This window comes from Rhizobium sp. BK196 (assembly GCF_014193255.1).
Classification (GTDB): domain Bacteria; phylum Pseudomonadota; class Alphaproteobacteria; order Rhizobiales; family Rhizobiaceae; genus Rhizobium.
In genome coordinates this window covers 57,672-282,311 of the sequence record NZ_JACHZB010000004.1, presented here as the reverse complement: position 1 = coordinate 282,311, position 224,640 = coordinate 57,672, and the positions used below count along the sequence as shown (strand labels likewise).

Here is a 224,640-nt window from a genome sequence, read left to right as displayed (position 1 = left end):
CGCAATGCTGGAATTCCAGAAGCGGGGTGCGGAAGTCTTCGACAATGGCAATCTCATCCGCACGCAGGCCCGCGAGGGTGGCGTTGCCAATGCCTTCGACATTCCGATCTTTACCGAAGCCTATCTCCGCCCCCTCTTTGCCCGCGCCATCGGCCCGTTCCGCTGGATGGCGCTCTCGGGCGAAGAAAGCGATATCGCCCGCATCGACGATCTGCTCTTGGAGATGTTCCCCGACAACAAGATCATCACCAACTGGATCCGGTTGGCGCGTGAACACATCCCGTTCGAGGGGCTGCCGGCCCGTATCGCCTGGCTGGGTCATGGTGAGCGCACGGCGCTGGCGCGGCGGGTCAACGAACTGGTCGCGAATGGCGAGATCAACGGCCCTGTCGCCTTCTCGCGCGACCATCTCGATGCCGGCGCAATGGCGCATCCGAACATCATGACCGAGCGTATGAAGGACGGCTCAGACGCCATTGCTGACTGGCCGCTCCTCGACGCAATGATGCTCTGCTCGTCGATGGCCGACCTTGTCGTCGTCCACTCCGGCGGCGGCGGCTATGCCGGTTATATGACGAGCTGCGGCGTCACCGTCGTTGCCGACGGCTCCGAGGCCGCCGACGAACGGCTCGACCATGCGCTGACCAACGATACGGCACTCGGCGTCATGCGCTATGCCGATGCCGGTTATGACGAGGCGCTCGACGAGGTGGCGAAGAAGGACGTGCCCTATATCCGGCTTGGCTGAAAGCCATTGTCATAGAAGCCGCTTTTCCGCAGGCTCGGCGTCGTAGCGGTCATGCAGGCCATCGAAATATGCAACCGGTGCCGCGGCAAGTTCTTCGGTGCTGGCATCGTCAAGGCAACTGACGGCGACGACAACTAAGGGGCCGATTGTTTCATTGTCGTTGCGGGCAAAGGAAGCGACGCCGCAATTTTCGCAGAAGAGATGCTGGATCGAGCCGGAAGCGAACTGATATTTGCGCAGCCGATCCTCGCCCGAGACCAGCCGGAAGTCATCGGGCTGCACGACAGCTAGCCAGCTGCGCTTCTTGCGGCAGATCGAACAATTGCACTTGAAGGTGCCCGCTGAAAGGTCAAGCCCGGCTTCATAGGCAACGGCGCCACAATGGCAGCTTCCATGATAGATTTTCTTCAACGTGGTTCTCCGACTTGTATTTAACCTTTCAGTTAATTAGTCGTTGCACGCCAGAAGTCAAGGGAGGAGACGGGCGAGACGGCGCGCGGTCAGCGCGGACAGAAACGCGAGCGCCATCATCGTCAGCGTGAAAATCACGATCGCAGACCATCCCTCCACAGCCCAGAACCATCCGCCGGCAGAGCCCATGACGCTCGAGCCGATGTAATAGGCGAGCATGTAGAGCGAGGAGGCGTGACCCTTGGTGCCGGCAGCAAGTTTGCCCACCAGGCCGCTTGCCACCGAATGCGTCATGAAGAAGCCGCTTGTCAGCACGATGATGCCGGTGATGATCAGCGACAGTGAGGCCGAAAGGGTCAGAGCACAGCCTGCTGCAATGATGACGATGCCCGCCAGCAGCACGGTAAAATGGCCGAGCCTGTCGCCAAGGATGCCGCCGACCGTGGACGCGCCGATACCGAAGAGGTAGACCGTGAAGATCAAGCCGAGTTCGGTCTGGTTCATATCATAGGGCGGTGCGACGAGGCGGAAGCCGGCATAGTTGTAGATCGTTACGAAGGAACCCATCGCGAAAAAGGCGATCATGAAGATGAAGGGCAATGCCGGGTTGCTGAGATGTCCGGACCACGCCTTCAGATGAAACTGCGGGTCGAAGCCCGCGCGGCGCACGAAATTGCGCGAGGGCGGCAGCAGCGCAATGAAGCCGATCGCGGCGGCAAGGCCGATGGCGCCGATCAGGAACAAGGCGGGTCGCCAGGATAGATATTCGGCCAAGATACCCGTCAGCACCCGGCCCGACATGCCGCCGAAAGCCGTGCCGCCGACATAAAGGCCCATGGTGGTGCTAAGGCCGCGCGGGTCGATCTCCTCCGCGAGATAGGCCATGGCAACGGCCGGAACACCGCCGAGCACGAAGCCCTGGACTGTCCGGATGACCAGGATCAGATGCCAGTTCGGCGCAAAGGCGGTGGCGATCGTCAGTAGGGCAGCACCAACCAGTGAGATCGACATGAGGCTGCGCCGGCCTAACCCTTCCGAGACTGCTGCGGCGCAGACGATCGCGATCGCCAGGAAGCCCGTAGAGAGCGACAGCGCCAGTGAGCTTTCGGCCGGGCTGACGGCGAATTCCTGCGAAAAAATCGGCAATAGCGGCTGCACGCAATAGAGCAACGAGAAGGTGGCAAAGCCTGAGAGGAAGAGCGCCAGGCTGGCGCGGCGATAGGCGCCGGTACCGCGTGTCAGATAGAGTTTCTGATGGTCTTCATCGGCCGTTTGCAGGCCGGCGACGTCTTGGATTGCGGAGTCGGACATATCAATTCCTTCCTGCCACCGATCTAGTCAGACCGCCTCCATTTGTCCAATATATGAAAGAGGCGATCTTGATATGTTTTGGAGATAGCGATGGAGCTGCGGCATCTAAGGTATTTTCTGGCGGTGGCTGAGGAGGGTAATTTCACGCGGGCAGCCGCACGCATCGGCATCGGCCAGCCGCCGCTCAGCCAGCAAATCCGCGATCTTGAAACGGAAATCGGTGCGGTGCTCTTCCATCGCGTGCCGCATGGGGCGGAACTGACCGCAGCCGGCGCCGCCTTCCTGTCGGAAGCGAAAGCGTCACTCGCGGCAGCCGAGAAAGCACGGCTGGCGGCGCAGAGCGCCAATCGCGGCGAGACCGGCCGGCTGTCGCTCGGTTTCACTGCTTCTTCCGCCTTCAACCCCATTGTCAGCACGACGATCCGCCGTTTTCAGGCTCGCTGGCCGGAAGTGCAGCTTTCACTGACGGAAATGAACACGCTCGGCCTGATGCAGAAGCTCGAACGCGGCGAAGTGGATGCGGCCTTTATGCGGCCGGGGCTCGACGATCCCGATGGCGTCAGGCTGAAGCGCTTGCCGGACGAACCGATGGTCGTCGCCCTGCCAGCAAGCCATCCGCTGGCGAAGCGGAAGACGCTGGCGCTTGCCTTGCTGGCGAGAGAGCCTTTCATCCTCTTCCCGCGGTTGGTCGGTCTCAGCCTTTATGACGATGTGGTGCGTGCCTGCCACGAGGCGGGCTTCGAACTGACGGTGGCGCAGGAGGCGCCGCAAATTTCCTCGGTCGTCAATCTCGTCGCGGCCGATCTCGGCGTCTCCATCGTGCCGGCCTCGATTTCGCAGATCAAACTTGCCGGCGTCGTCTACCGGCCGATCGACGGACCGCCCGCTGTGGCACGGCTGGCGCTGGCCGTGCTGCGCAGCCAGCGATCTCCCGTGACCGAAAATCTGATGAGCCTTCTGAATTAGAAATCTGGATCCCAATAGGGCGGATCACCGAAGGTCTTCTTCAAATGATCTGCGATGGCGCGCAGTTTGGCCGAGGGGTTTCGGCCTTCGGGATGGGCCATGTAGATGAATTCCGGTTCGGGCTTGGCGCCGACATCGATCTCTATCAGCCGACCGTCCCGAATTGTCGGACCGGCGATAAAGGTTGGCAACAGCGCAATGCCGAGGCCTTCGATCGCGGCATCATGCAGCATGTCACCATTGTTGATGCCGAGACCGAGCGTGGCGCGGATGACGACCGCGCCCTCCTCCGTCTGGAAGCGCCAATCGGCGGCACCGCGGTTGGTATAGAAGACACCGCGATGATCATTGAGATCGGACAGCGAGCCGGGCTTGCCGTGACGCTCGATATAATCGGGCGAGGCGACGAGCAGCCGACGGCTACGGGCGAGCTTCCAGGCGACCAGCCTCGTATCGGCGATAGCGCCGTGGCGGATGATGGCATCATAGCCATCCGAGGCCGGATCCACGCGCCTGTCATCCATATCGAGCGTCAGTGCGATCTGCGGATGCGCCTTCAAAAATGGATAGAGGGCCGGGCCGATATGCAGGCGGCCAAAGCTGACGGGGGCCGCGATGCGCAGTGGCCCAGAAAGCGTGCCTCGGCGCTCGGCCATATCGGCCGCGGCGTCTTCCATCTCGCGAACGATGCGCCCGGCGCGCTCCAGAAACGCTGCTCCATCTTCCGTCAGTGTCAGTTTGCGCGTGGTGCGGTGGACGAGCATGGCGCCCAGTGTCTTCTCCAGTTCCGCCAGTCTTTCGCTGACAACCGACTTGGACAAACGCAGCCGCCGGGCGGCCTCGCTGACCGATCCGGCCTCCACCACGGCGACAAAAGTCGCAATCCCTTCAATCTTCATCATCGTTCGGCTTTCCCGAATTCGAGCTCCGCATTTGGGAGACTAATCCGAACGAAGGAAAAGTGCCATCTTCCAGCCATCGAAACGGGACGGCAATGCCGATCCAACCCAAAGTCAGGAGATGGAACAATGAATCGTTTGATCGACAAAGTCGCAATCGTCACCGGCGCAAGCTCGGGTATCGGTCGCGTAACCGCCAAGCTTTTCGCCGCCGAAGGCGCCAAGGTCGTCGTTGGTGCGCGTCGCCAGGCCGAGCTTGAAAACCTGGTTGCAGAAATCAAGGCTGCCGGCGGCGATGCTGTGGCCATTGCCGGCGATGTCCGCTCGGAAGACTATCACAAGGCGCTGGTCACAGCCGCCGTCAAAAATTACGGCAAGCTCGATATCGCCTTCAACAATGCCGGAACGATCGGCGAAGCGGGTCCGAGCACCGAAGTTTCAGAAGCAGGCTTTGCCGAAACGCTGGCAATCAACCTGACGGCCTCCTTCCTCGCTGCCAAGCATCAGATCGCCGAAATGATCAAGCATGGCAGCGGCTCGGTGATCTTCACCTCGACCTTTGTCGGCTACAGCTTCTCCTTCCCGGGCGTGGCAGCCTATGCCGCCAGCAAGTCTGGCCTCATCGGGCTCACGCAGGCGCTCGCTGCCGAATACGGTCCGCAGAATATCCGCGTCAATGCCATCCTGCCTGGTGCTGTCGATACGGACATGTATCGCGAAATGAACGACACTTCGGACAAGCAGTCCTTCATTACAAACCTGCATGCGCTAAAGCGCGTCGCAGCGCCGGAAGAGCTTGCCCGCTCGGTGCTTTATCTCGCCTCCGACGACGCGAGTTTCGTCACGGGCACGGCTTCGCTGGTCGATGGCGGTGTATCGATCACTCGCACCTGAGCATGATGCATAACATGCGAAAGCCGCGGCTCCTCTCATCGCGGCTTTTCGTTCATGCGCCGGCAACGAGGCGGCGGATCGCGGTTTCGATGTTGGTCGCACCCTTCAACGATTTTTCGCGGCCGCCTTCAAAGTCGATCCAGCCGTCGTTGAAGCCCTCGAGCATGCGTATGCGCGGTTCCGGGTTCTTCATACCCTGGGCGCGGAACAGCTCCTCCCAGCTTTCCCGCGGCACGACTTCCGCCGTCACCGGCTTGCCGAGCGCCTTGGCGAAGGCGGCTGCGATCATGATCGGGCTGACACGTTCCTGCGCTTCCAGTTCCGCGACACGTAAGCCCTGCCAGTCCTCGCGAAGCATCTTCGCACCAAGCAGGCCAATATCATCGACAGCAATCATCGGTACAGCATGATCGAGCGGCTGAAGGAAGCTCGAAATGACGCCGCTTTCGCGGGCCGGCGCCACATCCCACGCGGCATTTTCCATGAACCACGCAGCGCGCAGGAAAGCGACCGGAATGGAGAGTGTCGAAAGCTCCTTCTCGACAATGCCGAGCTGGCTCAACAGGTTCGGCTGTGTCGCCTGCGCGCCGACCGTCGACAGGCAGATGAGCTTTCCGGGCCTTGCCGCCTCAAGCGCTGTCTTCAGCGTTGCCAGCATACCTTTCACCTCCGGGAAACCCGATGCGGGATCGAAAAGCGGAGGGATGACGAGAAAAACGGCTTCCGCGCCTCCGAACGCCAACGTCAGCGCTATAGTGTCGTTCATGTCGGCGACAGCCAGCTCGCAGCCGCGTTCTTTCCAGCCTGCAGCCTTTTCGGGATTTCTCACGACGGCGCGGACCTTTGCGCCATCCTTCAGCAGATGATCGGCAACAGCGGCGCCGACCTTGCCAGTCATTCCGGTTACAGCAAACATAGAGCAACTCCTTTATAGGTTGGCCCCACTATGCCGCCACGCGATATGTGATTTAAGTGCGCTTATGTCACATTATCAGTGACTTCTGCGCAGCAATTGCTGCGACTTGCCAAATCGACCTTCGTCGTGATGCAGGCAGGTTCTTGTTCCGGCGCGCGATAGGACATATCGGCTCAGCAACATCCCTTTGCGACCGCTGCTCGTCCTTTTCCTGCCCGACCCGACGTCTTTGGAGTTTCACATGCGATCGGCGTCGGCATGGCGATTGCGATCGTTGCGCCGAAGCAGACCAAAGCCTGCGCGCTGCGATTGCATGTTTTCCGCCAAAGGCTTAGGGTTTGTTCGGTCAAAGAAGCGACGGGAAAAGACCATGGCTCTCAGCGGCAAACGCATCCTCCTCATCATCTCGGGCGGCATCGCGGCCTACAAGAGCCTCGATCTCATCCGTCGCCTGCGCGAACGCGGCGCCTCCGTGCGGCCGATCATGACGAAGGGTGCGCAGGAATTCGTGACCTCGCTTGCCGTCGGCGCGCTTGCTGCAGACCATGTCTTTACCGATCTCTTTTCCCGACAGGACGAGCAGGATGTCGGCCATATCCGGCTGGCGCGCGATTGCGATCTGGTGCTGGTCGCGCCCGCAACAGCCGATCTCATGGCGAAGATGGCTAGCGGGCTTGCTGATGACCTCGCCACCACGGTGCTGCTCGCCAGCGATCGGCCGGTTCTCGTAGCACCCGCGATGAACCCGAAGATGTGGGCGCATCCGGCGACGAAACGCAATATCGAGACATTGCGGCGCGATGGCATCCGTTTCATCGGCCCTGCTGCCGGCGAGATGGCGGAAAGCCGAGAGACCGGCACGGGCCGCATGGCCGAGCCGCTGGAAATCGTGGCCGCTGCCGAGGCCCTGCTCGATGATGGTCCGAAGCCGCTTGCCGGCAAAAAAGCAATCGTCACTTCAGGCCCGACGCACGAGCCGATCGATCCGGTGCGCTACATCGCCAATCGCTCCTCCGGCCGGCAAGGCCATGCCATTGCCGCGGCGCTTGCGCGGCTCGGGGCGGATGTGACGCTGGTGTCCGGTCCGGTCACCATTCCCGATCCCGTCGGCGTCCGAATGGTGCATGTCGAGCGGGCCGAAGAGATGCGCGATGCCGTTCTCGCTGCCCTTCCCGCCGATGTCGCAGTGATGGTGGCTGCGGTTGCCGACTGGCGCGTCGCGTCAGCTGCCGACCAGAAGCTCAAGAAGCATCCGGGCGAATCCATTCCGACGCTGGCGCTGACGGAGAACCCGGACATTCTCAAGACCGTCGGTCATCACACGACGCGGCCGAAGCTGGTGATCGGGTTTGCTGCAGAGACACAGGATGTCGAAGCCAATGCCAGGCTGAAGCTGGAGCGCAAAGGCGCGGACCTGATCGTCGCCAATGACGTCTCGCCGTCGACCGGCATCATGGGGGGGACGCGCAACAGCGTAAAACTCATCCGCCGCGACGGTATCGAGCAATGGCCGGATCTATCCAAGGACGAGGTGGCGGAACGGCTGGCCGCGTTGATCGCGGAACAGCTTATGCAGAGATAGAAAGAGGTTCCAGCCGTTTGGCCGCAGGCTTTTCCGGCTGGAAAGCCGTAATCTGGAGACCATCGGCACCGACGATCACCGCACTCCCGTTAGGGATTTCCTGCCAGGCATCACCATCGTCATTCAGAGGCTCGGACACGAGGCAGTGGCCATTGGCAAGGGGCGCGGCATAGAGCGTCGGCGCCTTGCAGTCGCTGGCATAGCGCACCGCATAAAGAGACTTCCCGTCCGAGAAGGCCGCTGTGAAGCGCAACAGAACGGAGCCAAGGATATTTTCCGCCAGGCCTTCGACGAAGGCGATGGTCTGGGCCACAGCGGCGACCGGCGCATCCCGGAGACCGAATTGCAGAGCGAGCAGGAACAGGAGCTCGGAATCCGTTGTGCCGCTGCGGGCATTAAAGAGCTCGTCGTCGAGCATGGTTTCCATCGGCCGACGCAGGCGCTCGAAACCGGAAATCTGCCCATTATGCATGAACGACCAGGTTTCATACGTGAAGGGATGGCAGTTGTCGCGCCGTGTGCCGCCGCCGGTCGCGGCCCTCACATGGGCGAGGAACAGCGGCGAGCGGATCTGCCGCGCCAGGCTCTTCAGATTGCAGTCGGACCATGCCGGCAGAATATCGCGATAGCGGCCAGGTTCAGGCCGGTCACCATACCAGGCGATGCCGAAACCATCGCCATTCGTCGCCGTTTTGGCGCGGGTGGCGCAATGGGATTGCTCGATCAGGGAATGGGCGGGTGAGGATACCAGTTCCTCCAGATAGAGGGGGTCTCCACGATAGGCTGCCCAGCGACACATGCTCTTGCTCCGTCCCGCCGCTGCTACGGCAGGAATGCTGAAAAACGTCTTGGATTGTCCGACGCTATGGCTAATAAGGACTTAACAGGCACCTAATTTGCAAGGCAAGGATGACAAATTCCTGACGCTGTCGGAGATCACTTTCCGCAAAAACGATGTGAAATTGCGTGATTGCGGCGGTGGAAGATCAGGCAGTTGAACGACATAACCAGACGCCGGCTAAAAAACAGCCATGCATTTTCCTCTTGCATCGCGAAGGAATCAGCCTACTTTTAGATCATTATCAACGTAACGAAAGGAAGGTGATCCAATGTCTAATGAGTTTTCGGACCTCGTAACAGGCATGGAAGTGGTGATGAAAGCGAGGCAGCCCTCGCTCTAAACCCCACCTTCCTAGGGCCGCATCAGACGGTCCGGGCCGGTTACAGGCCAAACCTCATGGAAAGGGTCGCGAAAGCGGCCCTTTTTATTGTCTTCATTGCCCGTTGACGCTCAAGCGGAGTGGCTTTATTCATATAATCATCAGATGACTTTACGAATAAAGCGCATGCAACCTCTCAACAAGACCAACCTTGCCGACACCGCCACTGAAGCGATCCGCACCGAGATACTCGCCAAACGCTGGGCTGTCGGCGAGAAACTGCCGAACGAGAGTTCACTTTCGGCCATGCTTTCGGTCAGTCGCGGCACAGTGCGCGAGGCCGTGCGTGTCCTCGTGTCGCAGGGCCTTTTGGAAACGCGGCAGGGTTCCGGCACTTATGTGCTTTCGACCACCGATAACAGCCGAGCGCTTAGCATGGCTTGACGCGCCAGCCTGCGCGACCAGTTCGAGGCGCGCTGCGCACTTGATGTCGAAGGCGCACGGCTCGTCGCCATCCGCAAGACACCCGGCATCATCGCCGGGCTTCGCGCATTGCTTGCCGAACGCGGCAATTATGAAGGCGGCGATCCGGCAGGTTTCATCGAACGCGACCTTGCCTTCCACAAGGCCGTCATTGCCGCGTCCAACAACCGGGCGATGATCGAGATCTATGATTTCTTCTCCCTCTCGATCGCCGAGACGATTGCCGCAACACTCGACAAGGCGATTCCAGAGCCTGACATGCAGTCACACCAGTTGATTGTCGACGCCATCGAAACCGGCAGTCCCGACAAGGCCGATGCAGCCGTGCGCGATTTCATGGCACCCATCCTTTCCGCCCTCGATCGAATGCTTCTTTCATGACAATGCCCATACAGAATGCCACATCCTCGTTCGACGCAGTCGACGAGGCGATGATCGATGCCGAAATCGACAGCGTGCCTTCACCGCTGCCGCCGCAGAAGCAGAGCATGACGGCGCGCTTCCTGCTCGGTGCCAGCCTTGTGTTGATCGCCTTCAATCTGCGGCCGGTGTTTTCCAGCGCTTCCGCCCTGCTGCCGGAAATCCGCACCGAACTCGGCCTGTCGCCTCTGGGGACCAGTCTGCTGACGACCTTGCCCGTCGTTTGCCTCGGCGCCTTCTCGCCGCTGGCGCCGCGGCTTGCCCAGCGCATCGGCTCGGAGCGGACACTGCTCGGTGTACTCCTGCTGCTGACGCTCGGTACGGCGCTGCGCGGTCTTTCCTCCGTCCCCCTGCTCTTTTTCGGCACCGCGCTTGCCGGTGCTGCGATCGCCATCGGCAACGTGCTGCTGCCCGGGCTTGTGAAACGCGACTTCGCCGCGAATACGGCTCTGATGACCGGCCTCTATACGATGGCGCTCTGCGCGGGCGCCGCCGGTGCGGCCGGCCTGACGCTACCGATCGAACACGCGCTCGGCGGCTCGCTGCAAGGCGCGCTCTCTGTCTGGGCGCTGCCTGCGCTCTTTGTCGGGCTCATATGGCTGCCGCAGGTCTTTGCGAGCAGCCGACAGGCTCGGCGCAGCGGTTTTCGCGTTGAAGGTCTGTGGCGGGACAAGCTTGCCTGGCAGGTCACGCTTTTCATGGGGCTCCAATCGGCGCTTGCCTATTGCGTCTTCGGCTGGCTGGTGCCGATCCTGCGCGAACGCGGTCTTGACGGTGTTGTGGCCGGCGGCATCGTCTCGATTTCAGTCATGGTCCAAGCTGCCGCCTGTCTCGTCGTGCCGCACATCGCGGTACGAGGCAGGGATCAGCGCCTCATCAACGTGACGCTCTGCGCCTTCGCCGTCGTCGCACTTCTCGGCCTGCTCTTTGCGCCGCTTTCCACCGTCTGGGTCTGGGCCGTGCTGCAGGGCATCGGTCAGGGCGGGCTGATCGCCGCGGCGATGACAGCCATCGTGCTGCGTTCGCGCGATCCGCATGTCGCCGCTCACCTTTCCGGCATGGCGCAATGTGTGGGTTACCTGCTTGCGGCCATCGGCCCGTTCATTGTCGGTCTGATCCGCGGCTCGACTGGAAATTTCGCTTGGTGCGCGGTGCTTTTCATCGCACTCGGCCTTGGCGCCGCCTTCAATGGGTGGCGGGCCGGCCGGGCTCTGCATGTGAATGCGCGCACGATCGAGAAGGTCGAATAGGCCGGGCTCACCTTCTTATCACCATCTCTTGATCTCCATCGAAGGAATACGGCTGCTACCCTATCTCAGCTGCATTCTGACCCACCGGAGGAAAATCTTTGCGCTTCCGATCCGTGCTTCTGGTCGCCGCGCTGACTGTTGCGCTCGCGCCCGCCTTCTCGTTTGCGCAAGAGGCTGGCGGACGCGCTCCTGCAGCACAGGGCTCTCCACGCGAAGGTGTCCTCAAGCTGCTGCCTGGCGATTCCGTTACCGAGCACGAGTTCACGACGGCCGATGGGCGCAAGACAGCCTATACGGCCACGGCAGGCACACTTGATCTCTTCGGCCAGGATGGCGGACAGAACGCTGCAATCTTCTATACCGCTTATGTAGCCAAGGATGCCGGGCCGGACCGGCCGCTCACCTTTGCCTTCAACGGAGGCCCGGGCGCGGCTTCCGCCTTCCTGCATCTTGGACTTGTCGGCCCGCGTATACTTGATTTTGGGCCTGGCGGCCGTGACGGCGCAAATGCGAAGCTCGTCGACAACCCGCATAGCTGGCTCGATTTCACCGATCTTGTGCTGATCGACCCCATCGGTACCGGATGGAGCCGTACGGTAAAGGCGGACGACGCCTCGAACTACTATAATGTCGGCACCGACGCGCAGACGATGGCGAAGGTGATCGCCCTCTACGTCGCGCACAATAACCGCGGCAATTCTCCGAAATATCTGCTCGGCGAAAGCTATGGCGGCTTCCGCGCCGCCAAGGTTGCGTCGGCCCTGCAGCAGAGCCAGGGCATCATCATCGCCGGCACCGTCATGCTTTCGCCGCTGCTCGAAGGTCAGCTGATGTTCGACGCGGACCAGTTCGCGCTGGGTGCTGCGCTGGAATTCCCCTCACTGGCAGCCGCCGAAGCCGACCGGCGCAAGAGCTTCAGCGAATCCGGCCAGCGTGATGCCGAGAGTTTCGCGCTTGGAGACTACCTCACCACGCTCGCCGGCGCTGCACCGACAGGTGACGCGGCAACAATCTTCTACAAGAGGGTCTCCGATCTTACGGGCATTCCGCTTGAAGTTGTCACCCGCAATCGCGGCTTTCTCGGCGATGCCTACGCGAAGCACTCCGGCAAGCAGCCGGGCGAGGTCATGAGCCCATACGATGCTGCCTTTGCAACACCCGACCCCTATCCCGAATCCGATTACGACCGAGGCGACGATGCGATCCTCGACGGCTTTACCAGGGCCTATGGGGGAGCCTTTGCCGACTATGCCCGCAACGAACTCGGCTTCAAGACCGAGATGACCTACACGCTGCTCGAAAATGACATCAGCCGACGCTGGGAGTGGGGCAGCGGCCGCGGTTCACGTTTGCAGGCGAGCGCCACCGACGACATCAGGCAGATGCTCGCTTCCAACCCATCCTTCCACCTGCTGATCGCCCATGGCTACAGCGATCTCGTGACGCCTTACGGCGTCAGCCGCTATGTGGTGGATCACTTGCCGCCGTCCCTTGCGGAAAATCGTATATCGCTGAAACTCTATCGCGGAGGGCATATGTTCTACACGACCGCCGGCCAGCGCGCCGCATTCACGGCGGATGCAAAGGCCTTTTATGCCGCGCATCCCGCCAGCCCGCCGGCAGATTGAAGACTATCGAGGGTTGCCGGAGGGCCTTGCTGACCTAATTTCCCCGGCATGGCAAACAGCAATCAGTTATCAGAAGCTCGGCCATCCGGCAGCGCTTCCCGGCAGGAAGAAACCCTCTCCACACTCTCTTCTTATCTTCAAAACGGCGCACTCTTCCTCGATATCGACGGCACGCTCCTCGATCTTGCGCCGACGCCGGATGAGATATTCGTGCCGCCGGCACTTCCTGCGCAGCTCGACGTGCTGTCGCAGAGGCTGGGCAGGGCGCTGGCTCTGGTGACGGGGCGAGGTCTTACCTATGCCGACCGCCTCTTCGCTCCATACCAGTTTCCCACCGCCGGACTGCATGGAGCAGAGCGCCGCAGCCCTGACGGCAGCATCTTCAAGGTGGAGCCGACAGGCGAGTTCGAGAGATTGAAGATCGAGCTTCGTGCAGAAACGGCGGGCTGGACCGGCATCGTCATCGAGGATAAGGGCGCGGCTGTCGCTGCACATTTCCGCCTTGCGCCGGCGCGGCAGGCGGAACTGACGGAACTGATGCAGCGTTTCGTGAACCGTGCAGGACCGGATTGGACCCTGCAGCATGGCAAGATGGTTCTCGAAATCCGGCCAGCCAGAGCCAACAAGGGCGATGCGTTGGAGAGTTTTCTCGCAACTCCAGCCTTCCGCGGTCGTCATCCGATCGCCATCGGTGACGATGTCACCGACGAGGCGATGTTCAGCATGGCGAACCGGCTCGGCGGTTACTCCATCCGCGTCGGCCCGCCGTCTGCCGAGACCGCCGCTCGCGGCACTCTGCCTTCCGCGGAAGCGGTCCGCGAGATCGTCGCGCGTTTTGCCGGCTGATTGCATTTTTGCAGTTATTTCTAATGAAAGGAATTTTTCATGAGCCGACTTGTCGTCGTTTCCAACCGCGTCCCCGTCCAGGAAAAAAAGGGGGCCGCGTCCGCCGGCGGGCTTGCCGTGGCGCTGGAAGCCGCCCTCGAAAAGCGCGGCGGCATCTGGATGGGTTGGTCGGGAAGGATCAACGAAGAAGGCGAACCCGGCCCGCTTTCGATCGAGCAGCGGGGCAACATCACCTATGCACTAACCGACCTGACATCCAAGGATGTCGACGAATATTACTTCGGTTTCGCCAATCGCATGCTCTGGCCGATCTGTCATTACCGGCTGGATCTCGCAGAATATGGGCGCACGGAAATGGCCGGCTATTTCCGTGTCAACCGCTTCTTTGCCCATCGGCTGGCGCCTCTGATCAAGCCTGACGACATCATCTGGGTCCACGATTATCATCTGATCCCGCTCGCTGCCGAGCTGCGGCAGATGGGCATCAAGAACAAGATCGGCTTCTTCCTGCACATCCCCTGGCCACCGGCCGACGTACTCTTCGCCATGCCCGTCCATGAGGAAATCATGCGGGGGCTTGCCGCCTACGATCTCGTCGGCTTCCAGACCGATCATGACCTCGAAAACTTCGCGGGCTGCCTGCGCCGCGAGGAGATGGGTGACATGATCGACGAAGGGCGTTTCATCGCCGGCGAGCGCATGTTCCGCGGCGGCGCCTATCCGATCGCCATCGAGACGGCCGCGTTCGCTGAATTTGCCAGGAGGGCCGGCAGTCACAGCATGGTCTTGAAGGCACAGCAGAGCATCGAAGACCGCAGTCTCATCATCGGCGTCGACCGGCTGGATTATTCCAAGGGTATCACCCAGCGCATCGACGCATTCGAACATTTCGTCACCAACAACCCGGCGCATCAGCGCAAGGTGACCTATCTGCAGATTACGCCGAAATCCCGTTCGGAAGTGCCTGAATACGAAGCGATGCAGCGGATGGTCGCCGAACAGGCCGGCCGCGTGAACGGCGCACTCGGCACGGTCGATTGGGTGCCGATCCGCTATATCAACCGCTCCGTGAGCCGACCGGTGCTTGCCGGCCTTTATCGGCTCGCCAAAGTCGGCCTCGTTACGCCATTACGCGACGGCATGAACCTCGTCGCCAAGGAATATGTTGCCGCGCAGGATCCAGATGATCCGGGCGTGCTGGTCCTCTCTCGTTTTGCCGGTGCGGCACGCGAATTGAATGGCGCTCTGCTTGTCAATCCCTACGACATCGTCGGTACATCCAATGCGCTGGCGCGCGGCCTCAATATGCCGCTCGACGAGCGCCGCGACCGCTGGCGGCGAATGATGGATCATCTGCTGGAGCACGATGTCTCGCGCTGGTGCGATAACTTCCTGGGCGACCTCGCCGCCTGAACAGTTTGCCGGGGCGGCACCATAAGTCGCCCCTCTGCAAGAACAGTACTATGAGTTGGAATGTAGCGCTGCGCCACTTCAGGCCGGCAGCGGGTTTTCCTGCCAGTCCGCGGTCATGTTCGCCTGGACTGGCCGCTCGAGATAGGTGGAAAGCACCACATAGCTTTTCGTGGCCGTCACGCCGGGAACAGCATGAATTTGCGAGAGAAAGGCTTCAAGCGCGCGCGGGCTTTCGGTGCGCACTTTGAAAATGACACTGGCGTCGCCTGCAACCGAATGCATCTCCTCCACCTCGGGAAAGCGGCAAAGCTGCATCAGCCTTTCGCTTTTGCCCCAACCCGCAGCCTCGACATGCACGAAGGCCAGCAGCGGCTTGCCGAGCGCCGTGCCATCGAGCGCAGCGTGCGCCCCTTTCATGACGCCGGACCGGCGCAGCCGCTTGACGCGCTCATGCACGGCATGCGGCGACAGATTGACGGCTTTGCCAAGGGCAGTATAGCTCTGCAGGGCATCCTCTGTAAGCGCGCCTAATATCTTTCGGTCGAAAAGGTCCAGTTGTTCGGGCTCTCGCCTGCTACGTCGAATACCATTCGGTTCTTTTTTCATTCGGAAAATCTGCCTTATCGCCGAAAAATATTCGGCAATAATAGAGCCAAGCTTTCAGATATTCGAGGGAGGAACTCTCAAATGGAACTGGTGAAGCACAATCCGAGCCGCGGCATCTATGCGGCAACATCCGATTATATTCACGCGATTGAGGTCAGGCATCCTGTCCGCTTTCTGTTCGTGAGCGGCACAATGGGGCTCGACGCGGAATGCGTGCCGGGCAGAGATCTCTCGGTCCAACTAGACCTCATCTGGTCGAACCTGCGGGCGATTCTTGCGGATGCCGATATGGACGTCAGCAACATTGTGCGGTTGACCAGCTATCTGCGGGACCCCGACTATGCCGAAGCAAACCAGAATGCGCGGCTGGCCGCACTCGGCGATCATATCGTACCGACCACCGCCATCGTCGTTCGAACGCTTCAGAAAGACTGGCTGGTGGAAATCGAAATTATCGCTGCCGCGTGAAATGCCGCCCTGTCTGGACAAGGCGGCACCATGGGATGTTCAAGCAGCCTGGCGCAGCAGGCGGAGGGCTTCTTCCAGATCGGGCAATTGCCGTCCATGCGCGCGGTCGTCGAGTTCCTTGTCGAACGGCTGGCAAGGTAATCAGGCGGCCTTGGCCGCGTGATATTCCTTGATTGCCACCATCTTGATCGCCGGATAGCGTTCCGCCTCGTAGCGCAGCGAGAAACCATCCTGCGCCAGGAAGACCGGGTCGCCGTCGAGATCACGGGCGATATCGCCGCGCTTGACGGTGAGGAACTTGTCGAGTTCAGCAGGCTGGTCAGACGAAATCCAGCGGCAGACGGAGAAGCGCGACATTTCGAAGGAGACGGGCAGGCCATATTCCGCCATCAGGCGCTCCTTCAGGACATCGAGCTGCAGCGCGCCCACGACGCCGACGATGGCCGGCGAGCCATCTTCCGGCTGGAAGAGCTGGACGACGCCTTCTTCGGCCATCTGCTGCAGGGCTTCCTTCAGCTTCTTGGCCTTCATGGCGTCTTCCAGGCGGACGCGGCGCAGGATTTCAGGCGAGAAGTTCGGCACACCCTGGAATACCAGGCTTTCACCTTCCGTCAGCGTGTCGCCGATGCGCAGCGTGCCGTGGTTCGGGATGCCGACGACATCGCCGGCGAAAGCCGTATCGGCGAGCTGGCGCTGCGAGGCGAAGAAGAACTGCGGCGCGGTGAGGCCAAGCTGCTTGCCGGTGCGTGCCAGGCGGGCCTTCATGCCGCGCTCCAGCTTGCCGGAGCAGATACGGGCAAAGGCGATACGGTCACGATGGTTCGGGTCCATGTTCGCCTGAATCTTGAAGACGAAAGCCGTCATCCTGTCTTCGGCGGCATGCACGGTTCTGACATCGGCGACCTGGTCACGCGGCGGCGGAGCGAAGTCGCCAAGCGCATTGATGAGATCGCGAACACCGAAGTTGCGCAGGGCGGAGCCGAAGAAAACCGGCGTCATATGACCTTCGAGGAAGGATTCCCGATCGAAGGGGCGGCAGGCTTCGATCGCCAGTTCCACCTCCTCGATGAAGGCATCGCGTTCATTTTCCGGCAGCCGGTCGGCAACGCTCTGCGGTCCGTTGACGGCAGTAACGTCGACTTCCGTATCGGAGCCGCGCACCGTGTTTTCCTTGAGATGATAGGAACCGCAGAAGGTCTTGGAGCGGCCGATCGGCCAGGTGACCGGGGCCGTGTCCAGCGCCAACTTCTCCTCGACCTCATCCAGGATCTCGAAGGGATCGCGGCTCTCACGGTCCATCTTATTGATGAAGGTGATGATCGGAATGTCGCGCATGCGGCAGACTTCGAACAGCTTCAGCGTACGCGGCTCGATACCCTTGGCTGCATCGATGACCATGACGGCGGCGTCGACTGCCGTCAGCGTGCGGTAGGTATCGTCAGCAAAGTCTTCGTGACCGGGCGTGTCGAGAATGTTGAAGACATTGCCTTCATATTCGAAGGTCATGACTGAGGTGACAACCGAGATGCCGCGCTCGCGCTCGATCTTCATCCAGTCCGAGCGGGTCTGCATGCGATCCTTCTTCGCCTTCACTTCACCGGCGAGCTGGATAGCGCCGCCGAAAAGCAGCAGCTTTTCCGTGAGCGTCGTCTTACCCGCATCCGGGTGAGCGATAATAGCGAATGTGCGGCGGCGGGAGACCGCCTCGGCGAGACTTTCGGCCATGATGTGAATCCTGTGGAATTGCGGCGTATCTAGCGATTAAAGCGCGCCATTGCAATTGACCTTGCGGCACGAGGCACGAAGTAATGCCGCATGACCATTCACACAGACACCCGCCCGACCCTCAATCTGATCCGCCTGCCGAACGGCCAGGGCCTGGAGCTGCCTTCCTATGAAACGCGTGGTGCAGCCGGCATGGACCTGCGCGCGGCCATCGACGAGGACAAGCCGCTGGTGCTGGCGCCCGGCAAACGCGCACTCATTCCGACGGGCTTCGTCTTTGAAATTCCTGAGGGTTTCGAGGGCCAGGTGCGCCCGCGTTCCGGTCTTGCAGCCAAGAATGGTGTCACCTGCCTCAATGCGCCCGGTACCGTCGACTGTGATTATCGTGGCGAAGTGAAGGTCATTCTCGTCAATCATGGCGAGGAGGATTTCACCATCACGCGTGGCATGCGCATCGCGCAGATGGTGATTGCACCATTCGTCCAGACCCGCATTGCCGATGTCTCGGAGACGACCGAAACTGCACGCGGCGCCGGCGGCTTCGGCTCGACCGGGGTATGAGCGTTACCGATTCCGACGAGCTTACCTTCCGGCAGGATTATTTCAGCGATCCGGCGGCCTGGGCCGCTCTCGTCTCTCTGCTCGATGATACGTTTGGCATCGATATCGATCCGCTGCGCGAACTTGGCGGTCCGGACCCGACCAGCATGCCGTTCGGCTGGTTTACGGATGAAGGTCTGCTCGCTGCCAATCTCTCCGCCTTCGCCATGCCTTTCGTCCTCAACGGCCGGCTCGTCGATGCCGCCGCCTTTCAGTCCGGCGCGGTCCGCCCGCCATGGCGCGGTCGCGGCCTCTACCGGGATGTGACGGTCAAGGCGCTTGCCTGGTGTGAGGCGCGGGATTTCGAGGCCATTATCCTCTGCACGGACAAGTCTGATCTTTATGAGCCCTACGGTTTCCGTTCGCTTCCGCTTCACAAGTATGTCGGCGCCGCACCAATGTCTGAAGGTGCCGCCGCATCACGGCCTCTTCAGCCGCGCGATGCAGATGATCTCGCCCTGCTTCAAGGTCTGCTGAGGAACCGCAAGCCAGTTTCGGAGACGCTCGCCGTCGCCAGCAATTCCGCGATGTTCCTCATCAACACACAGCTCGATCCGAACGTCCGCTTGAGCTATCTGGAAGAGAGCAAGGCCGTTATTGCATGGAAGATGCCGGTACCCGACCACGTCGTTCTTCTCGACGTGGTCGCGGCGGAGATCCCCTCACTCTCCGCAATCCTTTCCGGTCTAGGCATCCGGGCAACGACAGTCGAAGCGCTCTTCCGCCCTGACAGGCTCGGCTGGTCCGGCGAGGCGATGCCTTACGGAGGCGGAACATGCCTGATGCTGCGTGGACTTGAGGAGACAAGCCTCGATCATCCCGCCATGCTGTCGCCAATGGCGGATTTCTGAAGCTATTTTTTTCGTATCAGGGGCGGCAGGCGCCGCTTGACCGGCGAAGACTTGATCATCGACGTATTAGTCTCCGCCCGCTCGGCCACCTTGTCGAGAATGCTGTCGAGCTCTCCCATGGAGCGGACGACGAGGCGGGCGATGAAGCAATCGTCTCCCGTCACCTTGTCGCATTCGATGAATTCGGGCGTGTCCTGGATAATGCGCTCGACGATATGGAGCTGACCGGGCAGCGGGCGCACCCGCACGATCGCCTGAAGCGGGTAGCCAATCGCCGCCGGATCGAGATCGATGGTGAAGAGCGTCACGACGCCGCGATCCTCGAGCCGACGCAGACGCTCTGCCGCGCTCGGCGAAGAAAGTCCTACAGCTTGGGCGAGCTCCTTTAGGGAAATACGCGAATTTCCGGCCAGCGCCTCTATCATCGCGCGGTCAATATCGTCGACTGCCTGCATCTCGTTAGCCAACATGGCAAAAACTCCTAACAAGATTAGGTTTATCCAGCCTTTCCCTTTCTCAGCTTATAGAAAATGCTGCGATGCCGCAATACAATTTCCCGCTAACGAATGGAGATGGCGATGCAGGGTGAGATCAAAAGAGGCACAGCAGAGATGACGGCAGCGATGCTGATATCGGGAACAATCGGCTGGTTCGTCGTCATGTCGGGTCAACCGGTCAGCGGCGTGGTCTTCTGGCGCTGCTTCTTCGGCGCGCTGACCCTGCTGATGGTCTGCACTGCGCTCGGCCTGCTGAGGCCTGGTATCATCAGCCTGCGGTCGCTCGGCATCGCTGTCTTCGGCGGTATCGCCATCGTCTCCAACTGGCTGCTGTTGTTCGCCTCCTATTCGCACGCGTCGATCTCGATCGCGACGACTGTCTACAACACTCAGCCTTTCATGCTGCTTGCGCTCGGCGCACTCTTTCTCGGGGAGAAGATCACAGGCACCAAGCTCTTCTGGCTCGGGCTTTCCTTTGCCGGCATGGCTGCTATCGTCGAGGCGAAACCAAATAGCGATGCCGTCTCCGGCAGCTACGGTCTCGGCATCCTAATGGCGCTGGGTGCCGCCTTCTTCTATGCTCTTGCCGCGCTTGCCGCCAAATGGCTGCGCGGCACGCCGCCGCATCTGATCGCGCTGATCCAGGTTTCGACCGGTATCGTCATGCTGGCGCCGATGACCGATTTTTCGAACCTCCCCGCCGATATCAGTTCCTGGATGATCCTGATCGCGGTCGGGGTCGTCCACACCGGTCTCATGTACGTACTGCTCTATGGCGCGATCCAGAAACTGCCGACGCATCTGACCGGCGCCTTGTCTTTCATCTATCCGGTCGCTGCCATCCTGGTCGACCGCTTCGCTTTCGGCCATGCATTGCAGCCGATGCAGATTGCCGGGGCGGCAGTTATTCTGCTCGCCGCCGCCGGCATGAATCTGGGCTGGTCGCCGGCGAGACTTATTCGCCTGCCGGCAGCCTGACACTGAGGTTCGGCTCACGTGTTACTTCGCTTGGCGCGTCGTTTCGAACAGGAACCAGGTGCGGCGTTCGCTCTGGTCGATCCAGTTCTCGATCAGGCTCGCGGTCGCAACGTCGTTGTGCTCGTCGCAGACTTCATGCACTTCGCGCAGGATTGAGACGAGGTGAAGATTGTCTTCACGCAGCTCGGAGAGCATGTCCTCGGGGGTGACATAGTCAGCATCATTGTCCGGAATGCGCTGCTGGCGGGCGATCTGACCGATCGAACGCAGCGTCGTGCCGCCGATCTTTCGGGCACGTTCGGCAACCTCGTCCGTCATATCGAAGATCTGTTCCGCCTGCTCGTCGAGCATCAGGTGGTAATCACGGAAATGCGGGCCGGACATGTGCCAGTGGAAGTTCTTGGTCTTCACATAGAGCGTGAAGACATCGGCGAGCAGCGCGGTCAACGCGGCCGAAATATCGGTGATAGCGTTGGTCGGCAGGTCGGACGGGGTCTTGAGCGGCGAACGTCCGCGGGCTTCGGCTGAGGTAGGCGACATGTATTCTCTCCTTGGTGATGAAAACCGTCTGCGCCGGCAGCCTTGGGAAGCCGCGGCGGGCCGTGTCAGCGGCCGCTTGCGACAGGAAAAATAGCAAGGCGTGATCGGTTTCCAAGTAGATCATGGTTCAGCCGACCTATTCTTTATGGTTATGGACAGATCAGCGCCAGACGCTTGATGAGGCCTGCCTCACCCGCCTATAGAAGGGTCCGCAAGTCAGTGGATATGAAGATGAGCCTTACCGTCCTGATCGCCTATGCCGGAGCCCTATTCATCGCCGCCGCCATTCCCGGCCCAGGGATCACGGCGATCGTGGCGCGTGCCCTAGGCTCGAATTTCCGCGAGACCTTCTTCATGGGCCTCGGCCTGGTGCTCGGAGACATGACTTACCTCACCGCCGTCATCCTCGGCCTCGCCTTCGTGGCGCAGACTTTCACCGAGATATTCCTCATCATCAAGATCGCCGGAGCCCTATATCTCGGCTACATCGCTTGGAAGCTCTGGACTGCCGGCCTGCTGCCGCAGGATATCGCCGCGAAGAAATCGAGCAGTGCGGGCATGTCGTTCCTGTCCGGCCTGCTGGTGACGCTCGGAAACCCGAAGACGATGCTCTTCTATGTGGCGCTGGTGCCGACGTTGATCGATTTGAACAGCATCGGCATGCGCGAGTATCTCATCCTGCTCGCCGTCACCTTCGTGGTGCTGATGATCGTGCTCGTTCCCTATATGCTGCTTGCGTCGCGCGCCCGCACGATGCTGAAACAGCCACGCGCATTGCAGGTGCTGAATCGCGTCGCCGCCAGCATCCTGGCGGGCACGGCAGCCTTCATCGCCACGCGTGCTGCCTGAAATAAACATTCGGCAACGGACGGTTTTCAAAGGATTTTTTCTCTGGCTTGCGTGGGTGGCGGATGAAGCCACTCTGGTCTCACCGCCACTTTGACCCTATTCTCTCCTCAGATTTCAGAATGGATTTCAAAGGGAGAGCACCATGTCGCACAAACCGGGCCGCGGCCGCATCTATTCCTCGATAACGGATACGATCGGCGATACGCCGCTCGTTCGCCTCGACAAACTCGCCAAAGAAAAGGGCGTAGTGGCCAGCATTCTCGCCAAGCTGGAATTCTTCAATCCGATCGCCTCGGTGAAGGACCGTATCGGCGTTGCCATGATCGAGAGCCTGGAAACGCAGGGCAAGATTTCTCCCGGCAAGACGGTGCTGATCGAACCGACCTCGGGCAATACCGGCATCGCGCTTGCCTTTGCGGCCGCCGCCAAAGGTTATCGGCTGATCCTCACTATGCCGGAGACGATGTCCGTCGAACGCCGTAAGATGCTGGCGCTGCTCGGCGCCGAACTGGTGCTGACAGAAGGGCCGAAGGGCATGAAGGGGGCTATCGCCAAGGCCGAGGAACTCGCCGCTTCGCTCCCCGACGCCGTCATTCCGCAGCAATTCGAAAACCCGGCCAACCCCGAAATTCACCGCAAGACGACCGCCGAGGAAATCTGGAACGACACCGACGGCACGGTCGATATCTTCGTTGCCGGCATCGGCACCGGCGGCACGATCACCGGCGTCGGCCAGGTGTTGAAGAGCCGCAAACCGGATATCCGGATCGTGGCCGTCGAACCGGCGGATTCGCCCGTACTGTCAGGCGGTACGCCCGGCCCGCACAAGATCCAGGGCATCGGTGCAGGCTTCGCGCCGAAGATCCTCGATACCAGCATCTATGACGAGGTCGTCACCGTCAGCAATGACGACGCATTCCAGCAGGCACGGCTCGTCGCCAGGCTCGAAGGCGTGCCTGTCGGCATCTCCTCTGGTGCGGCGCTGACGGCGGCAATCGAGGTCGGCCGCCGTCCGGAAAATGCTGGCAAGAACATTGTCGTCATCATCCCGTCCTTTGCCGAGCGCTATCTTTCGACGGCGTTGTTTGAAGGCCTCGGAAGCTGAAGGAAATTAGTGGGTAGCGAGTAGTGACTGAGGCTGCTTTCGGTGCCTGCCGCAAATCGCTTTGGTTTGCCGATTATTGCGAGCCGCTACTCACTTATCACTGCTCACCAGTCACTCAACCTTATGCCGCTGCCGTTAGCCGCGCACCGGCAACGCGGTAGGAAATCGCCTCCGCGAGGTGAATACGTCCGACCATTTCATTGCCGTCGAGATCGGCAAGCGTGCGGGCGACCTTCAGGACGCGGTGGTAACCGCGCGCCGAAAACTTCATCTTGTCCGCGGCATCTCGCAACAACTGCAATCCCGCAGCATCCGGCTCGGCGAACTTCTCGATCATTGCCGTCGAGCATCCTGCATTGGTGGAAATGCCCACAGCGCCTGCAGCAGCATAACGTTCGCGCTGAATGTCGCGCGCACGCGCAACGCGCCGGGCAACATCGGCACTCGCTTCGGCGACCGTCGGCCGGATGAGGTCGGCGGCGGAAACGGCCGGCACGTCGATGCGGATATCGATGCGGTCCATCAGCGGGCCGGAAATGCGGGCTTGATAATCGGTCATGCAGCGCGGCCCTCGGGCACAGGTGTGGCCGGGCTCGCCCGCCATGCCACAGCGGCAGGGATTCATGGCGGCAATGAGCTGGATCCGCGCCGGATAGGAGACGCGGTGATTGGCGCGCGCGATGACGCATTCGCCGCTTTCCAGCGGCTGGCGCAAGGCGTCGAGCACCTGCGGTGCGAATTCCGGAAACTCGTCGAGGAAAAGCACGCCGTGATGGGCAAGCGAAGCCTCGCCTGGCCTGGCGCGCAGGCCGCCGCCGATGAGGGCGGCCATCGTCGCCGAATGGTGCGGCGTGCGGTAGGGCCTGCGGTCGGAAAGCTTGCCGCCGGAGAGCTGGCCGGCGATGGAATGGATCATCGAGACTTCAAGCAATTCGGCGGCCGAGAGCGGCGGCAGGATGGATGGCAGTCTCGAAGCCAGCATCGACTTGCCGGAGCCCGGCGGCCCAACCATCAATAGGTTATGGCCGCCGGCGGCGGCCACTTCCAGCGCCCGCTTGGCGCTTTCCTGTCCCTTGATCTCGGCGAGATCGGGCAGATTGGCGGCGTTCGGGCGAATGGACGGTTCCGGGCGCGAAAGGATCTGTGTGCCGCGGAAATGATTGGCGAGTGCTATCAGGCTCCGCGGCGCCAGAATGTCGACGTCTGACCCGGCCCAGGCGGCCTCGGATCCGCTTTCGGCCGGACAGATCAGGCCTTTCCCACTCGCGTTGGCACCGATTGCCGCCGGCAGAGCGCCGGCGATTGCTGCAATCGTACCATCGAGATTGAGTTCGCCGACGACGACATAGTCGGACAAGGCATCCGCCGGGATGGCGCCGAGAGCTGCCATCAAACCGAGCGCGATCGGAAGGTCGAAGTGACTGCCTTCTTTGGGAAGATCCGCAGGCGCAAGGTTGACGGTCACGCGCTTGGATGGCAGCGCCAGACCGGAAGCGTGCAGGGCGGCCTGCACCCGCTCTCGGCTTTCCGCAACCGCTTTATCCGGAAGCCCGACGATCTGGATCCCCATTTTCCCGGGAGCGACCATGACCTGGACCTCGACCGGAACACCTTCAATGCCCTGAAATGCAACCGTACTGACGCGCGCGACCATGCCCTGCCTCGTGACCCTGAACCCAACCTATGAAGCCGGTCACAATCTGGCATGGAAGCCGGAATAAAACAAGAACGATAAGCGAACGAATTCAGCTATCCGCTGCAATCAAATTGCGGCGGGTTGTAATCCTGGAACGGAAGGGATCAAAGGCGGAACGACAAGAACAATTTTTGTGGTCTGTTCTTGGCTTTGCTTTAGCCGCGCTTGCGCTCGATCGCATCCCACAACAGGCTTGCGATATCGGCGCCGCCGAACTTCTTCACTTCGCGGATGCCGGTCGGCGAGGTCACGTTGATCTCGGTCATATAATCGCCGATCACGTCGATGCCGACGAGCAGGAAGCCGCGTTCGCGCAGAGCCGGGCCGATGCGCTCGCAGATTTCCTTTTCGCGTGCCGTCAGTTCGGTCGGCTCGGCACGACCGCCGACATGCATGTTGGAGCGGCTATCGTGTTCCGCCGGGACGCGATTTATGGCGCCGGCAAATTCACCGTCGACGAGGATGATGCGCTTGTCGCCCCTACGCACGTCAGGCAGGTACTGCTGAGCGATGAAAGGCTCGCGGAAGAGCTGGCCGAACATTTCGAGCAGCGAGGACAGGTTGCGATCGTCCTTGGTGGAATGGAAAACGCCGGCGCCGCCATTGCCGTAGAGCGGCTTCAGGATGATGTCGCCCATCTCGTCGCGGAATCGGCGGATCTCGCCCGGATCCTTGGTGATCAGCGTCTTCGGCATCAGGTCGGAAAATTCAGTGACGAAGATCTTTTCCGGAGAGTTGCGCACCCAGGCGGGATCATTGACGACGAGCGTCTTCGGATGGATGCGCTCCAGCAGATGCGTCGAGGTGATGTAGGACATGTCGAAAGGCGGGTCCTGGCGCAGCAGGACGACATCCATGGTCGACAGGTCGATGCGCTCAAGCGCTCCGAGTTCATAATGATCGCCCTTGACGTCGCGCAGTACCATCGGCTCGACGGTGGCATAGAGCTTGTCATCGCGCAAACTCAGGCGGTCGGGCGTGTAATGGAAGAGCTTGTAGCCACGCGCCTGCGCCTCAAGGCTCATGGCGAAGGTGGAATCGCCCGCTATATTGATGCCGGAGACATGGTCCATCTGGACCGCTACGTTCTTGATCTTGGCCATTTCCGTCCCTTGCGCTGATGCCGCCCAGATGTAGGTCGGTCAGGCATCAAACGCAACGGCAATCAATGGCTTCTGGCGCCTCCGCCGGCGCAATTTTCAGGCCGCTATGCCGGTGCCGCCACCGTTGCGCAAGAGGTTGCGCAGGCGATAGGCAATGGCGAGCGGCTTTGGGAAAGGCTTGCGCAGGAAGGCGACCTTGCGAACGTAATTGTCCACCCGCCAGTTCGCCCAGGTGCCGCCGGCAAAGAAAGCGACATCGCCCGTCTGCAGTGTGCGCTCCACGCCGTCTTCAGTGGTGACGTGCACCTCGCCTTCAAGGATCATGACCGTCTCGTCCCAACCGAAACGCCAGCGGAATTCGCCTGATGTGCAATCCCAGATCGCCGTCAGCGATGCCTCGTCATGGCCACGGGAATGTTCTGCCGTGCGCGCCTGCGGATTGCCGCTGATGATCCAGTCCGGATTGATCGGCGTTGATTTCAGGACCATGCCGTCGCTTGCCTGCGCAACGAAAGACCTGCCTGATGACTTCAACGTGGCGTAAGGCACGGACCGCGCAGCCATGGCGACGGCGGTTGCAAGCATCATCTTCAAGGCCATGACTTACCCCCAGTTTGCTACCCCTAGCTGAGCCGTGGATAACAGAAGAGTCGTAAAAGCCCGTTCAAGCAGACGCTAAAATTTTACCGAAAGCTATTCGTCAGGTTTAGCCGCCTGCGGAATTTATCGAACGTTAGAAAGCATCCGGGAAATGACGGGGCAGTTTGCCAGGCAATATCGCAACGATATCATAGCGCTGTGAGAGCCGTGCGTAGTCCCGCTGGCGGGCGAGCCAGAAATCACTCGCAGCCCGGATGCGTTTTTGCGAGGCGTAGGACACAGCATCTATCGCGCCCATTTCGTCAGAGCGCGCCTTGACCTCGACGAAGACGGCCAGATCCCCCTTGCGGGCGATGATATCGATCTCGCCGAGCTTCGTTTTGTAGCGCATGGCGAGGACGCGATAGCCTTTCAGCATCAGGAAAATGGCGGCAATATATTCCGCCGCCGCGCCGCGGCGCAGCGCCTTTCTCCTGCGTAGCGTTGCTTCGCCGTCAGCCATTCGCCGCCTTCATGTCGAGAAGCTTCTGGTAGAGCACCTTGCGCGGCAGGCCCGTCAGGCGGGCGGCCTCGGTCGCGGCCTTGGCCGTCGGTAGGGATTTTGCGAGATCGGCGAGAACCGCGTCGATATCGGCTTCGGTGGCGGGCTGTTCGTTCGAGGGGCCGATCACCAGCACGATTTCGCCCTTCACATTGTCATGCTCTTCATAATGGGCCGCGAGTTCGGCAAGCGTGCCGCGGCGGAATTCCTCATAGGTTTTCGTCAGTTCGCGGCAGACGGACGCCTCGCGTTCAGCGCCGAGCACATCAGCGGCGGCCAGCAGGGTCGCGCCAATGCGATGGGGTGATTCAAAGAAGATCAATGTGGCCGGTGCGTTCGCGAATTCCGCGAGCCGGTCGCGGCGCGCCTTGTCCTTGGTCGGGAGGAAACCGGCAAAGAGAAAGGCGTCGTTCGGCAGGCCCGATCCGACGAGGGCGGCAAGCGGCGCGGAAGCGCCGGGAATTGGAATGATGCGGTAACCTACCTCGATCGCCTGCTGGGCCAGGCGATAGCCGGGATCGGATACCAACGGCGTTCCCGCATCGGAAACGAGTGCCACCGACTTGCCGGCTTCGAGTGCCTGCAGGAGCCGCGGTCCGGCCTCGTTAGCATTGTGCTCATGATAGGGGAAGGGGCGGTTCTGGATACCATACCGATCGAGCAGGACGCGGGTGACGCGTGTATCCTCGCAGGCCAGGACGTCGGCACCAGCAAGCGTTTCCAGCGCCCGCAGCGTAATGTCGCCGAGATTGCCGATCGGCGTTGCGACGAGATAGAGTGCCGGTTCGAGCGGGCGCGCCGGCACCGCAATATTATGGAGACGAAAACCGCGCCGGGCGCCAGTTTCCGCTGTCGTCTCTTCCGTCATGCCATTCGCCTTCGTTCCGCCAGCCTCTTCCCTTTATGGGCGAGCAGTGTGGCTTCGACAAGGGCCGCAATTTCTGTGAGCATTGCACTGCAAAACGGCATTTGCGGGCCTGCGGGCAACCATGCCTCTTGCAATCGCCGGCAAAGTTCTGCCATTTTGCCCGTCCACTCCCCTCTCCCAAAGGGGAAAGCAGTGACGCGGCGCTTCCGGGCGCCCGGACAATAAAGGTCGAAAGCGGTAGCATCCCATGCGTATTACTATTGAGCGGTCAAACCTTTTGAAGTCGCTGAACCACGTGCATCGCGTGGTCGAACGCCGCAACACGATCCCGATCCTGTCCAACGTGCTCCTAAAGGCCGACGGGCAAAACCTCGACATGAAGGCTACTGACCTCGATCTCGAAATCACCGAAGCCACGCCTGCCAATGTCGAGCAGGCCGGCGCCACTACCGTTCCAGCGCATCTTCTTTACGACATCGTGCGCAAGCTTGCCGATGGCGCGGAAGTGCTTCTTGCCACTTCCCAGGATGGCGGCTCGATGACCGTTCAATCCGGCCGCTCGAAGTTCTCGCTGCAGTGCCTGCCGGAATCCGACTTCCCCGATCTGACCGCCGGCACCTTCACGCATTCCTTCAAGCTGAAGGCAAGCGATCTGAAGATGTTGATCGATCGCACGCAGTTTGCGATTTCGACGGAAGAAACCCGCTATTATCTGAACGGCATCTTCTTCCATACGATCGAAAGCGAGGGCAGCCTGAAGCTGCGCGCCGTTGCGACCGACGGCCACCGTCTGGCCCGTGCCGATGTGGATGCGCCCTCTGGCTCCGAAGGCATGCCAGGCATCATCATTCCGCGCAAGACGGTCGGTGAATTGCAGAAGCTCGTCGATGCCCCGGATGCGATCGTCACCGTCGAAGTCTCCGATGCCAAAATCCGCCTTACCATCGGCTCCATCGTCATGACTTCGAAGCTGATCGACGGCACCTTCCCGGATTATCAGCGCGTCATCCCCACCAATAATGACAAGGAAATGCGAGTCGATTGCACGAGCTTTGCCCAGGCCGTCGACCGCGTCTCCACCATTTCGTCCGAGCGCGGCCGCGCCGTGAAGCTCGCGCTTTCCGACGGCCAGCTGCTGCTCACCGTCAACAATCCGGATTCCGGCAGTGCTACGGAAGAAGTCGCCGTCGGCTATGATACGGATCCGATGGAAATCGGCTTCAATGCCAAGTACCTGCTCGACATCACTGCGCAGCTTTCCGGCGACGAGGCGATCTTCCTTCTGGCCGATGCCGGTTCGCCGACACTCGTGCGTGACACCGCCGGCGACGATGCTCTCTACGTGCTAATGCCGATGCGCGTGTAAACGCGCGTCGCCTTCCTGTCTTAAACCTTCCTGATTGCGACATCGCCTCTTGTTTTTGCTTCACCCTCCTGCAATTAAGGGCGGGACGAACAGCAGGCATGGGAGGACGGCATGGCATTGCGACTCAAGGAACGGCTCGGCAGGAAATTCGACGAGGAGATCCGCTTCTTCAAGGGCATGATGCAGGGGCCGAAAACTGTCGGCTCCATTGTGCCGACCTCTTCAATCACCGCCCGTAAGATGGCGAGTGTCGCAAATCCGCATTCGGATCTGCCTGTACTCGAACTTGGCCCCGGCACCGGCGCCATCACCAAGGCGATTCTCGCTCATGGCGTGAAACCGGAAAAACTTGTCGCCATCGAATATTCGACGGATTTCTACCAACATCTCGTGCAGCTTTATCCTGATGTGACCTTCATCAACGGCGATGCCTTCGATCTCGACAAAACGCTCGGCTCTCTCAAGGATCAGAAATTCGATTCCGTTATCTCAGGCATACCGCTGCTGAATTTCCCGATGCAGGCGCGCATCGCGCTCCTGGAAAGCCTGCTCGATCGCATGCCGGCTGGCCGGCCGATGGTGCAGATCTCCTATGGCGCAGTTTCGCCGATCGTCGCCAATGCCGATCGCTACAGCATTCATCATTTTGATTTCATCGTGCGCAATATTCCTCCGGCTCAACTCTGGATTTATCGGCGCGGATAAATGTTCGGACTTTATATCACCCACCCTCAGGTCAAGATCGATCCTGCGGTTCCCGTTCCCCAATGGGGTCTCTCCGATATCGGCGCGGAGCGCGCCCGCAAGGCCGCCTCGAGCGATTGGGCGAAGCGGCTGACCCGCATTGTCTCCAGCGATGAGACCAAGGCGATCGAGACAGCGGAAATCCTTGCTGCGGCCTCAGGCGGGAAAATCGAGATCGTGCATGGCATGCACGAGAACGATCGCTCCGCCACCGGTTTCCTGCCGCCCGACAAATTCGAAGAGGCGGCCAACTGGTTCTTCGCTCACCCGCAAGAGAGCTTCAGGGGCTGGGAGCGGGCCGCCGACGCGCAGAACCGCATCGTCTCCGCCGTCGAGACCATCTTGTCTTCGCATGATGCGAATGCGCCGATCGCCTTTGTCGGCCATGGCGGCGTCGGAACGCTGCTCAAATGCCATCTGATGGGTTTGCCGATTGCGCGTGATCGCGACCAGCCAGGCGGTGGCGGTAATCTCTACGCTTTCGGCCTTGCGGATCGGCGCTTATCATGCGACTGGACACCCATCGAAGACTGGCGGGGATGATTTGAGATGGGCGCACGCGAGCGGTTGATCGTCGGGCTGGATGTTCCAACGATTGGCGAAGCGGAAAAAATTGTTTCCACGCTCGGCGACGACATTCTCTTCTACAAGATCGGCTATCAGCTTGTCTTTGCCGGCGGGCTGGAATTTGCCCGCGACCTTGCCGCCAGCGGCAAAAAGATTTTCCTCGACATGAAACTCCTCGACATCGACAACACGGTCGCATCCGGTGTCGAGAACATCGCCAAGATGGGCATGTCGATGCTGACGCTGCATGCCTATCCGAAAGCGATGAAGGCGGCCGTCGAGGCGGCGAAAGGCTCCAGCCTATGCCTGCTTGGCGTTACCGTGCTGACCTCGATGGACGCCGATGATCTCGTCGAGGCAGGTTATCAATATGATCCGAAGACGCTTGTCGCGCGTCGTGCCGAACAGGCGCGTGCTGCCGGCATGGGCGGCATCGTCTGCTCAGCCGAGGAATCCGCTGCTGTCAGCGAGATCGTCGGGCCTGATATGGCGATCGTGACACCCGGCATCCGCCCGACGGGTGCCGAGAAGGGCGACCAGAAGCGGGTGATGACGCCTAAGGATGCACTGAAGGCAGGGTCCACCCATCTCGTCGTCGCCCGCCCGATCGTCAAGGCACCGGAGCCGCGGGAAGCGGCGCGTGCAATCCTCAATGAAATGGTTGCCGCGCTTTGGCCGGCGAACCGCTGACACGTCCGCCGAACGAGGAGACAAAAATGCCCAAGGGATACTGGATCGCCCGCGTCGATGTGCGCGACCTCGAGCGCTACAAGGATTACGTCGCGACAGCAAAGCCTGCCTTCGAGAAATACGGCGCGAACTTCCTCGCCCGCGGCGGTGCAATGACCGAGCTTGAAGGCAAGGCGCGCGCCCGCAACGTCGTCATCGAGTTTCCCTCGATGCAGCATGCCGTCGACTGCTATAATTCGCCCGAATACCAGGCTGCTGCAAAAATCCGCCATGAGGTGGCCGACGCGGAAATGGTCGTAGTCGAGGGCGTCTGAGCCAGTTTCGAACGGGTAGAAACTGCGGCGCGATGGCCCTTTTCGTCGCGTCGGTATTCGGCTAAGACGAAAGCAATCACAGCATTTCAAAGCCTTTCGAGGAGCCTGCCATGACCCTTGCCAACCTGCCGCCACTCGTCACCGTGTTCGGAGGGTCCGGCTTCATCGGCAGACATATCGTGCGCGTGCTGGCCAAACGCGGCTATCGCATCCGCGTTGCCGTGCGCCGCCCCGACCTTGCCGGTTTCCTGCAGCCGCTCGGCAATGTCGGCCAGATCTCCTTCGTCCAGGCCAACTTGCGCTACCGCAACTCGATCGACCGAGCTGTCGAAGGCGCCGACCATGTCATCAACTGTGTCGGCATCCTTTTCGAGAGCGGCCGCAACACATTCGATGCCGTGCAGGAATTCGGTGGCCGCGCCGTGGCGGAAGCCGCCCGCAACGCCGGTGCAACGTTGACGCACATTTCCGCCATCGGCGCCAACGCCGGTTCGAACTCAAACTACGGCCGCACCAAAGGCCGTGCCGAAGCCGCTATCCTGTCGATCAAGCCGGATGCGGTAATCTTTCGCCCATCTGTCGTCTTCGGTCCGGAAGACAGCTTCTTCAACAAGTTCGCCGACATGGCGCGCATGTTCCCTGTCCTGCCACTCGTCGGCGGCGGCAAGACGAAGTTCCAACCCGTTTACGTCGAGGATGTCGCCGAGGCCGTTGCCCGTGCCGTCGACGGTAAGGTCGAAACCGGCAAGATTTATGAACTTGGCGGTCCTGAGGTCCTGACCTTCCGCGACTGTCTCGAAACCATACTCAAGGTCACAGTTCGCAAGAATCCGCTCGTTTCCCTGCCCTTCAGCATCGCATCGCTGATCGGCAGCATCGCCTCGCTGGTGCCATTCATCGCGCCGCCGATCACGCCGGACCAGGTCAAGCTTCTCAAGCATGACAACGTCGTTTCGAAAGAAGCCGAAGCCGAGGGCCGCACGCTGAGGGGCCTTGGCATCACGCCGACGATGGCGACTTCGGTGCTCGATTCCTACCTCGTGCAGTATCGCCCGCACGGCCAGTACACAGGCTCCGGCAAGGCTGCCTGATCAATCCGACCCGGCAATTCAAGCGCCGTTCGCGAGCTTTCGCGGGCGGCGTTTCCATTTTGGCGAGGCGCGAATCCGGCGCAAGCCTTGCGTGTTAAGATGCATCTCATGTTGTGTGACGTTGCATAAAAGACGCATAGGAAATTTAGTGGAATTAACACCAAATTTAGCAGGAACATTTATTGCTATTTGCTATTCCACTGACTAAACACCCCCGCGCGTCTCCAGACAGACTCAAGCGCCTCGCAGGCGTGCGGCATCACGTGAAAGGCTATTTCTGATGGGTAAGTCAATCGCGCTTCTTTTTGCGTGTGCGGCACTGGTAATCCTCGCAGGCTCCTTCATTGCGCCGGGCTCCGTCGCAGCGGTGAAGGGCGGTTGCTCGCCGGCTTACGGCGTCGATCCCTGCTCGACGGCCTCCATTACCCACTAATAAAAAGCCGGTCCTTTCGAACCGGCTTTAATTTTTATCCCGGCGCGCGCGACGCATATTCGCTCGCCCGCGTGATGACTCAGCTGATCATGCCTGCCATCGCCATGCCGAGCAGCACAACACCCAGAATGATGCGATAGATCGCAAAGACCGTGAAGCGGTTACTTCTGATATAGGCCAGCAGCCATTTGACGGCGACGAAGGCGACGACGGTCGAAACGACGAAGGCGATGCCGAGCGCGGTCCAGTCCTCGTTTGCCGCACCGCCATCCTTGACGGTTTTCAGCAGCGAAAAGGCGCTTGCGGCATACATGGTCGGAATGCCGACGAGGAAGGCAAATTCGGTTGCAGCCGCGCGGTTAGCCGCGCCGGCCAGCATGGCGACGAAAATCGTGGCGCCGGAGCGGGACGTCCCGGGGAAGACCCCGGCAACGACCTGGGCGATACCAACCAGGATGGCCACGAGCCAGGTGATGTGGGAGCTCGGCGGGCGGCGGGCGGCGGCCCATTCGGCGAAGATCATCCAGATACCGCCGATGATAAGCGCCCAGGCAACCGGGGTTGCGTTCTCAGGCAGTTCGAAGCCAAGCTTCTTGACCAACAGTCCGAGGACGGCGGTGATCAGAAAGGCGCCGATCAGTTTAAAAGCGTAGTCACGGTTTTGCGGATCGCGCCAGCCGAGCAGCAGATCGAGCAGGCGGCGCCAATAGATGATCGTGACGGCAAGGATCGCTCCTGCCTGAATGACGATGTTGAATGTCTCGCTGCGTGCACCAAGCCACTGTTCCGCAATGATCAGATGGCCAGTGCTGGAAATCGGCAGGAACTCTGTGATCCCTTCTATAATGCCCAGAATTATAGAGTTTATGTAGTCCATAAAGTGTCTCCGGTTTGGGGGTTCGGTCGGACTGGAATGGTGGCCAGGCTATATTGCACTGCACAATCATCGTCCGCCAGAGCGGGAGGCAAGAAAGACGAGCGGGGAGTTGCGATCGTTCAGGCAGCCATGTTTTGTCCCTTGTCAGGCGGTCTAGCCCGATTCGCTTGTATTGGAGGGGTCAAACTCCTATAGCTTCAACTAATGAGTCATGACTAGGGCGGTATAATCGGCGCGCCCCTGAGCCCATGCACCACAATCAAAAGTCCGAGTATCGATGCCCACGCTTTATCATCATCCCATGTCGTCCGCATCCCGCTTCGTCAGGCTCATTCTGGCGGAATATGGCTATCAGGTGGAACTGATCGAAGAACAGACCTGGGAGAAACGCCGCGACTTCTTGGCGCTCAACCCAGCCGGTACGCTGCCGGTTTATGTCGATGACAGCATGCGCGCGCTCTGTGGCGCAACCGTCATCTCGGAATATCTCGACGAGACGCATGGCGTGCTGAAACGCGACCGCCGGTTGCTCGCCGAGGACCCGTTCCAGCGCGCGGAAATCCGCCGTTTGACGGAATGGTTCATGCAAAAAATGGAAAACGACGTCACCAAGCCGCTGGCACGCGAGCGCGTCTACAAGCTGCAGATGACGGCCGACCAGGGCGGTGGCGCCCCGGATTCCAAGGTGTTGCGCACGGCACGCGCCAATATCCGCCAACATATGCGTTATCTCACCTGGCTAGCCGGCTCGCGCCAATGGCTTGCCGGCGAGCGAATGAGTTATGCCGATCTTGCCGCCGCAGCCTCGATCTCCATTCTCGATTATCTCGGCGAGATCGACTGGTCGGAATCGCCCCTCGCCAAGGACTGGTACCAGCGGCTGAAATCGCGCCCGTCTTTTCGCCCGCTTCTGACCGAGCGCGTACGCGGCTTGACGCCGGTTTCCCATTACGCCGACCTGGATTTCTAACGAGGGCGTTCGATGCCCGAACCGAAAGCCGAAGATATCAAGGAGCGCAAGCGCCGCGACAATTTGACCGCCTTCCTGAAAGCGGAAGCGGTCACTCTCGGCTTCGATCTCTGCCGCGTGACCCGCCCGGATTCGATCCCTGAGGCAAAAGAGCGGCTCAGCCAATTCCTCGATGCCGGCCGGCATGGGACGATGGAATGGATGGCGGAAACGCGCGAGCGCCGCAGCGATCCACGCACGCTTTGGAGCGATGTGCGCTCGGTCGCCGTCTTCGGGCTAAATTATGGGCCGGACGAGGATCCGCGCGGCATTCTCGGAGAGAAAGATAAGGCGGCAATCTCCGTCTACGCCCGCAACCGCGACTATCATGACGTCATCAAGGGCCGACTGAAGGAGATCGCCACGCGCTTCGCGGCCAAGGCTGGCGCGGATGTGAAGGTCTTCGTCGATACTGCCCCGGTCATGGAAAAGCCGCTGGCTGCGGCCGCCGGTCTCGGCTGGCAGGGCAAACACACCAATCTCGTCAGCCGCGAGCACGGTTCCTGGCTTTTCCTTGGATCGATGTTTACGACCGCCGATCTCAATACAGATACCTTGGAGACCGATCATTGCGGCTCCTGCCGCGCCTGCCTCGATGTCTGCCCAACCGCTGCCTTTCCGGCGCCCTACCAGATCGATGCGCGCCGCTGCATCTCGTATCTGACGATCGAGCATAAGGGGCCGATCGATCCCGAATTCAGGCCGCTGATCGGCAACCGCATTTACGGCTGCGACGATTGCCTCGCCGCATGCCCTTGGAACAAGTTCGCAAACGAAGCATCGGAAATGAAGCTGAAGGCGCGTGAGGATCTGAAGGGACCTTCGATCGTGTTCCTTCTGGCGCTCGACGATCCGACCTTTCGCACCTTCTTCAGCGGCTCGCCGGTCAAGCGCATCGGCCGTGACCGCTTTATTCGTAACGTGTTGATCGCCGCCGGCAATTCCGGCGAGCGCAGCTTGATCGAGCGATGTCGTGCGCTCGCCACTGATGCCTCGCCGGTCGTGCGCGGCACGGCGATTTGGGCACTGTCGCGGCTCATGGAGGCTGGCGAATTCAAAGCCTTTGCCGCACAAAAGGAAAATGAGTCGGATGAAGATGTCCTCAACGAATGGCGATTGGCAGGGGTGAGCTGATGCATGTTATGATCTTTGGCTGCGGTTATTCCGGCACGGCTATCGCCAAGGCGTTTGGCGATAGCGGCATTCGCGTCTCCGGTACGACCCGTTCGGAAGAGAAAGCCGAAGAGTTGCGCAAGATTGGCATCGAAGCCTTCATCTTCAACGGAGAGGCCTTGAGCGACGACCTGCGTGCGGCGATGGCCACCGTCACGCATCTCGTTCAGTCGATCGCTCCGCGCGATGCCGACCCGCTGCTTGCATTACTTGGGAAGGACAGCACGGTGCTTCTGCCTGACCTGCAGTGGATCGGCTATCTCTCCACGGTCGGCGTCTATGGTGACCACAAGGGTTCCTGGGTGACTGAAGAAACGCCATGTATACCAGTCTCGGGCCGCTCCAAGGAACGTCTCGACGCCGAGGATGCCTGGCTTGCGCTCGGCCGTTCCCGCGAAACGCCGGCCGCCATATTGCGGCTTTCCGGCATCTATGGACCGGGACGCAACGCCTTCGTCAATCTGGACCGTGGCACAGCGCGCCGCATCATCAAAAAGGACCAGGTGTTCAATCGCATCCGCGTGGAGGACATCGGCGCTTCCACCCGGTTTCTGGCAGAGCATGCGCTCGGCGGCATCTACAATGTCACCGACGACCAACCTGGTCCGCCGCAGGATGTGATAGTCGAGGCCGCCCGCCTGATGGGCATCACCCCGCCGCCGGAGCAGCCATTCGAGACCGCCGAGATGACGCCGATGGCCCGTTCCTTCTATGGAGAGAACAAGCGCGTTTCCAATGCCAAGTTGAAGGCTGCAGGCTTCCGGTTTGCCTTCCCGAACTATCCGATGTCGCTCGCCCAGCTATTGCAAAATGACGGTTGGCGCGGCTGACCAAACCCCTCTCATTCGGGTGATAGGGTTATAATCCATAAAGAGTAGAAATTTCCTACTTTCTGATTTTTACGAACTGAATTTCGCTCCGTATTATGGTTAACGGCCTCCAAATTTGCGCAAATGTGGCAGCGAATATGGCACCCTGAGAAAAAAAAATTTGTGATTTCCAACGGCCATCAAATGTTTAGCGTTTATACGAAAAAATCGTTCGGATTTTAGCTGATTTCATTAGGCTTTTTCCAAGAATTGCCAAAGCGGTGTCCTGCTACCGCAATGTTAGTGGAATCACAAATGTTACAGACTGTAACGTTCCGTGATCAGAAGCGGCACTTTTTCGCCACTTTTCCCCGGATTGAAGCCCCACCGCCTGCGAAGGCGCAAGTTCAACAGTTGAGGGACAATCCGTTTTGAAGAAAATCTGCCGTTCTCTAATCACTACCGCAGCGATTGCAGCCTGTTCCTTCGCCCTTCCGGCAGAAGGATTTGCTGGTAACGGATGTGGCGGTGCTTCGTGGTACGCACTTCGCTCCAAAACTGCTTCCGGGGAACGCATGAACCCGGCCATCTACACCGCCGCACATCGTTCTCTGGCATTCGGCACCAAGGTGAAGGTCACCAACCGCAACAACGGCCGCAGCGTCGTCGTTCGCATCAATGATCGTGGCCCGTTCATCCGCGGTCGCGTGCTCGATCTATCGCGCGCTGCCGCACAGAATATCGGCATGGTCTCCTCGGGCACCGCGAAGGTCTGCTACCAGGTCATCAGCTGAGGCCAAGCCCTCCGCACAATCCCTGCGCCGGATGCGGCGCTTGCTCTTGCCGCCAATCGCGAGTAACCACGCGATTGGGACTTGTGAACAATCCGCCCTGCCTATCAGGTTTGCTGCGGACTCTCTTGTGCGGATCGTTCACCAGCCAAGGCAACAGGAGAAGTTTGAATGCGTTTGGGCGGCCGCCTCGAAGGGGCGATTTCGGTTCTGGCTGATATCGATGCCCGCAAAAGGCCTGTCGCCGATGCACTGAAGGACTGGGGCCTCGCCCACCGTTTCGCCGGCTCCGGCGACCGGGCGGCGATCGGCAACATCGTCTACGACGCGCTGCGCATGCGATTGTCCCATGCCTATCTGATGGACGATGACAGTGCCGTTGCCATCGCGCACGCCGTCATGTTCCGCCAGTGGGGTTTTACGCCGGAAACACTGGCTGCGGAACTTGCAGATGACAAGTTCGCGCCGACGCCGCTTTCCGCAGAAGCGCTCGCAGCGTTTGCGAGCCGTTCTCTTTCCGATGCTTCCCCACATGTGCAGGGCGATATTCCGGAATGGGTACAGCCCTCCTTCGAACAGGCTTTCGGCGGCGAATGGCTTTCCGAGGCGCAGGCGCTTGCCGGGCGCCCGACGCTTGATCTGCGCGCCAATATCCTGAAGGCCACCCGTGAGAAGGCCGTGAAGGCGCTGGAACGGGCCGGCGCGAATGAGGCGAAGATCGCACGCTACGGCATCCGGATTCCCGCCGGCGAAGGCGCCTCACGTCTCCCTAACGTCACGGCCGAGCTTTCGTTCCAGAAGGGCTGGTTCGAGGTTCAGGACGAGGGATCGCAGATCGTCGCCGATCTCGTCCTGCCTGGGGATGGCGAGCAGGTGCTGGATTATTGCGCCGGTGGCGGTGGTAAGACGCTCGCCATGGCTGCTGCCATGCATAATAAGGGTCAGATCCACGCCTATGATGCCGACCGCAAGCGGCTTGCGCCGATCATCGAGCGGCTGAAGCGCGCCGGAACGCGCAATGTCCAAGTCCACGACGATGTCAGGGGCCTGTCCAGCCTGCGTGGCCGCTGCGACAAGGTGCTGGTCGATGCGCCCTGCACCGGCACGGGTACGTGGCGCCGCCGCCCGGATACGAAATGGCGGCTGACAGCCAAGAATCTCGACGAACGCACCGCCCAGCAGCAGGATGCGCTGACGCAGGCGAGCAGCTTCGTGCGCCCAGGCGGCGAACTGATCTACGTCACCTGCTCGGTGCTGCCGCAGGAGAACGAAGAGCAGGTCCGGCGCTTTGCTGCCGAGAACGGCGATTTCAAGATTGACAGCGCGCTGCCCGCCTGGGACAGCCTGTTCGGCAAGGACAGCGCACGCCCACGATCTTCCGACGGCAAGACGATCACGCTGACGCCAGCGTCGACGGATACGGATGGCTTCTTCTTCTGCCGCCTGAGAAGGGACGGCTGAGAAGCGCTCGCAGCGGAAATTGAAAACACTGGATCATCCGCATTCATCACGTGACGAGTAGACAGAAGGCGCGATCCGTTTGTGCAGGTGATCCGAAATCTGGGGTCAGATATTCTTCAAACGACCAGTTAAATCCAGGCAATCCATCCTTAAAACCATTCCAAACTAGAGTGTTTGACACCAGTTTGCTTTTGCGCGAAGAGACGATTGCCGGATTCAGACGGAAATCCGTCACAGGAGAGGATTATGAAGCTCAACCGCACATTCCGCGCAGCCGCGCTGGCGATCGCCCCCGCCGCCCTGCTCGCCCTTCCCGCACATGCGGCGCCCGATGCTGCTGCAGTCGTGAAACACTATGCCGAAGTCGCCCATGCCAAGTACGAGGACTCGCTGACGACTGCGAAGGCGCTCGACGCGGCCATCGATATATTCCTGAAGACGCCCAACGATACGACGTTGAAGGCTGCCCGGGATGCCTGGATCAAGGCGCGTGCCCCCTATCAGCAGACTGAAGTCTACCGCTTCGGCAACCCTGTTGTCGATGACTGGGAAGGCAAGGTCAACGCATGGCCGCTCGATGAAGGGCTTATTGATTACGTCGATCCTTCCTACGGCACGGAAAGCGACGAGAACTCGCTCTATGTCGCTAATGTCGTTGCCAACAAGACGATCAAGATCGACGGCAAGGATGTGGACGCCTCCAAGCTGACGCCGGAATTCCTCTCGGGCACGCTTGCTGAAGCCGGCGGTATCGAGGCCAATGTCGCGACCGGCTATCACGCCATCGAATTCCTGCTCTGGGGCCAGGATCTGCACGGCACCGGACCTGGCGCCGGCGAGCGTCCCGCCAGCGATTACGATCTGAAGAATTGCACACACGGCAATTGCGACCGCCGCGCCGAATATCTGAAATCGGCTTCCACCCTGCTCGTTTCCGATCTCCAGGAAATGACCGACAATTGGGCGGCGGATGGCGAAGCGACCAAGCATGTCGAAGCCGATCCGAAGGCTGGCCTCGTCGCCATCCTGACAGGCATGGGTTCGCTCTCCTACGGCGAGCTTGCCGGCGAACGCATGAAGCTCGGCCTGCTGCTGCACGATCCGGAAGAAGAGCATGATTGCTTCTCCGACAACACTTACAACTCGCATCTGAACGACGCGATCGGCATCGCGGCCGCCTATACGGGCGAATATACCCGCGTCGATGGCACCAAGATGACCGGCCCGTCGCTGCACGACCTCGTCGCAGCCAAGGACAAGGCTCTGGATGCCGAGATGACCGGCAAGCTCAACAAGACACTAGATGCCATGCACGCCATGGCCAAGCGCGGCGAGACGGTCGAGAAATACGACCAGATGATCGGTGAGGGTAACAAGGAAGGCAACGCCGTCGTCCAAGCCGCGATCGACGATCTTATCGACCAGACCAAATCGGTCCAGCGCGTTATTGCCGCACTTGACCTCGGCACCGTCGAGCTTGAAGGTTCCGACAGCCTGGATAATCCTAACGCTGTCTTCAAATAAGCAAAAGGCGGGCCGCTCCGAACCGGGAGCGGCCCGGACCCTTGAAATGTCGCATAACCCGGCCAGACGTTTTTCTGTCAGCGCAGCTTTCTGCGCTCTGCTCGCCGGGCTTCCCGTTGCCATCGCCGGTACCTTCGATCTTCCGACTGGACGTACCGATCTTTCTGACGCCGACCTCAAGCGCGTCGCCGATATCATCAAACCGACGCAGGATTTCAGCAAGGCCGAGCAATACGAAGCCATGCAGGCGGGTGCGGCGACCTCAATCGATCCGGTCACCGAAGACAGTTTCTCGCATATCTCGGCCAATATCCCCTTCGAGGAAGAGCAGAATTTCCGGCTCGGCAATGCGCTTTTTCGCAAGCTCTGGGTCTCCGCGCCCTCTTCGACACAGGCGTCCGACGGGCTCGGCCCACTCTTCAACGCCCGCTCCTGCATGAGCTGCCACCTCAACGACGGCCGTGGCAAACCTCCCGAGGGCGGACCGAGCGCCACTTCGATGTTCCTGCGCCTTGCCCGCGCCGCGAAAACGCCAGAGGAGGAAAAGGCATTCACCGACGGTGACGTCGTCACTTTCCCCGATCCGGTTTACGGCCATCAGCTTCAGGATCTCGCCGTTCCCGGACTTGCCGCCGAAGGCAAGGTCGCGATCACCTACAGCGAGGAGACGGTCACGCTTGCCGATGGCGAGACGGTGCGCCTGCGCAAGCCTGCCTATTCCGTCAAGGACCTCGCCTACGGGGCGCTCGACCCGGCGACGACGATCTCTGCGCGCGTCGCTCCGCCTATGATCGGCCTCGGTCTCATACAGGCAATTCCCGAGCCGGATATTCTCGCGCATGCCGATCCTGACGACATCGATCACGACGGCATCTCCGGCAAGGCGGCGATCATCCGCGACCATCGCACCGGCGAGATCGCCCTCGGCCGCTTTGGCTGGAAGGCGCAGAACGCCACTGTGCGCGATCAAAGCGCCGATGCCTTCGCCAACGATATCGGCATCTCGACGCCGGACAAACCCAATGCCAATGGCGACTGCACCGTTGCCGAGACAAAGTGCCTCGCCATGCCGGACGGGGTACAAAAACGCCTTGGCAACGAGGAGGCGCCCGGCCCTGTGCTCGATCTCGTCACCTTCTATTCGGAGAACCTCGCGGTGCCAGCACGCCGCAAGGCGAGCTTTGCCGGGACGTTGCGCGGCAAGCAGCTTTTCTACGATTCCGGCTGCATTTCCTGCCATGTTCCGAAGTTCGTCACCCGCCGCGATACCGCCGAGAAGGCGCAATCCTTCCAGCTCATCTGGCCTTATTCCGATTTTCTGCTGCATGACATGGGCGAGGGTCTTGCGGATGGACAGCAAGTGGGACTTGCGAACGGACGTGAATGGCGCACGCCACCGCTATGGGGTATAGGACTGACCCGGACTGTCAGCGGACACAGCTTCTTCCTGCATGACGGCCGCGCCAGAAATCTCACCGAAGCAATTCTCTGGCATGGCGGCGAAGCTGAAAAAGCCCGTAACGCATTCTCCTCGCTATCAAAAGACGATAGAGAGGCCCTGATTACATTCCTGGAGTCACTCTGATGCGCCCCTGGCACACCCTGTTTTGCCTCGCTTTGACCGGCCTTGCCGCATCGGCTGCCGCCCAAAGCGCCGCACCGCCCACTTCGGGCTTCAACGAGGATGCTGTGCCTTCAGTCATGGAGCGCGCTGTCGACGAGGTTATCCGCCCCGGCTATCGCAATATGCAGCAATCATCCGCGCGCCTGACGACAGCCATGAACGATCTCTGTGCCTCAGGTACGCAGCAGACGCTCGATCGCGCCAAGTCAGCATTCGACGATGCGATCCGCTACTGGTCGACGATCGAGATCGTGCAGACCGGCCCTGTTATCCAGGACAATCTCTTTGAGCACATCCTCTTCTATCCCGACCGCAAGGGCGTCGGCCTCAAGCAGGTTCAGGCGCTGCTCGCCAAGGCCGATCCGAAGGACGCGACCGTCGATGCCATTGCCGGCAAGAGCGTGGCGCTGCAGGGCCTGACCGCACTCGAATATGTCCTCTATGGCAACGGCTCCGATGACCTCCTCAAGCAGAAGGGTGGCTTCCGCTGCCTCTACGGCCAGGCGGTCGCCGGCAATATCCAGCGTGAAGCCGGCGAGGTGGTCGCCGCTTGGGAGAAGCCTGACGGCGTGCAGGCGAGCTGGAAGCACCCCGGCCCGCAGAGCGACGATTTCATGGACAACAAGGAGGCCGTCACCGCCCTCCTCGGCATCCTCGTCCATGCTGCGGAAAACGTTCGCGACCAGCGGCTGGAGCAGTTCTACAAGGGCAAGGATACGCCCGCCCGCCCGCGCATGGCGATCTACTGGCGTTCGAAGAATACATGGAAGTCGATGGCCGCCAATCTCGAGGGCATCCGCACACTCTGGCAGAAGGCCGGAATGGCGGAACTGCTGCCGCCGGAGAAGAAGGCGGTTGCCGATTCGATCGACGCCAAGCTGAAGACGATCATCGACAGCGTCTCAAAGCTGAACCCGGATATCGAAGTCGCGGTCAGCGATGCGGAGAAGGCCAAGCTCGATACACTGCTGACCGAAAGCCGCGACCTCATCACCACGATCAGCGACCAGTATGGAGCGGCAATCGGCCTTTCGGCCGGCTTTTCCTTCTCGGACGGAGACTGAGCCGATGTGGCGCAGTGCTGCCATTGACCGACGCGGCTTCATCAAGGCCGCCGGTATCGGTTTTCTGGCTGCGCTAAAACCTGAAGCGCTGCTGGCGCTCACCCGTGCCGATGCCGTCTATGCCTCCGGTATCCGCGCCGCCAACGGTTCCTTTGCCGTGGCGACGGTCACCGAACGCGGAGAGATTGTCGATCAGGTGACGCTGCCCGCCCGTGCCCATGGTATGGCCCATAGCATTGCCACCGGCCGCACCGTCGCCTTCGCCCGCCGGCCGGGCACCTTCGCGATGATCTTCGACCCCTGGAACAAGGGCGAACCCATCGTCGTCACCTCGCCGGAGGGCCGGCATTTCTACGGCCACGGCGCGTTTTCGCCGGATGGCCGGCTGCTCTATGCCAGCGAGAACGACTTCGACAATAACAGGGGCATGATCGGCCTTTACGATGCAACGAACCGCTTTGTCCGCATCGGCGAATATGAGACCTATGGCGTCGGCCCGCATGATATGACCGTCTCCGATGACGGCCGCATGCTTGTTGTTGCCAATGGCGGCATCGAGACACATCCGGATTTCGGTCGCACAAAGCTCAATCTTGGAAATATGCAGCCGTCACTGGCGCTCATCGAGGCGACAACCGGCGCGCTGATCGAAAAACATATCCTGCCGCCGCAATGGTCGTCCGTCTCGACACGCCATGTCGACGTCGACGCGGGTGGCCGTATCTGGTTCGCCTGCCAATATGAAGGCCATCGGAAGGACCTGCCGCCGCTTGTCGGTCATTTCGCCAAGGGCGAGGATCTTGCTTTCATCGACTTGCCCGAGGAGACGACGCGACGACTTGCCAATTATGTCGGGGCGATTGCAGTCAACCGAAAGGAAGGTCTGATCGGCATCACCTCGCCGATCGGCGGCGCGTCCGTCGCCATTGACGCGAAAACGGGCAAGGTGCTGCGCGAGGACAGGGTTCGCGACGCCGCGGGAATCGCGCCTGCTCCCGGCGGCTTTGCCGTTTCCTCCTATGATGGCGATTTCCTGTCGGCTCATAGCGATGTCGCCTGGGATCAGCATATCGTGCGCATCACTCAGCCGGCGCGGATGCGGTAGTCTTTCCATTCCTTTTTAACGGCTTCGGCGGCTGAGCGCGCCGCCTCGTAGAGCCAGTCCTTACCGCGCGAGCGCAGATCATTGCGAATTGCCGCAGCACCTGCCGGGTCATCTGAATGGCAGTTGGCGATCTCGAATCCCATCAGCTCAAGCATCGAGCCGTTCAACAGGGTTTTCACAACAGTCTTGATCCCGATCTTGCGGCTGTTCGGCGAAAGTCTTCGAACGAGAATGCGGCCCGACACGACAAAATGAGGATCGGGGCTGCGCATCTTTCCGGCGGCAATGACGCCGGTTCTGATGACGTGATCTCCTGATCTTGCCAGGGACCAGGCGGAGGGCACAAGGGCCTTGGCTTCACGCAGCACGGGTCCGCCGCGCCACTCGTTCACATAGGCAACGAAACGCGGCCGGCCGAGACTTCCCGCCCCCTTCGTCACCGGTAGGGTGTGGCGCTTGCCGCGCCCTTCGGCACAGCATTTAAGGCCTCGACAAAACGTCTGGAGGCTGGTCTTTTGGCAGGCTTACGCGTGTCCCATTTCTTCCAGAATTCCTTCCGCTCATCTTCCGAAAGCAGCAACTTGTCGCGGAGCCAAGGATGATCGCGCTCCAGTACGATGGGATTTGCATGCTCAAGGCCGCGCGCATATCCAGCGAGAATGAGCTCGGCGATCGCCCTGCCGGAAATCCCGGCATCCGGCTGCGCCAGAATGGCGCTAGCCACCAGCCGCACGAGATCCAGCCGGTAGGGCATGATCGCCGCGTCGTCGAAATCATTGGCGCCCCATACGAGCCGCCCCTCGATATCCCGCCATGTGCCGAAATTCTCCAAATGCGTATCGCCGATCGACAGCACTTGCGGCATGTCGGCAAGCTCCGGTCTGACCTCGTAGATGATCTCCGCCCAGCGCCAGTAGGTAGCGCGCAGAAAGGCGAAAGCTTCACCGCACATCTTCCGGTGTTTCTCGTCAATATCCTCCTGCACAAGCTCGCCCTGCAGCTCGTATGCCAGCCACGCCTCGTAATCGCTCAAAGATTGAGAAAAGGTCTTCATCGGCTCGCCCTCAGGTTTGATCGATCATAATCCTGCGGGGCTTTATTCAGAAGAGGTTTCGGCATGATCCCAAGATAGATGCGACGCAGCTCACCGTGCTGAGATGAACCGCGCCGACCTATCTGATCATACGGGAAGCGGAGCTTCGGCGTTTACGAGATCCGCCTTGCGAAGCTCCCGCCAGAGATCACCTGGGACCACCTCGTCGAGTGTGGCCTGTACTGCTGGAGTTGACCATGCCGGCGACAAGCGCCTGCAATTCATCGGCCTGCCCGGCCGGACCCGCAAGCGACACAGCTCGGGGCTGCGTGATCGAAAACTCGTATCGAAAAGACAAAACCGTCGTGAGCCTGTTTGAAACCTTGTCGAATCCGGCCGGCCATGCCACTTTCGCGATCGCAAGAGGAACCATGATGAACGATACCGACAGGGGCGATTTCCGCGAACGGATCCGCCAGAGCTTTTCCCGTCAGGCGGCCATGCACACCATCGGCGCGGAGTTGACGCGTGTCGAGCACGGCGTGGTGGAAATCGAGCTTCCCTTCGACGTCAAACTGACACAGCAGCACGGCATTTTGCACGCGGGTGTCATTTCCGCAGCGCTCGATTCGGCCTGCGGTTTTGCAGCCTACAGCGTTATCGATGCCGAAGCCTCGATCCTGACGATCGAGTTCAAGGTCAACCTCATGTCGCCGGGGCGTGGCGAACGCTTCCTCTTCAGGGGCGAGATCACCAAGCCCGGCTCCAACATCATCGTTGCCGACGGGCGAGGTTATGCGATCAGCGACGGGCCTGCCAAGCTCATCGCGTCCATGACCGGGACGATGATGGTCATTCGCGGAAGAGAGGGAATTACGGGATGAAATTCGAACTGAAGTCCGTCGCAGGCAAGTCCATCCTGTTCGTCATGGCCGCCGAGGCCGAATACGGGCCGTTCCTGCGCTCGCGTATCGAACCGCTGATGACAGGCGTCGGCCCTGTCGAGGCGGCGATCGCGATCTCCAAGTCGCTCTCCAGTCTCGATGCTTCCGACGATCTGCCCGATCTCGTGGTTTCGCTCGGCTCGGCCGGTTCGGCGCGCCTGCAGCAGACCGAAGTCTATCAGGTCACGTCCGTTTCCTATCGTGACATGGATGCCTCGCCGCTCGGCTTCGAAAAGGGCAAGACTCCCTTTCTCGACCTGCCGGCCGATCTCGACCTGCCGCTGCGCATTCCCGGCATTCCCGAGGCCACCCTTTCAACCGGCGGCAACGTCGTTTCCGGTGCCGCCTATGCCAATATCGCAGCCGACATGGTCGACATGGAGACCTATGCGGTGCTGCGCGCTTGCCAGGGCTACAAACTGCCGCTGATCGGCCTTCGCGGCATTTCGGATGGCGCAGTCGAGCTGCAGCATATTTCCGGCTGGACCGAATATCTGCATATCGTCGACCGCAAGCTTTCTTATGCCGTCGATAGTCTGTTTACTGCTCTGGAAGATGGCGTTTTCTGGTTCTAAAGCATGTCGCGCAAAAGTGTGCAGCGGTTTTGCAATAACGACATGCGAAGACAAAAGCTTGAACCGTGGCAGCGAATATGAAGGATCGCGACACGCTGCAAGCGCTGAAAACAGGGACAATCGGGACAATAAAACCCCGATACGGCCGAATTCCCGGATTGCAAGCAGAGGCGCTTTTCATTAAAGGCTCGCCATGACCCAGACAGCACATCCCGACAGCGTTCTCATCGTCGATTTCGGCAGCCAGGTGACCCAGCTCATCGCACGACGCGTGCGTGAAGCCGGTGTCTATTGCGAGATCGTTCCCTTCCAGTCCGCCGAAGAAGGCTTCAAGCGCCTTCAGCCGAAAGCGGTGATCCTGTCCGGCAGCCCGGCCTCGACGGTCGATGAAGGATCGCCCCGGGCGCCGCAGATCATCTTCGACAGCGGCCTTCCGGTGTTCGGCATCTGCTACGGACAGCAGACGATGTGCATGCAGCTCGGCGGTATGGTGGAAAGCGGCCATCACCGCGAATTCGGCCGTGCCTTCCTCGAAGTCGACGAGGAATGCGCCCTCTTCGAAGGTCTTTGGTCCAAGGGCTCGCGTCATCAGGTCTGGATGAGCCACGGCGACCGCGTGACGAAACTGCCCGAAGGTTTCGAGGTCGTCGCCACTTCGTCCAACGCGCCTTACGCCTTTATCGCCGACGAGAAACGCAAATATTACGGCGTGCAGTTCCATCCTGAGGTCGTGCATACACCTGATGGCGCCAAGCTGATCGCGAACTTCATCCACAACATCGCTGGCATCCAAGGCGACTGGACCATGTCCGCCTACCGCCAAAAGGCTGTCGAAGACATCCGCCGCCAAGTCGGCGACAAGCGCGTCATCTGCGCGCTTTCCGGTGGCGTGGATTCGTCGGTCGCAGCCCTTCTCATCCACGAAGCTGTCGGCGACCAGCTGACCTGCATCCTCGTCGACCACGGCCTGATGCGCAAGGACGAGGCCGCAGGCGTCGTTGCCATGTTCCGCGAGCACTACAATCTGCACCTGATCCATGTCGACGCTTCCGATCGCTTCATCGGCGAGCTCGAAGGCGTTTCCGACCCGGAAACGAAGCGCAAGATCATCGGCCGCCTGTTCATCGAGACCTTCGAGGACGAAGCCAAGAAGCTTGGCGGCGCGGATTTCCTCGGCCAGGGCACGCTTTATCCAGATGTGATCGAGTCCGTTTCCTTCACCGGCGGCCCTTCCGTCACCATCAAGTCGCACCACAATGTCGGAGGCCTGCCGGAGCGCATGAAGATGCAGCTCGTCGAGCCGTTGCGCGAACTCTTCAAGGACGAGGTTCGCGTGCTTGGCAAGGAACTCGGCCTGCCAGACAGCTTCATCGGCCGCCATCCCTTCCCGGGTCCGGGCCTCGCCATCCGCTGCCCAGGCGGCATCACGCGCGAGAAGCTTGATATCCTGCGCGAAGCCGATGCGATCTATCTCGATGAGATCCGAAAGGCCGGCCTCTATGACGCGATCTGGCAGGCTTTCGCCGTGCTGTTGCCCGTCCAGACCGTCGGCGTCATGGGCGACGGCCGCACCTACGAATTTGTCTGCGCGCTGCGCGCCGTCACCTCGGTCGACGGCATGACGGCGGATTTCTATCACTACGATATGGAATTCCTGGGCCGCGCCGCGACCCGCATCATCAACGAAGTCCGTGGTATCAACCGCGTGGTTTACGATGTGACCAGTAAGCCGCCGGGCACGATCGAGTGGGAATGAAGATCTGGGAAACCCGGCACGGATTCCCGTTTTTGCCTCGTCTTCCAGAGAATTTCTGATAATACGCCAAGCACCGATGACATTCTTCGTCTCGTGCGGCCGAAGGCAGCACGCACCAAGTCTGCCAAAAAAGTGTCTGCGGCGGTCAAGGACGCCGCCTGAGGCACTCATTCACTGTTCAATTCGACATCGGCAAACGGCCGCCGCTCGGCAGCCGTTTTTGTCTCCAATATAGTTTCACCTTCATTGTTCTTGTTTTGTTCTTGACGAAAAGAGCACCTCTGATAAGCTCCTCCTTGTAAAACAAGGAGGCGGACGATGTAGTCCGTAGTTCAGATGCCTCATTTTCCGCTCGACCCGAATGGCTCCGACCCCCGGAAGAAAGCCGGCTACAGCGGGGGACGTCACCACAGGTTGTTCTTCATGCTCCGCCCGACCGCTGAGGCAGCATCCGAAGCGATGGAGATCGCCCAGACTTATCGCAACGCCCATGCATTGACGGGGCCTTCGCGACCCCTTGAGCTGCTTCATATCACGCTGAATGGTGTGGGCGCCTATCGCAGGCTGCCGCAGGATATCGCGTTCGCTGCGGAACAGATGGCTGCGACAATACGCGTCCGACCGTTCGAATTGGTGCTTGATGAGGTCATGAGCTTCCGCCATCCGGGCGAACCCCAGGCCTTCGTCATCTGCACCAGGCAGGAAAACGAAGCGCTGCTGGATCTTCGCCACCAAATCCAGGAAGGTCTGTATGAGGCGGGACTGCCCTATAACCTCGGTGGCCATCTGACACCGCATATGACGCTGCTCTACGATCGCAAGACAGTTCTGCCTGAAGAGCTTAATCGGCCGGTGCGGTGGACCGTCCGGGAGTTCCTGCTGATCCACAGCATCTATGGAAAGAGCGAGCATAATGTCATTGGCCGTTGGCCTCTGCTCGGCTGAGCCAAGCTTGCACCGCGGGTGGGGATTCGCATACAACTCCCCACCCAATAGGCACAGGCGGAGCAGGACAGTGGACGTTTCAGAGATCATCATCCCCGGCGATACGCCCGGCATCGAATGGGGGTTGCCGGTCATCCGTTTCGAGGGAAACGATCCCGCCGCCCCGAAGGTCTATATCCAGGCCGCATTGCACGCGAACGAACTACCGGGAACGGCGCTGGCGCATTTTCTCTGCCTACAACTCAGGCAGGCCGAAGGCGAAGGACGGATCGCCGGCGATATCACGCTTGTGCCACAGGCAAATCCGATCGGTGCCGCACAATCGCATTTCGGCGAGCTGCAAGGCCGGTTCGATCTGGGATCGCGGACCAATTTCAACCGAGACTTTCCGCTGATCTCCGTTCGTGATCGGCCAGAGCTGATTGACGGGCTCGACAACTACCCGGCAGCTGATCGATTGAAACGGGAGCTCATCCATATGGCGCTCGGCGCCGATCTGGTGCTCGATCTGCATTGCGATGATGAATCGCTGCAATATGCCTATATCGACGAAGCCTTCTGGCCGGAGGCGGCGGACCTTGCCAATGCGCTCGGCATGGAAGCAGTGCTGCTTTCAGATGGCGAAAGCAGCGCCTTCGAAGAAGCGGTCGGTTTTGCCTGGAAGTATGAGGTGCCGGGCGAGCGCAAGGCGAAACTTCCGGGCAAGCTTTCAGTGACGGTGGAACTGCGCGGCCTGCGCGACGTCGATCCCGGTATGGCCGCAAAAGACGCCGAAGGCATGCTGCAATTCCTGATCGGGCGCGGTGTCGTCAGCGGCGGAGCGACCGTAGACAAGACCTTCTCCGGACCAGCCGTGCCGCTCGACAATGTTGAGATCGTGCGCGCGCCGCAGGGCGGTACGGTCCTCTTCCACCGCAATATCGGCGAGCGTGTCTCGGAAGGGGAGCTTCTGGCGACGATCGTCACCCGACCCGGTTTTGCCGAGGGCGATATCAAGATCCGGGCGCCGCAGGACGGGCTGTTGCTGACCCGCACGTCCGACCGGCTGGTGCGCCGACGCGGCGACCTGATGAAGATCGTCGCCGACAAGCCGAGCAAAGCAACGCGAAAGGCCGGCACCCTGGAAGACTGAACCGCATTCTTTTCCACGCGCGAATGTAAGGCTCCGCGCAACTGTCACACAGGCTTCAAGAAAATCCGCCAAGCCGTGGCAGACATGTTGCGAAGGAGCTTTCATGCCGCATTACGACATTGCGATCGTCGGCGCGGGAATTGTCGGGCTGGCGCATGCGCTGGCGGCGGCAAAGCGTGGCAAACGGGTCGTCGTTGTTGACCGTGACGCACAGGCAAATGGCGCTTCGGTGCGCAATTTTGGCTTTGTGACGGTGACCGGCCAGCAGGCCGGCGACTGCTGGAACAAGGCGCGCCAGGCCCGCGATATCTGGGCCGGGATTGTCGATGACGCCGGCATAGACGTCCTGCAGCGCGGGCTGCTCCTTGCCGCAAGGCTCGACGAATCCGAAGCCGTGATCGACGCCTTCCTGCGCACAGAGATGGGCGAGGGCTGCGAAAGGCTGACGCTCGATGAAGCACGGCGGCTTGTGCCGGCACTGCGACCGGAATCGGGGCGCTTCACACTCTATAGCCCACATGAGGTGCGGGTCGAATCCAGCACAGCCATTCCGCTGCTCGCCCGCTATCTCGAAGTCAAATATGGCATAGAGTTCCGCCGCTCGACAGCAGTGAGCGCCGTCGAGCCGCCGCGAATCGAAACGTCAACCGGCTTGATCGAGGCGGAGACGGTGGTTGTTTGTCCCGGCGACGATTTCAAGAGCCTGTTTGCGGATCGGATCGCTGCCTATAACGTCACACGCTGCAAGCTGCAGATGATGCGTGTTGTGCCGGCCCAGCGGGTTTCCCTCAGCGCTGCGGTTATGTCCGATCTCGGGCTCGGGCGTTATCTCGGTTATGCGGAATTGCCGGAGGCGACCGCCCTGAAGGCGCGGCTTGACCGCGAATTCAAGCCGGAGCGGGAAAACGGCATCCACCTGATCGTCACGCAGTCGGAGGACGGATCGCTGATCGTCGGCGACAGCCACCATTACTCCGAAACACCCGATCCGTTTGGACTGGAGCGGGTCGACCGACTGATACTCGACGAAATGGATGCCGTGCTCAACCTGCCGGGTCGCTTCATTACCGAGCGCTGGATCGGCACCTATGCCTCCGCTCCAGACCGCTGGCGGTTTACCGACAAGCCCTCCGACGCGCTGCGCATCGTCGTCGTCACCGCGGGCTGCGGTGCTTCGACCGCCTTCGGTATCGGCGAAGAAACCATCGAGGATCTCTACGGGAGCGCAGCATGACGCAATTCAAGGCAGTGGTCTTCGACTGGGCCGGCACAATGATTGACTTCGGCTCTTTCGCGCCGATGGGGGCCTTTGTGGAAACCTTCGGCAAACTCGGCGTCGAGGTAACCATCGCCGATGCCCGCAAGCCCATGGGGCTCCCGAAGCGTGCCCATATCGCCGCGATGCTGGCCGAGCCGCATATCGCCGCGCGCTGGAAGGCTGTACAAGGAGCGCTTCCGGACGAGGCTGCAATCGACAAGGTTTACGAGCTCTTCGTTCCGCTGAACGAAGCTGTCGTGACTGATTACTGCGCTCTGGTGCCGGGCGCGATCAAGACGATCCAATACCTGCGCGAGCGGCAGATGAAGATCGGCTCGACCACAGGCTATACACGCTCGATCATGGAGCGCGTGCTGCCGCTTGCCGCCGAACAGGGTTATGCGCCCGACAATCTAATCTGTGCTGACGATCTGCCGCTTGGCCGACCGACGCCGATCGGCATGTATAAGTGCTTCCTCGACCTGATGGTCTATCCGGCCTCTGCCGTTCTGAAGGTCGATGATACCGAACCCGGCATTGCCGAGGGTGCTGCCGCAGGCTGCGTGACTGTTGGCGTGACGCTCTCGGGCAACGAGGCGGGGCTGACACCTGCAGAGCTGGATGCACTTTCGCCAGAGGCGCGAGCTGCGTTGCACAAGCGGATCGGCGAGAAGCTGATTGCCGCCGGCGCCGACTATGTTGTTGAAACGGTGGCAGACCTGCCTGCCCTTATCGAAGAGCTTGAGGGATAAAGGACCAACGGCGTTTGCAGCGCTGATACAGCGTGGTATCTCCCTTATGAATCAGGGAGATCGAACCCGCATGGCCGTCACCATCTACGGTATCAAGAACTGCGACACAATGAAGAAGGCCCGCGGCTGGCTGGACGACCATGGCGTCGCCTATGATTTTCATGATTACAAAGCAGTCGGCATCGATCGTAGGCATCTGGAACGATGGATCGACGAGGCAGGCTGGGAGACGGTGCTGAATCGCGCCGGCACGACCTTCCGCAACCTGCCTGACGCCGCGCGCGAAAATCTCGACCGCGATAAAGCCATTGCCCTGATGCTCGACCAGCCGTCGATGATCAAGCGGCCAGTACTCGAAACTGGCGGCAAGCTGCTGATCGGCTTCAAGCCGGATATCTACGCGCAGGCGCTCAAGGGCTGAGCCATGTCCAAAACCACTCGCGCCACACAGGTCCTCACACAAGCCGGCGTCGCCTTCACGGTTCATACCTATGACTATGATCCGAATGCCGAGCGCGTCGGGCTGCAGGCAGCTGAAGCGCTCGGCGAGGAGCCTCATCGCGTGCTGAAGACGCTGATGGCAGAGGTGGACGGCAAGCCGGTCTGCGTGGTCGTGCCTTCCGACCGCGAAGTGAACATGAAGAAGCTCGCGAGCGCCTTCCATGGTAAGTCGGGCAATATGATGAAACCGGCCGATGCGGAGCGGTTAACGGGATACCATGTCGGCGGCATCAGCCCTTTCGGGCAGAAGAAGATCGTGCCGACGGCGATCGAGGAAACCGCTCTTGCCGAACCGCTCGTCTATATCAATGGCGGGCAACGCGGGCTGCAGGTGCGGCTCGATCCGAAAGAGGCATTGAAGGTACTGAAGGCGGCCGCCGCACCGCTGATCGCCTGATCAGAGAAAGCGGTCCAGCAGGCCGGCGATCGTCCTCGCCTCGCTTTCTGCAAGCTTGCCGCCGATATGAGTTTCGATCGCTTTGCCGTAGACGGTCCACATGCGCTCCCGAAGCTGACGGCCGGCATCAGTGATCACCACCCAGCGGCCGCGACCATCCTCTGCGAAGACCTCGCGAGCAACCAGACCCTCCTTTTCCAGCCGATCGATCAAACGGGAAAGATTGTACTGCGCCAGCAGTGTCCGCTCCTCCAGCTCATAGGGGCGCAGCCTGTCTGATTGTGAGCGCGCCAACTCCCAAAGCACGTCATACCAGGCAAGCGGCGGCATACCGGCTGTCTTCAAATCGGCTTCGATCAAGCCCAGCAGCCGCTCGCGGGCGCGCATGAGGCGCGTCCAGGCAGAAACCACGGCTTCGTTCGGCTTTGGCATATTCTCAGACATAAATGTAATTACATCTATCTTGAAACTCAGCGCAAGCGATATTAGATGCATCTGCATGCATGCAAAGCCAACGATCCCTTGCCAAACCCCGGGAGATTTTCATGAGCAAGCTTACCCTCATCAGCCATCATCTCTGCCCCTATGTGCAGCGCGCCGCGATCGCGCTCCTCGAAAAGGGCGTGCCATTTGAGCGCATCGACATCGATCTTGCCGACAAGCCGGATTGGTTCCTGAAGATCTCACCCCTCGGCAAGGTGCCACTGCTCCGGATACAAGAGGACGATGGCCGCGAAGAGGTGTTATTCGAAAGCAGCGTCATCTGCGAATATCTGGAGGAAACGCAGGCGGGTATCGCCCTGCATCCGACCGACGCGCTGGCCCGCGCCCACCACCGCGGATGGATGGAATTCGGCTCTTCCGTGCTTTCCGATCTCTGGGGCTATGAGACGGCGCAGGATGCCGCGCAATTGGAGGCCAAGCACAAGGCGCTTGTCGCCAAATTCGCGACTGTCGAGCGGGTGCTGGCGGACGGACCCTATTTCGCCGGGGTTAACTTCAGCCTCGTCGACACGGTCTTCGGGCCGATCTTTCGGTACTTCGATCTGTTCGATACGCTCGGCGACAGTCCCATCTTCGACGGGCTCGAACGGGTCAAGCGTTGGCGCAAGGCATTGTCGGAGCGAGGAAGCGTCCGGGGCGCCGTTGGCGAAGACTATCCGCAGCGCCTGATGGAGTTCCTCGATAAACATAACTCAATCCTGCTCAGGCTGCCCGCCGCCGCTTGAGGCCTACCCAAAAGCGGCCGGACATAAATCCGGCCGCCTTGAAATCGATGCGGCGCGCTTCATTTTCGCCGTAAAGGGGTCTAAGTCTTTCACCTCCCGTCGCAGACATCAGAAGGCAGGTTGATCCTATGACGTTCATGCCCCAGAGCCACAGCTCCGTTGATCCCGGCAAACTTGAGAAACTTGCGGAAGTCGCCATCAAGGTCGGCCTGCAGCTTGAACAAGGGCAGGATCTCGTCATCACCGCCCCGGTCGTGGCGCTGCCGCTGGTGCGGCTGATCACCAAACATGCCTATCTCGCCGGCGCTGGCCTGGTTTCGACCTTCTATTCCGATGAAGAGACGACGCTTGCCCGCTACCAGTATGGCAGCGACGAGAGCTTCGACCGGGCTTCCGGCTGGCTTTATGACGGCATGGCCAAGGCCTATGAGAAGGGCTCCGCCCGTTTGGCTATTGCCGGCGACAATCCGATGCTGCTGTCGGAACAGGATCCGGGCAAGGTCGGCCGCGCCAACCGCGCCAATTCCACGGCTTACAAGCCAGCACTTGAGAAGATCTCCAACTTCGACATCAACTGGAACATCGTCTCCTACCCTAACCCTTCCTGGGCGAAGGTCGTCTTCCCCGACGATCCGGAAGCAATTGCGGTCGCCAAACTCGCAAAGGCGATCTTTGCGGCGTCGCGCGTCGACGTGCCTGATCCGATCACAGCCTGGGCCGAGCACAATGCCAATCTGCGCAAGCGTTCTTCCTGGCTGAACGGCGAGCGTTTCGCTTCACTACATTTCACCGGGCCGGGCACGGACCTGACCGTCGGCCTCGCGGACGGCCATGAGTGGCACGGCGGCGCCTCCACGGCGAAGAACGGCGTTACCTGCAATCCGAATATTCCAACCGAGGAAGTCTTCACCACGCCGCATGCGCTGCGCGTGGAAGGCCACGTGTCCAGCACCAAGCCGCTCTCACATCAGGGCACGCTGATTGACAATATCCGGGTTCACTTCGAAGGCGGCCGCATCGTCGAGGCCAAGGCCTCACGCGGGGAGGAAGTGCTGAACAAGGTGCTCGACACGGATGAAGGCGCCCGCCGGCTGGGCGAAGTGGCATTGGTACCGCATTCCTCGCCGATTTCAGCGAGCGGCATCCTCTTCTACAATACGCTGTTCGACGAAAACGCTTCCTGCCATATCGCACTCGGCCAGTGCTATTCGAAATGCTTCCTCGACGGCGCATCGCTCAGCCAGGAGCAGATCAAGGCGCAGGGCGGCAATTCCAGCCTGATTCATATCGACTGGATGATCGGCTCCGACAAGGTCGATATTGACGGCATCAAGCCCGATGGCTCGCGGGTACCGGTGATGCGCCAGGGCGAGTGGGCATAGTACCGGCCTTCGGCATCAGGCTGCGCTGACTGAGCCAGACGCTGACCAGCACCATGGCAAAACCTGAAAGCTGGATCGGTGTCAGGCTCTGGCCGAGCGCCAGCCAACCGAGCATGGTCGCGACAACCGGGCTCAGGAAGCCGAGCGACGCCGCGGCCGAAGGCTCTATGCGCGAGAGGCCGCGGAACCATAGTAGATAGGTGAAGGCAGCACCGACGAGGCCAAGCCACGCAATGCCGAGGATATTGGCCGTCGTCGGCACAGGAAGCGTCGGTTCCAAGACAAAGACCACGGGCACGAGCAGAATCCCTCCTGCGGTCAATTGCCAAGAGGTAAAGGTGAGGCTCGAGACGGGCGGCTGCCAATGGCGGGTCAGCACCGTACCGAAGGCCATGGAGACCGCACCGGCGAGACCTGCAACGACGCCAACGGGATCGAGTGCCGCTTTCGGCGTCAGCACCAGAAGTGCGACACCTGCGATACCAATCAAGCCGGCCATAACGGCAATGAAACGGATCGGCTTGCCGAGCAAGAGGCGCGAGAGCGCAATGACGATCAGCGGCTGCACGGCGCCGACCGTCGCGGCCACGCCGCCGGGCAGGCGATAGGCCGAAACGAATAGCATGGCCCAAAAGAACGAGAAATTCAGCGCGCCGAGAATGAAGACGCGGCTCCACCAGATGCCCGTAGGCAGCTTCCGGACAATCAGCAGCAGAAGCAGCCCCGCCGGCAGCGCCCGCAGCATTGATTGCGCTGACCGAAAAGGGTCTGGCGACAGTGGAAGAAGCGGTCGGCGCGCATGTCGCCAACCAGCAGCGGTTGACGCGCAACCTGACGGCAGAAGACAAAGCCGAGCTCGACCGGTTGCTCAAAAAATTTCTGTCGGATTTCGAATAGTCAGACGGCGGCGAGTGCCTTTCGGACGCGCTCCAGATGCGTCTTCCGCTTGGCGTCCGTCGCGCGGTCCATGTCGTGCAGGCTCAGCATCCGGAACTTCACTCGCTTGGCGCAGAAATTGGCGATCCCGCGCTTCAGCAGACGGCGGACGGGATTGCCCATATAGACGTGCACCAGCCACCAGGGCGAACCAGTTGTCGTCAGCGCGTAGAGCAGCTTGATATTGGTCAGTTGCGGCACGATACGGCCGCCGGCAGCATCATGGGCAAAGGCGACATCAGGCGCAAAGACGCGATCGATGAAGCCCTTCAATATGGCCGGGAAGTTGAACCACCATTGCGGAAAAACCAGAATGAGGCCGTCAGCCGCTTTCAGCCTTGCGACGATACTGGAAACGGCCGATGTATCGTAGGGCACATCGAAATAGCCGCCACGCTCTGCCTTGGACAGTCGCGGGTCGAAATCCTCCGCATAGAGATCCAGGAGATCGACAGTATGACCGGAGGTTTCGAGTGTCTCGCCAGCGGTCCGCGCCACAGAAGCGGCATAACTTTCCGGCAGCGGATGGGCGAGCACCAGCAGAATGTGCATCGCTAAAACAGGCTTCCCTGTTTCGGTGGCTCGCCGGCCTTGACCGTGCGCTTTCTGGCGCCTGATGGCGCAGCGCTGCTTTCCGTCGTCATGGCGCCGACGCGGCCGTCGGCGAACTCAATGGCGATGCCCATGCCGGCGGAGAGTGCCGATGCCTGCGAGACCGGCTTGTTGTCTTCATCACGAATGACGGCATAACCGCGCTTCAGCACGTTCTTGTAGGAGAGAGACTGAAGAACGCGGTCCTGCGCTGCCAGAGCTGCGCGGGCGCGAGCGAGTTGATGACCAATAGCGCTGTCGGCATGGCGGGAGAAATTGGCAAGGCGGTCGCGAGCGCGACCCGTCTGCGTGGTCAATCTAGCCGGCACGGACGACAGAACGACACCGAAGCGTTCGACACGGGCTTTCAGATTGTCGATGCGGCGTTCGACGACACGCTCGGCGCGTGCCATGCGCTCGTTCAGAAGTTGACGGCGCTCGGTGATGCGGTTGGAGAGCACGTCGGGCCGCAGATGCGAGGCGACACGCTCGAAACCGCGGCGTTTGTTGATGGTGTTGAGCTCCAGCCCGCGCCCGAGACCGGCAGCGGCCTCATCGAAGCGGCGTCGGGGCAGCGCCAGCAGCTGATCGAGCGACGGCAGGGCTCGCATCAAGGCGCGGACGGACTGGCGGCGCTGATCCATCTGGCGGCTCATGCAGCCCTGCAGGCGGGCAGTGAGACCTGCGACCTGGGCCTCGAGCTCGGCCTTGACGGGCACCGCCATTTCGGCAGCTCCGGTTGGCGTCGGGGCGCGGACATCGGCTGCGTAATCGATCAGCGTCCAGTCGGTCTCGTGGCCGACGGCGGAAATCAACGGAATCCGGCTACCGGCTGCGGCGCGGACGACGATTTCGTCGTTGAAGCTCCAGAGATCTTCCAGGCTGCCGCCGCCGCGGGCGACGATCAGCACGTCAGGGCGCGGAATCTCGCCGCCAGGCTCCAGGGCATTAAAGCCGTTGATGGCATTTGCCACCTCCTCGCCGGAGCCCTCCCCCTGCACCTTGACCGGCCAGACGATGACATGGACGGGGAAACGATCGGAGATGCGATGCAGGATATCGCGGATGACGGCGCCCGTCGGCGAGGTCACGACGCCGATCACCTTGGGCATGAAAGGCAGGCGCTTCTTGCGTGACGGGTCGAAAAGGCCCTCGGCGCCGAGGCGGCGCTTGCGCTCCTCGATCAGCGCCATCAATGCGCCGGCGCCGGCTGGCTCCAGCGTCTCGATGACGATCTGATATTTGGAGGAGCCGGGGAAGGTTGTGACCTTGCCGGTCGCGATGACCTCCATCCCCTCTTCCGGCCGGAACTTCAGACGGGAAAAAGTGCCCTTCCAGATGACCGCATCGATACGCGCACGGTCGTCCTTCAGCGAGAAATAAGCATGGCCCGAGGAATGCGGGCCGCGATAACCTGAAATCTCGCCGCGCACACGTACCTGATCGAAGGCTGTTTCGACGGTCCGCTTGATGGAACCGGAGAGTTCCGACACCGAATACTCTGCAAGATTGGTAGGCGAATCGCCATCAAAGACATTGCTCATCTCCCCTTTCTATTTTGATCGCCTCCAAACGGAAAGATCGGGGTAGGTGAAGGGCGAATTTTTATCCAAAAATTGGTGGGGGACCCAAGAAATAGGGATATCGCTACTCCGAAAAAAAACTTAGTATCACTCATGTTCGTAGGGAGTGGCGAACACCGACCCGAAAATGAGCATGCTGATGACAGTGAAAATTCTCCGTCGATGACCGACGCGGGAGCGATCGCCTTTCTCATCCTCGCTATGCTCGACCTCATAGGAATCGGCTCGCGCTCTTTCTGGACAATCGGCTGATCAGACGGGATCGAATTGTCAGCGTCGTGCTGCTTCGTTCAACGCCGTGGTTGCACCTGGAAACTTCCGTTTACGTAAGTGAAAAAAGTAACGGAACTTTTCAGCCTGTAACAGAGTTGATTTAGATCGAAACACATACCCGGCGCAAGTCGGAGGAAATGCCGTCAGGTGAACGCATCCGTAACCATGGCTGCAATTGCAGCTTTCATTAAGGGTGACCAATAAACTTTTGTTAGCGGAGGGCCCCTAGGTTCCTCGCAAACGACCTGAAGAAGAGGTGACAACATGATCATCCTGACAGCAATAACGCTAGGCCTCACCGTCGGTCTCATGCGCTCGGCCAGCGTCATCGCGCTTGTCGCCATGTTGATCGGCGTCACCTTTGCGTTCGCCGCCATTGCTGCCGGTGGCGCGGTATCATTCCTGGCGCTTCTCTACACCATCATCGGCTACAATGCCGGCCTGCTGCTTTATCTCGGCGGCCTGTTCACCACCGATCGTCTGCGGGCCGTGCTCGTCCACTCCTGAAAGAGAGGACGTCAGTCCGACGTCCTCAGATAGCGAAAGAACTGGACGCCGCTATCAGCCGCTCTCGGCAGCGGGTCGAGATAGGCTGGAATATTGCCCTTGCCAAGCTGCGCATAAAACCCCTCTGGCTTCAATCTGGCGATTTCACGTGTCTGCAGATCATCCGGGCAGAAGGCAAGCACGGTGACGCCCGTTCCCTTCAGAAATGCTTCCGCCTCCTGCGGCTCGGCCAGACCGATATGCATCTCGGTCAGCATGCCACCCTGATTGCGATGATAGGGCGCCGACAAAACACGGTCGGCGGTATAACGCAGGATCGGCACACCCATTTCCGAGGGCGCCGAAACGAGACCGGCAGGCAAGCCGCCAAGCGGCGCGAGCGCCTGCCTGGAGGAACATGAGGAGCCCCCCGGCTCGTCAACAGTCTTTGTCTTATTGATCTGCATTTCGACGAGCGCGCCGCCGACGGCCCATACGGCCGGCACGCTTGCCAGAACCGTGATGATATAGACGAGAGCCGCCGCCGCATTCTCGCTATCGCCGTTCGACACGCGCCTGATGTCGATGATCAACAGGGCCAACGGCAGGATAGAAAGCAAGTTTGCGAAGACGGCGCCTCGCACCTGGACCAGAGCGACGGCCCAACTGACGCTCAAGAGTGCCAGAAGGATAAGATGGACCTGCATGCGATCGCCCTGAACGGAGCGGAAAATGCAGACGGCGATCGCGAGCAGGCCAGGCGCATAGAATGCGCCAAGGGAAAAGGGATCCGTCCGGCCGAGCGCGAGAATGGATTGCGCTTCCGAGACATTGCGCAGCCAGAGCTCGACCAGCATAGGATCGAGATCGGCAAGCGGATTGCGCAGGCATTCAGGCGCAATGACCATAGCCGAACCGAAAACGGCGGCGCCGACCGCCGCAAGCACTGCGAAACGCAAGCCGCGGCCGAGACGGCTGGCAAAGAGCGCGGAGGCAAGCAGCAGGCTGCCACCGATGGTCGCCAGGCTGTAGAAGCCGAGCGAGAGATTGTCGCACGTCACTACCGAATAGCGCTGTGGCGGCACGGTCGCAAAGAAGAGGATGCTGATCGCAACAGCGAGGCTAAGGCCGAAAGCCCTCGTGGCGGCGGCAAACGGCTCGCCTTCCCAGACCCAAAGAAATGCCACGACCAAGCAATAGATGGCAACAAAAGGCGTGGTTTCCGCGCCGATCGCGATCGCCAATGCGGCCGACGCGCCAGCGACGGCGTAGTTCCACGCGCGCTGCTTTTCATCGAGAAGCATCGCCACCATGGTTGCGACGAGCGCGAGCTGGACATTGTGATGATCGATGGCGCCGGGCGCAAAGCGATTGCCGGTATAGATCGCCATGCCGGCCAGACAGAAGGACAAGTGCATGCCGGCAAGGCCGCCAACGCGCTGGCCGGCAAGGCCCATGGCAATCAGGGCAGGAAAAACGAGCGACAGGGGCCAGACCACGAGTGCGGCAGCTTCCGCGGCATCATGACCGAAGAAGAGGCCGAAGAAGCGGATGAGCACAGCGATCGGCAGGTCGATCAGTCGTGACCAGTGCATGAGCGTGCCTTCGCCGACGCCGAGCCGATACTGCATCAAATCGAACCAGCCCTGCCCGTTCAGGAAGTCCCTGACCTCCACGAGGCGCATGCCGTCGTCATTGTCGGGGCCGACATAATCGACCGGACCCCCGGCATATTTCATTACGACGATAATGCCGATCAGAATAAGGGAGTAGATGAGGGCGGATGGCAGGAGACGCGTCAGCATCTGCCGAATACTGCCGATAAATCCAGTCCTGGCTGATGCGGATTGCGCCTTGGTGATCGGCTGCACTGCGTTCATCATGATAGCCAGGTCGTTGCGTGATGGGCAAACCTTAGCCTTGGCTTATCAAGAAAGTGTAAACCACGCGGCGTGACAGCTTTTGTTTCTCATAGCGGCTTGTTAACGCTGCATGGCGTAAATTCGACGCGGTTTCTTTGTTACGAGTGTAACCTATGGCGCGATCGTTCAGCGACAGTCCCGATATTGCCGTTCTGCTTCCCTGCTACAACGAAGCGGCGACCGTCGGCTCTGTCGTCAGGGGTTTCCGGGCGGCCCTGCCCGATGCGCATATCCATGTCTACGACAACAATTCCACCGACGGCACGGCGCTGCATGCCATGCTCGCCGGCGCACATGTTGTGCGTGAACGGCGCCAGGGCAAGGGCCATGTGGTGCGGCGTATGTTCGCCGATATCGATGCCGACATCTACATCATCGCCGATGGCGACGGGACCTATGCGCCCGAGGATGCTGAAGAACTAGTGCGGACGCTGTTGACGGAGCGGGCCGATATGGTGGTCGGTACGCGACGCGGCGTGCATGATGATGCCGGCCGGCAGGGACATGCTTTCGGCAACCGGCTCTTCAACATCCTCTATCGCGCAATTTTCGGGCCTGACTTCACCGATATCTTCTCCGGCTACCGGGCCTTCTCGCGCCGTTTCGTCAAAAGCTTCCCCGCGGTTTCCGGCGGTTTCGAGATTGAAACGGAAATGTCGGTGCATGCGTCGCGGCTGAAACTGCCTGTCAGTGAACTGGAACTGCATTACGGCAGGCGCCCAGAGGGCTCGCATTCGAAGCTCTCGACCTTCCGCGATGGCGGCAAGATCCTCTGGATGTTTGCCATGCTGATGAAGGAGACGCGGCCTTTCGCTTTCTTCGGCACGATCAGCGCCCTCTTCATGCTGGCAAGCCTCGGATTCATGGGGCCGGTACTGGCGGAATATTTTGCGACCGGCCTCGTCAGCCGCATGCCGACCTGGGTGCTTTCGACGGCGCTGGCGATGATTTCTATTATGTTGTTTACTGCCGGCGTGATCCTCGATTCCGTTGCGCGGGCTCGGGCAGAGCAGTTGCGCATCCATTATATGAGCCTCGCAGCGCCGGTTTCGGTAAAGGGTAAAACGTCGGCCATAACGCCTGATGACAAGAAAGCGGATGCCGCATGAAGAAGCTCGTTCGTTTTGCGATCGCCGGTGGGCTGGGCTTCATCGTCGATGCGGGCGTGCTTGCTGCCCTTCTGCACCTGACTCCGCTCGGTCCCTTCATTGCCCGGCTGATTGCCATTGCACTCGCGATGGCGACGACGTGGGCCTTCAACCGGACTTTCACTTTCGACCGGTCAGGCCGATCGTTGGCAGTGGAAGGCTTCCGCTACGGCTCGGTCGGCGTGACGGCCGCCCTCGTCAACTACGGGCTCTATTCGGCGCTGCTTCTGTCATTACCAACGCTGCAGCCGCTTGTCGCAATGGTGCTCGCGACGGCAGCGTCGATGTTCTTCAGCTTCTTCGGCTATTCCCGCTTCGTGTTCCGGGACAAAGCCGAATAAGTATCAGACCGCTTCCCAGCCATCCTGCTCACTGGCGCGGTAGATGGCGTCGATGACCTTCTGGTTAAGCTTGGAATCTTCCAACGTGACGATTTCTTCCTTTTCGCCTGCCGCAGCGCGGGCAAAGGCTTCAGCCTGGCACTTATACTGGCGGCTATCCTGGAAGCGGATGATCCGGGCTTCATTGTGGCCGCGATCAGTCACCTCAATCTCCTCCGGGCCCCAACGATTGGCGTTGAAGGGCGACTTCACTTCGATATAGCCGTCGGTGCCGTGGAAAACCATGATCTGACGGCCGGCCATTTGGGTGGAGATGTAGAAGCTCAGTTCAAAATCGCCGAAATCGGCCTTCACGCTGGAGTATATATCCGTGCCAAATTCCCCATCACGCTCGGTGATTGCCTGGACCCAGGACGGTTCCTTGCCGGTGGAGAAGCGGGTGCTGATGACTGGATAGACGCCGATATCCGGCAGGCCGCCGCCGCCAAGCTCGGGAATGTTGCGCATGTTGCCGGGGTCGCGGTTGTAATAGGTGAAGGCGCCCTGGACATGGCGAAGCTCGCCGATCACACCCTCCTGCAGCAGCGAGCGAACCTTCCGCCAGACCGGCGAATAGGTGATCATGAAGGCTTCGCTGATGATGACCTTGTTGCGATCGCGCGCAGCAATGAGATTGTCGATCTCGGAAGCTTTCAGCGCAATCGGCTTTTCGCAGAGCACGTGCTTGCCGGCATCCGCGGCCTTGATCGACCATTCGACATGCTGGGAGGTCGGCAGCGGTATATAGACGGCGTCGATCACATCGGACGCCAGCATTTCCTCGTAGGAGCCGAAGGCATGCGGCACGGAAAAACGGTCCGCCATTTCCCGGGCACGTGCAAAATCACGGCTGGCAATCGCGGTAATGACGCAGTTTTCCGCGTCCTGGATGGCGGGAACGACATTGTCGCGGCCGATCTTGGCCGTCGAGAGTATACCGAAACGCAACATGAAAGGTCCTCCTGAAATCGATCGGGCGCACCTTATGCAGCCCTGTCATGCGGTGCAATGGCGCGCGGGGGAGATCACGGAAGTTTGGTTTCCTTCGGGAAGACTCCGCGCTAGGGTACTGACGAACGGCGTTCTGCCGCTTCCTCACATTCAATCACCTCAGCATTTTTGGAGAGCGCCATGGAAATGCGCCGGCTTGGGAAAACAGGGCTTTCGGTCTCGCCGATTGTCTTCGGCGGCAATGTATTCGGCTGGACAACCGACGAGAAAACGTCCTTTGATATTCTGGACGGCTTTTTCGGTGCCGGCCTCAATACGATTGATACCGCAGATGTCTATTCAGCCTGGGTGCCGGGCAACAAGGGCGGCGATTCCGAAGAGATCATCGGCAGGTGGCTGAAAAGGTCAAAGGTTTCCCGCGACAAGGTTGTCATCATCACCAAGGTCGGCTCGGATATGGGCCAAGGCAGGACGCTGAAGGCAAATTACATTCTCAGGGCAATCGAAGATTCTCTGCGCCGGCTGCAGACCGACTATCTCGACCTCTATCTGTCACATTGGCCGGACACCGATACGCCGCATGAAGAGTCACTTGGCGCTTATGCCAAGCTTCAGGAACAGGGCAAGATCCGCTCCTTCGGCTGCTCCAACTATGATGCGAGCCAGCTGCAAGCTTCCTTCGATGCCGCCGACAAAGCAGGCCTGCCGCGCTATCAGGCGCTGCAGCCCGAATATAACCTCTATGAGCGTTCGAGCTTCGAAGGCCCGCTTGCCGATCTCTGCATCAAAGAAGATATCGGCGTCATCACCTATTTCAGCCTTGCAGCCGGCTTCCTTTCGGGCAAGTACCGCAGCAAGGCGGATACAGAGGGCCGCGCCCGCGAAGGCCGCGTTTCCCAATATCTCGACGACAAGGGCATGCGCATTCTTGCGGCACTCGACAAAGTCTCGGTCGAAACGGGCGCAAAGCCTGCGGAAATCTCGCTTGCATGGCTGTTGCGCAAGAAGAGCGTGACGGCGCCGATTGCCAGTGCTACGAGCCTTTCCCAGCTTGACAGCCTGGTGAAAGCAACGACGCTCAAACTCTCCGACGAGGCGATGGCGCTGCTGGATAAGGCGGGCGCATGAAACGAGGTGGTGGCATGGCCGTGACGATCCGCGACGCGAAACCTGAAGACGAGGCGCGCTGGCGCCTGCTCTGGGCGGATTATCTCGCTTTTTACGAGGTCACCGTCGACGCCGACATCACCGATTCCACCTGGCGCCGGATCTTCGATCCGGCGTCGGCAATCTTCATGCGGGTGGCGGAACTCGACGGCGAAGTCGTGGGCTTCACGCTCTGCCTGACGCATGAGGGTACCTGGATTCGAGGTAAGGACTGCTATCTCGAAGACCTGTTCGTTTCCGGGAATGTGCGCGGCAGGGGTGTCGGCCGGGCACTGATGGACGACCTCGTTACCCTCTGCAAGAAGAATGGCTGGTCGCGACTCTATTGGCATACGAGCGAGCAGAACAAGACGGCCCAGGCGCTCTACGACACTTACGTCAAGAGTGACGGCCATATCCGCTACCGCATCAATTTCTGAACTGCGGAAAGCCCTCATACCATTCAGAATGATCGCCCTCCCAATTGGCCATCCCCGGCTTGGTCAGGATACCGCGCGGGCGTACATAGCTCTGGATCACACGCTTCGGCCGCTCGTGCCACTGGATGTTGAAAGCCCATAGCTTCGGGAAGAAACAGAGCGAGGCATAAGGCAGGTGGTCATGGATCCACCAGGCAAGCCTCAGCCAGTCGCTTTCATCAGTATAGTGATCGACCATCCACGGGATGGCAATGCAGGCGGCGGCGCCCATGCAGCCGTCAAAATCTCTGACATCCCAGATATGATGGGCAGCAGTGGCGGCGTTAGTCGAACAATTCAGCTTGTTCTCGTTGCCGAAGCGATTGACTGCGGGCGAGCGATAGCCGGAGCGAATGTGCAGGCGCCCGAAACTCGCTTCCAATGGCTCCAACAATTCCTCGCAAAGGCGGCTGCCCGTTTCGATTGCCAGATCGGGATCGTCGGGAATGTTCGGGATGCGATAGAAATCGGCGATCTCGGAGTGGAGGAAATCGCGGAAGAAGAAATTCGTCGACAGGCGCACTCGGCCGAGATCCTCGAGCCCCTTCATCGATCCTGGTTTCTTCATGCGCGGTCCTCCCGAGTGCTCCCGACATCATTGCCCGGGCAATGCAGTCGTTCCACCCGAAATGCGCGGGAACAATTAGCCCGGTGCCAACTTCTAAGAAATGTCGCCCAAGGGCGCAAATCTCTCAACAAAGGAACGGAACCATGGCCAAGGAAAAGACACTGGAAGATCTGTTTTACGATACGCTCAAGGATATCTATTTCGCCGAACGGCAGATATTGCGTGCTTTGCCGAAGATGGCACGCGCTGCCCAGTCGACGGAATTGAAGGCAGGTTTCGAAAAGCACCGTGAAGAAACCGAAGGCCATGTCGAGCGACTGCAGCAAGTTTTCGAGATCATCGGCAAGCGCGCCCAGGGCAAAACCTGCGAAGCGATCCAGGGCATCATCGCCGAGGGCGAGGAAATCATGGAGGAATTCAAAGGCACATCGGCCGTCGATGCCGGCCTGATTTCCGCGGCCCAGGCCGTCGAGCATTATGAAATCGCCCGCTACGGCACGTTGAAAACGTGGGCGCAGACGCTGGGCTTCAAGGACGCCGTCATGCTCCTCGATCAGACTTTGCAGGAAGAAGGCAAGACCGACCAGCTTCTGACGAAGCTTGCAACGACTGCCGCAAACCAGAAGGCACGCGCAGCCTGATACTCGCATCCGCAAGGAGAGCGGCCGGCGCCGGCCGCTCTCCTTCTTTCAGCCTTGTCTTCGCCGACGACCCCTCTATCATTTCCTTCAGAATACGAGGCGAGGTGTCGATATGGCTGACAGGCAGGCAATCGAGGCAACGGTTCATCTCTATGTCGAGGGCATGGCCTTCGCCAACGAGGCAGCCTTAAAGAAAGCTTTCCATCCCAAGAGCTCGATCATCGGGCACTATGAAAATGCGGTGGAATGGCTCTCGCGGGATGAATTCATTGCCGCCATCATCGAGGAAGGGGCAGCGCCACCGGGCACCCAGCCTTACATGGATATCGGCAGCATCGATATATCGGGCGATGCTGCGACCGTGAAAGTCACCGACGAATTCGCCGGCATGCGCTTCACTGATTATCTCTCGCTGCTGAAGATCGAAGGCCGCTGGACGATTGTCAGCAAGCTTTATCATCTCCATGTGTAGGGTCCTGTACCTTCCGTCTGCAACAGACCGCAAATCATCGCCCTATGCATTCTATGCATCCTATGCAGGCCCCGCATCGCCTCAAGTTCGGAAAAACAGGTCCATAAAATCAGAGCGCCCTTTGCGCGCTGATCAGACGCACAAAGGGCGCTTTATCTTTTGCTCAACGCAATTCTGGACGCGAAACCAGTTTTGCTTGAGATCGACTTAGCCGGCTCAGCCTCGCAAAACGCCGCCGGTGAACTTGGCAACGCTTGCGACGATCTTCTGGGTCAGCGCTTCGAAATCCTCGTCCGTCAGCGTGCGCTCGGCCGGCTGGATCTGGACTTCGATCGCAACGGATTTCTTGCCTTCGCCGACCGAGGCGCCTTCGAAAATATCGAAAACATTGACGCCCGTTATCAGCTTGCGATCGACACCGGTGGCAGCCTTGATGATCGCTCCAGCTTCCACGGTCTTATCGACGACGAAGGCGAAGTCGCGCTTGACGGCCTGGAAGGGCGAGAGGTCAAGCGCCGGCTTGGTACGGGTCGCCTTCTTCTTCGGCTCGGCCATGGCATCGAGATAGACTTCAAACCCGCAGAGCGCGCCGGAAACATCGAGCCTTTCGAGCATGGTCGGATGGAACTCGCCGAAATAACCGAGGATCACCTTCGGACCCATCTTGATCGTGCCTGAGCGGCCGGGGTGATACCATTCGGGACCGCCCTGCTCGATCTGAATATTCCCCGTCGGCAGGCCGCAGGCTTCGATGACGGCGAGCGCATCGGCCTTGGCATCGAAGACATCGACCGGCTTGCCGCCACCCTTTGAGGCATTCGACCACATGCGGCCGACACCGGCAAGCGAGGCCGTGCCGCGGCGGATGCCGCCGGCTACGCGGCGCTGGCCTTCCGGCGTGTCGTTTTCGTAGGTACCGGAGACTTCGAAGATCGCCACGTCGCCATAGCCTTTGTCTGCATTACGCTGGGCAGCCGTCAGCAGGCCAGGCAGCAGCGAGGGGCGCATATCCGACATTTCGGCCGCGATCGGGTTGGCGAGCTTGAGGGCTGCCGAGCCGCCGCCGAAGAGCTTTGCCTGATCTTCGGAAATGAAAGACCAGGTGACGGCTTCCAGCATGCCGCGCGAGGCGAGAGCGCGCTTGGCGATGCGCGTGCGGATCTGCAGCACCGTCAGGATTTTACCGTTGACGGCAGCATGGCTTTCGAGCGGCGCCGGCTTGATGTTGTCGACGCCGTGAATGCGCATGACCTCTTCCACCAGATCGGCCTTGCCATCGACATCGGGACGCCAGGATGGAACGGCGACGGAGACACGTTCTCCGGAGCCCGAAACCTTGAAACCGAGACGGCTCAGAATCCTATTGCTTTCTTCGGTCGAAACCTCCAGGCCGGTCAGGCGCTTGACCTCCGAATAGGGGAAGTCGACGATCTTTGGCTCGTAACCCTTGTAGCCGACGATTTCGGCCCTGGCGGGCGTGCCGCCGCAAAGTTCAAGCACCAGTTCCGTCGTGCGTTCCAGACCCGGAATCATATACTCCGGATCGACGCCGCGTTCGAAACGGTAGCGGGCATCGGTGATGATGCCGAGCGCGCGACCTGACTTGGCGATGTTCATCGGATCCCAGAGAGCGGATTCGATCAGGACATCGACGGTATTCTCATCGCAGCCGGAATGTTCGCCGCCCATGATGCCGCCGATCGATTCGATGCCGTCTTCATCGGCGATGACGACGTTGTTCGGGCCGAGCTTGTATTCGCGCTGATCGAGCGCCAGCACGGTTTCGCCTTCCCTGGCGCGGCGCACAGTCAGGTTACCCGTGACCTTGGCGGCGTCGAAGACGTGCATCGGCCGGCCTTGATCGAAGGTCATGTAGTTGGTGATATCGACAAGTGCATTGATCGGGCGCAGGCCGATCGCGAGCAGCCGCTGCTGCATCCAGCGCGGGCTCGGGCCATTCTTGACACCACGGACGAGCCGCAGGCTGAAGCCCGGGCAGAGCTTGGCATCGTCGAGATCGAGCGTCAGCGTTACCGGCGTTTTTCCTTCGACAGCGAAGGATGGCGCGGGACGCGTCTTCAGCGTGCCGAGGCCGGAGGCGGCAAGATCGCGGGCAATGCCGTAGATCGAGGTGCAGTCCGGGCGGTTCGGCGTCAGGTTGATCTCGATGACCGGATCGTCGAGATGGGCATAGGCGGCGTAGCTCGTGCCGATGGGCGCATCATCAGGAAGGTCGATAATGCCGTCGTGATTGTCGGAGATCTGCAGTTCCTTTTCCGAGCACATCATGCCGCGGCTTTCCACACCGCGGATATTGCCGACCGACAGCGTTACGTCGATGCCGGGAACATAGGTGCCGGGAGCGGCAAAGGCGCCGATGAGACCCGCACGCGCATTCGGCGCGCCGCAGACGACCTGTACCGGAGCGCCCTGACCGGTATCGACCATCAGTACCTTGAGGCGGTCGGCCTGCGGATGCTTTTCGGCGGAGAGAACCTTGGCGATAACGAAGGGCTTGAAGGCTGCCTTATCGTCGACATCTTCCACTTCCAGCCCGATCTCAGTCAGGCGGGCGCAGATTTCATCGAGCGTAGCATCCGTTTCCAGATGATCTTTCAGCCAGGAGAGCGTGAATTTCATAGGTCCAATCCTCCCTTAAACGCTCAGGCCGCCGAACAGCGTCGGCATGTCGAGCGGGCGGAAGCCGTAATGGTTTATCCAACGGACGTCGGCGTTGAAGAAGTCGCGCAGGTCTGGCATGCCGTATTTCAGCATGGCGATGCGGTCTAGGCCCATGCCCCAGGCAAAGCCCTGATATTCGTCCGGATCGAGTCCGCCGTAGCGCAGTACGTTCGGGTGGACCATGCCGCAGCCGAGGATTTCCATCCAGTCGGTGCCTTCGCCGAACTTGACGATCGGGCCGGACCGGTCGCACTGGATATCGACCTCGAAGGAGGGCTCGGTGAAGGGGAAGAAGGACGGGCGAAAGCGCATTGTCACGCCGTCGACCTCGAAGAAGGTCTTGCAGAATTCCTCCAGCACCCAGCGAAGGTTGGCAACATTGGCCTTCTTGTCGACGACCAGACCCTCGACCTGATGGAACATCGGCGAATGGGTAGCGTCGGAATCCTGGCGGTAGGTCTTGCCGGGGATGATGATGCGGATCGGCGGCTTCTGCGCTTCCATGGTGCGCACCTGCACCGGCGAGGTATGTGTACGCAGAACCTTGCGCTCGCCCTTCTCATCCGGATTGAAAAAGAAGGTGTCGTGCATCTCGCGGGCCGGGTGTCCCTCGGGAAAATTCAGAGCCGTGAAATTGTAATAGTCGCTCTCGATGTCTGGACCTTCGGCGATCGAGAAGCCCATGTCGGCGAAGATCGCAGTGATTTCGTCGACGATCTGGCTGATCGGATGGATACGGCCGCGCTCGGCGGGCGATGAACGTACCGGCAGGCTGACATCGACCGTTTCGGCTTTCAGACGGGCATTGATCGCCGCTTCCTTCAGCACCGTCTTACGATCGGTGAGAGCGTCGGTCACCTCGTTCTTCAGAGCATTGATGACAGCGCCGCGCGTCTGGCGCTCCTCCGGCGTCATCGCGCCGAGCGTCTTCAGAAGCTCGGAGACGGAGCCCTTCTTGCCGAGTGCCGAAACACGGACGGCTTCGAGCGTCTGTTCGTCATTGGCGGCGGCAATTTCGGCAAGCAGAGAGGATTTAAGCTGGTCGATATCTGACATTGTCTTCTTTCCGTCCAGATCAGGCGGCGTTCGAAAGGCGGGCCGAGCGGCCGGCGCCAGCAGTACAAAGAAAGAAAAACCCGCGCTAGCCCAAACCAGCGCGGGTTTCCCAAAATTCAAAAAAGCGTCAAGCTTGGGAAGCGCTGGTTAACGAACCGCGCCTTCAAACTCGTTAGCCGTGCCAGTTTCCTTGAGGTACTCAAGGGCCTTCTTGGCGGCAGCAACCAGCGCGCCGAATGCTTCCGGCTCATGGATTGCCATGTCGGACAGAACCTTACGGTCGACTTCGATGCCAGCCTTGTTCAGGCCGTCGATGAAGCGGCCATAGGTCAGGCCGAATTCGCGGACGGCAGCGTTGATACGCTGGATCCAGAGGGCGCGGAAGTTGCGCTTGTTAACCTTGCGGTCGCGATATGCGTACTGCTTGGCGCGATCGACGGCGGCCTTGGCGGTACGGATGGTGTTCTTGCGGCGGCCGTAGAAACCTTTGGCCTGCTTCAGAACCTTCTTATGCTTGGCGTGGGCGGTGACGCCTCTTTTTACACGTGCCATTTCATGATCTCCTTAATCTAACGCGTTACCGGAATAGTCTCAGAGACCGTTCGGCAGATAGTTCTTCACGACCTTACGGCCATCGGGTTCTGCCAGAACCATCGTGCCACGTGCATCGCGAATGAACTTGTTCGTGCGCTTGATCATGCCATGGCGCTTGCCAGCGGCAGCCGCCTTGACCTTGCCGGTCGCGGTGATCTTGAACCGCTTCTTGGCAGAGGACTTCGTCTTCATCTTGGGCATTTTGCTACTCCGTTCTGAGAGCTCCTCACATGCTTCATCAAAGAAGCCCTTCTGCGAAAGCCGGCTTTACCGTCTTCGCCAAAGGCGCGGGAGCGTTTGTTGTTGATCTGCGGGTCCAGTGACGAAACCTGCCCGCAAGCATTCGAAACTGCCACGGCATGCCCTGCCGGTCAGTTCGGACGCGCGCTTATAACCGCAGCGTCATGAAAGTGCAACGGGGCAGAAGAGGATTCTTGCACCCGCAAGAAACACAAAAGCCGCCCTGTCGGACGGCTTTGAGCGAAAGGATGCGGCACCGGTCACTTCGGCGCCAGCACCATCATCATCTGGCGGCCTTCGAGCTTGGGCTCGGCCTCGACCTTGGCAATCTCGAGCGTGTCGGCCTTAACTTGTTGGAGAAGCCTCATACCGAGTTCCTGGTGGGCCATTTCGCGGCCGCGGAACTTCAGCGTCACCTTCACTTTGTCACCTTCGTCAAAGAAGCGACCCATCGCCTTCATCTTCACCTCATAGTCATGGGTGTCGATGTTCGGGCGCATCTTGATTTCTTTGACTTCGACAATCTTCTGCTTCTTACGCGCCTCGGCAGCCTTCTTCTGGTTGGCATATTTCAGCTTGCCCAGATCGAGGATCTTGCACACAGGCGGTTCGGCATTGGGGGAAATTTCGACGAGGTCGAGGCCGGCTTCTTCCGCCATTCTCAAGGCCTGGTCGGTGGGCACGACGCCCATATTCTGTCCGTCAGCAGCAATCAGCTGAACTTTGGGAATGCGGATATCCCGATTCGAGCGCGGTCCATCCTTCACGGGCGCGTCGGTTTTGAAGGGTCTGCGAATGGTCGTATTCTCCTCGCGTTGTTCGGAACGTTGCAGCTTCGTGTCCCAGTTCGAAAAGGGGCACAAACGGGTCACACCATCGCTGCAACGGATTCAATAACATCCTTTAGCGGAAAAATCACCTGCTGTCAGCCCGTCAAGAATCTGTTTTATAGGCCAAAACAACAGGAGTTTCGCCCGATGTCCGACCAGATGTCCGTTCTTGAGCCCAAGTTCCTTGATGTCGGCGAAGGCGCGGCGGCGCGGCAGATCGCCATGCTGATACGCCCGGCGAAGGCCAACACCGATCTTCCCGCTCTCATTTGGCTATCCGGCTACCGATCGGACATGAGCGGCAGCAAGGCTGTCGAAATCGACCGGCTGGCGGAGGAACTGGGTGCCGCCTGCATCCGCCTCGACTATTCCGGCCACGGGCTTTCCGGCGGCGCCTTCACCGACGGCACGATCTCGCGCTGGCTGGAGGAGGCGCTCGCGGTGATCCGCAATACCGCCCCGGAACGAATGATCCTCATCGGGTCTTCGATGGGCGGCTGGATCGCGTTGCGGGTTGCACAGGAGCTTGCGAAGGGCGGCGGGCCAAAGCTTGACGGCATTGTGCTGATCGCGCCGGCGCCGGATTTCACCTCCGATCTGATCGAGCCGAACCTCAAGAAGAAGGAGCGCGCCTCGCTGGAGGAGCGCGGCTATTTCGAGGAACGCTCGCAGTATAGCCCGGAGCCCAACATCTATACGCGCGCGCTGATCGAGGATGGCCGCCGGAACCGGGTGCTGACCGGGATCATCGAAACGGGCTGCCCGATCCATATCCTGCAGGGTATGAAAGATGCCGATATCCCCTATCTGCATGCGATGAAGCTCGTGGAACATCTTCCGGCGGACGACGTGCTGCTGACCTTCATTCGCGATGGCGATCACCGGCTTTCGCGCCCGCAGGACATCGAACGGCTGCGCACCGCCGTCAAAGGGATGATCCGCTGAGCGGAAGCCGGTCCCCCATCAAAGCATACGCAACTGCCCAAATAGAAGGTCACGGTTGAACAAGATCTGTTCGATCATCCAAAGGTTATGTTGCATTTTAACCATGTCTGCGAGTTGTACGGCCCTCCCAAGAAGTAACGATTGACTCCTTTCGGCCCTCTCCGTTAACTCTTTGTTAATAAATAAAGGGCGATGCAGGGAAGTAGGGCGTGCGGATCAAGGGTTTCCTCGTGGCCATGATGGCCGTGTTTGCAATGGCGCCGGCCGCTATTCCGGCTCCGAGCAAGAATGCCTCCATGGTGACCGGCAATGCGACATCGCAGCCGGTTGGTCATTACGACTTCTGTCAAACGCACCGCAGCGAATGCGGTGCCGACCGCAATACCGGCCCGGTCGCGATGACGGGCGCCAGGTGGGCAACGGTCCGTTCGGTCAACACGACCGTCAACCGCACGATCACGCCAATGACCGACAAGGAAATCTACGGCAAGGACGAGGTCTGGGCCTATCCGACCACGGCCGGTGACTGCGAGGATTTCGCGCTTCTGAAGCGCCGTATCCTCATCCAGCGCGGCTTCTCGCCTGCCGATCTGCTGATGACCGTCGTGCGCAAGCCCGATGGCGAAGGTCATGCCGTGCTGACGCTGCGTACTGCCGAAGGCGATTTCGTGCTCGACAACCTCGCTTCCGACGTCAAGCCGTGGTTTTCGACGCCCTATACGTTCATCAAGCGCCAGTCGAGCTTCAATGCCGGCCGCTGGGTAACCATTGAGAATGGCCGCGACGTTCTGGTCGGCGCTCTCAAGTAAGACGTTTCGAGGGGACTGTGGGAGAGGCCGGCGAAAGCCGGCCTTTTTCATTCCAGGATGCTCTCGCGCTGCCATCCGTGTTTCGCTCGGCTACGCTCGAGCGCCGTTCACGCATTCCCGATAAAAATACCGGCTGCGAGGACGAGGCCACCGCCGACGACGACCTGGAAGGCGGCGCGCAGGAACGGCGTCTCCATATATTTGTTCTGGATGAAGGCGATCGCCCAGAGTTCGAAGAAAACGATGATGGCGGCGGTGACGGTCGCGGTCCAGAATTGCGGAATGAGATAGGGCAGCGCGTGGCCAAGGCCGCCGAGCGCCGTCATGATACCGCAGGCAAGGCCGCGCTTGATCGGCGAGCCGCGGCCGGAGATCTTGCCGTCGTCATGGGCGGCTTCCGTGAAGCCCATCGAAATGCCGGCACCAACAGAGGCCGACAGGCCGACGAGGAAGGTCTGCCAGGTATCCTGCGTGGCAAAGGCCGCGGCAAAGATTGGTGCCAGCGTGGAGACCGAGCCGTCCATGAGACCGGCGAGACCCGGTTGTACATAGGTCAACACGAACTGTCGGCGTGCTGTCTCATCCTCTTCCCTCTTCACGTCTTCCGGCGTGTGCTTGTCGCCGAGCATGCGGGCAATATCCTCGTGGCCTTGCTCTGCCAGTGCAAGATCGCCGAGAAGCTGGCGGGTAGAGGCGTCAGAGGTCTGCTTGATCGCTTCGACATAGAAGCGATAGGCCTGCTCCTCCATCGCTTCGGCCTCCTGCCTGATCGCATCGAGGGAGAGATTGGCGCGCAGCCAGTCGGGTTTGCGCTCATAAAAGCCTTCGACATGCTCGCGGCGTATGAGGGGAATACGCTCGCCAAAGCGCTGGCGGTGCATTTCGATCAGCGACCTGCGGTGCGTGTCCTCCACCTCGGCCATATCCTCGAACACCTTGGCGGAGGCCGGAAATTCCTGTCGCAGATGTTCGGCATAAGCGAGGTAGATGCGAGCGTCATCCTCTTCCGAGGCGATAGCAAGCGCCAGGATTTCCTGCTCGGAGAGAGAGCGGAAGGAACGTTTCGGTGATCTGAAAAACGGGGCGAGCATCGCTAGTCTCCAATAATTTAGAATTATTCTAAACTTAGAGGGACGCGACACGTGGGTCAAGATCGAAACCCCGCGAGATTGACAGATTGACGCGATCGGCCGATCGCGCTTTGCCGACGCGGCGCGCCAACCTATATGGAGGCCACAAGCAGCACCGGGGTTAAAGATGAATAGCGAGATACAGGGACGGGCCGCGCATATTGCCGCCATCCGTGAAAAGGCCGAAGCCGAGATGAAGGTGATCGGCGTGGACGAGGCCTTCATTTCGAAGCTGGTGGAGACTTTCTACGGGCGGGTACTCGCGCATCCCGAGCTCGGACCGGTCTTCGATGCGCGGCTTTCCGGCCGCTGGCCCGAACATATGCAAAAGATGAAGAGCTTTTGGTCCTCTGTTGCTTTCCGCAGCGGCGCCTATGGCGGCAAGCCGGTGCAGGCGCATCTCGGCGTGGCGAACATGACGCCCGATCTTTTCCCGAAATGGCTTTCGCTGTTTTCGCAAACGCTCGAAGACGTGGCCCCGACACCGGAAGCCAGGGACTGGTTCATGGCGACAGCGGAACGGATCGCAAAGAGCCTGACGCTGTCGCTCTTCTACAATCCGGCACTCGACGATCCCGCAAAGAAGACGGGCTGACCCTTTACTGCCTTGCCGAAAAGGTCGCACCCGCACTTGCGGCAACGACCAGAGCCGTCCCGGCCATTTGCAGAAACGTCATCGGCTGGGCCAGAATGACGAAGCCTGCGAGGGCTGCAATGGCCGGCTCGAGGCTCATGAGGATGCCGAAGGAGGCGGTCGGCATGCGACGCAGCGCGATCAGCTCCAGCGTGTAGGGCAGCAGCGGCACGAGAATGGCAAGGCCCACCATTTCGACCAGACCGAAAGCATCGAGCTTCGGCACGGCACCCGAGAAGCCGAAGGGTGTCGCCACCAGAGCGGCGACCATGAGCGACATGGAAAGTCCTTCCAGCCCCCTGAAGCTTGCGCCGATCTTCTTCGTGAGCACGATATAGATCGCCCAGCCGGTTCCAGCGCCGAATGCAAAGAGGACACCGAGGGGATCTCCAACCCAACCTTCGCCGTCATGGGCGAGAGCCAGAACGCCGAAAGCGGCGACAAGCGGCCAGATGAGGCGCCAGTTCAATCCGTAACCAATCGTCGCGACCGAAAGCGGCCCGAGAAAATCGATCGCTACGGCGAGACCGAGCGGAATGCGTTCGATCGACGAGAAAAAGCTCATCGTCATCAGCGCCGTCGTGGTGCCGAGGACCAGGGCACTCGTCCATTGAGCGCGGCTGTAGCTTGACATGCGCGGACGCACGGCGATCGCGAGGATAATGGCCGCAAAGGCAAGGCGCAGCCAGGTGGCGCCGATCGGCCCATAAGTGGCGATGGCTGAGGAGGACAAGGCCGCGCCGAACTGCACAGAGGACATGGACATGAGACACATCATCCCGCCGGCGGCCACACCGCCAAACGCTGCGGGCGTCTGCGCCGTCAGGGTGCTCGTTCCGACGTTCGTTCTTTCTTCCATATGCTTCTCCGATTGCGCTCTTCATATGAGGACAGCGCATGAGCGACAAATTCAAACTTCTGATCGGGGTAGCAAAAGGCTTGATGCGATGTCAGAGGCGGCCTGAGAGGATGATCTCTTCTGCGTCTTCGAAACTCATGTCGAAGACCTTCCTGCCGATCTCGAAGCTGAAGCCGTTGCGGGCGAAGGCGGAGAGCTCTTTTACCTTCCGTTTTTCGTCGAGTTCCTCGCGACGGAAAGGCCCGAAGGCACGCTTGCGGGCGAATATCGCCGCGGCATAGAGATCGTCAGCCTCTTCAAGCGCTGCCTCAACCCTGTCGCTGGAGATGCCCTTGACTGCAAGCTTCCGGGCGATGGCGCGCTTCGACTTGCCGCTGCGCACGGCAGAACGCGTACTGATCTTGGCATAGGCGCTATCGTCGATCGCCTTGTTGTCATAGGCGAAGTTGACAGCGAAATCGGCAACGGCCTTCAGCTGGGCGGCGCTGATATCCTCGAATTTCTCCTTCGCCTTGCGCGTAATGGCGTCAAAGAGCTGCTTCTCGGTCATCATGCGCCGTTCGAGGCGGTAGATGGTCGAGTTGCGCGCCCAGCTCAGCATACGCGGCGTCGGAACATCGGATGGAATGGTCTCCTCGGTCATGGGCAGCGATCAGGCTTCCAATCCCTTGAGCACATTGGCGACGTTGAGGCCAATTTCCGGCAGGCCGTAACCGCCCTCCATGCAGGTGACGACGGGCAAACCGGCAGCGGAGATCATCTCGCCCATACGGATGAAATCCTCCGATTTCAGCTTGAAGAAGGAGATCGGGTCGCGCTCGAACGTGTCCACGCCGAGGGCGACAACGATTGCTTCGGCGCCAAAGCCCTTGATACGTGAGAGCGCATCGGACAATGCCGATGACCAAACATCGAATGTGGTGCCGGGTGCCATCGGGTAATTACGGTTGGTGCCGTCGCCTTCCCCTTCGCCTGCTTCATCGGCATGGCCGAGGAAATAGGGAAAGGCGTGGATGGGATCGCCATGCAGCGAGGCGGTGAAGACATCACTGCGGCGATAAAAGAGATCCTGCGTGCCATTGCCGTGATGGAAATCGACGTCGAGCACGGCGACCTTCTTTGCTCCGTGATCGAGCAGACGCTGGGCCGCGACGCCGGAATTGTTGATGAAGCAATAGCCGCCGAAAAGGTCGATGCCGGCGTGATGGCCCGGCGGGCGGCAGAGCGCGAAGGCGAAACGGTTGCCGGCATTCAGCCAGTCCGCGCCCGATATCGCGCAGCGCATGGAGGCAACGGCTGCCTCGTAAGAGCCCTTGGTGATGGACGTGTCGGCCGCATTGGCATAATGGCCGATCGCGCCGACAATGTTTTCCGGTATGCGCTGGCTGGTGCGGCGGACGGGGAAGGAGTTGGCAATCGCCTCGCCCGTATATCCCGCGGCCACCCAGCGGTCCCAGACGATCGCCAGAAACTCCAGATAGGCCGGATCATGGACCTTGCGCGCCGTTTCGAGACCGTGAGCTTCCGGCGCAACAACATCCGAGAAGCCCGCCTTCTTCACCGCGGCGAGAATCCATTCCGCCCGGAACGGTGCCTCGAAGGGCGTCACGAGCTGGCCGTCGTGCAGCTCCGTCTTCGCATCGCGCAGCTTGTGGTCTTCGGAATAGATGACGCGCACGAGTTCCTCCGCAAATCAGTCTGTCAGACTCAAGCCTTACACAGGCCCGCCCCAAGAAAAAAGCCGTTGAACACGTCTTGATCGCCACGAAAGATGACGCCACGTTCAAGCCGATTTCAGAATGCGTTCCTTTTCCTCAAGAGATTAAGCCCCATGAAAATCCTGATGGTCGATGTCGATGGCGTGCTGGTTCACGGACGGCCAGCGGACGGTCTGCCGCTTTTTACTTACCTCGAGCGCGACCTCGGCCTGTCGCCGTCCTTGCTTCAGCGGGAGTTCTTCATGCCGCACTGGCCGGGGATCATTACGGGCCAAGAGCCGATAGAACCCCGTCTGACGGAAATTCTCGGCCGGATCGCTCCCCATCTTACCGCCGAGAAACTGCTCGATTACTGGTTTGAAAATGATTCCCGGCTGGACCGGCAGTTGCTTGCTGACCTCGCCCGCCTGAAGGACGAAGGCACGCCTCTTTATCTTGCCACGAATCAGGAGCACAGGCGGGCGGCTTACCTGCGCGACGTGCTCGAACTCGGCGGGCTTTTCGACGGCATCTTCTATTCCGCCGCCCTTGGTGCTCGAAAGCCCGAAAGTGCTTTTTTCCGCCTCGTGACCGATGGCGTCGGTGTGGCGCCTGAAGACATCGGCTTCATCGACGATGTCGAGGAGAATATTGCGGCTGCGGCGCAATTCGGCTGGAAGGCATTGCATTGGACGCCCGCATCGGCGCTCGCAGATGCCATCGCCGCCTTTACGCAGAACCCTCAGCCCACCCGCTTGTAGAAAAGCGTCGTGGCGCAAAACCCGCCTTCCGGCCAAAGCGCATAATCGGGGATGACGCCGACGCGCTCCCAGCCGAGACGCGGATAAATCGCTTCGGCATCGCTGCCGGTTGCCGTGTCGAGAACGAGGATCGTCTTGCCGCGACGGGCCGCTTCCTGCTCGGCCATCTCCATCAGGAGGCGCGCCAGGCCGTGACCGCGAGCGGAGCGATGAACAAGCAGCTTCTTCAGGTCGCCGCGATGCGGCTGGTTCGGCATCTGGGCAGCGCCGACCTGCACGGTGCCGACTATTTTGCCATCCATTTCGGCGCCGAAGAGGAGAGTAGCGCCATCAGCCACTGCTTCGGCGACGCCCCGCCAATAGGGTTCTGCATCAGCCGGCGTATAGGGCTGCATGAAGCCGACCGAAGCGCCGCCATTGACGCAGTCGGCAAGCACCTCGCAAAGATCGGGAATGGCTGCATAGGCTTCGGCGGCGGAGAGAAAGCGGATGGTCGACATGATGGTTCCTGGTCAATGAGCGCGTGAGTTAGCGGGTGCCGTGGTCCAGCACGACGCAATACCGTGCCGGCGCGTGACCCGGATTGTGAAAGACATGGCCGTCACCGACCGGCATGAAGAGGCAGTCGCCAGGCTTGAGGCGGTGAACGGTTTCGCCGACGGTCATTTCCAGCTCGCCGTCAAAGAGCCAGACATGCTGGGTCATGCCGCGGCTCGCTGCGTGCGGCGGGAAGGCGACCCGTGCACCGGCGGGAAACTCAACATCGACGATATCGATATCCGAGGCCGTACCCGACGGCGAAACGGCGCGGCGCATATAGCCGGTTTCGGGATCGCGCCAGACCTGCTGATCCTGACGGCGCGAGAGCGGCGATGCCGCCTGCGCTTCGTCGGCAAAGAATTCGGATAATGAGAGGCCAAGAGCAGCACAGACCCTCGCCAGAAGCGAGGCTGTTGGACTCGCCTCTGCACGCTCGATACGGGAGATCATGGCGCGGCTCACCCCTGAGGCATTGGCGAGATCATCCAAAGTGAGGCTTTTTTCCAGCCGCAACGTACGGATGCGAACGCCGATCGCCTGTTGGAGTTCCTGTTCCATCTTCCGATCCATGATTCCACTATAAGAGAAATACATGATCCAATGATGGAATCAACTCCTCATCAGTGGCCTTGCTTTCACCATAGCGCCGTCGATAAATGGCAGCGGCATTCAAAAGCGGAGAGCAAGATGGACGGTATTGCGCAAGGCACTGAGACGGCGGGAAGCTTCACGGCTGCCGCCTGGGAGCGGATCAAGCCAATCATGGCCGAGATCGAGCGATTGCCGTTGCTGGAACGGCTTTCCGACGGCACGCTGCCGCCGGAGGTGTTCCGCCATTACATCCTGCAGGATGCGATCTATCTGAAGCACTATGCCCGCTGCCTTGCGATCGTCGCCGCAAAGGCGCCCGACAATGCCCAGGTGCTGCGCTTTCTCGGGTCGGCTCAGAAAGCGATCACGGTCGAGCAGGGTCTGCATGCCGGTTTCCTAACCCAGTTCGGTATTTCGAGCGCGGATGTGACGGCGGCCGAGCCCTCGCCATCCTGCTTCGCTTATACGAATTTCCTGCTGGCAACGGCCTATCACAGCTCTTATGCCGTTGCGCTGTCGGCCATCCTTCCGTGCTTCTGGATCTACTGGCATGTCGGCGAAGGCATCAAGAGCAGGCCGGCGATCGAGGGCAACGTCTTTCAGGCCTGGATCAATACCTATGGGGATCCGCAGTTCGCGGCCGGCGCTCGTGAGGTCATCGCTTTGACTGATATTGCCGGGCGCGCTGCCTCCCTGGTGGAACGCCAGCAGATGATGGACGTCTTCGTGCGCGCCTCGCAATATGAATGGATGTTCTGGGATTCGGCCTGGCGGCTGGAGAAGTGGCCCGTCTGAGGCACGCTCCCCGGATAGCAAAATAGCGTAAACGGCGGGATAATTACCGCTTTGCGGGCGATCTGCGCGCTGCTATATGGCGCGCATGAGCACCAATTCGACCACCCCGCTATCCCATATCCGCAACTTCTCGATCGTGGCCCACATCGACCACGGCAAATCGACGCTTGCTGACCGCCTCATCCAGACGACCGGCGGCCTTGCCGAGCGCGAAATGTCCGAGCAGGTGCTCGATAATATGGATATCGAGCGCGAGCGCGGCATCACCATCAAGGCACAGACCGTGCGCCTGCACTACCAGGCGAACAACGGCGAGAAATATGTCCTCAACCTGATCGACACGCCCGGCCATGTCGACTTCGCCTATGAAGTTTCCCGGTCGCTGTCGGCATGCGAGGGTTCGCTGCTCGTCGTCGATGCCAGCCAAGGCGTGGAAGCCCAGACGCTCGCCAACGTCTACCAGGCGATCGACAACAATCATGAGATCGTCACCGTCCTCAACAAGATCGACCTTCCGGCTGCCGAGCCGGAGCGCATCAAGGAACAGATCGAGGAAGTGATCGGCATCGACGCTTCCGAGGCCGTGCTGATTTCGGCGAAAACCGGCCTCGGCATTCCCGACGTGCTCGAAGCGATCGTTCATAAGCTGCCGGCACCGAAGAGCCCCGGCGGCGAGAAGGCGCCGCTGAAGGCACTGCTCGTTGACAGCTGGTACGATACCTATCTCGGCGTCATGGTCCTTGTGCGCGTCATCGACGGCGTGCTGACCAAGGGCCAGACCGTGCGGATGATGGGCACGGATGCGAAATACCAGGTGGAGCGCGTCGGTGTGCTGACGCCCAAGATGGTCAATGTCGACAGCCTCGGCCCCGGCGAGATCGGCTTCATCACCGCTTCGATCAAGGAAGTGGCCGATACCCGCGTCGGCGATACCATTACCGAAGACAAGCGCCCAACCGCCGAAGCGCTGCCGGGCTTCAAGCCGGCGCAGCCCGTCGTGTTCTGCGGTCTCTTCCCGGTCGATGCGGCCGATTTCGAAGATCTGCGCGCCGCCATGGGCAAGCTTCGCCTCAACGACGCTTCCTTCTCCTTCGAAATGGAATCGTCTGCTGCACTCGGCTTCGGTTTCCGCTGCGGTTTCCTGGGCCTCCTGCATCTCGAAATCATCCAGGAGCGGCTGGAGCGCGAGTTCGATCTTGACCTTATCGCCACCGCACCGTCCGTTGTCTACAAGATGTACATGACAGATGGCACTGAGCGCGAGCTGCACAACCCGGCCGACATGCCCGATGTCGTCAAGATCTCGGAAATCCACGAGCCGTGGATCCGCGCAACGATCCTGACACCGGACGACTATCTCGGCGGTATCCTGAAGCTCTGCCAGGACCGGCGCGGCATCCAGATCGAGCTCACCTATGTCGGCACGCGCGCGATGCTGACCTATGACCTGCCGCTCAACGAAGTCGTCTTCGATTTCTACGACCGGCTGAAGTCGATCTCGAAAGGTTATGCCTCCTTCGACTATACACTCACCGACCATCGCGAGGGCAACCTCGTGAAGATGTCGATCCTCGTCAACGGCGAGCCTGTCGACGCGCTATCGATGATGGTGCATCGCACGGCCGCCGAAAAGCGCGGCCGCGACATGTGCGAAAAGCTCAAGGAGCTGATTCCGAAGCACATGTTCAAGATCCCGATCCAGGCTGCGATCGGCGGTAACGTGATCGCCCGCGAAACGATCTCGGCGCTGCGCAAGGACGTGACCGCGAAGTGCTATGGCGGCGACGCCACCCGCAAGCGCAAGCTGCTCGACAAGCAGAAGGCCGGCAAGAAGCGCATGCGCCAGTTCGGCAAGGTGGAAATTCCGCAGGAAGCGTTTATTGCCGCGCTAAAGATGGGCGACGAGTAAGGGGACTATCCGAGTTTCGGTGCCCCCCTTCAGGCCCAACACGAAATCGGAGGCTGGCCCTGTGCCAGCCTTTTGCTTTTAAAGCCCCGCCACCCAGCGATGCCACTCTTCCTCGCTCCCGCGGAACACGTTGAGGTCGATACGGCCTTCGACGCCATGCGACAGGCCGGAGCCGGAATATTGCCAGAAGAGCCACTTCCGGTTCGGATAGACCTTGGAGGGATGTTCCGCGACCGCACGCAGCCAGAAGTGATAGTTCTGGAAGGCGCCTTCGAGATTGTCGGCGTAGAAATCCGGGGCGGTGTAGATGATCGGGCGCTTGCCATAGTGCCGCTCGATCTTCTCCATGAAGACCTGCATCTTTTCCTGCACGCGAGCGCGGGAGAGCTTCACCTTGCAGCTCGATTCGCCGTTCCATTCCACATCGATGACCGGCGGCAGTGCATCCGGGTCACGCGGCACGTTGCGGATAAACCAGTCGGCCTGTTCGCCGGCCGTGCGGCACCAATAGAAGAAGTGATAGGCGCCGCGCTTGATGCCGGCCTCCTTGGCGCGCCGCCAATTGGTCTTGAACATCGGATCCAAATGGTCGCCGCCATCCGTCGCTTTGATGAAGGCGAAATTCGCGCCGCGGGTCCGCAAGGTTTCCCAATCAATGTCGCCCTGCCAGCGGGAAACGTCGACACCGTGGACCGGGAGCTTGCGCGGCGAAATCCTGCCGAAGTTGATCGGCTTGGCATCGCGGAAACCATAGCCATAGACGCGCGAGCGACCGCGGGTCGGCGGCTCGATGGCGGGTGCCGCCGCCATGGCGAATTCGACGGGGCGTTCGCTCGGAACCGGCATCCCCGGCTGTGAAACGGCTGAAGGCGTCATCGCCGAGAAGGCGCGCGGCGCAGGCGCAGGTGCTTCCCAGGCAAGGCTTGCCTGGGGTATCGCATCGTCCGTTTCGGCTGCCGGGCCTGTGGTCTGCGGCACAGACGCCGGCGGCGGGGTGACGGAAGCGGTGATTTCCTTCGACGGTTTCGGAGTGGCGCCGGCCGAAAGAGTTTCCGGACCGGAAGCCGACGAGCAGCCCGCCAGAGCAAGGCAAGCAAGAAGGATCGCTGGGACAGCCGTGGAACGCATGAGCACCGTTACGCAAAACAAAACTGAAGGTGCTTCATTCATCCGCGAAGAACACCAGTTTGGAATAGCTAACGGAAAATTATCAAAAAAGACTGAATCCGAACTTTCGGCGTGCCGATTCGGCGGCGGTCCATTGCAGCGCCTTTTAGAAGTCCTTAGATCCCACGGATAAAAGGAGTCTCCCATGACCGAGAAAGCCCGCGTGACGATCCTCTACTGCACCCAGTGCAACTGGCTGCTGCGTGCCGCCTGGATGGCACAGGAACTGCTGCAAACCTTTACGGACAGTCTTGGAGAAGTGGCGCTCATTCCCGGCACTGGCGGCAATTTCGAAATCCGCATCAATGGCGATCTGATCTGGGAGCGCAAGCGCGACGGCGGTTTTCCCGGACCAAAAGAACTCAAGCAACGAGTGCGCGACATCATCGAGCCCGACCGCGATCTCGGCCATACCGACCGGGCCTCGCTGGAAAGCTGATACTCAGCGATAAGGCGAGCGGCAGGTCTTGTAGATGCCCTCGTAAGTCACGAAACGATCGGTGCGCGGATTGTAAGAGCGGTATTCGTTCCTGCACCATTCCACATGACGGCTGCGATCGTCCGCCGAGGGCCGCACCCGCTGCACCGGCGGCGGATCATAGGTCAACCTTGGCGGCAGGGCGCCGGGCGGCTGGTAATATTTTGGACCGGCGGCATAGGGCGGGCGATAGTTCGGTTGGACATAGGCCGGGCGATGCCACTGTTGCGGGCCGAACCCGAAGCAGCCGCGGTAGTCACAGATCGTAGACTGCGTATTGACAGGCCCAATCGACGGCGAGCCCGCAACGGCCTCGGCCAGCGGCGCCGCGGCAAGCAGACCGGCAAGAAGAGCGAGGCGAAGGTCGAACATGGCGGTTCCTTTTCACTATCCCTCATATAGGGTGAAGAAACACACCATGCCATCCACGACCTGTGCGGTGAAATCACGGCTTCATGACGCTTTTTTTGCATACTGTCAGGAAAACTTCAAAAACCCCGTTGACAGCAAAGGGCCACGCCCGTACATGGCTCTCCGTCGCCCAGATGGCGGAATTGGTAGACGCGCAGGTTTCAGGTACCTGTGCCGCGAGGCGTGGAGGTTCGAGTCCTCTTCTGGGCACCATTCCTTCTCGAAAGAGCTTATTTTCCAATAATTTCAGTCGAGACGCCGCCCCGTCACGGGGCCGCTTCAACATTGCCACATTAATGCCAACATACTCCATTTCGATGGCCTCATGCGGATTCAGGTCTACATCATCGCCTTTCTTCTGAGCGCCATCATGTGGGGCGTGACCTTCGATGCCGCACGCAACGCCTATCGCGCCGCCCATACGGCCGGGTTAATGCCCAATCTGCATATCCAGCATAAGCTCGATCGCATTCTCTGAACGCCCCGTTCCCGCAGAGTGCTTTTCTTACCCCTTAAAAATCATAGGCATGCAGCGCCGATGCGCGCGGCGCTGCGAAAATAGCAAATAATTCCAGCAGACTACCGGCAAGCCACTCAGCCGGGCGAGCGGACGCCACGCGGCTGCCGGTTATTTTCGCGTCAGCTAAGGCAAGCCTCGCACAAGAACGAAGTCGGATACCGGCATCACGATGAAGTTACTGCCGTTGCGCTCCGCAGAGATCCTTGCCCGCATACCGGACATACTCGCCAGGTGCCTGCCGGCGGCAATGAATATTATCAGACCCTTTGGAGTTCGCCTGGGATGAAAGTCGTAATTCTGGCAGGTGGTCTGGGTTCGCGCCTCGCCGAAGAGACCAGCGTGCGGCCCAAGCCTCTGGTCGAGATCGGTGAAAAGCCGATCCTCTGGCACATCATGAACATCTATGCCCATCACGGCCTGAATGATTTCATCATCTGCGCCGGTTACAAGGGCTACATGCTCAAGGAATATTTCGTAAACCTGTTCCTGCATCACAGCGACATCACCGTCGACCTCGCCACCAACGCGATCGAATATCACAAGGGTTCGAAGCCCAGCTGGAAGGTGACCATTGTCGATACCGGCATGAACTCCATGACGGGCGGTCGTATCCGACGCATTCGCGACCACCTGAGCCCAGACGAGCCCTTTTGCCTGACCTATGGCGACGGTGTCGCCGATATCGACATCACCTCGGAAATCGCCTTCCACCGCAGCCACGGCCTGAAGGCAACGATGTGTGCGGTGACGCCCCCGGGCCGCTTCGGCGCGACGAACATCGAGAACGATGTGGTGACTGCCTTCATCGAGAAACCGAAGGGCGACGGCCAGCGCATCAACGGCGGCTTCTTCGTGCTGCATCCTTCCGTCATCGACCTTATCGAAGACGACGACACGATCTGGGAAGCCGGTCCGATGCAGTGGCTGACGGCCAATAAGCAGCTGGCCGCCTTCCGCCACGACGGCTTCTGGCAGCCGATGGATACGCTGCGCGAGCGCAACCAGCTCGAGGAGCTCTGGAGTTCCGGAAAGGCGCCGTGGAAGATATGGGCCTGACCGACTTCTGGAATGGCAGGCGCGTGTTCCTGACGGGACATACGGGGTTCAAAGGATCATGGCTTTCGCTGTGGCTGGAAAAGCTCGGCGCGGAGGTTGCGGCGGTTTCGCTGGAACCCGAAACCAGCCCCTCCCTTTATGCGCGGCTTTCGCCCTGGAATGGGCAGGGCCACCACATAGCCGACATCAGAGATGCAGCAGCGTTCAAGCAGCGCCTCATCGATTTCGAACCCGAAATCGTCATCCACATGGCAGCACAGGCGCTGGTGCGGCGCTCCTATGAAAATCCGACCGAGACCTTCGCGACCAATGTGATGGGAACTGCAAACGTTCTGGATGCAGTACGCGACACGCCCTCGGTCAGGACGGTTCTCGTCGTCACCTCCGACAAGGTTTATGCCAACAATGGCAGCGGCGTTCCCTTTATCGAAAGCGATACGCTCGGCGGCAAGGACCCCTACTCCAATTCCAAAGCCTGCACCGAGCTCGTGGTCCAGAGCTATCGCGACAGCTTCTTCAAGGGGCGCGATATCAGTGTTGCCACCGTGCGCGCCGGCAATGTCATCGGCGGCGGCGACTGGTCGAAGGATCGGCTGATCCCGGATTTCATCCGTGCTTTTGAAAGTAGCCAGCCGATCCAGCTCCGCTACCCGCAAGCGATCCGTCCCTGGCAGCATGTGCTGGAGCCACTCGGCGGTTATCTTGCCTTTGCCGAAGCCCTGACGGTTTCGGATGAGGCGGAGTTACCCGACGCGCTCAATTTCGGTCCGGATCCGCAGAGTTTCGCAACCGTTGCGGACCTCGCCGAAGCCCTCGGCCTCGCCCACGGCGTGAACGACGTCTGGAAACAGGCACCCGGAGCACACCTGCCGGAGGCGCCCGCGCTTACGCTGAGCTCGGCCCTGGCGCTTTCCACCATCGGCTGGCGCCCGCGCCTGAGCCTGCAACAGACAATCGACTGGACAGCCGCCTGGTACAAGGCCAACCGCGAAGGAGCCGACATGCGTGCCTTCTCGCTTGGCCAGATCGCGGCCTATGAGGAAGCAATATCATGACAGCGCATAATTGCCGGTTCTGCGGCGCTCCCTTGAAACATCGTTTCGTCGATCTCGGCTCGACACCGCTTGCCAACGCCTATCTGACGGAAGAACAGCTCAAGCAACCGGAGCCGTCCTATCCACTGCGCGCCTTCGTCTGCTCCGATTGCTGGCTTGTACAAGCCGATGCCTTCGTGCCGCCGGAAGACATCTTCAGCCACTACGCCTATTTCTCTTCCTACAGCGACAGCTGGGTGGAGCATGCCCGCCAGTTCACGGTCATGGCGCGCAAGCGCTTCGGCCTGAACGAGACATCGCAAGTCATCGAGGTGGCGAGCAATGATGGCTATTTGCTGAAACACTTCGTCGAGGCCGGCGTGCCGGTGCTCGGCATCGAGCCGGCCGAGAACGTCGCGGAGGTGGCCCGGCAGATCGGCGTTCCGACGGAAGCGCGCTTCTTCGGCAAGGAAACGGCTGCCGATCTCGTCTCCCGCGGCCTTGCCGCCGATATCGTCATCGGCAACAACGTGCTGGCACATGTGCCCGATATCAACGATTTCGTCGGCGGGCTCTCGGACGTCCTGAAGGAGGATGGCGTCGTCAGCGTCGAGTTCCCGCATCTGCTGCGGCTGATGGAAAACATCCAGTTCGACACCGTCTATCATGAGCATTTCTATTATCTGTCGCTGCTCGCAGTCGAGAAGGCCTTCGCGGCTCACGGCCTGAAGGTCTTCGACGTCGAAGAACTGCCTACCCATGGCGGCAGCCTGCGCGTGCTCGCCTGCCGCACGGCATCGACCGCTCATCCGACCGGCCCCGGCGTTGCCAAGGTGCGTGCCGACGAAGCAGCCGCAGGCTTCGATAAGGTCGAAACCTACGAGGCCTTCCAGAGCCGCGTAGCACCGATCAAGGATGGGCTGCTCGCCTTCCTCAACGAAGCCAAACGGGACGGCAAAAAGGTCGCAGCCTATGGCGCTGCCGCCAAGGGCAACACGCTTTTGAATTTCTGCGGCATCGGCACCAATCTCATCGACTATGTGGTCGACCGCAATCCGCACAAACAGGGCCATTTTCTGCCGGGCAGCAAGCTGCCTATCTACGCGCCGGAAAAGATGGACGAGACGAAGCCGGACTACGTCCTCATCCTGCCGTGGAACATCAAGAACGAAGTCGTGGCAGCCAATGGCAGGGTCGGCGCCTGGGGCGGGCGCTTTGCCGTCGCCGTACCGGAATTGACGGTAATCGGATGAAATTCATTCCGACCGCGGTTTCGGGTGCTTTTGTCGTCGAAGTCGAGCCGCGCTCCGACGAGCGCGGACTGTTCGCGCGGACTTTCGACGCCAAAAGCTTTGCCGATCGCGGTCTCGTCCCGGTCTACCCGCAATGCAACGTCTCGCAGAACCACAAGCGCGGCACCCTGCGCGGCATGCATTACCAGGCAGAGCCGCGTCCAGAGATCAAGCTGGTACGTGCCACGCGCGGCAGGGTCTTCGACGTGGCGCTCGATCTGAGACGGGATTCGCCGACCTATTGCAAATGGGCCTCCGTCGAGCTCGATGCTGCCAGCTACAACGCCTTCTACATACCTGCCGGCTGCGCCCACGGCTTCCTGACGCTCGAGGACGACTGCGAGCTCTTCTACCAGATGTCGGAAGTCTATGTGCCGGAGCTTGCCCGCGGCGTCCGCTGGGACGATCCCGCCTTTTCCATCGCCTGGCCGTTTATGCCTGGTGTCATCAACGAGCGCGATGCCGCGCTTGAAAGCTACAGCCAGGAGACAAGCCTTTGAGCGGTATGAAACTCAGCATCTGCATTCCGACCTACAATCGCGAAGCCTATCTCCGAAACGCGCTGGAGCATTGCGAGAGCTACAATTTCAGCTTCCCCTACGAGATCGTGATCTCCGACAACGCCTCGACCGACAACACGACGCAGGTTGTCGAGGAATTCATCGCCAAGGGGCTGCCGATCCATTATCACCGCCGCGCCGTCAACGGTGGCTCGGGGCCGAACCTTGCCTGCGCCTTCCATCACGCGGTCGGCGAATATTCGATCTACCTTGCCGATGACGATTTCCTGATGCCAGCCGGCGTTGAAGCGGCAATGGCCTATCTGGATGCCAATCCCGATGTCGTTGCCTGCCAGGCACCCTGGTATCTCTATGATGAAGTCCACGATCGGGACCTCTCACAATTCTACGATATCGCCGAAGACATCAAGTTTCCGCAGCAGAGCTTCATCGAGCTCTTCCAGTTCATCTTTAACGGCCACATCTTCCCTGAGATTGGCATCTACCGTTCCTCCGCCCTGCGCTCCGCCTGGGTGCCGCGCGATTTCTGCTTCTGGGCTTTTTCCTATCTCGCGCATTTCGTCGATCAGGGTGCCGTCACTTTCCTGAAACAGCCGTTCTATCGCTCGGTGGCGGTCTCCAAGATCGCGCCTGCGCGCCAACAGGCCGGCAACGACGACGTCATGACCTCCTGGGACAAATATCGCGGTGGCTTGGAATACTACCTCTACATCGCCGCCAAGCGCGGCAAACTGAACACCAGCCGCGAGGCGCGCGCCATCTACGATGAGATGTGCAAGATCTTCACGCTGAACCGCATGTCGGTCGCCATCCGTTTCTGGGTGGCGCGGAAGGACTTCATCAAGGCCTATGAGCTCTATACCCGCATGGCGCTCGGCGGCCTCGGCGAACATCCTGAGGTCGCTGAGCTTCGCCATAGCCTCCCGATGATGGTGGCGATCCAGACGCTCACCTATCAGGTCAACGCGACCGCCGGTATCGACCGCCTCATCCTCAGCGGCATGGCCGATCCCAAATCGATCGGGGAGATGCTGCGCAACATGGGCCTGCTGCCGGAGATCGAGATCGTCGCTGACCCGCAGACGCACGATCCGGCGCGTCTGGAGAAAACGGCGATCTTTGCCGCCGATATGCCGCGGCGCGAGAACTTCCTGAAGCTCGGCTACAAGCCTAACCTCATCTTCATCGAAACCGACCTGACGCAGCACGTGCTCGTCTGATGCGTGAAGCTGCGTCGGACGCTGCAAAGCCTCGCGCCAGTTTCACCCCCTAGTTTTTGCAGAGTTCAGTGTGCCCCGATCGCGTGAGTCTCAGCCCTGTCACAAAGAATTAAGGCATGACCAACAGGATATTCTATACCAAACCGTCCATCACCGAGCTTGAGACGGGCTACGCAGCCGATGCCGCGGCGAACGGCTGGGGCGCCCGCTGCTACGACTATATCATCCGTTTCGAGAAGGAATTCGCAGCCTATCTCGGCACCAGCCACGCGATTGCGACGTCGAGCTGCACCGGCGCCATGCATATGGGGCTTGCGGCGCTCGGCATCGGGGCCGGCGACGAAGTGATCCTCGCCGACACGAATTGGATCGCAACCGCCGCACCGATCAAGCATCTGGGCGCCGAGCCTGTCTTCGTCGACGTGCTGCCGGATACCTGGTGTATCGATCCCCTGGAGGTCGAACGCCACATCACGCCGCGCACCCGCGCCATTATCGCCACCCACATTTACGGCAATCTCTGCGACATGGATGCCCTGCTGGACATCAGCCGCCGTACGGGCATCCCCGTCATCGAGGATGCAGCCGAGGCGATCGGTTCCGCGTGGCACGGCCGGCGCGCCGGCTCCATGGGCATTTTCGGCACCTTCTCCTTCCACGGCACCAAGACGCTGACGACGGGCGAAGGCGGCATGTTCGTGACTGGTGATGCCGACCTCCATGAAAAGGTGCTGACGCTCAGCAACCACGGCCGTGCGCGTGGGCAGAGCAAACAGTTCTGGCCCGATGCGATCGGCTTCAAATACAAGATGTCCAACATCCAGGCGGCGATCGGCTGCGCCCAGCTGGAGCGCATCGAGGAGCTCGTCTCCCGCAAGCGGGATATCCTGGCCGCCTATATGGTGCGGCTCTCGACGCTCAACGGCATTAGCATGAACCCGGAATATACCGGCACGATCAACGGTGCCTGGATGCCGACAGCCGTCTTCCACCCTGCCACCGGTATCACCCGCGAAGTGCTGCAACAGGCCTTCGAAGCCGCCAATATCGATGCACGCGTCTTCTTCCACCCGCTTTCCAGCCTTTCGATGTTTGTGGAAAAGCCGGCCAACATCAACGCCTGGAGCATTCCGGAGCGTGCGATCAACCTGCCGAGTTACCACGACATGAGCGAGGCCGACATCGACCGCGTAGCGGAGACACTGATTTCGATCGTCCGCAGCCATCAGGACAAAAGCGCCGTTCACCTCCGCCAGTCGGCCTGAGCGCAGAATACAGAAGGTTCCAGAGAATTATGACCACCAAGGACGATCGCCTCGAATTCGAAGCCCACAAGCGCGAAATGTCACTCGCGCTCGGCAAGGACGAGGAAGCCTTCCAGCATGCGCTCAATACGCTGGTAGCGCTGGACAAGTATGATTACGCTTATCTCTGGTCCTGGATGGGCGTGCCGATCATCCAGATGCCGGCCGACATCATGGCCACCCAGGAAGTGATCTGGAACACCAAACCCGACGTCATCATCGAAACCGGCGTGGCGCGCGGTGGCTCGATGATCTTCATGGCGTCGTTGCTGAAGGTGATCGGCAAGGGCAAGGTGATCGGCGTCGATATCGACATCCGCGCCCACAACCGCGATTCCATCGAGAAGCACCCGCTTTCTTCGCTGATTACGCTGATCGAGGGACCGTCGACCACTGTCGAGACGCTTGCCAAGGTTAAGGCCGAAATCCCGGCCGGCGCTTCGGTCATGGTGGTTCTCGACAGCGACCACAGCCGCGATCACGTTCTCGACGAGCTGCGCTGCTACGGCCCGCTGGTGACCGAAGGCCAGTATATCGTCGTCGCCGATACGCTGCTCGGCCGTGGAGACATGTCGCAGACGCCGACGAAGCGTTCGAAGATCTGGTATCCGGGTGACGAGCCTTACGCGGCGCTCAATGCCTATCTCAAGGAAACCGACCGCTTCGAAACTGACGAAGCGCTGAACGGCAAGCTGGTGCTTTCCAGTTCGCCGGGCGGCTACATAAGGTGTGTCCGTGGCTGACAAGCGCAGGCTGAGGATTGGGGCGATTTGCTCTGCTGGCGGGGCGCCGTTTTTCACGGCCGCCGACCTGGCGGTGCGGACGTCCTTTCTCGATTACGCTGACCTGACATTGATCACCGATCGGCCGTGCGGCGCAGAAGCCGAAGCCGACAGCCGATCTGTCTATAGACAGCGACTGGAGGAAAAGGATCGCGTCCAATTCAGCACGAAAGCGTGCACGATTCTCAAGGAACGCGGCGTGGATCTGGTCCTCCTCTACTTCGCAAGGCTCATCAGCGCCGAACTTTTTTCAGTCATCCCTTCGCTGAACGTGCACCCGTCGCTTCTTCCGGCTTTTGCCGGAATAAACGCACTCAAACAGGCAGTGCAGTATCCAGTTCCGATTATCGGTTCGACACTGCATGCCGTCAGTGCCGGCGTCGACGACGGCTCCATTGTGGCGCAGGTTGCAACGCCCGCGCTCGGAACCTTCACTGCCGACGAACTTGGGCCATTGTCGTTTCTACACAAGGTCTATCTAACGCTTTGCGCGATCGATCTTGTTGCCAATGACTTGCTTGTCATCAAGCCGGCCTCCGAAACTGTGGTCCTGTCCGAAGGACTGCGCGTTACGGCGTCTGCCGCGCCTGCGATTCAAACACCGTCTCTCCTCTCGGCATTCTCCGATTTTCAAAAGACACGATCAGCTCTCGAAGGGTATCTGGTCCCATGACCGCCGTTGTCATTACCCAACCGATGCTGTTTCCATGGCCCGGCTTCTTCGAGCAGTTGATGCTTGCCGACAGTTATATCTATCTTGATGATACGCAGTTCTCGAAGGGCAGCTTCACGAACCGCATCCAGCTTCTGCGTGGTAACGATCGCTGCTGGATGACGATCCCGCTTGCTGGCAAGGGCAGCTTTCAGATGATCTCGGAGCTCACGGCGGCGGGCGACGACTGGAAGGCAAGCCACCGCGCGCTGCTGCGGCAATCGCTGCTGGGCGCGCCCTACATTGACGATGCGCTTTCGATCTTCGACAGCGTTTACAGTCATTCCACTCTGCTGGATCTGCTAATCGCCAGTATCGAGGAGCCTGCCCGCTATCTCGGCATCGGTGCCAATCGGAAGATCGAGAAAACAAGTGAGATGGGCATCGAAGGCACGTCGTGGCAGCGGGTGCTCGACATCGTTCTGAAGGCCGACGGCACCCGCTACCTGACCGGTCACGGGGCAGCGAACTATCTCGACCATGCGGCTTTCGAGCGGGCCGGTGTGCAGGTCGAGTATATGAACTACAGCCGCACACCCTGGCCCCAGCCGGTCGGCACGTTCACCCCTCATGTTTCTGTACTCGATCTCATCGCCCGAATGGGTCCGGAGGCGCGTAGCTGTCTCATCCCGGCCACCGTGGCGTGGCAAGACTTCCTGAAGGAGGAAACGGTAACATCATGACCAACGCAAAGATCACCGACGGCCTGCGTGCCGAATTCAACAGCAACGGGTATCTCGTCATGCGCGGCTTTTACGATCCCGCTGCAGACATCGCGCCGATCCAGGAAGGCATCCGCCAGATCCTTGAAGTGATCTGCAGGAAATACGGCATCGATGCCCCGACCGAAACGACCCATGAGGCGATGACGATCGCCTATCCGATGCTTATCGCCAAGAACCGCGCATGGGGCGGCGAAGTCTATGACGCCGTCAAGCAGATCCCGGCCTTCATGCGGCTCGTTACCAACGCAACCAATGACGAAGCCTTCAGGGGACTGCGTCCGGACAGTGTTCCGGGCATTGCAGCCGGCGGCTACGGTATCCGGATCGACAATCCGGGCGAGGAAAAGTTCCGTGCCCAGTGGCATCAGGAATTCCCATCGCAGCTGCGCAGTGTCGACGGCGTTGTCTTCTGGACACCTCTTCTGCCGGTCACGCAGGACATGGGGCCGGTGCAGATCGCCCACGGTTCGCATGCCGAAGGCCTCGTTCCAGTCTATGAAGACGATGCCGGCGCCGGCAAGACGGGCGCTTACGCGCTGCATCTCGATCGCGCCGAAGAGCGTCTGGCCCGCTACAAGCACGTCGCACCGCTGACGAACCCTGGCGACCTCGTGCTGATGGATTTCCTGACGCTGCATCAGTCGGGCCACAACGTCTCGACCACGCCGCGCTGGAGCATCCAGTTCCGCTATTTCAACTACCTTGAGCCAGTCGGCATCCGCATCGGCTGGAAGGGTTCCTTTGCCGCTGGCGTGAAGTTCGCCGATGTGCTTCCGGAGCTTTCCGTACAGCGCGAGGCAGCAGAATGACGCCCTGCCGCGTTTGCAGCAAGGAGATTGTGTCGCCGGCCTATGAAACGCCGGCGCCGGCCCTCACCTCCATCATGACCCTGATCGACATTTCGACGCGCGTTTACGTCTGCGACGGATGCGGCCACGCACAATGCGACGAGATTCCCGATATCGAAGCCTTTTACGATACCGGCTATCGCATTTCGCTCAACAGTAAGGACCATGACCAGATCTTTGCGGTCAAGGCCGACGGCACGATCGTCTATCGTACGGATCATCAGGCCGAGCTTTCCCGCAATCTGCTTGACCTTCCACATGGCGCCAAACTTCTGGATTATGGGGCAGCAAAAGCCGACACTTTGCGCAAGGTTTTCGCCGCGCGTCCGGATATCGAACCGCATGTCTTCGATGTCTCTGCCGACTACGCACCAGCCTGGGACGGCTGGATTGCGCCTGATGCGCAGGCGACCTACGAGGTCCCAGAGGCGTGGAGCGGCCGTTTCGATGCGGCGATGAGCCATTTCGTGATCGAGCACGTCGCCGATCCGATCGGTTTTATTCGTGGAATCCACAAGCTATTGAAGCCGGGCGGCGCGCTGCTGCTTTCGATGCCCGACGTTTCAGCCAATCCGGGCGACATGACCGTAGCGGATCACGTCAATCATTTCAGCGAATCTTCGCTGCGCCGGGCGCTTGCAGCGGGCGGCTTCGAGGTGGCGACCCTTGACGCCACATCCTTCCCCGGCGCCTTCTTCGTCGTCGCTATCCGCAGCGAAACTCCGGTTAAGCAAGAGCAGGATGCGACCCTCGTCCGACAGGCCGTCGAGCGCGGGCTGGAAATCTGCGAGTTCTGGCGGACTTCGGCCACCGCCCTTGAAAAGCGTGCCGACGACCTTCGCGGACGCAAGGCGGCAATCTATGGCGCCGGTTTTTATGGAAGCTGGATCTTCAGCCGCATCGGCAAAGACGTTGAGGTGACCGCCTTCCTCGACCAGAACCCGAACATGCAGAACGCCGTGCATTTCGGGCATCCTGTCATCGCACCGACGGCGATCGCCGACGATGCGGAAGCACTCTTCGTCGGACTCAATCCGCTGAAGGCGCGGGCCGCGATCGGCAATATGCCCTACCTGCACAAGCCAGGTCTCGAACTTATCTGGCTGGAAGCCTGAAATCAGACAGCCGGCGGCGTATTGCGCCTCCGGCTTCTACCGCACCGGCTGGTAATGGCCGCGCAGCGGCACGCGGCTGTCCATGGATACGAAACCATCACGTTCGCAAACATACATCAGTGTCGGCATGCCTCCGGAGCGGAAGATCTGGTCATACCTGCGGCGGATCTGCACGGTTTCGGTGTGGCAGTCGTACGACTCCTCCACCTTCTTGTCCGGCTGGGCCTTCACGCCCGGAAGATCCTTGTAGGGATAGAGCGGCTGTACGGCCTGCTTGCCGGAAGTCTGCCAGTCTATGGCAGACGCGGGAGCAGCCGAAGCACCGGCAACAAGCGACAGCAGGAGAAGCGCAGCGAACCGCATCACAACCTCTTTCACGGACATCCTTCTTTCGGTGCCCATTTTCAGGATGTAGGAAGATCGAAGCCTGCCATCAAGCAGAAGCGCGGCCGGGTTTGCGGAAATAGCTTCTGATGATCGGATGAGAAAAGAGGCCGGCAAGGATCGCAAAACCTGCGCCGACAGCAAAACCGGCAAGCAGACCGCCGATCAGGCCTGCGATCATGATGACTTTCTTGCTCGGCCCATCCGCCTTGACGGGAACTTCGGCGGGCGAGACGACGCGGATATTGCTTTGGCTCAGGTTCTGCTCTTCGCTGGTCTCACCGGAGCGTTTCAGCACGGCCTCGTAAAGCTCACGTGCGGCAGTCGCTTTGCGCTGCAGCTCGTTCAGCTGCACCTGCTTGTCCGAGGTCGTGGCTTGGAGGGCTTTCTGGACCGCCAGTTCCTTGGCGATATCGTCTTCGGCCTTCTTGGCCTGTTCGTATTCAGCTCTTGCCGAGGTCGCGACCCGCTGGAGTTCGCCCTTGATCTCCGCCCCGATGCTGTCAAGCGATGAGCGGGCTGCCTGAAGGCGCGGATGACGCGAACCCATCTGGCTCTGCAGGCTGCCGACGACTGCGGCTTGGGCGGCATATTGCTGCCGCAGGCTGACGAGCGGCGATGTGCCTGTGGCACCATCCGTCTGACTGCCGGCTACGACATCTTCGACACGAAGATTTGCGGCGGCATCGGCGCGGGCCTTGGCCTGAATGGTCTTTTCCTGGGCGGTGACGAGCAGCGTATTCAGGGAGGAAAGGCGCTGGTCGGAGATCAGGTTGCCCTCGGTCGCCGCCATGTCGTTGTCGGCCCGGAAAGTTTCGACCGCCTGCTCTGCTTCCTGCACCTTCTGTCGCAGATCGTCGAGGCGTCCGTCGAGTGCCGACGAGGTGGTCTCGTAAAGGCCGGATGATGCGCTGCTTTCCTCCTGCATGAAGGAGGTGACGACCTGGTTTGCAAGCTTTGCAGATTTTTCCGGATCACGCGTCGTCGCGGCGAGCGAGACCACGTAGGTGTTATTCTCGCGGGTGATCAGCAGAGCCTTCTGAAGGGTGCCGATGATGGCGGCGCCATCTGTCCTGCCGCCGGTGAATTCCGGATCCTGGTCGAGCTTCATAGCGTCGGCTACGCGGCGCAATACATTGCCCGAGGTCAGGAGCTGAACCTGACTATCGATCAGTGTCGAAATCATTTCCGGCGACGGGGCCGCATTCTGCGAGCCGCTGTCGGCAAGACCGATCTGACGCGGATCGAAATAGAGCGCGGCAACGGCGGTGAATTTCTGCGGAATACGGGGCGCGATCACGGCGCCGGCGGCGGCACCGGCGAGGCAAAGACCGGCAATGATTAGGCGCCGGCTCCAGACGGCAGAGACCGCAGACCTGATATCCAGCAATGGTCCGGCGGCGGCCGGAGCCTGCTCGACTACGGGTTCGGGCGCTGACGGGGGGGCGGAGGGGGCAGGAATATCGCGGCGAGGCGGTTCGGCTGGACGGCTTTCCGAGGCTGTCGGGCGAATCGGAAGGGGATCGGGCTCGGGCGGTGGAGACGAAACGAAATCGGTCGGCCGGATGATCGGGCTGCGCGCACGGCTCCCTTCAGGCGCAGGCTGAGACGACTCAAAACTGCGCCAGGCAGGCAGGCGGCTCACCCTGTTCCCGTCATACTGTTTCATAACACCGCATCCGCCCGGCGAGAAAGCATGGCCAAGCAGGAGCGACTTTAGAAATTCTTAGCTAACGGACCGTTAAGATGGAGGGATCGAAGCCGACGTGGCGACCCTGCCGCGACCCGCGAGGATGGCCCATGAAACGGAAGAGACTGCTGCACAGGCTGCTGGTTGCCGCCGTCATGACCATTTCGTCCACCACCCACGCCGCAGACGCGTCACTTTGCTATTACGGCGTCAATCTGTCCGGTGCCGAGTATGGCGAGCGCGGCGGCGTCTACGGCACGAACTACACCTATCCGACCGAAGAAACGATCAGCTATTTCGCCAGGAAGCGCATGACGATCATTCGCCTGCCTTTCCGCTGGGAGCGGCTGCAGCCGAGGCTTGGCGCACGGCTCGACGATGATGAACTGCAGCGTTTGAAGGATACGGTCGCGCTGGTTCGCAAGCACAAGATGAACGTGCTGCTCGATCCGCACAATTTCGGCTATTACGACAAAGGCCAGGTCGGCAAGTCGCCCGCAACGAATGCGGCCTTTGCCGATTTCTGGGCTCGGCTTTCCGTCGAATTCGCCAATCAGGACGGCGTGCTCTTCGGGCTGATGAACGAACCGCATGACATTCCCGCGACCGACTGGCTGAAAGCGGCCAATGCCGCGATCCGCGGCATTCGAGCGGTCGGCGCGCGTAATCTCATCCTCGTTCCCGGCACGGCCTGGAGCGGAGCGGCAACGTGGGAAACGGATGTGATCGGCGGCGCCAACGGAACCATTATGCTCGGTGTGCGTGATCCGCTCGATTTTTACGCCTACGAGTTCCATCAGTATCTCGATGCGGATTCCTCCGGCACCCATGAGACCTGCGAGGGCGCGAAGGCTGCGACCGATGCTATCGCCAATGTGACTGCCTGGCTGACGAAGAACGGCAAACGCGGCTTCCTCGGCGAATTCGGCGGATCTGCAAATGCGGATTGCCTCGATGGCCTGAAGACCATGCTCGCCACCATGTCCGACAATAGCGATGTGTGGATCGGCTTCTCTTACTGGGCCGCCGGCGAATGGTGGCCGGCCAGCGAACCCTTCAACGTACAGCCGCGTGACACGCCCGAGCGCCCGCAAATGCGCCTGCTTGAGCAGATGGTGGCCAGCCATGCGCCCGTCTGCACAGCGGTAAAGCCTGCGGGGAAGTGACGTGGCAGCAATTGGAGAGACAGGCGCGAGATTTGAAACGGTTGCTGGTGCCGCCAGCCCGGCTTCGCGTCTCGATTACCCGGTCCTGATCCTCGGGCTGCTGTCGGTTCTCTACAATGGAATTCTTGCCTTTATAAACCACAACGTCATGCCGCTTTCGATGACGCATGTGGCGGCCAGCGAAGGCCTGATCATGGCGAGCGCAATCATCTACATCCTGCGCAAAGGGATCTATGAGGAAGACCTTCCGGCCTTGCTGTTCATGCTCTTTACGCTGATCGTGACGGTCTATGTCAGCGCGCTCAATCGCATGGCCTTCATCGATCATTTCCGCAACGTGCTGATCATCTTCTGCTTCACGGGTCTTGGAGGCTGGTGCAACGAGCGGACGCTGAAGCTGATCTTCCGGGTGGCCTGCTTCATGGTGCTGCTCTTCCTGATCTTCGAGATCATCAGCGTGCCCTTCTATGTCAGTATCGTGCATCCCTCGGACTATTTCGCCAACACGCGCGGGCTGAAGCCGCTCAGCTTCAACACGACCGGTCTTTTCCAGAATGCGCTCGGCTTTCCCGGCCGCTTCTCCTTCGGCATCATCGACCATCGCTCGTCCTCGATCTTTCTTGAGCAGGTGTCGCTTGCCAATTTCTGCGGCGTGATCGCGATCTACCTCATTTCGATGTGGGACCGGCTGACGCGGATCGACCGGGCGCTGGCCATTGCGACAGCGCTGCTGATCCTGACGACCAACGACACCCGCACGATGCTGATCTTCTGCATCTGCTGCATCGCCGGTTATTTCGTCTTTCCGAAAATTCCCAAGGCCTTCAATCTGGCGCTGATGCCGCTCATCGTCTGCGCGGGCTTCCTCGTCTACATGAAGGATCCCAATGCGATCGGCGACAATTTCACCGGGCGCATCAATCTGACGATGAAGAAACTGATGGATCTCGATCCGTTGGCGATCCTCGGTCTATCTGTCGATAAAGTCGCCGAATTCGCCGACAGCGGCTATGTGTATCTCGTCTATGGCGCGACGATCTTCGGCGTCATCGCCTTCTGGCTCTTCGTCTGCCTGTTTCCGGCGGGCACGAGCCCGGCACAAAGGCGCTGCGCCCATTCACTTTCTCTTTTCATTTTTCTGAATATGATGATCGGGGGAACGGCAATCTTCTCGATGAAAATCGCCGGCCTCCTCTGGCTTGTTATCGGGTTCATGCGTTTCCGCGACACGCCACGCATCCGGCAGGGTCGTCCGGCAAATGTACTGAGTTGACGAAGCGGGGCGCCTGGGGCGATCCGCGGGAGCCCGTGGGAGCAGACATCAGATGCTTGTCCAGCTGCAATATCTGCGTGCCATCGCGGCGCTGATGGTCGTCTATTTTCACGCGATCCTGCAGCTTGCCAAGGTCAATCCCGCCATCGACGCGACTTCGTTCATCTATGGCGAAACGGGTGTCGATATCTTCTTCGTGCTCAGCGGCTTCGTGATGTGGCTGACCACCAGCGGGCGTGCCATGACGCCGGCCGATTTCGCACGCAAGCGCATCAAAAGAATCGTGCCGCTCTACTGGCTAGCGACGCTGTTTTCCGCGGCTGTGGCGCTTATTGCACCGTCGCTTCTCAAGTCGACAGCCTTCGATCTGCCGCATCTGATGGCATCGCTGCTTTTCGTCCCGTGGATCAACCCGGTCGACCCGACGATGATCGCGCCTGTCATCGTGCCCGGCTGGACACTGAACTATGAAATGTTCTTCTACTTCATCTTCGCGCTGCTGTTGCCGATCCGTGAGGATTATCGCCTGCCCGCCCTGTTCGGTGCCTTCGCAGCCATCCTGATCATCTGCCACCTGCTGCCGGAAACGACGGCCACCAAATTCTACGGCCAACCCATCATTTTCGAATTCCTGGCCGGCGTGGCGCTCGGCTGGCTCTATGGCCAGAAACTTCTGCTGCCGCAGCGATGGGCCTGGGTTCTGCTCGCCGTCGGCTTCGCCTTCCTCTTCATCAACGAGGATCTGGTGCGGCCCGACGGCCGGTATTATGCCTGGGGCATACCGGCGATCTTCATCGTCTACAGCGCTATTTCCATCGATTTTTCAAAACTGCCCTTCGTAGGATGGCTCAACTATCTCGGCGATGCCTCCTACGAGATCTATATTACTCACGCCTTCACACTGGCCTTCCTCAGGATCATCGCCAACCGTTTCCCCGTCGGCGCGCTTCAGCAGCCCGTCATCTTCGTGATCCTCTGCCTCGTCCTCTCTTCCATCGTGGGGGCAATCATTCACGAAATCATCACGCCGCGCAGAAAAGTGCGGATTGCCGGCCGGCCAGCCACCTGACCTGAAAATATCGGAAGGCGAGGACGGGATTTCGAACGGCGCAGGCAGAACGGAATTCCCTGCGGCCTGTCATAAGCTTGCGGCCATGAAAGCAAATGCCGCAGGCATGAAAGTTCGCCTTGCGATTTGTTGCAGAAATGAAAGTTTGCCGGCCTGTTCGCGGCCGCGGCTTTGATCTATGCACGGCCGGCGGCTGAGAAGAGGGAAGAGGATATGACGGACTACGTATTGACGGTCTCCTGCAAGTCGACGCGCGGCGTCGTGGCGGCGATTTCGACCTATCTCGCCGAAAAGGGTTGCAACATCATCGACAGCTCGCAATTCGACGATCTCGATACCGGCAAATTCTTCATGCGTGTCAGCTTCATCTCCGAAGAGGGCGCTACCCTTGCGGAGATCAAGGAGGGTTTCAAGCCGATCTACGAGAAGTTCGGCATGGAGGCCGAAGTGCATGACGGGAGCGAGCGGCTGAAAGTGCTGTTGATGGTCTCCCGCTTCGGCCACTGTCTCAACGACTTGCTCTACCGCTGGAAGATCGGCGCCTTGCCGATCGATATCGTCGGCGTCGTCTCCAACCATTTCGATTACCAGAAGGTAGTCGTGAACCACGACATTCCCTTCCACCACATCAAGGTGACGAAGGAAAACAAGCCGCAGGCCGAGGCCCAGCTGATGGATCTCGTCGAGCAGACCGGCACGGAACTCGTCGTTCTCGCCCGCTACATGCAGGTGCTGTCGGACGCCATGTGCCGGAAGATGTCCGGCCGCATCATCAACATCCACCATTCCTTCCTGCCGAGCTTCAAGGGCGCCAACCCCTACAAGCAGGCCTATGAGCGCGGCGTGAAGCTGATCGGTGCTACGGCACACTATGTGACGGCCGATCTCGACGAAGGCCCGATCATCGAGCAGGATACTGCGCGCATCACTCATGCGCAGAGTGCCGACGACTATGTCTCGATCGGCCGCGATGTCGAAAGCCAGGTGCTGGCGCGCGCCATCCATGCGCATATCCACCGCCGCGTCTTCCTCAACGGCAACCGCACCATCGTCTTTCCCGCGAGCCCCGGAAGCTATGCTTCCGAGCGCATGGGCTAGACAGGCAATCTGCCTCCAACCAAACTCCTGGCAGCCGCAATCTTCCGTTGCCTGTCGGCAAGTGCTTGATTATCTTTTTGTTAGGTAGTCGAATCATGCCGCGGGGGGTGCCATGTCCGAGGAAGCGCTTGTGGACCGCATGGCGCTGCCGCGCCCCGATGTGACGGCGTCCGAAGCCGCTGATATTCTCCTTTCCCATTACGGGCTTTCCGGCTCGCTGTCCGAGCTCGGCAGCCAGCAGGACCGCAACTACCGGCTCGACACGGAAGACGGCCGCTATGTGCTGAAGATCTGCCATGCCGCCTACGAGACCGAGGAACTCAACGCGCAGAATGCGGCGATCCATCATTTGCGCGCCAAGGCGAGTGCGCCGCGTGTTCCAAACGTCATGACATCCACCGAGGGGCAGGAGATCGTTTCCGTCAACGTGCGGGAGCAGGATTATCAGGTCCGTTTGCTGGAATATCTCGAAGGCGAAGGCCTGACGCACCGCACCTATCTGGCGCCGACTTCGATCGCAGCGCTCGGCGCGCTTTGCGCGCGGCTGGCCGAGGCGCTCGCCGATTTTACCCATCCCGGTCTCGATCGCAGCCTGCAATGGGACCTGCGCCGCGCCGGACCTGTGGCCGTGCAACTGCTTTCCTCCATTACCGACAGCGCCGCGCGCGACAGGATCGCCAAGACGATGGTCATGGCCGTGCGCCGGATTCAGCCGCTTGCGCCGTCGCTGAGACTGCAGGCGGTTCATCATGACGTAACGGGCGACAATGTCGTCAGCCGTCCTGATGCGCACGGGCGGCCTGTTCCCGACGGAGTGATCGATTTCGGCGACATCATCCGCGGCTGGCTGGTCGGCGACCTTGCCGTGACCTGTGCCTCTCTGCTGCGTCAGGCAGATGGCGATCCCTTTTACATCCTGCCGGCGGTAAAGGCCTATCACGAGATTTATCCGCTGATCGAGGACGAGCTGAAGGCACTCTGGCCGCTTATCGTGGCGCGCGCGGTGATCCTCGTCGCCAGCGGTGAGCAGCAGATCGCGATCGATCCTGACAATGACTATGTCCGAGGAAACCTGGAGGGTGACCGGCGAATCTTCGATACGGCGATATCCGTGCCGTTCGAACTGATGGAAGCGGCCATCCTGAAAGCGGCGGGTATCGATATTGCCGGTATCGATACGACGGACTGGCAGCCGCTCCTGCCGGAAATCGATCCTGCATCCGTTGCCTATGTCGATCTCGGGGTGCGCAGCCCGCATTTTTCCGATGGAAACTGGCTGGCGACCGATATGGACTGGCGGCTTCTTGCCCGCGCGGCGGCGGAAACGGGGGCTGCGGCGACGCGTTACGGCGAATATCGCCTGTCCCGCGCCGGCCTGCACCATGCAAAAGCCCAGGCGACCTATGCCTTGCACACGGATATCTGCCTTGCAGCGGGCAGCATCGTTGCAGCACCCTTTGCCGGCCGTATCACCTGGTACGACCAGCATCTGGTTCTCACAGGCGCCGATATAAAGCTGCATATCGACGGTATCGAACTTTCCGTCGCTGATGGCAGCGAGGTCGATGCCGGTCAGCTGCTTGGCACGGTTTCCGGCGAGACGTCCTCACTCGGCGGGTTGCGCCTGCAGCTTTGCAGCATCGCCGGCTTCGAGCCGCCGCTCTTTGCGACGCCGCAGCAAGCCGGAGCGTGGTCCGCGCTCTGCCCCTCGCCTTCAATGCTCCTCGGGCCGGATGCCGATGCACCAAAACCTGAAACGGCAGCGCTTCTCAAGCTGCGGCAGGCGCATTTTGCCAGTCCGCAGAAGAATTACTACGAGCGCCCGCCGCAGATCGAGCGCGGCTGGAAAGAGCATCTCTTCGATGTCGAGGCGCGTACTTATCTCGACATGGTCAACAATGTCACGATCCTCGGCCATGGCCATCCGCGCATAGCCGAAGCGATCGGTCAGCAATGGCTGATGCTGAATACGAATTCCCGCTTCCACTATGCCGCCGTCGCCGAATTTTCAGAGAGCCTCGCGTCTCTGGCGCCCGACGGCCTGGATGCCGTGTTCCTCGTCAACAGCGGCTCGGAAGCCAACGATCTGGCGCTGCGGCTTGCCTGGGCGCATAGCGGCAGGCGTAACATGCTCTGCCTGCTGGAGGGCTATCACGGCTGGTCGGTGGCAAGCGACGCGGTCTCCACTTCGATCGCCGACAATCCGCAGGCGTTGACGACACGGCCGGACTGGGTTCATGCCGTCGTTTCCCCCAACACCTATCGCGGCCAGTTCCGCGGGCCGGAATCGACTGCGGACTACCTCGGCAGCGTGATGCCGGTGCTGGAGGCCATCGATGCCAAGGGAGAGGGGCTCGCTGGCTTCATCGCCGAATCGGTCTATGGCAATGCCGGCGGTATTCCGCTGCCCGACGGCTATCTGACGGAGGTCTACCGGCAGGTGCGGGAGCGCGGCGGCCTCTGCATTGCCGACGAGGTGCAAGTCGGCTACGGGCGGCTCGGCCATTATTTCTGGGGCTTCGAGCAGCAAGGCGTCGTGCCCGATATCATCACCATCGCCAAGGGAATGGGCGATGGCCACCCGCTCGGCGCCGTCATCACCACGAAGGAGATCGCCGCGTCGCTGGAGAAGGAGGGTTATTTCTTCTCCTCGGCCGGCGGCAGCCCGGTCAGTTGCGTAGCCGGCATGACGGTTCTCGACGTCATGGCCGAGGAGCGTTTGCAGGACAATGCCCGGGAGGTGGGCGACCATTTGAAGGCGCGGCTGGCGGCACTGATCGACAGCTACCCGATTGTCGGCGCCGTGCATGGCATGGGGCTTTATCTCGGCCTCGAATTCGTGCGCGACAGAGTGACGCTGGAGCCGGCGACCGAAGAGACGGCGGCGATCTGCGACCGGCTCTTAGAACTCGGTGTCATCATGCAGCCGACGGGCGATCACCTGAATGTGCTGAAGATCAAGCCACCGCTCTGCCTGAGCGAACAAAGTGCTGATTTCTTCGTCGACATGCTGGAAAAGGTGTTGCGCGAAGGCTGGTAGATGGCGGTTTTCGCCGTTAACCAATTCGGTCTTTTCGAGGCTTTTCGATTTTTAGCGAAGTGCCCATTGCCGGAATCAAATGAACTTCCTATGTCTGCCTCGGCGATGACGAGAGCATCTCGAACCGTCACATGGATTGCACGAAGGCGTGATAGAATTCTTTCTGCAAACGCAAATGTGATGGAATGAAATTTTCCGGATCGCCGAGATTTTGACACGTTTCGGAATATGTTTCTTACAGGTCATCGACTATTTTCTACTAAGTTTGTAGATTATAGAGATGCTCCTTAACCGGTCCCGGGTTCTGCCGGGATCAATGCAAGTGCAACGCCAACATAAGGATCGAGACATGATTGATATCGAAATTCTCGCCAAAGTCCTTGGGCGATCTGTGCTTGGCAATGACCGTCCGGGCGCCCTCTCCCGCCCGAACTGTCGAATGTGACATTCGTCCTTCCTTTCAACGGTACCAGACAAGTCAATTCGCCATAGCCTGCGCATCCGCGCGGCAGGAGTTCTATGTATGAAAAAAGAAGTTATCGAATATGCAGGCGTCCCTGTCGGGATCGTCATTCCTGATGAAGATCGGCTGAAGTTCATCGCCGTCAAATTCCATGTCCATGATCTCGACGAGCAGCATTTCAGTTCACCCGCCGAGGTGAAGCTTGCCATTCACGATCTTATGACCCGTCGCCACCCGAAGCCGCTTCATGCCTGAGGCGGAACGCGGTTTTGGTTCGACCCGAGGATTTTCGACCGGCCCGGCAAAACGGGCCGGTCTTGTTTTTTGAAGCTATTTGACTTCCTATCGGCACGCCACTCTTCACGACTGGAACCCGTGCTTGTCCGATCTTCTCAATCTCCTTACCGATATCGAAGGCGTCTCCGTCGGCCATGTAACCGATCTCTCGCTTGGTTCCGGCGTCACCGCCATCGTTTTCGATGAAGCGGCAGTCGCCTCCGGCAGCGTGCTCGGCGGTGCGCCGGGCGGGCGCGATACAGCGTTGCTCGACCCCTCGATGGTCGTCGATGCCGTCGACGCCTTCGTGCTGTCAGGCGGATCGGCCTTCGGTCTCGACGCGGCAGGCGGCGTGCAAGCCGGATTGCGGGAGATGGGACGCGGATTCCAAGTCGGCCCGGTGCGGATCCCGATCGTACCAGAGGCGATCCTGATGGACCTGCTGAATGGCGGCGACAAAGATTGGGGCGTGCATTCACCTTATCGCGAGATGGGATATGAAGCCGTCAGGGCTGCCCGCAAGGGTGCTTTCGGTCTCGGTACGATCGGAGCCGGCACCGGCGCGACGACCGCAACCTTCAAAGGCGGGCTCGGCTCGGCCAGTGCCGTCAGCAGCGCCGGGCACCGCATCGCGGCCATCGTCGCCGTCAACGCCGTCGGCTCTGTGACAATTGGCGAAGGCCCCCATTTTTGGGCCGCACCGTTCGAGCAGAATGCAGAATTCGGCGGGCTCGGCCTGCCCAGCCTGATGGACCACAGCCTGCGGCTGAAGGGCGTGAAGACGACGGCCACCACGATCGGCGCCATCGTCACCGACGCGTCGCTGATCAAGGCGGAGGCGCACCGGCTTTCCATCTCCGCTCACGACGGGCTGGCGCGGGCGGTGCTGCCTGCCCACCTGCCGCTCGACGGCGATACGATTTTTGCGGCGTCCACCGGCAAACACAAGCGCAACGACATGGCAAGCCTGATGGAATTGTGCCATCTCGCCGGGATCGTCATGGCGCGGGCAATCGCGCGCGGCGTCTACGAGGCGACGGCGCTTCCGGTGCCGGGTGCGCTTATGGCATGGCGCGACCGCTATGCGGCCGGACGCTGATTGCTTAGACTATTCCGAAGATTGCCTGATGGCGGAGAACGGGTGAATGCAGATTCGGGCGCTGGTGTATTTCGACGAACTGGTGCGAACCAACTCCATGCGCCAGGCGGCTGAAAACCTGAATGTCGCACCGACGGCGATCAGCCGGCAGATCGAGAACCTTGAATACCATTTCGGCGCACCCCTGGTCGAACGCAGCGCCCGCGGTGTGAAGCTGACGGCTGCCGGCGAGCTCTTGGCAGCACGCGCAGGCCGGACGCTGCGTGAGCTCGACCATGTGCAGCAGCTGATTGAGGACCTGAAGGGCTTGCAGCGCGGCCGTGTCAACATCTACGCAAACGGCGCGACCGTTGCCAATCTGCTTGCGCCTGCGCTGGCCGAATTCAGCCTGAAATATCCCAAGCTCCGCTTTACCGTGACGATTACCAGCGCCCGGGCGGCAATCGAAGCCGTCAACAGCGCAGAAGCCGATATTGCGGTGACCCTGTTTGCACCGCCGATGTCCGGCACCAAGGTGCGGCTGCGTTCGGAGATCGCCTATGACCTCATCACCTCGCCGAGCCACCCAGCAGCGACACGTCCGGATATTCCCGTGAAGGAATTGGCCGATTACGCGCTGGCTCTGCCCGATCAATCCTTCGGCTTTCGCCAGGCCTTCGACGCGCTGTTCGAAAAGGAAGGGCTGAGCTTCGATCCGGTTTTTGAGACAAGTTCGCTGGAGATGCTCAAGGAACTGGTGTTGAGCGACGCAGCGGTAACGCTGCTGCCGGCGCTCACCGTTCGCCGCGAGATCGAGGCCGGGCAGCTCCGCGCCATTCCCCTTGCCGGCAAGACCAGCATCCGCACCCATGTTGATCTCTGCGTGGCGCCCGATCGGCAGCTTTCCTTTGCCGCAACGAAGCTTCTCGATTTCATCGAGCGCTTCATGCGCGAGCGATCGGACCGCAAGGCAGACCGCAGAGAGTAAGGTCCACTTGCATTAGGTCATAAATTGCTGTGTAGCTTTTTCGGCTACACCGAGCACACAAAATCGTCATTGTGTGTGCACTGGCGTGGTGTCACTCTATTCGCAAAAAGGATCCGCCCAGCTGCGGAACCAGACAGGGGAACAGGATGATCAAGGTTTCGCTCGCGCCGTCGGCGCGTCTCTTATTACGTCTTTCCATAGGCGTGGCGCTGTCGGCCGGCACCATGATGCTGGCGCTGACGCCCGCCGAAGCCGCCAAAACGACACTCAATCTGGGCATGAGCGTCGAGCCTGCCGGACTCGACCCGACGATTGCCGCTCCTGTCGCGATCGGCCAGGTGACCTGGCAGAACATTTTCGAAGGGCTGGTCAGCGTCGACGAGACTGGCAAGGTGCAGCCGCAGCTCGCCAAGAGCTGGGAGATTTCCCCCGATGGGCTGATCTATACGTTTAAACTGCAGACCGGTGTCAAATTCCACGATGGCGAGGTCTTTGATTCGGCTGCCGCCAAGTTCGCCCTCGACCGCGCCCGCGGCAAGGATTCCGTCAATCCGCAGAAGCGTTTCTTCGCGTCGATCGCGTCGATCGACACGCCGGATGCCGAAACGCTGGTGCTGCATCTTTCCAATCCGACCGGCAGCCTGATCTACTGGCTCGGCTGGCCTGCTTCCGTCATGGTCGGGCCGAAGTCTGCCGATAACGACAAGACGACGCCTGTCGGCACCGGGCCGTTCAAGTTCTCCACCTGGGCCAAGGGCGACCATGTGGAACTGGTGAAGAATGCCGAATACTGGAACAAGGATGGCGCGGCAAAGCTCGACAAGGTCACCTTCCGTTTCATCAACGATCCGCAGGCACAGGCCGCGGCACTGAAATCCGGCGATCTCGACGCCTTTCCGGAATTTGCCGCACCGGAGCTGATGAGCTCCTTCGATGGTGATGCGCGTCTTGCGACCAAGATCGGCAATACCGAACTCAAGGTCGTGGCCGGCATGAACAATGCGCGCAAGCCGTTCGACGACAAGCGCGTACGCCAGGCGTTGATGATGGCGATCGACCGTCAGACGGTGATCGACGGCGCCTGGTCCGGCCTCGGCACGACGATCGGCAGCCACTATACGCCGAACGATCCCGGCTATCAGGACATGACCGGCGTCCTGCCTTACAATATCGAAAAGGCAAAGGCGCTGCTGACAGAGGCTGGCTATCCCAACGGCTTTACCTTCACGATCAAATCACCGCAGATGGCTTACGCGCCGCGTAGTGCGCAGGTGATGCAGGCGATGTTTGCCGAAATCGGCGTGACGATGAATATCGAGCCTACGGAATTCCCGGCAAAATGGGTGAAGGACGTCCTGACCGGCCGCGATTACGACATGACGATCGTCGCCCACGCGGAGCCGATGGACATCGACATCTATTCGCGCGATCCTTATTACTTCAACTACAAGAACCCCGCCTTCAACGACCTGATGAAGAAGGTGCAGGAAACTGCCAATCCGGCAGAACAGGCAAAGATCTACGGCGAAGCCCAAAAGATCCTCGCCGAGGACGTGCCGGCGCTCTACCTCTTTGTCATGCCTAAGCTCGGCATCTGGGACAAGAAGCTGAAGGGACTGTGGGAAAACGAGCCGATCCCCTCCAACGTTCTCAGCAACGTTTCCTGGGACGAGTAGACATCCAATGCGGGCGACGGCTGACAGAGTGATGCACAGAACATGATCGCACTGCTTGCCCGCCGCCTTGCAGGCCTTGTCATTACCCTTCTTGTCGTCTCACTAGTGATCTTTGCCGTCATGGATCTGCTGCCGGGCGATCCCGCTTCGATCATGCTCGGCACTTCCGCCAGTCCCGAAACGCTGGCCGCGCTGCGGCATGAGCTCGGTCTCGACCAGCCGCTCATCCTGCGCTACGGCCAATGGCTTGCCGGCGTCTTCTCCGGCAATCTCGGACAGTCCTACACCTATGGCGTCCCGGTCGTCGGGCTGATCGTCGAGCGGCTAGCCGTGACGCTGCCGCTCGCGCTGATCGCCATCGTGCTCTCAGTGCTGATCGCATTGCCGCTCGGTGTGCTCGCGGCAGCGCGCCGGGGCGGTATCGTGGATGCAACCGCCACCGTCTTCTCGCAGGTGAGCATCGCCGTGCCGGCCTTCTGGGTAGCGCTGCTGCTCATCATCCTGTTTTCCACAACCCTCGGTCTGATGCCGGCAGGTGGTTTTCCCGGATGGGACGCCGGGCCTCTGCCGGCATTGCAGGCGCTGGTGATGCCGGCCGTGGCGCTGGCGCTGCCACAGGCTGGCGTTCTCACGCGCGTCGCTCGGTCTGCGGTGCTCGACACCATGCATGAGGATTTCGCGCGTACCGCCGTCGCCAAGGGGTTGTCGCGCAGCACCGTACTCTGGCGGCATATCGTGCCGAATGCGCTGGTACCCATCCTGACTATCCTCGGGTTGCAATTCACCTTTCTCGTCGCTGGCGCGGTTCTGGTCGAAAACGTCTTCAACCTGCCCGGGCTCGGCAGGCTTGCCTTTCAGGCCTTGTCGCAGCGTGACATCATCGTGATGCAGGATGTCGTGCTGTTCTTCGCGGCCCTCGTCATCGTCATGAACTTCATCGTCGATCTCTCCTATCTGGTGATCGACCCGCGCATGCGAAAGGCGGCATGATGGCATCCATCGTCTCTTCCGCCATCCTTACGCGACGCCGAAGCCTCAGGCTTAGCCGGCGAAAGAAACTAATCACCGGTACGGTCGTCATCGGTGCCTTGGCCGCCATTGCCCTTTTATCGCTCTTCTGGACACCGCTGCCGCCGGCCAAGATGCAGATCATTCACAAGCTGCAGCCGCCGCTTGCCTTCGGCCTGCTCGGCACGGACCAGTTCGGCCGCGACGTGCTCTCCATGCTGATGGTCGGGTGCTGGAATTCGCTGTCGATCGCCGTCAGCGCGGTCTTCATCGGCGGCACGCTCGGTTCCATTGCCGGGATTTCTGCGGCTGCCATCCGCGGCCCCTATGAAACGCTGCTGATGCGCGCCTGCGACGTGATCTTCGCCCTGCCGCCCATCCTTTCCGCCATGATACTTGGCGCATTTCTCGGGCCGGGGCGCTTTACCGCCATCACGGCTATCGCCGTCTTCATGATACCGGTCTTTGCGCGCGTGACGCTCGCCACCTCCTTGCAGGCGTGGAGCCGCGATTATGTTCTGGCAGCGCAGGCGATCGGCAACAGCCGTTTCACGATCTCGGTCCGCCACGTGCTGCCGAACATCGTGAGCCAGATCATCGTGCATGCGGCGATCCAACTCGGTCTTGCGATCCTGACCGAAGCCGGCCTTTCCTTCCTCGGTCTCGGCATGGCGCCGCCGGCACCGACCTGGGGGCGCATGCTGGCAGACGCCCAGACCTTTCTTGCACTGGCCCCGTGGTTGGCGATCCTGCCCGGCCTTGCCATCGCGCTCACCGTCTTCGGCTTCAACATGCTGGGCGACGGGCTGCGCGACCTTTTCGACCCGCGCGAAGCGAGCCGCTGATGTCCTCCCAAGACAAAATGCCCGAAAGACCAGACCATGCTAGATACCGATTTCACAATCCGCGAACTCAGGCGGCGTTTTGCTGACAAAAGCCTCTCGCCGCTCGAATACTGGCTTGCCCTCGAACGGCATATCGACGCCTGGGAGCCTTCGATCGCAGCACTTTATCTCTACGATCCGCAGGCAGCGCGTAAGCAGGCGAAGGCATCCAGCGAACGCTGGATGAAGGGCGGAACACTCGGTCCGCTGGACGGCATCCCGGTCACGCTGAAAGAGCTGATCGCCACCAAGGGCCAGCCGGTGCCGCTCGGCACGAGGGCGGTCGAGCTGAAGCCAGCGGAAGCGGATGCGCCGGCGGCCGCTCGTTTGCGGGAGGACGGTGCAATCATCTTCGCCAAGACGACCTGCCCCGACTACGGGATGCTGTCGTCGGGCCTTTCCAGCTTCCATCATCTGAGCCGCAATCCCTGGGACATCACGCAAAACCCCGGCGGTTCGAGCGCCGGGGCTTCGGCGGCAACCGCTGCCGGCTACGGGCCGTTGCATGTCGGTACGGATATTGGCGGCTCCGTGCGCCTGCCGGCGGGCTGGACAGGCGTCTTCGGCTTCAAGCCGAGCCATGGGCGCATCCCGGTCGATCCCTATTATGTCGGCCGCTCTGCGGGACCGATGACCCGCACGGTGGAGGATGCCGCCTATTCGATGGCGACCCTTTCCCGCCCCGATTGGCGCGACGGCACCAGCCTTCCGCCCAATGATTTCGACTGGATGGATCTCGATATCGATTTGAGCGGCATGCGGATCGGACTGATGCTGGATGCCGGCTGTGGCCTGGCCGTCGATGAAGACGTGAAGGTCGCGGTCGAAGAAGCGGCGAAACTCTTCGAGAAGGCTGGCGCCAAGATCATTCCGGCCGGGCCGGTGCTGACGCGCGCCATGCTGGACGGGCTCGACGCTTTCTGGCGCGCGCGTTTCTGGGGGGACATTGCCGGGCTGAGCGACGAACGCCGCGACAGCATCCTTCCTTATATTTACGAATGGGCGAAGGGCGGTGCCGATATCAGCGGCGTGGATGCCGTCAAGGGCTTCAATCAGACGATCGAGATGCGAAAGACCTGCGGCCGGCTGTTCGCCGAGGTCGATGCGGTGCTGTCGCCGACCAATCCGATCGTCTCCTATCCGGCCGAATGGGCCTCTCCGACCAACGATCCGAAGCTGCCCTTCGAACATATCGCCTTCACGGTGCCGTGGAACATGTCGGAACAGCCGGCCTCCTCCATCAATTGCGGTTTCTCGAAGGGCATGCCGATCGGCCTGCAGATCGTCGGACCGCGCTTCGACGACATGCGGGTTCTCAGGCTCTCGAAAGCCTTCCAAGACTGGACGGGTGGCGTGAAAGACTGGCCGAAGCCGCCATTGGCCTGACGATCGCAGGGAGCGTCAGAACGGGCGGCGATAGCCGGTCGGCTGCTCGTAGAGCCAGCCGATGCGCTCGACAGCCGCCTCGAAATTCTCTCGTGCGACCGTCATCGTATGGCCATTGGCATGGATGATTGTTTCGGAATTCTCGAAAATGGCGACATGTCCCTTCCAGAAGACCAGGTCGCCGCGCCGCACATCTGAGCGCTCGATCGGCTCGCCGAGGCCTTCCGCCTGCATATCGGTATCGCGCGGTGCACTTCTGCCGGTCATCTGCAATGCAAGCTGGACGAGGCCGGAGCAATCGATGCCGAGGCCGGAGCGCCCGCCCCAGAGATAGGGTGTTTCCAGAAAGCGGGCGGCGATATCGACATAATCCTCACCGTCCAGCGCCCCGATGGGCTGCAGATGTTTCGAGAAGATCGCAGTGCCATCGTCAAGGACCAGATAGTGATTGCCGCGCGCTTCAGCCTCGCCTGATATGCGGACGCGGCTGCCCATGGAAAGCACTGCCTTATAGGGTCTACGCAATTCCGGTTCCGGATAAAGGAAGGTGCGCTGCGGGACGACGATGTGGGTCGGGGCGCTGGCTGCTTCTGCAACTGCGCTTTCGGGGAGGTAGCCGACATAGCCATCGGACGCGGCCTTGACCCAGCACCAGCCGTTGGCGCGATCGAATATCGTGACATCCTCGCCATAAAGCAGTTCCGTGTCGATGCCGCGGGCAAGGTCCGGTTGAGTCCGCAAGGCAATGACGGGGACGCAGACACGGGCCGGCATGCCGCTGACGAAACGCGTCGCTTCGACCTTGCCCTCAAGGCCGGCTTCCGCGAGATCCGGGCGATAGGCGTGGAGGCGGCGATCGAGCATCGTCATGACATTCCTTTCAGATGGCCTTTCAGCCGAGGGCCTTTCAGCCGGGGGCCTTTCAGACCGGAAGCTTCCGGCCCTGCTCGCGCACGAGGTCGCCGAGCTTTTCGAGATAGAGCGCGCCGCCGACGGTGCGCTTGATGATGACGTTGCGTCGGTCGTCATCGTCGCGAACGCGATCGACGAGGCCCATTTCCCCCATCGTATCCAGCGCCCGGGTAATGACCGGCTTCGTCACGTTCAGCGTCGCGGCTAGTCCGCGGACGGTATGCGGCGGCGGCACCAGATAGATATGCAGCAGGATCGCCATCTGGCGCAACGTCAAATCTCTGTTGTCGTGACGAACCTGGTCGAGCGCCACGCCGTGCCAGAGGCCAAGCGCCTGCGAGGCGGTCAGTTCAATCGGCACGGCCCCTCCGGAAATCGTTACGCTGACGTTTTCATTTTCCGTAGTTATGGCGCGCAAGCAAGAGGCGGCACGGAATGCCGCCTCGCAAGGTGAATAAAATTCTAACGATCGCTCAGCGGGTACTGTGGCGAATATGGTGGTAGAGCGCGCGGATTGCCTGCGCCTCGCCGCCGCCCGGCGAGTGTGCACGCTCGTTCGGCGCCCAGCCGTAGATATCGAAATGCGCCCAGCTTTTCGCCTTGCCGACGAAGCGCTTCAGGAAGAGTGCTGCGGTGATGGCGCCTGCCATGCCGCCAGCCGGAGCGTTGGTGATATCGGCGAACTTGGCGCGGATGTCCTTTTCGTAGCCGGCGTAGAGCGGCAGCCGCCAGAGCGGATCGTCCGTCTCGAGGCTTGCTTCCGCCAGATCGTGGGCAAGGTTCGCGTCATCGGTGAAGAAGGGCGGCAGATCGGGGCCGAGAGCGACGCGGGCGGCACCGGTCAGGGTCGCCATATCGATCAGCAGATCCGGCTCTTCCTCGTCGGCATAGGCGAGCGCATCGGCCAGAATCAGGCGGCCTTCGGCATCGGTATTGTCGATCTGGACCGTCAGCCCCTTGCGGCTCTTGTAGATGTCGCCGGGGCGGAAGGCATTCGACGAGATGGAGTTTTCGACGACGGGGACGATGACGCGCAGATCCACCTTCAGCTTGGCATCCATGATCATGAGCGCCAGGCCCATGACATTTGCAGCACCCCCCATGTCCTTCTTCATCAACAGCATGGAGGAAGCCGGCTTGATGTCGAGGCCGCCTGTATCGAAGCAGACGCCCTTGCCGACCAGTGTAACCTTGCGGTGGCCCTTCTTGCCCCAGCGCAGCTCCAGCAGGCGCGGCGCATCGGCGCTGGCGCGGCCGACGGTATGGACCAGCGGGAAGTTTTCCTTCAGCAGGTCGTCCCCAATGATGACCGACATCTCGGCCTTGTAGTGGGCGGCAAGATCCCGGAAAGCGGCTTCGAGCTGCTCCGGTCCCATGTCGTTGGTCGGCGTATTGATGAGGTCGCGGGCGAGGAAGACGCCGGCGAGTTGGCGCTTGATTTCGTTGGCGTCGGCATCGCGCGGGATCATCAGCGTCGCGGCCGGGGATTTTTCGGACTTGTAACGGTCGAAGCGGTAGCTGCCGAGGCCGAATCCGAGCGCCAGGCGGTTTGCCGTCAGAGGCGCGGTCTCGATGTGCCAGTCGCCGGCGGGCAGTGCGCGGGCGAGCTTGCCGGTGATGTAGGGCTGTTCCGACGGATTGATGCCGAGCCCGAAGAGCGCGCCGCCGAGATGGCCGTCAGCCGTCGGGATCAGAAGCAGCGAACCACTCTCCGCCTTGTAGCCGGCTTTGCGAGCCCAATCGAGCGCGATCGGATCGATGGTGCCGGTTTCGATATGGGCGGGTGTGACAGCAAAAATCGGCAGCGTCGACCCACCCTTGGTGTTGAAAGGCGTGGGTCGCTCGATGAACTGGAAGGGGGCCATGTTTGTCCTTAGAGGCGGGGCAGAATCACTTCTTAACGATCTGTTAGGGTTAACAGACTATTGCTGGAGTGAAGATTGCGTCAAAACCTTTCCCTGTTCCGCTTTGAGGTCAGGCGCTGATTTCATTCAGGAACGCGCAATGCCCGTCTCGGCCCTCATTCCTCTCGACAAGCGTATTTTGCGGGGAACCGCGGCTGCTCTCGTCATACTGGCGCTTGCCGGTTGCTCGACGACGGCAAAGGATCGGATGACGACGGGTTCCGTTCCAAAGCTCGAAAAGCCGGTCGAGCAGATGGATGCCAACGAATTGCGGGCCGCCACCGACCGGGTCGGCCAGGCTTATGAAAAGAACCCCCGCGACCCCGTCAACGGCGTAAACTATGCCAATCTGCTGCGCATGAACGGACGCGATGCGCAAGCGCTTGCCGTCATGCAGCAGGTGGCCATCGCCAACCCCGGCAACCGAAACGTGCTTGCCGCCTATGGCAAGGCACAGGCCGCCGCCGGGCAGCTTCAGCAGGCGCTGGACACGATCGGCAGAGCGCAGACGCCCGACCGCCCCGACTGGCGGTTGATCTCGGCGGAAGGCGCGATCCTCGATCAGATGGGTAAGCCGAACGATGCACGCCAGCGCTACCGCGATGCGCTCGACGTCCAGCCGAACGAACCTTCTATCCTTTCCAATCTCGGCATGTCCTATCTTCTGACGGGCGATCTGCGCACGGCAGAAACCTATCTGCGTTCGGCCGCGGCCCAGCCTTCGGCCGACAGCCGCGTGCGCCAGAACCTCGCTCTCGTCGTCGGCCTGCAGGGTCGTTTTCCGGAGGCCGAGCAGATTGCGCGGCGCGAGCTTTCGCCGCAACAGGCCGATGCCAACGTCGCCTATTTGCGCGGCATGCTTTCCCAACAGAATTCCTGGCAGAAGCTGGCGGCGAAAGACGCGACGCCATCTATCGCCAGCAATACCAACTGAGTTATTTGCCGTTCAATCCGGATAGGATGAGACGAAGGCCGAGACCAGCCATGACCGCGCCTGCGGCCCTGTCGATCCAGGCCTTGGCGGCAATATAAACCTTGCGTGGACGCCGAGCCGAAAAAGCGAGCGCGACAATCGCGTACCATCCCGCCTCCACCAGGAAGACGCCGACCGGCAACGCCAGCAAAAGCTCTGCCGGCACGGTCTTGGGCAGCAGCGCCGCAAAGATGCTGGCATAGACAACGATCGCCTTCGGATTGCTCAACTGCGTCAGCAGGGCAGCGGTAAAACTGCGCGCCGGCATGCTCTTACCGGCGACATCGCCCGACAGTGCCAGCGGCTCGCTCGCGCCCTTCCAAATCGCCAAGGCGATATAAATCAGGTAGGCGCCGCCCGCGATCTTCAACACCAGATAGAGCCATTCGAATTGCGAGAGCAGCGCCGTCAAGCCGGCAAGCGCGAGAATAGCGAAGGTCACGCCGCCCATGCCCATACCGAGTGCCGCGGCAAGCCCGTCAAAGCGAGAGCGGGAAATCGCAATGCGCGAGACGACGACGAAGCTCGGACCGGGACTCATGGCGCCGATCATCAAAGCGCTGATGATGCTGATAAAGATGCCGAGAGAAGACATGGCAAAGCCCCGTTTTTACGTCGATCTAAGATGGCCACTTGAACGGCAGGAAGTCCGTGCTTCCCGATCGCGGCCCCATCTCATTCGCCAGTTACGCGGGCTGCACGCTAACCGGATTCCTCAACAGCGGCAAGCATCAGAACCTGTCGGCGACCTGGATTCCGGCGGGACCGAGAATGACGGCGACCAGGACCGGCAGGAAGAAGAGGATCATCGGCACTGTCAGCTTGGGCGGCAGGGCGGCGGCCTTCTTTTCCGCGTCGTTCATGCGTTCGTCGCGGCCTTCCTGCGCAAGCACGCGCAGTGCTGTCGCAACCGGCGTGCCGTAACGGTCTGCCTGAATGAGCGCCTGGGTTACAGAGCGGACGAGATCGATCTGGGTGCGGGCTGCGAGGTTGTCGAGCGCGACGCGGCGATCCGGCAGGAAGGAAAGCTCCGCAGTCGTCAGCACCATCTCTTCGGCAAGCGGCGGCGATTGTTCGCCGAGCTCTTCGGAGACGCGACGCATGGCCGCTTCGATGGAAATGCCCGATTCCACGCAGATCAGCATCATGTCCAGCGCGTCCGGCCAGGCGCGCTTGATGGACAGCTGACGCTTGCCCATACGGTTGGAGATATAGATGTTCGGTGCATAGAAGCCGATATAGGCAATGCCGATGACGATGAAGACCCGTATCGGCAGGCCCTTGTCGACAAGGTTGCCGAGGCCGAACATCCAGAATGCTGCAACGGCCAGGAAGAGAAACGGCAGAAGAAAGCGCGCGACGAGGAAGGTGTTCAACGCGTTTTCCGAACGAAAACCAGCGGCGCGCAGCTTGTTCATCGTGTTGTCGTCGACAAGTGCCTTGCGCAGGTTGAAACGCTCGACGATCTGGCGGACAGGCCTGCTGTTCTGGCTTCTGAGCGTGGCCCTGCTGCCGGTATCGGCATTCAGGCGGGCGCGCTCGCGGGCGCGAATTTGCTCGCGCTCGGTCGAGACGGCCTTCATGCGCTTGTTGAGGTCACCGCGTTCAAAAAAAGGAATGGCAAGCGTATAGAAGGTGGCGAAGACGGCGATGGCGACGAGCACCGCCACGATCGTGGCAGGATCTGTCAATGTTGCGGCGAGTTCCTGCGACATGTTGCCTTGCTCCCGCTAGATATCGAAGTTGATCATGTTGCGCATCACGAAGATGCCGATCGACATCCAGACCGCGGAAAAGCCCATGATGAAATGGCCGCGCGGATCCGTGAACAGGACCATCATATATTGCGGCGACGTCAGGTAAACGAGCGTGGCGACGATGAATGGAAGGGCGCCGATGATGACGGCAGATGCCTTGGCTTCCATCGACAGTGCCTTGACTTTGGCCTTCATCTTCTTGCGGTCGCGCAGCACTTTGGAAAGGTTGCCGATCGCTTCCGACAGGTTGCCGCCGGCCTGCGACTGGATGGCGATGACGATCGCGAAGAAATTGACTTCCTGCAGCGGCATCTGATTGGTCATTCGGGCACAGGCTTCGGGTACGCTGAGGCCGACCTGCTGCGATTCGACGATACGGCGGAATTCGCTCTTGACCGGCTCGACCCCTTCGGTCGCAACGAGGCGGATCGCATCGTTCAGCGGGAGGCCGGAACGGATGGAGCGGACGATGACGTCGAGCGCATTCGGAAATTCCTCGAGGAACTTGTTTTGACGGCGCGAAACGAGGAAGCCGAGTACCCAGCGTGGCAGACCAAGGCCTGCGACCAGGGGAATACCGAACACAAACGGCAGCGATGCACCGGCGATGAAAAGCAAGATCAGCAGCATGAACGCAAGGAGCGCGCTGAAAAGATAGAAGCGGGCGGGCGTGATCGGCAGCCCGGCCTGCGCCAGGCGGGATTTCAGCGATAATGTCTTCTTGGTCTTTTCGTGCTGCCGCTTTTCGAGATCCTTCAGGCTGTCCTGCACCGATTTGCGGCGTTTCGACAGTTCCTGCACACGGTCGCGAGCGGCCTTGACCTTGGTGCGATCGACTTCTGCCGATTTTACGCGGTTGATGCGGCTTGCCGATTTCTTGTCGCGCTCGATACGCGAGAACAACAGGGCATAGCTTGCCGCGGCCGCCGCAACGGCTGCGAGAACGATAATTGCCAGCACTGTCGGATCGATGCCGAACATCTCAATCCTTCGTTTTCGATTCCATCTCGTCGAGCGCGGCGGCGAGGCGTTTTTCTTCGTTGTAATAGCGGGCGCGATCCCAGAAATGCGGCTTGCCGATGCCTGTAGACATATGTCGGCCGATCAGGCGGCCGCTCGCGTCCTCGCCTTCGATCTCGTAACGCATCAGGTCCTGAGTGATGATGACGTCACCTTCCATGCCGACCACCTCAGTGATCTGGGTGATGCGGCGCGAACCGTCGCGCAGGCGCTGCGCCTGGATGATGACGTCGATCGAGGAGGAGATGATCTCGCGCACGGTCTTTGCCGGCAAGCTGAAGCCACCCATGGCGATCATGGATTCCATACGGCTCAGGCATTCACGGGGGTTGTTGGCGTGGATCGTGCCCATGGAACCGTCGTGACCGGTATTCATGGCCTGCAGGAGGTCGAATACCTCCGGTCCGCGCACTTCGCCGACGATGATGCGTTCGGGACGCATGCGCAGGCAGTTCTTGACGAGGTCACGCATGGTGATCTCGCCCTCGCCTTCAATGTTCGGCGGGCGTGTTTCGAGGCGCACGACATGCGGCTGCTGGAGCTGCAGTTCGGCCGTATCTTCGCAGGTGATGACGCGTTCGTCGCGGTCAATATAGTTCGTCAGGCAGTTCAGAAGCGTGGTTTTTCCCGAGCCCGTACCGCCGGAGATGATGATGTTGCAGCGGACGCGGCCGATGATCTGCAACACAGTTGCCCCTTCCGGGGTGATGGCGCCGAAACGCACGAGCTGATCGAGCGTCAGCTTGTCCTTCTTGAATTTTCGGATGGTGAGCGCGGGGCCATCGATGGCAAGCGGCGGCGCGATGACGTTGACACGCGAGCCGTCGGGCAGGCGCGCGTCGCAGATCGGGCTTGATTCGTCGACACGGCGGCCGACCTGGCTGACGATGCGCTGGCAGATCGACAGGAGCTGCGAATTATCGCGGAAGCGGATTTCGGATTCGATCGTCTTACCGCCGACTTCGATGAAGGTCTGGCCAGCGCCGTTGACCATGATATCGGCAATGTCGTCGCGCGCCAGCAGCGGCTCCAGCGGACCATAGCCCAAGACGTCGTTGCAGATATCCTCAAGCAGTTCCTCCTGCTCGGAGATCGACATCGCGAAATTCTTGATGGTGATGATATCGTTGACGATATCGCGGATTTCCTCACGCGCGCTTTCGCCGTCCAGCTTGGACAGCTGCGAGAGGTCGATCGTATCGATCAGCGCGGAAAAAACCTGCGCCTTGGTATCGTAATATTCGTCCGTGCGGGCGGGGCGCTTGCGCTGTGGCGTCTGCATCGGCGGCGGCGGCACCTGCCGGCGGACAGGCTCGCGCGACGGCTCGACAAGCACCGCGGGACCGGATGAGGCGGGCGCAACGGCAGCCGGCATCGGCGGCGCAGGGGCGGCGATACCGCCGGCACCGGCCTTTCCGAAACCTTCATTCCCGCGTTTTCCGAACATTGATCCGATCCAATTCTACTCGTTCACTTGCGTTTCAGAAGGGCGAGAAGGCCGCCCTTCCTGGACTTCCTGATCGCCACGCGGCCGGTGACAATGTGCGAGATCTGCGAGAATGTCTCCGAGGTCGGAGACTTCGGATCGACCTCGGAAATCATCCGCCCACTGTTGGCGGCGCTGCCGAAGAGGCCGATATCGAAGGGAATGATGGCAATCGGTTCGACTTCCAGCGGCTCACAGAAATCGGATACCGAGATCTCCGGCCGCTTCGGCATGCCGACCTGATTGAGAATGAGATGCGGTACCTTGTCGTTCGGGCGCATCTTGCGCAGCGCATCGAGCATATTCTTGGCGTTGCGCAGGTTGGCGAGATCGGGAACCGCGCAAATAACCACTTCGTCGGCATTTGACAGCACCGAACGGGTCCAGTCCGACCAGGCATGCGGAACGTCGAGCACCGTTACGGGCGCGCTGCGCTGCAGTACATCCATCACCGGCTGGAAAGCGTGACCCTCGAAATCATAGGCGCGGTCAAGAAGCGAGGGGGCGGCCAGCAGCGAAAGGTGCTCGGAGCATTTGGTTAGCAGGCGGTCGAGAAAGACCTCGTCAAGCCGCTCCGGCGCAAAGACCGCCTCGGCGATGCCCTGGGCCGGATCCTGATCGAAGTCTATATTCGCCGTGCCGTAGGGCAGGTCGAGATCAGCAAGGATCGTTTCGGTCGAGAAGAGGTTCGAGATGCCAAAGGCGCAATTGTGCGCGACGGTCGATGCGCCGACCCCGCCCTTGGCGCCGATAAAGGCGATGCTGCGGCCAAGCGGCTCAGCTTCCGGATCGACGAAGATCGCCGCCATTGCGCCCATGATATCGGGCATGGCGACGGGTTGGACAATATATTCGGAAATGCCGTTGCGGATCAGATCGCGGTAGAGACCGATATCGTTGTGGTAGCCGACGATGACGACCTTGGTCGAGGGATCGCAGACGGCAGCGAGCGGCGCGAGCTCAGCAAGCAGGCTGGCGGGATTCGCCCTGGTTTCGAGGATGATGAGGTTCGGCGTCGGTGCGCCTGAGAACATGTTTGCAGCCGCAGCCGTGCCGCCGCTGGTGATGCGCAGACTGACTTTCGACATGCGCCTGTCGTTGGCGCAACGCTCCATCACCCGCTGCAGTTCTTCGCTTTCGCAGAAGGCATGAACGGAGATGCGCGGCAGCGGCCGCATGTTTTCCAGCTCGCCCATGCGCATCGCCTCTTCAGCGTGGCGGAGTTCGCTGGTATTCTTGATCTCGTAGTCGACGGTGCTCATCGTTCCATTCCGCCTGATCAGAAACCGGTCTGGCCGGAATCGATTTCCTCGATCGTGGACGTCGTCGTCCGGTATTCCTTGATCGCCTCGTTGCGCCGCTCCGCATCGATCGGGGTCATGCCGCGCGGAGCGACGAAATCTTCCGGATTGGCGACCTGGGCGGCGAGATTGTTCTGCGAGGCGCAGCCGAAATTGTAGTAATTCTGGTTCGTGAAGTCGGCCGAGATATCCTTCGGCCACTGACCGCACCGGGTCGTTACCGCCGTCATGCCGGTGAAGCTCAGGCGTATCGGCGCGGCATCGAGAAGGCCGGTTGCCGCGTAAGTCGTGTTAATGATCTTGTTGCTGGCAATGCCGCGCGAAGCAAGTTCGGCGCGAACCTGGCCGCGCAAGGCGCGTGCTGCTCCTGCATTTGCCGAACCTTCGGGAGACAGGATATAGACCGGGCCGGAGGCACGCGACACGTAATTGGTTGCAAAGCCACGGATAAGCTCGCGCTGGGCGATCGTCAGGCGGCGATCCGTAGAGGCGACCGGGATGTCTACCGTCTGCTCGGTTTCCGTGACGACGATGGGATGGCGCTCCCGGTAATCATCGGGAATGCCACCGGTCGTCAGCTGATCACGCGGGCCGGCGCAGCCGGAAAGAATTGCAACGGCGAGTGATGCAGCCACGAGCAGAGGCTTTGCGGTGCGGGACCGCGGATTGGAATGGGCCATCGCCCGATCTCTGTTCTTTTTCATCGGTCCAGACCGTGCCCCGCTCATTTGTAGATAAACCCGATGGAACCGTGGAACTGCGCATCGGCGACCGGCGCCTGGTTGCTGCCGTAGACCTTGTTGACGCGGTTCATGAAGAAAGCGGACGCATCATTGGTCGGGCTGAAATTGTCATCCGGCCGATTGAGCTGATTGCGCGCCACCGGACGCACCAGATAAGGCGTCGCGATGATGACGAGTTCCGTTTCCTGGCGCTCGACCCCCTTCTGGCGGAACAGCGTGCCAAGAAGCGGGATCTTCGAGACGCCAGGCGTGCCGTTCATCGTCTGGGAGATGTTGTCGCGGATGAGGCCGGCCAGTGCGATCGATCCACCGGAGGGAAGCTCGACCGAGGTCTCGGCGGAGCGGCGTTGATAGGTCGGCGACGAACCCGATACCGACGGCGCCGGCTCCGAGACATTGGTCTTGATCTCGAGGGCGATGCGGCCAGACGAAAGGACCACCGGCTTGAAGGCGAGATTGATACCGTAATTATAAGGGACGACGGTGACGTTGCCCTGGTTGTCCGTCGTCGAGTAGAGAACCTGGCCGCCGGAATTGAAGGTTGCGGCCTGGCCGGAGATCGCCGTCAATGTCGGTTCGGCCAGCGTGCGGACGACCTTGCCCTGTTCCAGTGCATTCAGATAGGTCGAAATATCGTATTTGCCGATCGAGTTCTTGAAGAGCGCGGCAAGCCCCCCGCCGACGACGGATGTAGCGGTATCCGCCGATGGGCTGCCGAGTTGGGCGACCGTCATGCCGGAGGAATTGCTAACGAGATTGTCGAAGCCAAGCTGTTTCAGGATTTCACGACGAACTTCGGCGATCGTGACCTTGAGCGTGACCTGGTCTTCGCCCTGAATCTGCAGGAGGTTGACGACCTGGGAGACCTGGCGGCTTTCGGCAAACAGCGCAACCGCACTGTCGCCGCCTGTACCGGAGGCAGTCTCAGTGCGCGTCGTGGCTTCGCCGCCTTTCAGGAAGGCTTCGGCAAGCGACGCTGCCTGGGTGGCATCCTGCGGCGTGCGGACGGTGCCTGTCAGAACGATATTGTCGGAGACGATTTCGACCTTGATGGCGGAGTCGGGAATGAAGCGGCGCAGATTGGCCTCGAGACCGGAGACATCGCGCTCGACCTCGATATCGAGGCTGACGACCTCCTCACCGCTGGCGCCGAAAACGAAGATATTGGTCTGCCCGACCTTCTTGCCGAATAAATAGATGCGCCGCGAGGTGCGGGTCACCGCATCGGCCATGCTGGGATCGGAAACGAGAATGTCATGAGCGTCTTCCGGCAGGTCGACGACAACAGCCTTGTTGAGGCCGAGCTTCAGGCGGCGATGTGCGCCGGGACCGCTTTGGGAAATGCGGATGAGGCTTTCCGAGCCGGCATTGGCCTGCTTCACATCAAAGGGCGCGTGAAAGGAAAGCGGCGTAATGCCCGCCGCAGCCATTGCCAGGGAAAGGCAGCCGGTCAGGAAAAGCCTGGTGCGCTGTTTCAAGTTGCCCATCTGCATTTCCCTTACTCCGGCTTCACTGAGCCGGTGGCATCCGTGACGATGGAGCCGGACTTGATGACCTGGACGATTGCACTGCCGTTATCGCCGCTGAGCAGATAGTCTGCCGCGCTGGTGTCCTGCTCCTGGGCATCGGCGACGGAGCGCAGGGCGAGCGAGAGGCGATCGGCCATCTGCTGGGCGACGGCTAGGACCTTGGTCTGGTCGGGGGTCAGCTCCAGCGTCGCAGTTGTGCCGACTGCCGCCTTGGTGCCGTCTTCCTTTTCCTCGATCTGCTGGTCGATCGCAAGGACGCGGATATTGCTCAGCACGGTTTCGGTTATGTATTTGTCCGTGTTCTGCCCTTTGCGCACCATAATGACATCGACGCGGTCATTGGGGAGGATGAAGCCGCCGGCGCCGGTCGCAACGGAGATTTCGGTCGCGACGGCGCGCTTGCCGGCAGGCAGCAGCGAGGACAGGATGCGGCTGTTGGAGTCGGCGACCTTTTCCGGACGGATCGGCTCTCCTTCGAAGACGGGCAAGCGCACGACGGCGCCCTGCAGATCCTTGATGGCATCCGGCCGGTCGGCCTCGGTAATGAAACCCTGGACAACGCCACTCTGAGGCCAGGCCATCCAGTGAACGGCTTTCTCGTCCAGCCGCGCGCCAACCGGAAGATTGGCGCTGGAGACCAGCACGTTGACGGTCGGCTCCTTCTCGATAACGGATTGGACTCTCGTCACGACCCCGCCACTACCGGCCATGTTCATCGCAAGAACACCGGCAAGGCCGGCTGCCACCACGGCGACAGCTAGAATAATAAGGCGGGCCGGTTTCATCGATCATTCCTCAGGGCGCAACGCGTTCGCCCCGCAGAATGCTCAGGAATTGGTATAATTATGGTTAATGGAACACTTACATTTTAAGTTAACGGCCGATTAAAACGCCGTCATTTCAGGCTTTCCAGCGCTGCAAGGAACAGTGGCGAAGACGGGAAGGCCAGGAAGCCGCCGATCGCGATGGCGATACCGTAGGGTATTTTCTTGGCGAGCAGGAGTGAATTGGGAATGGGCAGGCCGATGGCCAATATTGTATTTGCCTGCGAGCGGATCATTAGGATCGCCAACGTTAACAGACCGCCGATGATCCCGACATAGGTCAGAAAAGACACCAGAGCGGGATTGTAACCGAACCAGATCGCGGCCGCGCTCAAGAGTTTCGCATCTCCGCCGCCCATGACATTGAGCGCAAAGAGAGCAAAGCAGATGCCGAACACGATGGCGGCACCCAATGCATGCATTCCAATCGCCGCAAGAGCTAAACCACTCAGGGGCGCCAGCACGGCGAATGAAATTATCAGGATCAACGATATCCTGTTCGGGATCGTCATCGTCAACAGATCGGATATGGCCGCAAAAGCCAAGCAGAGTGGCAGTATCACGAAGATTGCAGCTGCGATCATGTCTATGTGCCCGATCGGAACATAATAAAAAGGCTCACGGCTATTAAGCTGCGAGCCCAATCATTGAGCGGCCTGATCATCTCCGGCCGATACTATAGATAGCTTAGATTACGGCGTCGTCGCAGAAGCGGTCTTGGCCTTATCCATCTGATTGCCAAGATTGTTGAACGTGTCGCCGATCTTGCCGCCAAGCGTCGTCGCACCAGCGATGAGGGCTACGGAAATCAGGGCGGCGATCAGGCCGTATTCGATTGCGGTCGCGCCGGATTCATCCTTCAGAAAACGGCTAAAAAGCTTGGTCATGGTTACCTCTAACTCCAGTTGATGTTCAGCACGTCCGCCAACTGTTTGCCGTTGATCGGATGGCCGCAACCTACCGAATGGCCGTTTCCATCGACTTAATGAAATACGTTAACGAGGTGTAAATGGGACAACCCGTCCCAGTCGAGGTAAGTAGTTCATTGCTGCATTGCTTACGTTCTTAGTGATTTTCCGGAAGAAATCCGGGACAATAGCTTCCAGTCGTCCAGAAATAATACGAATTTCTGCTATCCGGCGATTTTACGCCTCATCGGCGCGTACCGAAACGACCCAATACGTTTCATGATGAACATGGCATGGGAGGCTTAAAGCTTAATTCACCATTTTTTTCCATTCTGTCTGCAATCTGCATTGCGATCGTGAAAGAGGGCCAAAATGCCATCGAACGGCAAGACCGTTTTCTTTGCCTGGGCGATTGCGGCTCTTACGGCATCCACAGCTTCCGCCCAGGAAGACATGCTGCGCGTCTATATGGATCACGCGCGCGTTCTGAAATTGGACCGTCCGGTCAGCAAGGTCATCGTCGGCAACGCCAAGGTCGCCGATGCGACGGTTGCCGACCCCAAAACGATCGTGCTGACGGGCCGGGCCTTCGGCACGACCAATATCGTGCTGCTCGACGGCGCCGGCAACGCCATTCTGGACGAACGCATCCTCGTCTCTATCGATGAAGGCAATACGGTGCGCGTCTATCGCCAGACGGAACGCTCGGTTCTTTCCTGCACGCCCAATTGCGAGCAGCATTCGCAGCAGGGCGAAGCCGCTTCCGCAAACTAAGCGATATCCATGAAGCTCACGCCCATTCGTTAAAATAGCTGCTCCGGCCTGAAACGGAAAATCAACGAACACGCCCTAGTGTGGCACCCGAAGAACATTTTCGAGGCCAGACTATGGCAATCCGTGAGCAGGAGACGGGCAAGGTGCGTGCGTCGCTGCGTTTATCCAGACTTCGCGCCCTGGCACGCTCGCGCGACGGCTCTGCCGCGATCGAATTCGCGTTGCTGGCCATTCCTTATTTCGTCGTCATATTCGCCATCCTGGAAACCTTCATCGCCTTTACGGCGGAAGAGCTCGTCTCGAACGCCGTGGATACGCTGAGCCGCCAGATGCGAACCGGGCAGATCACCTTCATAGATCCCGCGCGTCCGACCTATAAGACGCAGACCCAGTTCCGGCAGGCCTTCTGCGACGAAATCTCGATCATCATCCGCTGCTCGGCGACGGAGGCGGCGACACCCGGTAAGCTCTATCTGGATGTGCGGAGCTTCACTACCTTTGCCTCGGTCCCTACGACGATCCCGCGCGTGTCTTCGGACAAGTATTCAGACCTGAAGGTCTCGGATTTCAAATTCACGCCCGGCGGCCCCGGCTCGATCAACATGGTGCGCGCCTATTATCGCTGGTCCATCATCGTCGATCTCGTTCGTCCCTATGTCACCGGCCTTCGCCCTGTCGGTAGCTCCATGCCCAGCGAATATCTTATCGTCGCGACGGCGGCCTTCCAGAACGAACAGTATCCATGATGGCGCGCCGGGGACTTCCGATATGGCTGGCTTCGACGGCGCGGCGCTTTGCACGCGACCGGAAAGGCGTGGGCGCCATCGAGTTTGCAATCATCTTCCCGGTTCTGATCATGCTCTATCTCGGCGCATTCGAGATCACGATCGGGCTCAGCGTCAGCAAGCGCACGACACGTGCCGCCGGCTCGATCGCCGATATCATCACCCAGCAGCAGAGCGTCACCAAAAGCTCGCTCACAGATATCGCCAAAGCCGCACCGGCGATCTTCGCGCCTTATGACAGTTCCGGTCTCTCGTTGAAGGTCACCGCAATCCAGATCGACGGCGGCGCCAATCCCAAAGTTCTCTGGTCCTGGGCACCGAGCGGTGCGGCGCCCTACGCCAAGAACAGCACGGTTTCCGATGTGCCGACGGATATGAAGAAGGCAAACAGCTTCCTCATCCGCGCCGAGGTCAGCACACCCTATACGCTGCTGGTCTTTGCCCCCAACTTCATGCCGGCGGATACGCGCACCATCACGATCAGCCGCAGCTATTTCTATCGCCAGCGGCAAAACGACGATATCCCTTGCGGCGACTGCTAAAGCGTATCGCGATCCGCACGCTACGCTTTCGGTCCTTCGTAAAACCGACGCACCCTTTTGAAGAACGTGCTCTGCGCTTCCACACCTCAAATTTGCCAAGCGGTTCCCGTCATTATATGGCTGGGCGCTCCTGCATAATTCCTTATATCGAAATCGCTTTGAGGATAAATTATGCAGCAATTTAAAGTGCTGCAGCGTCCTTTGCGCGTCTGAAGAAGCGTGGCGCTGGAGTCAGATCGCTCCAGCTATAGGCTGATGACAGCAGATAATACGGGTGAAAAATGGCGCGTGCCTTTCTCTTCGTTTTGGATTCCTTCGGTGTCGGCGGGGCGCCGGATGCGGCAGCCTATGGCGACGAGGGCGCCGACACGCTCGGCCATATCGCCGAATTCTGTGCGGCCGGCGCTGCCGACCGAGTCGGCCTGCGTTCCGGCCCGCTTTCGCTTCCGAACATGTCGGCGCTTGGGCTATTGCATATTGCACGGGCCGCTTCAGGACAGTTTCCGGCCGGGATGCCGCTGCCGGACAAGATCTACGGCGTCTATGGCGCCGCCAGCGAAACCTCGCGCGGCAAGGACACCCCGTCAGGTCATTGGGAAATCGCCGGAACGCCTGTTACCTTCGATTGGGGGTATTTTCCTGACAAGGACGATGCCTTTCCGCCGGAACTGATCGACGCGCTCTGCCGCGCAGCTAACGTGCCGGGCATTCTCGGCAACTGCCATGCCTCGGGAACCGAGATCATCGCGCGCTACGGCGAAGAGCATATGCGCAGCGGCAAGCCGATCTGCTACACGTCCTCGGATTCCGTGTTCCAGGTGGCCGCTCATGAAGTCTATTTCGGCCTCGACCGGCTGCTCAACTTCTGCCAGATCGCCCGCGGCCTGCTTGATCCCTACAATATTGGCCGCGTCATCGCGCGCCCCTTCATCGGCCAGAGTGCTGCGACCTTCCAGAGAACGGGCAACCGCCGCGACTTTTCGGTGCCGCCGCCGGAACCGACGCTGCTCGACCGGCTCGTCCAGCATGGCCGCAATGTGCATGCGGTCGGCAAGATCGGCGATATCTTCGCCCATCAGGGCGTTTCGCGGGTCATCAAGGCAAACGGCAACGATGCCCTGATGGATGCGTCGCTTGCGGCAATAGACGAGGCGGAGGATGGCGATCTCGTCTTCACCAATTTCGTCGATTTCGACATGCTGTATGGCCATCGCCGCGACGTGGCCGGTTATGCGGCTGCCCTCGAAGCCTTCGACGAACGCCTCACTGAAGTTCACCGGAAGCTGCAGCCCGGTGATCTCGTGATCCTGACCGCCGATCACGGTTGCGACCCGACCTGGCGCGGCACCGACCATACGCGCGAGCGCGTGCCTGTCATCGCTTACGGTCCCGGCATCCGGTCGCGCTCGGTCGGCATACGCCGGACCTATGCCGATGTCGGCGAAAGCGTTGCGCGGCATCTCGGCATTCCCGCAGGGACGCATGGGAGGAATTTTCTGTGAGATCGGATTTGAAGAAGGTCGAGCTGCACTGCCATCTGGAGGGTGCCGCTCCCCCTGATCTGACTGAGGCTCAGGCGCGTAAATACGGGATCGACATCAGCGCCCATCTGCAAGACGGCGTCTATGTCTGGCATGATTTCGCGAGCTTTCTCGAATGTTATGACAAGGTTTCCGAGGTCTACAAGACCGAGGAAGACTATGCGCTGCTGACGGAAACCTATCTGGAAGAACTTGCCGGCATCGGCACGATCTACAGCGAGCTCATCGTTTCGCCCGACCATGGCAAGCGCATCGGCCTCGGTGCGGACGCCTATATATCAGGTGTTTGCGAAGGCATCCGCCGGGCGAAGGCAAAAAGCAGCATCGAGGCGCGGCTGATCGTGACCGGGGAGCGGCATTTCGGCCCGGAAAGCGTGATCGGCGCTGCGGAATATGCGGCAAAGGCCGCTAATCCGCTGATAACAGGCTTCAATCTCGCCGGCGAGGAGCGGATGGGTCGCGTTGCCGACTATGCGCGCGCCTTCGACATTGCCCGCGATGCAGGGCTTGGCCTCACCATCCATGCCGGCGAAGTTTGCGGCGCCTTCAGCGTTTCGGACGCATTGGATGCGGTGCGCCCTTCGCGTATCGGCCACGGTGTGCGGGCAATCGAAGATGCCGACCTCGTCAAGCGGCTCGCCGACCTCGGCACGGTGCTGGAGGTTTGCCCCGGCTCGAATATCGCGCTCAAGGTCTTTCCGGATTTCGACTCGCACCCATTGCGCAGGCTGAGGGATGCGGGCGTGAAGGTGACGATCAGCTCCGACGATCCGCCGTTCTTCCACACATCGCTCAAGCGGGAATACGAGCTTGCCTCGCAGGCCTTCGGCTTCAGCGATGCTGACATCAACGCCATGACGCAAACGGCCATCGAGGCGGCCTTCGTCGACGAAGAGACGCGCAAAGCGTTGCTCGCCCGTCTTTAACGGCGCGGAGTTATTAATGGCAAATTCGCCTCCGCTCTTGCAGTGGAGGCGATTTCCATGGAAGAAACAGCCGATAAGAACAAAGAATTGGAAGGTTTCCCTATGGACGGCGTCACAGTCATCGATCACCCGCTCGTGCAGCACAAACTCACCATCATGCGGCGCAAGGAAACCTCGACAGGCAGCTTCCGCCGGCTGTTGCGCGAAATTTCGACACTGCTCTGCTATGAGGTGACGCGCGATCTGGAGCTGACGATGGAGACGATCGAAACACCGATCCAGGAGATGCAGGCGCCGATCCTCGAAGGCAAGAAGCTGGTCTTTGCCTCCATCCTGCGCGCCGGCAACGGGCTTCTCGAAGGCATGCTCGATCTGGTACCCTCCGCCCGCGTTTCCCATATCGGCGTCTATCGCGACCACGAAACGCTGCAGCCGGTCGAATATTACTTCAAGGCGCCTGAGGATGTCGCCGAGCGCCTGATCATCGTCGTCGACCCGATGCTTGCGACCGGCAACTCCTCGATTGCCGCGATCGACAAGCTGAAGGAGCGCGGCGCGCACAATATCCGCTTCCTCTGCCTGCTGGCCGCCCCCGAGGGCCTCAAGAACTTTCGTGCCGCGCATCCCGACGTTCCGGTCTTCACGGCGGCGATCGACAGCCATCTGAACGAGAAGGGTTACATCGTGCCCGGTCTCGGCGATGCCGGCGACCGGATGTACGGTACCAAATAATTTCAGCGTCCTTTACCAATTCGAAAGCACTTCAAGGCCTGGGCGGTTCGTTCCGGGCCTTTCTTATGTCGCCGTTAGCAACTTTTCAGCACTTATGGCTTAGCTGCTTGAAACATGAGGTCCCGCATGAGGCGGGGTTTATACAGGAAGGATTTCTGTTTCATGCTCATGCGTACCGTCATATTTGCCAGCATCGCGGCGGCACTGGCGACACAGGTGCCTTCTCTGCTCACCGGCACGACCCAGCCCGGCAATACGATCTCCGCAAATTTCGTTTCGGCCGAGGGTAGCGCGCCCGATGCGCCTGCTACGATCGCCAATGGCGGCATGATCCGCCTTCAGGCCGATTCCCAGGGCCATTATACCGGCAATTTCAGGATCAACGGCAAGCCTGTGCAGGGGCTGATCGATACCGGTGCCACCTATGTCGCGCTGAACGAAAGCCTCGCCCGCAGGCTCGGCTTTTCCGGCAACCAGCTCGATTTCCGTTATGCCGTCAATACGGCGAACGGCCAGACCAAGGCGGCGCATGTGATGCTCGACCGCGTGGAAATCGGCGGCATTCGTGTTCGCAGCGTCGAAGCCTTCGTGCTGAAAGACGAAGCGCTGAGCAACACGCTTGTTGGTATGAGCTTCCTGCGGAAGCTTGCCTCCTACTCCGTTGCCGATGGCTCGCTCAGTCTCAAGGAGTAGAGCCCATCAGATCCGGCCGGCGATGACCGGAAGCGGTTCCGGTTTCTCGTCGGCAATGCGATAGTTTGCGGCAAGTGCGACGACGGCTCTTTCGGCCGAAGCCTCGTCGGCAGCGTGAACGAGCGCTATCGGATCGCCCTCATGCACATGCGTTCCAAGCGGCAGCAGGCCGGTGAAGCCGACGCTGTGGTCGATCCTGTCGGCAGGGTGGCGTCGCCCGCCACCGAGATCGATAACGCTCACGCCGAGATCGCGGGCGTCGCAGGCCGCGAGCCAGCCGCTACGCGAGGCCGGAACATGCCGCTCGACAGGCGCCCTGCGCAGATAGGCGTCGGGCCGTTCCAGAAGATCGGCGGGGGCCCCGAGCATATGCACCATGCGCGCGAAGATCTCCGCAGCCTTGCCGGAAGAGAGCGCATCCTGCGCCTTGCTCTCCGCCTCGATGAGGGAGCCGGCAAGACCTGACTGCACGAGCATTTCGGCGGCAAAGGCAAGCACTATGGTTTCAAGGCGGGTACCGGTCTTTCGGCCTGCCAGAAAATCAAGGCAGTTGCGCACTTCCACGGCATTGCCGGCGCTATCGGCAAGCGGCTGGTTCATGTCGGTGATGAGCGCAGAGGTTTTCACGCCCGCACCATTTGCGACTTCGACCAGCGAATGCGCCAGCGCGATCGCCTGCTCGGGATCGGCCATGAAGGCACCGTTGCCGGTTTTGACGTCGAGCACCAGGGTCTGCAGGCCGGCGGCAAGTTTCTTCGACAGGATCGAGGCTGTGATCAGCGGGATGGAATCGACGGTCGCCGTCACATCGCGCACGGCATAGAGCCTGCCATCGGCCGGGGCCAAGGCACCCGTCGGGCCGATGATGGCGCAGCCGACCTCTTTAACCACTTTGCGGAAGAGAGCGGCATCCGGATTGATCGTATAGCCTGGAATGGATTCGAGCTTGTCCAGCGTGCCGCCGGTGTGGCCGAGGCCGCGGCCTGAGATCATTGGCACGGCCAGGCCGCAGGCGGCGGCGATCGGGGCGAGCATCAGCGAGACGTTGTCGCCCACGCCGCCGGTCGAGTGTTTGTCTGCGACGGGGCGGTCGATACCGTCCCAGGAGAGCATGTCCCCGGAGCGGGCCATGGCAAGCGTCAGTGCAACGGTTTCGGTGCGCGACATGCCCTTGAACCAGACCGCCATGGCGAAGGCGCCGATCTGGCCTTCCGACAGATTGCCAGCGGCAAGGGCTGCGATAAAGGCGTCGATATCATCGGTCGGCAGTTCAGCGCCGTTGCGCTTCTGGCGGATGATCTCCTGCGGGATCATCTCAATAGCTCGAGGCGGCCGCCGGCTTCGGTTCCGTGCCGCTGAGGACCGAAAGGATATTGTCGAGCAGCCCGGACGCGCCGAAACGGAAGGTGGAGGGCATCGCCCAGTCCGGCGTCATGATGGTTTCGGCGAGGCTGAGATAAAGGGCAGCATCGGCAACTGTCGATATGCCGCCGGCCGGCTTGAAGCCCACCTTGCGGCCGCTCTCTCTGATCGCGCGGATCATGATGTCGGCCGCTTCGAGCGTCGCGTTGACGGCGACCTTGCCGGTCGAGGTCTTGATGAAATCGGCGCCGGCTTCGATCGCCAGTTCCGAGGCGCGGCGGATAAGAGCGGCATCCTTCAGCTCACCGGTCTCGATGATGACCTTGAGAAGGACAGGCGCAACGCACTCGGCGCGCACGGCCGCAACCATGTCGGTAACGGCCTTCTCGTTGCCTGCCATCAGCTTGCGATAAGGGATGACGAGATCGATCTCATCGGCACCATCGGCGATCGCCTCACGCGTTTCGGCGGCGACATCGGCGATTTCCATATCACCGGAGGGAAAATTGACGACGGTCGCGATGCGAACCGGGTGGCCCTTGCCGAGTACGATACGGGCATGGGCGACGAAACGCGGCCAGATGCAGATTGCGGCACTGCTGCCATAGGGTGTCTGCGCGCGGGCGCAAAGCGTGTCGATCTGCTCCTGGGTGCAATCGTCTTTCAGGTTGGTGAGATCGAGAAGGGAAAGGGCGACGGCGGCCGTTTCCCGGTTGGAATGGCTGTACATTTTCGCTTCCTCCACCGGCAATCAGTGACCGGCAATCATTTCTTTGAGTATGGCGGCGAGACGGGCACCGCCAACCGGCGCCATATCCTTGGTTTCCTCGTGGCTGAGCTCGTTTCCGGTCATGCCAGCCCCATAGTTGGTGATTACCGAGGCTGCCGCAACCCTTAAGCCCAGCATTCTTGCGATGATGACTTCAGGCACGGTCGACATGCCGACCGCATCTGCGCCGAGAATGCGAGCCATGCGGATCTCGGCCGGCGTCTCGAAACTTGGGCCGGAGAACCACATGTAGACGCCGCTTGCGAGCGGGATATCAAGCGTCTTTGCCGCATCTCGCATGGCAGCCGCAAGATCGGCGTCATAGGCATTGGTCATGCCGACGAAGCGATTGTCGCTCTCTTCGCCGATCAGCGGATTCATGCCGGAATAATTGATGTGATCGGCGATCTGCATGACCGAGCCCGGCGGCATGTCCTCTTTCAGCGAACCGGCCGAATTGGTGAGGATCAGCGCCTCGACGCCGAGCGCATGCAGAACCTCGATCGGCAGCCGCATGGCATTGGCATCGCCCTTTTCGTAATAGTGGACGCGGCCCGAGAGCATGATGACCGGCACCGAGCCGAGATGGCCGGCGACGACCTCTCCGGCATGACCGGAGACGGCGCTGACCGGAAAGCCCGGCAGGTCCTTGTAGGGGATGCAGACCGCATCGGTAAGCTCGCTGACGAGCGAGCCGAGGCCGGAGCCGAGTACGATCCCGTATCGCGGCTTGAGCCCACCGAGCAGTGCTGCGAGCAGTTCGACGGTCGCGATCATCCGAGTTCCGTTTCGAAGCTGAAGGGCAGAAGCTCTTCCATGGTCATGGTCTTCTTCACGCCGGTTTCGTCGCAAAGGTAGATCCTGGTGTCCTTGCCGGCGAATTCCGAGATCTTCTGCCGGCAGCCGCCGCAGGGCGGGCAGAGCGGCAGTTTTTCGGCGATGACGGCCATTTCGACGATCTTCTTCGCGCCGCCCATGATCATGGCGCCGATCGCCGTAGGCTCCGCGCACCAGCCTTGAGGGAAGGAGAGGTTCTCGATATTGGCGCCGGTATAGACCTTGCCGTCCTCGGCGCGGATCGCAGCACCCACCGGGAACTTGGAATAAGGAGCGTGCGCGAAGGCCATGGCGCCGCGAGCAGCTTCGAACAGGTCGTGAGACATCTCAACGCTCCTTCACATAGGGCACGCCGCCGGCCTTCGGCGGGATTGCGACGCCGATGAAGCCGGCGAGCAGAACACAGGTCAGGATATAGGGCAGAGCCTGGAAAACCTGAACCGGCACCTCGCCGATCAGCGGCACGTGCTTGCCCTGCATGAAATTCGCGAGAGCATCGAGGAAGCCGAAGAGCAGGCAGGCGAACATGACCGGCACGGGCTTCCACTTGGCGAAGACGAGAGCGGCAAGCGCGATATAGCCCTTGCCGGCCGACATGTCCTTGATGAAGGCAGCCGACTGGGCGATTGCCAGATAGGTGCCGGAAAAGCCGCAGAGGATGCCGGCGCACATGACGGCGCGGTAGCGCAGCCAGGAGACCGAAATGCCTGCCGTATCGACCGCACCCGGATTTTCGCCGACAGCGCGAAGGCGCAGGCCGAAACGCGTGCGATAGAGGACCCACCAGGAGAATGGCACGGCGAGGAAGGCAAGGTAGGTCAGGATATTGTTGCCGGAGATCACGCCGGCATAGAGCGGGCCGACGATCGGCACGTTCCTGACAGCATCGGCGCCCGGCAGGATGATCGGTGCGAAGCGTGCCTCCGGCAGCAACTGCGGCGTGCGGCCGCCCTGCCCGAACCAGGCCTGGCCGAGCACGATGGTGATACCGGCGATGAAGAAGTTGATGGCGACACCCGAGATGATCTGGTTGCCGCGATTGGTGATCGAGGCAAAGCCATGCACGAGGCTGAGCGCCACCGAGCAGACCACGCCGGCGCCGAGGCCGGCCCAGGCCGAGCCGGTGAGATAGGCGATGCAGGCGGCGGCGAAGGCCGAGCCCAGCATCTTGCCTTCGAGACCGATATCGAAGATGCCGGCGCGTTCGGAAAACAGGCCGGCAAGAGCGGTGAAGATCAGCGGAATGGAGAGCCGGATCGTCGAGCTCAGAACGTTGATGAAAATCTCATAATATTCCATCGTCTGTTCCTCAGGGTCGCTTGAACTGCTGGTAGATGCGCACCATCGCCGGGCGGAACATATACTCCAGAGCGCCGGCAAACAGGATCACCAGACCCTGAATGACGAGGATCATCTCGCGGGTGATGTTGGGCATTTCGAAGGAGATCCAGTCACCGCCCTGATAGAGGACGCCGAAGAGGATCCCCGCAAAGATGATGCCAAGCGGATGGTTTCGTCCCATCAGTGACACGGCGATGCCGACGAAGCCGGCGCCGCCGACGAATTCCACCTGCAGGCGTGCCGACGAGCCCATGACGGGGTTCAGCGCCATCATGCCGGCGAGCGCGCCTGACAGCAGCATGGCGATGATGATGATGCGCGCACGGGGCGTGCCGGCGTAATCGGCAGCCGTCGGGCTGATGCCCAGCGTGCGCATATCGAAGCCGAGCTTGCTGCGCCAGACCAGCACCCAGACGAACCAGGCGGCCAACAGGGCGATGATGAAGGAGACGTTGAAGGGCGCTGCACCGAGCTTGGCCCCGAACAGGCTCATGATCCAGCCGAGCTTCGGAAGCTGTCCGCCTTCGAGGAAGGTGCGGGTTTCCGGCGCCATCTTGCCCGGTACGATCAGCACATGCACCAGCAGATAAACCATGAGGGCGGCGGCGATATAGTTGAACATGATCGTCGTGATGACGATATGGCTGCCGCGCTTGGCCTGCAGGAAGGCGGGGATGAAAGCCCAGGCCGCCCCGAAGAGACCGGCGCCGATGACGGCGATCGGCATGGTCACATACCAGGGCACATATTTGTCGAGCGCCAGCGCCACCAGCGCACAGCCGAGGCCGCCAATATAGGCCTGGCCTTCCGAGCCGATGTTGAAGAGGCCGGCATGGATGGCGACGGCGACCGAAAGGCCGGTAAAGATGAAGCTCGTCGCATAGTAGAGCGTGAAGCCGATGCCTTCGCCGCTGCCGAAGGCGCCTTCGATGAGCAGCGAGAGGGCGGCAAGCGGGCTTTCGCCGATCAGCCAGACGACGAAGCCTGATATCAGAAAGGCGACGACCAGGTTCAAAAGAGGGATCAGACCGTAATTGATCCATCTCGGCAGGGTTACGGAAGCAGTGCTCATTCAGGCCTCACGCGGCAATGCCGGCCATCATCAGGCCGAGGGTCTGTTCACCGGCATCGGGCGCCTTCTCGCCGACGACATGGCCGGCGAACATGACAAGGATACGGTCGGAAAGGGCGCGGATTTCGTCGAGTTCGACGGAGACGAGCAGGATGGCCTTGCCCGCATCGCGCATCTCGATGATCCGCCGATGGATGAATTCGATGGCGCCGATGTCGACGCCGCGGGTCGGCTGGCCGATGATCAGCATCTTCGGGTCGCGCTCGATTTCGCGGGCGACGACGATCTTCTGCTGGTTGCCGCCGGAAAAATTCGCCGTCTTCAGGCGCGGGTTCGGCGGGCGGATGTCGTATTTCTCGATCTTCTCCATCGCGTCCTTGCGGATCGCATCGAGATCGAGCAGGGGGCCGCGGCTGTATTCAGGACGGTGGTGATAGCCGAGCACGGCATTTTCATATTCCTCGAATTTCAGGACCAGGCCCATATGGTGGCGGTCTTCGGGAATATGCGCCAGGCCGAGCTCGCGAAGACGGGCCGGATCGGCCTTGTCGATCGGCTGGCCGTCGAGCAGGATTTCGCCTGATGCCGGCTTGCGGATACCGGCGATCGCCTCCAGCAGTTCCGACTGGCCGTTGCCGGCGACACCGGCAATGCCGACGATCTCGCCGGCGCGGACATCGAAGGAGACGTTGTCGACCATCGTCACGCCCCTGTTGTCCTTGACCGTCAGGTTGCGGACGGAGAGCACGACATCGGCGGGTTTCGCCTCGCCCTTCTGGACGCGCAGGAGCACGCGGCGGCCGACCATGAGTTCGGCGAGCTCTTCGACCGTGGTCTCGCTGGTCTTGCGGGTGGCGACCATCTCGCCGCGGCGCATGACGGACACCGTATCGGTGATCGCCATGATTTCGCGCAGCTTGTGGGTGATGAAAATGACCGTCTTGCCCTGGTCGCGCAGCACGCCAAGGATACGGAAGAGGTGATCGGCTTCGGCCGGGGTCAGCACGCCCGTCGGCTCGTCGAGGATCAGGATCTCGGCGCCGCGATACATGGCTTTCAGGATTTCCACGCGCTGCTGCAGGCCGACCGGGAGCTGCTCGATCAGCGCGTCCGGGTTGACCTCCAGGCCATACTCGGTTTCCAGCCGCTTGAGTTCGGCGCGGGAGGAAGCAACGCCCCGTGCCAGCAATGCGCCGCCTTCGGCGCCGAGCATGACGTTTTCCAGCACCGTGAAATTATCGACCAGCATGAAATGCTGGTGCACCATGCCGATGCCGGCGGCGATGGCGGCCTGGCTGTCCTTGATGGTGATGGGCTGGCCGTTGACGCGGATCTCGCCGCTATCGGCCTGGTAAAAACCGTAGATGATGGACATCAGGGTCGATTTGCCAGCGCCGTTTTCCCCGATAATGCCATGGATCGAGCCCTTGGCGACGGTCAGGTTGATGTCCTTGTTGGCGTGAACGGCGCCGAATTTCTTGTCGATGCCGACAAGTTCGATAGCAGGCTGGTCTGTCACAGCAGGCTCCAAATAAGAAAAGGGCGTATGGCGAAAATCCTTGTCCGCCATACGCCCGATCTCAGTTACGACTCACTTCGGGCAGGCATTGTCCGTGGTGTAATCGTGGACCTTGACGGTGCCCGCAATGATGTCGGCCTTGGCCTTGTCGACGGCAGCCTGCATCTCCGGCGTGATCAGCGGCTTGTTGTTGTCGTCCATGGCGGCGGCAACACCGTCTTCCTTGACGCCGAGAGACTGGACGCCGGCCGTGAACTTGTCGTTCTTGGTGTCGTTATAGGCGTTGTAGACGGCGAGATCGACGCGCTTGACCATCGAAGTCAGGACGGAACCGGGATGCAAATGGTTCTGGTTGGAGTCGACGCCGATCGACAGCTTCTTGTTGTCGGCTGCCGTCTGCAGCACGCCGAGACCGGTGGCACCGGCTGCCGCGTAAACGACATCGGCACCCTGGTCGATCTGGTTCTTGGTGAGCTCGCCGCCGCGAACCGGGTCGTTCCAGGCAGCACCGGTCGTGCCGGTCATGTTCTGGAAGACTTCAATATCGGCCTTGGCCGCGCGTGCGCCCTGCTCATAGCCGCATTCGAACTTGCGGATCAGCGGAATGTCCATGCCGCCGACGAAGCCGACCTTGCCGGTCTTCGACGCCATGCCGGCGAGAATGCCGACGAGATAGGAGCCTTCCTCTTCCTTGTAGAGAACGGAGCGGACATTCGGCTTATCGACGACGGAGTCGACGATGATGAACTTGGTATCGGGGAATTCAGCGGCAACCTTCTCGACAGCCGAGGTCCAGGCGAAGGAAACGGCCACAACCGGGTTGAAGCCGCGGCTTGCGAAGTTGCGGATGGCCTGCTCGCCCTGGGTGTCGCCGGTCGGCTCGAAATCGCGGTAGGCGATGCCGGTTTCCTTCTTGAACTTTTCAGCGCCGTTGAAGGCTGCTTCGTTGAAGGACTTATCGAACTTCCCGCCGGTGCCGTAAACGAGAGCCGGCTTGATGTCGGCGGCAAGCGCCGTCGTCGACATCGCTGCCACGGCAAGGAGGGTGAGAAGGGATTTTTTCATGAGTTTGCAGCCCTGTTGTTAAATATTTGTTTGGGGTCCTCCCGCAAGCCTTTTTCTGGCATGTCTGCGGAACCACCGACCTCCCCCCGGAGGCCTGGCTGCGCGCATCCTTGCATGGCTCAACGAAAAATTCACGAGAAATTTTTCGGTTGGTAAAGATTTGCGGTTATTGCCGAAAATCGATCCACGGGTGCTGAATTCTGGGCAAATCGGCCGCGAAAATGCGGATTTTCTGACCAATGTCGTCGCGGCATCCGGGTGCTTATCCTGCCGTTCCGGCAGCTGCCGGTTGCGCTCATCCCCGGCTCCCGTCCGCCTGCTACGCGGTAAAACGGCCTGCCACCGGCGGCTTCTTGTAGCCGATCATCCACAGGATGAGCGAGACCACCAGAAGCACGGCAAAGGCCGGCTGCAGCATGAGCCATTGAAAGATGAAAGCATAGAAACGCGGATGGACATAATAGGAGACGGCCGACTGGAGCGCAGAGAGCGTCGAGGGGCTGACCTCCTCCCATGCGTCCGAGATCGGGGTTATGACCACTTGCGAGGATGCGACGGACTGAATGGAATCGATGGTTCCGGCAATGACGGCAACTGCCAGCGCAAACAAACTGGCAAGACGCAACAAGAAACGCATCAAATCCTCCGACGACGGGTATGCCCTAGTATCCGGCGAGCCGCGCCATTTTCTTCCCAGACTAGAGATAGGCTGGGAGCGAGCACGGCGCAATGGACGGCATGCGCGCAGTTTTATCGGAAGAAGTCAAAAAACTGTTAGATTTGGGTTGATCGGCAAAAATTCATCGGTATATATCGCGCCGTTCCGACGATTTGCTCCTCTCCGGTGCGAAACGCAAAATGGACAGGTGGCCGAGTGGTTGAAGGCGCACGCCTGGAACGCGTGTGTACGTGAAAGCGTACCGAGGGTTCGAATCCCTCTCTGTCCGCCATTTAATTCGCCTATCTATTTGCTTTTGTGGCGATATTATTAAATCAGAACGTTCCGATCCATTAGCTCAAATCTCTTATCATTCATTACTTGTTTTTAAAAACAGTCGGGTAAGACAGGCTTGCAGTTTGTCGCGTGTCCATGCTGCCATGGAAACGCTGAGCAGCTCTCTTCTCGCCTCTGTTGTAGTTCGCAACCTAAGGTCTTGCCGAATCGCGCTTTGGTACTCACACTACAGTCCATGCCGACTCATAAGTTGTAAGGGTGGTGTATGGTTGCACGGGCTGAAGCTCCCAAAACGGATAGCGCGAAGGCTTCTCGCGTTTACAAAGATTTTCCGGGTTATGAACGCAGCGCATTTATCAACTTTTTGAAGGCCGGAGGGCAGCCGGATGACTTCCCCGGCCTCGACTTTGGTCCTGTCCTGAAGACCCTGCCATTTCGCAAAATAGCCGATTTTCATGTCTCTCGGGAAAAGCGCATTGATCGAGGAATGATTCCCTGCGCAATGTGCGGTTTCAAGGAGAAGTTCCTAGAGGGTTCCCTCGTTTGGATTGAGGGCCGCCAGACTATCGCGCTGATCGGTCACTGCTGTGCCGACAAGGAAAACCAACGCCGTGCCGAAGAGGAATACCTTGAGCGCATGGAACGGACACGCGCCGAGGACTTCCTGCTGGCGTCCCTTCCGCTTACCAAGGCAGCCCTTGCGGCGATTGAACAAGCGCTGGCCGCAGCAGTGGAAGCCGAACGCATTAAGGCTGCGTTCTCAAGGAAATTCCCAGCGGCTGTGCAAGCACTGAAGGGTGTCAGTAAGTCGGGCGGCATGCTGGGCCATACGGAGAAGATTAAGGATCAGTTTGATGAGGTCGGACCACGCGGGCTGGGCCGCTTGAATACCCACACGGTAACGATAGGGCACCTATTCGGTGCTGGTGCGTTAGGCTCGGGGTTTCATCCAGTCAAGGACCTCCGTGTTGCCCGATCGAGAGTTGAGGCCCTGATTTGCGAAGAGAGTCCCGAAGCCGCGCTGCAGCTTATTACGTCTAGTTACGCGAGCGGCGATGAGCTCAAGAAAGCCGCGAGGCTGCTCCTCGCAGCGGGCAAAGAATACAAGCGTTCACTTCGGCTCCTTCAGGAATTTCGCAGCTTTTTCGCCGAATACAACTTTTCCACTATCAACGAGTGGGCGAGGCATCCGCTCAGTGACCACCGATTTAGCTTCGAGTACCGGCGACTTGCCAACGGGGTTCGCATCAGCGGCAAAGAGGGGGACGCCTTTGACACCCTTCATCTCGAAGGTAGCGTGTTGCGCGCTCCGCCTGAGTGGCCGCTGGCTCCCACGATGGATGCCGAGTGAGCGAGCCGCCGGGAGTTAAAGGATGTTCCTTGATAAAATAACCTTTGTGGTTGGCGCTGGTGCCAGCACGGAATACGGCGAGAAAGTCTCCCCGTGGGTGGGGGCCTGCGGACTCGCATTGAGGAGGGATTTAACTTCACCGGCCGTCTCAATTGGGGAACTACGGATGGCGGCGACAAAGGGCTCTTCAATGCCATAAAGCGTCGCTATAGCGTGCAGACAGAAAACTATCAGAAGCGTCTTGCCGCCTCGCTACTGATCAAAGACCACCTGTACATGTTTCCTTCTATTGATGCGTTCATTGACCACTACGCTGACGAGGACAACTGTGTAGCGGAGATGGGGAAGGCTGCTATTGCAGTCCAGATCGCACGGGCCGAGCGCAGATGCCTGATGGCACCCGACCCTGAGAAATCTTCCTACAGCTTCGATATAAGGCGACTGAAGAACTCCTGGCTTGAACCCTTCGCACGCATTCTGATGGACAACGTGCGTGACCCTCGCGAGGTGGGGAATGGGGTCTCCATCATCTGCTTCAACTACGATCGGTGCATTGAGTTTTACCTAATCGAAGCTCTACGCAGGCGGTACCGCATCGACTACTCAGAAGCTCGGCAAATAGTCGGCAAGATGAACATCCTGCACCCGTATGGCACCCTCGGTCCGCTCCCGGATCAGGAGTTGATGCATGACGCTAGCCATCCGAATTTCGGCCCAGATGTAGACGATAGGTTCGACGCCTGGAGCCTGATTGCGGGCATAAAGACGTACACTGAGCGGGTGGAAGAAGGAGAAGCTCTGAGCCGCATACACACTGCAATGGCCGACAGCCGGCATCTGGTGTTCCTTGGCTTTGGTTTCACTACGGAAAATATGAAGCTTCTCTCTACGACAGAGACGATGCTGTATCCTCGCCATAAACACACAATGCTAACCACGGGCGTAGGTGTCTATGAGCAAGTTGTGCCGTCGCTGAAAGGTAAGATTTCAGACCTCTTCGCGAATCCTAATGGAAACCAGTGGCAGGGCTCAACCACGGTCGAAGTGGGCATGGGCTGCGCTGAGTTGCTGAACTCATACTACTTAATGCTTCAGCAATAGTCGCAGTGAGAAGTCCCTTTTGAATTTAGGGGTCACGCACCTAAGAGGTGATCTACGTGCCAGTAACCGCGCGACTTTCCCCGGTACCGGCCGGTGGTGCGTTGCCCCATTTCGACCGGACCATGTCCCCCGCATTGCGGTCCGACCTCATCCGACGACTCGGCCGTATCCCTCAGTTTGGGAAGGGGCCATACCGCCGTCCCCTCCATGAGTATCACTTGGGCAACCCCTTGTGAGTCTGTCGCGAAGTCACCAAGATGCTCCGGACTTTCACCACATCACCACTTCATTGCCAACAACGCAGAGGGGAGACCAGCAATGACGAATTTCAAGGCTGAAGACGAAGCAATCGGAACGATCATCCTGGTGGAGGAGCTGTTTCAAAGCTTGGTCAAGTCCGGCATCGTGCCTGCGGCCGTCATGGCTGACGTCGTGCGCGGCGCGGTTGCGAGGCTCGATACGACCGATCATTTCGGGGCGGGTGCGGCTGTGCGCCACTATTTCGAAAGCTGGCTGTCTAAGTAGATAATCTCCGCCGGGTGCATAGGATGCATAGGATGCAGGGGCAGTTTTCGGCGCTTTATAGAAATTGTCAGATTCAGTTCCTGTCATGTCACAATCTGACAATTTCCACACGGCGTATTAAAAATCCTATGCATCCTATGCATCCTATGCAGAGAGGCATCTGAAAACCCCTCATTGGGACCGGGTTTTTGGTTGACCCCCGTGAAGATTTCGACGAAAGCATCCGCGCAACTTGGCTTCGTCGTGTAGGCAACGTCTTTGCCTCAACTTTTGCCCGCAGTTTGGACTTGCCATAGAACCGCATTGGCGCGGTTCTTTCCCGCACCGACGATCATTTGTCCATCGACAATCCGCCCACAGTTCTTGCGTAAGAACCCGCTGAACCGCGTCGTATTCAGCTTGCCGTACTCGATGAATTCGCCAAGCGCCTCCATCAGCCCCTCATGCCGGCGGTTACCAACAGGATCGAAGGCTCCTTCGTCCACCATCCTGGCGATATCGGCCGCGGCCCAAGGCTTGCCGGCCGGCAGGGCCGCGATGATCGCCGAGGTGCGCTCCTTCTCTGGGTCGTTGTCCCGGATCTTGGCCGCATTGCCGAGCGGATCGGGCAGACCGAGCCAGACGAGCGCGGAGCGGACGAGGTTCGACCATTGCTCGAAGGAGCCGAGCGCCGGCGAGACCTTGTCTGCTTCACTGGCGACGAAGGCCCGCAGGAGCGTCAGGGCTGATGTGACGATCTCCACCCGCTGACGGCGCGTGTCCTCGACGACGTCGCTCGCAAAGACCCGCTCTTCCGGCCGCTCGACGCCGGCATCGAGATTGATCAGCACCACGCGCCGCGTCAGGTCGCCGGCAAAGCGCAGCCCGTTGCCTGTGGCGCAGAACATGGCCGCCGTTGCCGAATCCAGCGAGAGGGTGTGGCCGAGCGGGCGGATATTGACTTCCTCCTGGGACAGGACCTGGCAAAGGTGATCGGAGCGCAGCGGCACCGACAGATTATCGAGATTGATGAAGCTGTCGCCGTGCAGGAGACGCGACTCGAGCACCTTGCGCAGCTCGCTGTCGTCTCCCGCATGGGAGTTGACCGCCGCGAGCCGGCCGGTCGCGAGAATGGCGGCAACGTCCACCAGCTTGGATTTGCCGGTGCCGGGCGCCGTCGCATTCAACCCGAAGAGCGGCGCGGTCTTCAGGCTGGGGCGGATGATCGCCGTCAGGATCATGGCGAGCGCTGCCGATTCATCGACGCCGCTGACGAAGGGGAAGCTCGCGACGAGCTTCCTGATGCTTTCCAGCGCTGTTACCGCCGCAGCCCTGTCGGGGCATTCGGGGATTTCGGGCCATATCTTGTCCGATTCGAAGAGTATGCCGGATTGCCGGTCGAAGCCCTGTGCATTGATGATGGTGCCGTCGCTGCGCATCATCGGCAGGGAAACGATCGCCCTGATCTGCGGGAAAGGCCAGTCGCCGTGTCGCGCAATGATGGATCTCGCGACCAGCGCCGGGCAGGATATATCCCTGTAGCCGAGCTTCTTTCTCTCGTCGGGCTTCAGCCAGAGCACGTGTTTCGACAGGATGTCGATCAATGCAGCCTCATCGGCAGGAACCAGCACCGTCTTTTCCTTCCCCGCAACCCGGACGGCCTGAAATAGGGCCGTATCGCGGGCGTAGAGCCGTGCGCCTGCATCGACCACCAGGCGGCAGGCACTCGTCACCACTTCCGAAAGGTCGGCTTCGTGGAAGATGAGCCTCGGCCGGCCGTCTCCCTCCCTGGTTTGTGAGGGCATCTCACCGACGACCGCCTTGCGCCGCGATGCGCAACCCGCACCCTCGGCCGTTACAGGCTTTTCGTCCTCAGTACCCGGCAGAGCGAAGGGGCGTATCGTTTCCTGCATGAAGGCCTCGATCTCCGCTTGCGTCCATCCGTCATCGAGCGCATCGGCGCAATCCCAGCCGCGGCCTGGAAAAAGGCCGGCGCGCCAGTCTTCGAAACGATAGCATTCGGGCGCGCTTGCGGCATCGGGATCGGCGAAGCCGGCAAGCCGGATGCGCGCTCCAAGGCTCGTCAGCTGCCTTGCGATTTCATTCGCCGCCGCCATGCCCGGGCGATCGAAATCCGGCCATATCAGCACGTCGCGGCCCGAGAGCGGCGACCAATCGGTGTGCTTGACGCCCTGCGTCCCGCCCGCCCAGGAAACGACCGCCCGCCCGCTCGCCATGCTGAGCCTGTCGCGGCACTTCTCGCCCTCGACGACGATCACTTCTTTCTCGCCGATATCCTGCAAACCGTAGAGCGGCCGCGGCTTCGGAAACGGCAAGCGGCACCATGTTTGCGTCCCGTCCGGCAGGCGGGCGAACATGACCATCGGCGTTTCCTTAGCCCCATCGACGAGATCATGGCGCAGCACGTAACCAAAGAGAGAACCGTCCGCCTTGCGATAGGGAAACACCATCGACGGCGCAAAGGAGCCCCATTCGGAGCGCCCGCCCCTGCGCTTGGGATTGTAGAGCCTGACAGGCCGGCCGGCCTGCAACAAATCCGCCGGCTGCGGCAGGGCCGTTATGCCCTCATAGACATCCGGCGCCTTGACCGGCTCCGGCCGAGCATTCGGCCGGCTGCCGATGCCGCCGAGGATGCGGATCGCTTCGGGCAGATCGACACCCTTCACCTCCCGCACGAAATCAAGGACATCGCCTTGCTTGCCGCAGCCGAAGCAGTGGAAACGCTCCACTCCATCGTGCGCTATGAAAATCTTGAAGGATGGCTTGTCTTCGGCATGGAAGGGGCAGCAGGTTTCGAGTTCTCGTCCGTTGCGGCTGAGCTTGTGGCCGTACTGCGTGACGGTGGAAGACAGCGACACGTCCCGCCGCAGACGTGCGATATCGTTCGTTTCGCCCGAGGATGGGTGTGGATGTGTTCGTGACATGAAATTTTCCGTGTGAGCTAAACGCTTGATTCTTTTGCCGGGGGCGTTTGATGCGTCGCCCGTGGCCCCCTCATCCGACCCTTCGGGCCACCTTCTCCCCGCTGGGGAGAAGGGGACGAGCCGCGACGCCTGTTTCCCCCTTCTCCCCTCGGGGAGAAGGTGCCCGAAGGGCGGATGAGGGGGCCACAGAAGCAAGGCCAGCCATCGAAACACGATCTCGGGCTCCTCGGTGGCGCCAGCGAGCAGCACGGCGCCGCCATGGGCCCTAGTCCGAAACCCGGACGTTCCGGTCGACGAAATGCTTGATATCGGCGGGGCGGAACAGCGTGCGGGAACCGAGTTTCACGAAGGGAAGCCGGCCGGCCTTCATTTGCCGGTAAATGCTGGCGCGGCTGATGCCGGTCGCCTGCGTGACTTGCCTGATGTTCAGCAAAATTCTCGGGATGACTTCCATGGTTTCTCTCCACGTCCTGACGTCTCTGACCGTATCCGTAGAGGCAGATGGTTGCCGGGATGAAGTCGCGCCGATGCGGCAGGGGATCTCCTTTGGCACAGCGCACATCGGCGGTTGCCCGAGGCAGCCCCATGCCCGCCATCCTCCCGAAGACACCAAAAATGGATCGCGATGGCGCGCGCTTGCCCCCGCTCCCGGTAAGGTTTGGCAAAGCAAAATGCGGTTACGATCCGATGTGGCGCGATCGGGAGCGAGAGGGGTGGCAAGGGCTGCTGCCCGCCGGGACGCGACCATCCGGGGACCTGACATGAAGACACTCATCATCGCCGCCGCCTTCGCGGCATTCCTGCCTGTGATTGCCCAGGCGGAAACGCTGGAATTTCCAAGCGACGATCCGGTCGCGACCGTCACCATTCCCGACAGCTGGGGGCCGAAGGAAACGGAGACCGGCATCGACGCAACGTCGGACGATTCGGCGATCTATCTTTCGATCGACGTTGCCGATGCAAAGACGAGCGACAAGGTCATCGACGAGGCCTTCGCCTTCCTGCAGAAGAACGGCGTTGCCATCGACGAGAAGACCCAGAAGGAGTCCGATTCCGAGATCAACGGCATGACGATGAAGACCTTCGACTGGGACGGCACCGACAAGGAAGGCCCCGTCAATATCGGCGTCGCCGTGCTCTCGCCCAGTGAAGACAAGCTGCTTTTGATCACCTATTGGGGCACCAAGGGCAAGCAGGACGCCCATGACGACGAGTTGATCGCCATCATCAGTTCGCTGAAGCCGGCCGGCTGATCTTGAGACGATGCAAGGCGCTGCCGGCATCGCGTCGCCTTGCATTGGAACAAGCGCGCGCCGGCACAGTTCCCTTTGTATGGCAAAAGCAAAGGCAAAGACCGGCACGATCCGCATCGGTATTTCGGGATGGACCTATGCGCCCTGGCGCGGTGTCTTCTATCCGAAGGGGTTGACGCAAAAGCGCGAGCTTGCCTATGCCTCGCGGCAATTTCCCTCCATCGAGATCAACGGCACATTTTACGGGCTGCAGAAGCCGGACGCTTTCGCCAGCTGGCGCGATGAAACGCCTGACGGCTTCGTCTTTTCCGTCAAGGGCTCGCGCTACATCACCCATCTCAAGCGCCTGCGCGACATCGAAAAGCCGCTTGCCAATTTCCTCGCCTCGGGCCTGTTGCGCCTGGGGCCGAAACTCGGGCCGATCCTATGGCAATTTCCGCCAAGACAGAAATTCGATGCCGAGCTCTTCGACCATTTTCTGGCATTGCTGCCTAGGGATACGGAAGCTGCGGCCGATATGGCGAAGCGGCATGACGAACGGCTCGACGGCCGCGCCTGGACGAAGAGCGAGAGGGTGCTGCCGATGCGCCATGCGCTGGAAATCCGCCACGACAGTTTCTGCGCGCCCGAATTCATCGAACTGCTGCGCAAACACAAGGTCGGGCTGGTGGTTGCCGACACGGTGGAATGGCCGCTGCTGATGGATGTGACGGCTGATTTCATCTATTGCCGGCTGCATGGGTCCGAGCAGCTTTATGTCAGCGGTTATGATGACGAAGCGCTCGATCGCTGGGCCGGGCGCATCGATGCCTGGACACATGGGATCGAGCCCGATGATGCGAACCGTGTCGAGCCGCCGCTGAAACGATCCGCGAAAGGGCGCGATGTCTATGTCTATTTCGACAATGACGTGAAGGTACGCGCGCCGGCGGATGCGCGCTCGCTTGCCGAAAAGCTCGGTGTCGCTCTGCCGCCTGATGACAGCCTGGTCGTCAAGCCGAAACGCCGTGGCGGAAAGCCTGTCACCCAGGAGCCGCGCCAGCATTGGCCGGCACTGCGGTCGACGATTTAAACCAGCACAGCCTGATCGGTCCGGTCCTCGGTGCCGAAGAATTTCAGATAGCGCTCCACCTCGGCCGGTTCGCCGGTCGCCTTCTGCGGATTGTCCGAAAGCTTGACCGCCGGGCGGCCGTTGGCGTCGCTCACCTTGCAGACGATGGAAATCGGCATGAAGTCGGAACTGTCGTTCGGCGCGCAGCCGGCAAAATCATTCGTGAGGTTCGTGCCCCAGCCGAAGCTCATGCGCACGCGGCCTTCGAAATGTTTATAGGTATCGATGATGGCATCGACATCGAGGCCATCGGAGAAGATCAGGAGCTTCTGGCGCGGGTCGCGGCCCATCTTCTTCCACCAGTCGATGATCTTCTCGCCGCCTTCGATCGGCGGAGCGCTATCCGGGCGGAAGCCGGTCCAGTCGGCCACCCAGTCCGGCGCATCGCGCAGGAAGGCGGCCGTTCCGAAGGCGTCCGGCAGGACGATCAAGAGGTTGCCGCCATAGAGCTTGTTCCAGTCGCGCAGCACCTTGTAGGGCGCGTTCCTGAGCTGCTCGTCGGTCTCGGCAAGGGCGGCGGCGACCATCGGCAGCTCGTGCGCATTGGTGCCAACGGCTTCGAGATCGGAATCCATAGCCAGCAATACATTGCTGGTGCCGGTGAAGGCCGGGCCGATTCCTTCCTTCAGCGCTTCCACGCACCAGCGCTGCCAGAGGAAGCTGTGGCGGCGGCGGGTGCCGAAATCGGAGATCCTGAGGCCCGGCAATTCACGCAGTTTCTCCACCTTGGCCCACATCTTGGCCTTGGCGCGGGCATAGAGAACATCCAGCGTGAAGGGACCCATCGCCTTCATGGCGGCGCGCGAGCGTAACTCGTTGATGATGGCAAGAGCCGGGATTTCCCACATGGTCGTTTCCTTCCACGACCCGTGAAAATCGAGCACATACTGCCCGTCCTTCTTGGAAAGCTCGTATTCCGGCAGCTGGAAATTGGAGAGCCAGGCGAGGAATTCCGGCTCGAAAATCTGGGCGCGGCCATAGAAGCTGTTACCGGCAAGCCAGATCATCTCCTTCTTGGCGAGCCTCAGCGTACGCGCATGGTCAAGCTGCTCCCGCAGTTCACCCTCGTCGATCTGTTCCGCCAGACGCACGCGCTTGGTACGGTTGATGAGGGTGAAGGAGGCGCTGACGTCAGGATAGAGCTTCCAGATCATCTGCAGCATCAGGAGCTTGTAGAAATCCGTATCGATCAGACTTCGCACGATCGGATCGAGTTTCCAGGTGTGATTGTAGACGCGCCTTGCTATATCGGTCCTGGCCATGAAGCTCCTGCCTGTCCGTCAATCCGGTCAGGTGCGGCCTTGTGACGGCCAGCGCACGAAACCGGCCCGTGCGCCTTCTTATCGAAAAATCGATAAACAAAGTCCAGAAAAAACAACAGCGATACCCCGCAGCCATTTTTGCTGCGGGGCATGGTTTTAAACGTTTGATATCAGCTCGTTATTGTACGGGTGCAGCGGGCTGGGCCGGCGCAGTGCCGCCATTCTGCGGCGGAGCCGCCGGAACTTGAGACTGCATCTGCTGACCGGGCTGCTGCGGGGCGACGTCATCGGCTTCCTTCTGACCCCAGATCTCGACGGGGATCCAGACAAGGAAAGCCAGCACCAGTGCAGCAACCAGTACGGTCAGGATGCGATAGCCGGTGCGGCCCTGCTTGGCCTTGACAGGCGAGATCTGCTCTTCGGCATGAAGCTTTTGATCGGACTTTTCCCAACGCGTTTCCGTATGCGTCATGATCGTCTCCTTTCGCTCATCCGCAGGCCGGACCTGCAGAGCTTGTGCGAAGAAAACGACAAGCGGCAGGGGAAGTTCCCTGATGCCGTCAGTAGCCTGCGGTGCGATCGACGACGAATTGCAGCGGCTCGCCACGCTCGAAACGAGCGATCTGGGTCTCGACATGGCGGAAAAGCGCGTTCTCTTCGGAGATCGCAGCGTCATGCGGGGTAATGAAGACAGTCTCCAGATGCCAGAGCGGATCGTCCGCCGGCAGCGGCTCGACCTCGAAGACGTCGAGCGAGGCGCCGCCGAGCACACCGCCCTCGATCGCCGCGACGATATCCGCCTGGACCTGGCTCTTGCCGCGGCCCGCATTGATGAAGACCGGTTTGCCGAGCGCACCGCCCTGGCGGAGCCTGGAGAAGAAGGCCTTGTTGTAGAGGCCGGTCGTATCCGGCGTCAGAGGCAGCAGGCCGACGACGATATCGGTCTTCGACAGGAAGGTGTCGAGCTGCGGCCCGTCGAAGGTTTCGATGCCTTCAACTTCCCTCTTCGAGCGCGACCAGCCGATGACGTTGAAGCCCATGACCTTGAGCTTCGCGACCGCATCCTGGCCAAGAATGCCGAGGCCCATGACGCCGACGGTGATTTCGGCGGCTTCCGGCGGCACAAGCTTGCCCCAGACGCGGTCGCGCTGGTCCCGGTCGTGCTCACGCTGCAGGCGCAGATGCATGAGGCACTGCATGACCACCCATTCGCTCATGCGCGTCGTCAGGCTGCGATCGACGAAGCGGACGATCGGGACGTCAGGCAAATCAGGAATGGAGAGAATGCTATCCACCCCGGCGCCACCGGAAAAGAGCACCTTCAGGTTCGGCGCGCGCTCAAAGATATCGGCATCCGGTTTCCAGAGCAGCGCGTAATCGATACCGGTCAGGTCGAGCTCCTTGCTGGCTGGATCGGCTGAATTGATGCTGCCGCGATCGGCAAAGGCGGTCTTCAGGATGCGGGCAACGGTTTCGGGGTCGAATTTGAGATCGACGAGGATGGGAGGTCTTGCTGACATGGTCTTCTTTACTGCTGCCCGTCTTCTACTGCTGAATGGCCGGAGTGGGTACCGCCTCGATATTGAAGGCGGCGGCCATCAATGCCTTGGTATAATCATCCTTCGGCGCCTGGAAGATCTCCGCTGACGGCCCCTGCTCCACCACCTTGCCGAAGCGCATGACGATGACATCGTTGGCGAGCGCCTTGACCACCTTCAGGTCGTGGCTGATGAAGAGATAGGCGAGATCATGCTTCTTCTGCAGGTCGCGCAGCAGGTCCACGACCTGTGCCTGCACGCTCATGTCGAGTGCCGATGTCGGCTCGTCGAGCATGACGAAACGCGGCTTCAGCACCATGGCGCGGGCGATCGCGATGCGCTGACGCTGGCCGCCGGAGAATTCATGCGGGAAGCGCCAGCGGGTCAGCGGATCGAGGCCGACTTCTTCGAGCGCCCAGCAGACGCGCTGGTCGCGCTCTTCGGCCGAGAGCGAACGCTCATGCACCTTCAGGCCTTCTGCGACGATATCGCCGACCGACATGCGCGGGCTCAGCGAACCATAGGGATCCTGGAAGACGACCTGGAGCTGGTTGCGCAGCGGCCGCATCTCCGTAAATGAATAGCTTGCTATATCTTTTCCGACGAAGGAAATGCGGCCTTTCGAGGAGATGAGGCGGGTCAGCGCCAGCCCCAGCGTAGTCTTGCCGGAGCCGGATTCGCCGACGACACCGAGCGTCTGCCCGGCTCTTAGCTTGAGGTCGATACCATCGACGGCCTTCACGTGATCGACAACCTTGCGCATGAGGCCGGCCTTGATCGGGAACCAGACCTTGATGTCGCTGCCTTCCATGACAACGGGCTTGGAAGGGTCGGTCAGCGGCGGTTCGCCGCGCGGCTCGGAGGCGAGCAGATGACGGGTGTAATCGTGCTTCGGATTGGTGAAGACCTCTTCGACCGGCCCCGTCTCGACGATCTTGCCCTTGGTCATCACACAGACACGATCGGCGAATTTGCGCACGATGCCGAGATCGTGGGTGATGAAGAGCATGGACATGCCGTGCTCGCCCTTCAATTTTCGCAGGAGCTCGAGGATCTGCGCCTGGACCGTGACGTCGAGCGCCGTGGTCGGTTCGTCGGCGATCAGCAATTCCGGCCGATTGGCGAGCGCCATGGCGATCATCACACGCTGACGCTGGCCGCCCGAGAGCTCATGCGGATAGGCCTTCAGCCGCTTTTCCGGCTCGCGGATGCCGACCTGGTTCAAGAGTTCCAGCACGCGGGTGCGCGCCGCCTGCCCGGTTATGCCCTGATGCAGCGCCAGGATTTCGGCAATCTGCTTTTCGATCGTATGGAGCGGATTGAGCGATGTCATCGGCTCCTGGAAGATCATGGTGATGTCGTTACCGCGAACTTCGCGCATTTCACGGTCCGAAGCCTTCAAGAGATCCTTGCCCTTGAAAAAGATCTCGCCACCCGGATGGCTGGCCGAGGGATAGGGCAGAAGCCGCAGGATGGAGTTTGCCGAGACCGACTTGCCGGAACCGGATTCACCGACAAGTGCCACAACCTCGCCCTTGCCGATATCGAAGGAGATTCGATCCACGGCAAGCGAGGTTTCGCTACCCTGATGGAAGGCGACAGAGAGATCGCGGACGGAGAGCAGCGCTTCACTCATTGGAACGTCTTTCTCGGATCGAAGGCATCGCGCACCGCCTCGCCGATGAAGATCAGCAGCGACAGCATGATCGACATGGTGAAGAAGGCCGTCAGCCCGAGCCATGGTGCCTGGAGATTGGCCTTGCCCTGGGCGATCAGTTCACCGAGCGAGGGAGAGCCCGGCGGCATGCCGAAGCCCAGGAAGTCGAGCGAGGTCAGCGTGGTGATGGAGCCGGAGAGGATGAAGGGCAGGAAGGTCAGGGTCGCGACCATCGCATTGGGCAGCATATGCCGCCACATGATGGTGCGGTTGTTGACGCCGAGCGCGCGGGCAGCCCGCACATATTCGAAATTGCGGGCGCGCAGGAATTCGGCGCGCACGACGCCGACGAAGCCGACCCAGGAAAAGAGCAGCATGATGCCAAGCAGCACGAAGAAACCGGGCGGCAGGATGGCGGCGATGATCAGCAAGATGTACAGCACCGGCATCGAGGACCAAATCTCGATGAAACGCTGGAAAAACAGGTCCGTCCAGCCGCCGAAATAACCTTGGACGGCGCCGGCCGTCACGCCGATGACAGCCGAGCAGATGGTGAGCACGAGGCCGAAGAGAACGGAAATGCGGAAACCATAGATGACGCGGGCGAGCACGTCGCGCGCCTGATCATCCGTGCCGAGCCAGTTGAGATTGCCGAGTCTGCAGCCGGGATCGTTGACGCCCTGCGGATAGGCCTTGCAGCGTTCCTCCGGCGACATCAGCCAGAAAGGCGGCGTCGGGGCGGAATGCGGGATATTGGAATTGACCGACTGGTAGGAATAGCGGATCGGCGGCCAGATCATCCAGCCATTGGCATCGATCTCGTCAGATATGACGGAGGAGCGATAGTCCGTCTCGGCCAGGAAGCCGCCGAACTTCTCCTCGGGATAATTGATGATGACAGGGAAAAGGATCTCGCCCTTATAGGAGGCGATGATCGGCCTGTCGTTGGCAATGAACTCGGCAAAGAGGCTAAGCACGAAGAGGACGAGGAAGAGCCAGAGCGACCAGTAGCCGCGCTTATTGGCCTTGAAATTCCGCCAGCGGCGAACATTGGTCGGTGACAGCAGGCCTCTGCGGGGCGGGCGGACGGGCGCTGATGTCGTTGGGTTTGCGGCGACATCCATCAGACGTCCCTCCGCTCGAAATCGATGCGCGGATCGATCCAGGTATAGATCAGGTCCGAGATCAGGCCGACGAAGAGGCCAAGCAGCGAGAAGATATAGAGTGTCGCAAAGACGATCGGGTAGTCGCGGTTGACGACCGAGAGGTAGCCGAGGCGGCCAAGGCCGTCGAGCGAGAAGATGTTCTCGATCAGGAGCGAGCCGGTGAAGAAGGCGGAGATGAAGGCGCTCGGGAAGCTTGCGATGACGATCAGCATGGCATTGCGGAAAACATGGCCGTAAAGCACCTGCCGTTCGTTCAGGCCCTTGGCGCGAGCGGTGATGACATATTGTTTCTTGATCTCGTCGATGAAGGAATTCTTGGTCAGAAGCGTGGTCGTGGCGAAGGATGCCAGCGACAACGAGATCAGCGGCAGGGTGAGGTGCCAGAAATAATCGAGCGGTTTCTGCCACCAGGCAAGCTGATCGAAATTATCCGATACCAGGCCGCGCAGCGGGAACCAGTCATAGAAGGAACCGCCGGCGAAGAGCACGATCAGCAGGATGCCGAACAGGAAGCTCGGCACGGCATAACCGACGATGATGACGCCTGATGTCCAGACATCGAAGGAGGAGCCGTCCTTAACTGCCTTGCGGATGCCGAGCGGAATGGAAATGGCGTAGGAAAAGATCAGGATCCAGATGCCGAGCGAGACCGAGACCGGCAGCTTTTCCTTGATGAGATCGAGCACGGTCGTATTGCGGAAGAAGCTCTCGCCGAAATCGAAGCGGATGTAGTTCCACATCATTTCGCCGAAGCGGGTCAGAGGCGGTTTGTCGAAGCCGAACTGCTTTTCGAGCTTGGCGATCAGTTCGGGATCGAGGCCCTGGGCGCCGCGATATTTGGAGCTTTCCTCGCTGCCGCCGCCGCCGAGAAGATCACCGCCGCCGGAGATGCGCTGATCGGCGCTATCGGCCTGGCCGGTCAGCTGGGCGATCACCTGCTCGACCGGGCCGCCGGGGGCGAATTGAACGACGATGAAAGAAATCGCCATGATGCCAACGATGGTCGGAATCATCAAAAGCAGGCGGCGGAGAATATAGGCACCCATCAGTCACGAGCCTCCGGGAATATCGTCGCCTGCACGCCATCCAATCGATTGCCGTTCAATCTGCCAGCCTTCCTTTGCCGCTTACGCCGGCTAGTTCCTGATTCGCTCGCGCCATTTGGAGCCCAGGCATCCTCGCATTGCAAGTCTGCTCATTTCGCCGAGGTGGACCACCAGGCATCGGGGAAGCCGAGGCTGTATGCCGGAAACTCTGCCGGACGGGTGATCGTGTTCCAATAGGCGATCGAATAAGTATCGCGGTAGAACAGCGGAATGACATAGTGATTGGCGAGCAGCACACGGTCCATGGCCTTGATGGCAGCGATCTGCTCTTCCCGGTTGGGAGCAAAGATAATCATGCGAACGAGCGCATCGATGGCCGGATTGGCGATGCCGGCATAGTTGCGCGAGCCTTGCTGGTTGGCGGAAGCCGATCCCCAGTAGTCGGCCTGTTCATTGCCCGGGTTCACGGTTTGAGCCCAGACATTCCAGATCATATCGAAATCGAAACTGCGCGCGCGGTTGGTATATTGCGCGGCATCGACCGTGCGGACCCGCGCATCGATGCCGATCTTCTTCAGATTGGTGGCATAGGGCACCGCCCAGCGCTCGAGCAGGGGGCTCGACAACAATATTTCGAAGCTCATCGGCTGGCCGCTCTTGGCATTGACCATCCGATTGCCCTTCAGCTCCCAGCCGGCTTCCTTCAGAAGAGAGATCGCCTTGCGAAGGTTGTCGCGGCTCTTCTGCGGATCCCCGCCGACGGGATTGCTGTAGGGGGTCGTGAAGATCTCCGCCGGAACCTGATCCTTCAGGCCCTGAAGAATTTCCAGCTCTCTGCCCTGCGGAAGGCCGGACGAGGCAAGATCGGTGTTCCAGAAATAGCTGTCGATGCGCTTGTAGCTGTTGAAGGCGATCGTGCGGTTCAATTCCTCGAAATCGAAACCGTAGTTCAACGCCTCGCGCACCCGCTCATCCTTAAAGATGTCGCGCCGCATATTCGGCACGAGCGCCTGCATGATGCCAGTGGAGCGCAGGGGATTGGTGACATCTTCTTTCTTGATGCGCCCTTCCTTCACTGCGGGGAAATCATATCCCGTTGCCCAACGCGCTGCAAAAGTCTCCTGCCAGTAATCGCTGTTGCCGGCACGAAAAGCTTCGAACTCGACATCCCGATCGCCATAATAGGTGTAGAGAATGTTACGGAAATTGTTCTGACCGACGTTCACATTGAGGTCCTTGCCCCAATAGTCATCCCGCAATTCGTAGCGGATCGTGGCGCCGGGAGAGAAGGCGGCAATCTTGTAGGGTCCCGAGCCCATCACCGGCTCGAGCGTCGTCTTCGAAATGTCGCGCGGCTTACCGTCCGGTCCCGGTGACTCCCACCAGTGTTTCGGCACGATCACCAACTGGCCGAGAATGTTCGGCAGCTCGCGGTTGTTCCTCTCGTCGAAGGTGAATGTAACGTCCCGCTCGCCCGTCTTCTCAGCCTTGACCACGTGATGGTAGTAGTTTCCGGCAAGCGGGTTCAGCTCCTTGGTCTTGTAGAAGCTGAAAATCACGTCTTCGGGCGTGACCGGCTGACCATCTGCCCATTTGGCCTCCTTGCGAAGGCGAAAGGTTGTGGTCGCTACGTCGGGAGGATAGGAAAGGCCCTCGGCAAGCAGGCCATAGGAGACGAGGAGTTCGTCATCAGCTTGCTTCAGCAGGGTGTCGTAGACAAGCGACAGACCCACCGCTGTCTGGCCTTTTGCCAGCAAAGGATTGAAAGTATCGAAAGTGCCGCTTGAAGACAGACGCAGGTCGCCGCCTTTCGGGGCATCGGGATTGACGTAGTCGAAATGGGTAAAGCCCGGCTTGTACTTCATCTCGCTGATGACCGAACTGCCAATCTGGAACTGCTGATCCTGAGCAAATACAGCCGCAGGCATAAGCGAACCCAGAAATGCTACCAGAACACCGATTTTCGACCACGAAGCCACTATACATTCTTCCCCAGTTATTAGTTTCGCCGACAATACGAGAAATGCAGGCGAAAAACAGGAAAGACTTTGTTTTTTCCCGGGCTCGCGAAATTTTTACCCGATCGCTCACGTGCAGGGCGCCACTTCCTCGAGGCGCTTGCGGAGCATGCGACGCAACTCCCCGACCAGGCGGGGATCGCCCGAGCCATCGGGGTCGTTGGCGGCGGCGACGACGATGCGCAGAAGCTCCAGGACAAGGGCACCCAAGAGATCGACATCGCGCTCGACCGACGGCTCGGCATTCTTCAGGAGTGCGGTGATGCTGGCGCGAAGCTCCGCACGCGATTTCGCCTTGCGCTCCTTGGGTACATCGCGCCGTGCTGCGAGAACCGGGAACTCCGGATGATTCTCGATGAACCGGCCGAACCGCGTGAAGATCGCATCGCCGATTTCGGCAGCACTTTTCCCCCTCGTCTTCTCCGCGAGTTCGGCGAGCCCGCCGTTCAGACGCTGCAGGCGATCGATATGCAGCGCCTCGGCAAGCAGGAGCTTGGTCGGGAAGAACTGGTAGAGCGAACCGATGGAAGAATTCGCGGCCGCGGCGATCTCCGTCATGGTCGCGGCGTCATAGCCCTTTTCGAGAAAGACCCTGGCTGCCGCTTCCAGCAAGATCGCGACGCGCTCGTGGCCGCGCTGGCGTTTCGGCACACGGGTTTGCGGTTCCGGGCTTGATTTTTGTGAGGCAATCCTCGTATTTGTCATTGTGAGGATATCCTCATATTTTCTTTCCCGGAGACTCCCGATGTCCCTTTACGATCCGAAGACTACCGCACTCATTTCCATCGACCTGCAAGGCTTCATCGTCAGCCGGCAGCTTGCGCCCCATTCCGCCCAGCAGGTGATCGAGAATACAGCCGCCATCGCTACCAAGCTGAAGACCGAAGGCGGGACGGTGATCCTGGTCACGGTCGGATTCTCCCCGGACTATGCCGATGCTGTCAACCAGCCGGTGGACGAGCCGGCGGTTTTCCCCGAAGGCGGCCTTCCGGCGGCCGCCCTTGCGGCACCAGCGGAAATCGCTGCGCTCGCGGCCGACGTCCATATCGTCAAGCATCAATGGAGCGCCTTCTACGGCACGGAACTGGATCTCCAGCTTCGCCGCCGCGGCATCAGGACCGTGATCCTGACGGGTATCGCCACGAATTTCGGCGTCGAGGCGACAATCCGCGATGCGTTTGCGCATAATTACGCTGTGATCGCCGTCGAGGACGCGATGAGCACCTTCACCGCCGAAATGCATTCGCTTTCCTGCGAGCGCATCCTGCCGCGCCTTTCGTGCGTGCGCAAAACCGCAGAGGTTCTAGCCAACGTGTGACGGCGCGGCGATCCGTCCCCGCGCCGCCTGCCAAATCATCGATTCACCAAAATTGCTTTTCACGGTAGATTCGATTGCAAATCACTTTGGTAAATGCGGCAAGGGAACGGCATGGCTTTCAAGGCTCAGGCTTTCAGGACTTTCGGCAAACTGACCTTCGGTTTCAGGACGTTTGGCAAGCTGACGCTTGCCGGCGTAATAGGCGCAAGCCTTGTTGCCGGTGATGTCGGCGCACAGCAGAAGACGCCGAGCCCCGGCAGCGCCAAGGCGATTTTCGGTGCAGAAAAATTGCCGACGCAGGGTCCGGCGCAGCCGATCGGTTTCTACGCCAAGGGCTGCATGACCGGTGCGGAGGCACTGCCGGTTGACGGGCCGACCTGGCAGGCGATGCGTCTGTCGCGCAACCGGCGCTGGGGCAATCCGGCGATGATTTCGCTTCTGGAAAAATTCTCGCAGGATGCGCGCACCAGGATTGGCTGGCCCGGTATCCTCGTCGGCGATATCGCCCAGCCGCGCGGCGGGCCGATGCCGAACGGCCATGCCTCACACCAGATCGGCCTCGATGCCGATGTCTGGCTGACGCCGATGCCCTCGCATCGCATGAGTTACGAAGAACGGGAAGACCTGCCCTTCATCTCGATGCTGCAGAAGGACAAGTTCCTGACCCTCGACCCGAAAGTGTGGAGCGAGCAGCGGGCGGAACTTTTGATGTTGGCGGCAAGCTATCCGCAGGTCCAGCGCATCTTCGTCAACCCGGCGATCAAGAAGAAATTGTGCGACACCTGGACGGGCGACCGCACCAATCTCGGCAAGCTCAGGCCCGAATATGGGCACGATTCGCATTTCCATATCCGCATCAAATGCCCGCCGGGCGCCAACGGCTGTACGCCACAGCCGCCGGTGGCTGCCGGCGACGGCTGCGACAAGTCGCTTGCCTGGTGGTTCACCAAGGAGCCTTGGGCGGCGCCCAAGCCCAGCACAAAGCCGCCGAAGCCGCCGCGTGAAGTCATGGTCTCCGACCTGCCGAAGGCCTGCTCCGCCGTTGTCGATGCTCCGTCCATCGCCTCTACGGAAGCTGGCACCTATGGCGGCCCTTCCGCAGCGAGTGCCCTGACGGCAGCCCCGGCGGCCGCACCGCCTGTCGATACCGGCAGCGCGCTTCCTTCGCTAGGCCCGGTTCCGAACGACAAGCCGGTCGTGCAATAAGCTCGATAGGCTAAACAGGCGGGCGGGCGACTGTCTTTCAAATCGCAAACGCCTGGTGTAGAAGCGGCCAAATCGATTGAATTACGCTCGCGGAGGTTCCGTTCATGGCCGGCGGCAAATGCCTAGCATTGATTGCGCATGACCAGAAGAAGGACGAGATGGCGGCATTTGCCCGCCGCAACAGAGACCTCCTGGCCCCCTGGAAAATCGTCGCCACCGGCACAACCGGCGGGCGTGTTCTCGATGCCGCTCCCGATCTTGATGTCACACGGTTGAAGAGCGGTCCGCTCGGCGGCGACCAGCAGATCGGCGCCTTGATCTCTACCGGCGAGGTCAGCGCCCTGATCTTCTTCGTGGACCCGCTGACGCCGATGCCGCATGATGTGGATGTGAAGGCGCTGATGCGGCTTGCGATCGTCTACGACATCCCGATGGCGCTGAACGAGTCGACAGCCGAAAAGCTTCTCCCTACCCTTAACGCCTGATCCTTCGGGCACCAGCACGGAACCGGCCATGACTGCATCCTCTACTCCCTTGCCCTTTCCGATCCTGATCGGAGACATCGGTGGCACGAATGCCCGCTTCTCAATCCTGACGGATGCCTATGCGGAGCCGAAGCAGTTTCCCAATGTGCGCACGGCCGATTACGAGACGATCGACGAGGCGATCCAGAAGGGTGTGCTGGACAAGACGTCCGTCCAGCCGCGCGCGGCGATCCTTGCCGTTGCCGGCCCGATCAAGGCCGATGAAATCCCGCTGACCAATTGCCCTTGGGTGGTGCGGCCGAAGACGATGATCGAGGGCCTCGGCCTCGTCGATGTGCTCATCGTCAATGATTTCGAAGCACAGGCGCTGGCGATTGCAGCCCTTTCCGACGAGAACCGGGAACGCATCGGCAATGCTGCTGGCGACATGGTGGCGTCCCGCGTCGTGCTCGGACCCGGCACCGGCCTCGGCGTCGGCGGTCTGGTCCATACCCAATCGACCTGGATTCCGGTTCCGGGCGAAGGCGGGCATGTCGATCTCGGGCCGCGCAGCAAACGAGACTATGAGATCTTTCCGCATATCGAGACCATTGAGGGCCGCGTTTCGGCCGAACAGATCCTCTGCGGTCGCGGCATCGTCAATCTTTACCGCGCCATCTGCGCAGCCGACGGTGCCACGCCTGCAATGAGCGACCCGGCGGACATCACGTCGCATGCGCTCGTCGGCAGTGACAAGGTCGCGGTCGAAACGGTTTCGCTGTTTGCCACCTATCTCGGCCGCGTGGCGGGCGACATGGCTCTGGTGTTCATGGCCCGCGGCGGCGTCTATCTCTCGGGCGGCATCTCTCAGAAGATCCTTCCGGCCCTGAGAAAGCCGGAATTCCGGGCCGCCTTCGAAGACAAGGCGCCGCATTCGGCCCTGCTGCGCACGATCCCGACCTATGTCGTGACGCATCCGTTGGCTGCTCTTGCCGGGCTTTCTTCCTATGCGCGGATGCCCGCAAACTTCGGCGTTTCGACGGATGGACGGCGCTGGCGGGCCTGAGCCCGAAGCATAGTTTCAAGGCGTTAGAGCGGCCTTTGTGCGCCCCGATGGGACGCACGGCGCTCTAGCCAAAGCCACTCCAACTCTTTATAGAGCCCGCGCATATGCGTGCCGCGCCTGCGGCACGCAGCCCCGAGACAGGAAATCTTTTTTGGAAGCCGCCGACAGCAGACAACCACATGCCAACAGCGATACCGTGACCGGCATCCTGAAACGCATCATTGCGGAAAACGGCCGGGACCATTTCTGGGGCTATGTCTTTGCAATCGCCTGCCTGATCGTCGTGGCGCTTTCGACAGCCTTTACCGCCTGGATCATGCGGGCAATCATCGACGAGGCCTTCGCCAACCGGCGCGCGGACGTCGTCTGGATCATCTGTCTGTCGATCTTCATCGCCTTCATGCTGCGCGGTTTTGCGAGCTACGGGCAGGGGGTCGCCCTTTCAAGGATCGGCAACGATATCGTCGCGCGCTATCAGCGGCGGATCTATTCGCACCTGATGACGCTCTCTGTCGGCTATTATAACGAGGCGCGTTCGGCCCATATCGCCGCTCAGGTCAGCCAGAACGTCACCGGCATCCGCGACGTTTTGAACCTCACCATAACCTCGACAGTACGCGACTTCCTGACCTTCGTCTCGCTGATCGGCGTCATGGTCGTTCAGGATCCGCTGCTGAGCCTTGCCGTTTTCATTCTGGCGCCGCCGCTGCTTTATGCGCTGCGCTACGTTTCCAAGCGTCTGCGCTCGGCAACCCGCGAGGCGGTCAACCTCAACAGCCACGTTCTCGGCGCCATGCAGGAAACGATCCAGGGCATTTCCATCGTCAAGGCCTTCACGATGGAGGAGGCGCTGGAAAACAAGGTAAACAAGCTGATCGGCGCTGCCGAAGGCAGGGCAAACCGCATCGCGCGGCTTTCCGAGCGCACATCGCCGCTGACGGAGAGCTTTGCCGGCTTTGCCGTTGCGAGCGTGTTGGCCTATGCCGCCTATCGCTCGATCTATCAGGGCGTGCCGCCCGGCGCCTTCTTCTCCTTCGTTACCGCCCTGCTCCTCGCTTACGATCCGGCCCGTCGTCTTGCCCGCCTGCAGGTTCAGATGGAGCGCGCCGTCGTCAACGCCCGGATGATCTATGAGCTGCTCGACATGGAGCCGCGCCAGCGCGAATTGCCGGATGCAAAGCCGCTTGTCGTGACCGAGGCAAAGATCGAGCTACGCAATGTCTCCTTCGCCTATGGCAACGAAAGCGTGCTCGATCACGTGACGCTGACGGCCGAAGGCGGCAAGACCACCGCACTCGTCGGCCCCTCGGGTGCGGGCAAATCCACCGTCATCAACCTCATTCCGCGCTTCTATGATCCGCGGGAGGGCCAGATCCTGATCGACGGGCAGGATATTGCGCATGTGACCAAGCAGTCGCTGCGCCGGCAGCTCGCCTATGTCTCGCAGCAGCCCTACCTCTTCGAAGGCACGATCCGCGATAATATCCGTTACGGCCGTCCGGAAGCGACGGATGAAGAGATCGAAAAGGCGGCACGGCTTGCCTATGCACACGACTTCATCGTTTCCCAGCCCCAGGGCTATGACACGCCCGTCGGCGAAAACGGCGTGACGCTGTCAGGCGGCCAGCGCCAGCGGCTGTCGATCGCCCGCGCGCTGGTGCGCAACGCACCGATCCTGCTGCTCGACGAGGCGACCTCGGCGCTCGATACGGAATCGGAAGCAGCCGTGCAGAAGGCGCTCGACGAAGCCATGACCGGTCGCACTGTCGTCGTCATCGCCCACCGGCTCTCCACCGTGGTGCGGGCCGACAAGATCATCGTCATGCAACAGGGCCGCGTCGTGGAAGAAGGCAATCACGAGACGCTTGCGAAGGTCAGCGACGGACTTTACGCTCGCCTCAACAATCTGCAGAGGCCTTCGGCTTCTGATTCATACTGATCGGGATGATGGACTGACATGAGCGACGCTGCGATGAAACTGGTTGTGGTCGGAGCGGCGGGGCGCATGGGGCAGACGCTCATCCGTCTCATCCATTCCATCGACGGTGTTACGCTGCATGCAGCGATCGAGCGTCCCGGCTCGCCCTTCATCGGCAAGGATGCCGGCGAAATCTCCGGGCTCGGTACCAGCGGCGTCATCATCGGCGACGATCCGCTGGCAGCATTCCTGCATGCCGAGGGCGTGCTGGACTTCACCTCGCCTGCCGGGTCCATTGAATTTGCCGGTCTCGCCGCGCAGGCCCGCATCGTTCATGTCGTCGGCACGACCGGCTGCTCGCAAGAGGACGATGCGAAGATTGCGGCGGCTTCGCGCCATGCCCGTATCGTCAAGTCGGGCAATATGAGCCTCGGCGTCAACCTGCTCAGCGTCCTCGTGCAGCAGGCAGCCCAGGCGCTCGATCCAGCCGACTGGGATATCGAAGTTCTCGAAATGCATCATAAGCGCAAGGTCGACGCGCCGTCGGGTACGGCCCTTTTGCTCGGCGAGGCGGCGGCGAAGGGCCGCAATATCGATCTTGGTGCGAAGTCCGTGCGCGTGCGTGACGGCCATACGGGGGCGCGGGAAGCCGGCACGATCGGCTTTGCGACGCTGCGCGGCGGCTCCGTGATCGGCGAGCATTCCGTACTTTTCGCCGGCGAAGGCGAGACCGTTACCCTGTCGCACAGCGCGACCGACCGTTCGATCTTTGCGCGTGGCGCTATCAAGGCAGCCCTCTGGGCGCGCGACAAGAAGCCGGGGCTCTATTCCATGCTCGACGTTCTCGGGCTTTCTTCCCATTGACCATTTCTCGGAGGCATTTTTCATGAGCGGTACCCTCGTCCTCGTTCGCCACGGCCAGAGCGACTGGAATCTCAAGAATCTCTTCACCGGCTGGAAAGACCCCGATCTGACCGAGCTCGGTATCCAGGAGGCCACGACCGGCGGCCAGGCGCTTGCCGATTACGGCATCAAGTTCGATATCGCCTTCACCTCCGCACTGGTGCGCGCGCAGCACACGCTGAAGCTCGTCCTCGACAAAGTCGGCCAGCCGAACCTCGAGACGATCCGCGACCAGGCGCTGAACGAGCGCGACTATGGCGACCTCTCCGGCCTCAACAAAGACGACGCGCGCGCCAAGTGGGGCGAAGAGCAGGTGCATATCTGGCGCCGCTCCTATGACGTTCCGCCTCCGGGCGGCGAGAGCCTGCGCGACACCGGCGCCCGCGTCTGGCCCTACTACCTGACGGAAATCCTTCCACGCGTCCTGCGCGGCGAAAAGGTGTTGGTTGCCGCCCACGGCAATTCGCTGCGTTCGCTCGTCATGGTTCTCGACCGCCTCACCCGCGAACAGGTTCTGTCGCTCAATCTCGCGACCGGCGTGCCCATGGTCTACAAGCTGAAGGCCGATTCCACCGTCGATTCCAAGGAAGTACTTGGCGACATGTCTGGCGCGCACTGAGCGCGATCAGGCATCGATAAGGTTCAAGGCCGGGCTGTCGCCCGGCCTTTTCGTTTTCAGTTTTCGTCATTTTAGCTTTCGATGGTGAACTGAACCCGATCAGCGGCAAAGCGGCTGATCGAGTATTGAACCGGTTCGCCGTCCAGATCGGTGTTCATCGCCTTGGTGATCAAGAGGATGGCGCCCGGCGTCAGGCCCAGATCGGCAATATCGGCGGAATCGGCGTGGGCAGCGGTAATCTCCGTCGTGGCGCGCACATAATCCGATAGGCCGAGGGCGGCGAAGGCTTTGGTGATGGATCCCGCCATCCGATAGGCTTCCCCGATGCCGGCGAAGCGCGGCGCCGGAAACCAGCTCGTCGCTCGCGAGACCGGACGCTTGTCCGCCTCGCGAACCGTCTCCAGCCGGATCACCGGCGTGCCCGGCTTGAGATGCAGCCAACGTGCCACCTCTGCATCGGCCTCCTCCTCCGCATGGCCGAGGAGCAGCGCACGCGTCTCCCGCGCCTGATCCCGGATACCGTCGGTGAAGCGGGTGCGGCGGCTGATCGGAAAGTTCAGGCGCTCCTTGCGCTCGATCAGCGTTCCGCGACCCTGCACCGCGCGAACGATACCCTCCTGCGCAAGTGCTGCAAGTGCGCTGCGAACCGTGTGCCTGTTGACGCCGAATTGCAGCGCCAGAACGGTTTCCGGAGGCACCATGCCCGTCTCGTCGTAAGCGCCACGGCTGATCGCCTCGCGTATCCGGTCTGCGATCTGGCGCCAGAGCGCCACGCCCGTCTGACGCTGTACCTGCTTTATTCCTGCCATTCACCCCTGCCAGCTCATTTTCGGCCCAGCCAAATTCAGGTGTGGCGTGTCACACGCTTGTCACCTCGCCGATTTAGGGATAGGTATAGCTTGTATGGTTGTCTATATCAATAGACATTTTCCGAGGAAAAGATGATGACGGCAGCGGAGAAGACGGAAGCTGCGGCGCGAACGGAAGGCGGGCGTAAACGCACCGTCGACCTTCTGGCGCGCGCCGAAACACAGGAATTGCTGGCGGCTTGGGACGCGCTTGCCGTACAGCCGGGTGTGCAGCCGGTGCGCGGCCCGGAGACCGGCCTCGTCATGGTTCGCGGCCGCATCGGCGGCGGCGGTGCGCCTTTCAATCTCGGCGAAGTGACGGTGACGCGCGCGACTGTGCGCCTTGCTTCCGGTTCAGTCGGCCATGCGCAGGCACTCGGTACCGACCGTGAGAAGGCCAGGCTTTCCGCCATCTTCGATGCGCTCTGGCAGGAAGAGGCGACCAGGGACTTCGTCGAGGACAAGCTGCTGTCGCCGATTGCCCGGCGGATCGCCGACGACATCAACCGCAAGGCAGAAGAAGCGGCTGCGACCCGCGTCGATTTCTTCACCATGGTCCGGGGAGAAGACTGATGAGCCTTAAGACCGACGTTCTGACCGGCGGCTTTGCCGAGCCGGTCTTCCATGCCCAGAGCGTTTTCAAGATGCTGATGGACGGCATGGCCCGGCCCGGCACGATTCAGACCGTCATTCCTGATGTGATGCCGCCCGCGCCGCTCGGCATTGCTGCCGGCGCGGTCGGCCTGACGCTTTGCGACCATGACACCCCAGTCTGGCTTTCCGCAGGGCTTGCCAAGTCGGGCGTTCCGGAATGGCTCGGCTTTCATGCCGGCGCACCTCTGACCACCGAAAAGGCAGAAGCGCGCTTTGCCTTCGTCGAGGCCGGCATGACGCTTTCCACGTTCGGCTTGTTTGCATCGGGCACGCAAGAATACCCTGATCGTTCCACGACTGTCGTGATCGAACTTACCGGTCTTGAGGGCGGCCGCCGGCTCGCACTGATGGGCCCGGGCATTCAGAGCGTGACCGAGATCGCGCCTGTCGGCCTGCCGGAGACGTTCCTGCGTCTGTGGACGGAAAACCGCGCCCTCTTCCCACGCGGCGTCGACATCGTGCTGACGGCGGGCAGGCGTTTCCTCTGCCTGCCGCGCACCACCAAGATCACAGCAACGGAGATCTGAGCTCATGTATGTTGCCGTCAAGGGTGGCGAGGCCGCCATCGCCAATGCCCATCGCCTGCTCGCCGATCGCCGCCGCGGCGATCGCTCCGTGCCTGCGATCGGGATCGCGCAGATCGTCGAACAGCTCGCTCTCGCCGTCGACCGCGTCATGGCCGAAGCTTCGCTCTATGACCGGACGCTCGCAGCCCTTGCCGTGCGCCAGTCGCGCGGCGACATGATCGAGGCGATCTTCCTGCTGCGCGCCTATCGCACGACGCTGCCGCGCTTCGGCTATTCGAAGCCGCTCGATACGGCCAATATGCAGATCGAGCGCCGCATCTCCGCCACCTACAAGGATCTCCCGGGCGGTCAGCTGCTTGGACCCACCTTCGACTACACGCACCGCCTGCTCGACCCGACCCTTCTGACGGACGAGGCCGTGGAAGAGCCCGCCCAACGCGAGGCGGAGAGCGGCTGCGTCATGCGCGTTTCCGAAATCTTGGGACAGGAAGGCCTGATCGAAAACGACGGGGAGCTTCCTGAAGACCACGAGACAGGCGACCTGACGCGCGAGCCGATGGAATTCCCGATGACCAGGGATCTTCGACTGCAGGCGCTTGCCCGCGGCGACGAAGGCTTCCTGCTGGCGCTCGGCTATTCCACCCAGCGCGGTTACGGCCGCAACCACCCCTTCACCGGTGAAATCCGCATCGGCGAGGTCGAAGTGGAATTCGACGTGCCGGAGCTCGGCTTTGCCGTTTCGCTTGGACCGATCCAGCTCACCGAATGCCAGATGGTCAACCAGTTCAAGGGTTCGGCCAAGGCCCCGCCGCAGTTCACCCGCGGCTATGGCCTCGTCTTCGGACAGAGCGAGCGCAAGGCGATGGCCATGTCGCTGGTCGACCGCGCATTGCGGGCCGAAGAGCTCGGTGAGGACATCACCGCGCCGGCGCAGGACGAGGAATTCGTCATTTCCCATTCCGACAATGTGCAGGCGACGGGCTTCGTCGAGCACCTGAAACTTCCGCACTACGTGGACTTCCAGGCCGAACTCGACCTCGTCCGCCGCATGCGCCGCGAATTCGAAGCCGCCCGCGCGAGCGGCGAGACCCAAAAGGAGGCCGCCGAATGAGTGATCTCGCCACCTACAATTTCGCCTATCTCGACGAACAGACTAAGCGCATGATCCGCCGCGCCATCCTGAAGGCGATCGCCATCCCCGGCTATCAGGTTCCATTTGCGTCAAGAGAAATGCCGATGCCCTACGGCTGGGGCACGGGCGGCGTGCAGGTGACGGCATCGATCATCGGACCCGACGACGTTCTCAAGGTCATCGACCAGGGCGCCGACGATACGACGAACGCCGTCTCCATCCGCGCCTTCTTCCAGAAGGTCGCCAATGTCGCTGTGACGACGCATACCAAGGACGCGACGATCATCCAGACACGCCACCGCATCCCCGAGGAGAAACTCGGGCCGGGCCAGGTGCTCGTCTATCAGGTGCCGATCCCGGAACCGCTGCGCTTCCTCGAACCGCGTGAGACCGAAACGCGCAAGATGCATGCGCTCGAGGAATACGGCCTCATGCATGTGAAGCTCTACGAGGACATCGCCCGCAACGGCCGCATCGCCACGACCTATGCCTATCCGGTCAAGGTTCATGGCCGCTACGTAATGGATCCCTCGCCGACCCCGAAATTCGATAATCCGAAGATGCACAAGTCGGAGGCACTGCAGCTTTTCGGCGCCGGCCGCGAAAAGCGCATCTATGCCGTGCCGCCCTATACCGATGTCGTCAGCCTGGACTTTGAAGACCATCCTTTCGAAATCCAGCGCTTCGGCAAGCCCTGCGCGCTGTGCGGCGCGGAAGAGGTTTATCTCGACGAAGTCATTCTCGACGACAAGGGCGGGCGCATGTTCGTCTGCTCCGATACCGACCATTGCGAAGACCGCCGGGCGCATGGACATGCCGGCGAAATGCTGGCCCGGGAGGCTGCAGAATGACCGAGATACCACTTCTGAAAGTCAACGACCTCTCGAAGTTCTACGGCAACCGCATCGGCTGCCGGAACGTCTCCTTCGAGCTCTGGCCCGGTGAAGTGCTCGCCATCGTCGGCGAATCCGGTTCGGGCAAGACGACGCTGCTCAACTGCATCTCCACCCGGCTGATGCCGACCACCGGCAGTGTCGAGTACCACATGCGCGACGGCAGCTACCGCGACCTCTACCATATGAACGAGGCCGAGCGCCGCTTCCTGATGCGCACGGACTGGGGCTTCGTGCACCAGAACCCGGCTGACGGGCTGCGCATGACGGTCTCTGCCGGCGCCAATGTCGGCGAACGCCTGATGGCGATCGGTGATCGTCACTATGGCAAGATCCGCTCCACCGCCATCGACTGGCTGGAACGCGTCGAGATCGACGCCGACCGCATCGACGACCAGCCGCGCGCCTTTTCCGGCGGCATGCGACAGCGCCTGCAGATCGCCCGCAACCTCGTCACCGGCCCGCGCCTCGTGTTCATGGATGAGCCGACCGGCGGCCTCGACGTCTCGGTTCAGGCGCGTCTGCTCGATCTGGTGCGCGGCCTCGTCAACGATCTCGGCCTGTCGGCCATCATCGTCACCCACGATCTCGCCGTCGCTCGTCTCCTCTCCCACCGTATGATGGTAATGAAGGACGGCTTCGTCATCGAGCAGGGTCTGACCGACCGTGTGCTCGATGACCCGCGCGAGCCCTACACCCAGCTCCTCGTTTCCTCGATCCTGCAGGTTTAAGAACCATGGCAACACCTCTCGTCGTTTCGGAAGTCGCCAAGAGCTTCACTATGCACCTGCGCGACGGCATCAAGCTGCCTGTTGTCTCCGATGTCTCCTTCTCGGTGGCTTCGGGCGAATGCGTCGTACTCGGCGGCCCCTCGGGCATCGGCAAAAGCTCGCTGCTCAAGATGATCTACGGCAATTATGCCGTCGATACGGGGCAGATCCTCATCAACCACAACGGCAAGGTCGTCGATCTTGCCGCAACGGACCCGCGCACCATTCTCGACGTGCGGCGCCACACACTCGGCTATGTCAGCCAGTTCCTGCGCACCGTGCCGCGTGTTGCGGCACTCGATGTGGTTGCCGAACCCTTGCTCGCTCGTGGAGAAAATGCTGCGAGCGCCAGGGAAAAGGCCGCAGCACTGCTCGAAAAGCTCAACCTGCCGGAAGCGCTCTGGCAGCTGCCGCCAGCCACCTTCTCCGGCGGCGAGCAGCAGCGCGTCAACATCGCCCGCGGCTTCATCACCGAGCATACGGTCCTGCTGCTCGACGAGCCGACCGCCTCGCTCGATGCGAAGAACCGCGCCGTCGTCGTCGGCATGATCGAGGAAAAGAAGAAGGCGGGCGTCGCGCTGCTCGGCATCTTCCACGACGAGGAAGTGCGTGAGGCGGCCGCCGACCGCATTCTCGACGTTCAGCAATTCTCCCCGCGAAAGGCGATCGCAGCATGAGCCGCAATCTCGGGCTCGAGCCCTATTTTCACGAGACCGCCTCCGTCTCCGACTCGAGCTTCGGCCGCTATACGGAAGTCTCCGAGCGCTGCCGCATCAGCGAAGCTGAGTTCGGCGACTATTCCTACATCATGCAGGACGGCTCCATCTGGTGCGCGACGATCGGCAAGTTCGTCAACATCGCCGCCGCTGTGCGCATTAATGCCACCAACCACCCGACCTGGCGCGCAACGCTGCATCACTTCACCTATCGCGCTGTCGACTATTGGCCGGATGCCGACATGGAGAGCGAATTCTTCGAGTGGCGCCGCTCGAGCCGCGTGGTGATCGGCAATGATGTCTGGATCGGCCATGGTGCGACGATCCTGCCGGGAGTGACCGTCGGCAACGGAGCCGTCATCGGCGCCGGCGCAGTCGTTTCGAAGGACGTCGCTCCCTACACGATTGTCGGCGGCGTGCCGGCCAAGCTCATCCGCGAACGCTTTCCGAAAGAGATCGGCGAGCGCATGGACAGGCTTGCCTGGTGGAACTGGGACCATGCCCGCCTGCGCGATGCACTGCCCGATTTTCGGGCTCTTGGCGCTGAAGACTTCCTCTCGCGCTACGGCGGTTGAGCTGAATATTGCGGGGCAGAGTTTTGTGACAGGACTTACACAAAACTGACACGCGAGGTTCATGAAGCGGGACTAATGCGATCCCAGAAGCAAGCCTGAAATGCGAAGGATGAGCATGATGTTCGAGCTGAAGAATGTCACACGCCGGTTCGGAAAGAAGCTCGCTGTCGATTCCGTAACGCTAGACATTCCGCAGGGCCAGATGGTCGGCATCATCGGCCGTTCGGGCGCCGGCAAGTCCACGCTCCTGCGCATGATCAACCGCCTGCAGGAACCTTCCTCCGGCACCATTCACTTCGGCGGTGTCGAGGTTTCCGGCCTTCGCGGCCAGGCGTTGCGCAACTGGCAGCGCGACTGCGCAATGATCTTCCAGCAGTTCAATCTCGTGCCGCGCCTCGACGTGCTAACCAACGTCATGCTTGGCCGCCTGAACCATCGCTCGACGATCCTTAGCCTGCTCAACGTCTTCACCCGCGCAGAGCGCATCCACGCGATTGCTGCACTGGAACGCCTCGGCATCGAGCAAACGGCGCTGCAGGCCGCCGGCACGCTTTCGGGCGGCCAGCAGCAGCGTGTGGCCATTGCCCGCGCGCTGATGCAGAACCCGAAGATGGTTCTGGCCGACGAGCCGATCGCCTCGCTGGACCCGCTGAACGCCAAGATCGTTATGGATGCTCTGCGCGACATCAACGAGCGCGAAGGCATCACGGTCATCACCAACCTGCATACGCTCGATACGGCCCGCAACTACTGCGAACGCATCGTCGGTATGGCGGGGGGCCGCGTCGTTTTCGACGGCAAGCCCTCCGAACTCACCACCGAGGCCGTGAAGGAAATCTACGGCACGGACAAGGACGGCGCGGGCATCGACGAGACGATGACCTCGACCGCAATCAATATCCCTCCGGAAGGAGCCGAAAACCAATCCGCTGGCACGCAACCGCTGGCGCTGGCTGGTCTGTGAGAGGGACGGCCGCGATCGAATGCCCGCGTCAAGGGCAGATTTCTTCGTAACAAAACGACCGGGCCCCCGGTCAATCAGGAGAGAACCCATGTTGAAGAAAGCACTTTTTGCGGCTACGGCGATCCTGTCGCTCGCAGCCGGCGCTGCCAATGCCGCTGACCTCAAGGAATTCCGCGTCGGCATCCTTGGCGGCGAAAACGAAACCGACCGCCTGCGCAACTACGCCTGCCTTGCAGATCACCTGAAGCAGGAATTCGGCTTCGAGAAGGTTTCGCTCTTCCCGGCCGCCGACTATGACGGCGTTATCCAGGGCCTCCTCGGCGGCACACTCGACTTCGCCGAACTCGGCGCTTCCGGCTACGCATCCGTTTACATCAAGGACCCGAAGGCTGTTACGCCGATCCTGACGACGCAGCAGAAGGACGGCTCTACGGGTTACTACTCGATCGGTCTCGCCCTGAAATCATCAGGCATCAAGACGATCAAGGACGCCAAAGGCAAGAAGCTCGGCTACGCCGATCCGGACTCCACCTCGGGCTATCTCGTTCCGCTGACGCAGATCCCGAAGGACACGGGCATGCCGAACGACAAGTTCTTCGCTTCCACCCAGTTCAACGGTGGTCATGAGAATAACCTGCTCGCTGCCTATGACGGCAAGGTCGACGTTGCCGTTGACGATAGCTCGGGCATCGGCGACTTCAAGGACGGCTACACCTCCGGTACCTTCCGCAAGGAAGTCGACAAGGGCGCCGTCGACCCGAACAAGCTCGTTGAAGTATGGCGTTCGCCGCTGATCCCGAACGGCCCGCTCGTCGTTCGCAACGCTCTCGGCGAAGAGTGGCAGAAGAAGCTCACCGCCTTCTTCACCGCCCTGCCGGAGAAGGACCACAAGTGCTTCGCTGCCGTCGAAGGCGGTGATTACAAGGGCTACGTCCCGGTCAAGCATGACTTCTACAACGCCGTTGTAGAGGTTCGTAAGGCTGCTATCGGCGGCTGATCGGATCTGTAAGTACGGGGCGGCCGACGACGGCCGCCCTTTTTCTTGTGAGCGGGCGCGACACCGATGACCATTGCCGATACCCAACCGCATATCCAGAATACGAGTGACATCGGCAAGGCCTGGGACCGTATGGTCGCCAAGCGCCGGTTCTATACGGTTCTCGGTCTGGTGATCCTGCTCATTGCCTTCGTCAGCTCCGTGCGTTTTGCCGACGAGAGCAATGCCGGTCATTTCTTCGAGCGTCTTCCGCACCTCTTCGACTTCCTGAGCTGGCTTATCCCGAAAGACTGGACCGATGTCTGGCGCGCGCTTTTCGATGTTGCGAGCCCGAACGACAAGGGTGGCGAAGAGTTCAATTTCGCCAATGGCCGCGTCTATGTCTGGGGCAGTTTCTATATCCCCGAATATTTCGAGCTGATGATCATCACGATCAATATCGCGCTCGTCTCGACCATCATCGCCTTCGTCTTTGCCGTTCCGCTCAGCTTCTTTGCGGCGCGCAATCTGACGAAGAACTGGCCGTTGCGCATCTTTACCAAGCGCATCATGGAATTCCTGCGCGCCTTTCCGGAAATCGTTATCGCCGGCCTGTTTTCGGCGATCCTATCAATCGGTCCGGTGGCGGCCATTATCGCGATCACGCTCCATACGATCGGCGCGCTCGGCAAGCTCTTCTACGAAGTCGCCGAAAACATCGACATGAAACCGGACGAAGGCATGCGGGCCGTCGGCGCCAACTGGCTGGAACGCGTGCGCTTCGCCGCTCTGCCGCAGGTCATGCCGAATTATGCGTCCTATGCGTTGCTGCGCCTCGAGATCAACGTGCGCGCATCGACCATCATCGGCGCGGTCGGCGGCGGCGGTATCGGTGAAGAGCTCAAGCTTTCCATTTCGCGCGGTTTCGGCGCGAAGACCGTGGCGCTGGTGCTGCTGCTCTTCGTGACGATTGTCGCTGTCGACCAGTTCTCTGCCTGGCTGCGCCGCCGACTCGTTGGCGAACACGCCTTCCTCCTGCAACATTGAGGCTGCTATGACGGTCATCGACGCAAACCGCATGCATGAGATCGAAACGCGCTATCCGGAGTATTTCCACCGGTCCTTCCGCCAGCGTTTTGGCGGTCTCCTCATTGTGCTCGCCACGATCCTCTACGGCATCTACGCCGTCTGGTTTTTCGACCTGCCGAAGCTTATCGCCGAAGCCCATTGGGAACGCTTCGGCATCTATATGAGCCAATGGATCAGCTATGACGTGCAGCCGGAATTCCGTATCCAGGACGATGGCACGATCCAGACGCGCTATCCGCGCTTCTCGCCGCTTGGCGACGATCCGCATCCGGATTGGCTGAAAACCAACACGGATGGCAGCATCACGGTCCTCGTCGGCGGCAGCGGCCGCACGGTGACCGTCAGCAAGAGCCAGACGACGATCGTTGCCCATGGCATGACGGTGCCGGTCGACGTCAGCAGCGGCGCGCCGAAGGTCGTCGGCCCGGTACCGAGCTGGATGACCGTCTATGACGACAACGTGCTCGCCAATCTTGGTTTTGCAGGGGATGTCAGCATTTCCGTCGATCGCGTGAAGGTGCGCAAGCGCTTCATCGGCTGGGCGAATTTCATCTTCGATACCCAGTCGCCCTTCTTCGACAAGCCGGCAAGCGAGGTCATCAGTCTCATCGTCTCCGGCCCGCGCATCCATCCTGACCAGTCGAACCTGTCGCTCGCTTTCGACAATATCTGGAACAACAGCGAATGGCAGCATGGCGATGTCTGGACCAAACTGTTCCAGACCATCGTGATGGCCTTCCTCGGCACGTTGCTCGGTTCGCTCGCGGCCTTCCCGCTCGCCTTCATGGCAGCGCGCAACATCACGCCAAACAGGTTCCTGAACCAGGCCCTGAAGCGCTTCTTTGATTTCCTGCGCTCGGTCGACATGCTGATCTGGGCGCTTTTCCTGACACGCGCCTTCGGTCCCGGCCCGCTCGCCGGTTCCGGCGCCATCTTCCTCACGGAGACCGGCACGCTCGGCAAACTCTATTCGGAAGGTCTCGAAAACATCGACAATAAACCGCGCGAAGGTGTGAAGTCGACGGGCGCATCGACCGTGCTGGTGCATCGCTACGGCATCATGCCGCAGATCGTCCCCGTTATCGTCAGCCAGACGCTCTATCAGTGGGAATCGAACGTACGCGGCGCGACGATCATCGGCGCCGTTGGCGCCGGTGGTATCGGCCTCAAGCTCTGGGAAGCCATGCGCACCAATTCCAACTGGGAAAATGTCGCATACATGGTCATCCTGATCCTGATTGTCGTCTTCCTGTTCGATACCGCATCGAACGCGCTGCGCCATCGCCTGATGGGCACCAAGGCCGGCCACTAAGCCGATCAAAATATGATGACGGCCCGGCCGTCATCATCATTCTGTCATGGAAATCTTTTAGCCGGAGCGTGCTTGCGGTTCGCCGCCAAATCACTGCACATTGCGCTCCCCATTCGGACGATCTCCAGGATAAACGCCTTGCGCTACGCTCTCTATTTTTCGCCGTCCAAGGATGATCCCTTGACGGATGCGGCCTCCGTCTGGCTCGGTCGCAATGCCTTTACCGGCGAGACCTATCCTGCGCCCGACCATGAGACGCTACCGGCGGCGGAACAATTCGAACTGACGGCCGACCCACGCCGCTACGGCTTCCATGCGACGATCAAGGCGCCCTTCGAGCTTGCCTCCTCCGTGACCGAAAGGGACCTGATGGCGGTTGTCGAAGATTTCACCGCCAACACACCGGCCTTTGAAATCCCGGAACTGGTGCTAGGCCAGCTTGGTCGCTTCTTCGCGCTTGTACCAGGTTCGCTGCACCAGCCGCTTCAGGATTTTGCTGCAAAGGTGGTAAAGTCCTTCGAGCCATTCCGGGCGGCACTCTCCGAAGCCGATATCGCGAGGCGCAGACCGGAAAGGCTGAGCGAAAGCCAGCACGCCAATCTCATGCGCTGGGGCTATCCCTATGTCATGGACGATTTCGGCTTCCACATGACACTGACTGGCCAAGTGCCGGAAGAGCGTGCCGAGGTGATGAAAACAATCCTGACGGAGCGTTTCGCGGAATTCACAGGCAGGCCGCTTCATATTTCCGGTCTTGCCGTTTTTAGCGAAGAGGCGCGCGGCGCCCCTTTCAAAGTCCACACATGGCTGCCTCTTGCTGGCGCCAAAAGCTGAAAGATCTCTGACATGAGCAAAGAAACCGTTCTTTCAAATGCCCGTATCGTTCTCGAGGACGATATCATTTCGGGCTCTATCCTGATCCGCGACGGCAAGATCACCGATATTTCGGAAGGCCGTTCGGTAGCCGGCGAGGATTTCGAGGGCGACTACATCATTCCCGGCCTCGTCGAGCTGCACACGGATCATCTGGAAGGCCACTATTCGCCGCGTCCGGGCATCCGCTGGAACAAGACGGCGGCGATCCAGGCCCATGACGCGCAGATCGTCACCTCAGGCATCACCACGGTCTTCGACTGCCTGCGCATGGGTGCTGACGAAGACGGCGGCTTCGAGCACGGCGAGATGCGCGAGATGGCCGATGCCATCCAGTCCGCTGAAAAGGAAGGGCGCCTGCGCGCCCAACATCTCCTCCATCTGCGTTGCGAGGTTTCGGCCGACAACGTGCTGCAGCACTTCGCCGATTTCGAGAACGATCCGTATGTGCGTCTCGTCTCGCTGATGGACCACGCGCCCGGTCAGCGCCAGTTCCAGACGATGGATCAGTACGTCTTTTACTATCAGAAGAAGCGCGGTCTTTCCGATGAGGAGTTTGCCCGCTTCTGCGCCAGACGCATCGCCGAGTCCGATCGCAATTCGACGCCAAATCGCGAAGCGATCTCCAAGGTCTGCGCCGAACGCGGCATCACCGTCGCAAGCCATGACGATGCCACATCTGCCCATGTCGATGAGGCGATCGAAAACGGCGTTCGCCTGGCCGAATTCCCGACCAGCATCGACGCAGCCCGGCTGTCGCACGAAAACGGCATGAGCGTCCTGATGGGTGCACCGAACATCGTGCGCGGCAAGTCGCATTCCGGCAATATCGCCGCGCGTGATCTGGCGCAGCTCGGCGTTCTCGACGTGCTTTCGTCCGACTACGTGCCGCTCAGCCTGCTGCATGCGCCCTTCATTCTTGCCGACGAGGTCGAAGGCATTACTTTGCCGAAGGCGATTGCAATGGTGACGGCAACGCCGGCACGCACCGTCAGCCTCAACGATCGCGGCCGCATCGAAACCGGCCTGCGTGCCGATCTCGTCCGCGTTCACCGCTCGCACGGCGTGCCGGTGACGCGTTCCGTCTGGCGTGAAGGACGCCGTGTCGCATGATGATGTCACACGAACCCCATCCGGGCGCCGGCGCCGAACACGGCATCATGGTCGTCGTCGTCGGCCCGAGCGGGGCGGGCAAGGACACGCTGATGAACCTTGCGGCCCGGCATTTCGATCGCCGGGAGGATGTGCATTTTGCCCGCCGCGTCATCACTCGTGAAGGCGATGCCGGCGGGGAGGATCACCTCGCCGTTTCGGATGCGGGATTCGCATCGATGGAGCAGTCCGGTGCCTTTGCCGTGTGGTGGGAGGCGCATGGTCTCAAATACGCCATTCCGGCGGAGGTTTCCGTCGCACTCTCCAGGGGCCACATTGTCGTCGCAAACGGTTCGCGTTCGGCGCTGCACCGTTTCCAGGCTGCCTTCCCGCGCCTGAAGGTCATCAATGTGACGGCCCGCCCGGAAGTGCTGGCAAGCCGCCTGGAAGCGCGCGGCCGCGAGACGCACGAGGATATCATGGCTCGCCTTGCACGCGGCCCGTTGACGGTGCGCGGTGATTACGATGTGGTGGAGCTCGATAACAGCGGCTCGCTGGAAGAGGCCGAGCGCAAGATGATCGACATCCTGGACGGTTTCCTGAAGGAAATCGTCTGAACGACAGGACATGAGAATGGCCATTCGTGTCGTCCACTATGACCCGGAATGGCCGTCTCTCTTCCGCCGGATCGTCGGCGAGCTTGAGCCGTTTCTCGCCGATCTCACCCCCGTCTTTCATCACGTCGGCAGCACATCCGTCCCCGGACTGGCAGCCAAGCCGAAGATCGATCTGCACGCCGCCTTTGCGGATGCGGACGTGTTGCCCGCAGCGATCGAACGTGCGCAATCGCTAGACGCCTACACTTTCCATGGTGACAAGTACCAGCAGCAGACCTGGACCTTCACCAGCGGCAAGGGCTCGTACGGTGCGCGGCTCTATATATGCTCTACGGATAATGCCGTTTTGCGGGATCGGATCGCATTTCGCGATTATCTGCGCTCACATCCGGAAAGAGCAAACGCTTATGCCGCCCTCAAGCTGAAGCTTGTGGGCGAGGCTAACGACGACTGGGATTATTATACCGGCGGCAAGCGTGACTTCGTGCTCGAGACGCTGCGGCTGGCCTCCGAGGAAGGGTAACCAGCCGCGCTCCGATTATTCGTTGTCACCACGCCCTGAGACGATCTCGCGTTTGCCGACGTGGTTTGCCGGGCCGACCAGCCCTTCCTTCTCCATGCGCTCGACGAGCGAAGCGGCTCTGTTATAACCGATGCCGAGACGGCGCTGGATATAGGAGGTCGAGCACTTCTTGTCGCGCATGACGACCTTGACGGCCTGCTGGTAAAGCTCGTCGCCATCCTCAGCGCCCATGGCGCTCTTGTCGAAGACGGCGCCGTCCTCGTCATCCTCGCCTTCCTCTTCCTCGCCGGCCGTGACCGTATCGAGATATTCCGGCCGGCCCTGCGTCTTCAGGTGTGCGACGACCTTCTCGACTTCCGCGTCGGAAACGAAGGGACCATGGACACGGGAGATGCGGCCGCCGCCCTGCATATGCAGCATGTCGCCCTGGCCGAGCAGCTGTTCAGCGCCCTGTTCGCCGAGGATCGTGCGGCTGTCGATCTTCGAGGTGACCTGGAAGGAGATGCGGGTCGGGAAGTTCGCCTTGATCGTGCCGGTGATGACGTCGACGGACGGACGCTGGGTTGCCATGATGAGATGGATGCCGGCCGCACGCGCCATCTGCGCCAGACGCTGGATCGCCCCTTCGATCTCCTTGCCAGCGACCATCATCAGGTCGGCCATCTCGTCGACGATGACGACGATATAGGGCATCGGCGCAAGGTCCAGCTCCTGCTGCTCCTCGATCGGCGCACCGGTCTGCCGGTCGAAGCCGACCTGGACCATGATATGGATGGTCTCGCCCTTTTCGCGGGCCTGGCTGACGCGGCCGTTGTAACCGTCGATATTGCGCACGCCGAGGCGCGACATCTTGCGATAGCGCTCTTCCATCTCGCGTACCGCCCATTTCAGCGCCATGACGGCTTTCTTGGGGTCGGTGACGACGGGCGTCAGCAGATGCGGGATACCGTCATAGACGGAGAGTTCCAGCATCTTGGGATCGACCATGATCAGGCGGCACTGTTCCGGCGTCATGCGGTAGAGCAGCGACAGGATCATCGTGTTGATGGCGACAGACTTGCCCGAGCCGGTGGTACCGGCAACGAGCAGATGCGGCATCTTCGCGAGTTCGGCAATCACGGGTTCGCCGCCGATCGTCTTGCCGAGGCCGAGCGCCAGCTTGTAACCGCTCTTATCGAAATCCTCGCTCTCGATCATCTCGCGGAAATAGACGGTTTCGCGCGTCGCATTCGGCAGTTCGATGCCGATGACGTTGCGGCCGGGGACGACAGCCACGCGGGCTGATAGCGCCGACATGGAGCGGGCGATATCATCGGCAAGGCCGATGACGCGGGACGACTTCACGCCCGGGGCCGGCTCGAATTCATAGAGTGTGACGACCGGACCGGGGCGGACATGAATGATCTCGCCCTTGACGCCGAAATCCTCCAGCACGCTTTCCAGGAGCCCGGCATTCTGCTCCAGCGTTTCCTGTGACATGATCTCGCCAAGCCGCTCCGGCGGCTCCTGCAACAAGGCGCGCGGCGGGAATTCGTAGCCCGATGCATCGACCTTCTCGACGATCATGCGGGCGGAGCGAACGGGGGACAGTGCAGGTGCGGTGATCTCGACACGCGATGCGGGCGGGGCTTCTGCCGGTGCCTGGTTCGATTGAACCACAGGCGCCTGAACCATTGGAGCCTTAACTGCCGGGGCCTGAACTATCGGAGCCTCGGCGACCGGAGTTGGGGCGACCGGAGCCTGAGCAACGCGAACTGCCGGAGGACGTGCGGGGCGGACTGGCGCTGACGTAATGGGCAGCGTCGCGCGCGGCGCCACCGGCGCCGGATTATGCCGGCCCGGGCGCCATTCCATGATGCGGAAGCGCGAGGTGATCGATTCGGGTTCGGCTTGCTGCAATGCGATGACCGGGGTACGCGACGGCTCGGCGTCAGCCTCCTCAAAAGCCATGACCTCCCAGAAGGCGAAATCCGAGATCGAGCAGAGCTCGGATGCGGCGCGCAGCGTGGTTTCCACGGGTGCGGCTATAACCGGCTGCGATTGCGCTTCCGTCTGCTGGGTGACGTCCGGCTCGACCACTTCGGGAAGATAGATATCGAAGGGCACGTTGACCGTGATCGGCACTCGCAGCGGCATCGGTTGCTGTGCCGCCGGGGATTGCGGTGGGGGCGCAGGTTGCGGCGCGAGAGGAGCAACGAGGACGATTTCCTCGCGAACAAGCTCTTCCGGGGCGCGGCGCTTGCTAATCAACGTTTCCGGCGTACGGGTGAAGCGGACGTTCGGGGCGAGCGAGAAATTGCTCTGCCAGAGCGGCGGCACCGGTTTTTCGCCTTCATATTCCACGGGTGCATTTTCCACGGGATGTTCAGCTTCCAGTCCGGAGGAGAAATCTCCGGCATCCGTCAAATTGGTTCTGGGAAAACGCATGCGACAGCTACTCACTCACGCTTGGTAATTTCTGACATCCTTCCGGATAGAAAATGAAGGTTAATAAGTTCCTTCCAGCCGTCTCGATGTAAGACGGCCAAAAAGATGAAACATCATCAATTTCAGAGGCTTGAGTCGAAGGGAAAAATCTTTGGGGTCATCGGACGAAGCGCCTTAATGCGCTTCGTCCCAATTGGTAGCCGCGCGTGCGTCGACTCGAAGCGGCACACGCATTTCAAGCGCCGGAGAGGTGGCGTTTTCCATGACCGAGACGATGATCGGCATCGCCTTTTCGACATCCTCGTCTTCGGCCTCGAAGATCAATTCGTCGTGCACCTGCAAGAGCATACGCACCCGATCGGCAAGACCGGCCTCGGCGAGGGCCGGCTCGATCTTGATCATGGCTCTGCGGATGACATCGGCGGCCGACCCCTGGATCGGCGCGTTGATGGCGGCACGTTCATTGAAGGCGCGCACCGAAGGATTGGACGAGCGAATGTCAGGATAGTTGATTCGCCGGCCGAAGATCGTCTCGACATAGCCCTTGTCGCGAGCCATCTGCTTGCGGCTTTCCATGTAATCGCGGATGCCGGGGAAGCGCTCGAAATATTTCTTGATATAGTCGCCGGCTTCAGAACGCTCGATTGAAAGCTGGTTGGCCAGGCCGAAGGCGGAAATGCCGTAGATGATGCCGAAGTTGATGGCCTTGGCGCGGCGGCGCACCTCGCCCGGCATGCCTTCGACCGGCACACCGAACATTTCGGAGGCGGTCATCGCATGGATGTCGATGCCGTCTTCGAAAGCGCGAACGAGCTGTGGGATTTCGGCGACATGGGCGAGCACCCGCAGCTCGATCTGGCTGTAATCGGCCGAGATCAGTTTGTGACCCGGCGACGAAATGAAGGCGGTGCGGATCTTGCGGCCTTCGGCGGTGCGCACCGGAATGTTCTGAAGGTTCGGCTCCGAAGAGGAAAGACGGCCTGTCGTCGTCGATGCCAACGAATAGGAGGTATGCACCCGCTTCGTTTCCGGATGGATGTAACCCGGAAGGGCATCCGTGTAGGTCGACTTCAGTTTGGTGAGCTGGCGCCAGTCGACGATCTTGCGCGGCAGTTCGAAGCCTGCTGCCGCCAGGTCTTCCAATACGCTTGCCGAGGTCGACCACTGGCCGGTCTTGGTCTTGGTGCCGCCGGCAAGACCCATCTTCCCGAACAGGATGTCGCCAAGCTGCTTGGGAGAGCCGATATTGAACCTTTCGCCGGCGAGCTGATAGATTTCATCCTCGTACCTGGCTGCACCCTGGGCCAGTTCGCCGGAAAGGCGCGACAGGATCTGACGGTCGACCGTGATGCCGCGCGCTTCCATCCGCGCCAAAACCGGCACGAGCGGACGTTCCAGGCGCTCATAGACGCGCGTCAGCTGGGTGGCGGCAAGGCGCGGCTTCAGCACCATCCAGAGGCGCAGCGTCACTTCGGCATCTTCGGCGGCATAGTGTGTCGCGCGCTCGATATCGACAAGGTCGAAGGTGACGTTCGACTTGCCGGAGCCGGCGACGTCCTTGTAGGCGATCGGCGTGTGGCCGAGGAACTTCTCCGATAGCGGGTCCATGCCATGCGCGCCGGTGCCCGCATCGAGCACGTAGGATATCAGCATCGTGTCGTCGAAACTCTTGGTCTCGATGCCGTAACGCTTCATCAGCAGGTAGTCATATTTCAGGTTCTGCGCCACCTTGAGGATCGATTCATCCTCCAGCAGCGCCTTCAGCCGCGACAGCGCATCGCCCATTGGGATTTGGTTGTCGGCAAGGCCGCCGCCGAGCAGGTCACCAACGCCCGTCTTGTGTCCAACAGGTATATAGGCGGCGCGGATGCGCGTGCCGGTCGGGTCGGCGGCATTATCGGCAATCGCCAAGGAGAAACCGACGAGCTCGGCCTGCATCGCGTCGATCGAGGTCGTTTCCGTATCGAAGGCAACGAGGCCGGTATCACGCGCATCGGCGATCCATTGATCGAGGGTCGCAAGGTCGCGGATCGTCACATAAGAGGAATGATCGAATGGCAGGGTTGCGAATGCCTCGGCGCGCGCCTTAGCAAGATCGGCAGGCGCAAACGTGCCTTCGACCGCAGTCTTCGCTTTTGTGCGCGGCGGAATCGCGACGGCTTCGCCACCCACCTCGGGCACAGCACCCGCGACGGGCTCCGGCTCGGCCACATCAAGATCGGGGCCATGCGCATCCGCACCCCATTCGATCTTCACGAAGGCGGGCTCGATTTCGCTGGCATCGCAATTGCAGAATTCCGCGACACGGCGCGTCAGCGTCGTGAATTCCATGGTTTTCAGGAAGCCGATCAGCTTGGGGCCGTTCTGCGGCTCCAGCATGAGCGCGTCGAGGTCAAGTTCCAGCGGCACGTCGGTTCGCAAACGCACCAGCTCGCGGGACAGCTTCGCCTTATCGATGTTTTCGAGGATCGTCAGCCGGCGCTTTTCCTGCTTGATCTCATGGGCACGCTCGAGGAGCGTATCGAGGTCACCATATTCCGCAAGGAGCTGGGCAGCCGTCTTCGGACCGATGCCGGGAATGCCCGGCACATTGTCGACGGAATCGCCGGTCATCGCCTGCAGGTCGATCATCTTTTCCGGCGGCACGCCCCATTTCTCGATGACGTCTGGGATGCCGATCTGCTTATCCTTCATGCTGTCGTACATGTGGACATTCGGCGTGACGAGCTGCATCAGATCCTTATCGGAGGAAACGATCGTCACATCGGCACCGACGGCTTCGGCCTGGCGGGCATAGGTGGCGATGATGTCGTCAGCCTCGAAACCTTCCGTCTCGATGCAGGGCAGATTAAAGGCGCGCGTCGCCTCGCGGATCAGTCCAAACTGCGGCACAAGCTCTTCCGGCGGCGCCGAACGGTTCGCCTTATAGGCGTCGTAGAGATCCTTGCGGAAGGTCTTCGACGAATAGTCGAAAATGACGGCGAGATGAGAAGGCGTGACACCCACATCGGTATTTCGCGCATCCCTCAACAGTTTCCACAGCATGTTGCAGAAACCCGAGACGGCGCCGACCGGCAGGCCGTCGGATTTGCGTGTCAGCGGGGGCAGTGCGTGAAAGGCCCGGAAGATGAAACCCGAACCGTCGACAAGGAAGAGGTGATCGCCTGTTTTCATGGCAGCATGGATAGCGCGGCGTTCAGACAAGGTCCATATAAACTTGGGTGCGCAAAAAGATTCCGCCTCACCAAACTGTTACCAATTTGTAATAGTCGGTTTTTTCTCTTTCCCTTGAAAAACCACATTCTCCATCACAAATCACGTCTACCGGCGTTTGATCGCGCCGCGGGTCTGATAGCCGGCTTGTCCCCCGCCGCGTCAGGCTTGGACAAAGGCCTCATCCCCCTCTCCGGGCCTTTGTCCCCATTTTAAAAGCCGCCATGGCCATCCTCCAGGCCGTGGCGGCTTTGTTTTTCAGCCAAGCGCCCACCTCTCGTAAATTTAAGAGCTTGCCGCATATGTTTTGATGGATCGTATGCGATTTGTTGCATTGTCTACTGCACGATTTTGAGCCTACTTTACAATCATGGGATTTAATCGAATGGATTCCGGCGCCTACCTTGCCAGTCAGCTGGCCAAGGGCTTTGCCCGCTCGCTGCATCAGCGCGCGGCGGGGCTCGGTTTTTCTCCCGGCCAGTTCCCCATACTTCTGGAACTTTGGGCCGAAGACGGGCTCACCCAGAAGCAGCTTCTGGAGCGCGTCGATATCGAACAGGCGACGATGGCCAATACGCTCTCCCGCATGGTGCGCGACGGGCTGATCGAGCGGCGCCCGCACCCAACCGACAAACGCGCGCAACTGATCTTCCTCACCGGGAAAGCCAAGGCGATGGAGGCCGAGGCCATCGACACGGCGCGCGAGGCCGATCTTGCGCTATTCAAGGGCTTTCGGGTCTTCGAGCGGGAGCTGATGCTTGAATATATCCGACGCCTCATCAACAACGCCAAGGCGCTCTGAATCGCTCCGGGGCGCTTGAATCTTTCACCTGAACATATCCTTCCTCAGCGACAATCGCGGAGCTCGCAACAACAGTGGCGGCCTCCGATTCATTTTATCGTCAACGCGAGGCCGAAAATTTGACGCTCGAAACGGCAGCCGATTGGGTCTATCGTCCGGCCGAATTTCAGAAGGAGTCGGAAATGACCGAACTAAATCCCATCCTTGCGCGTGCCGACGGGAATCTCGATTCAAGCCTCGAAAAGCTGTTCGAGCTCTTGCGCATCAAGTCGATCTCGACCGATCCGGCCTATAAGGCCGAATGCCGCAAGGCAGCCGAGTGGCTGGTCGCTTATCTCAAGTCGCTTGGCTTTGATGCCTCGGTTCGCGACACACCCGGCCACCCGATGGTGGTCGCCCATCACGAGGCCGCCTCGGCCGATGCCCCGCACGTCCTATTCTACGGTCACTACGACGTGCAGCCGGTCGATCCGATTGAGCTCTGGGAAAACGACCCTTTCGAGCCCGCCATCAAGGATTCTGGCAACGGCCGCAAGATCCTCACCGGCCGCGGCACTGCCGACGACAAGGGCCAGCTGATGACCTTCGTCGAAGCCTGCCGCGCCTATAAGGAGATCAACGGCGCGCTCCCCTGCCGCGTCACCATTCTTTTCGAGGGCGAAGAAGAGTCCGGCTCGCCGTCGCTGAAGCCGTTCCTCGAAGCCAATGCCGCCGAACTCAAGGCCGATTACGCCCTCGTCTGTGACACCAGCATGTGGGATCGCGATACGCCGGCAATCGCGGCCGCTCTTCGCGGCCTTGTCGGCGAAGAAATCGTGGTAACCGCCGCCGATCGCGACCTGCATTCCGGCCTGTTCGGCGGTGCCGCCGCGAACCCAATCCATATTCTCGTGGAGGCGCTTGCCGGCCTGCATGACGAGACCGGCCGCATTACGCTTAAAGGTTTCTACGACGGTGTGGAGGAAACGCCTGCCAATATCAAGGCATCGTGGGAAGCGCTCGGCAAATCTGCGGAAAACTTCCTCGGCGAAGTCGGCCTCTCCATTCCCTCAGGCGAAAAGGGCCGCTCGGTCCTGGAGCTTACCTGGGCGCGCCCGACGGCCGAGGTCAACGGCATCTGGGGCGGCTATACCGGTGAAGGCTTCAAGACGGTCATTGCCGCAAAGGCATCGGCGAAAGTTTCCTTCCGCCTCGTCGGCACGCAGGATCCGGCAGCGATCCGTGAGAGCTTCCGCAGCTACGTCCGCTCGAAGATCCCGGCCGACTGCTCGGTCGAGTTCCATCCGCATGGCGCCTCCCCGGCCATTCATCTTTCCTATGACTCGCCTGTTCTGACCAAGGCGCGCAATGCGCTTTCCGATGAATGGCCGAAGCCTGCCGTTGTCATCGGCATGGGCGGCTCGATTCCTATCGTCGGAGATTTTCAGAAGATGCTCGGCATGGAATCCCTGCTCGTCGGCTTCGGTCTTTCCGACGACCGTATCCATTCGCCGAACGAAAAGTACGAGCTCGCCTCCTACCACAAGGGTATCCGCTCCTGGGTGCGCATCCTTGCTGCACTGAAGGCTTGAAACAAAAAAAGCGTGCCCGCGCTCTCGCGCGGCACGCCATCCGAAATCTGCAAACAAAAAGGCCGGTTCGAACCGGCCTTCCGTTATCCGCCTCATCTCAGTGCCAGTACATCCGTGGTCAAAGGAGAAGCGGATAGTGCACAGCCAGAGTGATCCCGAAAGGTTTACTGCCGGTAAACGGCTAGTTGAACCAGATCGCGGAAACGATACGACAAATAATGCGCACAACATTTCCGGGCTGCGATTTCTGAAACCCTATATCGGAAGCCGCCTTTCACATTTCAAGGCTCCGTGAGAAACTTTGGTCACCGGCCCTATCGCCCCTAAAGAAAAGGACCCGACGTATCTCGTGATACGCCGGGCCTGATATCGATCGGCGCGTGTTGAGGGGAGACGGCCGATCTGAGCGGGACGTGAGGGGTATGTCCCGCTTTCGATAAAACTGCTGCAGAGCCTATTGGTTCCCTCACCAGCCGGAAGATGTGTGACGCTGGGTCGCCGGCAGGTCACGCATCTCCGCATAAGGGCCAAGCAGTGACTGGCAGCCATGTGGAAAGTCGGGGCGGGCTGACGAGAAAAGTGCAGGCAGGGAGAGGACTTGCCATATTGACGTTGTTCTTAACAGCCCGTTAATTCGCCGCATTTACAGTTCAACCGAATAAAACCGTCGCCGGGGGCGCGGTCTTTGAGCAAGGGTTCAGCCGCTCCACGATGGTAGCCAGACGCAGATCAGACGACAGGATCGAACCGTCCTTCAACGGCCGCGGTGGCCGTGAGGAGGATGACGAATTCGCGCTCGACGCCGACGATCGCATCGATGGGCGGCACGGCTCCAAACGCCTTTCGAGATCGTCCGCCTCCCGCCGGACACCGCCAAAGCGCCGTCCCGAACCGCGCGAACGCGAAGGGGGCGGTCTGTTCGCGTTTCTGCGCAGGGTTGTCTACTGGTGCATCGTGCTTGGCATCTGGGCCGGCATCGGTGTTGCCGGGCTTGTGTTCTATTATGGTTCGCGCATGCCGAGCGCCAGCACATGGGCAATCCCGGAGCGGCCGCCGAACGTCAAGATCACCGCCGTGGACGGCAGCGCGATCGCCAATCGTGGCGCGACCGGCGGAGAAGCGCTGTCGCTGGATAATATGTCGCCTTATATTCCGGAAGCGATCATCGCCATCGAAGACCGGCGCTTTTATTCGCATTTCGGCGTCGATCCGTTCGGCCTCGCGCGCGCTTTCGTCAATAATGCGACCGGCCAGCCGATCCAGGGTGGCTCGACGCTGACGCAGCAGCTCGCCAAGAACCTGTTCCTCTCGCCCGACCGCACGCTGGAGCGCAAGGTGCAGGAAGTGTTGCTCTCCTTCTGGCTGGAACAGAAATACACCAAGGACCAGATTCTTGCGATGTATTTGAACCGCGTCTATTTCGGCTCGAATGCCTACGGCGTGGAAGCGGCGGCACGGCGCTATTTCAACAAGTCGGCGCGCGATGTGAACCTCGGCGAAGCAGCATTGCTTGCAGGCCTCGTGAAAGCACCGTCCCGCCTTTCGCCGGCCCGTGATCCGGATGCCGCAAATGCCCGCGCGCAGGTCGTGCTGCAGGCGATGCGCGACCAGGGCTATATCAGCGCCGACGAGATCAAGACGGCGATGTCGCAGACGCCGGCTTCCGCCCGCAGCTACTGGTCGGGCGCCGGACAATATGTCGCCGATATGGTGATGGACGAGCTGCAGGGTCTGGTCGGCGAGGTGAAGGAAGACGTCATCGTCGATACGACCATCGACAAGAACCTCGAAAAGAAGGCCGAGCAGTCTCTCGTCGATGTGCTGGACAAGGAAGGCGGCAAGTTCGATGCGTCGCAGGCCGCCCTCGTCTCGATTGATGGTACTGGCGCGATCCGTGCGCTTGTCGGCGGAAGGGATTATGCGTCGAGCCAGTTCAACCGCGCCGTCAAGGCAAAGCGCCAGCCGGGCTCCTCCTTTAAGCCATTCGTTTATGCTGCCGCGCTCGAAAAAGGCCTGACACCAGATTCCGTCTTTAACGACGCTCCGATCCGTATCGGCAACTGGACGCCGGAGAATTACGAGAAGAAATACAATGGCGAAGTGACGCTCCGCACCGCGCTCGCCAAGTCGCTCAATACGGTGGCCGCCCAGCTCGTGATGTATGACGGGCCGGATCAGGTGATCAAGCTCGCCCACCGCCTTGGCATCGAATCCGAATTGCAGCCCAATGCCTCGATTGCGCTCGGCACCTCGGAAGTCTCCCTCATGGAGCTGACGGCCTCCTATGCCGCCTTCATGAACGGTGGCTATAAGGCGACCCCACATGTTATCCGCCGGGTGACCACCACCGACGGCAAGGTGCTTTACGAGAATACCTACGACAATCCGCCGCGCGTGCTGTCCGAGCAGATCGTCGCCGAGATGAACATGATGATGATGGGCGTCATCAACGGCGGCACGGGCTCGAGCGCCAAGCTTACCGGCTGGCAGGCAGCGGGCAAGACCGGTACCACACAGAATTCGCGCGATGCGCTGTTTGTCGGCTTCACCAGCAACCTGACGACCGGCGTGTGGTTCGGCAATGACGACGGTACGCCGATGAAAAAGGTGACCGGCGGCGGGCTCCCGGCCAAGGCCTGGAAGGAATTCATGGTCGCCGCGCATAAGGGGCTTTCGCCGGCGCCGCTTTTCGGCATGGGCCAGACACTCCCCGACCCTGGCTCCGATCCCGCCAGCGGCCAGCCGATGGCGCAGGCGCAGCCGGCACCCGAGCAGCCCTCTACCGTTGGAAGCATCATTTCCGGTGTCTTCGGTGGCAATACCGACCTGAACCGCTATCCGCCGGCGCCCGGACAGCCGCAGGCGGCGATGCCGGTGAATGGCGGACCTGTGCCGCCCGCCGATGTTGCCGGCGGTTATGACGACATGGTGCCGCCCGGCGATGTCGGCGGACCGCAGGCAACATCAGGGGCGCAGCAACGTCGCACGACCCTGCTCGATCTCATCATGGGGCAATAGGGGACAGCAGACATATTGAGACGGGATAAGACCCCATGCGGTAGCATGTCCCGTGCAAGGCCTGGCATGCAAGATTTGCGCAGTTTGAAGGTGCAAAGCAGACCCTTTTCCGTCTACTGTAAAAATTGAATGCAACACATTCGTTTTGCTGGATTCCAAGCCATTTCTCGCCTTGCAGTCCAGAAAACCGCTCCTTATATACGCCGCATCACCGCAATCACGATTGCGTAATCTTAGTAGACCCATCCCGTAAGGGGCTGTCAGCGAAATGCCTTACCGGGGTTCCGACAGCTTGCTTCAAGGAGAGAATGACATGGCAAAAGTAATTGGTATCGACCTTGGAACGACAAATTCCTGCGTCGCAGTCATGGACGGCAAGGACGCAAAGGTCATCGAGAATGCGGAAGGCGCCCGCACGACCCCTTCCATGGTGGCATTTTCCGATGACGGCGAACGCCTCGTCGGTCAGCCTGCCAAGCGCCAGGCGGTCACCAACCCCACGAACACGCTCTTCGCCGTAAAGCGCCTCATCGGCCGCCGCTACGAAGATCCGACCGTCGAGAAGGACAAGCACCTCGTTCCGTTCTCTATCGTCAAGGGCGACAATGGCGACGCCTGGGTCGAAGCCAACGGCAAAGGCTACTCGCCCGCACAGATTTCCGCAATGATCCTTCAGAAGATGAAGGAAACCGCCGAATCCTATCTCGGTGAAAAGGTCGAAAAGGCCGTCATCACTGTTCCCGCTTACTTCAACGACGCACAGCGCCAGGCAACCAAGGATGCCGGCAAGATCGCTGGTCTTGAAGTGCTCCGCATCATCAACGAGCCGACCGCTGCCGCTCTCGCCTATGGCCTCGACAAGAAGGATGGCAAGACGATCGCTGTCTACGACCTTGGCGGCGGCACCTTCGACATTTCGATCCTCGAGATCGGCGACGGCGTCTTCGAAGTGAAGTCCACCAACGGCGATACGTTCCTCGGCGGTGAAGACTTCGACATGCGCCTCGTCGAATATCTCGTTGCCGAGTTCAAGAAGGACAACGGCATCGACCTGAAGAACGACAAGCTCGCCCTGCAGCGCCTCAAGGAAGCTGCCGAAAAGGCAAAGATCGAGCTGTCCTCTTCGCAGCAGACCGAAATCAACCTGCCGTTCATCACGGCTGACGCCTCCGGCCCGAAGCACCTGACGCTGAAGCTGACCCGCGCCAAGCTCGAAAGCCTGGTCGACGATCTCGTTCAGCGCACGATCGCTCCGTGCAAGGCCGCCCTCAAGGATGCCGGCGTCACCGCTGCCGAAATCGACGAAGTCGTTCTCGTCGGTGGTATGAGCCGCATGCCGAAGGTCCAGGAAGTCGTCAAGCAGCTGTTCGGCAAGGAACCGCACAAGGGTGTCAACCCGGATGAAGTCGTGGCTCTCGGCGCTGCCATCCAGGCCGGCGTTCTCCAGGGCGACGTCAAGGACGTTCTGCTTCTCGACGTAACCCCGCTGTCTCTCGGTATCGAAACGCTCGGTGGCGTCTTCACCCGTCTGATCGAACGCAACACGACGATCCCGACGAAGAAGAGCCAGACCTTCTCGACCGCCGACGACAACCAGCAGGCCGTCACCATCCGCGTCTCGCAGGGCGAGCGTGAAATGGCTGCCGACAACAAGCTGCTCGGCCAGTTCGACCTCGTCGGCCTGCCACCGGCACCGCGCGGCGTTCCGCAGATCGAAGTCACCTTCGACATCGACGCGAACGGCATCGTGCAGGTTTCGGCCAAGGACAAGGGCACCGGCAAGGAACAGCAGATCCGCATCCAGGCCTCCGGCGGTCTTTCCGACGCCGACATTGAAAAGATGGTCAAGGATGCCGAATCGCATGCTGCCGAAGACAAGAAGCGCCGCGAAGGTGTGGAAGCCAAGAACCAGGCCGAAAGCCTGATCCACTCCACGGAAAAGTCGCTCAAGGATTACGGTGACAAGGTTTCCGAAGCCGACCGCACCGCAATTTCCGATGCGATTGCCGCTCTGAAGTCCGCGACCGAAGCAACTGAAGCCGACGCCGAAGACATCAAGGCCAAGACCCAGACCCTCATGGAGGTTTCCATGAAGCTCGGCCAGGCGATCTATGAAGCCCAGCAGGCGGAAGGCGGTGCAGCCGAGGCTTCGGCTGAGGATGACAACGTCGTCGATGCCGACTACGAAGAAGTCAAGGACGACGACCGCAAGAAATCCGCATAATCAGCGGGCTGTCGGTCAACGCTAGACGATAGACATCCGGCTGCTCACCATGGCAGCCGGAAATCCATTTCCGGGGCTTAAATTGGCAAAAGCGGACTTTTACGAAACTCTGGGTGTAGCCAAGACGGCGGATGAGAAAGAGCTGAAAAGCGCCTTCCGCAAGCTGGCAATGAAATACCATCCGGACAAGAACCCGGATGACAAAGACGCCGAACGCAAATTCAAGGAAATCAACGAAGCCTACGAAACGCTGAAGGACCCGCAGAAGCGCGCGGCCTACGACCGTTACGGCCATGCGGCTTTCGAACATGGCGGTATGGGTGGTCCCGGCGGCTTCGGCGGCGGCGGTTTTGCCGGCGGCGGCTTCTCCGATATCTTCGAGGATATTTTCGGCGAGATGATGGGCGGCGGCCGCGGACGGCAGCGCTCTTCGGGCGGCCGCGAACGCGGCGCCGACCTTCGCTACAACATGGAAATCTCGCTGGAAGAGGCCTTTTCCGGGAAAACGGCGCAGATCCGCGTGCCGACCTCGATTACCTGCGACGTCTGTTCCGGCTCCGGCGCCAAGCCGGGCACGCAGCCGAAGACCTGCGGCACCTGCCAGGGCTCGGGCCGCGTGCGCGCAGCGCAAGGTTTCTTCTCGATTGAACGCACCTGCCCGACCTGCCACGGCCGCGGCCAGATCATTCCCGATCCGTGTCCGAAGTGTCACGGCCAGGGCCGTGTGACCGAAGAGCGTTCGCTCTCCGTCAACATCCCTGCCGGTATCGAGGATGGTACCCGTATTCGCCTGCAGGGCGAAGGCGAAGCCGGCACGCGCGGCGGCCCGGCGGGCGATCTCTATATCTTCCTGTCGGTGAAGCCGCATGAGTTCTATCAGCGCGACGGAGCCGACCTCTATTGCGCCGTGCCGATCTCCATGACGACGGCAGCGCTCGGGGGCACCTTCGATGTCGCGACACTCGACGGCACCAAGTCGCGTGTCACCGTTCCCGAGGGCACGCAGGCCGGCAAGCAATTCCGTCTGAAGGGCAAGGGCATGCCGGTACTGCGCTCCAGCCAGACGGGCGATCTCTATATCCAGATCCAGATCGAGACGCCGCAGAAGCTTTCTAAGCGCCAGCGCGAGCTTCTACAGGAATTCGAGCAGCTCTCCTCGAAGGAGAACAATCCGGAATCGACGGGCTTCTTTGCCCGGATGAAGGAATTCTTCGAGGGCTGAGTTCGATATCCGTCAAGCTTACAAAAGCCGGAGGTGCCGCCTGCGGCTTTTTTCATGCATGCTTCAATTCGGGACAGCTGTCTCGGGTCGGGACGTAGATCGAAACGCAGATGTCTTGTGTTAACGCACAGATCCGATGGCGCTTGCAAGTTCCTGAAATCCATACTGTCTTTGGCCCGCAGTCCGGGACAACAGAGGGTATCTCCATGTCGGCAACGAGTTTTTCAAATAGTCTGTCCGAAGATGTCGATGCACTGGCAGGTGCGCTCTATTCATGGTGTGCCGAACACAACATCAAGCTTCGCAGCCAGCAGGGTCTTTCGATCGCCAGCATCGCGATCGACCTCTACCACGCCGGCCATCAGACGCAGGACGCCCTGCTCGTCGCTTTGCACGAGCGCGAGCTTCACTGAAATCCCGTCGATTTCAAAGATAAGTGCGACGCATCAAGCGGCGTTTTCGGATGCCTGACCGCACATGAGGTTGAGGATTGTCTTGACCGCCTGCTTGCCCGCAATCGAGCTTAACCTGTCAAAGCTGACCGCCAGTTCATAGGCCTCGGGGCTCAGCTCGACGCGGTTGGTAAACTGGGAAATTCCCGTACCCTCAAATAGCTCGGAAATATCGACCCCCAAGAAGACTGCTATCTGATGCAGCTTGCTGGCAGAGACGCGGTTCGTGCCCTTCTCGTATTTTTGGATCTGCTGGAATGTAAGGCCAAGCGCTTCGCCGAGCTCCAGCTGAGAAACACGTCGGCGGGCGCGAAGCTGTCTCACGTTGCGGCCGACAATGATATCAATCGGATCTGGCACTGCTGCACTCTCTCCCGGTAAACCCTTATTTACCATATAGCGTCAGCTGAATATCTCAATCCACAAGTTGCAAATTTCAACCGACTTTTTTTGGGTATTATGTCGCCTCAATAACTGTTCGCCTAGCGGATCTACAACTTCTAATTAGTGCTTGAGGACTTGCCGGCGATATTGCGAAAAGTTGAACAGCCTGTAGTTGATTTCGCTCCATATGACGATAGTTACCAGCGCCGGAACCCCTATCACCAGTCAGACAAGAGGCTTCGAGTTCTGCATGACATCCGCATTCTCCGGGAAATCTGGTGACGACAGTATCGTCATCGATATGCGCCGCCAGAAATTGACGATGATGATCGATTCATTGAAATCCCTGCGCGGCTCGATCGAAGACCGGCCGGACCTCCGCTATTGGATAGAAAAGGCGATTGCGGAGGCCGAGGCACAGCTCGAGCCGCCCACCCCTTGCAGGCATTGACAGCCGAAACGGCTCTCAGCCTTGATATCCCTGGCGCTTCGGCTTAGAGCCTTTCCTGGTCAGATTGATTCATTCTGACCAGGAAAGGCTCCGACTGTCAGCCTTGATGTTTCCGGATATCCGATGCCGCACAAGGTTGCCCTTACCCGTCTGAAACTGACCGACTTCCGCAATTATGCGTCGGCATCGCTTGCCCTTGACGGGCGGCATGTGGTGCTGACCGGGGACAACGGCGCCGGCAAGACCAACCTGATGGAGGCGGTTTCCTTCCTGTCGCCGGGACGCGGGCTGCGCCGCGCCGCCTATGGCGATATCACCCGCGTCGGTGCTGCGGGCGGATTTTCGATCTTTGCCGAACTCGACGGTATGGAAGGCGTTGTCGAGATCGGCACGGGGATTGATGCCAGCGACGAGACGACGGCGCGCCGGCTGCGCATCAACGGAACAACGGCAAAGACGGTTGACGAGCTGACGGACCACCTTCGCGTGCTCTGGCTGACGCCGGCAATGGACGGGCTCTTTACCGGTGGCTCATCCGATCGCAGGCGGTTCCTCGACCGGCTCGTGCTCTCGCTCGACCCTGAGCATGCCAGGCGGGCAAGTGACTTCGAGCGTGCCATGCGCAGCCGCAACAAGCTGCTCGACGAAGGCCGCTTCGACCCGTCCTGGCTTTCCGGCATCGAGGAGCAGATGGCAAGCCTCGGCATTGCCATGGCGCTCGCCCGGCAGGAAATGCTCGGCCTGCTGACCCGCCTCATCGAGGAAAGCCGCGAGACCTCCCCCTTCCCATCAGCATCGCTGCAGCTCTCGGGTTTCATGGATGGTCAATTCTCCCGGCCCTCGGTCGATCTGGAAGATGAGTATGCGGCAACGCTCGCCGCCAACCGTTACCGCGATGCCGGCGCCGGGCGCACGCTGGAGGGGCCGCATCGTGCCGATCTCATCGCGCATCATCGTGAGAAGCAGATGGAAGCCGCACGCTGCTCCACCGGCGAGCAGAAGGCCCTGCTGGTGGGCCTTGTGCTTGCCCATGCGCGGCTCGTCGGCAATCTTACCGGCCATGCGCCGGTTCTGCTTCTGGACGAAATTGCTGCCCATCTCGACGAGGGACGTCGCGCCGCATTGTTCGATCTCATAGACGGGCTTGGCGGCCAGGCCTTCATGACGGGAACGGACTGTCAGATGTTTGCGGCGCTTGGCGAGCGGGCGCAGTTTTTCACGGTTGCGGACGGACGGGTTTTCGAATGAGCGATCGCGCTTCTCCTGACGGTTTACGGCGTGATAGCATTGCGTCCATGGAACCCCTCAGCCCGGACGAAATCGCACGCTATCATCGCCACATCCTGCTGCCGGAAATCGGCGGCGCGGGCCAACAGAAACTGAAGGCCGCGCGGGTACTTGTCATAGGCGCCGGAGGGCTCGGCGCGCCGATCCTGCAATATCTGGCGGCCGCAGGCGTCGGCACGCTCGGCATTGCCGATGACGATCGTGTTTCGCTCTCCAACCTGCAGCGGCAGGTGATCCACGATTCCGGCACGATCGGCGAAATGAAGACGGAAAGTGCTGCCATTGCGATCGCTCGGCTGAACCCACATATCAAGGTCATCCGTTTCACTGAGCGCCTTTCCGCCGATAGGGCGCGTTTGCACCTTTCCGGGTTCGATCTCCTGATCGACGGTTCGGACAATTTCGATACGCGCTATATGGCCGCTGATGCGGCAGAAGACGCGCGTATCCCGCTTGTGACAGGTGCCGTCGGCCGTTTCGACGGATCGCTGACGGTGCTGAAACCCTATGAGGCTGCCGAGGACGGTACGCAGAATCCCGGATATCGTGATCTCTTTCCCGAAGCACCGCCGGCCGGATTGATACCCGCCTGCGCGGAGGCCGGGATCATCGGCGCTCTGACAGGCGTGATCGGCACGATGATGGCCATGGAGGCGATCAAGATCATTACCGGCGCCGGTAAGCCGCTGATCGGCCGCCTGCTGCTCTATGACGCCTTGTCCGCTCGTTTCGATACGATCCGCTACAAGCGCCGACGCGCGAAGCAGAGCAATACCGCATGATGCCTTTTCGCATCGATGAGAGCTTTACCCGCTGGAGCAAGTTGCTCGACCTCATTCTCGTATCCTTTGCCTATATGGAAGGCCGGATCGATCCGCCCTCCTCGGCAACTCGCCTGACAATGGAATCGCTGGCGGAGAAGGCAAAGGCAGAAATCGTCTATGCCATAGAGAACAAGGGGCAGCTCACCGGCTGCATATTCCTGCGCCCGGAGAAAGATTGCCTCTATGTCGGAAAACTCGCAGTTCTGCCATCTGCGCAAGGCAAGGGCATTGGCCGGCGTCTACTTGAGATCGCGGAAGAGACGGCGCGCGAACGCGGCCTTCAGGCTTTGCGCCTCGAGACGCGGATAGAGCTCTTGGGCAATCACGCGACCTTCGCGGCCTGGGGCTTTGAGAAAACCGCGGAGAAATCTCATCCGGGTTTTACGCGGGTGACGTTTATCGAGATGCGGAAGGCTCTCGCCGGCTGAAGATAAGTGCGTCCGGCGGTCACCGGCCCGGCAGCACCCGATTCGGTGGTCGATGGCCATCGATGAAGGCGCGGATATTGATGACGACCTTGTCGCCCATCTCCGCACGTCCCTCGATCGTTGCAGAGCTCATATGCGGCAGCAGCACGACCTTACCCTCATTGGCAAGCTTCACCAGCTTCGGATTGACCATGGGCTCGTTCTCGAAAACATCGAGCCCGGCGCCAGCGATCTTTCCTTCCCGCAGGCATTTGATAAGCGCCGCCTCGTCGATCACGTCGCCGCGGGCGGTGTTGACGAGATAGGCGGTCGGCTGAAGCAACGCCAGGCGCCTTGCCGACAAGAGATGAAAGGTCGCGGGTGTCGAGGGGCAATTGACCGAGACGATGTCGACGCGGGCAAGCATCTGGTCGAGGCTTTCCCAATAGGTTGCCTCCAGCTCGTCCTCAGTCGCAGGATTGACGCGCTTGCGGTTGTGATAATGGATCGACAAGCCGAAGGCCTTGGCACGGCGCGCAACGGCCGTGCCGATACGGCCCATGCCGACGATGCCGATTCGCTTTCCGTGGATACGTCGGCCGAGCATCCAGGTCGGAGACCAGCCGGCCCATTCGCCGGGCCTGTCGGTCAGCACGCGCGCACCTTCGCCGATCCGCCGAGGTACGGCGAGGATCAGCGCCATGGTCATATCGGCGGTATCATCGGTCAGCACGTTCGGGGTGTTGGTGACAGTGATGCCGCGGCGCGCGGCGGCTTCGACATCGATATGATCGGTGCCGTTTGAAAAGCTGGCGATCAGCTTCATCTGCGGCCCAGCCTGTTCGATGAGAGCCGCATCGATGCGGTCGGTCACGGTCGGAACCAGCACATCGCAGGTTCTGACGGCTTCGACGAGTTCGGGAACGGATCGCGGCGTATCGTCGATATTCAGCTCGGCATCGAAGAGCTCGCGCATGCGGGTTTCGACGACATCGGGCAGCTTGCGGGTTATGTAGACCTTCGGTTTTTTCTTCGTCGTCATAGCGGCTTACAGTGCCTTGTTTAGAGGTCTTTAACCAAGATGGGCGATCATTTTCCCGTTCCGGGCATTTTCTACCAGACCCGCACGCGAAGACAAACAAAACTCGTGTGGCGGCCGGGGAATCCCGGAAAGCGAGCAGGCGCGGCCTGCTGCGAATTCGACCCAACGGAAGCTTCTATGCGTCGCACAGTTATGAAGTCCTGTCTCGTCCTGACGGTTGCCTTTGCCGTATCGGCGGGAACCATCGAATTTGCGCAAGCCCAGGCGGCCAAGGGGCCGAGCGGCCTGCCGCTGCCGCGCTTCGTGACGCTGAAGTCCAAGCGCGTGAACCTTCGCATCGGGCCGGGAACGGATTATGCGGTTTCCTGGATGTATCTGAAGACGGGCTTACCGGTCGAAATCATCCAGGAATACGACAACTGGCGTCGTATCCGCGATGCCGACGGGACGGAAGGCTGGGTCAACCAGTCGCTGCTGTCAGGCCAGCGTGCCGCTATCGCCGCGCCGTGGATGAAGGGCAAGGGCAAAGGCGTCTATGTCAACCTCCGCCGTGAAGCACAGCCGTCTTCCAGCATCGTCGCCAAGCTGGAGCCGGGCGTGATGATCACGATCGGTGAATGCAGCGGAGAGTGGTGCTTCGCAAAGACCGACGGCGCCGAAGGCTGGGTAGCGCAGTCGGAAATCTGGGGCGCCTATCCGGGCGAGGCCTTTAAATAAGGCCCGCCTCTTTTGCGGCTTCGGACAGTGACTTCATCGGCCGCGGGCCGATCTGCTGGATGACGATGCCCGCGGCAAGGCAGCCGAGCTTGCCGCAATCCTCCAGCGTACGGCCCTGCGTATAACCGTAGAGGAAGCCTGAGGCGAAGAGATCGCCGGCGCCGGTCGTATCGACCAATTCGTTGATCTTGATCGCATCGACGTAATGGCGCTCGTTGCCCCTCAGAATCACGGCGCCGTCCTCGCTGACGGTCACGGCTGCGATCTTGCAATCCTTGGCGATCTTGTTCAGTGCTTCCTCGAAATCGTCGGTTTCGTAAAGCGAAAGGACTTCCTGGCGGTTGGCGAAGACGATATCGACCTTGCCCGAGCGCATCAGATCCAGGAATTCGCCGCGGTAACGATCGACGCAGAAGCTATCGGAGAGTGTCATCGACATTTCGCGGCCGTTCTCGTGGGCGATGCGGGCACAATCGAGAATCGCTTCCTTGGCACGCGGCGGATCCCAGAGATAACCTTCGAAATAGGTCACCTTGGCCTGCGCCACGACATCTGCTTCGACATCCTCAGGTCCGAGCTCGACGCAGGCGCCAAGATAGGTGTTCATCGAGCGCTCGCCGTCATCGGTCACGAAGATCATCGAGCGCGCAGTCGGCGGAAATGTGCCCCTGGCCTTGGTCTGATAGTGGACGCCCTGGGCACGGATATCATGCACGAATATCTCACCGAGCTGGTCCTCCGCGACCTTGCCGAAATAAGCGGCCTTGCCGCCAAGGCTGGCAATGCCTGCAGCCGTATTGCCGGCACTGCCGCCGGAAGCCTCAAGAGCCGGACCCATGCGGGAATAGAGCAGTTCGGCGCGTTCGGCATCGATGAGGTTCATCGCCGCCTTGGTGATCTTGTTGTCAATGAGGAACTGGTCGTCGCAACGAGCGATAATATCGACGATTGCATTGCCGACTGTCAGAACATCGAATTTGGTCATGAAGTGGGAAGTCCCGGATTTGTGATAGCCGGTAATGGGTCTTAGCGAAATTTGCCATTATTGAAAGGATAAACAGCATACCGCCTTCCAACTCTTCGCAAAACTGCCGTTTGCTCGTCATGCCTCTGTCATTTCCCCTGTCTAAAAATGGCATTAGAAAGACCGGCATGCAGTATTTCGTAGAGCTGGGCTACGGGAGAGATGATCTCTTCAGTCTTACCGGAACGGCGCTGACCACGGATGAACTGGCAGTGCCGGACCCGGGTATCCGGCAGGACCGGATGCGGAAAAGCGGGCCGAGCCCGCTTTTTTTGTTGCGACGCGGAAGAAATTGCACCCATGGCATTTGTCATGGCTGGCGATTTGCTGTTAGACCTCGGCAATCCCCGCGCAGAGCAGCAGTTAATGTCAGCCATCATCTTCGACGTTCTCCCGATCTTCCTTCTCATTCTCATCGGCTGGCTGATCGTCCGCGTCGGATTGCTGACCGCAAGTGTCGGCGATGCCTTGAGCGAGTTCGTCTTCAAAATCGCCGTGCCTCTGCTGCTTTTCCGCACCATCGCCGAGGCCGATTTCCACGGCGCGTCACCGTTCCGGCTCTGGGGCGTCTATTTCTCCGGGGTCGCGGTGACATGGACCGCCGGGCACTTCGTCGCTACGCGTTTCTTCGGGCGTGATGAGCGGATCGGCGTGCTTGCCGGCGTGTCCTCCGCTTTCGCCAACAACATCTTCATTGGCCTGCCGCTGGTCGAGCGCACCGTGGGCAGCGAAGGGCTTGTTGCCCTTTCCATCCTGCTTGCCGTGCATCTGCCGATCATGATGGTGGCAGGTACGATCATGATGGAACATGCCGAACGCAAAATTTCCGGCAAGAGCGACCGCAGCATGATCCTGGTGCTGAAGCAGATTGGCCTGAACCTGCTGCACAACCCGCTGGTTATCGGCATCGCGGCAGGCGCCGTCTTCCATGTCTCGGGCCTGACCATGCCGTCAACAATCAGCACTGTCGTCGGGCAGATCGCCGGCACGGCCGGTCCGGCGGCATTGATTTCGCTCGGTATGGCGCTGCAGAAATACGGAGTCTCGGGCAATGTCGGGATTGCCAGCGTGACCTCAGCCTTCAAGCTGCTGCTGCTGCCTGGCTGCGTGTGGGCAGCAAGCCATCTTTTCGGCCTTAGCAACGAGTGGGCAGCGGCGCTGGTGCTGACTTCGTCGGTGCCGACAGGGGTGAATGCCTGGCTGATCGCCAATCGCTTCGGCGTCGGTCACAGCCTTGCCGCCTCGACGATCACAGTGACTACGGCGCTGGGCGCAATCACCGTTTCCTTCTGGGCCTATATTCTCGGCGCCTGAGGCAATAAAAAAGCCCAGCTTGAGACCGGGCTTCTTATTGAAAATTCGCCGCTTCTTACTGCGTTGCAGCCGGAGCATTCGGATCCGGCAGCGGAGCGGGTGAATCTGCCAGTGTGTGCAGATAGAGGATGACGTTGGCACGGTCCTGATCCTTCGGCAGACCGGCAAAGCCCATGGCCGTGCCCGGAACGTCTTTCTTCGGCGCCGCCAGGAATTTGTTGAGGTTTTCGAAGGTCCAATGTTCGCTGCCGCCCTTGGAGAAATCCTTCATGGCGGAGGAATATGCGAAGCCTTCATGCGAGGCGATCGGGCGATCTACGACACCAAAGAGATTCGGACCGACTTTATTGGGTCCGCCTTTGGTGCCGTCATGACAGGCCTGACACTTCTTGAATACGGTTTCGCCGGCCTTGGCGTCGGCGCTGGCAAGAAGCTGCGCGATCGGAACGGCAACGGCAGCAGGCGCACCTTCACCGCCGGCGGCAGGTGCCTCCTCGGCGACGATGGCAAAACCCTCCTTCTCCGGCGCCTCGGAATGGAAGATCCCCTCGGACGCGATGGAGACCGACATCAGAACGAAGACCGTTCCCAGCAGCGCCCCCACGGCCGTATTGACGTATGAATTCATCTGCAATGCTCCCCTTGCAGCCGGCAGACCAGAAACCGGACCATCTTGAAATTGCGCGGAACCTATGTCTTTTGGCTATCCGTTGCAACTGTCTAAATGGTCTTGTGCGTGAGACTTTTTGCCACTTTTCAGCCCGGATTAGAAGGCCCGAACAATGACTGATTCAAAATTGGATGACGTGCTGGTGCTGATCCCTGCACGCATGGCTTCCACCCGCCTTCCGGGCAAGCCACTGGCCGATATTTGCGGTTTGCCGATGATCGTACAGGTAGCGAAACGGGCAAAGGAAGCGACGATCGGGCGGGTGGTCGTTGCCGTCGACGACCAGCAGGTGTTCGACACCGTTTCCGCCGCGGGCTTTGAAGTGGTTATGACACGCCGGGACCACCAGTCCGGTTCCGACCGCATTTTCGAGGCGCTGACAAAGATCGATCCGGATAGGAAAGCGAAAATTGTCGTGAACGTTCAGGGTGACCTGCCGACGATCGATCCCGAAACCATGCGTGCGGCGTTGCGCCCGCTCGATAACGAGGCCGTCGATATTGGAACCCTGACGACCGAAATCGACAACGAGGAAGACAAGACCGCGCCGCACATTGTGAAAATCGTTGGTTCACCGCTCTCCGACAGCCGTCTGCGTGCGCTTTACTTCACCCGCACGACCGCACCTTACGGCAACGGGCCGCTCTATCACCATATCGGGCTCTATGCCTACCGACGCGCTGCGCTCGAGCGTTTCGTCTCGCTTGGCCCGTCGACGCTTGAAAAGCGCGAATCACTGGAGCAGTTGCGGGCGCTCGAAGCCGGTATGCGCATCGATGTCGAGATCGTTGACACGGTTCCGCTCGGTGTCGATACTCCAGCCGACCTCGAAAAGGCGCGGCACATTCTCTCCGCGAAGGCCAACTGACGGATTTCTTCATGAATATCAAGACCAACAGGATCGCCTTCCAGGGCGAATTCGGCGCCAATTCCGACATGGCGAGCCGCGACATGTTTCCGACCATGGAACCGCTGCCCTGTCAGACCTTCGAGGATGCCTTTACGGCGGTCGACAATGGCGACGCAGACATTGGCATGATCCCGATCGAGAACACGATCGCGGGACGCGTGGCCGATATCCACCACCTGCTGCCGGAATCGCGCCTGCACATTATCGGCGAATATTTCATGCCGATCCGCTTTCAGCTCATGGTGCTTCCAGGTGTGACGAAGGATGAAATCCGCACCGTGCACAGCCATATCCATGCGCTTGGCCAGTGCCGCAAGATCGTGCGCGCCAACGGCTGGAAGCCTGTGATCGCCGGCGATACGGCAGGGGCCGCCAAGCTCGTCAAGGAAACCGGCGACCGCTCGATGGCGGCGCTCGCGCCGCGCCTTGCCGCCGATCTCTACGGCCTCGATATCATCGCCGAGAACGTCGAGGATACGGAAAACAACGTGACGCGTTTCGTTGTGCTGTCGCGTGATGAGGAATGGGCAGAACGCGCTGCCAGTGACGAGAAAATCGTCACCACCTTTGTCTTCAATGTCCGCAATATTCCGGCAGCGCTCTATAAGGCGCTCGGCGGTTTTGCGACGAATAACATCAACATGACGAAGCTCGAAAGTTACCAACTCGGCGGCAAGTTCGTAGCGACGCAGTTCTACGCCGATATCGAGGGCCACCCGAACGACGCACATGTGCGGCGGGCACTGGAGGAACTGCGTTTCTTCTCCGAGAAGGTGCGCATCCTCGGCGTCTACAAGGGCCATCCGATGCGGGGACTTCTGTGAGGATTACTCAAAGCCTCTCCGGTAGCTGACCGAAGAGGCTTTGTGCATATTCGAATTTATTTGTCCGGCTCGCAAACACGCAAGCGATGCCCGTCCGGATCCAGCACGACGAAGGTCGGACCGAAATCGAGTTCAGTCAGATCCTGAGCGAACGGCAGGCCGCGGCCGCGCCAGTCTTCATAGTGCCTTGCGACGGCATTTTCTCCATCGACCATGAAGGCGACCTCACCGCGGTTGCCGATGGCAGAGGGTTGCGGTTCGACGCTGCTGCGGCGCCAGAGGCCGAGAGTGAAGCCGCCATCGAGCGGGAAGGCGACGAAATTCGGGGCCTCCACGGCCGGCTCGCGACTCAGAATATTGCGATAGAAGGCTGCACTTTCGGCGGGATCCTTGACATAGAGGATAATAAGATTGGGGCTAGCCATTTCAGTTCTCCATTGGGTTGAAAGATGCCCGGCCGCAAGCTGCTGCTATTTTATGGCAGCAGCTTGCCGAATGCAGCGCTGCAGACAGCGCCGCTTCGTTCCCGGGAGGAATATCAATGAGGGGGCCTTGCGGCCCTAACGGAAGAGATCGTCGCCGACGCGCCAGTCCTGTCCGTCCGTGAAGCCGAGATCGCGCTTGCGCCATTGCGGCATCGTATCGAGATCGAGGCGTGGACGGCGTGATGATGCTCCTGTGAACCTCTCAGCAAACAGACGCACCAGACGCGAACGAAGGGTTTTTCCGGCTCCGACTGAAGTACGACGGCCGGCATATTGAACGACGTGAGGCATTCCCATGATCAGTACTCCTTCCTGCTGGACTGGTACTGATAATAGCGCCACCTGCTGACAGTTTATGGCAGTAGTGTTAGTGCTCGATCGGAGTATCCTGCGTGTCCCGCCATTCCTTCAGGAGAACGGTGCGACGACGCGGATACCGCGCGTCATGGATCGTCATATCGATGATACGATCGGTGCGGAAATGACGGAAATCCTGGCGCAGCTCGCACCAGGCCATGATGATGCGCACGTGCTCGAAATATCCGAGCGCGAAAGGCCAGATACGGCGGCGGGAGATACGCCCCTGTTCGTCGCCATAATGCAGTTCAAGGATACGTTCCAGGCGGATCGCCTTGCGGATGGCCGAAACATCCGCCTTGTCCTCATCCTGCCGTTTGCGGCCGACAAAAAGCGTGGCCGAATCAACCATATCGCGCATGTCGGGCGGTAGCACGGCGGCGATCTTTGCCAGCGCGTCAGCGCCGGCATTGGCCAGCCGCGGTTCGGCGGCGCGCGCCACCCAACGGGACCCAAGCACCAATGCTTCCAGCTCTTCCTCAGAAAACATCATCGGCGGCAGCATGAAGCCGGGTTTCAGCACATAGCCTATGCCGGCCTCACCCTCGATCATGGCGCCTTGCGCCTGGAGGCTGGCAATATCGCGATAGAGCGTGCGCAGGCTGACACCGGTTTCTTCGGCCAAGACGGTGCCGGTGACCGGCCGCCGATAGCGCCTGAGCGTCTGAAGCAGGGTCAGCAGCCGTTCGGAGCGGGCGACCATGATTACGTCCTCATGCAGACAAACGGGCACGGGTGACGATCATCCGTGCGCTCCGGTTTCTTGCTCACCGTTTCCACTCGACCCAATCGCGCATCAGTCGATGGGCAATCGCGCCCCGCGGCGGCGGCGCCTTACCGTTGACGCCGGGACGTTCCAGCATTTCAATGGTTTCCTCGCGGGTGAACCAGCGGCAATCCTCAAGTTCAGCTTCGTCGCGATGGATATCGCGCGACCTCGCCTCGGCATAACAGCCGATCATCAGCGAATGCGGCATCGGCCACGGCTGGGAGGCATGATAGCGGATACGGCCGGTCCTGATGCCGGATTCCTCCAGCGTCTCACGGCGAACGGCATTTTCGATCGTCTCACCGGGCTCCAGGAAGCCCGCCAGACAGGAATACATGCCCGGGGCAAAATGAGGACTGCGGCCGAGCAGGCAGAGATCGCGCTCTTCGTCGACCGTCAGCATGATGACGACGGGGTCGGTGCGCGGGAAGATCATGTGCTCGCAGGCAGTACAGACGCGCTTGTAACCGCCGATGTGGATTTCCATGACCGAGCCGCAGCGGCCGCAAAACTGGTTGTCGCTGTTCCAACGAATGAGACTTGCAGCCTGCGCGAATTCGCCGAGCAACATTTCATCGACCAGCTCGTCGCGAAAGAGCGAACGGCCGTCGACCGGTTTATATTGGCTCGTCATATCCTCGATGTCGATGCCGACGGGCACGGCAAGGCGTGGTTCGCCGGTCTTGCGATAGCCGAGCAGCACGGTCTCGTCCCAATTCGGCTTCAGCTCCTGCAGCTCATAGCGGGCAAAGAGCGGATCGAGTACCTGACCGTCATGTTTCAGCACCAGTTTGTCCTTCGCGAAGGCGAAGATATGCGTGCCTTCGCGGGCAAGCGCCTTTTCGACCGAGCCTTCATCGCGATGTTCGCTGTCGCGGCTCAGGTCGTTTGCGGCAAAGGCGGTGAGATTGCTGGGTTCCGGATGTGGCGCATCCGAATCGAAAAGCGAATGACTCATGATGAAAGGGCTTCCCGCAGCTTTGCTATGAATTCGTCTCTGGTTGCGTCCTCATACGGCTCAGCCTTGCCGAAGCCCCAGACAGGCCCCGGCCAATTCGCATCACCTTCAGAACGCGCAATGACATGAACATGAAGCTGGCGGACGATATTGCCAAGAGCCCCGACATTGATTTTTGTAGCACCGGTGACCTTCTTGAGTGTTGCGGAGACAAGCTCGATTTCGAAGGTCAGCAGCACCTGATCAAGCGGCGTCAGCTCGAAGATCTCTGTGACATCCGCCCGGCGCGGCACCAGGATCAGCCAAGGCCAGCGGGCATCCTTCGATAACCTGACGTCGCACAGGCCAGCGACCATAATACTGGTGCTGTCGCTTTCGAGCCTGCGGTCGAGCACGAAATTGCTCAAGGACATTCTCCTCATGTTTTCCAATGGACTAGCAGTTTTTTCGGAGCTTGGCTTGCTTTTGATGACGATTTTGCCGATATGTGCATCCGGGAGGTTGGTGGTGGACGAGCCACTCGCCAACCGGGTCAGGTCCGGAAGGAAGCAGCCCTAACGAGCCCGGCACGGGTCATCGTGCCAGCCTCCCACCTTCTCTTCCAAGAAGCCCGGGCTTTCGGGCGCTAGCAGGGCGATGAGCGACACCGAGCGACAATCACAGGATGCCGCCTCGACAGGCACCGGATACCGGGTGCTGGCACGCAAATACCGCCCCAAGGATTTCACGGACCTGATGGTCGGCCAGGAGCCGATGGTCCGCACGCTCACCAACGCCTTCGAAACGGGCCGCATCGCGCAGGCTTACATGTTGACCGGTGTTCGCGGCGTGGGCAAGACGACGACGGCGCGCATTCTGGCGCGGGCGCTGAACTACAAGACGGCCGAAATCGACAAGCCGACGATCGACCTTCGTGTGCCTGGCGAGCATTGCCAAGCGATCATGGAAGGCCGCCATGTCGACGTGATCGAGATGGACGCCGCCTCGCATACCGGTATCGACGACATCAGAGAAATCATCGAGCAGGTGCGCTACCGGCCGGTTTCGGCGCGTTACAAGGTCTATATCATCGACGAAGTGCACATGCTGTCGACGCAGGCCTTCAACGGTTTGTTGAAGACCCTCGAGGAGCCGCCGGAGCATGTGAAGTTCATCTTTGCGACGACGGAAATCCGCAAGGTTCCAATCACCGTTCTCTCGCGCTGCCAGCGCTTCGACCTGCGGCGTATCAGTGCTTCCGATCTCGTCGGCCTGTTTTCGACGATCGCTGCCAAGGAGGGCATCGAAGCGGAGCCCGATGCGCTTGCGATGATTGCGCGCGCTGCGGAAGGTTCGGCGCGCGACGGTCTGTCGCTGATGGATCAGGCGATCGCCCATGGCGGCGGCGTGGTGCAGGCGGAAGCCGTACGCGGCATGCTCGGCCTTGCGGATCGCGCCCGCATCGTCGATCTCTTCCAACATATCGTGCGCGGCGATGTCGCAAGCGCGCTCAATGAATTCCAGAGCCAGTACCAAGCCGGCGCCAACCCTGTCGTGGTACTGACGGATCTCGCCGATTTCACGCATCTGGTGACGCGGCTGAAATATGTGCCTGATGCCGCAAACGACCCCTCGCTCAGCGAAGTGGAGCGCACCAAGGCGTCGGAATTTGCGCAAGGTGTCGCGGTTACCACCCTTTCGCGCATTTGGCAGATGCTGCTGAAGGGCATTCCGGAGACGGAAAACTCTTCGCGTACGGCGGGTGCGGCCGAGATGGTGCTTATCCGGCTCGCGCACGCAGCACATCTGCCGGCGCCGGAGGATGCGGCACGGCGGCTTGCGGAATTTTCCAATGAAGGGGGCGCGCCACGTCCGTCCTCACCTGCGCCTTCGGGTAATGGCGGCGGCACACGCGTTCCCTACCAGACGAATGTGACGGCGCGGTCTGCGGAGCCGGCACCGCGGCCACAGCCCTCGGGGCCGACAGCGATGCTGCGGGCCGTACCCAATCCGGAGCCGCAGAGTATCGGCCGCGTTGAAACCAAGCCGTCAGAGGTGCCGAAGCCGGTCGTGCCGGTCAATTCGATCGGCGATATCGTTGATCTCGCTGGCGAAAAACGGGACGTCAAACTCAAGGCATTGGTGCGCAACTTCGTGCGGCCGGTGCGTATCGAGCCCGGCCGGCTGGATGTGAACCTCACCGAGGGCGCACCGGGCACATTGCTTAACGAGCTTGCCGTCAAGCTCAAGGAATGGACCGGCATCCACTGGATCGTCAGCACCAGCCGCGAAGAAGGCGGGCCGACGATGGTGGAGGCGGAAGCCAAGGCGCAGGAACAGCGCGTCAGCGATGCCCGTCAGGATCCCGACGTTGCAGCGATCCTGGCGCAGTTTCCGGGCGCCAAGATCATCGACGTACGCGTACGGGCGCCGATGCCGGAGGAAGAGGCGGAGGAGGTCAAACCACCTGCCGCAGCCGAATCCGAAGAGGGCGACATCTTGCCGGGCGACGACATAGAATTCTAGTTTCAAGAAGGAGAAGACGATGCGCGACATCATGGGCATGATGGGCAAAGTCAAGGAAATGCAGGCCAAGATGGAGCAGATGCAGGCGGAAATCGCCGAGCTGACTGCCGAAGGCAAGGCCGGCGGCGGGCTGGTCACCGTCATCATCTCCGGCAAGGGCGAGCTCAAGAGCCTGAAGATCGACCCTTCCCTCTTCAAGGAAGACGATGTCGAGATCCTCGAAGACCTGATCGTTGCCGCCCATAAGGACGCCAAGGACAAGGCGGAAGCCATCGCCGCCGAAAAGACAAAGGCGCTCACGGCCGGCCTGCCGATCCCGCCCGGCTTCAAGCTGCCTTTCTGATTTTTACCGACCAGTCCGGTATTCGACTGGCCCCGGGAGAGGAGACGGGTAATGACGACGCTCACGACATTGCTGGTTTTTGCCGGCGCTCTTTTCATTGCCGCCGGGACACCCGGACCAAGCGTTGCGGCGCTCGTGGCCCGCGTCATTTCGAAAGGCGCGCGTGACGTTCTACCCTTCCTCTTTGGCATGTGGGCAGGAGATGCGATCTGGCTCACTTGCGCGATTGCCGGCCTCTCGGCGATCGCCGAAAGCTTCTACCATGTCTTCGTCGTCATCAAATGGCTCGGCGTGCTCTATCTTCTTTATCTCGCCTGGCGAATGTGGTTCGCCAAAGCAGATGTCGAGGAAGAGGAACTGCCGCAGGAGCGTTCGCGCGGCCGGATGTTTCTGACCGGCCTGGCGATTGCGCTCGGAAATCCCAAGATCATGATGTTTTATGTGGCGCTTCTGCCATCGATCATCGACATTCCCTCGGTGTCGATTGCCGGCTGGGCCGAACTCATCATTACGCTGTTCGTCGTCCTGGCTGTCGTCGATTTCAGCTGGATGTTCCTTGCCGCAAAAGCGCGCGGTTTCCTGAAAAGCCGGCGCGCGGTACAGATCGCCAATCGGGTGAGTGCGGGAACGATGGCAGGGGCCGCCGTCACGATCGCGATGCGCTGAACTATTGCTGTGCTTCCAGCTCGGCTCGCAGCTTGTGATGAACGGGCGCTGCCAGATAACGCTCGCGGTCTGCGGCTGAAAGCCGGCGTCCGAAGGTTTCCATCATTTCCGGCATCGTGACTGGGGTGCCCGGAAATGGCTTGTACCCGACCTGCATTCCGGCTTCCACGATCCCATTGGCGATCACGCGGCAATAGATGCCGGGACGTGCCGCCTTGGTATAGCGTTTGACGAATTTCGGATCGTTCATCCTGGCGGCGAACGTAGCGCAAGGGATGCGGCAGGACGTCACCTCAAGGATCAGTTCGCCGACGATGAAGCGGTCCCCGACCGTGACATCGCGGTTATCCAGCCCCTCTATGACGAGGTTCTCGCCGAAGGTGCCGGGGTCGACAGGGCGGCCGAGTTCGTTTGCCCACCAGTCGAGGCTAAGCGAACCCTCCAGGTAAACAGCTTGATCGACACCACCGTGATGTTTCCTGTTGCAAATGGCATCGCCGACGAGGCCTTCGGCATCGATCATGACGCCGCCGGTGACGGCATGCTTGAAGATACCGGTCTTGTAGCTCTTGCCCGGCAGCCTTTCTGCAGAGCCGCGGCAGACGGCGAGGATTTTCATGGTTTCAGCGATTCTTCCGTGATTCCGTTTTCGTTCCATATCAGTTAAGAACGGCACATGGCAAAGCGAGTCACCGGCCCCGAAATTGAAAAACTGATCCAGCTTCTGGCGAAAGTGCCGGGCCTTGGGCCGCGCTCGGCGCGGCGGGCGGCGCTGCATCTGATCAAGAAGAAAGACCAGCTGCTTGGCCCGCTGTCACATGCGCTGGGCGAAGCTTATGACAAGGTGAAAATCTGCTCGCGCTGCGGCAATGTCGATACGGTCGATCCCTGCACGGTCTGCACCGATGCGCAGCGCGACCAGTCCGTCATCATCGTCGTCGAGGATGTCTCGGATCTCTGGGCGCTGGAGCGCGCCGGTGCGCTGAACGCCGCCTATCATGTGCTTGGCGGCACGCTCTCGCCGCTTGACGGAGTCGGCCCTGACGATCTCAATATCCGCGGGCTGATCAACCGTGTCGGCGAAGGCGGCATCAAGGAAATCATCATCGCTGTGAATGCGACCGTCGAGGGACAGACGACGGCGCATTACATCACCGATCAGCTTGCCGATCTCGATGTGAAGATCACGCGGCTGGCGCATGGCGTGCCAGTCGGTGGCGAGTTGGACTATCTCGACGAGGGTACGCTGTCCGCAGCGCTTCGAGCGCGGACGGTAATTTAGGGGGGTACATGGGGACGGGTTTCTTCGGCCGGCTACTTCTCACGGGCGCCGTCTGGCTCACGCTTTCGGTAGCGCCTTCTTACGCCGCCCCTTCGAAAGCCGATGTCGAAGCGCAATTCGAAAAATGGGTGCAGGGCGATCTCTGGCCGGACGCGAAGAAGAACGGCATATCGGAAAAAACCTTCCGCGCCGCCTTTTCGGGGGTCGAACTCGACTGGACTTTGACCGATCTCGCGCCGCCCGGCTTTCCGCCGCCGAAGGAGCAGAAGCAGACCCAGGCAGAGTTTTCCTCGCCAGCTCCCTATTTCAACGAGGACCGGCTGAAACGGCTTGCGATGACGGGACGCGGCTTTGCCTCGCAATATGCCTCGACGCTCAGCCGCATTGAAAAAACCTATGGCGTACCGAGTTCGATCGTGCTGGCAATCTGGGGACGCGAGACCGGCTTCGGCGCGGCGAAGATCCCGAATTCCGCTGTCGATGTACTGGCAACCAAGGCCTTCATGTCGACCCGCAAGGACATGTTCCGCATGGAACTGATCGCTGCGCTGCATATACTCGACGGCGGCGATGTTACCCCTGCCGATTTCAAGGGATCGTCGGCAGGCGCGCTCGGTCAGCCGCAGTTCATGCCGACGAGCTATCTGAAATATGCCGTCGATTTCGACGGCGACGGGCACCGCAATATCTGGAGCTCGGTTCCCGATACGCTCGCCTCGATTGCCAATTTCCTCGTAAAAAAGGGCTGGCAGCGCGACCGCGACTGGGGCTTCGAAGTGACGATCCCCGACGCCATCTCCTGCGCGCAGGAAGGGCCTGATCTTGCCAAGCCGCTCTCCCACTGGGCGTCACTCGGCATCAAACGTATTTCCGGCAAAGATTTTCCATCCGGCGAGCTGAAAGCACAGGGCATGATGCTGGTGCCGGCAGGGCGCGACGGGCCGGAATTCATCGTCACGCCGAACTTCTATATCATCAAGGAATATAACAACTCCGACCTTTATGCCCTCTATATCGGCAACCTTGCCGACCGCATCGCCTCCGGTTCCGGTGCCTTCCAGCGACAATGGGGCGATGTCGGCAAGATGCTGCGCTCGGATGTCGCCGCCATGCAGAAGGCGCTTGAGCGGCAGGGCTACGATGTCGGCGGATCGGATGGATTGCCGGGCTACAAGACGCGACGCTCAATCGGCCAATGGCAGGAAGAGAACGGCATAAAGCCCACATGCTTCCCAGAGGCATCGATGAAGGGCAAGCTGAAGTAAGAACCCTCCGCCTCTGCGGATGCTTTACAGGCTGCGCTTCAGCCCTTCATGGCTCGCGACAAAACCGAGCTTTTCATAGAAGCGGATCGAATCCACACGCATCTTGTCGGATGTGAGCTGCACGAGACCGCAACCGCGCTCGGCGCAGCGAGCAATTGCCCATTCGATGAATTGTGAGCCGAGGCCGGAGCCACGATGGCCCTTTGCAATACGCACGCTTTCGATCTGGCCTCGCCACATGCCCGTTCGCGAAAGGCCGGGAAGAAAGCTCAGCTGCAAGCAGCCGACGATCCGATCAGTCTCGTCGATTGCAACAGCCAGCAACTGGTTGGGATCTGCCTCGATTGCGGCGAAGGCTGCGAGATAGCGTATATCGACGGGATCCGAGACGACCTCCCGCGTGCTGCCGAGATCATCATCGGCGAGCAGCCGGATGATGTCAGCGAGATCGGATTGTCGTGCGTTTCGGAAAATGTGCATGGCTAATCTCAATGATGCAGATCGATCGGCGTCTTGTGGAAGATGTCATCGACTGGCGGAATGGCTTGTCGTTCGATCATGCGGTGAACATGCGGCAGGCCCTCGCCACGATGCAGCGCGCGAAGCCGATCGGTATTTTCGGCATCGGCCTGGGTGCGGCGCTGGTTGTGCCTGATATATTCGACCCAGGTCGGCGTGTGATAAGTTTCCGTCCAGAGGCCGGGATTTTCAAGATCGCGCATCAGTGCCCAGTTGCGGGCGCCATCGCGAATGCGGATGCGACGACGTTCTACCATCAGCGTCATGAATTCGGCCAAGTCGTCATCGGCGATCTGGTAACCGACCTGAATGACGATCGGGCCGCTCCGTGGTGTGATATCCAGACCGAGAGCCGGCTCTATGAAGCGATTCAGCGGATCGAGATTGAGCGAGGCAGAGGCCGGCATGGAAAAGCGCAGGCCAATGACGACACCAAGCAACAGGACCGCGGCCGACATCAACAATGCGTCGGAAAGACCGTAATTGTTAGCAATAATGCCCCAGAGCCAGCTGCCGCCGGCAATGCCGCCGAAGGTGACGGTCTGGTAGAGCGACAGTGAGCGGCCCACCACCCAGCGCGGCGTGGATAGCTGGACGATGGTGTTGAAGAGCGAGAGCGCCGAAACCCAGCAGGCACCGGCAATCAGCAATCCGGCGGAGGTGAGCACGGCGCTTTGGCTCAGAGCGGCGATCACCGCGCTGAGCGCAAAACCGAGGAAGGCTAGGCGGATGATCGTTTCGCTGGAAAACATTTCGCGCAGTCTGGCGCTGAGCATCGCGCCGCCAATCGCGCCTATACCGAAGGCGCCGAGCATGAAACCGTAAGTCAGCGGCCCGCCAGAAACGAGATCGAGCGCTACGACCGGCAACAGCGCCTGAATAGAACTCGCGCCGACGCCAAACACCAATCCTCTCAGAAGGATTTTTTCAAGGTTGGGCGACATGGAGACATAGCGCATGCCGGCAAAGATGGCGCTGCCAAGTGTTTCGCGTGGCAGTGTCGAGGCGGACGTACCCGGCCGCCAGCGAAGCAATGCGTAGATGAGAGCAATATAGCTCAACGCGTTCACCGCAAAGGCCGCGGCTGCACCAGCAGCCGCGACGATGGCACCCCCGATCGCCGGACCGACGCTGCGGGTAATATTAAACCCCATGCTGTTCAGTGTAACAGCCCCCGGCAAATCGGCGCGCGGCACCATGTCGCCGACAGAGGCCTGCCAGGCGGGATTGTTGAGTGCCGTGCCGCAGCCGATAAGAAACGTGAAGAAAAGAAGCAGTCCGGGTGTAATCCAGCCGAGAATGGCGCAGGCTGTCAACAGGATCGAAACCGCGAGCATCATGGATTGCGCCGTCAGCATGATCCTGCGTCGATCATAATTGTCGGCGAGAGCACCCGAGACCAGCGAGAACAGCATGATCGGCAGCGCCGTCGAGGTCTGCACCAGCGCAACCATATCCTCCGACGAGGTGATGACCGTCATCATCCAGGCAGCACCGACGGCCTGGACCAGACCGCCGAAATTCGAGGCGAGGCTCGCAAACCAGATGTTACGGTAGGTTTCATGCCGCAAAGGCGCAAATGTCGAAGACCTATAGGCCACGTTTCCTCCCGCTTTTACCCTTATGGTTCAGTGGCCAATATATGCGGAAGAGAAGCGCTCGCCATAGCTTAGCTCATACCTGCTAAGATGAAGGAGACGAAATCAGCGCCGACCTTGCAATTTCTGAAAAACGGGACTATATGGCACTCAAATTCTTGATCGTACGATGAAGAGTGGGCCGCAAGGACCCGCTCTTTTTTATTAGCGCGATCACCCCGAATGCCAGAAATCGCAGGGAGCGCACCGCTTGTCGGATCTGACAAACGCAGACAATCAACATGAGTCGCGGCTGATTACCGAGACCGGGCTTGACCAGCGTCTCGCCGACATCATCGAACCGGTACTTGTCGACATCGGCTTCCGCCTCATCCGTGTTCGCATGCTCAACCAAAATGGCATGACGATGCAGGTCATGGCCGAAAAGAACGATGGCACGATGACCGTCGAGGACTGCGAGCAGGTCTCCATGGCGATTTCTCCAGTGCTCGATGTGGAAGATCCGATCGATAAGGAGTATCATCTCGAAGTGTCTTCGCCGGGTATCGACCGCCCTCTGGTGCGGAAATCCGATTTCGTTCGCTGGCAGGGCCACCTCGTAAAGTGCGAAACGTCGATCATGATCGGCAATCGCAAACGCTTCCGCGGCAAGATCGTCGAAGCGGATGCCGACGGGTTTACGATCGAACGCGATCAGGTTGCCTACGGTGAGGAGCAGAAGGTCGTCATTCCCTTCACCGCGCTCAGCGATGCCAAACTCATTCTGACCGACGATCTGATCCGCGATGCACTGCGCGCCGACAAGCTGGCAAAGGCGCAGGCTGCGAACCAGAACGAAGCGGACGACAAAGAATAACCGATCAACGCAAGCTCCAGGGACGGGAACCCGGGTAGTCAAGGACGGAGAAACACAACAATGGCAGTCAGTGCAAACCGGCTCGAACTTCTGCAGATCGCAGATGCAGTGGCGCGCGAAAAGGTCATCGACCGCGAAATCGTGCTTGCCGCGATGGCCGATGCCATCCAGAAAGCAGCGCGTTCCCGTTACGGTACCGAATCCAATATCCGCGCCGACATCAATCCGAAGACCGGTGAAATCCGTCTGCAGCGCCTGCTCGAAGTCGTCGAGAAGGCCGAGGATTATTCCACGCAGATCCCGCTGGAACTGGCCCGCGACCGCAACCCCGACGCCGCCATCGGCGACTTCATTGCCGATCCGCTGCCGCCGATGGATTTCGGCCGTATCGCCGCGCAGTCGGCCAAGCAGGTCATCGTGCAGAAGGTGCGCGAAGCCGAGCGTGACCGCCAGTTCGACGAATTCAAGGATCGCGTCGGCGAAATCGTCAACGGTACGGTCAAGCGGGTCGAATATGGTAACGTCATCGTCGACCTCGGCCGTGGCGAAGGCATCATCCGCCGCGACGAAATGATCCCGCGCGAGAACGTCCGCTATGGCGATCGCGTTCGTGCATACGTATATGATGTCCGTCGCGAACAGCGCGGCCCGCAGATCTTCCTGTCGCGTACGCATCCGCAGTTCATGGTGAAGCTCTTCACCATGGAGGTGCCGGAAATTTATGACGGCATCATCCAGGTGAAGTCGGTTGCCCGCGATCCGGGTTCGCGCGCCAAGATCGCCGTGATCTCGAACGACAGCTCGATCGATCCGGTCGGTGCCTGCGTCGGCATGCGCGGTTCACGCGTCCAGGCCGTAGTCGGCGAGCTCCAGGGCGAGAAGATCGACATCATTCCCTGGTCGCAGGATCCGGCGACCTTCGTCGTCAACGCCCTGCAGCCGGCTGAAGTCGCCAAGGTCGTTCTCGACGAAGATGCGGAACGCATCGAAGTGGTCGTTCCAGACGAGCAGCTTTCGCTCGCCATCGGCCGCCGCGGCCAGAACGTCCGCCTCGCTTCACAGCTGACGGGCTGGGACATCGACATCATGACGGAAGCCGAAGAGTCCGAGCGCCGTCAGAAGGAATTCAACGAGCGCACCAATCTCTTCATGGACGCGCTCGACGTCGACGAGATGGTTGGCCAGGTTCTGGCTTCGGAAGGCTTCGCCGCCGTCGAGGAGCTGGCTTATGTCGATCTCGACGAAATCTCCTCGATCGACGGTTTCGACGAAGATACCGCGCAGGAAATCCAGACCCGCGCCCGCGAATTCCTCGAGAAGCTCGAAGCGGAAATGGACGAGAAGCGTAAGGCACTCGGCGTTTCCGACGAGCTGCGCCAGATCGACGGCATGACCGCCCAGATGATGGTGGCACTCGGCGAGGACAGCATCAAGACGATCGAGGACTTCGCAGGTTGCGCAGCCGACGACCTCGTCGGCTGGACCGAACGCAAGAACGGTGAGACGAAGAAATTCGAGGGCCTGTTCTCGAAGTTCGACATTTCCCGTGTGGAAGCCGAACAGATGGTCGTGCAGGCTCGCCTGATCGCCGGCTGGATCACCGAGGAAGATCTGGCGAAGGACGCTGAGGCTGTTGAAGCCGACGCAGCCGAGCAGGACGCATAATGACGGCGAAGCCGGACACATCCCCTGAGGACGACGATCTTGCAGGTTACGACGTGAACGGCCGCATGTGCATTGTGACACGCGAAAGCGGATTGCCGGACGAGCTGATCCGCTTCGTGGCCGCCCCTGACGGGACGGTGGTGCCGGATCTGAAACGCGAGCTGCCGGGACGTGGCTGCTGGGTTAAGATCGACCGGTCGCTGGTCGAAAGGGCGGTGGCGAAGAAGCTCTTCGCCCGCGCGCTCAAGGCCGATGTGAAGGCCGCCGAAGACCTCGGTGAGCGCGTGGAGCGGTTGTTTCTGCAACAGCTCCTGCAGATGATGAACATGGCGCGCAAGGCGGGCCAGCTCGTCACCGGCTCGGCCAAGGTGGATGCCGCAATCCGCAGTGGAGCTGCGCTTGCGGTGTTCCATTCTACGGATGCCGCCGCCGATGGCGTAAGAAAGATAGACCAGGCCCGCAAGGCCTGGCACCTCGGAATGGAAACCGAGGAAGAAATACCTTCCTTCCGTCTCTTCTCGGAGAGCGAAATGGAAGGAGTGATGGGCCAGAATGCTTTTATCCATGCCGCAGTGCTTGCAGGGCAGGCGGGTGAGGGTGTAGTGAAGCGCGCAAAGATGCTCGAACAGTACCGTAACGGCGGTCAGTCCCGGGCACCGGGCGGCGCTGGCCAGCAAAAACAATGATGCGGTCACCGGCGGAAGCCGGCCGCAATATCATTGATCGATTGTATGTGATTGACAGGGTCTGATGGCTTCATCGTTCCCTGTCCGAAGGAACGGGAACGAATGACCGACAGCAACGACGACAAGACAATCAGCGTAACGGGGAAGAAGACCCTCACCCTGAAACCATCAGGGATGAGCCAGGGTACCGTTCGCCAGGATATGGGTCGCGGTCGCACCAAGGCGGTCGTCGTCGAGACCCGCAAGCGGCGCCCGATGCGCCCCGAAGACGAAAAGCCGATGACGCCTGCTCCTGCAGCTCCGGTTCGGGCGCCCGAACCGGAACCAGCGCCCGTGCAGGCTCGCACTCAGCAGCCGGCTCCAGCCCCGCGCATCCACCAGCCCGGCGGCCAGAACAGCCAGCGCCCGCAGCAGGCCAACCAGCGTCCGCAGCAATCCTACCAGCCGCAGCGCCAGCAGGATCGTCCGCGCCCCGTGGTGCTGAACCACCTTTCGCCCGATGAAATGGATGCCCGTCGCCGCGCGCTTGCCGAAGCGCAGGCCCGTGACGCGCAGGACGCCATCCGTCGCGCTGAAGATGAAAAGCGCCGCGCCGCTGAAGAAGCCGTACGCCAAGCCGCCGAAGCGGAAGAAGCCAAGCTGCGCGCTGCTGAAGAGGCCGTCCGCCAGGCGGAGGCCGCTGCTGCAGCCGTGGCCGAACCACCTGCAGCTCCGGTAACGGAAGCACGTGCCGAAACTGTGCGTCAGCAGCAGCCGGCACCGGCATCCACCCCTGCCGCTCGCCGCACGGAAGCCGCTCCGTCGCCTTCAACCGCCCGTCCCGCGTCAGGCGCACCGGCAGGCGTACGCGGTCGCCGTGGCGAAGGCGAAGATGAAGACCGCGGTGCTTCGCGCAGCGGTCCGGTCCGCGGCCGCCCGGTTCGTCCCGAGCCCGCGAAGCCGGTCACAACCCGCCCGAAGAGTGAGGAAGACCGCCGCCGCGGCAAGCTGACCGTGACCACCGCGAACGTCGATGACGACGGCAATGCACGCGGGCGTTCGCTTTCGGCCATGCGCCGCCGGCAGGAGAAATTCCGCCGCAGTCAGATGCAGGAAACGCGCGAGAAAATCTCCCGCGAAGTCGTTCTGCCTGAGACCATCACCATCCAGGAACTGTCGCAGCGCATGTCGGAACGTGCCGTTGACGTCATCAAGTACCTGATGAAGGAAGGCCAGATGATGAAGCCCGGCGACGTCATCGACGCCGATCTGGCTGAACTCATCGCTGGTGAATTCGGTCATACGGTCCGGCGCGTCTCCGAGTCCGACGTCGAACTCGGCATCTTTAACGTGTCCGACGAGCAGGGCGAACTGGTTTCGCGCCCGCCTGTCGTCACCATCATGGGCCACGTCGACCACGGCAAGACCTCGCTGCTCGATGCCATCCGCCATGCCAACGTGGTCTCCGGTGAAGCCGGTGGCATCACGCAGCATATCGGCGCCTATCAGGTGGAACAGAACGGCCAAAAGATCACCTTCATTGACACCCCCGGCCACGCCGCCTTTACGGCGATGCGTGCCCGCGGTGCGCAGGCTACCGACATCGCGATCCTGGTGGTCGCGGCCGACGACAGCGTGATGCCGCAGACGATTGAATCGATCAACCATGCCAAGGCGGCCGGTGTGCCGATCATCGTGGCGATCAACAAGGTCGACAAGCACGAGGCGGATCCGCAGAAAGTTCGCAACCAGCTTCTCCAGCACGAAGTCTTTGTGGAATCCATGGGCGGTGAAGTGCTTGACGTCGAAGTTTCGGCCAAAACCGGCAAGAACCTCGACAAGCTGCTTGAGGCGATCCTGCTGCAGGCCGAAATTCTCGACCTCAAGGCCAATCCGAACCGGACGGCCGAAGGCACGGTTATCGAAGCCCAACTAGACCGCGGTCGCGGTGCGGTTGCGACGGTGCTTGTCCAGAAGGGCACGCTGCGTCCGGGTCAGATCATCGTTGCCGGCGACGTCTGGGGCCGCGTGCGCGCCCTGGTGACGGACAAGGGCGACCATGTGAAGGAAGCCAGCCCGGCGACCCCGGTCGAGGTTCTCGGTCTTTCCGGCACGCCGCAGGCGGGCGACAAGTTCGCCGTCGTCGAAAACGAAAGCCGCGCCCGCGAAATCTCGGAATATCGTCAGCGTCTTGCCCGCGACAAGGCGGCTGCCCGCCTGTCGGGACAGCGCGGTTCGCTGGAACAGATGATGACGCAGCTCCAGGCCACGGGCGTCAAGGAATTCCCGCTGGTGATCAAGGGCGACGTGCAAGGCTCGATCGAAGCCATTGCCGGCGCGCTGGAAAAGCTCGGCACCGACGAGGTTCGTGCCCGCATCGTTCATTCGGGCGCAGGGGGCATCACCGAATCCGACATCTCGCTTGCAGAAGCATCGAACGCTGCCATCATCGGCTTCAACGTTCGTGCGAATGCGCAGGCACGCCAGTTCGCCGAGCGCGAGGGGATCGAGATCCGCTACTACAACATCATCTACGACCTCGTTGATGACGTGAAGGCAGCGATGTCGGGTCTGCTTTCGCCGGAGCGTCGCGAAACCTTCATCGGCAATGCCGAAATCCTGGAAGTGTTCAACATTACCAAGGTCGGCAAGGTGGCAGGTTGCCGCGTCGTCGAAGGCAAGGTCGAGCGTGGCGCGGGCGTCCGCCTCATCCGCGACAACGTTGTCGTGCACGAAGGCAAACTCAAGACCCTCAAGCGCTTCAAGGACGAAGTCTCCGAAGTGCCGATGGGCCAGGAGTGCGGCATGGCCTTCGAGAACTACGAGGATATGCGTGTGGGCGACGTCATCGAGTGCTTCCGCGTCGAGCATATCACGCGCACGCTCTGATCGGACCACGATTGAAATCTTGGACGGGCGCCGGATGATCCAGTCCGGCGCCCGATCCTTTTGGGATACAGAACAATGGCAACAAGACCCACAACCTCGGCACCTTCGCAGCGCATGCTGCGCGTCGGCGAACAGGTTCGCGCAGCGATCACTCAGGTGCTGCAGCGTGGCGAAGTCCGCGACGACATCATCGAAGCGACCGTAATCTCGATTTCCGAAGTGCGCATGTCACCTGACCTGAAGATCGCAACGGCCTATGTGACGCCGCTCGGCGTCTCCGACCACACCATCATCATCGATGCGCTGAACCGCAACGCGAAGTTCATCCGTGGCCGGCTCGGACCGCAGCTGAGGCAGATGAAGTACATGCCGGAAGTGCGCTTCCGCGATGATACCAGCTTCGACAATTACAAGAAGATCGATGATCTGCTGCGCTCACCCGAGGTGAGCCGCGATCTCGACAGTGACGACGAATAACAGAAGACACCGATGTCCAAACCACGCAAACCCAAGGGCCGCCCGATTTCCGGCTGGCTGATCCTCGACAAGCCGGTGGATTTCGGCTCGACGGAAGCCGTTTCCAAGATCAAGTGGCTCTTCAAGGCGCAGAAGTGCGGCCATGCTGGCACGCTCGACCCGCTTGCTTCGGGCATGCTGCCGATCGCGCTCGGCGATGCCACCAAGACCGTTCCATATGTGATGGACGGCCGCAAGATATACGAATTCACCGTCAGCTGGGGCGAGGAGCGGACAACCGACGACCTGGAGGGCGAGGTTACGCAGCGCTCCGACCAGCGCCCGAGCGAGCAGCAGATCCGCGATATCCTGCCGACATATATCGGCACGATCAGCCAGGTTCCGCCGCAGTTTTCCGCCATCAAGATCGCCGGCGAACGTGCCTACGATCTGGCACGCGATGGCGAGGCGGTCGAGATCCCCTCGCGTGAAGTCGAGGTTCATCGTCTGACGCTTCTCGCCTGTCCGGATGCCAATACGGCGCATTTCGAAGTGGAATGCGGCAAGGGCACCTATGTGCGGGCGCTTGCCCGCGATTTTGGCCGCGAGCTCGGTTGCTTCGGTCATATTTCCGGCCTGCGCCGTACCTTCGTCGCACCCTTCGCCGAAGAAACTATGGTGCCGCTTGCAAAACTCACGGCGCTCGAAGAGATCGAGGACATGGATGAGCGTCTTGCTACTCTCGACGCACTGCTGATCGATACCTGCGAGGCACTGTCGGCACTGCCCCACCTTATTATCAGCGATGACCAGGCGCACCGCCTGAAGATGGGTAACCCGATCCTGGTGCGCGGCCGCGACGCGCCGGTCGCCGAAAGCGAGGCCTATGCGACTGCCCGCGGCAGGCTGATCGCGATCGGGGAGATCGGACAGGGTGAATTCCGGCCGAAGCGCGTTTTCGGCTGACGGTTACAACCAGCGGCAATTGTCAGAACTCAGTGATGCGATATGTTTCCGACGGGCCATAACGGCCCGTCAAAGGGGAAGAATATGCGCAGAATTGCATTGGGAATACTGACATTCTTTTCGCTGTTTCTTACGGTTTCGATCGCTCAATCTGGCGAGCGCTGGGCCGAACTTCCGGCCTTTCCTCCCATGCCGGAGCCGAAGGCAAGCGGCATGGCCGACGTCAACGATATCACGATGTATTACGCCGAATATGGCGAGGGCGACCCGATCCTCTTCATCCATGGCGGGCTTGGAAATGCCGACGTCTGGGGCCATCAGGTCGCCGATTTCGCCAAGGATCACCTCGTCATCGTTGCCGACAGCCGCGGCCATGGGCGCTCCACGCGCAGCCAGCAGCCTTTCGGCTACGATCTGATGACATCGGATTATGCGGCACTTCTCGACTATCTGAAAATCGGCAAGGTGACGTTGGTCGGATGGTCGGATGGCGGCATCATCGGCATCGACATGGCAATGAAACA

General features: G+C 60.5%; 223 protein-coding genes, 2 tRNA genes, 1 other RNA gene and 4 pseudogenes (2 of these 230 running past the window's edge). 145 read left to right on the top strand and 85 right to left on the bottom strand.

The window, feature by feature from the left end; translation table 11 throughout:
- Positions 1 to 748, top strand: partial view of a urocanate hydratase gene (locus FHT78_RS16585; protein ID WP_183746067.1) — the 3' portion only. Its footprint begins 914 nt before the window's first position; the window shows 748 of its 1,662 coding nt (coding positions 915-1,662); its start codon lies beyond the left edge, outside the window; it ends in the stop codon at positions 746 to 748.
- 9 nt (positions 749 to 757) lie between these two features.
- Here FHT78_RS16585 and FHT78_RS16580 read toward each other — a convergent pair whose 3' ends face one another.
- Together FHT78_RS16580 and FHT78_RS16575 are read right to left on the bottom strand one after the other, a co-directional pair.
- The gene (locus FHT78_RS16580) at positions 758 to 1,159 is read right to left on the bottom strand and encodes a GFA family protein (RefSeq protein ID WP_183746065.1); all 402 of its coding nucleotides are present in this window, start codon (positions 1,157 to 1,159) and stop codon (positions 758 to 760) included.
- Between the two features lie 57 nt (positions 1,160 to 1,216).
- Positions 1,217 to 2,470, bottom strand: a complete 1,254-nt coding sequence (locus FHT78_RS16575; protein ID WP_183746062.1) for an MFS transporter — start codon at positions 2,468 to 2,470, stop codon at positions 1,217 to 1,219.
- A gap of 90 nt (positions 2,471 to 2,560) precedes the next feature.
- Here FHT78_RS16575 and FHT78_RS16570 point away from each other — a divergent pair, with 90 nt between their 5' ends.
- Positions 2,561 to 3,436, top strand: coding sequence for a LysR family transcriptional regulator (locus FHT78_RS16570; RefSeq protein WP_183746060.1), 876 nt, complete (start codon positions 2,561 to 2,563; stop codon positions 3,434 to 3,436).
- On the opposite strand, the gene FHT78_RS16565 is transcribed toward FHT78_RS16570, so the two are convergent.
- Positions 3,433 to 4,338, bottom strand: a complete 906-nt coding sequence (locus FHT78_RS16565; protein WP_183746057.1) for a LysR family transcriptional regulator — start codon at positions 4,336 to 4,338, stop codon at positions 3,433 to 3,435. The genes FHT78_RS16570 and FHT78_RS16565 overlap by 4 nt on opposite strands.
- 126 nt (positions 4,339 to 4,464) lie before the next feature.
- Between FHT78_RS16565 and FHT78_RS16560 the strand changes: the two genes are divergently transcribed.
- Positions 4,465 to 5,229, top strand: a complete 765-nt coding sequence (locus tag FHT78_RS16560) for an SDR family oxidoreductase (RefSeq protein WP_183746053.1) — start codon at positions 4,465 to 4,467, stop codon at positions 5,227 to 5,229.
- 52 nt (positions 5,230 to 5,281) lie between these two features.
- Here the strand turns inward: FHT78_RS16560 and FHT78_RS16555 are convergent, their stop codons facing one another.
- The gene (locus FHT78_RS16555) at positions 5,282 to 6,145 is read right to left on the bottom strand and encodes an NmrA family NAD(P)-binding protein (RefSeq protein WP_183746050.1); all 864 of its coding nucleotides are present in this window, start codon (positions 6,143 to 6,145) and stop codon (positions 5,282 to 5,284) included.
- Positions 6,146 to 6,515: 370 nt separating this feature from the next.
- On the opposite strand from FHT78_RS16555, the gene coaBC reads away from it, so the two are divergent.
- The gene (coaBC, locus tag FHT78_RS16550; protein WP_183746047.1) at positions 6,516 to 7,727 is read left to right on the top strand and encodes a bifunctional phosphopantothenoylcysteine decarboxylase/phosphopantothenate--cysteine ligase CoaBC; all 1,212 of its coding nucleotides are present in this window, start codon (positions 6,516 to 6,518) and stop codon (positions 7,725 to 7,727) included.
- Here coaBC and FHT78_RS16545 read toward each other — a convergent pair.
- Positions 7,714 to 8,526, bottom strand: a complete 813-nt coding sequence (locus FHT78_RS16545) for a class II glutamine amidotransferase (protein WP_183746044.1) — start codon at positions 8,524 to 8,526, stop codon at positions 7,714 to 7,716. The two genes, coaBC and FHT78_RS16545, sit on opposite strands and share 14 nt — an antisense overlap.
- Positions 8,527 to 9,073: 547 nt before the next feature.
- On the opposite strand from FHT78_RS16545, the pseudogene FHT78_RS16540 reads away from it, so the two are divergent.
- The 5 genes and pseudogenes from FHT78_RS16540 to otsA all read left to right on the top strand — a co-directional run bounded on the left by FHT78_RS16540 (position 9,074) and on the right by otsA (position 14,927).
- A pseudogene (locus tag FHT78_RS16540) lies at positions 9,074 to 9,751 on the top strand (FadR/GntR family transcriptional regulator).
- The gene (locus FHT78_RS16535; RefSeq protein WP_183746041.1) at positions 9,748 to 11,040 is read left to right on the top strand and encodes an MFS transporter; all 1,293 of its coding nucleotides are present in this window, start codon (positions 9,748 to 9,750) and stop codon (positions 11,038 to 11,040) included. Before FHT78_RS16540 ends, FHT78_RS16535 begins: the two are co-directional and overlap by 4 nt.
- A 98-nt stretch (positions 11,041 to 11,138) precedes the next feature.
- The gene (locus tag FHT78_RS16530; protein ID WP_183746039.1) at positions 11,139 to 12,668 is read left to right on the top strand and encodes a carboxypeptidase; all 1,530 of its coding nucleotides are present in this window, start codon (positions 11,139 to 11,141) and stop codon (positions 12,666 to 12,668) included.
- Between the two features lie 48 nt (positions 12,669 to 12,716).
- On the top strand, positions 12,717 to 13,514 hold the full coding sequence (gene otsB, locus FHT78_RS16525) for a trehalose-phosphatase (RefSeq protein WP_183746036.1): 798 nt from the start codon (positions 12,717 to 12,719) through the stop codon (positions 13,512 to 13,514).
- Positions 13,515 to 13,553: 39 nt separating this feature from the next.
- Complete coding sequence (gene otsA, locus FHT78_RS16520; RefSeq protein WP_183746023.1) at positions 13,554 to 14,927, top strand: alpha,alpha-trehalose-phosphate synthase (UDP-forming); 1,374 nt, start codon at positions 13,554 to 13,556, stop codon at positions 14,925 to 14,927.
- A gap of 78 nt (positions 14,928 to 15,005) precedes the next feature.
- Here the strand turns inward: otsA and FHT78_RS16515 are convergent, their stop codons facing one another.
- Positions 15,006 to 15,533: an Lrp/AsnC family transcriptional regulator gene (locus FHT78_RS16515; protein WP_183746020.1), complete on the bottom strand. Its 528-nt coding sequence runs from the start codon at positions 15,531 to 15,533 to the stop codon at positions 15,006 to 15,008.
- A gap of 81 nt (positions 15,534 to 15,614) precedes the next feature.
- Between FHT78_RS16515 and FHT78_RS16510 the strand changes: the two genes are divergently transcribed.
- Positions 15,615 to 16,001: a RidA family protein gene (locus tag FHT78_RS16510; RefSeq protein ID WP_183746016.1), complete on the top strand. Its 387-nt coding sequence runs from the start codon at positions 15,615 to 15,617 to the stop codon at positions 15,999 to 16,001.
- A gap of 141 nt (positions 16,002 to 16,142) precedes the next feature.
- Here FHT78_RS16510 and FHT78_RS16505 read toward each other — a convergent pair whose 3' ends face one another.
- Complete coding sequence (locus tag FHT78_RS16505) at positions 16,143 to 17,726, bottom strand: peptide chain release factor 3 (protein WP_183746014.1); 1,584 nt, start codon at positions 17,724 to 17,726, stop codon at positions 16,143 to 16,145.
- Positions 17,727 to 17,816: 90 nt separating this feature from the next.
- On the opposite strand from FHT78_RS16505, the gene dut reads away from it, so the two are divergent.
- The gene (gene dut / locus FHT78_RS16500; protein WP_183746011.1) at positions 17,817 to 18,287 is read left to right on the top strand and encodes a dUTP diphosphatase; all 471 of its coding nucleotides are present in this window, start codon (positions 17,817 to 17,819) and stop codon (positions 18,285 to 18,287) included.
- Complete coding sequence (locus FHT78_RS16495) at positions 18,284 to 19,177, top strand: GNAT family N-acetyltransferase (RefSeq protein WP_183746008.1); 894 nt, start codon at positions 18,284 to 18,286, stop codon at positions 19,175 to 19,177. Before dut ends, FHT78_RS16495 begins: the two co-directional genes overlap by 4 nt.
- A 2-nt stretch (positions 19,178 to 19,179) precedes the next feature.
- Here the strand turns inward: FHT78_RS16495 and FHT78_RS16490 are convergent, their stop codons facing one another.
- Entirely contained in the window at positions 19,180 to 19,644 is a 465-nt protein-coding gene (locus FHT78_RS16490) for an Lrp/AsnC family transcriptional regulator (RefSeq protein WP_037101412.1), read from the bottom strand.
- Between the two features lie 111 nt (positions 19,645 to 19,755).
- Between FHT78_RS16490 and FHT78_RS16485 the strand changes: the two genes are divergently transcribed.
- Positions 19,756 to 20,652, top strand: coding sequence for a DMT family transporter (locus tag FHT78_RS16485; protein ID WP_183746005.1), 897 nt, complete (start codon positions 19,756 to 19,758; stop codon positions 20,650 to 20,652).
- Positions 20,653 to 20,673: 21 nt separating this feature from the next.
- Here FHT78_RS16485 and FHT78_RS16480 read toward each other — a convergent pair whose 3' ends face one another.
- Positions 20,674 to 21,192, bottom strand: a complete 519-nt coding sequence (locus FHT78_RS16480; protein WP_183746002.1) for a DNA starvation/stationary phase protection protein — start codon at positions 21,190 to 21,192, stop codon at positions 20,674 to 20,676.
- 231 nt (positions 21,193 to 21,423) lie between these two features.
- On the opposite strand from FHT78_RS16480, the gene FHT78_RS16475 reads away from it, so the two are divergent.
- Together FHT78_RS16475 and cysK are read left to right on the top strand one after the other, a co-directional pair.
- Positions 21,424 to 22,041, top strand: a complete 618-nt coding sequence (locus FHT78_RS16475) for a LysE family translocator (RefSeq protein WP_183745999.1) — start codon at positions 21,424 to 21,426, stop codon at positions 22,039 to 22,041.
- Positions 22,042 to 22,183: 142 nt separating this feature from the next.
- Positions 22,184 to 23,146 carry a cysteine synthase A gene (cysK, locus tag FHT78_RS16470; protein WP_183745995.1) on the top strand — a complete coding sequence of 321 codons (963 nt, stop codon included), beginning with the start codon at positions 22,184 to 22,186 and terminating at the stop codon, positions 23,144 to 23,146.
- Positions 23,147 to 23,267: 121 nt separating this feature from the next.
- On the opposite strand, the gene FHT78_RS16465 is transcribed toward cysK, so the two are convergent.
- The 5 genes from FHT78_RS16465 to rsmI form a co-directional block, all read right to left on the bottom strand.
- The gene (locus tag FHT78_RS16465; protein WP_183745992.1) at positions 23,268 to 24,800 is read right to left on the bottom strand and encodes a YifB family Mg chelatase-like AAA ATPase; all 1,533 of its coding nucleotides are present in this window, start codon (positions 24,798 to 24,800) and stop codon (positions 23,268 to 23,270) included.
- Between the two features lie 197 nt (positions 24,801 to 24,997).
- Positions 24,998 to 25,945, bottom strand: a complete 948-nt coding sequence (gshB, locus tag FHT78_RS16460; RefSeq protein WP_183745988.1) for a glutathione synthase — start codon at positions 25,943 to 25,945, stop codon at positions 24,998 to 25,000.
- 96 nt (positions 25,946 to 26,041) lie between these two features.
- Positions 26,042 to 26,545, bottom strand: a complete 504-nt coding sequence (locus FHT78_RS16455) for a cupin domain-containing protein (protein WP_183745985.1) — start codon at positions 26,543 to 26,545, stop codon at positions 26,042 to 26,044.
- Positions 26,546 to 26,678: 133 nt separating this feature from the next.
- Complete coding sequence (locus tag FHT78_RS16450; RefSeq protein ID WP_183745983.1) at positions 26,679 to 27,047, bottom strand: YraN family protein; 369 nt, start codon at positions 27,045 to 27,047, stop codon at positions 26,679 to 26,681.
- Entirely contained in the window at positions 27,040 to 27,954 is a 915-nt protein-coding gene (gene rsmI / locus FHT78_RS16445; RefSeq protein ID WP_183745980.1) for a 16S rRNA (cytidine(1402)-2'-O)-methyltransferase, read from the bottom strand. Before rsmI ends, FHT78_RS16450 begins: the two co-directional genes overlap by 8 nt.
- A gap of 247 nt (positions 27,955 to 28,201) precedes the next feature.
- Here rsmI and dnaN point away from each other — a divergent pair, with 247 nt between their 5' ends.
- From dnaN to FHT78_RS16410, 7 genes are all read left to right on the top strand, one after another.
- A complete protein-coding gene (gene dnaN, locus FHT78_RS16440) occupies positions 28,202 to 29,320 on the top strand; it encodes a DNA polymerase III subunit beta (RefSeq protein WP_183745978.1) in 1,119 nt (372 codons plus the stop codon).
- A gap of 111 nt (positions 29,321 to 29,431) precedes the next feature.
- Positions 29,432 to 30,025, top strand: a complete 594-nt coding sequence (gene pmtA / locus FHT78_RS16435; RefSeq protein WP_183745975.1) for a phospholipid N-methyltransferase PmtA — start codon at positions 29,432 to 29,434, stop codon at positions 30,023 to 30,025.
- Positions 30,026 to 30,607, top strand: a complete 582-nt coding sequence (locus FHT78_RS16430) for a histidine phosphatase family protein (RefSeq protein ID WP_183745973.1) — start codon at positions 30,026 to 30,028, stop codon at positions 30,605 to 30,607. It begins immediately after the preceding gene.
- Between the two features lie 6 nt (positions 30,608 to 30,613).
- Positions 30,614 to 31,321: an orotidine-5'-phosphate decarboxylase gene (pyrF, locus tag FHT78_RS16425; protein ID WP_183745970.1), complete on the top strand. Its 708-nt coding sequence runs from the start codon at positions 30,614 to 30,616 to the stop codon at positions 31,319 to 31,321.
- Between the two features lie 26 nt (positions 31,322 to 31,347).
- Complete coding sequence (locus FHT78_RS16420) at positions 31,348 to 31,635, top strand: DUF1330 domain-containing protein (RefSeq protein ID WP_183745967.1); 288 nt, start codon at positions 31,348 to 31,350, stop codon at positions 31,633 to 31,635.
- Positions 31,636 to 31,745: 110 nt separating this feature from the next.
- Positions 31,746 to 32,726 carry a complex I NDUFA9 subunit family protein gene (locus tag FHT78_RS16415; protein ID WP_183745964.1) on the top strand — a complete coding sequence of 327 codons (981 nt, stop codon included), beginning with the start codon at positions 31,746 to 31,748 and terminating at the stop codon, positions 32,724 to 32,726.
- A gap of 280 nt (positions 32,727 to 33,006) precedes the next feature.
- A complete protein-coding gene (locus FHT78_RS16410) occupies positions 33,007 to 33,159 on the top strand; it encodes a hypothetical protein (protein WP_165911864.1) in 153 nt (50 codons plus the stop codon).
- A gap of 79 nt (positions 33,160 to 33,238) precedes the next feature.
- Here the strand turns inward: FHT78_RS16410 and FHT78_RS16405 are convergent, their stop codons facing one another.
- On the bottom strand, positions 33,239 to 34,036 hold the full coding sequence (locus tag FHT78_RS16405) for an undecaprenyl-diphosphate phosphatase (protein ID WP_183745961.1): 798 nt from the start codon (positions 34,034 to 34,036) through the stop codon (positions 33,239 to 33,241).
- Positions 34,037 to 34,313: 277 nt separating this feature from the next.
- Here FHT78_RS16405 and FHT78_RS16400 point away from each other — a divergent pair, with 277 nt between their 5' ends.
- From FHT78_RS16400 to FHT78_RS16360, 9 genes are all read left to right on the top strand, one after another.
- Positions 34,314 to 35,006, top strand: coding sequence for a glutathione S-transferase family protein (locus FHT78_RS16400; RefSeq protein ID WP_183745958.1), 693 nt, complete (start codon positions 34,314 to 34,316; stop codon positions 35,004 to 35,006).
- 12 nt (positions 35,007 to 35,018) lie between these two features.
- A complete protein-coding gene (gene queG, locus FHT78_RS16395; RefSeq protein WP_183745955.1) occupies positions 35,019 to 36,179 on the top strand; it encodes a tRNA epoxyqueuosine(34) reductase QueG in 1,161 nt (386 codons plus the stop codon).
- On the top strand, positions 36,179 to 37,048 hold the full coding sequence (locus tag FHT78_RS16390) for an SDR family oxidoreductase (RefSeq protein ID WP_183745952.1): 870 nt from the start codon (positions 36,179 to 36,181) through the stop codon (positions 37,046 to 37,048). Before queG ends, FHT78_RS16390 begins: the two co-directional genes overlap by 1 nt.
- Before the next feature lie 410 nt (positions 37,049 to 37,458).
- Positions 37,459 to 37,821 carry a septal ring lytic transglycosylase RlpA family protein gene (locus FHT78_RS16385; RefSeq protein ID WP_183745948.1) on the top strand — a complete coding sequence of 121 codons (363 nt, stop codon included), beginning with the start codon at positions 37,459 to 37,461 and terminating at the stop codon, positions 37,819 to 37,821.
- Between the two features lie 168 nt (positions 37,822 to 37,989).
- Positions 37,990 to 39,279: an RsmB/NOP family class I SAM-dependent RNA methyltransferase gene (locus FHT78_RS16380; RefSeq protein ID WP_183745945.1), complete on the top strand. Its 1,290-nt coding sequence runs from the start codon at positions 37,990 to 37,992 to the stop codon at positions 39,277 to 39,279.
- A 246-nt stretch (positions 39,280 to 39,525) separates the two neighbouring features.
- Positions 39,526 to 40,803 carry an imelysin family protein gene (locus FHT78_RS16375; RefSeq protein WP_183745943.1) on the top strand — a complete coding sequence of 426 codons (1,278 nt, stop codon included), beginning with the start codon at positions 39,526 to 39,528 and terminating at the stop codon, positions 40,801 to 40,803.
- A 46-nt stretch (positions 40,804 to 40,849) separates the two neighbouring features.
- Positions 40,850 to 42,388 (top strand): di-heme oxidoredictase family protein, encoded by a 1,539-nt coding sequence (locus FHT78_RS16370; protein ID WP_183745940.1) that lies wholly within the window; start codon positions 40,850 to 40,852, stop codon positions 42,386 to 42,388.
- Positions 42,388 to 43,491 (top strand): imelysin family protein, encoded by a 1,104-nt coding sequence (locus tag FHT78_RS16365; RefSeq protein ID WP_183745937.1) that lies wholly within the window; start codon positions 42,388 to 42,390, stop codon positions 43,489 to 43,491. The genes FHT78_RS16370 and FHT78_RS16365 overlap by 1 nt, the downstream gene beginning before the upstream one ends.
- A 4-nt stretch (positions 43,492 to 43,495) precedes the next feature.
- Positions 43,496 to 44,596, top strand: a complete 1,101-nt coding sequence (locus tag FHT78_RS16360) for a DUF1513 domain-containing protein (protein ID WP_183745934.1) — start codon at positions 43,496 to 43,498, stop codon at positions 44,594 to 44,596.
- Here FHT78_RS16360 and FHT78_RS16355 read toward each other — a convergent pair.
- Positions 44,575 to 45,650 (bottom strand): annotated as a pseudogene (locus FHT78_RS16355) (DUF2252 family protein). The gene FHT78_RS16360 and the pseudogene FHT78_RS16355 sit on opposite strands and share 22 nt — an antisense overlap.
- Before the next feature lie 413 nt (positions 45,651 to 46,063).
- Between FHT78_RS16355 and FHT78_RS16350 the strand changes: the two are divergent.
- The 9 genes from FHT78_RS16350 to ybaK all read left to right on the top strand — a co-directional run bounded on the left by FHT78_RS16350 (position 46,064) and on the right by ybaK (position 53,889).
- The gene (locus FHT78_RS16350) at positions 46,064 to 46,513 is read left to right on the top strand and encodes a PaaI family thioesterase (RefSeq protein ID WP_183746505.1); all 450 of its coding nucleotides are present in this window, start codon (positions 46,064 to 46,066) and stop codon (positions 46,511 to 46,513) included.
- Positions 46,510 to 47,148, top strand: coding sequence for a 5'-methylthioadenosine/S-adenosylhomocysteine nucleosidase (locus tag FHT78_RS16345; protein ID WP_183745931.1), 639 nt, complete (start codon positions 46,510 to 46,512; stop codon positions 47,146 to 47,148). Before FHT78_RS16350 ends, FHT78_RS16345 begins: the two co-directional genes overlap by 4 nt.
- A 193-nt stretch (positions 47,149 to 47,341) precedes the next feature.
- The gene (gene guaA / locus FHT78_RS16340; protein ID WP_183745928.1) at positions 47,342 to 48,904 is read left to right on the top strand and encodes a glutamine-hydrolyzing GMP synthase; all 1,563 of its coding nucleotides are present in this window, start codon (positions 47,342 to 47,344) and stop codon (positions 48,902 to 48,904) included.
- A gap of 423 nt (positions 48,905 to 49,327) precedes the next feature.
- Positions 49,328 to 49,849 carry a 2'-5' RNA ligase family protein gene (locus tag FHT78_RS16335; RefSeq protein WP_183745925.1) on the top strand — a complete coding sequence of 174 codons (522 nt, stop codon included), beginning with the start codon at positions 49,328 to 49,330 and terminating at the stop codon, positions 49,847 to 49,849.
- Between the two features lie 70 nt (positions 49,850 to 49,919).
- Positions 49,920 to 50,981 carry a succinylglutamate desuccinylase/aspartoacylase family protein gene (locus FHT78_RS16330; RefSeq protein WP_183745922.1) on the top strand — a complete coding sequence of 354 codons (1,062 nt, stop codon included), beginning with the start codon at positions 49,920 to 49,922 and terminating at the stop codon, positions 50,979 to 50,981.
- Between the two features lie 103 nt (positions 50,982 to 51,084).
- Positions 51,085 to 52,215 carry a TIGR03364 family FAD-dependent oxidoreductase gene (locus FHT78_RS16325; protein ID WP_183745914.1) on the top strand — a complete coding sequence of 377 codons (1,131 nt, stop codon included), beginning with the start codon at positions 51,085 to 51,087 and terminating at the stop codon, positions 52,213 to 52,215.
- Positions 52,212 to 52,991 (top strand): phosphonoacetaldehyde hydrolase, encoded by a 780-nt coding sequence (phnX, locus tag FHT78_RS16320; protein WP_183745912.1) that lies wholly within the window; start codon positions 52,212 to 52,214, stop codon positions 52,989 to 52,991. The genes FHT78_RS16325 and phnX overlap by 4 nt, the downstream gene beginning before the upstream one ends.
- Positions 52,992 to 53,061: 70 nt before the next feature.
- On the top strand, positions 53,062 to 53,412 hold the full coding sequence (locus tag FHT78_RS16315) for an ArsC family reductase (protein WP_183745910.1): 351 nt from the start codon (positions 53,062 to 53,064) through the stop codon (positions 53,410 to 53,412).
- 3 nt (positions 53,413 to 53,415) lie between these two features.
- On the top strand, positions 53,416 to 53,889 hold the full coding sequence (ybaK, locus tag FHT78_RS16310; protein WP_183745907.1) for a Cys-tRNA(Pro) deacylase: 474 nt from the start codon (positions 53,416 to 53,418) through the stop codon (positions 53,887 to 53,889).
- Here ybaK and FHT78_RS16305 read toward each other — a convergent pair whose 3' ends face one another.
- Positions 53,890 to 54,333, bottom strand: a complete 444-nt coding sequence (locus tag FHT78_RS16305; RefSeq protein ID WP_183745905.1) for a MarR family transcriptional regulator — start codon at positions 54,331 to 54,333, stop codon at positions 53,890 to 53,892.
- A gap of 101 nt (positions 54,334 to 54,434) precedes the next feature.
- On the opposite strand from FHT78_RS16305, the gene FHT78_RS16300 reads away from it, so the two are divergent.
- Together FHT78_RS16300 and FHT78_RS16295 are read left to right on the top strand one after the other, a co-directional pair.
- Complete coding sequence (locus FHT78_RS16300) at positions 54,435 to 55,118, top strand: glutathione S-transferase family protein (RefSeq protein ID WP_183745903.1); 684 nt, start codon at positions 54,435 to 54,437, stop codon at positions 55,116 to 55,118.
- 128 nt (positions 55,119 to 55,246) lie between these two features.
- Positions 55,247 to 56,500, top strand: coding sequence for an aminopeptidase (locus FHT78_RS16295; protein WP_183745900.1), 1,254 nt, complete (start codon positions 55,247 to 55,249; stop codon positions 56,498 to 56,500).
- Here the strand turns inward: FHT78_RS16295 and FHT78_RS16290 are convergent.
- A pseudogene (locus FHT78_RS16290) lies at positions 56,448 to 57,248 on the bottom strand (EamA family transporter); the annotation flags it as partial. The gene FHT78_RS16295 and the pseudogene FHT78_RS16290 sit on opposite strands and share 53 nt — an antisense overlap.
- Here FHT78_RS16290 and FHT78_RS16285 point away from each other — a divergent pair.
- Positions 57,245 to 57,397 (top strand): annotated as a pseudogene (locus FHT78_RS16285) (MarR family transcriptional regulator); the annotation flags it as partial. The pseudogenes FHT78_RS16290 and FHT78_RS16285 overlap by 4 nt on opposite strands.
- Here the strand turns inward: FHT78_RS16285 and FHT78_RS16280 are convergent.
- A complete protein-coding gene (locus FHT78_RS16280) occupies positions 57,398 to 57,988 on the bottom strand; it encodes an NAD(P)H-dependent oxidoreductase (RefSeq protein ID WP_183745898.1) in 591 nt (196 codons plus the stop codon).
- A 2-nt stretch (positions 57,989 to 57,990) separates the two neighbouring features.
- A complete protein-coding gene (gene xseA, locus FHT78_RS16275; RefSeq protein WP_183745895.1) occupies positions 57,991 to 59,571 on the bottom strand; it encodes an exodeoxyribonuclease VII large subunit in 1,581 nt (526 codons plus the stop codon).
- A 576-nt stretch (positions 59,572 to 60,147) separates the two neighbouring features.
- On the opposite strand from xseA, the gene FHT78_RS16270 reads away from it, so the two are divergent.
- Positions 60,148 to 60,390: a hypothetical protein gene (locus tag FHT78_RS16270; RefSeq protein WP_183745892.1), complete on the top strand. Its 243-nt coding sequence runs from the start codon at positions 60,148 to 60,150 to the stop codon at positions 60,388 to 60,390.
- A gap of 11 nt (positions 60,391 to 60,401) precedes the next feature.
- Here the strand turns inward: FHT78_RS16270 and FHT78_RS16265 are convergent, their stop codons facing one another.
- Positions 60,402 to 62,249 (bottom strand): hypothetical protein, encoded by a 1,848-nt coding sequence (locus FHT78_RS16265; protein WP_183746503.1) that lies wholly within the window; start codon positions 62,247 to 62,249, stop codon positions 60,402 to 60,404.
- 155 nt (positions 62,250 to 62,404) lie between these two features.
- Between FHT78_RS16265 and FHT78_RS16260 the strand changes: the two genes are divergently transcribed.
- Positions 62,405 to 63,400, top strand: coding sequence for a glycosyltransferase (locus FHT78_RS16260; RefSeq protein ID WP_183745889.1), 996 nt, complete (start codon positions 62,405 to 62,407; stop codon positions 63,398 to 63,400).
- Positions 63,397 to 63,780 carry a GtrA family protein gene (locus tag FHT78_RS16255; protein WP_183745886.1) on the top strand — a complete coding sequence of 128 codons (384 nt, stop codon included), beginning with the start codon at positions 63,397 to 63,399 and terminating at the stop codon, positions 63,778 to 63,780. The genes FHT78_RS16260 and FHT78_RS16255 overlap by 4 nt, the downstream gene beginning before the upstream one ends.
- 3 nt (positions 63,781 to 63,783) lie before the next feature.
- On the opposite strand, the gene FHT78_RS16250 is transcribed toward FHT78_RS16255, so the two are convergent.
- On the bottom strand, positions 63,784 to 64,770 hold the full coding sequence (locus FHT78_RS16250) for a Gfo/Idh/MocA family oxidoreductase (protein WP_183745883.1): 987 nt from the start codon (positions 64,768 to 64,770) through the stop codon (positions 63,784 to 63,786).
- A 180-nt stretch (positions 64,771 to 64,950) separates the two neighbouring features.
- Here FHT78_RS16250 and FHT78_RS16245 point away from each other — a divergent pair, with 180 nt between their 5' ends.
- Positions 64,951 to 65,898 (top strand): aldo/keto reductase, encoded by a 948-nt coding sequence (locus tag FHT78_RS16245; RefSeq protein ID WP_183745880.1) that lies wholly within the window; start codon positions 64,951 to 64,953, stop codon positions 65,896 to 65,898.
- 14 nt (positions 65,899 to 65,912) lie between these two features.
- On the top strand, positions 65,913 to 66,356 hold the full coding sequence (locus FHT78_RS16240; protein WP_183746501.1) for a GNAT family N-acetyltransferase: 444 nt from the start codon (positions 65,913 to 65,915) through the stop codon (positions 66,354 to 66,356).
- On the opposite strand, the gene FHT78_RS16235 is transcribed toward FHT78_RS16240, so the two are convergent.
- On the bottom strand, positions 66,346 to 66,963 hold the full coding sequence (locus tag FHT78_RS16235) for a hypothetical protein (protein WP_183745877.1): 618 nt from the start codon (positions 66,961 to 66,963) through the stop codon (positions 66,346 to 66,348). The genes FHT78_RS16240 and FHT78_RS16235 overlap by 11 nt on opposite strands.
- A 143-nt stretch (positions 66,964 to 67,106) precedes the next feature.
- On the opposite strand from FHT78_RS16235, the gene FHT78_RS16230 reads away from it, so the two are divergent.
- On the top strand, positions 67,107 to 67,604 hold the full coding sequence (locus FHT78_RS16230) for a ferritin-like domain-containing protein (RefSeq protein WP_183745874.1): 498 nt from the start codon (positions 67,107 to 67,109) through the stop codon (positions 67,602 to 67,604).
- Between the two features lie 112 nt (positions 67,605 to 67,716).
- A complete protein-coding gene (locus tag FHT78_RS16225) occupies positions 67,717 to 68,076 on the top strand; it encodes a nuclear transport factor 2 family protein (protein WP_183745872.1) in 360 nt (119 codons plus the stop codon).
- A 216-nt stretch (positions 68,077 to 68,292) separates the two neighbouring features.
- Here FHT78_RS16225 and pheT read toward each other — a convergent pair whose 3' ends face one another.
- The 5 genes from pheT to infC form a co-directional block, all read right to left on the bottom strand.
- Positions 68,293 to 70,716, bottom strand: a complete 2,424-nt coding sequence (gene pheT, locus FHT78_RS16220; RefSeq protein WP_183745869.1) for a phenylalanine--tRNA ligase subunit beta — start codon at positions 70,714 to 70,716, stop codon at positions 68,293 to 68,295.
- Between the two features lie 15 nt (positions 70,717 to 70,731).
- On the bottom strand, positions 70,732 to 71,814 hold the full coding sequence (gene pheS / locus FHT78_RS16215) for a phenylalanine--tRNA ligase subunit alpha (RefSeq protein WP_183745866.1): 1,083 nt from the start codon (positions 71,812 to 71,814) through the stop codon (positions 70,732 to 70,734).
- Positions 71,815 to 71,961: 147 nt separating this feature from the next.
- A complete protein-coding gene (rplT, locus tag FHT78_RS16210; RefSeq protein ID WP_007813309.1) occupies positions 71,962 to 72,366 on the bottom strand; it encodes a 50S ribosomal protein L20 in 405 nt (134 codons plus the stop codon).
- A gap of 39 nt (positions 72,367 to 72,405) precedes the next feature.
- Positions 72,406 to 72,609 carry a 50S ribosomal protein L35 gene (rpmI, locus tag FHT78_RS16205; RefSeq protein WP_004108077.1) on the bottom strand — a complete coding sequence of 68 codons (204 nt, stop codon included), beginning with the start codon at positions 72,607 to 72,609 and terminating at the stop codon, positions 72,406 to 72,408.
- 299 nt (positions 72,610 to 72,908) lie between these two features.
- Positions 72,909 to 73,445, bottom strand: coding sequence for a translation initiation factor IF-3 (infC, locus tag FHT78_RS16200; protein WP_183746499.1), 537 nt, complete (start codon positions 73,443 to 73,445; stop codon positions 72,909 to 72,911).
- A gap of 180 nt (positions 73,446 to 73,625) precedes the next feature.
- Here infC and FHT78_RS16195 point away from each other — a divergent pair, with 180 nt between their 5' ends.
- Together FHT78_RS16195 and FHT78_RS16190 are read left to right on the top strand one after the other, a co-directional pair.
- Positions 73,626 to 74,423, top strand: coding sequence for an alpha/beta hydrolase (locus FHT78_RS16195; protein WP_183745863.1), 798 nt, complete (start codon positions 73,626 to 73,628; stop codon positions 74,421 to 74,423).
- A gap of 209 nt (positions 74,424 to 74,632) precedes the next feature.
- Complete coding sequence (locus tag FHT78_RS16190; RefSeq protein WP_183745860.1) at positions 74,633 to 75,232, top strand: transglutaminase-like cysteine peptidase; 600 nt, start codon at positions 74,633 to 74,635, stop codon at positions 75,230 to 75,232.
- A gap of 107 nt (positions 75,233 to 75,339) precedes the next feature.
- On the opposite strand, the gene mbfA is transcribed toward FHT78_RS16190, so the two are convergent.
- Positions 75,340 to 76,323, bottom strand: a complete 984-nt coding sequence (gene mbfA, locus FHT78_RS16185; protein WP_183745857.1) for an iron exporter MbfA — start codon at positions 76,321 to 76,323, stop codon at positions 75,340 to 75,342.
- A 166-nt stretch (positions 76,324 to 76,489) separates the two neighbouring features.
- Here mbfA and FHT78_RS16180 point away from each other — a divergent pair, with 166 nt between their 5' ends.
- Positions 76,490 to 76,957: a truncated hemoglobin gene (locus FHT78_RS16180; protein ID WP_183745854.1), complete on the top strand. Its 468-nt coding sequence runs from the start codon at positions 76,490 to 76,492 to the stop codon at positions 76,955 to 76,957.
- Positions 76,958 to 76,961: 4 nt separating this feature from the next.
- On the opposite strand, the gene FHT78_RS16175 is transcribed toward FHT78_RS16180, so the two are convergent.
- The 3 genes from FHT78_RS16175 to FHT78_RS16165 all read right to left on the bottom strand — a co-directional run bounded on the left by FHT78_RS16175 (position 76,962) and on the right by FHT78_RS16165 (position 79,533).
- Positions 76,962 to 77,855, bottom strand: coding sequence for an EamA family transporter (locus tag FHT78_RS16175; RefSeq protein WP_183745850.1), 894 nt, complete (start codon positions 77,853 to 77,855; stop codon positions 76,962 to 76,964).
- A 91-nt stretch (positions 77,856 to 77,946) separates the two neighbouring features.
- On the bottom strand, positions 77,947 to 78,498 hold the full coding sequence (gene recX, locus FHT78_RS16170; RefSeq protein WP_183745847.1) for a recombination regulator RecX: 552 nt from the start codon (positions 78,496 to 78,498) through the stop codon (positions 77,947 to 77,949).
- A gap of 9 nt (positions 78,499 to 78,507) precedes the next feature.
- Positions 78,508 to 79,533, bottom strand: coding sequence for a histone deacetylase family protein (locus FHT78_RS16165; RefSeq protein ID WP_183745844.1), 1,026 nt, complete (start codon positions 79,531 to 79,533; stop codon positions 78,508 to 78,510).
- Between the two features lie 153 nt (positions 79,534 to 79,686).
- Here FHT78_RS16165 and FHT78_RS16160 point away from each other — a divergent pair, with 153 nt between their 5' ends.
- On the top strand, positions 79,687 to 80,313 hold the full coding sequence (locus FHT78_RS16160) for an HAD-IA family hydrolase (RefSeq protein ID WP_183745841.1): 627 nt from the start codon (positions 79,687 to 79,689) through the stop codon (positions 80,311 to 80,313).
- Here the strand turns inward: FHT78_RS16160 and FHT78_RS16155 are convergent.
- Positions 80,295 to 80,813, bottom strand: coding sequence for a GNAT family N-acetyltransferase (locus FHT78_RS16155; RefSeq protein ID WP_183745838.1), 519 nt, complete (start codon positions 80,811 to 80,813; stop codon positions 80,295 to 80,297). The two genes, FHT78_RS16160 and FHT78_RS16155, sit on opposite strands and share 19 nt — an antisense overlap.
- Positions 80,814 to 80,841: 28 nt before the next feature.
- Positions 80,842 to 81,411 carry an XRE family transcriptional regulator gene (locus FHT78_RS16150; protein ID WP_183745836.1) on the bottom strand — a complete coding sequence of 190 codons (570 nt, stop codon included), beginning with the start codon at positions 81,409 to 81,411 and terminating at the stop codon, positions 80,842 to 80,844.
- A gap of 129 nt (positions 81,412 to 81,540) precedes the next feature.
- On the opposite strand from FHT78_RS16150, the gene tenA reads away from it, so the two are divergent.
- Together tenA and lepA are read left to right on the top strand one after the other, a co-directional pair.
- The gene (gene tenA, locus FHT78_RS16145; protein ID WP_183745833.1) at positions 81,541 to 82,239 is read left to right on the top strand and encodes a thiaminase II; all 699 of its coding nucleotides are present in this window, start codon (positions 81,541 to 81,543) and stop codon (positions 82,237 to 82,239) included.
- 76 nt (positions 82,240 to 82,315) lie between these two features.
- Positions 82,316 to 84,148: a translation elongation factor 4 gene (gene lepA, locus FHT78_RS16140; RefSeq protein ID WP_183745831.1), complete on the top strand. Its 1,833-nt coding sequence runs from the start codon at positions 82,316 to 82,318 to the stop codon at positions 84,146 to 84,148.
- Between the two features lie 78 nt (positions 84,149 to 84,226).
- On the opposite strand, the gene FHT78_RS16135 is transcribed toward lepA, so the two are convergent.
- Positions 84,227 to 85,276, bottom strand: a complete 1,050-nt coding sequence (locus tag FHT78_RS16135; RefSeq protein ID WP_183745829.1) for a GH25 family lysozyme — start codon at positions 85,274 to 85,276, stop codon at positions 84,227 to 84,229.
- A 184-nt stretch (positions 85,277 to 85,460) separates the two neighbouring features.
- Here FHT78_RS16135 and FHT78_RS16130 point away from each other — a divergent pair, with 184 nt between their 5' ends.
- The gene (locus FHT78_RS16130) at positions 85,461 to 85,754 is read left to right on the top strand and encodes a SelT/SelW/SelH family protein (protein WP_183745827.1); all 294 of its coding nucleotides are present in this window, start codon (positions 85,461 to 85,463) and stop codon (positions 85,752 to 85,754) included.
- A 3-nt stretch (positions 85,755 to 85,757) separates the two neighbouring features.
- On the opposite strand, the gene FHT78_RS16125 is transcribed toward FHT78_RS16130, so the two are convergent.
- On the bottom strand, positions 85,758 to 86,165 hold the full coding sequence (locus FHT78_RS16125; RefSeq protein WP_183745825.1) for a BA14K family protein: 408 nt from the start codon (positions 86,163 to 86,165) through the stop codon (positions 85,758 to 85,760).
- A gap of 167 nt (positions 86,166 to 86,332) precedes the next feature.
- Between FHT78_RS16125 and FHT78_RS16120 the strand changes: the two genes are divergently transcribed.
- From FHT78_RS16120 to FHT78_RS16060, 13 genes are all read left to right on the top strand, one after another.
- A tRNA-Leu gene (locus FHT78_RS16120) sits at positions 86,333 to 86,417 on the top strand.
- 112 nt (positions 86,418 to 86,529) lie between these two features.
- A complete protein-coding gene (locus FHT78_RS16115) occupies positions 86,530 to 86,682 on the top strand; it encodes a hypothetical protein (protein WP_183745823.1) in 153 nt (50 codons plus the stop codon).
- Between the two features lie 324 nt (positions 86,683 to 87,006).
- Positions 87,007 to 87,780: a glucose-1-phosphate cytidylyltransferase gene (gene rfbF / locus FHT78_RS16110; protein WP_183745821.1), complete on the top strand. Its 774-nt coding sequence runs from the start codon at positions 87,007 to 87,009 to the stop codon at positions 87,778 to 87,780.
- On the top strand, positions 87,771 to 88,835 hold the full coding sequence (gene rfbG, locus FHT78_RS16105; protein ID WP_183746497.1) for a CDP-glucose 4,6-dehydratase: 1,065 nt from the start codon (positions 87,771 to 87,773) through the stop codon (positions 88,833 to 88,835). Before rfbF ends, rfbG begins: the two co-directional genes overlap by 10 nt.
- A complete protein-coding gene (locus FHT78_RS16100) occupies positions 88,832 to 90,067 on the top strand; it encodes a class I SAM-dependent methyltransferase (RefSeq protein ID WP_183745818.1) in 1,236 nt (411 codons plus the stop codon). The genes rfbG and FHT78_RS16100 overlap by 4 nt, the downstream gene beginning before the upstream one ends.
- On the top strand, positions 90,064 to 90,606 hold the full coding sequence (gene rfbC / locus FHT78_RS16095; protein ID WP_183745815.1) for a dTDP-4-dehydrorhamnose 3,5-epimerase: 543 nt from the start codon (positions 90,064 to 90,066) through the stop codon (positions 90,604 to 90,606). Before FHT78_RS16100 ends, rfbC begins: the two co-directional genes overlap by 4 nt.
- Positions 90,603 to 91,847, top strand: coding sequence for a glycosyltransferase family 2 protein (locus tag FHT78_RS16090; protein ID WP_183745813.1), 1,245 nt, complete (start codon positions 90,603 to 90,605; stop codon positions 91,845 to 91,847). Before rfbC ends, FHT78_RS16090 begins: the two co-directional genes overlap by 4 nt.
- A 116-nt stretch (positions 91,848 to 91,963) precedes the next feature.
- Positions 91,964 to 93,112: a DegT/DnrJ/EryC1/StrS family aminotransferase gene (locus tag FHT78_RS16085; protein WP_183745810.1), complete on the top strand. Its 1,149-nt coding sequence runs from the start codon at positions 91,964 to 91,966 to the stop codon at positions 93,110 to 93,112.
- Between the two features lie 29 nt (positions 93,113 to 93,141).
- Positions 93,142 to 93,894, top strand: a complete 753-nt coding sequence (locus FHT78_RS16080; protein ID WP_183745807.1) for a CmcI family methyltransferase — start codon at positions 93,142 to 93,144, stop codon at positions 93,892 to 93,894.
- Positions 93,887 to 94,606, top strand: coding sequence for a formyltransferase family protein (locus FHT78_RS16075; RefSeq protein ID WP_183745804.1), 720 nt, complete (start codon positions 93,887 to 93,889; stop codon positions 94,604 to 94,606). Before FHT78_RS16080 ends, FHT78_RS16075 begins: the two co-directional genes overlap by 8 nt.
- On the top strand, positions 94,603 to 95,328 hold the full coding sequence (locus FHT78_RS16070; RefSeq protein WP_183745801.1) for a WbqC family protein: 726 nt from the start codon (positions 94,603 to 94,605) through the stop codon (positions 95,326 to 95,328). Before FHT78_RS16075 ends, FHT78_RS16070 begins: the two co-directional genes overlap by 4 nt.
- Positions 95,325 to 96,179: a phytanoyl-CoA dioxygenase family protein gene (locus FHT78_RS16065; RefSeq protein ID WP_183745798.1), complete on the top strand. Its 855-nt coding sequence runs from the start codon at positions 95,325 to 95,327 to the stop codon at positions 96,177 to 96,179. Before FHT78_RS16070 ends, FHT78_RS16065 begins: the two co-directional genes overlap by 4 nt.
- Complete coding sequence (locus FHT78_RS16060) at positions 96,176 to 97,333, top strand: class I SAM-dependent methyltransferase (RefSeq protein WP_183745795.1); 1,158 nt, start codon at positions 96,176 to 96,178, stop codon at positions 97,331 to 97,333. The genes FHT78_RS16065 and FHT78_RS16060 overlap by 4 nt, the downstream gene beginning before the upstream one ends.
- A 36-nt stretch (positions 97,334 to 97,369) precedes the next feature.
- Here FHT78_RS16060 and FHT78_RS16055 read toward each other — a convergent pair whose 3' ends face one another.
- Both FHT78_RS16055 and FHT78_RS16050 read right to left on the bottom strand, forming a co-directional pair.
- On the bottom strand, positions 97,370 to 97,696 hold the full coding sequence (locus FHT78_RS16055; protein WP_183745792.1) for a hypothetical protein: 327 nt from the start codon (positions 97,694 to 97,696) through the stop codon (positions 97,370 to 97,372).
- 70 nt (positions 97,697 to 97,766) lie between these two features.
- Positions 97,767 to 99,386 carry a GumC family protein gene (locus FHT78_RS16050; RefSeq protein ID WP_183745789.1) on the bottom strand — a complete coding sequence of 540 codons (1,620 nt, stop codon included), beginning with the start codon at positions 99,384 to 99,386 and terminating at the stop codon, positions 97,767 to 97,769.
- Positions 99,387 to 99,517: 131 nt separating this feature from the next.
- On the opposite strand from FHT78_RS16050, the gene FHT78_RS16045 reads away from it, so the two are divergent.
- The 12 genes from FHT78_RS16045 to FHT78_RS15990 all read left to right on the top strand — a co-directional run bounded on the left by FHT78_RS16045 (position 99,518) and on the right by FHT78_RS15990 (position 114,812).
- Positions 99,518 to 100,573, top strand: coding sequence for a glycoside hydrolase family 5 protein (locus tag FHT78_RS16045; protein ID WP_183745786.1), 1,056 nt, complete (start codon positions 99,518 to 99,520; stop codon positions 100,571 to 100,573).
- 1 nt (position 100,574) lies between these two features.
- On the top strand, positions 100,575 to 101,846 hold the full coding sequence (locus FHT78_RS16040; protein WP_183745783.1) for a hypothetical protein: 1,272 nt from the start codon (positions 100,575 to 100,577) through the stop codon (positions 101,844 to 101,846).
- Between the two features lie 52 nt (positions 101,847 to 101,898).
- Positions 101,899 to 102,915 (top strand): acyltransferase, encoded by a 1,017-nt coding sequence (locus tag FHT78_RS16035; RefSeq protein ID WP_183745779.1) that lies wholly within the window; start codon positions 101,899 to 101,901, stop codon positions 102,913 to 102,915.
- A 213-nt stretch (positions 102,916 to 103,128) separates the two neighbouring features.
- A complete protein-coding gene (purU, locus tag FHT78_RS16030; protein WP_183745776.1) occupies positions 103,129 to 104,013 on the top strand; it encodes a formyltetrahydrofolate deformylase in 885 nt (294 codons plus the stop codon).
- A 112-nt stretch (positions 104,014 to 104,125) separates the two neighbouring features.
- On the top strand, positions 104,126 to 107,053 hold the full coding sequence (locus tag FHT78_RS16025; protein ID WP_183745773.1) for an aminotransferase: 2,928 nt from the start codon (positions 104,126 to 104,128) through the stop codon (positions 107,051 to 107,053).
- Between the two features lie 523 nt (positions 107,054 to 107,576).
- Positions 107,577 to 107,771, top strand: coding sequence for a hypothetical protein (locus FHT78_RS16020; RefSeq protein ID WP_183745770.1), 195 nt, complete (start codon positions 107,577 to 107,579; stop codon positions 107,769 to 107,771).
- A 124-nt stretch (positions 107,772 to 107,895) separates the two neighbouring features.
- Complete coding sequence (locus FHT78_RS16015; RefSeq protein ID WP_183745766.1) at positions 107,896 to 108,891, top strand: P1 family peptidase; 996 nt, start codon at positions 107,896 to 107,898, stop codon at positions 108,889 to 108,891.
- 46 nt (positions 108,892 to 108,937) lie between these two features.
- Positions 108,938 to 109,858 (top strand): LysR family transcriptional regulator, encoded by a 921-nt coding sequence (locus FHT78_RS16010; protein ID WP_183745764.1) that lies wholly within the window; start codon positions 108,938 to 108,940, stop codon positions 109,856 to 109,858.
- A 146-nt stretch (positions 109,859 to 110,004) separates the two neighbouring features.
- Positions 110,005 to 111,534, top strand: a complete 1,530-nt coding sequence (locus FHT78_RS16005; protein WP_183745761.1) for an ABC transporter substrate-binding protein — start codon at positions 110,005 to 110,007, stop codon at positions 111,532 to 111,534.
- 42 nt (positions 111,535 to 111,576) lie between these two features.
- Positions 111,577 to 112,524 (top strand): ABC transporter permease, encoded by a 948-nt coding sequence (locus FHT78_RS16000; protein ID WP_183745758.1) that lies wholly within the window; start codon positions 111,577 to 111,579, stop codon positions 112,522 to 112,524.
- Positions 112,524 to 113,387, top strand: a complete 864-nt coding sequence (locus FHT78_RS15995) for an ABC transporter permease (RefSeq protein ID WP_183746495.1) — start codon at positions 112,524 to 112,526, stop codon at positions 113,385 to 113,387. The genes FHT78_RS16000 and FHT78_RS15995 overlap by 1 nt, the downstream gene beginning before the upstream one ends.
- Before the next feature lie 36 nt (positions 113,388 to 113,423).
- Entirely contained in the window at positions 113,424 to 114,812 is a 1,389-nt protein-coding gene (locus FHT78_RS15990; RefSeq protein WP_183745755.1) for an amidase, read from the top strand.
- A gap of 15 nt (positions 114,813 to 114,827) precedes the next feature.
- Here the strand turns inward: FHT78_RS15990 and FHT78_RS15985 are convergent, their stop codons facing one another.
- From FHT78_RS15985 to FHT78_RS15975, 3 genes are all read right to left on the bottom strand, one after another.
- Complete coding sequence (locus tag FHT78_RS15985) at positions 114,828 to 115,682, bottom strand: NlpC/P60 family protein (RefSeq protein WP_183745752.1); 855 nt, start codon at positions 115,680 to 115,682, stop codon at positions 114,828 to 114,830.
- Positions 115,683 to 115,734: 52 nt separating this feature from the next.
- Positions 115,735 to 116,085: a MarR family winged helix-turn-helix transcriptional regulator gene (locus FHT78_RS15980; protein ID WP_183745749.1), complete on the bottom strand. Its 351-nt coding sequence runs from the start codon at positions 116,083 to 116,085 to the stop codon at positions 115,735 to 115,737.
- A 112-nt stretch (positions 116,086 to 116,197) separates the two neighbouring features.
- The gene (locus FHT78_RS15975) at positions 116,198 to 117,589 is read right to left on the bottom strand and encodes a M17 family metallopeptidase (protein WP_183745747.1); all 1,392 of its coding nucleotides are present in this window, start codon (positions 117,587 to 117,589) and stop codon (positions 116,198 to 116,200) included.
- Positions 117,590 to 117,728: 139 nt separating this feature from the next.
- Here FHT78_RS15975 and FHT78_RS15970 point away from each other — a divergent pair, with 139 nt between their 5' ends.
- Positions 117,729 to 118,562 carry a tetratricopeptide repeat protein gene (locus FHT78_RS15970; protein WP_183745744.1) on the top strand — a complete coding sequence of 278 codons (834 nt, stop codon included), beginning with the start codon at positions 117,729 to 117,731 and terminating at the stop codon, positions 118,560 to 118,562.
- 1 nt (position 118,563) lies between these two features.
- Here the strand turns inward: FHT78_RS15970 and FHT78_RS15965 are convergent, their stop codons facing one another.
- From FHT78_RS15965 to FHT78_RS15920, 10 genes are all read right to left on the bottom strand, one after another.
- Entirely contained in the window at positions 118,564 to 119,196 is a 633-nt protein-coding gene (locus FHT78_RS15965) for a LysE family transporter (protein ID WP_183745742.1), read from the bottom strand.
- A gap of 136 nt (positions 119,197 to 119,332) precedes the next feature.
- Positions 119,333 to 120,316, bottom strand: coding sequence for a type II secretion system F family protein (locus tag FHT78_RS15960; protein ID WP_183745740.1), 984 nt, complete (start codon positions 120,314 to 120,316; stop codon positions 119,333 to 119,335).
- A gap of 15 nt (positions 120,317 to 120,331) precedes the next feature.
- Positions 120,332 to 121,339: a type II secretion system F family protein gene (locus FHT78_RS15955; protein ID WP_183745737.1), complete on the bottom strand. Its 1,008-nt coding sequence runs from the start codon at positions 121,337 to 121,339 to the stop codon at positions 120,332 to 120,334.
- A 1-nt stretch (position 121,340) separates the two neighbouring features.
- Positions 121,341 to 122,825 (bottom strand): CpaF family protein, encoded by a 1,485-nt coding sequence (locus tag FHT78_RS15950; protein ID WP_183745734.1) that lies wholly within the window; start codon positions 122,823 to 122,825, stop codon positions 121,341 to 121,343.
- Positions 122,826 to 122,848: 23 nt separating this feature from the next.
- Positions 122,849 to 124,126, bottom strand: a complete 1,278-nt coding sequence (locus FHT78_RS15945; RefSeq protein WP_183745731.1) for a CpaE family protein — start codon at positions 124,124 to 124,126, stop codon at positions 122,849 to 122,851.
- 17 nt (positions 124,127 to 124,143) lie between these two features.
- The gene (locus FHT78_RS15940; RefSeq protein WP_183745728.1) at positions 124,144 to 124,893 is read right to left on the bottom strand and encodes a CpaD family pilus assembly protein; all 750 of its coding nucleotides are present in this window, start codon (positions 124,891 to 124,893) and stop codon (positions 124,144 to 124,146) included.
- Positions 124,890 to 126,395, bottom strand: coding sequence for a type II and III secretion system protein family protein (locus FHT78_RS15935; protein ID WP_183745726.1), 1,506 nt, complete (start codon positions 126,393 to 126,395; stop codon positions 124,890 to 124,892). Before FHT78_RS15935 ends, FHT78_RS15940 begins: the two co-directional genes overlap by 4 nt.
- 11 nt (positions 126,396 to 126,406) lie before the next feature.
- Positions 126,407 to 127,222 carry a Flp pilus assembly protein CpaB gene (gene cpaB, locus FHT78_RS15930; protein ID WP_183745724.1) on the bottom strand — a complete coding sequence of 272 codons (816 nt, stop codon included), beginning with the start codon at positions 127,220 to 127,222 and terminating at the stop codon, positions 126,407 to 126,409.
- A 110-nt stretch (positions 127,223 to 127,332) separates the two neighbouring features.
- On the bottom strand, positions 127,333 to 127,845 hold the full coding sequence (locus FHT78_RS15925) for a prepilin peptidase (RefSeq protein WP_183745722.1): 513 nt from the start codon (positions 127,843 to 127,845) through the stop codon (positions 127,333 to 127,335).
- Positions 127,846 to 127,953: 108 nt separating this feature from the next.
- Positions 127,954 to 128,148 (bottom strand): Flp family type IVb pilin, encoded by a 195-nt coding sequence (locus FHT78_RS15920; protein WP_183745720.1) that lies wholly within the window; start codon positions 128,146 to 128,148, stop codon positions 127,954 to 127,956.
- 393 nt (positions 128,149 to 128,541) lie between these two features.
- On the opposite strand from FHT78_RS15920, the gene FHT78_RS15915 reads away from it, so the two are divergent.
- The 7 genes from FHT78_RS15915 to FHT78_RS15885 all read left to right on the top strand — a co-directional run bounded on the left by FHT78_RS15915 (position 128,542) and on the right by FHT78_RS15885 (position 134,162).
- Positions 128,542 to 128,943 carry a pilus assembly protein N-terminal domain-containing protein gene (locus FHT78_RS15915; protein ID WP_183745718.1) on the top strand — a complete coding sequence of 134 codons (402 nt, stop codon included), beginning with the start codon at positions 128,542 to 128,544 and terminating at the stop codon, positions 128,941 to 128,943.
- Between the two features lie 113 nt (positions 128,944 to 129,056).
- The gene (locus tag FHT78_RS15910; protein ID WP_183745715.1) at positions 129,057 to 129,689 is read left to right on the top strand and encodes a TadE/TadG family type IV pilus assembly protein; all 633 of its coding nucleotides are present in this window, start codon (positions 129,057 to 129,059) and stop codon (positions 129,687 to 129,689) included.
- The gene (locus tag FHT78_RS15905; protein WP_183746493.1) at positions 129,689 to 130,270 is read left to right on the top strand and encodes a TadE/TadG family type IV pilus assembly protein; all 582 of its coding nucleotides are present in this window, start codon (positions 129,689 to 129,691) and stop codon (positions 130,268 to 130,270) included. Before FHT78_RS15910 ends, FHT78_RS15905 begins: the two co-directional genes overlap by 1 nt.
- Positions 130,271 to 130,551: 281 nt before the next feature.
- A complete protein-coding gene (locus tag FHT78_RS15900) occupies positions 130,552 to 131,772 on the top strand; it encodes a phosphopentomutase (RefSeq protein WP_183745713.1) in 1,221 nt (406 codons plus the stop codon).
- The gene (locus FHT78_RS15895; protein ID WP_183745710.1) at positions 131,769 to 132,737 is read left to right on the top strand and encodes an adenosine deaminase; all 969 of its coding nucleotides are present in this window, start codon (positions 131,769 to 131,771) and stop codon (positions 132,735 to 132,737) included. Before FHT78_RS15900 ends, FHT78_RS15895 begins: the two co-directional genes overlap by 4 nt.
- Before the next feature lie 102 nt (positions 132,738 to 132,839).
- The gene (gene upp / locus FHT78_RS15890) at positions 132,840 to 133,469 is read left to right on the top strand and encodes a uracil phosphoribosyltransferase (protein WP_183746491.1); all 630 of its coding nucleotides are present in this window, start codon (positions 132,840 to 132,842) and stop codon (positions 133,467 to 133,469) included.
- 126 nt (positions 133,470 to 133,595) lie between these two features.
- Positions 133,596 to 134,162, top strand: a complete 567-nt coding sequence (locus tag FHT78_RS15885; RefSeq protein WP_183745707.1) for a TIGR02281 family clan AA aspartic protease — start codon at positions 133,596 to 133,598, stop codon at positions 134,160 to 134,162.
- Positions 134,163 to 134,168: 6 nt separating this feature from the next.
- Here the strand turns inward: FHT78_RS15885 and deoA are convergent, their stop codons facing one another.
- The 9 genes from deoA to FHT78_RS15840 all read right to left on the bottom strand — a co-directional run bounded on the left by deoA (position 134,169) and on the right by FHT78_RS15840 (position 142,764).
- Positions 134,169 to 135,476: a thymidine phosphorylase gene (deoA, locus tag FHT78_RS15880; protein WP_183745704.1), complete on the bottom strand. Its 1,308-nt coding sequence runs from the start codon at positions 135,474 to 135,476 to the stop codon at positions 134,169 to 134,171.
- Position 135,477: 1 nt separating this feature from the next.
- On the bottom strand, positions 135,478 to 136,254 hold the full coding sequence (gene deoC, locus FHT78_RS15875; RefSeq protein WP_183745701.1) for a deoxyribose-phosphate aldolase: 777 nt from the start codon (positions 136,252 to 136,254) through the stop codon (positions 135,478 to 135,480).
- 21 nt (positions 136,255 to 136,275) lie between these two features.
- Complete coding sequence (locus FHT78_RS15870) at positions 136,276 to 137,070, bottom strand: purine-nucleoside phosphorylase (protein ID WP_183745698.1); 795 nt, start codon at positions 137,068 to 137,070, stop codon at positions 136,276 to 136,278.
- A complete protein-coding gene (locus FHT78_RS15865) occupies positions 137,067 to 137,456 on the bottom strand; it encodes a cytidine deaminase (RefSeq protein ID WP_183745695.1) in 390 nt (129 codons plus the stop codon). The genes FHT78_RS15870 and FHT78_RS15865 overlap by 4 nt, the downstream gene beginning before the upstream one ends.
- Before the next feature lies 1 nt (position 137,457).
- Entirely contained in the window at positions 137,458 to 138,429 is a 972-nt protein-coding gene (locus FHT78_RS15860; protein WP_183745692.1) for an ABC transporter permease, read from the bottom strand.
- 10 nt (positions 138,430 to 138,439) lie between these two features.
- Positions 138,440 to 139,543: an ABC transporter permease gene (locus tag FHT78_RS15855; RefSeq protein WP_183745689.1), complete on the bottom strand. Its 1,104-nt coding sequence runs from the start codon at positions 139,541 to 139,543 to the stop codon at positions 138,440 to 138,442.
- A 7-nt stretch (positions 139,544 to 139,550) separates the two neighbouring features.
- Positions 139,551 to 141,062, bottom strand: coding sequence for an ABC transporter ATP-binding protein (locus FHT78_RS15850; RefSeq protein ID WP_183745687.1), 1,512 nt, complete (start codon positions 141,060 to 141,062; stop codon positions 139,551 to 139,553).
- A 72-nt stretch (positions 141,063 to 141,134) separates the two neighbouring features.
- Positions 141,135 to 142,127 carry a BMP family ABC transporter substrate-binding protein gene (locus FHT78_RS15845; RefSeq protein WP_183745684.1) on the bottom strand — a complete coding sequence of 331 codons (993 nt, stop codon included), beginning with the start codon at positions 142,125 to 142,127 and terminating at the stop codon, positions 141,135 to 141,137.
- Between the two features lie 319 nt (positions 142,128 to 142,446).
- On the bottom strand, positions 142,447 to 142,764 hold the full coding sequence (locus FHT78_RS15840; RefSeq protein WP_183745682.1) for a hypothetical protein: 318 nt from the start codon (positions 142,762 to 142,764) through the stop codon (positions 142,447 to 142,449).
- A 223-nt stretch (positions 142,765 to 142,987) separates the two neighbouring features.
- On the opposite strand from FHT78_RS15840, the gene FHT78_RS15835 reads away from it, so the two are divergent.
- From FHT78_RS15835 to FHT78_RS15820, 4 genes are all read left to right on the top strand, one after another.
- Positions 142,988 to 143,077: transfer RNA gene (locus FHT78_RS15835), tRNA-Ser, on the top strand.
- A gap of 270 nt (positions 143,078 to 143,347) precedes the next feature.
- Positions 143,348 to 144,433: a hypothetical protein gene (locus tag FHT78_RS15830; protein WP_183745680.1), complete on the top strand. Its 1,086-nt coding sequence runs from the start codon at positions 143,348 to 143,350 to the stop codon at positions 144,431 to 144,433.
- A gap of 93 nt (positions 144,434 to 144,526) precedes the next feature.
- The gene (locus tag FHT78_RS15825) at positions 144,527 to 145,534 is read left to right on the top strand and encodes a hypothetical protein (RefSeq protein ID WP_183745677.1); all 1,008 of its coding nucleotides are present in this window, start codon (positions 144,527 to 144,529) and stop codon (positions 145,532 to 145,534) included.
- Positions 145,535 to 145,852: 318 nt separating this feature from the next.
- Entirely contained in the window at positions 145,853 to 146,059 is a 207-nt protein-coding gene (locus tag FHT78_RS15820; RefSeq protein WP_007827331.1) for a hypothetical protein, read from the top strand.
- Between the two features lie 263 nt (positions 146,060 to 146,322).
- On the opposite strand, the gene FHT78_RS15815 is transcribed toward FHT78_RS15820, so the two are convergent.
- Both FHT78_RS15815 and FHT78_RS15810 read right to left on the bottom strand, forming a co-directional pair.
- Positions 146,323 to 148,983, bottom strand: coding sequence for a CHC2 zinc finger domain-containing protein (locus FHT78_RS15815; protein ID WP_183745675.1), 2,661 nt, complete (start codon positions 148,981 to 148,983; stop codon positions 146,323 to 146,325).
- A gap of 265 nt (positions 148,984 to 149,248) precedes the next feature.
- A complete protein-coding gene (locus FHT78_RS15810; RefSeq protein ID WP_183745673.1) occupies positions 149,249 to 149,437 on the bottom strand; it encodes a helix-turn-helix domain-containing protein in 189 nt (62 codons plus the stop codon).
- Between the two features lie 307 nt (positions 149,438 to 149,744).
- On the opposite strand from FHT78_RS15810, the gene FHT78_RS15805 reads away from it, so the two are divergent.
- A complete protein-coding gene (locus tag FHT78_RS15805) occupies positions 149,745 to 150,236 on the top strand; it encodes a histidine kinase (RefSeq protein ID WP_183745670.1) in 492 nt (163 codons plus the stop codon).
- 79 nt (positions 150,237 to 150,315) lie between these two features.
- Positions 150,316 to 151,308 carry a DUF72 domain-containing protein gene (locus FHT78_RS15800; RefSeq protein ID WP_183745668.1) on the top strand — a complete coding sequence of 331 codons (993 nt, stop codon included), beginning with the start codon at positions 150,316 to 150,318 and terminating at the stop codon, positions 151,306 to 151,308.
- On the opposite strand, the gene pncB is transcribed toward FHT78_RS15800, so the two are convergent.
- From pncB to FHT78_RS15760, 8 genes are all read right to left on the bottom strand, one after another.
- Positions 151,305 to 152,609 (bottom strand): nicotinate phosphoribosyltransferase, encoded by a 1,305-nt coding sequence (gene pncB, locus FHT78_RS15795; RefSeq protein ID WP_183745666.1) that lies wholly within the window; start codon positions 152,607 to 152,609, stop codon positions 151,305 to 151,307. The two genes, FHT78_RS15800 and pncB, sit on opposite strands and share 4 nt — an antisense overlap.
- Before the next feature lie 178 nt (positions 152,610 to 152,787).
- Positions 152,788 to 153,081, bottom strand: coding sequence for a hypothetical protein (locus tag FHT78_RS15790; protein ID WP_183745664.1), 294 nt, complete (start codon positions 153,079 to 153,081; stop codon positions 152,788 to 152,790).
- A gap of 88 nt (positions 153,082 to 153,169) precedes the next feature.
- Positions 153,170 to 154,129, bottom strand: coding sequence for a glyoxylate/hydroxypyruvate reductase A (locus FHT78_RS15785; protein WP_183745662.1), 960 nt, complete (start codon positions 154,127 to 154,129; stop codon positions 153,170 to 153,172).
- A gap of 25 nt (positions 154,130 to 154,154) precedes the next feature.
- Positions 154,155 to 155,783 carry an ABC transporter ATP-binding protein gene (locus FHT78_RS15780; protein ID WP_183745660.1) on the bottom strand — a complete coding sequence of 543 codons (1,629 nt, stop codon included), beginning with the start codon at positions 155,781 to 155,783 and terminating at the stop codon, positions 154,155 to 154,157.
- Positions 155,780 to 156,928: an ABC transporter permease gene (locus tag FHT78_RS15775; protein WP_183745658.1), complete on the bottom strand. Its 1,149-nt coding sequence runs from the start codon at positions 156,926 to 156,928 to the stop codon at positions 155,780 to 155,782. Before FHT78_RS15775 ends, FHT78_RS15780 begins: the two co-directional genes overlap by 4 nt.
- Entirely contained in the window at positions 156,928 to 158,016 is a 1,089-nt protein-coding gene (locus FHT78_RS15770) for a microcin C ABC transporter permease YejB (protein WP_183745656.1), read from the bottom strand. The genes FHT78_RS15775 and FHT78_RS15770 overlap by 1 nt, the downstream gene beginning before the upstream one ends.
- Positions 158,017 to 158,165: 149 nt before the next feature.
- Positions 158,166 to 159,998 (bottom strand): extracellular solute-binding protein, encoded by a 1,833-nt coding sequence (locus FHT78_RS15765; RefSeq protein ID WP_183746488.1) that lies wholly within the window; start codon positions 159,996 to 159,998, stop codon positions 158,166 to 158,168.
- A 105-nt stretch (positions 159,999 to 160,103) separates the two neighbouring features.
- Positions 160,104 to 160,739 (bottom strand): TetR/AcrR family transcriptional regulator, encoded by a 636-nt coding sequence (locus FHT78_RS15760; protein ID WP_183745654.1) that lies wholly within the window; start codon positions 160,737 to 160,739, stop codon positions 160,104 to 160,106.
- Positions 160,740 to 160,779: 40 nt separating this feature from the next.
- Between FHT78_RS15760 and FHT78_RS15755 the strand changes: the two genes are divergently transcribed.
- From FHT78_RS15755 to FHT78_RS15725, 7 genes are all read left to right on the top strand, one after another.
- Positions 160,780 to 161,352, top strand: coding sequence for a hydrolase (locus FHT78_RS15755; protein ID WP_183745652.1), 573 nt, complete (start codon positions 160,780 to 160,782; stop codon positions 161,350 to 161,352).
- A 111-nt stretch (positions 161,353 to 161,463) separates the two neighbouring features.
- Positions 161,464 to 162,558 (top strand): penicillin-insensitive murein endopeptidase, encoded by a 1,095-nt coding sequence (gene mepA / locus FHT78_RS15750; RefSeq protein ID WP_183745649.1) that lies wholly within the window; start codon positions 161,464 to 161,466, stop codon positions 162,556 to 162,558.
- 104 nt (positions 162,559 to 162,662) lie between these two features.
- Complete coding sequence (locus FHT78_RS15745; RefSeq protein ID WP_183745646.1) at positions 162,663 to 163,043, top strand: methylglyoxal synthase; 381 nt, start codon at positions 162,663 to 162,665, stop codon at positions 163,041 to 163,043.
- A gap of 28 nt (positions 163,044 to 163,071) precedes the next feature.
- Positions 163,072 to 164,088 (top strand): glucokinase, encoded by a 1,017-nt coding sequence (locus FHT78_RS15740; protein ID WP_183745643.1) that lies wholly within the window; start codon positions 163,072 to 163,074, stop codon positions 164,086 to 164,088.
- A 151-nt stretch (positions 164,089 to 164,239) separates the two neighbouring features.
- On the top strand, positions 164,240 to 166,027 hold the full coding sequence (locus FHT78_RS15735; protein WP_183745640.1) for an ABC transporter ATP-binding protein: 1,788 nt from the start codon (positions 164,240 to 164,242) through the stop codon (positions 166,025 to 166,027).
- An 18-nt stretch (positions 166,028 to 166,045) separates the two neighbouring features.
- Positions 166,046 to 166,870 (top strand): 4-hydroxy-tetrahydrodipicolinate reductase, encoded by an 825-nt coding sequence (dapB, locus tag FHT78_RS15730; RefSeq protein ID WP_183745638.1) that lies wholly within the window; start codon positions 166,046 to 166,048, stop codon positions 166,868 to 166,870.
- Between the two features lie 22 nt (positions 166,871 to 166,892).
- On the top strand, positions 166,893 to 167,528 hold the full coding sequence (locus FHT78_RS15725; protein ID WP_183745635.1) for a 2,3-bisphosphoglycerate-dependent phosphoglycerate mutase: 636 nt from the start codon (positions 166,893 to 166,895) through the stop codon (positions 167,526 to 167,528).
- Positions 167,529 to 167,599: 71 nt separating this feature from the next.
- Here FHT78_RS15725 and phnF read toward each other — a convergent pair whose 3' ends face one another.
- Positions 167,600 to 168,337 (bottom strand): phosphonate metabolism transcriptional regulator PhnF, encoded by a 738-nt coding sequence (gene phnF / locus FHT78_RS15720; protein ID WP_183745633.1) that lies wholly within the window; start codon positions 168,335 to 168,337, stop codon positions 167,600 to 167,602.
- A 135-nt stretch (positions 168,338 to 168,472) separates the two neighbouring features.
- Between phnF and phnG the strand changes: the two genes are divergently transcribed.
- The 15 genes from phnG (at position 168,473) to FHT78_RS15645 (ending at position 181,089) form a co-directional block, all read left to right on the top strand.
- Complete coding sequence (gene phnG, locus FHT78_RS15715; protein ID WP_183746485.1) at positions 168,473 to 168,949, top strand: phosphonate C-P lyase system protein PhnG; 477 nt, start codon at positions 168,473 to 168,475, stop codon at positions 168,947 to 168,949.
- Positions 168,949 to 169,557: a phosphonate C-P lyase system protein PhnH gene (gene phnH / locus FHT78_RS15710; RefSeq protein ID WP_183745631.1), complete on the top strand. Its 609-nt coding sequence runs from the start codon at positions 168,949 to 168,951 to the stop codon at positions 169,555 to 169,557. Before phnG ends, phnH begins: the two co-directional genes overlap by 1 nt.
- 4 nt (positions 169,558 to 169,561) lie before the next feature.
- Positions 169,562 to 170,668 (top strand): carbon-phosphorus lyase complex subunit PhnI, encoded by a 1,107-nt coding sequence (locus FHT78_RS15705; protein WP_183745629.1) that lies wholly within the window; start codon positions 169,562 to 169,564, stop codon positions 170,666 to 170,668.
- Positions 170,665 to 171,540: an alpha-D-ribose 1-methylphosphonate 5-phosphate C-P-lyase PhnJ gene (locus tag FHT78_RS15700; protein WP_183745627.1), complete on the top strand. Its 876-nt coding sequence runs from the start codon at positions 170,665 to 170,667 to the stop codon at positions 171,538 to 171,540. Before FHT78_RS15705 ends, FHT78_RS15700 begins: the two co-directional genes overlap by 4 nt.
- Positions 171,537 to 172,313 (top strand): phosphonate C-P lyase system protein PhnK, encoded by a 777-nt coding sequence (gene phnK, locus FHT78_RS15695; RefSeq protein ID WP_007813937.1) that lies wholly within the window; start codon positions 171,537 to 171,539, stop codon positions 172,311 to 172,313. Before FHT78_RS15700 ends, phnK begins: the two co-directional genes overlap by 4 nt.
- A gap of 5 nt (positions 172,314 to 172,318) precedes the next feature.
- The gene (gene phnL / locus FHT78_RS15690) at positions 172,319 to 173,029 is read left to right on the top strand and encodes a phosphonate C-P lyase system protein PhnL (RefSeq protein WP_183745625.1); all 711 of its coding nucleotides are present in this window, start codon (positions 172,319 to 172,321) and stop codon (positions 173,027 to 173,029) included.
- Positions 173,026 to 173,643: a DapH/DapD/GlmU-related protein gene (locus tag FHT78_RS15685; protein ID WP_183745623.1), complete on the top strand. Its 618-nt coding sequence runs from the start codon at positions 173,026 to 173,028 to the stop codon at positions 173,641 to 173,643. The genes phnL and FHT78_RS15685 overlap by 4 nt, the downstream gene beginning before the upstream one ends.
- Before the next feature lie 118 nt (positions 173,644 to 173,761).
- A complete protein-coding gene (gene phnC / locus FHT78_RS15680) occupies positions 173,762 to 174,607 on the top strand; it encodes a phosphonate ABC transporter ATP-binding protein (protein ID WP_183746483.1) in 846 nt (281 codons plus the stop codon).
- Between the two features lie 88 nt (positions 174,608 to 174,695).
- The gene (gene phnD, locus FHT78_RS15675) at positions 174,696 to 175,604 is read left to right on the top strand and encodes a phosphonate ABC transporter substrate-binding protein (protein WP_183745621.1); all 909 of its coding nucleotides are present in this window, start codon (positions 174,696 to 174,698) and stop codon (positions 175,602 to 175,604) included.
- A gap of 66 nt (positions 175,605 to 175,670) precedes the next feature.
- Entirely contained in the window at positions 175,671 to 176,630 is a 960-nt protein-coding gene (gene phnE / locus FHT78_RS15670) for a phosphonate ABC transporter, permease protein PhnE (protein WP_183745618.1), read from the top strand.
- 7 nt (positions 176,631 to 176,637) lie between these two features.
- Positions 176,638 to 177,984, top strand: a complete 1,347-nt coding sequence (gene phnE / locus FHT78_RS15665; protein ID WP_183745615.1) for a phosphonate ABC transporter, permease protein PhnE — start codon at positions 176,638 to 176,640, stop codon at positions 177,982 to 177,984.
- 138 nt (positions 177,985 to 178,122) lie between these two features.
- The gene (locus FHT78_RS15660) at positions 178,123 to 178,818 is read left to right on the top strand and encodes a DUF1045 domain-containing protein (protein WP_183745612.1); all 696 of its coding nucleotides are present in this window, start codon (positions 178,123 to 178,125) and stop codon (positions 178,816 to 178,818) included.
- A 12-nt stretch (positions 178,819 to 178,830) separates the two neighbouring features.
- Positions 178,831 to 179,970, top strand: coding sequence for an alpha-D-ribose 1-methylphosphonate 5-triphosphate diphosphatase (locus tag FHT78_RS15655; RefSeq protein ID WP_183745609.1), 1,140 nt, complete (start codon positions 178,831 to 178,833; stop codon positions 179,968 to 179,970).
- Positions 179,970 to 180,566, top strand: a complete 597-nt coding sequence (gene phnN / locus FHT78_RS15650) for a phosphonate metabolism protein/1,5-bisphosphokinase (PRPP-forming) PhnN (protein ID WP_183746480.1) — start codon at positions 179,970 to 179,972, stop codon at positions 180,564 to 180,566. The genes FHT78_RS15655 and phnN overlap by 1 nt, the downstream gene beginning before the upstream one ends.
- A 10-nt stretch (positions 180,567 to 180,576) precedes the next feature.
- A complete protein-coding gene (locus tag FHT78_RS15645; RefSeq protein ID WP_183745606.1) occupies positions 180,577 to 181,089 on the top strand; it encodes a GrpB family protein in 513 nt (170 codons plus the stop codon).
- 15 nt (positions 181,090 to 181,104) lie between these two features.
- On the opposite strand, the gene FHT78_RS15640 is transcribed toward FHT78_RS15645, so the two are convergent.
- The gene (locus FHT78_RS15640) at positions 181,105 to 183,516 is read right to left on the bottom strand and encodes a DNA translocase FtsK (protein ID WP_183745604.1); all 2,412 of its coding nucleotides are present in this window, start codon (positions 183,514 to 183,516) and stop codon (positions 181,105 to 181,107) included.
- 174 nt (positions 183,517 to 183,690) lie between these two features.
- A complete protein-coding gene (gene polA / locus FHT78_RS15635; protein WP_183745602.1) occupies positions 183,691 to 186,690 on the bottom strand; it encodes a DNA polymerase I in 3,000 nt (999 codons plus the stop codon).
- A gap of 424 nt (positions 186,691 to 187,114) precedes the next feature.
- Here polA and FHT78_RS15630 point away from each other — a divergent pair, with 424 nt between their 5' ends.
- The 6 genes from FHT78_RS15630 (at position 187,115) to FHT78_RS15605 (ending at position 195,979) form a co-directional block, all read left to right on the top strand.
- Positions 187,115 to 187,531, top strand: coding sequence for a MarR family transcriptional regulator (locus FHT78_RS15630; RefSeq protein ID WP_183745599.1), 417 nt, complete (start codon positions 187,115 to 187,117; stop codon positions 187,529 to 187,531).
- A 182-nt stretch (positions 187,532 to 187,713) separates the two neighbouring features.
- Entirely contained in the window at positions 187,714 to 189,102 is a 1,389-nt protein-coding gene (locus FHT78_RS15625) for a dipeptidase (RefSeq protein ID WP_183745596.1), read from the top strand.
- 711 nt (positions 189,103 to 189,813) lie between these two features.
- Positions 189,814 to 192,120 (top strand): transglycosylase domain-containing protein, encoded by a 2,307-nt coding sequence (locus FHT78_RS15620; protein WP_183745593.1) that lies wholly within the window; start codon positions 189,814 to 189,816, stop codon positions 192,118 to 192,120.
- A 313-nt stretch (positions 192,121 to 192,433) separates the two neighbouring features.
- Positions 192,434 to 194,344, top strand: coding sequence for a molecular chaperone DnaK (gene dnaK / locus FHT78_RS15615; protein WP_183745590.1), 1,911 nt, complete (start codon positions 192,434 to 192,436; stop codon positions 194,342 to 194,344).
- Between the two features lie 82 nt (positions 194,345 to 194,426).
- On the top strand, positions 194,427 to 195,566 hold the full coding sequence (gene dnaJ / locus FHT78_RS15610) for a molecular chaperone DnaJ (protein ID WP_183745587.1): 1,140 nt from the start codon (positions 194,427 to 194,429) through the stop codon (positions 195,564 to 195,566).
- A 206-nt stretch (positions 195,567 to 195,772) separates the two neighbouring features.
- On the top strand, positions 195,773 to 195,979 hold the full coding sequence (locus FHT78_RS15605; RefSeq protein WP_183745584.1) for a hypothetical protein: 207 nt from the start codon (positions 195,773 to 195,775) through the stop codon (positions 195,977 to 195,979).
- 33 nt (positions 195,980 to 196,012) lie between these two features.
- On the opposite strand, the gene FHT78_RS15600 is transcribed toward FHT78_RS15605, so the two are convergent.
- On the bottom strand, positions 196,013 to 196,378 hold the full coding sequence (locus tag FHT78_RS15600) for a helix-turn-helix transcriptional regulator (RefSeq protein ID WP_183745581.1): 366 nt from the start codon (positions 196,376 to 196,378) through the stop codon (positions 196,013 to 196,015).
- A gap of 274 nt (positions 196,379 to 196,652) precedes the next feature.
- Between FHT78_RS15600 and FHT78_RS15595 the strand changes: the two genes are divergently transcribed.
- The 4 genes from FHT78_RS15595 (at position 196,653) to FHT78_RS15580 (ending at position 199,392) form a co-directional block, all read left to right on the top strand.
- Positions 196,653 to 196,853: a hypothetical protein gene (locus FHT78_RS15595; protein WP_183745578.1), complete on the top strand. Its 201-nt coding sequence runs from the start codon at positions 196,653 to 196,655 to the stop codon at positions 196,851 to 196,853.
- Positions 196,854 to 196,976: 123 nt separating this feature from the next.
- Positions 196,977 to 198,101 (top strand): DNA replication/repair protein RecF, encoded by a 1,125-nt coding sequence (gene recF / locus FHT78_RS15590; protein WP_183745575.1) that lies wholly within the window; start codon positions 196,977 to 196,979, stop codon positions 198,099 to 198,101.
- Positions 198,098 to 198,922, top strand: coding sequence for a molybdopterin-synthase adenylyltransferase MoeB (locus FHT78_RS15585; protein WP_183745573.1), 825 nt, complete (start codon positions 198,098 to 198,100; stop codon positions 198,920 to 198,922). The genes recF and FHT78_RS15585 overlap by 4 nt, the downstream gene beginning before the upstream one ends.
- The gene (locus tag FHT78_RS15580; protein WP_183745570.1) at positions 198,919 to 199,392 is read left to right on the top strand and encodes a GNAT family N-acetyltransferase; all 474 of its coding nucleotides are present in this window, start codon (positions 198,919 to 198,921) and stop codon (positions 199,390 to 199,392) included. Before FHT78_RS15585 ends, FHT78_RS15580 begins: the two co-directional genes overlap by 4 nt.
- A gap of 19 nt (positions 199,393 to 199,411) precedes the next feature.
- On the opposite strand, the gene FHT78_RS15575 is transcribed toward FHT78_RS15580, so the two are convergent.
- Positions 199,412 to 200,413: a D-glycerate dehydrogenase gene (locus FHT78_RS15575; RefSeq protein ID WP_183745567.1), complete on the bottom strand. Its 1,002-nt coding sequence runs from the start codon at positions 200,411 to 200,413 to the stop codon at positions 199,412 to 199,414.
- A gap of 177 nt (positions 200,414 to 200,590) precedes the next feature.
- Here FHT78_RS15575 and FHT78_RS15570 point away from each other — a divergent pair, with 177 nt between their 5' ends.
- Positions 200,591 to 201,130, top strand: a complete 540-nt coding sequence (locus FHT78_RS15570; protein WP_183745564.1) for an SH3 domain-containing protein — start codon at positions 200,591 to 200,593, stop codon at positions 201,128 to 201,130.
- Here FHT78_RS15570 and FHT78_RS15565 read toward each other — a convergent pair.
- Positions 201,123 to 202,115 carry an adenosine kinase gene (locus FHT78_RS15565; protein WP_183745561.1) on the bottom strand — a complete coding sequence of 331 codons (993 nt, stop codon included), beginning with the start codon at positions 202,113 to 202,115 and terminating at the stop codon, positions 201,123 to 201,125. The genes FHT78_RS15570 and FHT78_RS15565 overlap by 8 nt on opposite strands.
- 405 nt (positions 202,116 to 202,520) lie before the next feature.
- On the opposite strand from FHT78_RS15565, the gene FHT78_RS15560 reads away from it, so the two are divergent.
- The gene (locus FHT78_RS15560; RefSeq protein WP_183745558.1) at positions 202,521 to 203,468 is read left to right on the top strand and encodes an AEC family transporter; all 948 of its coding nucleotides are present in this window, start codon (positions 202,521 to 202,523) and stop codon (positions 203,466 to 203,468) included.
- Between the two features lie 55 nt (positions 203,469 to 203,523).
- Here FHT78_RS15560 and FHT78_RS15555 read toward each other — a convergent pair whose 3' ends face one another.
- Positions 203,524 to 204,096: a cytochrome c family protein gene (locus FHT78_RS15555; RefSeq protein ID WP_183745555.1), complete on the bottom strand. Its 573-nt coding sequence runs from the start codon at positions 204,094 to 204,096 to the stop codon at positions 203,524 to 203,526.
- Between the two features lie 154 nt (positions 204,097 to 204,250).
- Between FHT78_RS15555 and FHT78_RS15550 the strand changes: the two genes are divergently transcribed.
- Together FHT78_RS15550 and FHT78_RS15545 are read left to right on the top strand one after the other, a co-directional pair.
- The gene (locus FHT78_RS15550; protein WP_183745552.1) at positions 204,251 to 205,006 is read left to right on the top strand and encodes a 3-deoxy-manno-octulosonate cytidylyltransferase; all 756 of its coding nucleotides are present in this window, start codon (positions 204,251 to 204,253) and stop codon (positions 205,004 to 205,006) included.
- 11 nt (positions 205,007 to 205,017) lie between these two features.
- A complete protein-coding gene (locus tag FHT78_RS15545) occupies positions 205,018 to 205,872 on the top strand; it encodes a prephenate dehydratase (RefSeq protein ID WP_007813868.1) in 855 nt (284 codons plus the stop codon).
- Positions 205,873 to 205,928: 56 nt separating this feature from the next.
- Here the strand turns inward: FHT78_RS15545 and FHT78_RS15540 are convergent, their stop codons facing one another.
- The 5 genes from FHT78_RS15540 to FHT78_RS15520 form a co-directional block, all read right to left on the bottom strand.
- Positions 205,929 to 206,297 (bottom strand): VOC family protein, encoded by a 369-nt coding sequence (locus tag FHT78_RS15540; RefSeq protein WP_025669404.1) that lies wholly within the window; start codon positions 206,295 to 206,297, stop codon positions 205,929 to 205,931.
- Positions 206,298 to 206,432: 135 nt separating this feature from the next.
- The gene (locus FHT78_RS15535; RefSeq protein ID WP_246715324.1) at positions 206,433 to 206,654 is read right to left on the bottom strand and encodes a hypothetical protein; all 222 of its coding nucleotides are present in this window, start codon (positions 206,652 to 206,654) and stop codon (positions 206,433 to 206,435) included.
- A 70-nt stretch (positions 206,655 to 206,724) separates the two neighbouring features.
- Positions 206,725 to 207,420: a YafY family protein gene (locus FHT78_RS15530; protein WP_183746475.1), complete on the bottom strand. Its 696-nt coding sequence runs from the start codon at positions 207,418 to 207,420 to the stop codon at positions 206,725 to 206,727.
- Between the two features lie 61 nt (positions 207,421 to 207,481).
- The gene (gene nudC, locus FHT78_RS15525) at positions 207,482 to 208,441 is read right to left on the bottom strand and encodes an NAD(+) diphosphatase (protein WP_183745549.1); all 960 of its coding nucleotides are present in this window, start codon (positions 208,439 to 208,441) and stop codon (positions 207,482 to 207,484) included.
- Positions 208,438 to 208,848, bottom strand: a complete 411-nt coding sequence (locus FHT78_RS15520; RefSeq protein WP_183745546.1) for an HIT family protein — start codon at positions 208,846 to 208,848, stop codon at positions 208,438 to 208,440. Before FHT78_RS15520 ends, nudC begins: the two co-directional genes overlap by 4 nt.
- An 89-nt stretch (positions 208,849 to 208,937) precedes the next feature.
- On the opposite strand from FHT78_RS15520, the gene ffs reads away from it, so the two are divergent.
- The 4 genes from ffs (at position 208,938) to FHT78_RS15500 (ending at position 211,955) form a co-directional block, all read left to right on the top strand.
- Positions 208,938 to 209,034: signal recognition particle sRNA small type (gene ffs / locus FHT78_RS15515), an RNA gene on the top strand.
- A gap of 43 nt (positions 209,035 to 209,077) precedes the next feature.
- Positions 209,078 to 210,946, top strand: coding sequence for a DNA polymerase III subunit gamma/tau (locus FHT78_RS15510; RefSeq protein ID WP_183745543.1), 1,869 nt, complete (start codon positions 209,078 to 209,080; stop codon positions 210,944 to 210,946).
- Between the two features lie 19 nt (positions 210,947 to 210,965).
- The gene (locus FHT78_RS15505) at positions 210,966 to 211,289 is read left to right on the top strand and encodes a YbaB/EbfC family nucleoid-associated protein (protein WP_007813855.1); all 324 of its coding nucleotides are present in this window, start codon (positions 210,966 to 210,968) and stop codon (positions 211,287 to 211,289) included.
- Positions 211,290 to 211,340: 51 nt separating this feature from the next.
- The gene (locus FHT78_RS15500) at positions 211,341 to 211,955 is read left to right on the top strand and encodes a LysE family translocator (protein ID WP_183745540.1); all 615 of its coding nucleotides are present in this window, start codon (positions 211,341 to 211,343) and stop codon (positions 211,953 to 211,955) included.
- Between the two features lies 1 nt (position 211,956).
- Here the strand turns inward: FHT78_RS15500 and FHT78_RS15495 are convergent, their stop codons facing one another.
- Positions 211,957 to 212,574, bottom strand: a complete 618-nt coding sequence (locus FHT78_RS15495) for an MOSC domain-containing protein (protein ID WP_183745537.1) — start codon at positions 212,572 to 212,574, stop codon at positions 211,957 to 211,959.
- A gap of 57 nt (positions 212,575 to 212,631) precedes the next feature.
- On the opposite strand from FHT78_RS15495, the gene recR reads away from it, so the two are divergent.
- Both recR and FHT78_RS15485 read left to right on the top strand, forming a co-directional pair.
- Positions 212,632 to 213,237 (top strand): recombination mediator RecR, encoded by a 606-nt coding sequence (gene recR / locus FHT78_RS15490; protein WP_183745533.1) that lies wholly within the window; start codon positions 212,632 to 212,634, stop codon positions 213,235 to 213,237.
- 8 nt (positions 213,238 to 213,245) lie between these two features.
- Entirely contained in the window at positions 213,246 to 214,502 is a 1,257-nt protein-coding gene (locus tag FHT78_RS15485; RefSeq protein WP_183745530.1) for a lytic murein transglycosylase, read from the top strand.
- 24 nt (positions 214,503 to 214,526) lie between these two features.
- Here FHT78_RS15485 and FHT78_RS15480 read toward each other — a convergent pair whose 3' ends face one another.
- A complete protein-coding gene (locus tag FHT78_RS15480) occupies positions 214,527 to 214,982 on the bottom strand; it encodes a GNAT family N-acetyltransferase (RefSeq protein WP_183745527.1) in 456 nt (151 codons plus the stop codon).
- Positions 214,983 to 214,990: 8 nt separating this feature from the next.
- Positions 214,991 to 216,622 carry an MFS transporter gene (locus FHT78_RS15475; RefSeq protein ID WP_183745524.1) on the bottom strand — a complete coding sequence of 544 codons (1,632 nt, stop codon included), beginning with the start codon at positions 216,620 to 216,622 and terminating at the stop codon, positions 214,991 to 214,993.
- A 247-nt stretch (positions 216,623 to 216,869) separates the two neighbouring features.
- On the opposite strand from FHT78_RS15475, the gene rimP reads away from it, so the two are divergent.
- From rimP to FHT78_RS15440, 7 genes are all read left to right on the top strand, one after another.
- The gene (gene rimP / locus FHT78_RS15470; protein WP_183745521.1) at positions 216,870 to 217,475 is read left to right on the top strand and encodes a ribosome maturation factor RimP; all 606 of its coding nucleotides are present in this window, start codon (positions 216,870 to 216,872) and stop codon (positions 217,473 to 217,475) included.
- Positions 217,476 to 217,535: 60 nt separating this feature from the next.
- Positions 217,536 to 219,140, top strand: a complete 1,605-nt coding sequence (nusA, locus tag FHT78_RS15465; protein ID WP_183745518.1) for a transcription termination factor NusA — start codon at positions 217,536 to 217,538, stop codon at positions 219,138 to 219,140.
- Entirely contained in the window at positions 219,140 to 219,826 is a 687-nt protein-coding gene (locus FHT78_RS15460; RefSeq protein WP_183745515.1) for an RNA-binding protein, read from the top strand. Before nusA ends, FHT78_RS15460 begins: the two co-directional genes overlap by 1 nt.
- Positions 219,827 to 219,928: 102 nt before the next feature.
- The gene (gene infB / locus FHT78_RS15455) at positions 219,929 to 222,694 is read left to right on the top strand and encodes a translation initiation factor IF-2 (RefSeq protein WP_183745514.1); all 2,766 of its coding nucleotides are present in this window, start codon (positions 219,929 to 219,931) and stop codon (positions 222,692 to 222,694) included.
- Between the two features lie 75 nt (positions 222,695 to 222,769).
- On the top strand, positions 222,770 to 223,171 hold the full coding sequence (rbfA, locus tag FHT78_RS15450; protein WP_183745512.1) for a 30S ribosome-binding factor RbfA: 402 nt from the start codon (positions 222,770 to 222,772) through the stop codon (positions 223,169 to 223,171).
- Positions 223,172 to 223,183: 12 nt separating this feature from the next.
- Complete coding sequence (gene truB / locus FHT78_RS15445) at positions 223,184 to 224,116, top strand: tRNA pseudouridine(55) synthase TruB (protein ID WP_183745511.1); 933 nt, start codon at positions 223,184 to 223,186, stop codon at positions 224,114 to 224,116.
- 84 nt (positions 224,117 to 224,200) lie between these two features.
- Positions 224,201 to 224,640 carry the 5' portion of an alpha/beta hydrolase gene (locus FHT78_RS15440; RefSeq protein WP_183745509.1) on the top strand. The gene runs 412 nt beyond the window's last position, so 440 of the gene's 852 nt are visible here — the first part of the coding sequence; its start codon is at positions 224,201 to 224,203; the stop codon falls past the right edge of the window.

Excerpts from the sequence above, each read along its gene's own strand:
- FHT78_RS16575 (WP_183746062.1), bottom strand. The coding sequence starts at position 2,470 with ATGTCCGACTCCGCAATCCAAGACGTCGCCGGCCTGCAAACGGCCGAT.
- FHT78_RS16570 (WP_183746060.1), top strand. The coding sequence starts at position 2,561 with ATGGAGCTGCGGCATCTAAGGTATTTTCTGGCGGTGGCTGAGGAGGGT.
- FHT78_RS16565 (WP_183746057.1), bottom strand. The coding sequence starts at position 4,338 with ATGATGAAGATTGAAGGGATTGCGACTTTTGTCGCCGTGGTGGAGGCC.
- FHT78_RS16560 (WP_183746053.1), top strand. The coding sequence starts at position 4,465 with ATGAATCGTTTGATCGACAAAGTCGCAATCGTCACCGGCGCAAGCTCG.
- FHT78_RS16555 (WP_183746050.1), bottom strand. The coding sequence starts at position 6,145 with ATGTTTGCTGTAACCGGAATGACTGGCAAGGTCGGCGCCGCTGTTGCC.
- coaBC (WP_183746047.1), top strand. The coding sequence starts at position 6,516 with ATGGCTCTCAGCGGCAAACGCATCCTCCTCATCATCTCGGGCGGCATC.
- FHT78_RS16545 (WP_183746044.1), bottom strand. The coding sequence starts at position 8,526 with ATGTGTCGCTGGGCAGCCTATCGTGGAGACCCCCTCTATCTGGAGGAA.
- FHT78_RS16535 (WP_183746041.1), top strand. The coding sequence starts at position 9,748 with ATGACAATGCCCATACAGAATGCCACATCCTCGTTCGACGCAGTCGAC.
- otsB (WP_183746036.1), top strand. The coding sequence starts at position 12,717 with ATGGCAAACAGCAATCAGTTATCAGAAGCTCGGCCATCCGGCAGCGCT.
- otsA (WP_183746023.1), top strand. The coding sequence starts at position 13,554 with ATGAGCCGACTTGTCGTCGTTTCCAACCGCGTCCCCGTCCAGGAAAAA.
- FHT78_RS16515 (WP_183746020.1), bottom strand. The coding sequence starts at position 15,533 with ATGAAAAAAGAACCGAATGGTATTCGACGTAGCAGGCGAGAGCCCGAA.
- FHT78_RS16510 (WP_183746016.1), top strand. The coding sequence starts at position 15,615 with ATGGAACTGGTGAAGCACAATCCGAGCCGCGGCATCTATGCGGCAACA.
- FHT78_RS16505 (WP_183746014.1), bottom strand. The coding sequence starts at position 17,726 with ATGGCCGAAAGTCTCGCCGAGGCGGTCTCCCGCCGCCGCACATTCGCT.
- dut (WP_183746011.1), top strand. The coding sequence starts at position 17,817 with ATGACCATTCACACAGACACCCGCCCGACCCTCAATCTGATCCGCCTG.
- FHT78_RS16495 (WP_183746008.1), top strand. The coding sequence starts at position 18,284 with ATGAGCGTTACCGATTCCGACGAGCTTACCTTCCGGCAGGATTATTTC.
- FHT78_RS16485 (WP_183746005.1), top strand. The coding sequence starts at position 19,756 with ATGCAGGGTGAGATCAAAAGAGGCACAGCAGAGATGACGGCAGCGATG.
- FHT78_RS16480 (WP_183746002.1), bottom strand. The coding sequence starts at position 21,192 with ATGTCGCCTACCTCAGCCGAAGCCCGCGGACGTTCGCCGCTCAAGACC.
- FHT78_RS16475 (WP_183745999.1), top strand. The coding sequence starts at position 21,424 with ATGAGCCTTACCGTCCTGATCGCCTATGCCGGAGCCCTATTCATCGCC.
- cysK (WP_183745995.1), top strand. The coding sequence starts at position 22,184 with ATGTCGCACAAACCGGGCCGCGGCCGCATCTATTCCTCGATAACGGAT.
- FHT78_RS16465 (WP_183745992.1), bottom strand. The coding sequence starts at position 24,800 with ATGGTCGCGCGCGTCAGTACGGTTGCATTTCAGGGCATTGAAGGTGTT.
- gshB (WP_183745988.1), bottom strand. The coding sequence starts at position 25,945 with ATGGCCAAGATCAAGAACGTAGCGGTCCAGATGGACCATGTCTCCGGC.
- FHT78_RS16455 (WP_183745985.1), bottom strand. The coding sequence starts at position 26,545 with ATGGCCTTGAAGATGATGCTTGCAACCGCCGTCGCCATGGCTGCGCGG.
- FHT78_RS16450 (WP_183745983.1), bottom strand. The coding sequence starts at position 27,047 with ATGGCTGACGGCGAAGCAACGCTACGCAGGAGAAAGGCGCTGCGCCGC.
- rsmI (WP_183745980.1), bottom strand. The coding sequence starts at position 27,954 with ATGACGGAAGAGACGACAGCGGAAACTGGCGCCCGGCGCGGTTTTCGT.
- dnaN (WP_183745978.1), top strand. The coding sequence starts at position 28,202 with ATGCGTATTACTATTGAGCGGTCAAACCTTTTGAAGTCGCTGAACCAC.
- pmtA (WP_183745975.1), top strand. The coding sequence starts at position 29,432 with ATGGCATTGCGACTCAAGGAACGGCTCGGCAGGAAATTCGACGAGGAG.
- FHT78_RS16430 (WP_183745973.1), top strand. The coding sequence starts at position 30,026 with ATGTTCGGACTTTATATCACCCACCCTCAGGTCAAGATCGATCCTGCG.
- pyrF (WP_183745970.1), top strand. The coding sequence starts at position 30,614 with ATGGGCGCACGCGAGCGGTTGATCGTCGGGCTGGATGTTCCAACGATT.
- FHT78_RS16420 (WP_183745967.1), top strand. The coding sequence starts at position 31,348 with ATGCCCAAGGGATACTGGATCGCCCGCGTCGATGTGCGCGACCTCGAG.
- FHT78_RS16415 (WP_183745964.1), top strand. The coding sequence starts at position 31,746 with ATGACCCTTGCCAACCTGCCGCCACTCGTCACCGTGTTCGGAGGGTCC.
- FHT78_RS16410 (WP_165911864.1), top strand. The coding sequence starts at position 33,007 with ATGGGTAAGTCAATCGCGCTTCTTTTTGCGTGTGCGGCACTGGTAATC.
- FHT78_RS16405 (WP_183745961.1), bottom strand. The coding sequence starts at position 34,036 with ATGGACTACATAAACTCTATAATTCTGGGCATTATAGAAGGGATCACA.
- FHT78_RS16400 (WP_183745958.1), top strand. The coding sequence starts at position 34,314 with ATGCCCACGCTTTATCATCATCCCATGTCGTCCGCATCCCGCTTCGTC.
- queG (WP_183745955.1), top strand. The coding sequence starts at position 35,019 with ATGCCCGAACCGAAAGCCGAAGATATCAAGGAGCGCAAGCGCCGCGAC.
- FHT78_RS16390 (WP_183745952.1), top strand. The coding sequence starts at position 36,179 with ATGCATGTTATGATCTTTGGCTGCGGTTATTCCGGCACGGCTATCGCC.
- FHT78_RS16380 (WP_183745945.1), top strand. The coding sequence starts at position 37,990 with ATGCGTTTGGGCGGCCGCCTCGAAGGGGCGATTTCGGTTCTGGCTGAT.
- FHT78_RS16375 (WP_183745943.1), top strand. The coding sequence starts at position 39,526 with ATGAAGCTCAACCGCACATTCCGCGCAGCCGCGCTGGCGATCGCCCCC.
- FHT78_RS16370 (WP_183745940.1), top strand. The coding sequence starts at position 40,850 with ATGTCGCATAACCCGGCCAGACGTTTTTCTGTCAGCGCAGCTTTCTGC.
- FHT78_RS16365 (WP_183745937.1), top strand. The coding sequence starts at position 42,388 with ATGCGCCCCTGGCACACCCTGTTTTGCCTCGCTTTGACCGGCCTTGCC.
- FHT78_RS16360 (WP_183745934.1), top strand. The coding sequence starts at position 43,496 with ATGTGGCGCAGTGCTGCCATTGACCGACGCGGCTTCATCAAGGCCGCC.
- FHT78_RS16350 (WP_183746505.1), top strand. The coding sequence starts at position 46,064 with ATGAACGATACCGACAGGGGCGATTTCCGCGAACGGATCCGCCAGAGC.
- FHT78_RS16345 (WP_183745931.1), top strand. The coding sequence starts at position 46,510 with ATGAAATTCGAACTGAAGTCCGTCGCAGGCAAGTCCATCCTGTTCGTC.
- guaA (WP_183745928.1), top strand. The coding sequence starts at position 47,342 with ATGACCCAGACAGCACATCCCGACAGCGTTCTCATCGTCGATTTCGGC.
- FHT78_RS16335 (WP_183745925.1), top strand. The coding sequence starts at position 49,328 with ATGCTCCGCCCGACCGCTGAGGCAGCATCCGAAGCGATGGAGATCGCC.
- FHT78_RS16325 (WP_183745914.1), top strand. The coding sequence starts at position 51,085 with ATGCCGCATTACGACATTGCGATCGTCGGCGCGGGAATTGTCGGGCTG.
- phnX (WP_183745912.1), top strand. The coding sequence starts at position 52,212 with ATGACGCAATTCAAGGCAGTGGTCTTCGACTGGGCCGGCACAATGATT.
- FHT78_RS16315 (WP_183745910.1), top strand. The coding sequence starts at position 53,062 with ATGGCCGTCACCATCTACGGTATCAAGAACTGCGACACAATGAAGAAG.
- ybaK (WP_183745907.1), top strand. The coding sequence starts at position 53,416 with ATGTCCAAAACCACTCGCGCCACACAGGTCCTCACACAAGCCGGCGTC.
- FHT78_RS16305 (WP_183745905.1), bottom strand. The coding sequence starts at position 54,333 with ATGTCTGAGAATATGCCAAAGCCGAACGAAGCCGTGGTTTCTGCCTGG.
- FHT78_RS16300 (WP_183745903.1), top strand. The coding sequence starts at position 54,435 with ATGAGCAAGCTTACCCTCATCAGCCATCATCTCTGCCCCTATGTGCAG.
- FHT78_RS16295 (WP_183745900.1), top strand. The coding sequence starts at position 55,247 with ATGACGTTCATGCCCCAGAGCCACAGCTCCGTTGATCCCGGCAAACTT.
- FHT78_RS16280 (WP_183745898.1), bottom strand. The coding sequence starts at position 57,988 with ATGCACATTCTGCTGGTGCTCGCCCATCCGCTGCCGGAAAGTTATGCC.
- xseA (WP_183745895.1), bottom strand. The coding sequence starts at position 59,571 with ATGAGCAATGTCTTTGATGGCGATTCGCCTACCAATCTTGCAGAGTAT.
- FHT78_RS16270 (WP_183745892.1), top strand. The coding sequence starts at position 60,148 with ATGATCATCCTGACAGCAATAACGCTAGGCCTCACCGTCGGTCTCATG.
- FHT78_RS16265 (WP_183746503.1), bottom strand. The coding sequence starts at position 62,249 with ATGAACGCAGTGCAGCCGATCACCAAGGCGCAATCCGCATCAGCCAGG.
- FHT78_RS16260 (WP_183745889.1), top strand. The coding sequence starts at position 62,405 with ATGGCGCGATCGTTCAGCGACAGTCCCGATATTGCCGTTCTGCTTCCC.
- FHT78_RS16255 (WP_183745886.1), top strand. The coding sequence starts at position 63,397 with ATGAAGAAGCTCGTTCGTTTTGCGATCGCCGGTGGGCTGGGCTTCATC.
- FHT78_RS16250 (WP_183745883.1), bottom strand. The coding sequence starts at position 64,770 with ATGTTGCGTTTCGGTATACTCTCGACGGCCAAGATCGGCCGCGACAAT.
- FHT78_RS16245 (WP_183745880.1), top strand. The coding sequence starts at position 64,951 with ATGGAAATGCGCCGGCTTGGGAAAACAGGGCTTTCGGTCTCGCCGATT.
- FHT78_RS16240 (WP_183746501.1), top strand. The coding sequence starts at position 65,913 with ATGGCCGTGACGATCCGCGACGCGAAACCTGAAGACGAGGCGCGCTGG.
- FHT78_RS16235 (WP_183745877.1), bottom strand. The coding sequence starts at position 66,963 with ATGAAGAAACCAGGATCGATGAAGGGGCTCGAGGATCTCGGCCGAGTG.
- FHT78_RS16230 (WP_183745874.1), top strand. The coding sequence starts at position 67,107 with ATGGCCAAGGAAAAGACACTGGAAGATCTGTTTTACGATACGCTCAAG.
- FHT78_RS16225 (WP_183745872.1), top strand. The coding sequence starts at position 67,717 with ATGGCTGACAGGCAGGCAATCGAGGCAACGGTTCATCTCTATGTCGAG.
- pheT (WP_183745869.1), bottom strand. The coding sequence starts at position 70,716 with ATGAAATTCACGCTCTCCTGGCTGAAAGATCATCTGGAAACGGATGCT.
- pheS (WP_183745866.1), bottom strand. The coding sequence starts at position 71,814 with ATGTCAGATATCGACCAGCTTAAATCCTCTCTGCTTGCCGAAATTGCC.
- rplT (WP_007813309.1), bottom strand. The coding sequence starts at position 72,366 with ATGGCACGTGTAAAAAGAGGCGTCACCGCCCACGCCAAGCATAAGAAG.
- rpmI (WP_004108077.1), bottom strand. The coding sequence starts at position 72,609 with ATGCCCAAGATGAAGACGAAGTCCTCTGCCAAGAAGCGGTTCAAGATC.
- FHT78_RS16195 (WP_183745863.1), top strand. The coding sequence starts at position 73,626 with ATGTCCGACCAGATGTCCGTTCTTGAGCCCAAGTTCCTTGATGTCGGC.
- mbfA (WP_183745857.1), bottom strand. The coding sequence starts at position 76,323 with ATGCTCGCCCCGTTTTTCAGATCACCGAAACGTTCCTTCCGCTCTCTC.
- FHT78_RS16180 (WP_183745854.1), top strand. The coding sequence starts at position 76,490 with ATGAATAGCGAGATACAGGGACGGGCCGCGCATATTGCCGCCATCCGT.
- FHT78_RS16175 (WP_183745850.1), bottom strand. The coding sequence starts at position 77,855 with ATGGAAGAAAGAACGAACGTCGGAACGAGCACCCTGACGGCGCAGACG.
- recX (WP_183745847.1), bottom strand. The coding sequence starts at position 78,498 with ATGACCGAGGAGACCATTCCATCCGATGTTCCGACGCCGCGTATGCTG.
- FHT78_RS16160 (WP_183745841.1), top strand. The coding sequence starts at position 79,687 with ATGAAAATCCTGATGGTCGATGTCGATGGCGTGCTGGTTCACGGACGG.
- FHT78_RS16155 (WP_183745838.1), bottom strand. The coding sequence starts at position 80,813 with ATGTCGACCATCCGCTTTCTCTCCGCCGCCGAAGCCTATGCAGCCATT.
- FHT78_RS16150 (WP_183745836.1), bottom strand. The coding sequence starts at position 81,411 with ATGGAACAGGAACTCCAACAGGCGATCGGCGTTCGCATCCGTACGTTG.
- tenA (WP_183745833.1), top strand. The coding sequence starts at position 81,541 with ATGGACGGTATTGCGCAAGGCACTGAGACGGCGGGAAGCTTCACGGCT.
- lepA (WP_183745831.1), top strand. The coding sequence starts at position 82,316 with ATGGCGCGCATGAGCACCAATTCGACCACCCCGCTATCCCATATCCGC.
- FHT78_RS16135 (WP_183745829.1), bottom strand. The coding sequence starts at position 85,276 with ATGCGTTCCACGGCTGTCCCAGCGATCCTTCTTGCTTGCCTTGCTCTG.
- FHT78_RS16130 (WP_183745827.1), top strand. The coding sequence starts at position 85,461 with ATGACCGAGAAAGCCCGCGTGACGATCCTCTACTGCACCCAGTGCAAC.
- FHT78_RS16125 (WP_183745825.1), bottom strand. The coding sequence starts at position 86,165 with ATGTTCGACCTTCGCCTCGCTCTTCTTGCCGGTCTGCTTGCCGCGGCG.
- FHT78_RS16115 (WP_183745823.1), top strand. The coding sequence starts at position 86,530 with ATGCGGATTCAGGTCTACATCATCGCCTTTCTTCTGAGCGCCATCATG.
- rfbF (WP_183745821.1), top strand. The coding sequence starts at position 87,007 with ATGAAAGTCGTAATTCTGGCAGGTGGTCTGGGTTCGCGCCTCGCCGAA.
- rfbG (WP_183746497.1), top strand. The coding sequence starts at position 87,771 with ATGGGCCTGACCGACTTCTGGAATGGCAGGCGCGTGTTCCTGACGGGA.
- FHT78_RS16100 (WP_183745818.1), top strand. The coding sequence starts at position 88,832 with ATGACAGCGCATAATTGCCGGTTCTGCGGCGCTCCCTTGAAACATCGT.
- rfbC (WP_183745815.1), top strand. The coding sequence starts at position 90,064 with ATGAAATTCATTCCGACCGCGGTTTCGGGTGCTTTTGTCGTCGAAGTC.
- FHT78_RS16085 (WP_183745810.1), top strand. The coding sequence starts at position 91,964 with ATGACCAACAGGATATTCTATACCAAACCGTCCATCACCGAGCTTGAG.
- FHT78_RS16080 (WP_183745807.1), top strand. The coding sequence starts at position 93,142 with ATGACCACCAAGGACGATCGCCTCGAATTCGAAGCCCACAAGCGCGAA.
- FHT78_RS16070 (WP_183745801.1), top strand. The coding sequence starts at position 94,603 with ATGACCGCCGTTGTCATTACCCAACCGATGCTGTTTCCATGGCCCGGC.
- FHT78_RS16065 (WP_183745798.1), top strand. The coding sequence starts at position 95,325 with ATGACCAACGCAAAGATCACCGACGGCCTGCGTGCCGAATTCAACAGC.
- FHT78_RS16060 (WP_183745795.1), top strand. The coding sequence starts at position 96,176 with ATGACGCCCTGCCGCGTTTGCAGCAAGGAGATTGTGTCGCCGGCCTAT.
- FHT78_RS16055 (WP_183745792.1), bottom strand. The coding sequence starts at position 97,696 with ATGCGGTTCGCTGCGCTTCTCCTGCTGTCGCTTGTTGCCGGTGCTTCG.
- FHT78_RS16050 (WP_183745789.1), bottom strand. The coding sequence starts at position 99,386 with ATGAAACAGTATGACGGGAACAGGGTGAGCCGCCTGCCTGCCTGGCGC.
- FHT78_RS16045 (WP_183745786.1), top strand. The coding sequence starts at position 99,518 with ATGAAACGGAAGAGACTGCTGCACAGGCTGCTGGTTGCCGCCGTCATG.
- FHT78_RS16035 (WP_183745779.1), top strand. The coding sequence starts at position 101,899 with ATGCTTGTCCAGCTGCAATATCTGCGTGCCATCGCGGCGCTGATGGTC.
- purU (WP_183745776.1), top strand. The coding sequence starts at position 103,129 with ATGACGGACTACGTATTGACGGTCTCCTGCAAGTCGACGCGCGGCGTC.
- FHT78_RS16025 (WP_183745773.1), top strand. The coding sequence starts at position 104,126 with ATGTCCGAGGAAGCGCTTGTGGACCGCATGGCGCTGCCGCGCCCCGAT.
- FHT78_RS16020 (WP_183745770.1), top strand. The coding sequence starts at position 107,577 with ATGAAAAAAGAAGTTATCGAATATGCAGGCGTCCCTGTCGGGATCGTC.
- FHT78_RS16010 (WP_183745764.1), top strand. The coding sequence starts at position 108,938 with ATGCAGATTCGGGCGCTGGTGTATTTCGACGAACTGGTGCGAACCAAC.
- FHT78_RS16005 (WP_183745761.1), top strand. The coding sequence starts at position 110,005 with ATGATCAAGGTTTCGCTCGCGCCGTCGGCGCGTCTCTTATTACGTCTT.
- FHT78_RS16000 (WP_183745758.1), top strand. The coding sequence starts at position 111,577 with ATGATCGCACTGCTTGCCCGCCGCCTTGCAGGCCTTGTCATTACCCTT.
- FHT78_RS15995 (WP_183746495.1), top strand. The coding sequence starts at position 112,524 with ATGGCATCCATCGTCTCTTCCGCCATCCTTACGCGACGCCGAAGCCTC.
- FHT78_RS15990 (WP_183745755.1), top strand. The coding sequence starts at position 113,424 with ATGCTAGATACCGATTTCACAATCCGCGAACTCAGGCGGCGTTTTGCT.
- FHT78_RS15985 (WP_183745752.1), bottom strand. The coding sequence starts at position 115,682 with ATGACGATGCTCGATCGCCGCCTCCACGCCTATCGCCCGGATCTCGCG.
- FHT78_RS15975 (WP_183745747.1), bottom strand. The coding sequence starts at position 117,589 with ATGGCCCCCTTCCAGTTCATCGAGCGACCCACGCCTTTCAACACCAAG.
- FHT78_RS15970 (WP_183745744.1), top strand. The coding sequence starts at position 117,729 with ATGCCCGTCTCGGCCCTCATTCCTCTCGACAAGCGTATTTTGCGGGGA.
- FHT78_RS15965 (WP_183745742.1), bottom strand. The coding sequence starts at position 119,196 with ATGTCTTCTCTCGGCATCTTTATCAGCATCATCAGCGCTTTGATGATC.
- FHT78_RS15960 (WP_183745740.1), bottom strand. The coding sequence starts at position 120,316 with ATGTCGCAGGAACTCGCCGCAACATTGACAGATCCTGCCACGATCGTG.
- FHT78_RS15955 (WP_183745737.1), bottom strand. The coding sequence starts at position 121,339 with ATGTTCGGCATCGATCCGACAGTGCTGGCAATTATCGTTCTCGCAGCC.
- FHT78_RS15950 (WP_183745734.1), bottom strand. The coding sequence starts at position 122,825 with ATGTTCGGAAAACGCGGGAATGAAGGTTTCGGAAAGGCCGGTGCCGGC.
- FHT78_RS15945 (WP_183745731.1), bottom strand. The coding sequence starts at position 124,126 with ATGAGCACCGTCGACTACGAGATCAAGAATACCAGCGAACTCCGCCAC.
- FHT78_RS15940 (WP_183745728.1), bottom strand. The coding sequence starts at position 124,893 with ATGAGCGGGGCACGGTCTGGACCGATGAAAAAGAACAGAGATCGGGCG.
- FHT78_RS15935 (WP_183745726.1), bottom strand. The coding sequence starts at position 126,395 with ATGGGCAACTTGAAACAGCGCACCAGGCTTTTCCTGACCGGCTGCCTT.
- cpaB (WP_183745724.1), bottom strand. The coding sequence starts at position 127,222 with ATGAAACCGGCCCGCCTTATTATTCTAGCTGTCGCCGTGGTGGCAGCC.
- FHT78_RS15925 (WP_183745722.1), bottom strand. The coding sequence starts at position 127,845 with ATGATCGCAGCTGCAATCTTCGTGATACTGCCACTCTGCTTGGCTTTT.
- FHT78_RS15920 (WP_183745720.1), bottom strand. The coding sequence starts at position 128,148 with ATGACCAAGCTTTTTAGCCGTTTTCTGAAGGATGAATCCGGCGCGACC.
- FHT78_RS15915 (WP_183745718.1), top strand. The coding sequence starts at position 128,542 with ATGCCATCGAACGGCAAGACCGTTTTCTTTGCCTGGGCGATTGCGGCT.
- FHT78_RS15910 (WP_183745715.1), top strand. The coding sequence starts at position 129,057 with ATGGCAATCCGTGAGCAGGAGACGGGCAAGGTGCGTGCGTCGCTGCGT.
- FHT78_RS15905 (WP_183746493.1), top strand. The coding sequence starts at position 129,689 with ATGGCGCGCCGGGGACTTCCGATATGGCTGGCTTCGACGGCGCGGCGC.
- FHT78_RS15900 (WP_183745713.1), top strand. The coding sequence starts at position 130,552 with ATGGCGCGTGCCTTTCTCTTCGTTTTGGATTCCTTCGGTGTCGGCGGG.
- upp (WP_183746491.1), top strand. The coding sequence starts at position 132,840 with ATGGACGGCGTCACAGTCATCGATCACCCGCTCGTGCAGCACAAACTC.
- FHT78_RS15885 (WP_183745707.1), top strand. The coding sequence starts at position 133,596 with ATGAGGCGGGGTTTATACAGGAAGGATTTCTGTTTCATGCTCATGCGT.
- deoA (WP_183745704.1), bottom strand. The coding sequence starts at position 135,476 with ATGATCCCGCAGGAGATCATCCGCCAGAAGCGCAACGGCGCTGAACTG.
- deoC (WP_183745701.1), bottom strand. The coding sequence starts at position 136,254 with ATGTACAGCCATTCCAACCGGGAAACGGCCGCCGTCGCCCTTTCCCTT.
- FHT78_RS15870 (WP_183745698.1), bottom strand. The coding sequence starts at position 137,070 with ATGATCGCGACCGTCGAACTGCTCGCAGCACTGCTCGGTGGGCTCAAG.
- FHT78_RS15865 (WP_183745695.1), bottom strand. The coding sequence starts at position 137,456 with ATGTCTCACGACCTGTTCGAAGCTGCTCGCGGCGCCATGGCCTTCGCG.
- FHT78_RS15860 (WP_183745692.1), bottom strand. The coding sequence starts at position 138,429 with ATGGAATATTATGAGATTTTCATCAACGTTCTGAGCTCGACGATCCGG.
- FHT78_RS15855 (WP_183745689.1), bottom strand. The coding sequence starts at position 139,543 with ATGAGCACTGCTTCCGTAACCCTGCCGAGATGGATCAATTACGGTCTG.
- FHT78_RS15845 (WP_183745684.1), bottom strand. The coding sequence starts at position 142,127 with ATGAAAAAATCCCTTCTCACCCTCCTTGCCGTGGCAGCGATGTCGACG.
- FHT78_RS15840 (WP_183745682.1), bottom strand. The coding sequence starts at position 142,764 with ATGCGTTTCTTGTTGCGTCTTGCCAGTTTGTTTGCGCTGGCAGTTGCC.
- FHT78_RS15830 (WP_183745680.1), top strand. The coding sequence starts at position 143,348 with ATGGTTGCACGGGCTGAAGCTCCCAAAACGGATAGCGCGAAGGCTTCT.
- FHT78_RS15820 (WP_007827331.1), top strand. The coding sequence starts at position 145,853 with ATGACGAATTTCAAGGCTGAAGACGAAGCAATCGGAACGATCATCCTG.
- FHT78_RS15815 (WP_183745675.1), bottom strand. The coding sequence starts at position 148,983 with ATGTCACGAACACATCCACACCCATCCTCGGGCGAAACGAACGATATC.
- FHT78_RS15810 (WP_183745673.1), bottom strand. The coding sequence starts at position 149,437 with ATGGAAGTCATCCCGAGAATTTTGCTGAACATCAGGCAAGTCACGCAG.
- FHT78_RS15805 (WP_183745670.1), top strand. The coding sequence starts at position 149,745 with ATGAAGACACTCATCATCGCCGCCGCCTTCGCGGCATTCCTGCCTGTG.
- FHT78_RS15800 (WP_183745668.1), top strand. The coding sequence starts at position 150,316 with ATGGCAAAAGCAAAGGCAAAGACCGGCACGATCCGCATCGGTATTTCG.
- pncB (WP_183745666.1), bottom strand. The coding sequence starts at position 152,609 with ATGGCCAGGACCGATATAGCAAGGCGCGTCTACAATCACACCTGGAAA.
- FHT78_RS15790 (WP_183745664.1), bottom strand. The coding sequence starts at position 153,081 with ATGACGCATACGGAAACGCGTTGGGAAAAGTCCGATCAAAAGCTTCAT.
- FHT78_RS15785 (WP_183745662.1), bottom strand. The coding sequence starts at position 154,129 with ATGTCAGCAAGACCTCCCATCCTCGTCGATCTCAAATTCGACCCCGAA.
- FHT78_RS15780 (WP_183745660.1), bottom strand. The coding sequence starts at position 155,783 with ATGAGTGAAGCGCTGCTCTCCGTCCGCGATCTCTCTGTCGCCTTCCAT.
- FHT78_RS15775 (WP_183745658.1), bottom strand. The coding sequence starts at position 156,928 with ATGGATGTCGCCGCAAACCCAACGACATCAGCGCCCGTCCGCCCGCCC.
- FHT78_RS15770 (WP_183745656.1), bottom strand. The coding sequence starts at position 158,016 with ATGGGTGCCTATATTCTCCGCCGCCTGCTTTTGATGATTCCGACCATC.
- FHT78_RS15760 (WP_183745654.1), bottom strand. The coding sequence starts at position 160,739 with ATGACAAATACGAGGATTGCCTCACAAAAATCAAGCCCGGAACCGCAA.
- FHT78_RS15755 (WP_183745652.1), top strand. The coding sequence starts at position 160,780 with ATGTCCCTTTACGATCCGAAGACTACCGCACTCATTTCCATCGACCTG.
- mepA (WP_183745649.1), top strand. The coding sequence starts at position 161,464 with ATGGCTTTCAAGGCTCAGGCTTTCAGGACTTTCGGCAAACTGACCTTC.
- FHT78_RS15745 (WP_183745646.1), top strand. The coding sequence starts at position 162,663 with ATGGCCGGCGGCAAATGCCTAGCATTGATTGCGCATGACCAGAAGAAG.
- FHT78_RS15740 (WP_183745643.1), top strand. The coding sequence starts at position 163,072 with ATGACTGCATCCTCTACTCCCTTGCCCTTTCCGATCCTGATCGGAGAC.
- dapB (WP_183745638.1), top strand. The coding sequence starts at position 166,046 with ATGAGCGACGCTGCGATGAAACTGGTTGTGGTCGGAGCGGCGGGGCGC.
- FHT78_RS15725 (WP_183745635.1), top strand. The coding sequence starts at position 166,893 with ATGAGCGGTACCCTCGTCCTCGTTCGCCACGGCCAGAGCGACTGGAAT.
- phnF (WP_183745633.1), bottom strand. The coding sequence starts at position 168,337 with ATGGCAGGAATAAAGCAGGTACAGCGTCAGACGGGCGTGGCGCTCTGG.
- phnG (WP_183746485.1), top strand. The coding sequence starts at position 168,473 with ATGACGGCAGCGGAGAAGACGGAAGCTGCGGCGCGAACGGAAGGCGGG.
- phnH (WP_183745631.1), top strand. The coding sequence starts at position 168,949 with ATGAGCCTTAAGACCGACGTTCTGACCGGCGGCTTTGCCGAGCCGGTC.
- FHT78_RS15705 (WP_183745629.1), top strand. The coding sequence starts at position 169,562 with ATGTATGTTGCCGTCAAGGGTGGCGAGGCCGCCATCGCCAATGCCCAT.
- FHT78_RS15700 (WP_183745627.1), top strand. The coding sequence starts at position 170,665 with ATGAGTGATCTCGCCACCTACAATTTCGCCTATCTCGACGAACAGACT.
- phnK (WP_007813937.1), top strand. The coding sequence starts at position 171,537 with ATGACCGAGATACCACTTCTGAAAGTCAACGACCTCTCGAAGTTCTAC.
- phnL (WP_183745625.1), top strand. The coding sequence starts at position 172,319 with ATGGCAACACCTCTCGTCGTTTCGGAAGTCGCCAAGAGCTTCACTATG.
- FHT78_RS15685 (WP_183745623.1), top strand. The coding sequence starts at position 173,026 with ATGAGCCGCAATCTCGGGCTCGAGCCCTATTTTCACGAGACCGCCTCC.
- phnC (WP_183746483.1), top strand. The coding sequence starts at position 173,762 with ATGTTCGAGCTGAAGAATGTCACACGCCGGTTCGGAAAGAAGCTCGCT.
- phnD (WP_183745621.1), top strand. The coding sequence starts at position 174,696 with ATGTTGAAGAAAGCACTTTTTGCGGCTACGGCGATCCTGTCGCTCGCA.
- phnE (WP_183745618.1), top strand. The coding sequence starts at position 175,671 with ATGACCATTGCCGATACCCAACCGCATATCCAGAATACGAGTGACATC.
- phnE (WP_183745615.1), top strand. The coding sequence starts at position 176,638 with ATGACGGTCATCGACGCAAACCGCATGCATGAGATCGAAACGCGCTAT.
- FHT78_RS15655 (WP_183745609.1), top strand. The coding sequence starts at position 178,831 with ATGAGCAAAGAAACCGTTCTTTCAAATGCCCGTATCGTTCTCGAGGAC.
- phnN (WP_183746480.1), top strand. The coding sequence starts at position 179,970 with ATGATGTCACACGAACCCCATCCGGGCGCCGGCGCCGAACACGGCATC.
- FHT78_RS15645 (WP_183745606.1), top strand. The coding sequence starts at position 180,577 with ATGAGAATGGCCATTCGTGTCGTCCACTATGACCCGGAATGGCCGTCT.
- FHT78_RS15640 (WP_183745604.1), bottom strand. The coding sequence starts at position 183,516 with ATGCGTTTTCCCAGAACCAATTTGACGGATGCCGGAGATTTCTCCTCC.
- polA (WP_183745602.1), bottom strand. The coding sequence starts at position 186,690 with ATGAAAACAGGCGATCACCTCTTCCTTGTCGACGGTTCGGGTTTCATC.
- FHT78_RS15630 (WP_183745599.1), top strand. The coding sequence starts at position 187,115 with ATGGATTCCGGCGCCTACCTTGCCAGTCAGCTGGCCAAGGGCTTTGCC.
- FHT78_RS15625 (WP_183745596.1), top strand. The coding sequence starts at position 187,714 with ATGACCGAACTAAATCCCATCCTTGCGCGTGCCGACGGGAATCTCGAT.
- FHT78_RS15620 (WP_183745593.1), top strand. The coding sequence starts at position 189,814 with ATGGTAGCCAGACGCAGATCAGACGACAGGATCGAACCGTCCTTCAAC.
- dnaK (WP_183745590.1), top strand. The coding sequence starts at position 192,434 with ATGGCAAAAGTAATTGGTATCGACCTTGGAACGACAAATTCCTGCGTC.
- FHT78_RS15605 (WP_183745584.1), top strand. The coding sequence starts at position 195,773 with ATGTCGGCAACGAGTTTTTCAAATAGTCTGTCCGAAGATGTCGATGCA.
- FHT78_RS15595 (WP_183745578.1), top strand. The coding sequence starts at position 196,653 with ATGACATCCGCATTCTCCGGGAAATCTGGTGACGACAGTATCGTCATC.
- recF (WP_183745575.1), top strand. The coding sequence starts at position 196,977 with ATGCCGCACAAGGTTGCCCTTACCCGTCTGAAACTGACCGACTTCCGC.
- FHT78_RS15585 (WP_183745573.1), top strand. The coding sequence starts at position 198,098 with ATGAGCGATCGCGCTTCTCCTGACGGTTTACGGCGTGATAGCATTGCG.
- FHT78_RS15580 (WP_183745570.1), top strand. The coding sequence starts at position 198,919 with ATGATGCCTTTTCGCATCGATGAGAGCTTTACCCGCTGGAGCAAGTTG.
- FHT78_RS15575 (WP_183745567.1), bottom strand. The coding sequence starts at position 200,413 with ATGACGACGAAGAAAAAACCGAAGGTCTACATAACCCGCAAGCTGCCC.
- FHT78_RS15570 (WP_183745564.1), top strand. The coding sequence starts at position 200,591 with ATGCGTCGCACAGTTATGAAGTCCTGTCTCGTCCTGACGGTTGCCTTT.
- FHT78_RS15565 (WP_183745561.1), bottom strand. The coding sequence starts at position 202,115 with ATGACCAAATTCGATGTTCTGACAGTCGGCAATGCAATCGTCGATATT.
- FHT78_RS15560 (WP_183745558.1), top strand. The coding sequence starts at position 202,521 with ATGTCAGCCATCATCTTCGACGTTCTCCCGATCTTCCTTCTCATTCTC.
- FHT78_RS15555 (WP_183745555.1), bottom strand. The coding sequence starts at position 204,096 with ATGAATTCATACGTCAATACGGCCGTGGGGGCGCTGCTGGGAACGGTC.
- FHT78_RS15550 (WP_183745552.1), top strand. The coding sequence starts at position 204,251 with ATGACTGATTCAAAATTGGATGACGTGCTGGTGCTGATCCCTGCACGC.
- FHT78_RS15545 (WP_007813868.1), top strand. The coding sequence starts at position 205,018 with ATGAATATCAAGACCAACAGGATCGCCTTCCAGGGCGAATTCGGCGCC.
- FHT78_RS15540 (WP_025669404.1), bottom strand. The coding sequence starts at position 206,297 with ATGGCTAGCCCCAATCTTATTATCCTCTATGTCAAGGATCCCGCCGAA.
- FHT78_RS15535 (WP_246715324.1), bottom strand. The coding sequence starts at position 206,654 with ATGGGAATGCCTCACGTCGTTCAATATGCCGGCCGTCGTACTTCAGTC.
- nudC (WP_183745549.1), bottom strand. The coding sequence starts at position 208,441 with ATGAGTCATTCGCTTTTCGATTCGGATGCGCCACATCCGGAACCCAGC.
- FHT78_RS15510 (WP_183745543.1), top strand. The coding sequence starts at position 209,078 with ATGAGCGACACCGAGCGACAATCACAGGATGCCGCCTCGACAGGCACC.
- FHT78_RS15505 (WP_007813855.1), top strand. The coding sequence starts at position 210,966 with ATGCGCGACATCATGGGCATGATGGGCAAAGTCAAGGAAATGCAGGCC.
- FHT78_RS15500 (WP_183745540.1), top strand. The coding sequence starts at position 211,341 with ATGACGACGCTCACGACATTGCTGGTTTTTGCCGGCGCTCTTTTCATT.
- FHT78_RS15495 (WP_183745537.1), bottom strand. The coding sequence starts at position 212,574 with ATGAAAATCCTCGCCGTCTGCCGCGGCTCTGCAGAAAGGCTGCCGGGC.
- recR (WP_183745533.1), top strand. The coding sequence starts at position 212,632 with ATGGCAAAGCGAGTCACCGGCCCCGAAATTGAAAAACTGATCCAGCTT.
- FHT78_RS15485 (WP_183745530.1), top strand. The coding sequence starts at position 213,246 with ATGGGGACGGGTTTCTTCGGCCGGCTACTTCTCACGGGCGCCGTCTGG.
- FHT78_RS15480 (WP_183745527.1), bottom strand. The coding sequence starts at position 214,982 with ATGCACATTTTCCGAAACGCACGACAATCCGATCTCGCTGACATCATC.
- nusA (WP_183745518.1), top strand. The coding sequence starts at position 217,536 with ATGGCAGTCAGTGCAAACCGGCTCGAACTTCTGCAGATCGCAGATGCA.
- FHT78_RS15460 (WP_183745515.1), top strand. The coding sequence starts at position 219,140 with ATGACGGCGAAGCCGGACACATCCCCTGAGGACGACGATCTTGCAGGT.
- infB (WP_183745514.1), top strand. The coding sequence starts at position 219,929 with ATGACCGACAGCAACGACGACAAGACAATCAGCGTAACGGGGAAGAAG.
- rbfA (WP_183745512.1), top strand. The coding sequence starts at position 222,770 with ATGGCAACAAGACCCACAACCTCGGCACCTTCGCAGCGCATGCTGCGC.
- truB (WP_183745511.1), top strand. The coding sequence starts at position 223,184 with ATGTCCAAACCACGCAAACCCAAGGGCCGCCCGATTTCCGGCTGGCTG.